Origin of the sequence: Leucothrix arctica, from assembly GCF_003172895.1 — a bacterium.
Lineage (GTDB): Bacteria > Pseudomonadota > Gammaproteobacteria > Thiotrichales > Thiotrichaceae > Leucothrix > Leucothrix arctica.
The window spans coordinates 1-182269 of record NZ_QGKL01000031.1 but is presented as its reverse complement, the minus strand read 5'-3'; the positions used below and the strand labels follow the sequence as shown (position 1 = coordinate 182269).

At 43.4% G+C, this 182269-nt stretch carries 167 protein-coding genes, 2 pseudogenes and 1 riboswitch; of the genes and pseudogenes, 89 read left to right on the top strand and 80 right to left on the bottom strand.

All coding sequences use genetic code 11. The annotated features are described in order from the left end of the window. Window positions 1-179: 179 nt before the first annotated feature. Window positions 180-1038: pseudogene (locus tag DKT75_RS11545) on the bottom strand (IS110 family transposase). 291 nt (window positions 1039-1329) lie between these two features. Here DKT75_RS11545 and DKT75_RS11540 point away from each other — a divergent pair. Next, window positions 1330-1857, top strand: a complete 528-nt coding sequence (locus tag DKT75_RS11540) for a hypothetical protein (RefSeq protein ID WP_109823584.1) — start codon at window positions 1330-1332, stop codon at window positions 1855-1857. A 283-nt stretch (window positions 1858-2140) separates the two neighbouring features. On the opposite strand, the gene DKT75_RS11535 is transcribed toward DKT75_RS11540, so the two are convergent. Continuing rightward, window positions 2141-2791: a TenA family protein gene (locus DKT75_RS11535; RefSeq protein WP_109823583.1), complete on the bottom strand. Its 651-nt coding sequence runs from the start codon at window positions 2789-2791 to the stop codon at window positions 2141-2143. 241 nt (window positions 2792-3032) lie between these two features. On the opposite strand from DKT75_RS11535, the gene DKT75_RS11530 reads away from it, so the two are divergent. From DKT75_RS11530 to DKT75_RS11505, 6 genes are all read left to right on the top strand, one after another. Further along, the gene (locus DKT75_RS11530; protein ID WP_109823582.1) at window positions 3033-4358 is read left to right on the top strand and encodes a GGDEF domain-containing protein; all 1326 of its coding nucleotides are present in this window, start codon (window positions 3033-3035) and stop codon (window positions 4356-4358) included. 120 nt (window positions 4359-4478) lie between these two features. Next, window positions 4479-4868, top strand: a complete 390-nt coding sequence (locus DKT75_RS11525) for a hypothetical protein (RefSeq protein WP_109823581.1) — start codon at window positions 4479-4481, stop codon at window positions 4866-4868. Window positions 4869-4914: 46 nt separating this feature from the next. Continuing rightward, entirely contained in the window at window positions 4915-5310 is a 396-nt protein-coding gene (locus DKT75_RS11520; protein ID WP_109823580.1) for a hypothetical protein, read from the top strand. Next, window positions 5307-6122: a crotonase/enoyl-CoA hydratase family protein gene (locus DKT75_RS11515; RefSeq protein ID WP_109823579.1), complete on the top strand. Its 816-nt coding sequence runs from the start codon at window positions 5307-5309 to the stop codon at window positions 6120-6122. Before DKT75_RS11520 ends, DKT75_RS11515 begins: the two co-directional genes overlap by 4 nt. Window positions 6123-6244: 122 nt before the next feature. After that, window positions 6245-6880, top strand: a complete 636-nt coding sequence (locus DKT75_RS11510) for a LysE family translocator (protein WP_109823578.1) — start codon at window positions 6245-6247, stop codon at window positions 6878-6880. A 99-nt stretch (window positions 6881-6979) separates the two neighbouring features. Continuing rightward, window positions 6980-7819 (top strand): phytanoyl-CoA dioxygenase family protein, encoded by an 840-nt coding sequence (locus tag DKT75_RS11505; protein ID WP_109823577.1) that lies wholly within the window; start codon window positions 6980-6982, stop codon window positions 7817-7819. Window positions 7820-7935: 116 nt separating this feature from the next. Here DKT75_RS11505 and DKT75_RS11500 read toward each other — a convergent pair whose 3' ends face one another. Beyond that, window positions 7936-8559: a DsbA family oxidoreductase gene (locus tag DKT75_RS11500; protein ID WP_281271422.1), complete on the bottom strand. Its 624-nt coding sequence runs from the start codon at window positions 8557-8559 to the stop codon at window positions 7936-7938. Between the two features lie 69 nt (window positions 8560-8628). Continuing rightward, complete coding sequence (locus DKT75_RS11495; RefSeq protein WP_109823575.1) at window positions 8629-9216, bottom strand: helix-turn-helix domain-containing protein; 588 nt, start codon at window positions 9214-9216, stop codon at window positions 8629-8631. 106 nt (window positions 9217-9322) lie between these two features. Here DKT75_RS11495 and tdh point away from each other — a divergent pair, with 106 nt between their 5' ends. Next, window positions 9323-10351: an L-threonine 3-dehydrogenase gene (gene tdh / locus DKT75_RS11490; RefSeq protein WP_109823574.1), complete on the top strand. Its 1029-nt coding sequence runs from the start codon at window positions 9323-9325 to the stop codon at window positions 10349-10351. A gap of 1 nt (window position 10352) precedes the next feature. After that, window positions 10353-11543 (top strand): glycine C-acetyltransferase, encoded by a 1191-nt coding sequence (kbl, locus tag DKT75_RS11485; RefSeq protein ID WP_109823573.1) that lies wholly within the window; start codon window positions 10353-10355, stop codon window positions 11541-11543. Window positions 11544-11625: 82 nt separating this feature from the next. Here kbl and DKT75_RS11480 read toward each other — a convergent pair whose 3' ends face one another. The 4 genes from DKT75_RS11480 to DKT75_RS11465 all read right to left on the bottom strand — a co-directional run bounded on the left by DKT75_RS11480 (window position 11626) and on the right by DKT75_RS11465 (window position 17307). After that, window positions 11626-13707, bottom strand: coding sequence for a TRAP transporter permease (locus DKT75_RS11480; protein ID WP_109823572.1), 2082 nt, complete (start codon window positions 13705-13707; stop codon window positions 11626-11628). A gap of 123 nt (window positions 13708-13830) precedes the next feature. Then, window positions 13831-14832 carry a TAXI family TRAP transporter solute-binding subunit gene (locus tag DKT75_RS11475; protein ID WP_109823571.1) on the bottom strand — a complete coding sequence of 334 codons (1002 nt, stop codon included), beginning with the start codon at window positions 14830-14832 and terminating at the stop codon, window positions 13831-13833. A gap of 137 nt (window positions 14833-14969) precedes the next feature. After that, complete coding sequence (locus DKT75_RS11470; RefSeq protein ID WP_158278850.1) at window positions 14970-15542, bottom strand: response regulator; 573 nt, start codon at window positions 15540-15542, stop codon at window positions 14970-14972. Beyond that, the gene (locus tag DKT75_RS11465; protein ID WP_158278849.1) at window positions 15529-17307 is read right to left on the bottom strand and encodes a sensor histidine kinase; all 1779 of its coding nucleotides are present in this window, start codon (window positions 17305-17307) and stop codon (window positions 15529-15531) included. The genes DKT75_RS11470 and DKT75_RS11465 overlap by 14 nt, the downstream gene beginning before the upstream one ends. A 413-nt stretch (window positions 17308-17720) precedes the next feature. Then, window positions 17721-17838, top strand: a riboswitch (TPP riboswitch). Window positions 17839-18040: 202 nt separating this feature from the next. Here DKT75_RS11465 and DKT75_RS11460 point away from each other — a divergent pair. Genes DKT75_RS11460 through tenA form a run of 4 tightly spaced genes read left to right on the top strand, consistent with a single transcriptional unit; the run spans window position 18041 to window position 21171 of the window. Continuing rightward, a complete protein-coding gene (locus tag DKT75_RS11460) occupies window positions 18041-18769 on the top strand; it encodes an ABC transporter ATP-binding protein (protein ID WP_109823568.1) in 729 nt (242 codons plus the stop codon). Continuing rightward, window positions 18766-19548, top strand: coding sequence for an ABC transporter permease (locus DKT75_RS11455; protein ID WP_109823567.1), 783 nt, complete (start codon window positions 18766-18768; stop codon window positions 19546-19548). Before DKT75_RS11460 ends, DKT75_RS11455 begins: the two co-directional genes overlap by 4 nt. Further along, entirely contained in the window at window positions 19545-20501 is a 957-nt protein-coding gene (locus tag DKT75_RS11450; protein WP_109823566.1) for an ABC transporter substrate-binding protein, read from the top strand. Before DKT75_RS11455 ends, DKT75_RS11450 begins: the two co-directional genes overlap by 4 nt. Window positions 20502-20505: 4 nt before the next feature. Further along, window positions 20506-21171 carry a thiaminase II gene (gene tenA / locus DKT75_RS11445; RefSeq protein ID WP_109823565.1) on the top strand — a complete coding sequence of 222 codons (666 nt, stop codon included), beginning with the start codon at window positions 20506-20508 and terminating at the stop codon, window positions 21169-21171. A 73-nt stretch (window positions 21172-21244) separates the two neighbouring features. Here tenA and DKT75_RS11440 read toward each other — a convergent pair whose 3' ends face one another. Further along, on the bottom strand, window positions 21245-21763 hold the full coding sequence (locus DKT75_RS11440; RefSeq protein WP_109823564.1) for a DUF6803 family protein: 519 nt from the start codon (window positions 21761-21763) through the stop codon (window positions 21245-21247). A 683-nt stretch (window positions 21764-22446) separates the two neighbouring features. Between DKT75_RS11440 and DKT75_RS11435 the strand changes: the two genes are divergently transcribed. The 3 genes from DKT75_RS11435 to DKT75_RS11425 all read left to right on the top strand — a co-directional run bounded on the left by DKT75_RS11435 (window position 22447) and on the right by DKT75_RS11425 (window position 23828). Then, the gene (locus tag DKT75_RS11435) at window positions 22447-22716 is read left to right on the top strand and encodes a hypothetical protein (protein WP_109823563.1); all 270 of its coding nucleotides are present in this window, start codon (window positions 22447-22449) and stop codon (window positions 22714-22716) included. A 399-nt stretch (window positions 22717-23115) separates the two neighbouring features. Continuing rightward, window positions 23116-23406 (top strand): YkgJ family cysteine cluster protein, encoded by a 291-nt coding sequence (locus tag DKT75_RS11430; RefSeq protein ID WP_109823562.1) that lies wholly within the window; start codon window positions 23116-23118, stop codon window positions 23404-23406. A gap of 86 nt (window positions 23407-23492) precedes the next feature. Further along, window positions 23493-23828, top strand: a complete 336-nt coding sequence (locus tag DKT75_RS11425; protein WP_109823561.1) for an NIPSNAP family protein — start codon at window positions 23493-23495, stop codon at window positions 23826-23828. 57 nt (window positions 23829-23885) lie between these two features. On the opposite strand, the gene purH is transcribed toward DKT75_RS11425, so the two are convergent. Then, window positions 23886-25460: a bifunctional phosphoribosylaminoimidazolecarboxamide formyltransferase/IMP cyclohydrolase gene (purH, locus tag DKT75_RS11420; protein WP_109823560.1), complete on the bottom strand. Its 1575-nt coding sequence runs from the start codon at window positions 25458-25460 to the stop codon at window positions 23886-23888. 288 nt (window positions 25461-25748) lie between these two features. Here purH and DKT75_RS11415 point away from each other — a divergent pair, with 288 nt between their 5' ends. The 7 genes from DKT75_RS11415 (at window position 25749) to betA (ending at window position 35290) form a co-directional block, all read left to right on the top strand. Beyond that, window positions 25749-26453 (top strand): hypothetical protein, encoded by a 705-nt coding sequence (locus tag DKT75_RS11415; RefSeq protein WP_109823559.1) that lies wholly within the window; start codon window positions 25749-25751, stop codon window positions 26451-26453. Between the two features lie 11 nt (window positions 26454-26464). Then, complete coding sequence (locus tag DKT75_RS11410; protein WP_109823558.1) at window positions 26465-27643, top strand: copper amine oxidase; 1179 nt, start codon at window positions 26465-26467, stop codon at window positions 27641-27643. Window positions 27644-27680: 37 nt separating this feature from the next. Then, window positions 27681-29993, top strand: a complete 2313-nt coding sequence (locus tag DKT75_RS11405) for an Ig-like domain-containing protein (protein ID WP_109823557.1) — start codon at window positions 27681-27683, stop codon at window positions 29991-29993. Between the two features lie 89 nt (window positions 29994-30082). Continuing rightward, window positions 30083-30595, top strand: a complete 513-nt coding sequence (locus DKT75_RS11400) for a FixH family protein (protein WP_109823556.1) — start codon at window positions 30083-30085, stop codon at window positions 30593-30595. 125 nt (window positions 30596-30720) lie between these two features. After that, window positions 30721-31926: a cytochrome-c peroxidase gene (locus tag DKT75_RS11395; RefSeq protein WP_158278848.1), complete on the top strand. Its 1206-nt coding sequence runs from the start codon at window positions 30721-30723 to the stop codon at window positions 31924-31926. Between the two features lie 218 nt (window positions 31927-32144). Continuing rightward, a complete protein-coding gene (gene betB / locus DKT75_RS11390; protein ID WP_109823554.1) occupies window positions 32145-33620 on the top strand; it encodes a betaine-aldehyde dehydrogenase in 1476 nt (491 codons plus the stop codon). Then, window positions 33620-35290, top strand: a complete 1671-nt coding sequence (gene betA, locus DKT75_RS11385) for a choline dehydrogenase (protein WP_109823553.1) — start codon at window positions 33620-33622, stop codon at window positions 35288-35290. Before betB ends, betA begins: the two co-directional genes overlap by 1 nt. Window positions 35291-35455: 165 nt before the next feature. Here the strand turns inward: betA and xseA are convergent, their stop codons facing one another. Together xseA and DKT75_RS11375 are read right to left on the bottom strand one after the other, a co-directional pair. Further along, window positions 35456-36757, bottom strand: a complete 1302-nt coding sequence (gene xseA / locus DKT75_RS11380; protein WP_281271421.1) for an exodeoxyribonuclease VII large subunit — start codon at window positions 36755-36757, stop codon at window positions 35456-35458. A 103-nt stretch (window positions 36758-36860) separates the two neighbouring features. Continuing rightward, window positions 36861-37124 (bottom strand): hypothetical protein, encoded by a 264-nt coding sequence (locus DKT75_RS11375; RefSeq protein WP_109823551.1) that lies wholly within the window; start codon window positions 37122-37124, stop codon window positions 36861-36863. 132 nt (window positions 37125-37256) lie between these two features. On the opposite strand from DKT75_RS11375, the gene guaB reads away from it, so the two are divergent. From guaB to DKT75_RS11350, 5 genes are all read left to right on the top strand, one after another. Continuing rightward, complete coding sequence (gene guaB / locus DKT75_RS11370) at window positions 37257-38720, top strand: IMP dehydrogenase (RefSeq protein ID WP_109823550.1); 1464 nt, start codon at window positions 37257-37259, stop codon at window positions 38718-38720. Between the two features lie 12 nt (window positions 38721-38732). After that, on the top strand, window positions 38733-40310 hold the full coding sequence (gene guaA, locus DKT75_RS11365; RefSeq protein ID WP_109823549.1) for a glutamine-hydrolyzing GMP synthase: 1578 nt from the start codon (window positions 38733-38735) through the stop codon (window positions 40308-40310). Beyond that, on the top strand, window positions 40301-40819 hold the full coding sequence (tadA, locus tag DKT75_RS11360; protein ID WP_425451401.1) for a tRNA adenosine(34) deaminase TadA: 519 nt from the start codon (window positions 40301-40303) through the stop codon (window positions 40817-40819). Before guaA ends, tadA begins: the two co-directional genes overlap by 10 nt. Window positions 40820-40836: 17 nt before the next feature. Then, a complete protein-coding gene (locus tag DKT75_RS11355) occupies window positions 40837-41796 on the top strand; it encodes a DMT family transporter (RefSeq protein ID WP_109823548.1) in 960 nt (319 codons plus the stop codon). A 183-nt stretch (window positions 41797-41979) separates the two neighbouring features. Next, window positions 41980-42216, top strand: a complete 237-nt coding sequence (locus tag DKT75_RS11350) for a segregation and condensation protein A (RefSeq protein WP_109823547.1) — start codon at window positions 41980-41982, stop codon at window positions 42214-42216. Window positions 42217-42325: 109 nt separating this feature from the next. On the opposite strand, the gene DKT75_RS11345 is transcribed toward DKT75_RS11350, so the two are convergent. Further along, the gene (locus DKT75_RS11345; protein WP_109823546.1) at window positions 42326-42631 is read right to left on the bottom strand and encodes a hypothetical protein; all 306 of its coding nucleotides are present in this window, start codon (window positions 42629-42631) and stop codon (window positions 42326-42328) included. A gap of 68 nt (window positions 42632-42699) precedes the next feature. Between DKT75_RS11345 and DKT75_RS11340 the strand changes: the two genes are divergently transcribed. From DKT75_RS11340 to lolD, 3 genes are read left to right on the top strand one after another with little or no spacing between them, the layout of a single operon-like run. Continuing rightward, a complete protein-coding gene (locus DKT75_RS11340; protein ID WP_109823545.1) occupies window positions 42700-43947 on the top strand; it encodes a lipoprotein-releasing ABC transporter permease subunit in 1248 nt (415 codons plus the stop codon). Further along, window positions 43947-45197, top strand: coding sequence for a lipoprotein-releasing ABC transporter permease subunit (locus DKT75_RS11335; RefSeq protein ID WP_109823544.1), 1251 nt, complete (start codon window positions 43947-43949; stop codon window positions 45195-45197). The genes DKT75_RS11340 and DKT75_RS11335 overlap by 1 nt, the downstream gene beginning before the upstream one ends. Before the next feature lies 1 nt (window position 45198). Beyond that, the gene (gene lolD, locus DKT75_RS11330; RefSeq protein ID WP_109823543.1) at window positions 45199-45888 is read left to right on the top strand and encodes a lipoprotein-releasing ABC transporter ATP-binding protein LolD; all 690 of its coding nucleotides are present in this window, start codon (window positions 45199-45201) and stop codon (window positions 45886-45888) included. Here the strand turns inward: lolD and DKT75_RS11325 are convergent. Further along, window positions 45885-46424: a DUF2062 domain-containing protein gene (locus DKT75_RS11325; RefSeq protein ID WP_158278847.1), complete on the bottom strand. Its 540-nt coding sequence runs from the start codon at window positions 46422-46424 to the stop codon at window positions 45885-45887. The two genes, lolD and DKT75_RS11325, sit on opposite strands and share 4 nt — an antisense overlap. Before the next feature lie 143 nt (window positions 46425-46567). Here DKT75_RS11325 and DKT75_RS11320 point away from each other — a divergent pair, with 143 nt between their 5' ends. The 4 genes from DKT75_RS11320 (at window position 46568) to DKT75_RS11305 (ending at window position 53920) form a co-directional block, all read left to right on the top strand. Continuing rightward, complete coding sequence (locus tag DKT75_RS11320; RefSeq protein WP_109823541.1) at window positions 46568-48892, top strand: DNA internalization-related competence protein ComEC/Rec2; 2325 nt, start codon at window positions 46568-46570, stop codon at window positions 48890-48892. A 182-nt stretch (window positions 48893-49074) separates the two neighbouring features. Next, window positions 49075-50166: a TRAP transporter substrate-binding protein gene (locus tag DKT75_RS11315; protein ID WP_109823540.1), complete on the top strand. Its 1092-nt coding sequence runs from the start codon at window positions 49075-49077 to the stop codon at window positions 50164-50166. Window positions 50167-50249: 83 nt separating this feature from the next. Beyond that, window positions 50250-51251 (top strand): TRAP transporter small permease subunit, encoded by a 1002-nt coding sequence (locus DKT75_RS11310; protein WP_211665383.1) that lies wholly within the window; start codon window positions 50250-50252, stop codon window positions 51249-51251. Further along, complete coding sequence (locus DKT75_RS11305; RefSeq protein WP_109823539.1) at window positions 51251-53920, top strand: TRAP transporter large permease subunit; 2670 nt, start codon at window positions 51251-51253, stop codon at window positions 53918-53920. Before DKT75_RS11310 ends, DKT75_RS11305 begins: the two co-directional genes overlap by 1 nt. A 67-nt stretch (window positions 53921-53987) precedes the next feature. Here DKT75_RS11305 and DKT75_RS11300 read toward each other — a convergent pair whose 3' ends face one another. Genes DKT75_RS11300 through DKT75_RS11280 form a run of 5 tightly spaced genes read right to left on the bottom strand, consistent with a single transcriptional unit; the run spans window position 53988 to window position 58862 of the window. Beyond that, window positions 53988-55283, bottom strand: coding sequence for an amidase family protein (locus DKT75_RS11300; RefSeq protein ID WP_109823538.1), 1296 nt, complete (start codon window positions 55281-55283; stop codon window positions 53988-53990). Between the two features lie 33 nt (window positions 55284-55316). After that, a complete protein-coding gene (locus tag DKT75_RS11295) occupies window positions 55317-55970 on the bottom strand; it encodes a DUF2848 domain-containing protein (protein ID WP_109823537.1) in 654 nt (217 codons plus the stop codon). A 25-nt stretch (window positions 55971-55995) separates the two neighbouring features. Then, window positions 55996-57276 carry a TRAP transporter large permease gene (locus tag DKT75_RS11290; protein ID WP_109823536.1) on the bottom strand — a complete coding sequence of 427 codons (1281 nt, stop codon included), beginning with the start codon at window positions 57274-57276 and terminating at the stop codon, window positions 55996-55998. Continuing rightward, window positions 57273-57806, bottom strand: a complete 534-nt coding sequence (locus DKT75_RS11285) for a TRAP transporter small permease subunit (RefSeq protein WP_109823535.1) — start codon at window positions 57804-57806, stop codon at window positions 57273-57275. Before DKT75_RS11285 ends, DKT75_RS11290 begins: the two co-directional genes overlap by 4 nt. Before the next feature lie 12 nt (window positions 57807-57818). Continuing rightward, window positions 57819-58862 carry a TRAP transporter substrate-binding protein gene (locus tag DKT75_RS11280; protein WP_109823534.1) on the bottom strand — a complete coding sequence of 348 codons (1044 nt, stop codon included), beginning with the start codon at window positions 58860-58862 and terminating at the stop codon, window positions 57819-57821. A gap of 128 nt (window positions 58863-58990) precedes the next feature. Here DKT75_RS11280 and DKT75_RS11275 point away from each other — a divergent pair, with 128 nt between their 5' ends. Both DKT75_RS11275 and msrA read left to right on the top strand, forming a co-directional pair. Further along, window positions 58991-59875, top strand: coding sequence for a LysR family transcriptional regulator (locus tag DKT75_RS11275; RefSeq protein ID WP_109823533.1), 885 nt, complete (start codon window positions 58991-58993; stop codon window positions 59873-59875). Between the two features lie 145 nt (window positions 59876-60020). Continuing rightward, the gene (gene msrA, locus DKT75_RS11270; protein WP_245923188.1) at window positions 60021-60644 is read left to right on the top strand and encodes a peptide-methionine (S)-S-oxide reductase MsrA; all 624 of its coding nucleotides are present in this window, start codon (window positions 60021-60023) and stop codon (window positions 60642-60644) included. On the opposite strand, the gene DKT75_RS11265 is transcribed toward msrA, so the two are convergent. Then, complete coding sequence (locus DKT75_RS11265; protein WP_109823532.1) at window positions 60645-61616, bottom strand: GGDEF domain-containing response regulator; 972 nt, start codon at window positions 61614-61616, stop codon at window positions 60645-60647. It lies immediately after the preceding gene. A 145-nt stretch (window positions 61617-61761) separates the two neighbouring features. Between DKT75_RS11265 and DKT75_RS11260 the strand changes: the two genes are divergently transcribed. The 4 genes from DKT75_RS11260 to DKT75_RS11245 all read left to right on the top strand — a co-directional run bounded on the left by DKT75_RS11260 (window position 61762) and on the right by DKT75_RS11245 (window position 65927). Beyond that, window positions 61762-62922: a PQQ-dependent sugar dehydrogenase gene (locus DKT75_RS11260; protein ID WP_109823531.1), complete on the top strand. Its 1161-nt coding sequence runs from the start codon at window positions 61762-61764 to the stop codon at window positions 62920-62922. Between the two features lie 57 nt (window positions 62923-62979). After that, complete coding sequence (gene cysE / locus DKT75_RS11255) at window positions 62980-63777, top strand: serine O-acetyltransferase (protein WP_109823530.1); 798 nt, start codon at window positions 62980-62982, stop codon at window positions 63775-63777. A gap of 13 nt (window positions 63778-63790) precedes the next feature. Beyond that, window positions 63791-65140, top strand: a complete 1350-nt coding sequence (locus DKT75_RS11250) for an MATE family efflux transporter (RefSeq protein ID WP_109823529.1) — start codon at window positions 63791-63793, stop codon at window positions 65138-65140. A gap of 97 nt (window positions 65141-65237) precedes the next feature. Further along, on the top strand, window positions 65238-65927 hold the full coding sequence (locus DKT75_RS11245) for a haloacid dehalogenase type II (RefSeq protein ID WP_109823528.1): 690 nt from the start codon (window positions 65238-65240) through the stop codon (window positions 65925-65927). An 11-nt stretch (window positions 65928-65938) separates the two neighbouring features. On the opposite strand, the gene DKT75_RS11240 is transcribed toward DKT75_RS11245, so the two are convergent. Next, entirely contained in the window at window positions 65939-66649 is a 711-nt protein-coding gene (locus DKT75_RS11240; RefSeq protein ID WP_109823527.1) for a tetratricopeptide repeat protein, read from the bottom strand. 237 nt (window positions 66650-66886) lie between these two features. Then, window positions 66887-67060 carry a ubiquinol-cytochrome c reductase iron-sulfur subunit N-terminal domain-containing protein gene (locus DKT75_RS22275; protein WP_245923186.1) on the bottom strand — a complete coding sequence of 58 codons (174 nt, stop codon included), beginning with the start codon at window positions 67058-67060 and terminating at the stop codon, window positions 66887-66889. A gap of 153 nt (window positions 67061-67213) precedes the next feature. Here DKT75_RS22275 and DKT75_RS11230 point away from each other — a divergent pair, with 153 nt between their 5' ends. Beyond that, the gene (locus DKT75_RS11230) at window positions 67214-67453 is read left to right on the top strand and encodes an excisionase family DNA-binding protein (RefSeq protein WP_109823526.1); all 240 of its coding nucleotides are present in this window, start codon (window positions 67214-67216) and stop codon (window positions 67451-67453) included. 109 nt (window positions 67454-67562) lie between these two features. On the opposite strand, the gene DKT75_RS11225 is transcribed toward DKT75_RS11230, so the two are convergent. The 4 genes from DKT75_RS11225 to DKT75_RS11210 all read right to left on the bottom strand — a co-directional run bounded on the left by DKT75_RS11225 (window position 67563) and on the right by DKT75_RS11210 (window position 71079). Continuing rightward, on the bottom strand, window positions 67563-69032 hold the full coding sequence (locus DKT75_RS11225) for an anion permease (RefSeq protein ID WP_109823525.1): 1470 nt from the start codon (window positions 69030-69032) through the stop codon (window positions 67563-67565). A gap of 108 nt (window positions 69033-69140) precedes the next feature. After that, window positions 69141-69452, bottom strand: a complete 312-nt coding sequence (locus tag DKT75_RS11220) for an AzlD domain-containing protein (RefSeq protein ID WP_109823524.1) — start codon at window positions 69450-69452, stop codon at window positions 69141-69143. Beyond that, window positions 69449-70174 carry an AzlC family ABC transporter permease gene (locus DKT75_RS11215; RefSeq protein ID WP_109823523.1) on the bottom strand — a complete coding sequence of 242 codons (726 nt, stop codon included), beginning with the start codon at window positions 70172-70174 and terminating at the stop codon, window positions 69449-69451. The genes DKT75_RS11220 and DKT75_RS11215 overlap by 4 nt, the downstream gene beginning before the upstream one ends. A 71-nt stretch (window positions 70175-70245) precedes the next feature. Continuing rightward, the gene (locus DKT75_RS11210; RefSeq protein WP_109823522.1) at window positions 70246-71079 is read right to left on the bottom strand and encodes an AraC family transcriptional regulator; all 834 of its coding nucleotides are present in this window, start codon (window positions 71077-71079) and stop codon (window positions 70246-70248) included. Window positions 71080-71387: 308 nt separating this feature from the next. Here DKT75_RS11210 and DKT75_RS11205 point away from each other — a divergent pair, with 308 nt between their 5' ends. Next, on the top strand, window positions 71388-71963 hold the full coding sequence (locus tag DKT75_RS11205; protein ID WP_109823521.1) for a DUF2889 domain-containing protein: 576 nt from the start codon (window positions 71388-71390) through the stop codon (window positions 71961-71963). 44 nt (window positions 71964-72007) lie between these two features. On the opposite strand, the gene can is transcribed toward DKT75_RS11205, so the two are convergent. From can to DKT75_RS11180, 5 genes are all read right to left on the bottom strand, one after another. Beyond that, window positions 72008-72649, bottom strand: coding sequence for a carbonate dehydratase (can, locus tag DKT75_RS11200; protein ID WP_109823520.1), 642 nt, complete (start codon window positions 72647-72649; stop codon window positions 72008-72010). Between the two features lie 47 nt (window positions 72650-72696). Further along, window positions 72697-73608, bottom strand: a complete 912-nt coding sequence (locus tag DKT75_RS11195; protein WP_109823519.1) for a TIGR01777 family oxidoreductase — start codon at window positions 73606-73608, stop codon at window positions 72697-72699. Between the two features lie 157 nt (window positions 73609-73765). Then, complete coding sequence (locus DKT75_RS11190) at window positions 73766-74788, bottom strand: AraC family transcriptional regulator (protein WP_109823518.1); 1023 nt, start codon at window positions 74786-74788, stop codon at window positions 73766-73768. 35 nt (window positions 74789-74823) lie between these two features. Further along, the gene (fghA, locus tag DKT75_RS11185) at window positions 74824-75666 is read right to left on the bottom strand and encodes an S-formylglutathione hydrolase (protein ID WP_109823517.1); all 843 of its coding nucleotides are present in this window, start codon (window positions 75664-75666) and stop codon (window positions 74824-74826) included. 9 nt (window positions 75667-75675) lie between these two features. Next, window positions 75676-76785, bottom strand: a complete 1110-nt coding sequence (locus DKT75_RS11180; protein ID WP_109823516.1) for an S-(hydroxymethyl)glutathione dehydrogenase/class III alcohol dehydrogenase — start codon at window positions 76783-76785, stop codon at window positions 75676-75678. A gap of 110 nt (window positions 76786-76895) precedes the next feature. Between DKT75_RS11180 and DKT75_RS11175 the strand changes: the two genes are divergently transcribed. Continuing rightward, window positions 76896-77537: a TetR/AcrR family transcriptional regulator gene (locus DKT75_RS11175; protein ID WP_109823515.1), complete on the top strand. Its 642-nt coding sequence runs from the start codon at window positions 76896-76898 to the stop codon at window positions 77535-77537. Window positions 77538-77650: 113 nt separating this feature from the next. On the opposite strand, the gene DKT75_RS11170 is transcribed toward DKT75_RS11175, so the two are convergent. From DKT75_RS11170 to DKT75_RS11160, 3 genes are read right to left on the bottom strand one after another with little or no spacing between them, the layout of a single operon-like run. Further along, window positions 77651-78829 carry a sodium ion-translocating decarboxylase subunit beta gene (locus DKT75_RS11170; RefSeq protein ID WP_109823514.1) on the bottom strand — a complete coding sequence of 393 codons (1179 nt, stop codon included), beginning with the start codon at window positions 78827-78829 and terminating at the stop codon, window positions 77651-77653. A 10-nt stretch (window positions 78830-78839) separates the two neighbouring features. Then, complete coding sequence (gene oadA / locus DKT75_RS11165; protein ID WP_109823513.1) at window positions 78840-80651, bottom strand: sodium-extruding oxaloacetate decarboxylase subunit alpha; 1812 nt, start codon at window positions 80649-80651, stop codon at window positions 78840-78842. A gap of 49 nt (window positions 80652-80700) precedes the next feature. Then, window positions 80701-80949 carry an OadG family protein gene (locus tag DKT75_RS11160; protein WP_109823512.1) on the bottom strand — a complete coding sequence of 83 codons (249 nt, stop codon included), beginning with the start codon at window positions 80947-80949 and terminating at the stop codon, window positions 80701-80703. Between the two features lie 498 nt (window positions 80950-81447). Between DKT75_RS11160 and mobA the strand changes: the two genes are divergently transcribed. Continuing rightward, the gene (mobA, locus tag DKT75_RS22270) at window positions 81448-82581 is read left to right on the top strand and encodes a molybdenum cofactor guanylyltransferase MobA (protein ID WP_109823511.1); all 1134 of its coding nucleotides are present in this window, start codon (window positions 81448-81450) and stop codon (window positions 82579-82581) included. A gap of 74 nt (window positions 82582-82655) precedes the next feature. Continuing rightward, on the top strand, window positions 82656-83663 hold the full coding sequence (gene moaA, locus DKT75_RS11150) for a GTP 3',8-cyclase MoaA (RefSeq protein ID WP_109823510.1): 1008 nt from the start codon (window positions 82656-82658) through the stop codon (window positions 83661-83663). On the opposite strand, the gene DKT75_RS11145 is transcribed toward moaA, so the two are convergent. The 3 genes from DKT75_RS11145 to plsY form a co-directional block, all read right to left on the bottom strand. Further along, window positions 83660-85090, bottom strand: a complete 1431-nt coding sequence (locus DKT75_RS11145) for a sensor histidine kinase (protein ID WP_109823509.1) — start codon at window positions 85088-85090, stop codon at window positions 83660-83662. The two genes, moaA and DKT75_RS11145, sit on opposite strands and share 4 nt — an antisense overlap. Continuing rightward, window positions 85080-85760, bottom strand: coding sequence for a winged helix-turn-helix domain-containing protein (locus tag DKT75_RS11140; protein WP_342767337.1), 681 nt, complete (start codon window positions 85758-85760; stop codon window positions 85080-85082). Before DKT75_RS11140 ends, DKT75_RS11145 begins: the two co-directional genes overlap by 11 nt. A 248-nt stretch (window positions 85761-86008) precedes the next feature. Further along, on the bottom strand, window positions 86009-86605 hold the full coding sequence (plsY, locus tag DKT75_RS11135; RefSeq protein WP_109823508.1) for a glycerol-3-phosphate 1-O-acyltransferase PlsY: 597 nt from the start codon (window positions 86603-86605) through the stop codon (window positions 86009-86011). A gap of 29 nt (window positions 86606-86634) precedes the next feature. On the opposite strand from plsY, the gene DKT75_RS11130 reads away from it, so the two are divergent. From DKT75_RS11130 to DKT75_RS11105, 6 genes are all read left to right on the top strand, one after another. After that, entirely contained in the window at window positions 86635-87402 is a 768-nt protein-coding gene (locus tag DKT75_RS11130; protein WP_146201359.1) for an alpha/beta fold hydrolase, read from the top strand. Between the two features lie 4 nt (window positions 87403-87406). Continuing rightward, window positions 87407-88195 (top strand): malonyl-ACP O-methyltransferase BioC, encoded by a 789-nt coding sequence (bioC, locus tag DKT75_RS11125; RefSeq protein WP_158278845.1) that lies wholly within the window; start codon window positions 87407-87409, stop codon window positions 88193-88195. Window positions 88196-88435: 240 nt separating this feature from the next. Further along, a complete protein-coding gene (ccoS, locus tag DKT75_RS11120; RefSeq protein ID WP_109823505.1) occupies window positions 88436-88615 on the top strand; it encodes a cbb3-type cytochrome oxidase assembly protein CcoS in 180 nt (59 codons plus the stop codon). Between the two features lie 134 nt (window positions 88616-88749). Next, window positions 88750-89676 (top strand): LysR family transcriptional regulator, encoded by a 927-nt coding sequence (locus DKT75_RS11115; RefSeq protein ID WP_109823504.1) that lies wholly within the window; start codon window positions 88750-88752, stop codon window positions 89674-89676. 315 nt (window positions 89677-89991) lie between these two features. Further along, window positions 89992-91050, top strand: a complete 1059-nt coding sequence (locus DKT75_RS11110; protein ID WP_109823503.1) for an AI-2E family transporter — start codon at window positions 89992-89994, stop codon at window positions 91048-91050. 54 nt (window positions 91051-91104) lie between these two features. Continuing rightward, entirely contained in the window at window positions 91105-91800 is a 696-nt protein-coding gene (locus tag DKT75_RS11105; protein ID WP_211665380.1) for a M48 family metallopeptidase, read from the top strand. Here the strand turns inward: DKT75_RS11105 and pdxA are convergent. The 8 genes from pdxA to ypfJ all read right to left on the bottom strand — a co-directional run bounded on the left by pdxA (window position 91797) and on the right by ypfJ (window position 102328). Then, the gene (pdxA, locus tag DKT75_RS11100) at window positions 91797-92786 is read right to left on the bottom strand and encodes a 4-hydroxythreonine-4-phosphate dehydrogenase PdxA (protein ID WP_109823501.1); all 990 of its coding nucleotides are present in this window, start codon (window positions 92784-92786) and stop codon (window positions 91797-91799) included. The two genes, DKT75_RS11105 and pdxA, sit on opposite strands and share 4 nt — an antisense overlap. 3 nt (window positions 92787-92789) lie before the next feature. Beyond that, on the bottom strand, window positions 92790-94055 hold the full coding sequence (locus tag DKT75_RS11095; RefSeq protein WP_109823500.1) for a peptidylprolyl isomerase: 1266 nt from the start codon (window positions 94053-94055) through the stop codon (window positions 92790-92792). Further along, window positions 94036-96207, bottom strand: coding sequence for an LPS-assembly protein LptD (locus DKT75_RS11090; RefSeq protein ID WP_146201358.1), 2172 nt, complete (start codon window positions 96205-96207; stop codon window positions 94036-94038). The genes DKT75_RS11095 and DKT75_RS11090 overlap by 20 nt, the downstream gene beginning before the upstream one ends. 109 nt (window positions 96208-96316) lie before the next feature. Then, a complete protein-coding gene (locus DKT75_RS11085) occupies window positions 96317-97381 on the bottom strand; it encodes a TFIIB-type zinc ribbon-containing protein (RefSeq protein WP_245923183.1) in 1065 nt (354 codons plus the stop codon). Window positions 97382-97509: 128 nt separating this feature from the next. Continuing rightward, window positions 97510-98604, bottom strand: coding sequence for an SPFH domain-containing protein (locus tag DKT75_RS11080; protein WP_109823497.1), 1095 nt, complete (start codon window positions 98602-98604; stop codon window positions 97510-97512). A 12-nt stretch (window positions 98605-98616) separates the two neighbouring features. Next, window positions 98617-99816, bottom strand: a complete 1200-nt coding sequence (locus DKT75_RS11075) for a toxic anion resistance protein (RefSeq protein ID WP_109823496.1) — start codon at window positions 99814-99816, stop codon at window positions 98617-98619. Window positions 99817-99876: 60 nt separating this feature from the next. Beyond that, window positions 99877-100731, bottom strand: coding sequence for a 5-bromo-4-chloroindolyl phosphate hydrolysis family protein (locus tag DKT75_RS11070; RefSeq protein ID WP_109823495.1), 855 nt, complete (start codon window positions 100729-100731; stop codon window positions 99877-99879). Window positions 100732-101470: 739 nt separating this feature from the next. Then, window positions 101471-102328 carry a KPN_02809 family neutral zinc metallopeptidase gene (gene ypfJ, locus DKT75_RS11065; RefSeq protein WP_109823494.1) on the bottom strand — a complete coding sequence of 286 codons (858 nt, stop codon included), beginning with the start codon at window positions 102326-102328 and terminating at the stop codon, window positions 101471-101473. A 268-nt stretch (window positions 102329-102596) separates the two neighbouring features. Here ypfJ and DKT75_RS11060 point away from each other — a divergent pair, with 268 nt between their 5' ends. From DKT75_RS11060 to DKT75_RS11045, 4 genes are all read left to right on the top strand, one after another. Continuing rightward, entirely contained in the window at window positions 102597-103520 is a 924-nt protein-coding gene (locus DKT75_RS11060; RefSeq protein ID WP_109823493.1) for a sigma-70 family RNA polymerase sigma factor, read from the top strand. 129 nt (window positions 103521-103649) lie between these two features. Then, entirely contained in the window at window positions 103650-104957 is a 1308-nt protein-coding gene (locus DKT75_RS11055; protein WP_109823492.1) for a homoserine dehydrogenase, read from the top strand. 33 nt (window positions 104958-104990) lie between these two features. Beyond that, window positions 104991-106466: a threonine synthase gene (gene thrC / locus DKT75_RS11050; protein WP_109823491.1), complete on the top strand. Its 1476-nt coding sequence runs from the start codon at window positions 104991-104993 to the stop codon at window positions 106464-106466. 9 nt (window positions 106467-106475) lie between these two features. Further along, entirely contained in the window at window positions 106476-108041 is a 1566-nt protein-coding gene (locus DKT75_RS11045; protein WP_109823490.1) for an alpha/beta fold hydrolase, read from the top strand. On the opposite strand, the gene DKT75_RS11040 is transcribed toward DKT75_RS11045, so the two are convergent. The 4 genes from DKT75_RS11040 to DKT75_RS11025 all read right to left on the bottom strand — a co-directional run bounded on the left by DKT75_RS11040 (window position 108038) and on the right by DKT75_RS11025 (window position 113982). Then, window positions 108038-108847, bottom strand: a complete 810-nt coding sequence (locus DKT75_RS11040; protein ID WP_109823489.1) for a sialate O-acetylesterase — start codon at window positions 108845-108847, stop codon at window positions 108038-108040. The two genes, DKT75_RS11045 and DKT75_RS11040, sit on opposite strands and share 4 nt — an antisense overlap. A 5-nt stretch (window positions 108848-108852) precedes the next feature. After that, window positions 108853-112017, bottom strand: a complete 3165-nt coding sequence (locus DKT75_RS11035) for an efflux RND transporter permease subunit (protein WP_109823488.1) — start codon at window positions 112015-112017, stop codon at window positions 108853-108855. Beyond that, on the bottom strand, window positions 112018-113358 hold the full coding sequence (locus DKT75_RS11030; RefSeq protein WP_109823487.1) for an efflux RND transporter periplasmic adaptor subunit: 1341 nt from the start codon (window positions 113356-113358) through the stop codon (window positions 112018-112020). Window positions 113359-113493: 135 nt separating this feature from the next. Then, entirely contained in the window at window positions 113494-113982 is a 489-nt protein-coding gene (locus tag DKT75_RS11025) for a DUF805 domain-containing protein (protein WP_109823486.1), read from the bottom strand. A gap of 220 nt (window positions 113983-114202) precedes the next feature. On the opposite strand from DKT75_RS11025, the gene nagZ reads away from it, so the two are divergent. From nagZ to djlA, 6 genes are all read left to right on the top strand, one after another. After that, window positions 114203-115231: a beta-N-acetylhexosaminidase gene (nagZ, locus tag DKT75_RS11020; protein ID WP_109823485.1), complete on the top strand. Its 1029-nt coding sequence runs from the start codon at window positions 114203-114205 to the stop codon at window positions 115229-115231. 9 nt (window positions 115232-115240) lie between these two features. Continuing rightward, window positions 115241-115813, top strand: a complete 573-nt coding sequence (locus tag DKT75_RS11015; RefSeq protein WP_109823484.1) for a rhomboid family intramembrane serine protease — start codon at window positions 115241-115243, stop codon at window positions 115811-115813. A gap of 167 nt (window positions 115814-115980) precedes the next feature. Continuing rightward, entirely contained in the window at window positions 115981-116895 is a 915-nt protein-coding gene (gene htpX, locus DKT75_RS11010; protein WP_109823483.1) for a protease HtpX, read from the top strand. 112 nt (window positions 116896-117007) lie between these two features. After that, on the top strand, window positions 117008-118030 hold the full coding sequence (locus DKT75_RS11005; RefSeq protein WP_109823482.1) for a quinone-dependent dihydroorotate dehydrogenase: 1023 nt from the start codon (window positions 117008-117010) through the stop codon (window positions 118028-118030). A gap of 26 nt (window positions 118031-118056) precedes the next feature. Next, window positions 118057-118884 carry a dihydropteroate synthase gene (folP, locus tag DKT75_RS11000; protein ID WP_109823481.1) on the top strand — a complete coding sequence of 276 codons (828 nt, stop codon included), beginning with the start codon at window positions 118057-118059 and terminating at the stop codon, window positions 118882-118884. A 23-nt stretch (window positions 118885-118907) separates the two neighbouring features. Continuing rightward, entirely contained in the window at window positions 118908-119729 is an 822-nt protein-coding gene (gene djlA, locus DKT75_RS10995; protein ID WP_109823480.1) for a co-chaperone DjlA, read from the top strand. Window positions 119730-119734: 5 nt separating this feature from the next. On the opposite strand, the gene mgtE is transcribed toward djlA, so the two are convergent. The 10 genes from mgtE to DKT75_RS10945 all read right to left on the bottom strand — a co-directional run bounded on the left by mgtE (window position 119735) and on the right by DKT75_RS10945 (window position 127925). Next, complete coding sequence (gene mgtE, locus DKT75_RS10990; protein ID WP_109823479.1) at window positions 119735-121111, bottom strand: magnesium transporter; 1377 nt, start codon at window positions 121109-121111, stop codon at window positions 119735-119737. A gap of 43 nt (window positions 121112-121154) precedes the next feature. Then, on the bottom strand, window positions 121155-122027 hold the full coding sequence (rapZ, locus tag DKT75_RS10985) for an RNase adapter RapZ (RefSeq protein ID WP_109823478.1): 873 nt from the start codon (window positions 122025-122027) through the stop codon (window positions 121155-121157). Between the two features lie 4 nt (window positions 122028-122031). Continuing rightward, window positions 122032-122505: a PTS sugar transporter subunit IIA gene (locus DKT75_RS10980; RefSeq protein WP_109823477.1), complete on the bottom strand. Its 474-nt coding sequence runs from the start codon at window positions 122503-122505 to the stop codon at window positions 122032-122034. 21 nt (window positions 122506-122526) lie between these two features. After that, the gene (hpf, locus tag DKT75_RS10975; protein WP_109823476.1) at window positions 122527-122853 is read right to left on the bottom strand and encodes a ribosome hibernation-promoting factor, HPF/YfiA family; all 327 of its coding nucleotides are present in this window, start codon (window positions 122851-122853) and stop codon (window positions 122527-122529) included. A gap of 82 nt (window positions 122854-122935) precedes the next feature. Continuing rightward, a complete protein-coding gene (locus tag DKT75_RS10970; RefSeq protein ID WP_109823475.1) occupies window positions 122936-124375 on the bottom strand; it encodes an RNA polymerase factor sigma-54 in 1440 nt (479 codons plus the stop codon). A gap of 210 nt (window positions 124376-124585) precedes the next feature. Continuing rightward, a complete protein-coding gene (gene lptB / locus DKT75_RS10965; protein ID WP_425451402.1) occupies window positions 124586-125317 on the bottom strand; it encodes an LPS export ABC transporter ATP-binding protein in 732 nt (243 codons plus the stop codon). Between the two features lie 2 nt (window positions 125318-125319). Beyond that, window positions 125320-125847 (bottom strand): lipopolysaccharide transport periplasmic protein LptA, encoded by a 528-nt coding sequence (gene lptA, locus DKT75_RS10960; RefSeq protein WP_109823473.1) that lies wholly within the window; start codon window positions 125845-125847, stop codon window positions 125320-125322. Next, window positions 125816-126382 (bottom strand): LPS export ABC transporter periplasmic protein LptC, encoded by a 567-nt coding sequence (gene lptC / locus DKT75_RS10955; protein ID WP_109823472.1) that lies wholly within the window; start codon window positions 126380-126382, stop codon window positions 125816-125818. Before lptC ends, lptA begins: the two co-directional genes overlap by 32 nt. Further along, window positions 126379-126909, bottom strand: coding sequence for a KdsC family phosphatase (locus DKT75_RS10950; protein WP_109823471.1), 531 nt, complete (start codon window positions 126907-126909; stop codon window positions 126379-126381). Before DKT75_RS10950 ends, lptC begins: the two co-directional genes overlap by 4 nt. A gap of 26 nt (window positions 126910-126935) precedes the next feature. Beyond that, a complete protein-coding gene (locus DKT75_RS10945; RefSeq protein WP_109823470.1) occupies window positions 126936-127925 on the bottom strand; it encodes a KpsF/GutQ family sugar-phosphate isomerase in 990 nt (329 codons plus the stop codon). Between the two features lie 273 nt (window positions 127926-128198). Between DKT75_RS10945 and DKT75_RS10940 the strand changes: the two genes are divergently transcribed. Genes DKT75_RS10940 through ispF form a run of 6 tightly spaced genes read left to right on the top strand, consistent with a single transcriptional unit; the run spans window position 128199 to window position 133567 of the window. Continuing rightward, on the top strand, window positions 128199-129836 hold the full coding sequence (locus DKT75_RS10940; RefSeq protein WP_109823469.1) for a CTP synthase: 1638 nt from the start codon (window positions 128199-128201) through the stop codon (window positions 129834-129836). A 14-nt stretch (window positions 129837-129850) separates the two neighbouring features. Further along, entirely contained in the window at window positions 129851-130684 is an 834-nt protein-coding gene (kdsA, locus tag DKT75_RS10935; RefSeq protein WP_109823468.1) for a 3-deoxy-8-phosphooctulonate synthase, read from the top strand. A gap of 36 nt (window positions 130685-130720) precedes the next feature. Then, window positions 130721-131992, top strand: coding sequence for a phosphopyruvate hydratase (eno, locus tag DKT75_RS10930; RefSeq protein WP_109823467.1), 1272 nt, complete (start codon window positions 130721-130723; stop codon window positions 131990-131992). A gap of 18 nt (window positions 131993-132010) precedes the next feature. Next, window positions 132011-132337 (top strand): FtsB family cell division protein, encoded by a 327-nt coding sequence (locus DKT75_RS10925; protein ID WP_109823466.1) that lies wholly within the window; start codon window positions 132011-132013, stop codon window positions 132335-132337. Between the two features lie 8 nt (window positions 132338-132345). Continuing rightward, complete coding sequence (ispD, locus tag DKT75_RS10920) at window positions 132346-133077, top strand: 2-C-methyl-D-erythritol 4-phosphate cytidylyltransferase (protein WP_109823465.1); 732 nt, start codon at window positions 132346-132348, stop codon at window positions 133075-133077. Window positions 133078-133093: 16 nt separating this feature from the next. After that, window positions 133094-133567 carry a 2-C-methyl-D-erythritol 2,4-cyclodiphosphate synthase gene (ispF, locus tag DKT75_RS10915; RefSeq protein WP_109823586.1) on the top strand — a complete coding sequence of 158 codons (474 nt, stop codon included), beginning with the start codon at window positions 133094-133096 and terminating at the stop codon, window positions 133565-133567. Window positions 133568-133626: 59 nt separating this feature from the next. Here the strand turns inward: ispF and DKT75_RS10910 are convergent, their stop codons facing one another. The 9 genes from DKT75_RS10910 to DKT75_RS10870 form a co-directional block, all read right to left on the bottom strand. Next, a complete protein-coding gene (locus DKT75_RS10910; RefSeq protein WP_109823464.1) occupies window positions 133627-133875 on the bottom strand; it encodes a helix-turn-helix domain-containing protein in 249 nt (82 codons plus the stop codon). 97 nt (window positions 133876-133972) lie between these two features. Further along, window positions 133973-134971, bottom strand: a complete 999-nt coding sequence (dusB, locus tag DKT75_RS10905) for a tRNA dihydrouridine synthase DusB (protein ID WP_109823463.1) — start codon at window positions 134969-134971, stop codon at window positions 133973-133975. Between the two features lie 15 nt (window positions 134972-134986). Continuing rightward, window positions 134987-135655 (bottom strand): zinc-ribbon and DUF3426 domain-containing protein, encoded by a 669-nt coding sequence (locus DKT75_RS10900; protein WP_109823585.1) that lies wholly within the window; start codon window positions 135653-135655, stop codon window positions 134987-134989. A 41-nt stretch (window positions 135656-135696) separates the two neighbouring features. Next, complete coding sequence (gene prmA, locus DKT75_RS10895) at window positions 135697-136581, bottom strand: 50S ribosomal protein L11 methyltransferase (RefSeq protein WP_245923179.1); 885 nt, start codon at window positions 136579-136581, stop codon at window positions 135697-135699. Further along, the gene (gene accC, locus DKT75_RS10890) at window positions 136581-137927 is read right to left on the bottom strand and encodes an acetyl-CoA carboxylase biotin carboxylase subunit (protein WP_109823461.1); all 1347 of its coding nucleotides are present in this window, start codon (window positions 137925-137927) and stop codon (window positions 136581-136583) included. The genes prmA and accC overlap by 1 nt, the downstream gene beginning before the upstream one ends. A gap of 12 nt (window positions 137928-137939) precedes the next feature. Continuing rightward, window positions 137940-138377 (bottom strand): acetyl-CoA carboxylase biotin carboxyl carrier protein, encoded by a 438-nt coding sequence (gene accB / locus DKT75_RS10885; protein ID WP_109823460.1) that lies wholly within the window; start codon window positions 138375-138377, stop codon window positions 137940-137942. 231 nt (window positions 138378-138608) lie between these two features. Beyond that, a complete protein-coding gene (locus tag DKT75_RS10880) occupies window positions 138609-140081 on the bottom strand; it encodes a helicase HerA-like domain-containing protein (RefSeq protein WP_109823459.1) in 1473 nt (490 codons plus the stop codon). Between the two features lie 119 nt (window positions 140082-140200). Further along, window positions 140201-141898, bottom strand: coding sequence for a peptidoglycan-binding domain-containing protein (locus tag DKT75_RS10875; RefSeq protein ID WP_109823458.1), 1698 nt, complete (start codon window positions 141896-141898; stop codon window positions 140201-140203). Window positions 141899-142097: 199 nt separating this feature from the next. Continuing rightward, window positions 142098-143735, bottom strand: coding sequence for an alpha-D-glucose phosphate-specific phosphoglucomutase (locus tag DKT75_RS10870; protein ID WP_109823457.1), 1638 nt, complete (start codon window positions 143733-143735; stop codon window positions 142098-142100). Window positions 143736-143880: 145 nt separating this feature from the next. Here DKT75_RS10870 and DKT75_RS10865 point away from each other — a divergent pair, with 145 nt between their 5' ends. Together DKT75_RS10865 and DKT75_RS10860 are read left to right on the top strand one after the other, a co-directional pair. After that, window positions 143881-144363, top strand: coding sequence for a DUF1249 domain-containing protein (locus DKT75_RS10865; protein ID WP_109823456.1), 483 nt, complete (start codon window positions 143881-143883; stop codon window positions 144361-144363). A gap of 148 nt (window positions 144364-144511) precedes the next feature. Further along, entirely contained in the window at window positions 144512-144994 is a 483-nt protein-coding gene (locus tag DKT75_RS10860; protein ID WP_109823455.1) for a Fe-S cluster assembly transcription factor, read from the top strand. Between the two features lie 10 nt (window positions 144995-145004). On the opposite strand, the gene DKT75_RS10855 is transcribed toward DKT75_RS10860, so the two are convergent. The 5 genes from DKT75_RS10855 to aceE form a co-directional block, all read right to left on the bottom strand. Continuing rightward, on the bottom strand, window positions 145005-145733 hold the full coding sequence (locus DKT75_RS10855) for a metallophosphoesterase (RefSeq protein WP_109823454.1): 729 nt from the start codon (window positions 145731-145733) through the stop codon (window positions 145005-145007). A gap of 89 nt (window positions 145734-145822) precedes the next feature. Continuing rightward, window positions 145823-146368, bottom strand: a complete 546-nt coding sequence (locus DKT75_RS10850) for a DUF924 family protein (RefSeq protein WP_109823453.1) — start codon at window positions 146366-146368, stop codon at window positions 145823-145825. Between the two features lie 2 nt (window positions 146369-146370). Next, window positions 146371-148131, bottom strand: coding sequence for a dihydrolipoyl dehydrogenase (gene lpdA / locus DKT75_RS10845; protein WP_109823452.1), 1761 nt, complete (start codon window positions 148129-148131; stop codon window positions 146371-146373). Window positions 148132-148140: 9 nt separating this feature from the next. After that, window positions 148141-149796: a dihydrolipoyllysine-residue acetyltransferase gene (aceF, locus tag DKT75_RS10840; RefSeq protein WP_109823451.1), complete on the bottom strand. Its 1656-nt coding sequence runs from the start codon at window positions 149794-149796 to the stop codon at window positions 148141-148143. Between the two features lie 9 nt (window positions 149797-149805). Continuing rightward, on the bottom strand, window positions 149806-152469 hold the full coding sequence (aceE, locus tag DKT75_RS10835; protein WP_109823450.1) for a pyruvate dehydrogenase (acetyl-transferring), homodimeric type: 2664 nt from the start codon (window positions 152467-152469) through the stop codon (window positions 149806-149808). A 210-nt stretch (window positions 152470-152679) separates the two neighbouring features. Between aceE and rnt the strand changes: the two genes are divergently transcribed. From rnt to DKT75_RS10820, 3 genes are all read left to right on the top strand, one after another. Then, a complete protein-coding gene (rnt, locus tag DKT75_RS10830) occupies window positions 152680-153321 on the top strand; it encodes a ribonuclease T (RefSeq protein WP_109823449.1) in 642 nt (213 codons plus the stop codon). Between the two features lie 12 nt (window positions 153322-153333). Next, window positions 153334-154659 (top strand): replication-associated recombination protein A, encoded by a 1326-nt coding sequence (locus DKT75_RS10825; RefSeq protein ID WP_109823448.1) that lies wholly within the window; start codon window positions 153334-153336, stop codon window positions 154657-154659. 105 nt (window positions 154660-154764) lie between these two features. After that, window positions 154765-156378: a flotillin family protein gene (locus DKT75_RS10820; protein WP_109823447.1), complete on the top strand. Its 1614-nt coding sequence runs from the start codon at window positions 154765-154767 to the stop codon at window positions 156376-156378. Window positions 156379-156385: 7 nt separating this feature from the next. Here DKT75_RS10820 and DKT75_RS10815 read toward each other — a convergent pair whose 3' ends face one another. After that, the gene (locus DKT75_RS10815) at window positions 156386-157108 is read right to left on the bottom strand and encodes a DUF599 domain-containing protein (RefSeq protein ID WP_109823446.1); all 723 of its coding nucleotides are present in this window, start codon (window positions 157106-157108) and stop codon (window positions 156386-156388) included. Between the two features lie 71 nt (window positions 157109-157179). Between DKT75_RS10815 and DKT75_RS10810 the strand changes: the two genes are divergently transcribed. From DKT75_RS10810 to DKT75_RS22515, 4 genes are all read left to right on the top strand, one after another. Further along, window positions 157180-159537 carry a Tex family protein gene (locus tag DKT75_RS10810; protein WP_109823445.1) on the top strand — a complete coding sequence of 786 codons (2358 nt, stop codon included), beginning with the start codon at window positions 157180-157182 and terminating at the stop codon, window positions 159535-159537. A gap of 107 nt (window positions 159538-159644) precedes the next feature. Next, the gene (locus tag DKT75_RS10805; protein ID WP_109823444.1) at window positions 159645-159959 is read left to right on the top strand and encodes a hypothetical protein; all 315 of its coding nucleotides are present in this window, start codon (window positions 159645-159647) and stop codon (window positions 159957-159959) included. Window positions 159960-160208: 249 nt separating this feature from the next. Beyond that, on the top strand, window positions 160209-160430 hold the full coding sequence (locus DKT75_RS22035; protein ID WP_211665374.1) for a hypothetical protein: 222 nt from the start codon (window positions 160209-160211) through the stop codon (window positions 160428-160430). A 330-nt stretch (window positions 160431-160760) separates the two neighbouring features. Next, window positions 160761-160976, top strand: a complete 216-nt coding sequence (locus tag DKT75_RS22515) for an HNH endonuclease (protein ID WP_211665371.1) — start codon at window positions 160761-160763, stop codon at window positions 160974-160976. 33 nt (window positions 160977-161009) lie between these two features. Here the strand turns inward: DKT75_RS22515 and DKT75_RS10795 are convergent. Further along, a pseudogene (locus DKT75_RS10795) lies at window positions 161010-161953 on the bottom strand (DDE-type integrase/transposase/recombinase). A 13-nt stretch (window positions 161954-161966) separates the two neighbouring features. Between DKT75_RS10795 and DKT75_RS10790 the strand changes: the two are divergent. The 11 genes from DKT75_RS10790 (at window position 161967) to DKT75_RS10740 (ending at window position 174668) form a co-directional block, all read left to right on the top strand. Further along, complete coding sequence (locus DKT75_RS10790; RefSeq protein WP_109823443.1) at window positions 161967-162263, top strand: DUF4113 domain-containing protein; 297 nt, start codon at window positions 161967-161969, stop codon at window positions 162261-162263. Between the two features lie 159 nt (window positions 162264-162422). Next, window positions 162423-164462, top strand: coding sequence for an NADPH-dependent 2,4-dienoyl-CoA reductase (locus DKT75_RS10785; RefSeq protein ID WP_109823442.1), 2040 nt, complete (start codon window positions 162423-162425; stop codon window positions 164460-164462). Between the two features lie 93 nt (window positions 164463-164555). Further along, window positions 164556-166358 carry an acyl-CoA dehydrogenase C-terminal domain-containing protein gene (locus DKT75_RS10780; protein ID WP_109823441.1) on the top strand — a complete coding sequence of 601 codons (1803 nt, stop codon included), beginning with the start codon at window positions 164556-164558 and terminating at the stop codon, window positions 166356-166358. Window positions 166359-166411: 53 nt separating this feature from the next. Next, window positions 166412-166723: an SCP2 sterol-binding domain-containing protein gene (locus tag DKT75_RS10775; RefSeq protein ID WP_109823440.1), complete on the top strand. Its 312-nt coding sequence runs from the start codon at window positions 166412-166414 to the stop codon at window positions 166721-166723. A gap of 27 nt (window positions 166724-166750) precedes the next feature. Continuing rightward, window positions 166751-168904 (top strand): fatty acid oxidation complex subunit alpha FadB, encoded by a 2154-nt coding sequence (gene fadB, locus DKT75_RS10770; protein ID WP_109823439.1) that lies wholly within the window; start codon window positions 166751-166753, stop codon window positions 168902-168904. Between the two features lie 12 nt (window positions 168905-168916). Then, window positions 168917-170095 carry an acetyl-CoA C-acyltransferase FadA gene (fadA, locus tag DKT75_RS10765; RefSeq protein WP_109823438.1) on the top strand — a complete coding sequence of 393 codons (1179 nt, stop codon included), beginning with the start codon at window positions 168917-168919 and terminating at the stop codon, window positions 170093-170095. A gap of 34 nt (window positions 170096-170129) precedes the next feature. Further along, window positions 170130-170696 (top strand): chalcone isomerase family protein, encoded by a 567-nt coding sequence (locus DKT75_RS10760; RefSeq protein WP_109823437.1) that lies wholly within the window; start codon window positions 170130-170132, stop codon window positions 170694-170696. Window positions 170697-170841: 145 nt separating this feature from the next. Beyond that, window positions 170842-171312, top strand: coding sequence for an acyl-CoA thioesterase (locus DKT75_RS10755; protein WP_109823436.1), 471 nt, complete (start codon window positions 170842-170844; stop codon window positions 171310-171312). Between the two features lie 73 nt (window positions 171313-171385). Beyond that, complete coding sequence (locus tag DKT75_RS10750) at window positions 171386-172243, top strand: DUF3025 domain-containing protein (RefSeq protein WP_158278843.1); 858 nt, start codon at window positions 171386-171388, stop codon at window positions 172241-172243. A 155-nt stretch (window positions 172244-172398) separates the two neighbouring features. Continuing rightward, window positions 172399-173595 (top strand): MFS transporter, encoded by a 1197-nt coding sequence (locus tag DKT75_RS10745; protein ID WP_109823434.1) that lies wholly within the window; start codon window positions 172399-172401, stop codon window positions 173593-173595. A gap of 50 nt (window positions 173596-173645) precedes the next feature. Further along, window positions 173646-174668, top strand: a complete 1023-nt coding sequence (locus DKT75_RS10740) for a class I SAM-dependent rRNA methyltransferase (RefSeq protein ID WP_109823433.1) — start codon at window positions 173646-173648, stop codon at window positions 174666-174668. A gap of 64 nt (window positions 174669-174732) precedes the next feature. Here the strand turns inward: DKT75_RS10740 and DKT75_RS10735 are convergent, their stop codons facing one another. From DKT75_RS10735 to DKT75_RS10720, 4 genes are all read right to left on the bottom strand, one after another. Then, window positions 174733-177018: an EAL domain-containing protein gene (locus DKT75_RS10735; RefSeq protein ID WP_109823432.1), complete on the bottom strand. Its 2286-nt coding sequence runs from the start codon at window positions 177016-177018 to the stop codon at window positions 174733-174735. Window positions 177019-177109: 91 nt separating this feature from the next. Beyond that, entirely contained in the window at window positions 177110-177544 is a 435-nt protein-coding gene (locus DKT75_RS10730) for an RbsD/FucU domain-containing protein (RefSeq protein WP_109823431.1), read from the bottom strand. 82 nt (window positions 177545-177626) lie between these two features. Beyond that, a complete protein-coding gene (locus DKT75_RS10725) occupies window positions 177627-178397 on the bottom strand; it encodes an SDR family NAD(P)-dependent oxidoreductase (protein ID WP_109823430.1) in 771 nt (256 codons plus the stop codon). Window positions 178398-178580: 183 nt separating this feature from the next. Then, entirely contained in the window at window positions 178581-181001 is a 2421-nt protein-coding gene (locus tag DKT75_RS10720) for a UvrD-helicase domain-containing protein (RefSeq protein ID WP_146201356.1), read from the bottom strand. Between the two features lie 114 nt (window positions 181002-181115). Between DKT75_RS10720 and DKT75_RS10715 the strand changes: the two genes are divergently transcribed. Continuing rightward, on the top strand, window positions 181116-182099 hold the full coding sequence (locus DKT75_RS10715) for an IS481 family transposase (RefSeq protein WP_109821420.1): 984 nt from the start codon (window positions 181116-181118) through the stop codon (window positions 182097-182099). Here the strand turns inward: DKT75_RS10715 and DKT75_RS22025 are convergent. After that, a partial coding sequence (locus DKT75_RS22025) for a hypothetical protein (RefSeq protein ID WP_211665096.1) occupies window positions 182055-182269 on the bottom strand: 215 nt, incomplete at its 5' end. The genes DKT75_RS10715 and DKT75_RS22025 overlap by 45 nt on opposite strands.

Here is a 182269-nt window from a genome sequence, read left to right as displayed (position 1 = left end):
GTTATCGGGTAATATGTTCACTTGGACAGGTAGCAATCCTCCAAAACAACCGAGACGAATGAAAGAAATGGAACAAATTATGGGCAACTCAGCATTTGATCTTATTGATGATATAAAACATTACATATTTTGTTGCTCAAATGATTGCTAACAAGAGACTGTGGTTCTAAGTCAATCGTTTAAGCTAACTTTTCATTCCATCGTTCACCATTTTTTACCATGGTGTTGAGGATGGTAATCATCTTTCTCATACACGCGATAAGTGCTACTTTTTTAGGTTTTCCTTTGGCAACCAAACGCTGATATTCGTGCTTGAATTTATCGTTAGATTGTATCGTCGACATCATGGCCATGAACATGACCGTTCGGATTCTGGCTCGTCCTCCTCGTATGCGTCTTTTGCCACGATAAGCACCACTTTCTCTATTCATTGGCGCGGGACCTACCAATGCTGCTATTTCTTTACGATTAAGTTGACCTAGTTCTGGCAGATCGCTGAGGAGTGTATAAGCGAGGACTTTACCCACGCCTTTTACACTTAAGAGAATGGCTAAGGTTTTGCTCCAATCGGGTGTCTCATCGATCAGTTTATCCAGCTTTTCTTCGACCCATACGATTTCTTTTTGTAGGTTTTTTATCACTCGTTGGATGGATGCCTTTATTTCTTTAGGCATAATGCTGTCCCTGTTTTTCTCCATGGTTCGTATATCGATTAGCTGACTTCGCCTAGCGAGTAAGTCACTGATCTGTTTTAGCTAGCTTTCCAGTGGATGCTGCAAACTTATGTACCTGGAGTGCATTGGCTACAACAATGGGTAAGTTTGCTTTGGTTGCAGCGCAAGCTAAAGGCAGTTCTAAGCGCCCTGTGGCTTCGATGATGATGCGTGTGGGTTGATAAGCTTTGATTCGTTTCAGGGCTTCTTTGATCCCCTGAGAATTGTTTTCGACACTAAAATAATCGCCAACAGGACGTACGTAAATATCCAATTGTGTTTTGCTAGTATCGATCCCTACATTGATTTCTTGCTCAATATTCATGATAAGATGGACTCCGACTTGCTATACGGGTTCTGAGACCCTAATGACTGTTCGAGTTATTATCTAATGAGTTATGTAGCGCTCATACTTGTTATCGGTATCTCTTGAAAAAGAGTAAGCCGTTGCTGCACCGAGCTACTACATAATGGCCTTTAGGAGCTAACTAAAGGTGGGTCTCAGTTTACCCGTTTTTTTAATTTCTCAACCATACAAGTTGCAGCATTGGAAAAACTACTCGCTCGCGCTCGTATTTTTCCACTGTGCAAGGCGTTAGCAATCAGGAGTAGTTTCGTGACGTATGATTCAAATTGTGAGAAGTGTCCATATTACAACCAAGAAAATTTGAGTGTAAATCAGAGAACTAATAGAAACTCGCCTCCAGTAGAATTTGAAAACAACAATAGCGATACTCTATTGGTTTTCCAAGCCCCCGGTAATGTTGAATGGAGAGTTGGAAGGGCTATTCAACCTACAGTCGAAATCGGAGGTACTGCTGGTAGGCGAATTGAACTGTCTTGGGAGAGAGTTGGTAAAAGTAGAGCTGACTTCGATATTGTAAACTCGGTTCAATGTTTTCCTGGAAATGAAGGTGAAGGAACTCGTGATCTAGCGCCTAATGGTGTAGCTATTAATTCGTGTGCCTACAGATTAAAAGTAATTCTAAATACAAAGGAATATAGAAAAATAATTACCTTTGGTGGTGTTGCGAATCAAATGGTTAATTCATTATTAGAAATAGACAATGAACCACAAGTTGTCATTCAAGCAAAACACCCAAATGGTGGAACATCAAAAGCTGAACTTGATACCTTGTGGTAAAATTGCTAACAAGGCAATTAAACGGAACTAAAACAGTGGATTACGTTTCGCTTCGCTACACATTATAACCCACCATTTTAGTCCGCTTAATGCGGCGTTATGTTGCCGTGTTACCCATAAACTGTAGACACTCTGTATAGTTAAACGTCACAACCTCTGATCCATTCAACCCGTGAAGGTTGAAAGCCAGTGTTTCACTATTCTATTCAACTCAGTCATCCCAGCTAAGGTATAACCATTTAACAAGTTTGCTTATGTGGTTTACCTAAACGAATCTTTATAATCAGCTGTTATAACACCCATCAAAAAACTGCCTCTCCAGCGTCACCGCCTGCTGAAAGTAATCTCCAATCTCAACTTTCCCAGCCTCATCCGCCACTTCATAAGCCCGATCAAGCTGCCCACGTAAGTGCTCAACCACCGACTCAAAGTATTCCCCTTTATGAAGCGTGACCCACTCCTGAAAGTAGAAAGGAAGTGTTTCACTGTCATACTCAACTTGGTCAGCCCAGCTAAGGTATACCCACTCAGCCACACATAGCACAGCAACCATATTCGCATATTGACCGCTTTTAGCAGCCTTAAGCATCAACGCTTGAAAGTCACGAGTAGGTGCTAATAGCTCAGGGTTGGTTCTATCAACATCACTGACATTAATCGCTTCAAACGAACGTTGGAAGTAGGTGTTTTCTGGCCCAGCAATAATGCCAAGAAATGCCGCTAGCGGTAGTCTGTCAGGCAGTGTTGGCGCATGGTGAATAGCAGAGGAGGCTAGGCGGATAAAGTTATCTATAAACGTATAGTCTTGAGCTAAATAAGTGCGCATCTTTTCAAGCGGCAATGTACCACTCGCGAGTTCTAAGCAGAAAGGGTGGTTAGTTGCTGCTTGCCAATCGTCGATGTTTGCCGTTCTTAGCTGTTCACTGGGGCGCATTAGTTCTCACTCTGAAGTATCTAGTTTTTGGGTGAGTAGATGATAGCAAATTACACATCATAGCTAATACCAAAATGCTCTTTTTATAGGTATGAAATACAGATCATAAACAGCTTATGACGATTAATACGGGGGAGAGCGGTTTAGCGTTATGAGTAATGACGCTAATAACGTTGCCATAGCTAATCCTGTAGGATGCAGGCTCGTTTCTAAAGCATTGGCATGGAGGGCTGAGTAAGCAATGGACGTATTAAAGGCTTTTTTATTGAATATAGGGCTGTATTCAATATTCCCACTGTATTTATCAACAATAAGTAGCAATCTACGCGCAGCTACACTCTATTGTTATGCCGCTCTCATCTTAGTCGTTGGCGTATTGGCCGGTGCTATCTATTCTTTTCCACTCACCGAAGGGTTGAATATTTCAGGTGGGAACTTGGCCTACGGCGCTTTTATGATGACCGTCGTCATGCTAATCATTACTGAGCGAAAAGTTAGTACTTTCGTCAATATTCTCCGCATGGTGATAACGGTTAAGCTCTTTATTTTCTTGGGCTTTAACTTTCTCTCTTGGGTACTTGAGTCAGAGTTTGTATTAAATCCTTTTCAAGTCAATCCAGAAGTCTTCCAAGTGGCACTGTGGGTGCTTATGCTGGGTGGCAGCCTGATTGTGTTTGAAGTGTTACTGCTACTATTTATCTTCTTACAAGTTCGCAAGTTTACAACGAATCCTTCGACGCTTGCCTTTATCTACACGCTGGTATTTTTCTTAGTGCTTTGTTTGGATGGTGTGCTGTTCCCCTTATTTGCCTTTGGTGTGAGTCCCGACCTTGTGCATATTATTTTTGGCAATGTTTTAGGTAAGGCGGTTATTGCTGGTTGTTTTAGTGTGCCAATGCTGTTGTTTTATTTAGTATTTAGAAGAAACTTTTCACGATTTATTGAAACACCTCTAGCGATGAGTCAGCTAGTTGGAGCGTCAAGGTCCAAGTTATTAGATACCTTGCATCATTACGAAGCGCGTGATCAAAAGTTTCAGCAAGATAATGAAAAGCTAAGCGTACTTGCCGAGAAAGATGCATTGACTAATCTTGCGAATAGAAGAAAGTTTGACCAAATACTAACGGCTGAATGGTCTCGATGTGTGCAAGAAGGTCGTCCCTTGACGGTTGTCATTGGCGATATTGATTTCTTTAAACAATACAACGATACCTATGGACACGCTCAAGGTGATGCCTGTCTCAAGAGTGTTGCTGAGCACTGGGGAAAGATAGCGAATAGAGCGCCTGACCTTGCGGCAAGAGTCGGTGGCGAAGAGTTTGCGCTCATTTTTCCAAATACCCACCCAGACCAGATCTTACCAAAGCTTCAGCGTTTCCTCTTGGAGCTTCAGGAGCAGGCTATTCCGCACAGTGCTTCTACGGTTGCTAGTCATATTACGTTGAGCATGGGGGTAGCAGGGTATGTTCCTCAAAAAGGCGCTTCTCAAGCTGACCTTTATGCCATGGCAGATCAGCGATTGTATGTGGCCAAGCGAGGCGGTCGAAACCAGTTCGTGGCGGAATAGACTTTATGGATTAGAGTGGCTGGGCTCTGTTACTCCCTTTGCGATTAACGATATAATCTGGTTAGAATAAGTCATCTAAACATACAGTCATACGCATAGTGCTAAGGGAGTGTCTCGCCAATGAAAAAATACTACAGCATTGAAATACCAACAGATTTTAGAATTTTTGAAGCTGAGTTTGGTATAGAAGGTATTCAATACAAAAGAGAAAACTTCATTTCGCTGAGTAAAAAAGGCACTGAGTTAACCTTCTCCATGGTGCATGATACGAAGAACCCTAAAGACGCAAATGCGATTGCGATCATTGCGAAGCGAAAAGGTTTTTTTGGTGATGTTGAAAAACCGATAGGTTTCGTACCTGCAAAAATATCGTCGTACATTGCGGATACTGGGTTACTCAACGCTCTTATTATTAGACCTAAAAGATCGTTTTTCAGTGATGAAGTGATCGACTTTAGCTTCGATATTCTTGGCCCTAAAGATAAATACACTCAGTATAAAAGCGTGTAATGTGATCATGTTGTTAATCACATAGGCCCAAGGGAGTGCCGCATCAATGAAAGAATACTTCAACTTTGAAATACCAGAGAACTTTCGGGTTTATGAAAAAGAGTTTGGTATCGAAGGTATCCAAGATAAAAAAGATAACTTCATGAAAGTGCTGAAGAAGGATGCTGTGGTTGCATTTACATTGAGAGCTGATCCAACTAACCCAAACGATCCTAATGCGATTGCTATCTTCGCCAAAAGGAAAGGATTTTTTGGTCAAGTCGAAAGACCGATAGGTTATTTACCGAAAAAAATCTCGTCACATATTTTGAAGACTGAATTGCTTTCATTTCTCATGATTAGACCAAGAAAATTGTACATAGGTGATGATAATTACATTGGTTTCAGTTTTGATATTCTTGGTCGTAAAGACACCTTTAAGCAGTATAAAAACGCATCATGACGACTGAAGCCTGTGTACTGCTCGAAGTAAAAAACAAAATAGCCTATGTGACGCTCAACCGACCTAGCAAGCATAATGGTCTAGATCAGCATATGTTTGTAGGCTTAGTTAAAACAGCTAAGCTCATCCGTAAAGATCGAAGTATTCGTTGTGTGATTATCTCTGGTAACGGGCCTTCTTTTTGTGCAGGTTTAGACTTTGGTGCGGTTTCTAAAACACCGTCTATGGTGCCTAAGTTTTTTGCCAAGTTGCCGTGGACTAAGGACAATATGTTCCAGCGTGCCGCTCATATCTGGCGTGATCTACCAATCCCCGTGATTGCTGCGGTGCATGGAAACTGTATGGGTGGCGGTCTACAAATCATTTTAGCCTGTGATTACCGAATCGCTACGCCAACGGCTAAGCTGTGTATTTTGGAAATGAAGTGGGGGCTGATTCCTGACATGAGCAGCATGGTGGTGCTGTCTCGGTTAACCCGTGTTGATATTGCTCAAGAGCTAACGATGACGGGGCGTGTCTTTAGTGGCTTAGAGGGTGAGGCTTATGGTCTTGTCAGCAAAGTTAGTGACGAGCCACTTGCTGACGCTGTAGTGCTTGCTAATACCATTTGTGAGAAAAGTCCGGATGCTATTGCCGCGACTAAATATTTGTTTAAGAAAACATGGAAAAAAGATACGCGAGGCGCACTGCTTTGGGAGCGAATAACCCAGTTGCGGCTACTAGGTCGTAAAAATCAGCGTATCGCTATGGCTAATGGTTTATCTAAAGGCGACAAGCCTAAACCCTTTATTGAACGTACTAGTTTTAAATAAGAGGCGAATGTAGTGATTTAGCGGCCGCTACAGTATTTGGAGTATTGTTTTTAAGACACTAACTGTGATACAAAAAACAGTCATTAAACTTATTCAACTGCTGTATTTACGGACTTAAATAAATGTATATTTTAAACGTTGAAGCCTTTCTCGTGGCGATCACATTATTGACCATAGTACCTGGTATCGACACGGTGCTTGTCATACGCAATACCAGTCGTTCGGGCGGTAAAGACGGTGTGGTCACAAGCCTTGGTATTTGCCTTGGGCTATTTGTTCATGCGACGTTTTCAGCGATCGGTATTTCAGCGATCTTACTCCAGTCGGCTGAGTTGTTTCAGGCGATGAAATGGATTGGTGCGGCTTACCTGATTTGGTTAGGTATCGGTGGCTTGCGTGCAGCGTTTAAAGGTCATGCGGGTATGGCGATCAATGACGCAGCAAGCAATGTATTTAATGCGAACCGGTCGTTGAAAGAGGGTTTTCTTTCAAACGTTTTGAACCCTAAAACTGCCGTGTTTTATCTAGCATTTTTACCGCAGTTTATTGACCCTCAACACTCGCCATTTCTTCAGTCGATGATCATGGCGTCCATTCACTTTGTGATTGCGATGCTGTGGCAGTGTGGAATAGCAGGCATGGTTAGCTCTGCTAAGCGACTGTTTGCGAGTAACTCAGCGATGCGATGGATGGAAGGTGTCACAGGGGCGGTGTTGGTATTTCTTGGTCTTAAGCTAATACTGGATGATCAGAAGTAGTTCGTAGTGGTGACAAAAGCGCGAGCTTGGTTATGTGTCTACTTTCTCAAGCTCTGAACTTATAAGATATTTTCAGCTCAATTAATTAGGTAAACAACGATGTTATCGACAGAACAAATCAAGCATTACGATGAGCAGGGTTTCATTGTCCTCAACGACGTTATTCCTTTAGCCCAAATTGATGCGATAAAGCAGCGTGCTAGTGAGTTGGTCGAGGAGTGGTCTGAAGATAGTCCTGATCATGTGTTTACGACGAATGATAATGACCGCAGTGATGACTCGTACTTTCTCAATTCCGCTGAACAGATACGCTGTTTTTTTGAAGAGGATGCGTTTAACGAGGAGCGTGAATTAGTCCAAGATCGTTCTTTATGTATCAATAAAATTGGCCATGCATTGCATGAGTTAGACCCTGTGTTTAGTGAGTTCAGCCATCAAAAGCTGCTCGGCGAATTGATGTCTGATCTGGGTATGAAAACACCGCAAATTCGTCAGTCGATGTATATATTTAAGCAGCCAAATATTGGCGGTGTGGTTAACTGGCATCAAGATGCAACGTTCTTTTATACGACACCAAAAAGCGTGATTACACTGTGGTTTGCGGTTGAAGATGCGACGCTCGAAAACGGCTGTTTATGGGTAGAGCCAGAAGGGCATTTAGGCCCGCTGAGAGAGCGGTTTAACTTAGACGGCAATCAAACAACCATGGTGAGCTTAGATGATACGCCATGGCCCACTGAAAGTAGTGGTACGCCCGTTGAAGTCAAAGCGGGTAGTTTGGTGATGTTCCAAGGGTATTTGCCGCACTACAGCGCACCAAACCGTTCTGCTAAGTCACGTCAGGCGTTTACCTTGCATGTGACTGATGGTCAGTGTGAGTATGCCGCTGAGAACTGGCTGCAGTCCGAACGATTGCCGCTACGAGGCTTTGAAGCCTAATTTCAACCCCTCAAAAAGAAATGGGTTTAACAACGTGACTAACGCTGTTAAACCCATTTTCAAAGACTAAGATACCTACTGCAACCTAAGTTGCTTCGTACCCTGCGTGGAGTCCTTTATGCTTCCGCAGCTATCTGTTGCAACGCTTGCTTAAACGTATCAGAGCTTTGGCCGCCCGAGATCAAATGCTTGTCATTGATGATGAATGAAGGAACGGCATTAATCCCATTCTCCAAAGCAAATCGTTGCTCTGTGCGTGCTTGCTCAGCATACTCATCCGAGTCCAAAACCTTCTGTGCTGCTGCACCATCAAGCCCAATAGCATTAACAATCTTGATTAGGTTTTCATTTTTATCTAACGGCGTGTTTTCAGTGAAGTGCTCATCAAAAAATGCCATTTGTAGTTCGTGCTGCTTACCCTGATCTTTCGCCCACGCTAATAAACGATGCAAATCGAAGCTGTTGATCATGCGCATGTCTGGTCCAAACTTAAACTCGAAACCAGCGTCTTTGCCGCGCTGAGAAAGCACTTCTCTGTTTTGCGCACTTTGCTCTGCGGTAATGCCATATTTCTCAATGATATGCTCTTCCATATCCTGACCTTCAGCGGGCATCTGAGGGTTTAGCTCAAACGGAAGCCATGTGATGTCTGCTTTAATGTCTGGGCCAATCTGCTCTAGTGCAGTCTCTAAACCTTTGTATCCAACGATGCACCAAGGGCACATTACGTCCGAAACGATGTCGATTTTTAAATTTTTTATGTTAAATCCGTTCTAATTTAATAGATAAAAAAGTGACTTCTCGTCACATCAAATTCTCTGGTAACCGCTAGCATTGGGGGCATCTGCACAATTGATCATGTACAAAACACTCTCACCGTCGCTACGGTTAATGATTCGGTGGTTCTGGTCTGCTTGGTAATACGCTGTATCACCTGCATTTAGTTGCGCAGTATCATGCCCCGAAATAACTTCTACCTTGCCACTATGAACCGTCAAAATCTCCCAAGTTCCCTTGAAGTGCGGCTTACTGTTCAGTTGTGCGGCTATCGGTAGCGTAAGTCGGTAAAACTCCGTCGTCTCTGAGCTTGCAGGACTGAGCATTTTTACATGCCCGTTGTCATCATCACGCATCACGTTGTCTGGGTCATCGCCGCGCACCACCGCTATCGTGGGTTGTGTCCAAGGCTCTTCCACCAACTCTGCAATCGATATACCCAATGCTTGAGCGATTCGGCAAGCGACGCCTAACGTTGGGTTAGCCTTGTTGCGCTCTATCTGACTCAGCATCGACCGACTGACGCCAGAGTTCTCCGCTAACTGTTCCAGCGTCCACTGCTGCACCTTACGATACTGCTTAAGACGTTCGGCTAACGAATCGAGGTGTACGTCGCTCATAGGGTAGTCCGATAACTAAAAAAGGCAATATAGCATATTTAATTCTTGCATAGTGTTGATATTTTATGGCAACTTAGTGGAATTAATTCTACTGTGGTGCTTGGTGATGAAAGCGTTCGTTAAAACGAAAGCCGAAGTTGGCTTATGGATGAAGCAGGTCGAAATGCCAAAAATGGGCATTAATGACGTACTCGTTAAAGTCCAACGCACCGCCATTTGCGGAACCGATCTACACATTTACAATTGGGACGAATGGGCGCAAAAAACCATTCCGATACCAATGACGGTTGGACATGAGTTCGTTGGTGAAATAGTCGATGTAGGCTCGAACGTGGTGGACTTTTATCCCGGTCAAATAGTATCGGGAGAAGGGCATGTAGTGTGTGGTCGCTGTCGTAATTGCATGGCGGGTAAGCGTCATTTTTGCCCAAACACTTCTGGTATCGGTGTGAATCGCACGGGTGCATTCGCAGAATACATTGCGCTACCCATGGCAAACATCTGGCTGCATCGTCCCAATATTGATAAGGACATTGCAGCGATTTTTGATCCTTTTGGTAACGCAACTCATACCGCATTGCAATGGCCATTACTTGGTGAGGATGTTTTGATTACTGGCGCAGGGCCGATTGGCTGTATGGCGGCTGCCGTTGCAAAACATGCTGGCGCGCGCAATATCGTAGTCACGGACATTAACCCTTACCGCTTGGCGTTAGCGAAGAAACTGGGCGCTACCCGACTGGTACAGGCTACGGAAGAAAACCTCAAAGACGTACAAAAAGAACTGGGTATGTTGGAAGGGTTTGATGTGGGTCTGGAGATGTCGGGTAGCCCACAGGCACTCAATGACATGATCGCTAATATGACTCACGGCGGTAAAATTTCCTTACTAGGCATTCCGACTGAAAACACACAGATCGATTGGAATAGGGTGATTTTTAGCATGCTGACAATCAAAGGTATTTACGGTCGGGAGATGTACGACACATGGTACAAAATGTCGATGATGGTGGAGTCTGGATTGGATTTGAGCCCAATCATTACTCACCGCCTACATTACACAGAATTTGAAAAAGGCTTTGAAGCGATGAATAGTGGTAAAGCAGGTAAAGTCATTCTGAATTGGGAAGATTAATATGGATACGAATACACGCAATTTTTATGCTGAACAATTGGATGCGATCAGAGCGGCTGGTTTGTTTAAAAACGAACGCATTATTACTAGCCCGCAAAATGCGAGTGTGACACTGGCTGATGGTAAAGAGTTACTCAACCTTTGCGCTAATAACTATTTGGGGTTGGCGCAGCATCCTGAAGTCAATGCGGCGGCCAAGCAAGGCTTGGAAGATTATGGTTATGGCATGGCTTCAGTGCGTTTTATTTGTGGTACGCAGGACATTCATAAGCAACTGGAAAACCAGTTGACTGAGTTTCTAGGGACTGAAGATACCATTTTGTATCCGTCTTGCTTTGATGCTAATGGTGGTTTGTTTGAAACCTTACTCGGCCCAGAAGATGCCGTGATTTCAGATGCACTAAATCATGCGAGCATTATTGATGGTGTTCGTTTATGTAAGGCGAAGCGATACCGCTACGCAAACAACGATATGGAAGCACTGGAAGAATGCCTGCAAAAGGCTGTTGCTGATGGCGCACGTCACAAGTTAATCACGACTGATGGTGTTTTTTCTATGGATGGCTACATTGCCAAGCTTGATCAGATTTGTGACCTGGCGGATAAGTACGGTGCGATGGTGCATATAGACGACTGCCACGCCACTGGGTTTATTGGTGAAAACGGTAAGGGGAGTCATGAGCACTGTGGCGTACTGGGACGAATCGATATATTGACCGGAACGCTGGGCAAGGCTTTAGGTGGTGCAAGCGGCGGTTATACCAGTGCACGACGTGAGTTAGTGGAGTTATTGCGTCAACGTTCACGGCCTTATCTGTTCTCAAATACGGTTGCGCCACCAGTGGTTGCTGGCGCGATTAAAGCACTTGAATTGGTAGCGTCATCAACTAATATTCGCGAGCAGCTTCGTGACAATACTCGTTATTACCGAGATGCTTTGCAAGCTGCGGGAATGGATATATTGCCCGGTGAACATCCGATTGTGCCAGTGATGCTGTATGACGCGAAAGTGGCTGCTGAGTTTGAGGAACGGATGCTGGCGCATGGTGTGTACGTGACTGCGTTTTCGTTTCCGGTAGTACCGGACGGTAAAGCACGTATTCGTACACAGGTTTCAGCAGGTCATAGTCGAGCGGATCTTGAGCGTGCGATTGAGGCGTTTAAGGCGGTTAAAAAGGAAATGGGTATTTAATAGCCCCCTAAAAAAACGGGTTTGATAAAGTGATTAACTTCATCAAACCCGTATTTCAAGTCTATGACTTTACTGCAACAATTTAAGCCGTTTCAGTAACACTCTTCTTAGGTATAAAGCGATGCATGTTCATCAAGCTTAACAACATCACAAGGCCTACCGCATTCCAAACCCACTCGCCCGGCCATAACAACAAGAATGAAACACCCGTTACTAAGATGCGCTGCAACCAACCAAGATGAGAGCTAAGGAAGCCTTGGAAAGCAGCGGTAAACGCATACAGTCCAAACAGTGCAAAGACAGAGCTAACACCGATCTCAAACCAAGTACCTGTGATTAACGGGCCATACAAAAATAGCAGTGGGATAATGTAAAGTCCCTTCGCTATCTTCCAAGCCTGAACCCCTGTTTCCATCGGTCGTGAGCCTGCAATCGCTGCTGCGGTAAAGGCCACAAGGCAAACGGGTGGAGTCACGTTACTGTCTTGAGACAACCAGAAAATAACCAAGTGAGCAGCCAGCAAGCAAGAGGCTAATAACTCTTTCGGTAGTAACTCATCACGCGTTGCTTCCATGAAGTCAGGCGGGATAGCCGCCATTAGCGCATTAGCATCAATACTAGACAGTGGTTGGCCTAATTTAGCCACCAACTCAGGTGCTGATAGCATTAACACCGCTTTCAGAGTATCGGTAACCTGACCATCCATAAACGCTTGAATCAAGTATTGGTCGCTGAGTAACTTGTATAGTACAGGCGCAGATAATGTACCGAGTACGATATAAGAAGCCGTTACAGGCAAGCCCATACCCAGTACTAATGACGCAATGGCAATTAGTACAAAGGCGATCAACATATTGTTGTTTGACCACTCTGCAATCATTAGCGAGAAGGTATTACCAACGCCTGTCGTAGTGATTCCACTCACGATAAGACCGACACCTAACATTATGATAGCGGTAAACACCATGTTCTTAGAGCCCATTGCTAAGGCTTCTAAAATACGTTTTGGTGTCATACGTTCAGGGGTAAACCATGAGCAGGCGATCACTGCGAGAATCGCTAGACCCGCTGCATAAGTCGGAGTGTAACCAATGATAAGTAACACGATCAAAATAACGATCGGTAATAGGTATGCCCAGCCTTTTGCTTTAAGCAGCTGCCAAGCAGTGACTGTTTGCTGATTTTCCTGAGTGATACCGTGCTTACGTGCTTCTAGGTAAACGAAGAAACCAACCGTAGCAAAGTAAAGCACCGCAGGCATGATGCTGTACATCACGATAGTTGAGTAGGGTAGTTGCGTGACCGAAGCCATAACAAACGCACCCGCACCCATGATCGGTGGCATCAGCTGCCCACCTGTGGATGCGGCGGCTTCTACACCACCCGCAAACTTAGCCTTGAAGCCTGCTTTTTTCATCAGCGGAATAGTGATAACACCTGTAGAGGCGGTATTCGCCACGGCAGAGCCTGAAATCATACCGGTTAGGGCAGAGGAGAATATCGCTACAAATCCTGGACCACCGGTCATTTTATCGGCGACACAACGAGACAGTTCGATGATGAAGTCACCACCGCCAGAACGTAGTAAGAACGCTCCGAACAAAATAAACATAAAGACAAAGCTTGATGAGATGGTCGCGATACTACCGAGTAACGCATCATCACCAAACGTGCTTCTGAAAAGCACTGTGTCAAAGTTCAAACCACTAAATCGCATAACACCCGGAATTAAAGGGCCGAGCCATGTGACGTAGCTTAAAGAGATAAAGATTAAACAAGGAATAACCCACCCAGTTGCACGTCGAACGTACTCTGTGATGACTAATAATATGTAGCAAATGACTATGATGTCGAAGCTAGTTAAGCGTAGGCCTCGGTCATAAATTGCATCTTCTTGAAACACCATCCAAAGAATGGCTACCCCTGCAAGTGTTGTTAGAAATACCTCTAACCAGACAGGTAATGTGAAGCGTCCTTCTTCATTATTACCCAGTGGGTACATGAAGCCGGCCATTACGATGAAGGTGGCAAAGTGAATCGAGTTTTGCCAAAGCGACGATAACGTGCCGAGGGTATTCATCCATAAATGAATGAGGGCAACGATGATGCCGATGACAAAGAGTATCTTGCCGTGTTTTTCTGGCTCAGTAGTAGTGTCAGTCATAGGAGTAGGCTTGTGTAAAATTGCAAGAAGGGTGAGAGCCTGAATAGACAGGCTCTCGGTTGGCTAAAAAGAAGGAGTAGCTCTTTTTAGCCCTTGGAGGACTTGTTACTTACTTTGAAACGCTTATTTCAAGTTGTCAGGAACCGTAACGCCTGCTTCTTCAAAGTACTTAATTGCGCCAGCGTGTAGCTTGATTGGTAAACCTTTAAGCGCGCTTTCGTGGCTCATTTTCTTAGTCGCTTTGTGGATCGCGCCTAGGAAGTCTAAGTTTTCAAAGATTGTCTTAGTGATCTGGTAAACATCTTCGTCGCTGACGCTAGCATCAACAGCTAGGAAGTTAGGCTGTGCGATGGTGTTGAAGTCATCATCCATACCTGGGTATGTGCCACCTTTGATTGTGTAAGGCACCCATAAGCCCATGCCGTTATCAGCTTTAGCTGCTTGCTCAGGGGTAAATGATAATAGTGTCAAACCTTTGCTGTCGCTTGCGAGTGCTTTTGTAACCGCGCCAACAGGATCACCAGCAGGTGTACTCATGCCAACTGCTTTGTTGTTTGCTAAAGCGTCTGAACTTGGACCATAACCCATGTGAATCAGGTTAAAGTTTTCAGGGCTTGAGCCTAGGTTTTTAAGCAGCATTGTGTTTGAACCAAGCGTACCTGAGTTCTTCTTACCTAGTGAAACAGTCTTCTCTTTTAGTGCTAGGAAGTCATCAACGGTGCCTGTTTTAGCAAATTCTGACTTAATCAAAAAGTGCTCAACGTTTGGCCATAGCATAGTGATAGAACGAATGTTTTTCTGTGGGCCTTCTTTTTCAAGTGGGCCAGTACCTGTCTTAGCGTAGTGTCCGTACAAACCTTGAAGGATTGCGAACTGTGCTTCACCATCACGCATTAGCTTAACGTTTTCGCCAGAACCTGCAGAGTTGATTGCAGACATTCCGATTTTTAATGTTGGTTGTAGCTTAACTTTGGTCAAAGTAGCTAGTGCCACACCAACAGGGTAGTACGTACCACCGGTGCTCGCTGTTGCTAGTGTGTAGTTTTGATCTGCTTGTGCTGTTGTACCCGCAAGAATTGCTGTAACGCATAGTGTGCTAAAAAGCTGACGTAGCTTAAGTTTCATAATGATCTCCTCAGTCAAAGAAACGGTTAATGACTTTTGTCATGTCATAACCTCAGTCTAATTTAACAAGTTTTGAGAAGAACTGTTAGGCGGATTTATGCCAGTTAGTGTTTTAGAGTAGGCGGATTTCCGCCTATCTATTTACGAATGAAATCCAAACGGTTTAAGTCATACTTCAATAATTTTTCGTTTAAGGTACGACGAGGAATGTTTAAGTGGTCACAGACATTAGCAATATGACCTTCGTAGTCGACCAACGCTTGGCGAATCAGTGCCTTTTCAAACTGCTCAACATGCTGTCGTAGGTTATGTGCTTGGCTAGTAATAGGTCGTGGTTTTGCGGCTAGCTCTACCTTTTGCTTAAGGCTTTCAGGGTCAAAGGGTTTTTCGATGAAGTCGAATGCCCCTAGTTGCATGGCATTAACAGCGGTGGGTACATCGCCATAGGCCGTCATTAATATCAGTGGTGGTGGATTTTCTTTTTCACTCAACACTTCGACAACCTCAAGCCCTGTCATGCCGGGCATTTGTAGGTCGCAGACGATAATCCCATCAAACTCCTCACTAAGCTGAGCGAGCATTTCTTTACCCGATGCAAAGGTACTGACTTCAAATTCATAGTGCGAAAAGAAGTCGGATAAAGAGTCGCGTAAATCGAAATCGTCATCAACGATTATCAAACGCTTATTGTGAGTATTATTTGGAGTCATCATTCGCCAAAGGTACGGTTACAAGAAAACGAGCACCACCCGTATCGAGGTTTTCAGCGGTTAGTGTACCACCGACTTCAGTCACTATATTACTAGAAATAGCCAACCCTAAGCCCATACCAATACCTGAGGGTTTAGTTGAGTAGAAAGGCTCGAATAACTCTTTGAGGGTACTTTCTGAAATACCATGGCCTGTATCTGACACGCTCATCACTGCGGAGGTGTCCGTTTGAGCAATACAAATATCCAAACGTTTATCCTCACAGCCTTGCATGGCGTGAATGGCGTTTTGAATCAGGTTTATTAACACCTGCTCCATGCGTATTTCACCCGCAACAATATAAACAGGCGTGTCAGGTGAGTCGATTTTAAGTATAACTTTAGCTTCTAAAATGGCGGGTTGCGTGACACTCAGTGCGCCAGTAATGGTGTTGTTCAATTTGATACGGTGGACTTCTTTATCGCCACTGCGTGCAAAGTAGCGCAGTTGGTGAGTCACATTTGTCATACGTTCAACCAGCGAGAGTAACTTGCCGAGTGTTTTGTCCGAACGCGAGTCACCATTTTTGGCGGTCGATAACTGTAAGGTGGCGATGTAGTTACGCATGGCGGACAGTGGTTGGCCAAGCTCATGAGTGATGGACGCTGAAAGTTGTCCCATAGCGGTTAACTTACTGGTTCTTCGTAAGTCGATCTGGGCTTTTGTTAACTCAGCTTCAACTTGTTTACGCTCAATGATTTCGTGATTAAGTGAGAGGTTAAGCTCACGTAACTGCGATGACTCACCGCGTGATGTTTTTAGTTCTGCCCGGGTATTTTTAAACCGAATGGCGAGTAGTATCGCGACTGCTGCCAATAACAGCGCAATGATTTTCGTCCAGTCACTAAAGGTCTTGTCGGTGATTGTTTTATACGGTGTCAGGTGTTGCAACGTCCAACCTTGTATACCAATCTCTGACGCCACTTCAACGATAGTGCGTATGTAGCGCGCGCCATCTAACTTAACGATGGTGATTTGGTCCTGCTCTGCAAGGTCTAGGCGAGTCAGTGGCTCATTTGCAAACTGCTGTTGTGCTTTGATGCTTTGAAGCTGCTCAGTAGGTATGTCACCCAATGTTTTGTAGAGCCAGCTGTGATTACTACTTAGCACTAACACACCATTGTCATTACTCACAAAGACGGTATCTGTGCCTGAAAGCCAGTTATCTAACAGGGGTTGTAGATTGATTTTGACCACGACAACCGCTTTAGCAGGTTTGCTCAAATCTAGCGGATAACGTGATGAAACGAATAGCCCAGGCACTGCAGTCGTTGCGCCAACACCATAAAAATTACCTTTTCCTTCTGTAATCGCTTCTTTGAAATAGGGGCGGTAATCATACGACCTGCCCATAAAACTGGTTGGTGTACCTGCGTTACTTGACGCGATGGTGATGCCGTCAGTATTTAAAATATACACCGCATCTGCTTGTGAGCGTTGCTGAATGGTGAGTAGTTTTTGGTTGGCGAGGTCAGGGTCATTAGCGGCTAATGAAAATAACTCGTTATTGCTACTAAGTACGGTAGGTAAGTAGTCATAGCGTCGCATAGAGGCTAGTAGTGACGCTTTGTAGAAACGACTGCTTTCCTGGCTTTGTTTGATCTCTTGGTCGTAATGGAACTGGTGTAAACGCTGTTGTGACAGATAGGCCAAGCCGATAAAGCCAAAGGCGAGTAGTAGCCAAAGCAGTGGAGCGTGGCGTTTGCTGAGGGCGCGTTTGACCATAGACAACATTTACTTAGAGTGATGAGTTAATGATATTAGGGTATAGCGAATAGTTTGGGATGGGAAGTTTTGCGTCTTGCACAGTTGTTCGGCAATTTGCTTAGTTTTGTCTCTTTTTGTTTGAATAAATAAATAAATTATAAATTGATACAAAAAGCGAACTAGTTGTTTTATACTAAATCCATGCAAACAATTAATAAAAATAACCACTGCTAATGCGTTAACCACCCTAAGTGATTTGACCCCTTAATCAGACAACTTAGGAACGCACCGGCCGCTTCGCACCCTTATGCTAAGCGGCTTTTTTGATTCAGCTCAGATAAAGTCCAGTCAATCTCTTTATGAATGTATGTCATTTCTTAACTGACTAAATCAACGCTATTCCAATAAAGTCCAAATACCTGTACATTCCCTATCTATTGACGGGGTGCCTGATGCGATGATTATCGCTGGCTGAGATTTCCATTTTGGACTGTCCCGATGAACCTGATTCGGATAATGCCGACGTAGGGAATCAATCTAGCAGCGTTTTACCGTTAGCTTCTTTTGCGTTCCCCACCTTCGTTTTCTGACTCAGTAATGTGACTTAATAGTCCAATGAGAAGGGATTCGAATCATGAGTAAAGCGCTCTTACAAAACACCCTCGGTGTTACTCATCTTAGCCTCATATCACCCAAAACTCCTGTTCAGCACAATAGTGCAGAGTATTCACATGGCTGCTGTAAATAGCCCATGGATCAAACACTCGCACTTAGTATTAAAAATATTAGCTTAAGTTTTGCAAAGACAACGATCTTTGACGGACTTTCGGTTGATCTCATTGCTCAGCAATGGACTTGTTTGTTAGGTCAGTCAGGTTGTGGCAAATCAACATTGCTGAGGCTAATCGCAGGTTTACAGCAAGCTGACAGCGGTACTATTGAGTACAGCGAACAACTTAAGTCCAGTATCAATAATATCGCTTACATGGCGCAGGATGATTGTCTTATGCCATGGTTAAGTGTCCTAGATAACGTCATGTTAGGTGCTCGCTTACGAGGTGAGAAAAACACTAATGCGAGCAGCAAAGCATTGGCGCTTTTAGAGGTCGTTGGGCTTAGTCAGCACCACGCAAGTATGCCAGCGACCTTATCTGGCGGTCAGCGCCAACGAGTTGCGCTCGCTAGAACACTATTTGAAGATTGCCCCATTGTATTAATGGATGAGCCATTTTCTAAGTTGGATGCGATTAGTCGTTACAAGCTACAAAATCTCTCAGCTAAGGCGTTACAGGGTCGTACCGTCGTGTTGGTCACTCATGACCCACAAGAAGCCTTGCGCCTAGCGCATACGGTACTGGTACTTTCTAATAAGTCACCGAATATCTCCCAGTTTGCGAGCTTTAACAGTGCTATTCCCCGCGAGTTAGACCAACCCACCATTACGGCTCACCAACAAAAGCTTTGGGAGTACCTGCAATGATCAGAAGTATTATTACGACACTGGGCATACTGCTGGCATGGCACGTAGTGATCTTAGTGTTAGCGCCGCCAAGGTTCATATTTCCCGGCCCTTGGGATGTGATGGTCGCGTTTGTAGACAACTTCTCACTCCTCATTGAAAACCTTGCGATTACCAGTGTTGAGATAGTCGTTGGTTTATTCATCGGCTGCGTTCTGGGAATGTTAAGCGCCTTATTGCTGATTAGTTTTGATGGCGCGCGACGCTGGCTATTACCTGTGTTAGTGGTTAGCCAAGCGATCCCTGTATTTGCCTTAGCCCCTTTATTAACGCTGTGGTTTGGCTACGGTATTGCCCCTAAAATCATCATGGCGAGTTTAATAATATTCTTTCCCGTCAGTGCTGCTTGTCATGATGGTTTACGTTATGCCCCGACTAGTCGCTTAGATCTCGCCCGCACAATGGGTGCAAGTAATTGGGCTATTTTACGTCACATACGTTTGCCTTCTGCGTTACCTGCGATTGCCTCTGGCGTGCGTGTCGCCGCGGCGGTTGCTCCAATTGGTGCAGTGGTGGGTGAGTGGGTTGGCTCAAGTAAAGGCTTGGGTTACATCATGCTTCACGCCAATGCCCGCATGCAAACTGACCTTATGTTTGCTGCTCTATTTTTGTTGTGCCTCGCCTCGGTGGCGCTGTATTTCAGCGTCAATCGTTTACTCGATAATTTACTTAGCTGGCAAGCCGATACGACTCGCCATAATCAATTTCAGTACTCCCAACAAGGAACTCCCCGTCAATGAATATTCGTAAAACCTTTCAAAGTACCTGCTGTGCTTTGTTACTGGCTACTTCTTTTTCAAGTTCAGCAATGGCCGCTGAGAAACTGACTGTGCTTTTGGACTGGTTCATTAACCCAGACCATGGCCCACTAATCGTTGCGCAAGAGCAGGGTTTGTTTACAAAAGCAGGTCTTGACGTTGAAATGATCGAGCCAGCAGATCCAAGTCTTCCGCCAAAGCTTGTTGCTGCGGGAAAAGCAGATATAGCCGTTAGCTACCAGCCGCAGTTACATGTACAGGTGAATGAAGGTTTGCCTTTAGCACGTTTCGCGACATTGGTCGGCACGCCACTTAACTCGTTGGTTGTACTTGCAGATGGCGACATCAAATCAATTGCTGACCTTAAGGGTAAGAAAGTTGGTTTCTCTGTCGGTGGTTTTGAAGATGCACTACTAAAGGCAATGCTATCTAAGCATGGTCTAACGCTGAAAGATATCGAGCTAGTGAATGTAAACTGGTCATTATCACCATCATTGTTGACGGGCCAAGTAGATGCGGTGATCGGTGCTTATAGAAATTTTGAGCTGAACCAAATGGATATCGAAGGTCATCCAGGTCGTGCGTTTTACGTTGAGGAAGAGGGTGTTCCTATCTATGACGAATTGATTCTGGTGACACATACAGATAAGCGCGATAACCCTGCGTTGAAAAAGTTTGTTTCAGCCATTGAAGCAGCGACAGTATTCATCATTAACCATCCTGATGAAGCATGGGAAATATTCCGTGATAGCGACAAAAAGAAGCTGGATAATGAGTTAAATAAACGTGCATGGAAAGATACATTGAGACGTTTCTCACTACGCCCAGCTGCACTAGATAAGGCCCGTTACAATAAATTTGCAGAATTTATGTTAGAGCAGAAGCTGATTGATAAAGTACCTGCACTAGACGACTACGCATTTGGTCTTGAGTAATATTATGAATAGCAGCTTGTATGAACAAATAAAGCAGGCGTGTCCAACAGAGTGGGCGGATTATACCCAGCACTCTTTTGTACAGCAGATTGCCGATGGGTCTTTGCCTAAAGAGAGTTTTAGACACTATTTATTGCAGGATTATTTATTCCTAGTGCAGTTTTCTCGCGCCTTTGGTCTTGCGGTCTACAAGAGCTCTGATATTGATGATATTCGGTTTGCTCTGGAGTGTTGTAACTCCATAGTGAATGTTGAGCTAGGCTTGCATATTGAGTTCTGTAAGCAGTGGGGTGTGAGTGAAGACGACCTGAAAGACTTACCAGAATCAACCGCGAATATGGCGTACACACGCTACGTGCTTGAGAAAGGTGTTTCAGGTGATTTGTTGGATCTGTATACCGCATTGGCGCCTTGCACCATGGGTTACGCTGAAATTGCTCAGTGGATTAGCAGTAATCCTGCGAATATGACGGACGATAATCCGTACCTTGCATGGATTGAAATGTATAGCGGTAAAGAGTACCAAGACTTTGCTGATCTATTTGTCGAGCGGATTAACCGTTATGGCGATGCTATGAGTGATACCCGCTTGAAAGACTTACGTAAAACCTTCTCAGCAGCGACACGTTTGGAAGTTGATTTCTGGCAGATGGGTCTAGATTTGTCGTGATTTCGTGATAGAAAAAGGGCTGCCATACTTGTTAATAATATGGCAGCCCATTATTAGACTAGTTCACTTTGAATTAGTGCTTCATACCTTCCATTCCCTGCATGCCTTCCATTTTCATCATCCCTTCATGACCTAAGATAGAAGGGTCTAGCATCCCAAAAATCATTGCGATATGACCAAAGATTAAGAAGATAGCAATGCAGATTGCATGCGTTTTTAACTTTTCTTCACGCGTCTTGTTTTTGTCTACAAAACCAAGTTCTTGCAGGGCAATCCAGACCAGAGGGAAGCCACCAATAACATAGGTATAGACTGCAATCATATCAATGACTGTACGCCATTCACCTGCGGCTGTGATTGGGATAATTGCCTGAGTCACGATGTAGATAATGATACCTACAAAATAGATACCGACGATGATGCCTGAGAAGCGGTTAATCGTGTGGACAAGGCCTTCAAATTTACGTGTGAATAAGATATATAGCTCAGTAATGGCCAGTGTTTCTGCCAAGATGAGAGGAATTCCCATAAAAATGATTAAATTCCACGGCTGATTGACAGCCAGTAACTCCATGTAGTGAGTCATGTTCATATTTTTGCTCCAAATTTTATTCTGTGGCAACGGCCACAAGTGATTGTTTCTCTGTCTAGACGAGATCAACCTTTGGAGGTTTATAGAGTGTTTCAGCCCTTAGATCAGGCTTAGATAAAGAAACTGCTACGTCAATTTCCTTATCTAAGCCGGGTGTCATGGTGGCTAAGTGATGAGTTTGCAGAGTCATTGCGAGACAGCAGGCATAACTATGAGTTGGGCAGCAGCTATGCTCTATGTCTTGCTGAGTGCTGTGGTGAGTGTTGACTCGTGTGACTGATATCAGAAAATGTAGGTGTATTATCCATACCCTCAATAGGCATTAGGGCTACTGCATGGAGCATGCTGGCCATTAAACTTATACAAATAAGCAGGATTAATTTCATGTGAGGATTATAGATATAAAATTAACCCTGAGGCAACGAGTGTAGGTTACATCGTTGTAATATAAAAAACAGACAAGTATTTTCAGTGCTAGATGTAAGGTGTTTCGGCCTATTGAGGTGTTTTTGGGGAGTGGGGAGAGTGTTAAGAAACAGTTTTACTGCTTGAGCCTATCTCAAACGTACACAAAGCTATATACTGGAGGTTATACCCTTTTTTTGTTTCCGTGTTTTTTTCACATGAAAACTCAACTAAAGCCGCAGCCTCTGGCGGCGTCAAATTCTAGGAACTACCCTCTAATGCTGGATAAAGTTACCATCATACGTGAATACTTGAACGAAGTTAAAACTCGTTGTACTTATAGTGCTGCTGCTAAAGCGCTAAAAATCAAGCCAACTGAGTTTAAAAAATTACTAGACGTACGTAGTCCAGAAAACTCTTGGTTCGTAAACACAGATGCTGGAGAGCCGGTAGGTTACTCTGACGAAGAGAAGCACCCAGAGCTTTACCGCACAAAAAGAATCATTACAAATGCGGAAGTTTTGACAAGAAATCTTGACCTAACTTAATCTGAACTATTGATTATTTAAGTCTGCAACAATTGTAGACTTAGGGTTAAACAGACAGGCTACCTCAGAAATTGGGTAGCCTGTTTTGGTTTGTTTAGCTACCAATGCCACTACTGTCATTTTTCTTTGCTTTCTTAGCTGCTTTCTTTTCTTTCGCAGTTAATAGTGGTGCTTTCTTTACAGCTTTTTTACTGTCTTGTCCTTTACTCATCTTAATAATCCTTAGTTTTTAGTGCATTAGCCTTAAGTTAGCGTGAGCGAACCTGAGGGCAGTTCCTATATGTTGATACCTATGTTGCCTACGATACCCATACGGAGTAATTCAGTATGGCCTAAATAGGAACAACTTACAGTGGTTATTATGATTAGCTTTGTTTAATGAAATTGGAGCCTGATAAAATGGCGATTGAAAATATCAGTTGGCCAGGCGATGAAATATCGTGCTCAACCTGTAAAGCGAACTGCTGCCGCTTAGAAGTTTTGCTAATTACAGATACGGGTGTGCCTGAGAAATATATAGCGAAAGACAAGTGGGGCGGAATGACGATGTTACGCTTAGATGATGGCTGGTGTGCTGCTTTGGATAGGAAAACGATGCTTTGTACTATTTATGAGAAACGGCCGTTTATATGTCGTGAGTTTGAGACAGGGAGTTATGAGTGTCTTGATGAGCGTAGGGATACTTTTTAGGTTTGTGCAAGGAATACTAATCAATTTTTAAGTGTTATATTTTTCGTTATAAGCTTTTTATTACTAATAAATAAAGGAAAAAATAAATGGTTACGTGCTTTTTAAAATACGTTATTGATCCTCAAAAAATAGAAGAATTTAAGCACTACGGTCAGTTATGGATTGACCTTGTAAACAGAATGGGCGGTTTACATCACGGGTATTTGATTCCACATGAAGGGCCAAACAATATTGGTTACGCAACTTTTTCATTTCCATCCCTGGCTGCTTATGAAGAATACCGAAATAAAATACCAAACTGTCCCAACTGCCAAGAGGCGTTTGAGTACTCTAAGGCATCAGCGTGTATTATAAGTTTGGAACGCAATTTCTTTACCCCAGTATTTGAAGGTGTAGAGGATAAGGCAAAGCTGTTTTACTAACAAAAAAGGCCGACTAAAAGCCGGCCTTCTCAATCACTTAACTAAGCATGTTTCAGTTTAGTGTCTAAAGTGACGCATGCCAGTAAACACCATTGCCATACCTGCTTTATTCGCAGCTTCAATAACCTCAGCATCACGCATAGAGCCACCCGGCTGGATAACTGCCGCAATACCTGCTTCTGCAGCAGCTTCAATACCGTCAGCAAACGGGAAGAAAGCGTCTGAAGACATAACTGAGCCCGGCACCACTAAACCAGCGTGCTCAGCCTTAATACCTGCGATACGCGCAGAGTTGATACGGCTCATCTGACCAGCACCAACACCAATTGTACGGCTGTCTTTAGCGTAAACAATCGCATTAGATTTAACATACTTAGCCACTTTCCAAGCAAATAATAGGTCACGCATCTCGTCGCCAGAAGGCTCACGTGCAGTCACAATTGTTAGCTCGTTTGTTAGTAGCTTATCGTTGTCTTGAACCAATAGGCCGCCAGCAACACGCTTGTAATCTTGGTAAGGTGCTGATTCACCGAATACACCACAAACTAGTAAACGAACGTTTTTCTTAGCAGCAATAATGTCGCTAACGCCATCAAGTACGCTTGGCGCGATGATCACTTCAACAAACTGACGGTCAACGATTGCTTGAGCTGTTTCAGCGTCTAGTGGTTGGTTAAAAGCGATGATGCCGCCAAAAGATGACTCAGGGTCAGTTTTATATGCTTTGTCATAAGCTTCTAGTAACGTATCAGCGATCGCAACACCACAAGGGTTTGCATGCTTAACGATGACACAAGCTGGTGTATCACCGAATTGCTTTACACACTCTAATGCAGCATCTGTATCTGCAATGTTGTTGTAAGACAGTTCTTTACCTTGAAGCTGCTTAGCAGAAGCGATGTTAGATTGTGTATTGTTTGGCTCAACATAGAACGCAGCTTTCTGATGAGGGTTCTCACCGTAACGCATTGTCTGCTGTAGTACTAACTGAGTGTTAAACGTTGTTGAGAAGCCTTCTGGCTTACCATTTTCAACGATCTTACCCAAGTAATTAGCGATCATGCCGTCATAACGTGCTGTGTGTTGAAATGCTTTCACAGCCATTTTGAAACGGCTATCTGCTTCGATTGCACCGTCGTTAGCGTCTAACTGGCTAGCAACCGTGTCATAGTCAGTAGGGTCAACAACGATAGTCACGTGTGCGTGGTTTTTAGCCGTTGCACGAACCATTGTAGGGCCACCGATGTCGATATTTTCAATCGCATCTTCTAAAGAGCAGTCAGGGTTAGAAACTGTCGCTTCAAATGGGTAAAGGTTAACAACCACTAAGTCGATTCCCGGAATACCGTGCTCTTCCATAACCGCATCATCTTGTCCACGACGCGCCAAAATTCCACCGTGAATTTTTGGGTGAAGTGTCTTAACACGGCCATCCATCATCTCCGGGAAACCTGTGTAGTCAGAGACTTCAATAACAGGGATGCCTTCTTTAGCAAGCAAGCTCGCTGTTCCACCCGTTGAGAGTATTTCGATATTGTGTTTATGCAACTGACGTGCAAATTCAACGATTCCAGTTTTATCAGAAACACTAATTAATGCTCTTTGAACAGGGCGTGAGGTAGCTTGCGACATGGGGTAAATCCTTGAAGGTACTGTTTAAAGTCACTGGAGGTCGACTCCAGAAAAAGTACGAGGAGTATGCCATAAGTCCAAAGGCTAGACCATTTTGAAATTGATAATTAGGTGACAATTTCTTGATGCTTAGGCATAAATTATTGCTGAAATATGTAACTACTTCCGCTTATCAGGTGACTCTTCCCATTAATCCAGCATTCAACTTACTTCTAAATGGTTATCGCTGACACTGAGTCTCATCAATTACTAATAAACTTTTGAGGCTGAGCGAAGCTCAGATCGATAATGAAAAATAAGCAAATATTGGCAGCAGTAACGATAGCGACTTTGTTTTCTCTAACAAGCGTTCATGCGACAAATATGGACCCTGTTTCTGAGTCTGAAATCGATAAAGCAACATCATTAGCGATGAGTAGCCTTGAAACGACGCCAGTACTTGCGAGTCGTAGCCTTAGTACCGCTTCTGTTGCAACAGCGAGTACGGCAGTAACGACATCATTCTCAACGGTTCAGTTCTTAAATGTTGAAACACACCGCTTTGATAAAGGCGATACCAATAGCGATGCTCGTTGGACTGACGTCACTGCTTACGACTACGCCACTGATGAGTTAGTTATCAATGTAGTTAACCTTGATACGAACGCGGTGGTTTCGAGCAAGCGTTACACCAATATGCAGCCGCCATTAGTAAAAGACGAATTAGATCGCGCCCTTAGTATCGTTATGGATGACGGTGAAGAGCGCAGCATTATAGATGATGAGTTTAAACGCATAACGGGTCAGACACTGACCTCTATGGATCAGCTCCAATACAAAGCATTTACGTTCTTTGCTGACAGCATGCCAAACGTTGTAAATACTGCTAGCAAGTCATGTGGTGCTAACCGTTGTGCTCAGTTAATGCTTTTTACACATGACAATATCGTGTTTGAAGTAAGCCCGATTGTTAATTTATCTGCCGGCGTTGTAACTCAGCGTATGGGTTACTAAGCGAGACTCTTATGACTTCAGTGATTAAAAAAATACTACCGTTTGCAGCGATCATGTTGTTGCTAAGCTTTTTTGGCACCGCGCAAGCGCGACCATCAACACCAGCGTGCCCAACGGGACAAACGATTCAAAGTACTTTAGACACGGGTGCAAGTTGGAGCATGTGTTGGGAAGCACGTGACCAAGAAGGCGTTGTGCTTAGTGATATCCGCTACCAAGGTCCAGGTCAGGTGCAGCGTCGAGTATTAGGCGAGATGTCATTGTCACAGATTGCACGTAACTATGATGATGGGAGTGCAGCTGAGTACTTAGTGACTGATCAAGGCCTAGGTGGTAATAACTTTATTGCCTTGCAAAGCAGTGAGTGTAGCGGCGGTGAGTTACATTATGCATCAGGTAAAGCCGTACTGTGTGAAATACAGAAAGACGCAGGCTTTATCTATAAGTACGGAACGAGCGTTGCACGTACCGGTAAAGTACTTGAGTTAATGAGTGCTTCTCAGCTAGGCAGTTACAGCTACACGGTACAGTGGATATTTCATGAAAATGGAACGATTGAGCCTAAGGTCGGTTTAAGCGGCACGGTGACTAAAACGAGTTATGACCCGAACTTTGCATGGCCTATGCAGCAAGATGGTTTAGGTGGTGTTGGTTTTGTAGATAACTACTACTGGCGTATGGATTTTGACCTAGGTACTAGTGCTTGGAATGACGTTGCTGAGCAGATCACGAGTACCTTAGATGTAACGCGCACGCTTCGTAGTAAAAGCATTGAAACATTGAGCAATGAGACAGCGCGTGTATTTAGCCCAGAGTCTAAGCGCTTTTGGCGTATCCGTGACGGATCAGAAACGAATGGTGTTTCACCGATTTCTTATGAGCTTGTAATGCTCAATTATGATCACCAAAGCAAGGGTGCTAATAACGAAGCATGGTTACAGTCTGACGTTTACTTCACGTCATATAACGCTTGCGAGCGCTTTGCGGTTGATAACGATACGTCATCAGGTTGTGCTTGGGATATCAGTCAGTTTACTAACTCACAAGGTATCAATAGCAATGATATCGTGGTTTGGAACCGTTTGAGCTATCACCACTTGCCACGTGACGAAGACGATAACGTCATCGGCATGCGTTGGAATGGCTTTAAGCTATTACCAAGAGACTGGCACGCACAGAACCCACTGTAACCTATAACTTATAAAAATAAATCGGGAGAGAATAGATATGAACAAGGCAACTTCTATTAAGCGTTTCATTCAACTCATTATCGTGAGTGCATCGCTTTGGGGGCTTGGCTCTGTTCAAGCGGCTGAGCACTGTGCGGACAGTTACTCCATAGACCAAACGCTGCCAAATGGCTCGCGTTGGGATATGTGCTGGACGCACAATAACAACCACGGTATCAGCTACCACCATATCTATTACACGCCAAAAAATGGCACGCGTCGTTTGATTCTAAATGATGCTTCTATTGCACAGATCCACGTACCTTACGATGATAACGGTGCACGTTATCATGATGTATCTGACTACGGCTTAGGTGGTGGTTATTTACAAAGTATGACGACTGACGAGTGTGAGGGCGGCACGTTTGGAGTTTATAGCGGTAAAAATGCTGTGTGTTCGCAAGTGCAAAAAAAGTCTGCTGCTTATCGTTATGCTGAGAATGTTGAAGATGCGGATGCGTTGAAAGTCTTTAGTGTGTCTAAGGTTGGCGCTTACGTTTATATACCGCAATGGTTGTTTTATGGTGATGGTCGAATCGAGCCGTCACTTGCTGCTACAGGGAGTTTGCAGCGTTTTACTAGCTCTACCAATGAAGACCACGGATGGTTAATGTCTTCATTAGCGAACAACACGTACCGTATTGGTCTATCTCATATTCATAACTACTTCTGGCGTTTAGACTTTGATGTTAACGGCACGGGTAGTGATGACGTTGTTCAAGAAATTAACTACACAAGTTCAAACGGTCAACGTCAGCGCACGATGACTACGTTTAATACTGAGGTGGCACGTGATGTTTCGCCCACTAATATGCGTTCGTGGTTGATTCGTGATGGTGCTTTGAGTAATACAAAAGGCCATCAGTCTGGTTACGAAATTCGTTTACCAGAAGCAGGGCATCGTGAAATTGGGCCGTCATTCGAGCCATTTACCAATAACGACTTTTATGTGACGCGCTATAACAGCTGTGAGCAAATTGCCTCGCATAATCAGCGTGTTAATACTTGTGATGCAGATAGCCTAGATGAGTTTGTAAACGGTGAGACATTAACCGGACAAGATTTGGTCACTTGGGTGGGACTAACGTTCTACCATATGCCTCGCTCAGAAGATGCCCCGCAGATGGACTTACACAGTAATCGCTTTGAGATTATTCCACGTGATTGGCACGATAAAAACCCTCTGACAACTATCGTCATTACATCACCAGAAGCTCTAGTTGCAACAGAAGATACTGCAACAACTGACGCTGGCGTAGCGATAACGATTGATGTATTAGCAAATGACACCGGTACAGGTATTTATTTAAATGAAGTGAATAACCCTGCAAACGGTACTGCGGTCATTAGTGGTGGCAAGATTGTGTATACGCCAAATGCTGGTTACGCAGGCACTGAGGTGTTTTGGTACAATATTAAAGACACATCAGGCGCTACTTACGGCACGAAAATTACGGTAACGGTGAGTGGCACAGACTACAGCGCATTCCCATCGGGTAATGTTGATAATGTGACAACGGCTTCAAATACAGCGCTAACAGTTGATGTACTGGCGAATGATGTGGGTAATGAATTACGTATCAGCTCGTTTAACGCAGGTACTGAAAAAGGCGGCGTCGTTACCAAGGTTAATGAAAAGTTGGTGTACACCCCGAGTCAAAACTATGTAGGTACAGATACCTTTTGGTATAACTTCTTGGACTCTCTTGATCGTGGTTATGGTGTTCTAGTGACTGTTGAAGTAACCGGTACAGATCCTTCGGTATACCCAACGGGTACGGCTGATAATGTAACGACTGCTATCAATACTGGGTTACTCATTGATGTGTTGTCTAATGATATTGGCTCTGGTTTGACGCTATCTAGCACAAACGCTTGGAGTCTAAATGGCGGTCAGGTTGTTATCGAAAGTAACCAAATTCGTTATACACCCAAAACTGACTTTGTTGGTGAAGATAAGCTTTGGTATGTCTTTGCTGACTCATTAGGGCGTATCAATAATGGTGAGGTGACGATCACAATTTCAGGCTCTGCAGCTGCGCCATACCCTGTGGCCATCTCTGATACCGTTACAACGGCAGTAAACACGGCTGTGACTATTAATGTGCTTGCCAATGATATTGGTTCTGGCTTGAGCATTAGTGAAGTTAATGACTACAGTGTTAACAGCGGAACAGTCACCATTGTAAATGGGAGCTTACTGTATACGCCAGAGCAAGGCTTCACTGGTACTGATAGTTTTTGGTATGCCATTACCGATAGTCTCAACCGTAGCAATGCGATTCAAGTGTTTGTGACTGTAGGGTCTTAATGGTGACTTTCGTCTAGGTTTTATTGTGGGTAGAAATCATTAAACGTTACTATATGAGCTATTAACAATATAACTAAAAAGTACTGATCATGTTACTTCAAAACAAGCTTCTGACTATTTCACTTTGTATTTTCATGCCGTCGTTAATGACGGCATGCCAGTCTGGCTCTCCTGAGAGTACTCAGTCCGCTAAAGAGACTTCTGAGATTGCAGTTACTGATAAGGTTATCGCTAGCTCTAGTGACAGTGTGAAGCAGGGCACTGCCCAAGCTTGGACTATCAGCACCAAAAGTAAAAACAACCATTTCGACGGCATACTAGAATGTCAGCAAGCGCCTTCTGTTGGTGACTTTCAAAACTGTCAGCTACAACTTAGTCAGTCAGAAAATCCTGTTGATGACGCGAGCTTGGCGATTGACGGTGGTATGAAAGCGCATGGGCATGGATTACCAACACAGCCAAAAATGTTAGCTGTTGAAGGGCAAGCTGGTGTTTATAAGATTGATGGTTTGAAGTTCAGCATGCCAGGTGCGTGGACGGTTGGTTTTTTGATTAAAGCGAATGGCGTTAATGATCAATTAATTTTTGACTTCATCGTCTAGCTTTGACGTTTATGAACACTAACCCGATTACATCTCATTTTCAGTGGTCACTTTTAAAGTGCTTCTGTTCTTGCGTGATAGCAGTATTCATATCGGGTTGTGATCAAGAGCCTCAAGATTCACAAATGCTCCAAAAAAATGTTAAAGCAGATCAAATAGTCTGGAGTGATGCGGAAAAAGTGTTGCTTCAAAGCTTATCTATTCGTAATTTGCCAGGAGTGGGGTTGGATTCTAGTAATCGCTACCAACTCAACCCCGATGCAATCAAGTTAGGTAAGCAGCTATTTTTTGATACAAAACTAAGCTCAACGGGCACAATTTCATGTGCATCCTGTCATCAGCCTGATAACCAATTTATAGATGGAAAAAGGGTAGCCTTAGCAGTCGGTGAAGGAACCCGTAATACACCGTCATTACTGGGTGCTTCTCATCAACAGTGGTTCTTTTGGGATGGACGAAAAGACAGTGCGTGGTCTCAGGCCCTTGAGCCGTTGGAGAACCCAGTTGAACATAACCTCACTCGCATTGAGGTCATTAAAAAGGTACTTGTTAACCCAGAGTACAAAAACTCCTACCGTCAAATTTTCACTGAGTTACCTAGTCAGCAAGCGTTAGATAGTTGGCCAAGTGCGGCGAAGCCAAATGGTGACCTTGCTAGTCTCAAACTATGGAAGTCTCTACCTATTGAGTCGCGTAAAGAAATCAATCGCGTGTTTTCCAATATAGGCAAGTCGCTAGCAGCCTATGAAACCACTTTGAAGTTTCCTGTTTCTCGCTTTGATGGTTACTTAGATTCATTGAAAACTACTGAGTTAGGAAGTGCATCGGTAGATACACCAAATAACGAACCGTCCAAGCACGCGGTATCTGGTTTTACCGACAATGAAAAAGCGGGTTTACAGTTGTTTATAGGTAAAGCAGCCTGCGTCAGTTGTCACCATTCACCTTTGTTATCCAGTCAGCACTTTCAAAATGTTGCAACGGGCATTCCTGGTAAAGACACGGGGCGCGCAATGGTTGCAGAAGCGCAGCGATGGGATGTATTCAATTGCTTAGGGGAATACAGTGATGCGCCTAAGGATGATTGCAAAGACCTAACCTTTATGAAGAATAATCGTCATGAGCTCTCTGGTAGCTTTAAAGTACCTAGCTTGAGGAATGTGATTAATACCGCACCTTATATGCACGATGGACGTTATCAGTCGCTAGCTGAGGCAGTAAAGCATTATGCAAATCCACCAGACACAAAGCTGATAGAGCATCATATGCCTATGATTACGCTAGATGAGCGTGAGCAGAAGCGTTTAGTTGATTTCTTAAAAACGCTTTAGTAAATATTTTTTAAACACTTCTTAAGTACGACGCCTTTCAGTCGGGTTATTCCTTAAATATTTAAATATTTTTTATTAACCTGCTATAAGCAATTAATACAGGCGCTTATAGCTGCTTTGTTGTGACCAATCCATATCATTTAGCGTTGTCAACATTGTACTACCAAGCTGATTGCCATAACCTTGATTTTTACTGAACGCTTAAACAAGATGAAATTATGTCTAAAGCTGGAACCCAACCTACCTACCAAAACTTCGTTAATGGTAAATTTTTATCGAATGTCAGTGGTGAAACCTTCTCGGTTACAAATCCTGCTACTGGTCATGTGATTTATCATGTTGAAGTAGCTGATTCATCTATTCAAAAAGCAGCCATCGATAGCGCAAAGCAAGGTTTTGCCATCTGGTCTGCGATGATGCCAATTGAGCGGAGTCGTGTTTTATTAAAGGCCGTCAACTTGCTACGTGAGCGTAATGATGAATTGGCAACAATAGAAGTGTTGGATACTGGTAAACCTTGGCAAGAAGCTGAGTGTGTTGATGTTCAAACAGGTGCTGATGTTATCGAATATTTTGCAGGTCTTGCGCCCGCTCAAGTCGGTCAGCAGCAAATGGTCGGTAATGACTTCTATTATACCCGCAAAGAACCTTTAGGCGTTTGCGCTGGTATAGGCGCGTGGAACTACCCATTACAAATTGCGTGTTGGAAGTCTGGGCCGGCACTGGCTGCGGGTAATGCGCTGATTTTTAAGCCTTCAGAAGAAACGCCATTAGGTGCGATTAAGCTAGCTGAAATTTATAGTGAAGCGGGTGTACCAGCAGGCGTATTTAACGTTGTACAAGGCCCAGCGGCAGTTGGTCAGTGGTTAACTCAAAGTCCTGATATTGAGAAAGTATCATTTACGGGTGAAGTTGGTACGGGTAAAAAAGTTGTGGCGAGTGCTGCAGGTTCTTTAAAAGATGTCACCATGGAGCTTGGTGGAAAGTCGCCAATGCTAGTGTTTGAAGATGCTGATGTGTCACAGGCTGTGAGCGCAGCAATGCTTGGAAACTTTTACACCCAAGGCGAGGTATGTACAAACTGCACTCGTGTATACGTACACAAAGACGTTTACCAAGCATTTATTAGTGAGCTTAAAAGTCGAACGGAACAAAATATCATTGCAGGTGATCCGCTTGACCCTAAGGTTAACTTAGGCGCGCTTATTTCAAAAAACCATCAAGACCTAGTCATGGGTTATATAGATAAGGGAGTTGCCGAAGGTGCCACGCTGTTAACAGGCGGTAAAACACTTAGCCCTGAGTCTGCTCCAAACGGTTACTTTGTAGCTCCTACAGTGTTCATCGACTGTCATGATGATATGGCTATCGTTAAAGAAGAGATCTTTGGCCCAGTAATGTCTGTCTTGGTATTTGAAGATGAAGACGATGTTATCCGTCGTGCTAATGACACACACCTAGGTTTAGCCGCTGGCGTATTTACCAAAGATATTAAGCGGGGACATCGCGTTATTCACCAGCTACAAGCCGGTATCTGTTGGATTAATAGCTATGGTAACTCACCCGCAGAAATGCCAGTAGGTGGTTACAAACAATCTGGAATCGGCCGTGAAAACGGTGTTGAAACCCTTGATCATTACACACAAACCAAGTCGGTTTATGTTGGAATGACTGATATAGAAAGCCCATTCTAATGACTACTCAAACATACGATTACATCATAGTAGGTGCAGGTTCGGCTGGCTGTGTGTTGGCGAACCGCCTCTCTGAAAATGAAAACGACCGTGTTTTACTGCTTGAAACGGGTGGTAGTGATAAAAGTATTTTCATCAAAATGCCGACTGCGTTATCGATTCCAATGAATTCGGACAAGTACGCGTGGCAGTTTCATACTGAGCCTGAGCCGTTTTTGGATGACCGTAAAATGCATTGCCCACGAGGCAAAGTGTTAGGTGGTTCTTCCTCGATTAATGGCATGGTGTACGTGCGAGGACACGCAAAAGATTTTGACGAATGGCAGCAGCATGGCGCAGAGGGTTGGGATTACCAGTCATGCTTACCGTACTTCCAAAAAGCAGAAACGTTCTATCTAGGCATAGATGCTTATCGTGGTGGTGACGGCCCATTGGGTGTCACTAACGGCAATGAAATGGTCAATCCACTTTATAAAGCTTTTATTAAAGCAGGCCAGCAGGCAGGTTATGCCGCGACTGATGACTACAATGCCGGACAGCAAGAGGGTTTTGGCCCAATGCACATGACGGTAAAAGACGGTGTGCGCAGCTCTTCGAGTCGTGAATACCTAGACCCTGTTAAGTCGCGACAAAACCTAACTGTTGTTACGGGTGCTTTGGCAGAGAAGGTAGTGCTTGAAGGTAAGAAAGCCGTTGGTGTTGAGTATAACGTCAAGGGAACTAGTCACTTTGCTAAAGCCAATAAAGAGGTTGTACTAAGTGCAGGTTCTATTGGCTCGCCACACTTACTACAACTATCGGGTATCGGTGATAGAGATAAGCTTAAAGCTGCAGGAGTTGAGGTTAAACATCACTTGCCGGGTGTTGGCCAGAACTTACAAGATCACATCGAGTTCTACTTCCAATATAAGTGCAAGCAACCGATCACTTTAAACGGTAAGTTGGGTCTGATTTCTAAAGGACTGATTGGTGCACGGTGGTTGTTTATGCGTAGTGGCTTAGGTGCGACGAACCACTTTGAGTCATGCGCATTTATTCGTTCTAAGCCTGGGGTTGAATGGCCAGACATGCAGTATCACTTTTTGCCAGCCGCGATGAGTTATGACGGTACCAGTGCATTTGCGGGTCATGGTTTTCAGGTGCACGTAGGGCATAACAAACCGAAAAGTCGTGGCTCAGTCACTATTCAGTCGGCTGATCCAACAATGCCGCCAAAAATCCAATTTAATTACCTACAGCATCAAGATGATATTGAAGGGTTTAGAGCGTGTGTACGGTTAACGCGTGAAATTATCGAGCAGAGTGCGTTTGATGAGTTCCGTAATGGCGAGATTCAGCCCGGCAGTGGTGTCCAAACGGATGAAGAGATTGATGCGTTCGTTCGTCAATCGGTAGAGAGTGCTTACCATCCTTCATGTTCATGCAAAATGGGTGAAGATGAGATGGCTGTGGTTAACTCAAACACTCAAGTGCATGGGATTACAGGGCTACGAGTGGTTGACTCTTCAATCTTCCCAACTGTACCCAACGGTAATTTAAACGCACCGACTATTATGGTGGCAGAGAAAGCGGCAGATATGATTTTAAGCAAGTTGCCACTTAGCACATCACCAGTGAATGTTGCTATACCAAGTGACTGGAAAACCGTTCAAAGAAGTTCAACGATCTAATTAAGCCTCCCATTGCATTTAGATGTAGTGGCTCGCGTCATGGATGTTTTATTGGCACTTTTTTGCTTTGGATTGTATGAAGTTAGGGGCTTGTAAATTGAACGTCGCTCAGCACCTCATAATCAACAAAATTAATTGTGATAGCTCTATGTCTAAAAAAGAATACTACTTAGCTTGAGCCTCAATACTGCCATCGGCTAAACGAATCGTTATATCTTGCCCCTTCATTACACCTTTCACACTCTGAATTACGCTACCCGTTTTTGCATCCTGCGTAATACTATAGCCACGCTGCAAAGTATTGAGTGGGCTAACACTATTAAGTCGCGATGCAAGTACTGCAAACTTAGACTGTCGACGTTCAATAATCTGCTGCATAGTTTGATGCAAACGACTATCAAGTTGCGCAGCACGTTGTGCTTGCTTCGCCAGTAAATGCTTAGGCGCGTTTGCTTGTAACTTAGTCTCAAGCTGACTCAGTGACGCTGCACGCTTTTCCAAAATACGATGGATAGCACGATCTGCACGAGCCGTCAGTTCATCAAGACGCTGCTTTTGCTGTTGTAAACGATAAGCAGGACGTTGATTAGATAACTGCTGCAACCGTAACTGTAACGTTTGATGTCGCTGCTGTAAGAAACGCTGCATTGCCATGCTCAAACGTCGGTCGAGGTTAGTTGCTTTTATACGTAGCTCTTGCATATCAGGCACTGCTAACTCAGCCGCTACCGATGGCGTAGCTGCACGAACATCGGCAACATAATCAGCAATGGTCGTATCAACCTCGTGACCCACCGCACTAATAACGGGTATAACAGAGTCAAAAATGGCAGTCGCCACATTGCGCTCATTAAAAGACCACAGGTCTTCCAGTGAACCACCACCTCGACCAATAATCAGTAAGTCGCACTTTTTATCTTTATTCGCTCGTAAAATAGCTGATTCAATTTCTTTCGCCGCTTTCTTACCTTGAACCGCCACTGGGTAAATATAAACAGGGATTTGTGGCGCACGTCGTTCAAGCACTTGCAAAATATCTCGGATAGCCGCGCCTGTTGGTGAAGTGATTACACCAATGGCAGTAGGAAGCTTCGGTAGCGGTTTTTTATGCTCAGTATCAAATAGGCCTTGAGCGGCCAAACTTGCTTTTAACTCTTCAAACTGACGTTGCAGTAAACCGGCACCTGCTTCTTCCATGTGCTCAATAATGACTTGGAACTCACCACGAGGCTCATACAAACCAATACGCGCGCGCACCATCACCTGCATACCGTTTTCCGGCTTTAGTTTTAATGCGAGGTTTTTATTGCGGAACATGGCACAGCGAACCTGCGCTTTTTTATCTTTTAAGGAGAAGTAGAAATGACCCGAAGCAGGGCGCGCAAAGTTTGAAATCTCACCTTCAAGCCAAACAAGGCCAAAGCTTTGTGAAAGCATCAGTGCTACTTCGGCATTTAGTTCCGATATTCCTAAAACCGTTCGATTAGGTTGCTGGTCAAATATGATAGTGCTAACTCCATTAAAAAAGCCGAGCGTTGACTCGGCTTTGACATTATTCGCGACGTATTACTTAGAAACGTGGGCCCGCTTTTTTAGCAAGCTCAGCTTGTTTCATCGAAGCAGCTGTCTGCAACATAATGCTTTCAATAATCGTTGATTGCTTATCGCCTTCGGCTTTGTCTGCTTTTTTAAGTAAGTTAACCGTGGTAGTCCATGGAAAGCCTGCGGTCTTTGCTGCTTTTACAGCCGCTTGTGCGTCATCCAATGAGGCTGCAGATAGGCTAGCAGCGGTTAGGCTCAGTGCCAGTGCAGCAATTGTTATACTAAGTTTCATTGGGTTCTCCAAGAGCAATTTTAATTTAATACATTAATCGGTATTGATAGCAGTTTACCCTAGGTAGGTCAATGGTTTATAATGAGTCGCTAATTTTAGGAAATACCCGCTCCCAAGCACCTTGGAGGTCTTATGCGAATCCTTGAAGAAGCACTTACGTTCGACGATGTTCTACTCGTCCCTGCACATTCTTCTGTGCTACCTGCTGAAGTTAACCTCAGCACACAGCTCACGCGTGAAATTCGCATGAATATACCGATGACATCCTCTGCGATGGATACTGTTACTGAGGCTAAGCTTGCGATTGCTTTAGCGCAGGAAGGTGGTCTAGGTATCATTCACAAAAATATGACGATCGAAGCGCAAGCGCGCGCAGTGCTTAACGTTAAGAAATTCGAAAGCGGCATTATTAAAGACCCTTACACGGTGACTGCTGAAACGACTGTTCGTGAAGTGATCGAACTAACAGCGCGTCGTCGTATTTCAGGCGTTCCGGTCATTGAAGGCGATAACAACTTGGTTGGTATCGTGACGAGTCGTGACCTTCGTTTTGAAACAAACCACGACCAGCCTGTTAGCAACATCATGACGCAAAAAGCTGATTTGATAACGGTTAAAGAAGGCGCTGCTCGTTCAGAAATTCTGAACCTACTTCACGTTAACCGTATTGAAAAAATATTGGTTGTTGATGATGCATTCAAACTAAGCGGTTTGATCACGGTTAAAGATATCCAAAAATCATCTGACTTCCCAAGTGCTTGTAAAGACGAAAGCGGTAGCCTACGGGTTGGTGCTGCGGTTGGAACGGGTCACGGTACAGAAGAGCGTGTTGCTGCGTTAGTTGAAGCAGGCGTTGACGTGATTACAGTCGATACGGCTCACGGTCACTCACAAGGCGTACTAGATCGCATTAAATGGGTTAAGCAAAACTACCCAAGCGTTCAAGTGATTGGTGGAAATATTGCAACAGGTGCTGCGGCATTAGCCCTAGTTGAAGCAGGTGCTGACGCGGTAAAGGTTGGTATCGGCCCAGGATCTATCTGTACAACACGTGTGGTTGCAGGTGTTGGTGTTCCGCAGGTAACTGCGATTATGAATGTTGCTGAAGCCCTTGAGGGCACAGGCGTACCAGTCATCGCTGATGGTGGTATTCGTTACTCTGGTGATGTTGCAAAGGCATTAGCGGCTGGCGCAAGCTGTGTAATGCTTGGCTCTATGCTTGCAGGTACTGATGAAGCACCGGGCGAAATTATTCTTTATCAAGGTCGTTCATATAAGTCTTACCGTGGTATGGGGTCATTGGGCGCAATGGCACAGACCCAGGGTTCTAGCGACAGGTATTTCCAGTCAGATAACGCAGTAGACAAGCTTGTGCCAGAAGGTATTGAAGGCATGGTAGGTCACAAAGGCCCAATGGCTACGATTATTCACCAAATCAATGGTGGTGTTCGTTCAAGTATGGGTTACCTAGGGTGTGCAAATCTTGATGATATGCGTACTAAGCCTGAGTTTGTTCGTATTACTGGCGCGGGCATGAAAGAGTCTCACGTACATGATGTGACGATCACAAAAGAAGCTCCTAACTACCACAGCTAATTGGATTCATTGATGACAAATAATATTCATGATGATCGTATTCTTATCATAGATTTCGGTTCTCAGTACACTCAGTTAATCGCTCGTCGAATTCGTGAAATTGGTGTCTACTCTGAAATTTATCCTTGGGATATTGATGAGCAAAGCATTCGTGATTTCAACCCAAAAGGTATAATCCTTTCGGGTGGTCCAGAGTCTGCCACTGAAGATGATGCACCGGTTGCACCACAGGTTGTATTTGACCTTGGTATCCCTGTTTTGGGTATTTGCTACGGCATGCAGACAATGGCTGCGCAGTTGGGTGGTGAAGTGGTTACTTCAACGCACCGTGAGTTTGGTTACGCAAAAGTGCGTGCTCAAGGCCACACTGCATTGCTAAAAGATATTCAAGACGAAGTGAATGCTGAAGGGCATGGCTTGTTGGATGTTTGGATGTCTCATGGCGATAAAGTCGGCACGATGCCTGAAGGCTTCACTCTGATGGCTAGCTCCGAGAATGCACCGATTGCAGGTATGACTGATGAGTCTCGTCAGTTCTACGGTATTCAGTTCCACCCAGAAGTGACACATACTGTAAAAGGCGGCGAAATTTTAGGCCGTTTTGTGCAAGGTATCTGTGGCTGTGAAGGTCTGTGGACGGCTAAAAACATCATTGCTGACAGCATCGATCGTGTTCGTGAGCAAGTAGGTGAGGATCAAGTTATCCTTGGTCTGTCTGGTGGTGTTGATTCATCAGTTGTTGCTGCGCTTTTACATCAAGCAATCGGCGATAAGCTGATATGTGTATTTGTTGATACGGGTCTGCTTCGTTTGAACGAAGGCGATCAAGTAATGGCAATGTTTGCTGAGAATATGGGTGTTCATGTCATTCGTGTTAATGCTGCTGAACGCTATTACATTGCGCTTAAAGGTGTTACTGATCCTGAAGCGAAACGTAAAATTATCGGTAACTTGTTTGTTGAGATCTTCGATGAAGAATCAAACAAACTGACGAATGCTAAGTGGCTTGCTCAGGGAACTATTTACCCAGACGTGATTGAGTCAGCAGGAAGCAAAACGGGTAAAGCACATGTTATCAAGTCTCACCACAATGTGGGTGGCTTGCCAGAAGACATGAAGCTTGGCTTAGTTGAGCCATTGCGTGAGTTGTTTAAGGATGAAGTTCGCACGATTGGTGTTGAGTTAGGCCTACCAGAGAAGATGGTTTATCGCCATCCGTTCCCAGGGCCAGGCCTTGGTGTGCGTATCTTGGGTGAAGTGAAGGAAGAGTACGCAGATCTATTGCGTCAAGCTGATAACATCTTCATGGAAGAGCTGCATAAGCATGACTTATACCACAAGACATCTCAGGCATTCGCCGTTTTCTTGCCGGTTAAGTCGGTGGGTGTGATGGGTGACGGTCGCCGTTATGATTGGGTTATTGCGTTACGTGCGGTTGAGACAATCGATTTTATGACGGCTCGTTGGGCGCGTCTTCCTTATGACTTCCTAGAGCTTATGTCGTTACGTATTATCAACGAAGTTGATGGTATTTCTCGCGTAACTTATGATATCTCAGGCAAGCCGCCTGCGACTATTGAGTGGGAGTAATTCCATCAGTTGATGAGTTGGAGACTGTTCAGTTAGTCACGGCTCAAGATGAGGTCTGGATGCTGCATGCGCAGCATCTAGCTGATCGCGCCAAAGCGCAGGGTGAAGTCCCTGTTGGCGCGGTACTTGTCAAAGATAATGAGATTATTGGTGAGGGTTGGAATCAACCAATCACTCATCATGACCCTAGCGCGCACGCTGAAATTATGGCGCTGCGAGCTGGCGGTCAATTTTTAGAAAACTACCGACTGCCTGATACTACCTTATATGTCACGTTAGAACCGTGTGCGATGTGCGCGGGCGCGATGTTACACGCACGTATTGGACGTTTAGTATTTGGTGCGTTTGACCCTAAAACGGGCGCTGCAGGAAGTGTGTTCAACACCTTGCAGAATGATGAAAATCTTCATAAACTATCGGTAACAAGTGGAGTTCTTGCTGAACAGTGCAGCGAGCAACTCAGGGCATTTTTTAGAGAACGCCGTAAAAATAACAAGATTAAAGCCTAACCGTTAGCGAGACTATCATGACTGATTCAAATAACTCATCACACTCACCTGTGATCTTGGGGCCGTTTCTGGCGCTTATAGGTTTTCTGGCGTTTTCCGTTCATGACTCTTTGGTTAAGATCTTGCCAGAATACTCAGTATTTCAAATCTTATTTTTCGCCATGTTGTTTGGTTATGTGCCATTCACTGTTGTACGTTTATTAGATAAGAAGCCAGCACCCCTTAAAGCAGTTAATCCTAAGCTGGTTATCCTACGTGCAGTGTTATTGATGGGGAGTGTGAGTAGTGCATTTTTAGCGTTCTCCATGCTGCCATTGATTGAAGTCTATGTACTGATTTTCCTGTCGCCCATCATTATTTCAATTCTTTCTATTCACTTCCTTGGAGAGAAGGTCCATGTCTTTCGTTGGTTTGCGATTATCATTGGTCTAGTCGGGGTGTTAATTGTATTAAGGCCTACGATAGACACGCTGACCATTGGGCACCTATTTGGATTTCTAGCCGCTATATGTAGCTCTAGCGCAGCCATTATTTCTCGTAAAATCGCAGCAACAGAAAATGCAGCGACACTCATGTTATTCCCAATGTTGACTACGATATTGGTAACAGGTTGTATATTGCCATTTGTATACAAGCCAATGCCTTTAGCTGATTTGGGCATTATGTTCATGATTGGAGCGTTAGGGTTAACAGGGCAGTTATTTAACCTATTTGCGTACAAGTCATCGCCCGCAGCCTTTATTGCTCCGATGCAATATAGTCAGATTATTTGGGCGGTGATTTTTGGTTCTTTGTTCTTTAACGAAGTTGCTGATAAATGGGAAATGATTGGCTCTGCTGTAACGGTATTTTCTGGCGTGATGATTATCTGGCGCGAGGTCGTTGTTTCAAAGATTCAACCTACACTGAATACTCGAAACACGCGTATGGTAGGTGCAGCGCCAGCACCGGCAGCGCCAACCGTTAAGCAGGAATGACGCTATACAATTGCATGCTTTTCCTCAAAAAAATCGTGAGCAATTAGTCTGAGCGAAACAAAGGTATTTAATTTCTAGAGTGGTTATTTGTTAATAAATTTTATACAAGATAGCTCACTGCATAAAAAATGGTTATGATCTGATCAATCAATATATTATCAAGCGATTATGTAGGGTGTGAGAATGTCTCAAGATCAGGCTAATCTAGAAAAAGATAGGCGCATACTAGAAACCTTGCGCAAGACACTGGCGCAGGTAATTAAAGAGATTACCCCAGCAAATACGACAGTGGGTATACCTCTGGAGCCGTCAACGTTAGACGATGTACATATGTGTTTTGACCTTATCTCGACACGAGAGCGCGAAATTACGCTTGCAATCAAGCAGCGAGATAAGGAAGCAAAACAGCAGGGCGAGTAGCTTGCATTGCAAATCACATTAAATAAGATAAAAAATCATTAATTAAAATAATGGCTGACTTACAGCAATGCTGTAAGTAAACTGCAATCCGCTACTTTTGTTCATCTAGTTAGTGATGAACTACCGTATGTACAACGTGATTATGCTCAAAAAAAACAGAAAAGTTGCCATAGTTCCAACGTGTAATACGAGGGCGTCGTTTAGTGACTTTACCTTTCGACAGCGTTTGTTTTTTTGCAGCACCGTATTTGGTTTTAACCACGTTCATACTTACGCCTCGGCGAGGCATGTCAGCTTTGGTTAGTACTTTTGCTTGCTCACCAATGCTTAAGATTTCAGCGTGTGCAACGTTAGAAACGGCTAGCATTGGTAAAAGGGTTAATGATGCAGTCAGTATTAGGGGTTTAAGTTTCATGGTGTTCACCAGAGTTACTCATTATTTTAATTGGTATATTTGCCTGTGCTATCTACTAAAGATGCGATATGTTTAAACCATTAGAGTTATTTATAGGTTTGCGATACACGCGATCCAAACACAAGAATCACTATATTTCCTTCATTTCGTTGGCGTCAATGCTAGGGATAATGGTGGGGGTACTAGCGTTGATCACCGTGCTCTCAGTCATGAACGGATTTGAGCGAGAGCTTAGAGAAAGGATACTGGGCATGGTTGCCCATGTCACTGTTTCAGGGACAGATGGTAAGCTGACGGAGTGGAAGTCACTCGATGATAAGCTAGCTGTACATAAGCAGGTTGTAGGCATAGCGCCATATATACAGCAACAAGTGATGCTTAGTGCTAACGGTGAAGTTCGTGGTGTATTGATGCAGGGTATTCAGCCTGAACGCCAATCTGCAGTGAGCGAGCTTGAACACAATATGCTTGAGGGGAGTTTAGATACTCTAAAAGATCGTGATTATGGTATTGCTATTGGGCGTGAGTTAGCGACCTCATTAGGCGCTTATATTGGCGATAAAATCACGGTCATTACACCGACTGCAAAAATAACACCTGCAGGTGTTCTACCTCGAATGAAACGCTTTACGGTTACTGCTATTTATAAAATGAATATGCGTGACTATGACAGTGGCACCGCATTTATACACATGAGTGACGCTGCACGTTTGTTTAAAATGAAAGGCGAAGCGAGCGGCTTACGCATAAAGCTAGATGACTTATTTCAAGCTCAGCCATTATCGTATGAGCTACAAAAAGAACTGGGTGATGAAGTAAAAGTAAGCGACTGGGGAAGTGATAACAAAACCTTCTTCAGTGCTATTCGCATGGAAAAGACCATGATGTTCTTTATTTTATTGCTGATTGTAGTTGTCGCTGCATTTAACCTTGTTTCATCACTCGTCATGGTGGTGAATGACAAGCAGGCTGATATAGCGATCTTACGTACTGTCGGTATCTCACCCAATTCGATTAGAAAAATCTTTATGATTCAAGGTAGTATCATCGGTATATTTGGTGCTCTGTTAGGTGCTGTTGGCGGTGTGTTATTAGCCGGCAACCTTGAAACAATCATTCCTAAGCTAGAGTCCTTGTTCGGTGCGAAGATCTTTCCTGAAGATGTCTTCTATATATCAACTGTGCCATCAGAGTTACACATGTCGGATGTATGGATGATTACAGTCGCTGCATTAGTGCTGGCAGTCGTAGCAACGATTTACCCTGCAAACCGCGCTGCTTCTGTTCAGCCCGCTGAATCATTGAGGTACGAATAATGTTTCAACCTTTAGAAGCGTTTATTGGCCTTAAATACACACGGGCACGTCGCGACAAAAGCTTTGTCTCGTTTATTTCCTTAGCTTCAATGATCGGTATTGCGCTTGGCGTGATGGTGTTGATCACTGTGCTGTCAGTGATGAACGGTTTTGAGCAGGCAATGCGAGATCGTATTTTAGGTGTTTTATCTCACGTAACCGTTTCAGAAACTGATGCGATGGTTGAGAATTGGCCTGAGCGACGTAAGCAACTGCTTAAAATGGACAACGTGATTGGTTCATCACCATTTGTTGAAAAACAGCTAATGGTGAATGAAGGTACACGGGTTCAAGGTGCGATTGTTGAAGGTATTTTACCTGAGTTTGAGAAAGAGACGGGTAATGTCAGTCACAAGATGCTGGAAGGAAAGGGTAGTTTTGACGATCTTGTTGCTGGTGAAGATAACATCATCTTGGGTGTGACGCTTGCTGAGTCCTTGGGTGTTGATGTTGGCGAGTCAGTGACTTTGCTAACGCCTACCTCAGGACAGGATCTTGGTGAGCTGCCAATTTTGAAGCAATTTCACGTTGTTGGAATCTTTAGAGTGGATCTGCAGCAGTATGATGAGGGCACGGTTTTTATTCACATGGCCGATGCTCAGAGCCTCTTTGAAATGGGCGATCAAGTTACTGGCTTACGCTTACGTATTGATGATCTTTACAAAGCACGAGAAGTCGCACAAAAAGTGGCGGATGTCTCGGGATCTGATTTTTGGGTGAGCGATTGGACTAGACAGAACGAGAACTTCTTTAAAGCGATTCAACTGCAAAAAACCATGATGTTTTTCTTACTGGGTTTAATTATTGCGGTAGCTGCGTTTAACCTTGTCTCTACGCTAGTAATGGTAGTCACGGATAAAGGCTCTGACATCGCAATATTACGGACGCTAGGTATGAAGCCACGTAATGTGATGAAGGTGTTCATGGTGCAAGGTACCTTGATTGGTGTCATAGGAACGATCCTAGGCGTTGTCTTCGGGGTATTGCTTGCCGTCAATGTGGATGTGATCGTGCCATTTTTAGAAAGTCTGTTTAATGTTAATTTTATCTCAGCCGATGTCTATGGAATCAGTACGTTAGAGTCGCGTGTTGAAGTGTCAGATATCGTGTTGATAGCCGTGAGTGCATTGGTATTATCCATGCTGGCAACCCTTTATCCGTCTTGGAAAGCATCCAAGGTACAACCTGCTGAAGCATTAAGGTACGAATAAAATGAGTGAAGTTGAAACCGTCATTTCTTGTCAGGGACTGAGTAAGCGTTTTGTTGAAGGCAAGCTAGATGTTGAAGTACTAAAAGGCATCGACCTTGATATTAAAGCGGGCGAGAAAGTCGCGATCGTAGGGAGTTCAGGAAGTGGTAAAAGTACCTTATTGCACCTACTGGGGGGGCTTGATTTACCTAGCAGTGGCACCGTGACTGTTATGGGTAAAAACATGGCTGACCTGTCGGATGCTGAACGTGGAACTTTGCGTAATGAATCTTTGGGCTTTATTTACCAATTTCATCATTTGCTAGCTGAGTTTACAGCAATGGAAAACGTGGCGATGCCATTGATGATTCGTGGTTTGAGTGTTGAAGAGTCAACCAAGCAAGCAACGGAGATTCTTCAGAAAGTAGGCTTAGGCGATCGTCTTGATCATAAACCAGGGCAACTATCAGGTGGTGAGCGTCAGCGTGCTGCGATTGCGCGTGCTTTGGTGACTAATCCTGCTGCTATCTTAGCGGATGAGCCAACGGGTAATCTAGATCAGAAAACAGCCTTGCAGGTGTTTGACTTGATGCAGGAATTAAACACTGTTTTGAAAACTGCCTTTGTCATCGTCACGCATGACTTACAGCTAGCAGATAAAATGGATCGACAGTTCAATCTAGTCGATGGTCACTTGAGTGAAATTACTTAACTGTCTGTGGTTTTTTTAATATTGATTAAGCGTGCCGAACGAAGTTTTTGGTGCGCTCTTATATTGTATCGCCACAATACCTGAATACCTAAAAAACCTAGCATCGATGTAAATAAGGCCAGCAAGAAACACCCTAAAAATAACGGCTGCCATATTAGTACCAGACTTTCTGTCATCCACTGCCAACTCAATTCAATTTTGAAATCTATCGAGTGCCTATCAAGTACTAAGTTACCTAGTCGGTAAGCAAAGTAAAACATGGGTGGGATGGTGATTGGGTTAGTTATAAAAACAAGCGCAACAGATAAGGCTAAGTTAGCGCGAGTATATACCGCAATTATAGCGGCTATTACAGATTGAAATGGGAAGGGAAACCACATACAAAACAACCCAATGGCAAAAGCCTTTGAGACTGAGCGGCGGTTGAAGTGCCACAAATTAGGTTGTTGCATACGCTTACCTAGCATACCTAAACCAGGCGTATCTTTGATCCGTTTAGGGTCTGGTGAGTAGCGCTTAAAAAACTTTTTTGGCATGCTTGGGACGCACCAATTTTTAGGGTTTGAGAAATGCTGTGTCATTTAAAACGCAGTCATTCAGCTATTGTGCTACTAGCATCAACTAAAGTCGAAAAAAACAGATCTTCTGTCGGGATATTTCTTTCAATGGTTAATTTTTGATGTCTAGGGTAGCGCTAAGTCTATTGTTCGGGGCAATGCTAGTAATACAACTAACAGTGCTACCAAGCTTATTGTTTTGCGCGATTATACTGATTGTCATGGTCCTTTTCGCGATCTTTTTACAATCATATCAAAGAACGCGCTTGGTGTTGTGCTCGCTGGTTATAATAGGCTTCTTTTTAACGGCCACTGCGGCCAACCTCCGTCTAAAGTCATCATTTCCTGCACTTGTTGAAGGAAAGGATTTGATCGTTTCAGGTCAAGTATCTAGTCTGATTCAACAAAAAGCGTTCTCACGATCCTTCTTATTTGATGTTGAAAAAGCGTCAATAGAAGCAACTGGGGAACCTCTAAATTGGTCGGGACAAATCCGTGTCAGTGTTTATCGAGACGCCATGTCCATCGCAGCGGGTGAACAGTGGCAGTTTCAGGTACGTATGAAACGACCAAATGGATTTATGAATCCTGCGGGGTTTGATTATGAGAGGTTTTTATTTGCCGAAAATATAAAGGCTACGGGATACCTAAGGAAATCTAAGAAGCATAAACGCCTTGCTGAAGCGCCGTGGTATTCGGTAAGTGCTGTCCGTGAATCGATTGATTCAAAAATAACCTCATTACTTAAAGGTGACGCTCAAAGCATTGAAAGAGCATTGATTTTAGCTGAGAAAGGTAACATTAGTCCTAAGCAATGGGAAATATTGCGAGCCACTGGTACAAGCCATTTAATGGCTATTTCGGGGCTTCACATCGGTTTGGTTGCTGGTGCTGGCTTGATGATCGTGTGGGGTTTGTACTGGCTGTTTCCTGGTTTAAGTTTAATTGTTCCACGGCAAATTTCCGGCTGTGCAGTCGGTGTAGTGCTAGCGACGTTTTATGCGATGCTGGCAGGTTTTAGCATTCCCACTCAGCGTGCACTCCTAATGGTCATTGTTGCGCTCATTGCTTTGATGAGTAAGCGACACTACCGACCCGTCAGTATTTTGGCGGTAGCGTTAGTAGTAGTGTTATTGATTAACCCATTAGCTATTATGAATGTTGGATTTTATCTTTCATTCTCAGCGGTTGGATTAATCTTATGGTTGCTATCACGTCATGTGGCTGAGGGGCGTTTTCAACTACTGCGACTACAACTGTTTTTGTCTTTAGTAATGATACCGCTTGGGCTGCTTTTTTTTGGTGAAGGCTCTGTCGTTTCACCACTAGCTAACTTAATCGCGATACCTTGGGTGTCTTTTGTAATCGTACCGTTTAGTTTTTTGGCGGTATTACTAAGTTATATCAACGAGGCTTTTTCCACCCTAGTCTTTAACTTTGTATCGTTTCACATCAGAGGGTTATTTATAATACTTGAACTGCTTTCAGGGTTACCGAAAGCCAGTATTAGTATGCATCATCTACCATTCTATTTAAGTTTATTGGCGGTCATAAGTAGTTGTTTGTTCATCTTGCCAAAGGGGCTTCCATGGCGCTACTTATCTATTTTGTTAGTTGTTCCACTGACTACATTTCAAGTTCAGCGGCCTCAAGCAACAGGTGACTTTCGTATAACTGTGTTAGACGTTGGGCAAGGTTTGTCGACGATTATTGAAACCCAGACACATACCTTAGTTTACGATGCAGGCGATAAGCCCAGTGAAAATTTCGACTTAGGAAAGGTTGTAGTACTTCCGTATTTACAAAAGCAGTCGATTCAAATAATCGACCGTTTAGTTATCTCACATGGCGACCGTGACCATAGCGGTGGAGCACAGGCTTTATTGACGGAGCTAGAGGTAAATCAATTGATTAGTAGTAATAATGAATTAGGTTTATCGCAAGAAGCAGAAGGGTGTTTGGCAGAACAGGAGTGGGTCTGGGATGGTGTGAAGTTTGAGTTTCTTCACCCAAGTCCAACGACTGTTGGTAATGATAATAATCAGTCCTGTGTATTAAAAGTGAGTAATAGTAAGCATGCAGTTTTGTTGACGGGGGATATTGAACGCTCCGCTGAAAAACAGTTAATAAGAGAGCAAGCAGACAAGTTGCCTGCGGATATTTTGCTTATGCCACACCATGGTAGTCACTCATCATCGACTAAGGCCTTTATCGAACAGGTTAACCCAATTTGGGCTATTTCCTCTGCCTCATACCGTAGTCGTTTTCATCATCCAAGCCAAAAAGTGGTTAAGCGCTATGAAGATCAAGGTATCGCTGTTTTGAAAACGGCGGACAGCGGCGCAATTAGCTTTGACGTGAGTGAATCGCTTGGGATTGATGAGATACTATTCTATCGACAAGAGCGGCAAGGTTTCTGGTCAAGACCAGCGTTGAAAAATGAGTAAGATCAATAATAAAGTTGATAAGTCAGCATAAATAACTGATAGCTCGACATGCTATAGCGCGTTTTACTTTTATGGCTTAATAAGCAATAATGAATTTGATTTATCGTGGTTAAAAATATTCAACTGTTGACGCAAAGTTAACAATTGAATTCTCACAGTTAGACAAAAGAGGAAGAGGAATAATGAATAGACGTGAAGTATTGAAAGGCGCAGCGCTGGGTGCAGTGGCTACCGCAGGTGCAACAGTGGCAGCACCATCAATCGCAAAAGAACGTATTGAAGTTAATATGGTATCCACATGGCCTCGTGATTTCCCGGGTCTGGGTACAGGCGCACAGCGTTTCGCAGCTCGTGTTGACGCAATGAGTGACGGCCGAATCAAAATTAATTACTTTGCAGCAGGCGAGCGTGTTAAAGCGTTTGACTCATTTACTGAAGTGGCTTCAGGTAATGCACAGATTTATCACGGTGCAGAGTACTACTGGAAAGGAAAGCATCCTGGTTTCGCATATTTCACTGCAGTTCCATTTGGTTTAACGTACACAGAAATGAACGCATGGATTCGTTTCGGTGGCGGTCAAGAGCTGTGGGACAAACTAGCGGGTGAGTACGGCCTAAAAGGTCTGATGTGTGGTAACACCGGTGTTCAGATGGGTGGTTGGTATCGTAAAGAGATCAACACAGTTGATGACTTGAAAGGTTTGAAAATGCGTATGCCTGGTTTAGGTGGTGACGTACTTTCTAAGCTTGGTGGTTCTCCTGTATCACTTCCTGGTGGCCAGATTTATGAAAACCTTGTTTCTGGTGCTATCGACGCAACAGAGTGGGTAGGCCCTTGGAACGACGAAATCATGAAGTTCTACGAAGCGGCTAAGTTCTACTACTATCCTGGAATGCATGAGCCAGGCTCAATGCTTTCAATCGGTATGAATAAGAAGTGGTGGGATGGTTTGAAGAAGTCAGATCAACTTATCATTGAAGCAGCATCGTCGATGGAAAATGACGTGATGATGTCCGAGTATAACTACAAGAATGGTGCAGCACTTAAGTCATTGCTTACTAACCACGGCGTTAAGCTACGTGGTTTCAGTGACGAGATTTATGATAGCTTCGGTGAAGCATCTGAAGAAGTGTTCGAAGACGTGCAAGAGCATAGTCCTCTTGCAAAAGAGATCCATCAGAGCTTTGTTAATGCACGATCTGAGATTGGTGCATGGGCTAAGATCTCTGATCAGGCTTACGTTCAACAACGTAACCGTGTGTTAGGTCTTTAATTAGTACTGCATAAGTTAGAATCAAACGGGGCCTGTTGGCTCCGTTTGACGTATTACACTCTAAAACTCCCTGAAGGTAACCGATGACGATAAACACCGTCCCCATGTCGCACCGTTTTTGGCGCTCGGCATCAGCCATGATGGTTGCTACCGTGCTATTGTTTTTGATTAGTCGATACTTGATGTTTTGGTTAGGTGTTCCCGGTGTGGACGACTTGACTGAACATTTGAGCGATACTGAAGGTACGCTCAGTACCGGAAAGCTACTTCAAACAGGGGCTTTTTTAGCAGTTAGTTTTATTATCTTCTTCCTCATTATCCGATGGGTTAAGAAAACACCCCAAATTTCTTTAATGGATGACTCAACCCGCTATGCTGCATGGGCAGCTTATGTCGTTAGGGCAGCGTTTTGGTCGATCTTTTTAATTGGTATTGCCGACAGTGTTATTTCATTCTTACGAATAGAAGACTTCTTAACGCCGCTTGTTGGAGAGGCGTTGTCTCAAAACTTGGATAAAGCCAGTTGGCGTGGCACGTTTGTGCATTATCCATTGATTGCTATTTCTTTAGTCATTGCGAAAGTCAGCCGTTCTCTGGGCTTCACTTGGTTAGCCTTGCTGGTCGTGATTTCAGAGTTCTGCATTGTGTTATCTCGTTTTATATTTTCGTATGAGCAAGCCTTCATGGGCGACTTAGTACGCTTCTGGTATGCCGGTTTATTCTTATTTGCTAGTGCTTATACCTTGGTCGAAGGCGGTCATGTTCGTGTGGATGTTGTGTACGCATCGATGAGTCATCGTGCCAAAGCTTGGATCAATACCTTCGGTTCTATTTTATTAGGCCTACCTGTCTGTTGGATCATCTTGACGATGGGAATGGATACCAAACAAAGTAGTCTTATTGGCCCAATCATTAGTTTTGAAATGTCACAAAGTGGATACGGTATGTATGTTAAGTACTTGATGGCGGGATTTTTATTAGTCTTCGCAGTGTCAATGGCATTTCAGTTTGTCAGCTATATTCTCAGTAATATAGCCATTTTGGTACATGCGAAAGATGCGCAAATAGCAGGGGAGGAATCGTAATGGAATTTCTATTCTTAGGTATCCTCTTTGGCTTAATGGCCTTTGCCTTGATTTCAGGTTATCCCGTTGCATTTGCTTTGCCCGGTTCTGCAATCATTACAATTGCGCTAGCTGCGGCGTGTGGTTATTTTATTGAAGGCGATATAAACGTTTACTTCGCTCAAGATGGTCCAAAGCAATGGTTGAGTGCGGGAGTGACCAACTTCCGAAGTCTGTATTGGAATGTTGAGCGTGACACGCTAATCGCAATCCCATTGTTTATCTTCATGGGTATCATGCTACAGCGTTCTAAAATTGCTGAAGACTTATTGGTTGCGATGGCGCAGCTATTCGGACCTATTCCGGGTGGTCTTGGTATCTCAGTTGTATTTGTAGGTGCGCTGCTGGCTGCTACGACGGGTATTGTTGGTGCGACAGTTATCGCGATGGGGTTGATCTCCCTCCCAGCGATGTTGCGAAACAATTACTCCAAATCATTAGCGACCGGGACTATTTGTGCCTCTGGTACCTTAGGGCAAATCATCCCCCCCTCCATTGTATTAATCATACTGGCTGATCAGCTTTCTAGTGCTGCTGACCAAGCAAACACAATGCGTAAAGAGCTTTACCGTGAAGTAACGGGTGAGTTCAGCATGCCATCGCAGTTTGACGTAGTCTCCGCGAGTGCTGGTGATATGTTCATGGGCGCACTGGTGCCTGGAGCTGTATTAGTTGGTTTGTACATGCTCTATATTCTTGTGGTTGCATGGATCAAGCCGAGCATGGCACCACCCGTTCCTTATGATGGCGAGTATGATGCTAAGTTTCTACGTAATGTTTTAATGGCACTAGTTCCACCATTAACATTGATCTTCGTTGTACTGGGTTCGATTTTGACGGGTATCGCTACGGTTAATCAGGCGGGGTCAATCGGTGCAGTGGGTGCCATGATTATGGCTGGTTATCGTTTGCACTCAGGCGGTAAATCTACTTATATTCCAGCGATCATTGCCGTTATTGCATTAGCTGTTATCAGCTACATGAAAATTAACTACGACCTCAATGTTAAAAGTATTGATGATCAAGAAGCGCAAGACGCGATTTATATTGCGGGTTGGGCGGTCGCTGCACTGTTGTTTTCAGCAGCGTGGAGTGCGTGGCGTGTTTACAAAGTTACTAACACACTCGATGAAGTAATGATCGAAACCGCTAAAACGACCTCGATGGTATTTATCATCCTGATCGGTGCGGCTATGTTGACCTCGGCTTTCCGTGCGTTCGGTGGTGAGGAGCTAGTTAAGGATTACTTACTCGGTTTACCGGGTGGATTCTGGACGCAGTTCCTTGTGGTTATGTTGGTTATTTTCTTACTGGGTTTCTTCTTAGACTTCATCGAGATTGCGGTAGTTGTTGTACCGATTGTTGCGCCAATATTATTATCTAACCCTGAAGCGAATATCACGGCTGTTTGGTTGGGTGTCATGGTTGGATTGAACATTCAAACATCGTTCTTAACCCCGCCCTTTGGATTTGCGCTGTTCTACTTGCGAGGCGTCGCGGACAAGGTCATTAAGACCATTGATATCTACAAAGGTGCTTCAGCATTTATCTGTTTGCAGCTGCTTGGTTTAGCGATTGCTGGTTTCTATCCAGTGCTGGTTAACTACTTACCTAACCGTGCCTATTTGCTGTCAGAAAATGCGCCACCACCAATGAATCCTAAATTGCAGTCATGCTTAACGGATTATGTGATCGAAGAGTACGCGTCAAAAGAAGCGAGTGTGCGTAGTGCGATTGCAACAGCAAAAGCGTTAAATGTGTCTTACTTACCGGATAACTTGCAGCGTAGTTTTGGCGAGAGCATGGGTGAAGCTGAAACAAGTTTTGCGTTAATGGCTAAAACAGCAGATGCACGTGAGGCACTTAATGCTTACATTCCTGAGTATGAGCCTCAGCATCGCAGTGTTCGCCAAGTTGAAACTGACATTAAGCGTTTGACTAGACACATTGAAGAGTCAGAAGAAGAGATTAAGAGTCTGCAGTATGAATCAGGTGATACTACTTCAGAAAAAGCTGAGTTAGAAGTTGCGATAGAGGGCTATAACGCTGAGAAAGAAGTCTTAAGCAAATCTATTCCTGATACTTGGGCTGATGCTCGAAAGCGATTCACTGATCTAAACAAGGGTTTAACTAAAGCACAGCGTGAGTACTACACAGTAACTGATGGTGCTTATGAAGTGACTCAAAACTTGAGTCTTGTTATCGCAGCGACACCTTTGCTTAAAGATTACCAAGCTGAGCTAGATGGTTTAAAAACGACCATTGAAAGTACCACTAAAGACGAAGCGATGGATCTGATTAAAGCCTCTGAAAAACGCTTAGGTGACATCAAAGGCGCGAGCAGTATTAAGTCAGCGCTATCTAAAGCACGTCGTGAGATTAAGAAAGATGATGGTGAAGAAGGTCGTGGTAAAGCGATGGGCTTCTATGATAAAGCGCAAACTGCTTATAGTAGTGAGATGGCGTGGCGTAGTAAGGCAGAGCAGGAGCTACAGCCTGGTTTAGCGAGCTATCATGAGTCTATCGCGACAACGATTGGTTTGCGCTCACAAGAGCGTTTGACGGACTCACAGGCTAAGCAAGTTGCTTTCTGCCAGTCATCTCATAGAGATGTGTCGTTGAACTTCTAATAGATGAGTTTTGTGATATGAAGATATGAGAATGGCGATTTTAATCGCCATTCTTTATTGCTGGATTTTAGATAGATATCAGTTTTTCTAACGCGCGACCTGCCGCTAGTAAGTCGGCATCGCTACCACCAACACTTACCAGCATCGCGCTTAATGTAACGCCCTCGTATTCAAATGGTATGGCCAGACTGCAAGCATCACCAATATTCGCCAATGATGTGTTTCTTAGCGCCATTAGATTTTGCTGAGTAAATACCGCATCATCCTTCAAGCTAGTAGCTGTAGGTGGCAAGATAGCGACTGTTGGCAATAATAATACGCGTTCCGATAAGCCTTGATTCATCGCCTCAACAAACGTTGTGCGAAGGTTTAGTGTCTGTCTGTATTGCACCGATGACAATTCATCTGCTCGTCCCATACGACTGTGGACTCTAGGGTCAAATAGTTCTGCTTGTTCCTGAAACTGCTTTTCAAAATGTGCGCGACATTCAACGGAAGTCAGCTGCCATGGGGCAATTTGTGCGTAGTTTCTTAAAAACCCTAGTGGCTCATCAACAATCGTCTTACCAGCATTGGTTAAGCGAGCTAGTAAGTCTTCAAAGCCGTTACTAATGATAGGGTCTAAACCGTCGAAGCCAAAGTTTCGTGATACATGAAATGTGAGTGGGGTAGATGATGTTTGTTTTAGTAATTCATCATCAGAGATGCCAGCCATGACTTGCCAAGCTTGAGTACACGCCGACACACTCTGTGCCATTGGCCCAACACAATCCAATGTGTCGGAAAGTGGCACACTACCTTTGCGTGAGATAGTAGGTTGGCTCGGTTTAAAACCCGTAATTCCACAAAAAGCTGCAGGGATACGTAAAGAGCCACCAGTGTCACTACCGATCGCAATATCGACTAAGCCTGTAGCAACAGATACTGCACCACCGCTGGTTGAGCCTCCGGGTACATGACCTGGGAATAATGGGTTATCTGCTGTTCCATAATGAGGGTTAACACCTAAGCCAGAGTAGGCGAGTTCAGACATATTGGTATGACCTAGCAATAGTGCACCAGACGTTCGAAGCCTTGAAATTGCTAGGGCGTCTTGTGTCGCTGCCTCTGACTCGGCTAAAAAACGAGTCCCCGCATGGGTGACTTCGCCTTCTACATCGAACAGTGCTTTTACACTGACCAAGGCGCCACTTAAGTCAGTCGTTTGCTTTTCTTCTAAGTCAGCTAGATCTTGGCGTACTCGCGATTCAAAGGTGATTGAAAAAATACTTTCTGTGTCAGGTTTGTTTTCTGCTAGTCGATCTAAACTAGTATTTAAGCGTTGAGCAGCAGTTTTTGGTGACCAATTATTGTTGGTATTCATGTATCAAGTATTCCTTCAATTATCCGATAACAATTATGCTACAACGGGCAACGTTGTCGTTGTGTATTCAGCAGTAATTGTTTTGTCTGTAATAGGGTCATGCAGCGCCATTTTAAATTGAGCCGCTGGACGTACCCCGTCAATAGCTGGGAGAGTGCCGCATAACATCGCGCCACCTTCTGCTAATCCACTACCAGATAATAATTCGGTTAATGGAAGAATCATAGCCAAAGTCCCTTTTTGGTACTGCTTCCACTCATCATCTTCAAAAATCCAAGAGGCTAGTTCGATTTGATCAAGGTGATCACTAACCGCATCAAACTCCCATAAGGTATCAGCGACAGGTTTAGGGCAGACTTGTTTAGAGTGAGCGACCGAGTGAGTTTCTAAAGCACGGTCAGTTTGATCAGATGCTAAGCCCAACCATGTTTTGCCATTGAGACGAATTAATAGTGGTTCAGCTTCGCCTGAGGTATCAGAGCCTAACATGTCAATTTCAGCATCTTGTGTCAGTAGTTGTGTGCTGCAACGATAATATAATGGCACGCTAGTGGGTGGTGCGATTCCAATGTCCGCCAGTTCTTGAATGTGATGATCAACCGCTTCACGGCTACGACCTGTCCAACCTGCAACGGTTAGTTGCTGTGCGACAAACTCAATATCACCAGTCGATGTTTTGAAGATCATAAGTAATCCTTTAATTATTAATATATTACAGTGTAGAAGGTAAGTAGAGAGCTAGTTGTGGTACGACGATTAACATGCCAACCATCAGTAGCATTATTAGTGCATAAGGAATGCAACCAACCATCACATCAGAAAATTTACCGGACTTTCTAGCGGACTGAACCACGTATAGGTTCAAACCTACTGGGGGGGTGATCAATGCCATTTCAACCAGAATGATCATCAAAATACCGAACCAAATTTTGTCATAACCCAAGTCCACAATGATCGGTACGATGATTGGAATGGTCGCGACCATCAGCGACAAGGTTTCGATAAAGAAGCCCAGCACAATATAGATCAAGATAATGACAAACAGGGTCGCCAATGGCGTCATGTCTAGTCCACGAAGCAAAGTTTGCAACGCTCGACTGACACCAGCGGCTGTTAGCACATAGTTCAACACGTAGGCACCAACGACCACTAACATGACCATAGATGTGGTACGAATAGCACCGCGTAGTGACTGTAACAATAACTCCATATTCAGCGCGCGTTGCTGAGCGGCAATCACAAGGGCCATTGCAACACCGACGGCTGCAGCTTCAGTTGGTGTTGCCCAACCGGCATAGATAGTCCCGACAATCACACCAAATAAACCCAGTATGGGTAGTAAGTCACCCAAGCTACTTAGTTTTTCACTGATGCTGTATAGCTGACGTGGGCCACCGAGTGACGGTTTGATCATGCATAAAATAACGGTAGCTAACATAAAGCCTAGCGCCATTAAAATACCGGGTAATAGACCCGCTAAAAATAGCTGTGGAATGGAGCTTTCTGTTAAAAATCCATAGACGATCAGGTTGATCGATGGGGGAATTAAAATCCCAAGCGTACCACCGGCAGCGATAGCGCCAGAGAATAAACGCGGATCGTAATTAAGCTTTTCAGCTTGCGGCATAGCGACGGTGGCTACGGTAGCTGCTGTTGCCACTGAGGATCCAGACGTTGCTGAAAATAACGTTGCCGTGGCGATGTTAGCGTGGATCAAACCACCCGGCAGCCATGACACCCATTTATTGAGTGCCGCATAGGTACGAGTTGCCACCCCGCAGCGCACTAAAATTTCTCCTAACAGGACAAAAAACGGAATTGCAATGAGTGTTGCACTATTAGAAGAAGACCAAACGACTTGTCCCAAACCGCGCATCAACGGGAACGGACTATAAAAAGTATCAATTCCAAAGGCTAGTAAGAACAAAACGATGCCGACAGGAATGGATAGCGCTAAAAAGAATAGCAGTCCAAAGGTTGTAAACTTAATCATAACTCGTCACCCATGCCTGCAATTTCATTTACATCGTCATAACGACGTTGGTACAACAGCAATAAAGAAGCCGCTGCGATCAATATTGCTGAGACAGCAAACCAAACCCAGCCAGACCACCAAAGCACTTGGGGAATCCATAATGGAGTTTCTAATGCAGTATTCGCTTTAGCGCCTGTTGCCAGTGTTTTTGATAACACCGGCCAACCACGCCAAGCCACGGTAATGGCAGTACCTGCCAGTGCCAAAATTGCGACACAGTCCATTAATGCCTTACCTACTGGTAGGCACTTGGTACGAAGTAAATCGATTCGGACATGAGCGCGTTCGGTTAATGCGTAAGCCACGCCCCAGCTAGTCGTAATTGCCATGACATAACCGGATATTTCATCTGTACCGCCTAGCGGCATACCTAACTGGCGTACTACAATTTCGACGAGGATTAAAGTCACACAAGCCAATAGCGATAAACCTGCCATTAGTGCGACACCGTCATTTATTCGCTTGAGAAGATCTATAACCCTCATCATTGTTCGTACTCCTTATTTAGGGATTTCAACACCAACGACTTTACCAACGCTGTCATTCCAACGTTGAGCCCAATCGCCACCTGCACGTTTTGCCCAGTCTGGAAGTACGTCTTTGATCAGCACGTCACGTGCCATTTTAGTATCGGCGTCAGTGGCTTTTACCCAAACCATCTTGTGCGATTCTCCACCTTTGCACTCACCTTCGCCAGTTAAGCAAGCGATGTCGTTTTGTAGTGCACCTTGCGCTGATTCCCAAGCGGGCGCTTCAAGCTCGGTGGTGACGGCTGTTTGTAACTTCTCTTGTGCAGTCGCTGATAAAGACTTCCATTTATCCATGTTCACGGCAGTTACAACAGGATCCCAACCACCTAGTGGGATCGGTAATAAGTGAGTACTCACTTCCCACCATCCAGCACTGTAGCCTGAGCCTGCGCCAGTGACAGCACAGTCAACAACACCACGCTGTAGTGCGCCTGAAACTTCACCAAAGCTCACATTGACACTTTCAGCACCCAAAGCATCTAGTAACTTAGCCGTCATACGGCCCGAAGCTCGGATTTTCTTGCCTTTAAGGTCATTCAAAGACTTTATCTCTGCGTTACAGAAGACAACTTGTGGAGGGTATGGCGCAATACCTAATACTTTAGCGTTGAAGACTTTTTCATATATTTCATCAACCATCGGGCGGGCGGCCTCGACCATCTTTTTAGCGGTATCCGCATCCATTGCTAATAACGGTACATCTAAAGATTCCAGCGCTACACTGTCTGATACGGCATAGTCTGCCACCGTCATTCCAACATCAAATACGCCATCACCTAGCATACGAAAGACATCACCACCGCCGATACCCATTTGGTCATGAGTAGTTAGTGTTGCGGTAATTTCTCCATCGGTTGCTTTAGAAACCTTATCTGTCCAGAACGGTGCTTCGTATTGTTTGTGCAGGGGTAAACCGCTCCAACTTCCAACAACGGAAAGCTCTTCAGCTCCGCTTGCTGCGACAGCGTTTAACAAAAGTGCAGATGCACCGATAGTCGTTAATACTTTTTTCATGTCGGACTCCTGTTAGTGGGTGACTTAACCTTAATATAAATATTGGTATTTAGACAAGTCGCTATTTTAGAGTCAAAGTGATAACTTAAGCTGATCACTTGTTTGGGCTTTTTATATATGGGATATCGATGACTCTGGAGCAAATACTGACGTTTTTACAGGTTGCCCGACTAGGTGGAGTAAGGCGGGCAGCTCAGCAAATGCATATTTCGCAGCCTGCAATTTCTGCTCGAATCTCAAGTCTTGAAAGTGACCTAGCGGTAAAGCTATTTACCCGAGGTCCTAAAGGCGTGAGCCTTACCAAGCAGGGGATTATTTTTCGGGGTCATGCAGAGAAAATCGCGGTCGCTTTGGAAGACATCAAAACAGAAGTCGTTCCTGCTGAAAGTAAATCATCACTGCTACGAATTGGTGTTGCAGAAACGGTTGCTCAGACCTGGCTGCCTGCTTTTCTACAGCAACTCAGCCTTAAGTATCCAAAAATTAATATTGAGATCAGTGTTGATTTATCTGTCAACTTACGTGAAGGCTTGCTAGAGCGCGCTTATGACTTGGTTGTACTCATGGGGCCCGTTTCCGAGTACAGCGTTGATAATATTTTGATGCCAACGTTTAAGCTCGCTTGGTATAAACCAATTGATATGATTAGCCCTGACCTCAGTAATATACCCGTCATTTCATATCACCGTACCTCTCGACCTTATCGGGTACTTAATCAGGAATTACATGCGCGTTATGGCAGTAAAGCAAAAATCTTTCCCACAAATTCTCTGTCAGCGGGGTTTGATATGATTGCTACGGGGATTGGTGTGGGTTTGATGCCTGAAATCTTAGGTGAACGATTAGTTAAAGAAGGAAGAATTGCCAATTTTGATGCTGGGTGGTTGTTGACAGACTTAGATTTTACAGCGTCCTATATTGCAGACTCCAAAGGTACTTTGCCTGAGCAAGCGGCAAAGATTGCTCAGCAAGCTGCGAACCTTTTTTTTGAGACTGATGAAGGTTTTTTATAACAACGTAACTAGGGTGTGAAATATTATACTTCAAAAAGTTATGGTAAATTGTTATGTGAACTAAAGAACATTTTACTGTGTCATACATCGGAATAGATAACTGCCTCGTATATAGAGCAGTACTAAATATAAAGGGTCTTACCAAATGATGAATATAAAAAGTTTTTTATATAGTGCGTTAGGCACTGTAATGATTGCAGGGGTTTTACCAGCACAAGCTGCTACACAATCAATGATTGTAGCCGGAGGGTGCTTTTGGTGTGTTGAGTCTGACTTTGAGAAAGTTGATGGTGTAACCGATGTGGTATCTGGTTATATCGGCGGGACGAAAGAAAGTGCAACGTACAAAGATGTATCTCGAAAAAAGACCGATCATTACGAAGCGGTAAAGATTACGTTTGATGACGAAAAAGTGTCGCTGGAAACATTGTCAGCATACTTCTGGAAAACGATTGATCCAACCGATTCAATGGGACAGTTTTGTGACAAAGGCAGCCCATATTTAACGGGTATGTTTTACCAAGATGAAGCGCAGCAGGCAGTTTTTCAAGCGTCTTTAGATGCAGTCAATGAAACAAAGCCATTCGCTGCACCTATTGTGACGAAGCTAATTGCAGCTACGCCTTTCTATGTTGCAGAAGGCTATCATCAGGATTATTACAAAAAGAATCCTATTCGTTACAACTACTATCGTAAAAGTTGCGGCCGTGAAGCGCGAATCGATCAACTTTGGGGTGAAATAGCGAGTAAAAACATCGCTAAGAAGTAATCAGCCAGCCAATTTTAGGCTATCGCCTAATGCGGCAAAGTGAGTAACAAGATTATGGCCAGCGCTTTGTGAGTGATAAAGCGCTTGGTCTGACTCACTCAAGATACGAGTATGCAAGTCACACACTGTCTCTGCGGTATAAGTATTATGGTCTATGGTCGCAGCACCAATACTAATAGTGACACTCTCTGATTCCCAAAACAGTCCTCTAGCTGCTTTGCATAATCCTTCAGCGCATTTTTCAGCACCTTCACTATCGGTATTCGGTAGGATAATTCCAAACTTTTCACCACCAAAGCGCGCAACAAAATCACTGGTTCTACATTGTTCTTTTAGTATTGTTGTGATGAGCTTAACGATGCCGTCAGAAGCGGTATGACCTAATTCTTTTTGGTGCTCTTTAAATCCATCAATATCTAACATCAAAAGTGAGATAGGGTGCTCCATACGGCGAGCTAGTCTCAATCTGTCTTCTAAATGACGATGGAAAGAGCGTCTATTATAAAGACCTGTTAACTTATCTTTAGTTGATTGCTGCTCTAGTTTTTGGTTAAGTGCATCTATCGCTGTATCTTTATCTCTAATCGTTTTCTTTAGTTTTAGTATTCGTTTTGCATTGAGCAGTCTTAGTTCTAGGACGTCGACATGAAACGGTTTTGCAAAAATAAAATCATCAGCGCCAGCATCTATAGCGTCTTGTAAGCCATGAGTTCCTTTGCGGTTAGTTATTATTACCACGTAAGTCTGTGAAGAAAACGGAGCAGAGCGGATTTTTTTGCACAATCCTAGTCCGTCAAGTCGAGGTAGCAACCAATCACTGACAACTACGTCGAATGGTACTTTTGCATCACATAACTTAATCCATGCACTGACACCATCTTCGACAACCACTACTTCGTGGCCTTTTTCTTCGAGTGATGTCTTTGCATTTAAAAGAGTTTCAAGTGTATTACTTACTAAAAGTGTCTTCATGGGCTTATTTTTATTAGAGTAAAGTATGATTAAAGGTGGCGCTCATTTAGGTGTAAACCATGATCATATTCTCATAACGTTTCTGAATATAAAGTGAGCGCATTCAGCACATAAGTTTAATAAATAGACAATAGGGTGTATTTAGATGAGTAAAGTAGCTGTTTTTATTATTTTTTGTTGTTCAATTATACTTGTTTTATTTTCGTTGACGCGACAATCAACGGAAGAGTCAAAGCCAGTCATTGAAGAGGCAAAATTAGTAACTGAAGAACCAAAACAAGTAATTGAAGCGCCAAAACAAGCAATTGATGAGTCAAGAATCGGCTATACGACACTAGCGGAGCTATCAGGTGTGCCTTGGGGTTTGGCTCAGTTAGATAATGATACATTTATATATACCTTAAGAAAGGGTGAGTCCGGACTTGTTGATAAAACAACAGGAGAGGTGACGCCTTTAACGGGTTTACCGTCTATCGCATCAGTAGGTCAAGGTGGCTTATTAGATGTTGCTGTACCCAAAGACTACACCGCTGGTCAGTGGATTTACTTTACCTACAGCAAAATGAGTGATGGCCTTGCGGTAACAACGCTGGCGAGAACGCGGTTGGACGGTACACAATTTGTTGATTGGACCGATTTGTTCGTCAGTAACTCAGGCACAGATAAAGGCCAGCACTTTGGTAGTCGTATTGCATTTGATGATCAAGGTTTTGTCTATTTTGGTATCGGTGACAGGGGTGTACGAGAGAATGCCCAAAACTTAGAAAATGATGCGGGTTCAATTATTCGGATGAAGCGTGATGGTACTTTACGAGAAACGTATAGTTATGGTCATAGAAACCCTCAAGGACTGACCTTCGACTCAAAAACTCAGCGACTGTGGGAAGCGGAGCATGGGCCTCGCGGTGGCGATGAAATTAATATTATTGAGCAGGGTAAAAACTACGGTTGGCCTGTCATTTCATATGGTAAAGAGTACTGGGGGCCCATAGCTGTGGGTGAAGGTACTGAAAAAGAGGGAGTGGAGCAGCCTGTGAAGGTTTATATTCCATCGATTGCGCCAAGTAGTTTGGTTGTTTACAGAGGTGACGTTTTTCCTGACTGGGAGGGCGACTTGCTGCTCGGTGCATTAGTGCTGACACACATCAACCATATTAAGTTAGATGAGTCAGGAAAGCCTGTGAAAGAGACACGTTTGCTGGAATCATTAGGTGAACGAATTAGAGCCTTGCTGGTTGCGACTGATGGTCATGTCTATTTCAGCACGGATAGCGGTAAAATAATGCGCTTACTACCTGATCAATAACTGAGTCGGTTATACTACCTATTCAAATCTAATAATTGCTAAGTTGAGAAAGAACTTATGAGTTCAATAAGCGTGTGGGCAACATTAAATAAAGAAGCCAGTGAAGTCATTAAAACAGAGCCTTTGTTGGCGAGTTATGTCTACGCTTGTGTTCTGAACCATCCAAACTTTGAAGCGAGCTTGAGCTTTATCTTATCGAATAAGATTGCTGATAATGTGATGCCTGCAATGGCTATTCGCGAGCTGTTTGAAAACGCCTATAAGCGCTGCCCAGATGTGATCAATAATGCAAAGCATGACTTGAGAGCGGTGTTTGAACGTGACCCTGCGATTGATTCTATGTTGACTATATTACTCAACTTAAAAGGCTATCTAGCGATTCAGTCACACCGGCTTGCACATTGCTTGTGGGATGATAATCGTAAAGAGCTTGCTATGTTTATTCAAAGCCGTAACTCGGAAGTGTTTGGTGTCGACATTCACCCTGCGAGCCGCATTGGTAAGGGCGTTATGTTTGACCATGCAACGGGTATTGTTGTTGGTGAAACCGCGGTGATCGGTGACAACGTCTCGATCATGCAGCAAGTGACCTTAGGTGGAACCGGTAATGAAACTGGCGATCGTCACCCTAAGATTTGCTCAGGAGTATTGGTTGGTGCAGGTGCTATTATTTTGGGTAATGTCAAAGTAGGTCGTGGCGCTAAAGTAGGAGCGGGTAGTGTTGTATTAACCGATGTAGCCCCTCATACCACCGTTGCGGGTGTACCTTCAAAAGTCGTTGGTAAGCCAAATTGTGACAACCCCGCTCACTCAATGCAGCAAAATGATTTTGCTGACTGTTTTGGCAAAGATTAAACGACACACTTAAATGCAGTCAGAACAATTCCCTAGCACTACCAAACAATGGCATTGGAAAGTACTGCTACTGGCTTGGCCCATTATTCTATCTAACCTATCAGTACCGCTGGTAGGTATGGTTGATACAGCCGTCGTTGGTCAGTTAGATGACCCTAAATATATGGGTGCTGTGGCGGTTGGTGCGATCATATTTAGCAGTGTGTTTTGGGTGTTTGGCTTTCTCAGAATGGGCACCACCGGGTTTGTTTCACAAGCCCATGGTGCTAATAACGACCAAGAAGTTAGCTTCAGTTTACTTCGTGCATTAACGATTGCTGTTGTCTGCGGGTTGTTACTGATAGTGCTACAGCAGCCCATCGCTAGCCTCGCTTTGTACTTCATGGGCGCAGGCGAAACGATCACTCCTCTGGTTGATGAATACTATTCAATACGTATTTTTAGTGCCCCAGCGACCTTTATCAATTACTGCATTTTAGGTGCTTTGATTGGTATGCAGCGCATGCGCTTAGCGTTACTCATTCAACTACTGCTAAACGGTTGTAACCTGTTCCTAGATATTTTATTTGTTAGTTACTTAGGTTGGGACTCTTCAGGTGTTGCTTTAGCCTCGGCGCTCAGTGATTACATCGCTGCTATTGTCGGTTTGTGGCTGTTACGTGAGTACTTGAAGGTTGATTGGCGGGACACTAAAAACACGCTTCAAGCCTTGTACGAGAAAAGTGCTTTGCAGGCGATGTTTGTTGTTAATGGCAATTTGTTTATTCGTACATTGTTACTCACGAGTGCATTTTTCTACTTTACTTCACAAGGTGCTCAGTTTGGTGTCGCGACCTTAGCAGCAAACGCTATCTTGATTAATTTGTTTCAAACCATGGCCTATGGCTTAGATGGCTTTGCTCATGCCGCTGAAGCGTTGTCGGGCGGTGCTTATGGTGCAAAAAACCGTCCTGCGTTTATTCAGTCAGTGAAGTCGAGTAGCTTATGGGCCGGTATTATGGCCGTTTTACTAGTGGTGTTTTACGCGCTGTTTGGTTCGTGGATAATTAGTGTTATGACGGTCAATGATGAAGTCATTACGTTAGCAAATGAATACTTACCTTGGTTGATATTTGCGCCACTTATTACTGTTTGGAGTTACCAGTTCGACGGTGTATTTATTGGTGCGACGGCGACTAAAGTGATGCGAAATACTGTGGGTATTTCTCTGGCCGTTTATATCATTGCATCGTTGGTGCTGATCTCGGCAATGGGTAATCACGGTCTGTGGTTGAGCTTGATGCTGTTTATGCTGATGCGTGGCATCACCTTAGGTATGGCTTATCCTAAGTTACTTCAGTCACAGGCTTGGAAAGTTATGTAGTGGGTTCACTCGCTACCTATTTCAATTTGCATCCATTTACGTCAAATAAGACGTTACCATTGGCACTAGCGACTAAATAAGAATTGAGGAAAGGATGATGGCGACAGTTATAGCATTTGATATTTACGGCACACTGATCAATACCCACGGGGTTGTCACTCGCTTGCAAGAGTATATCGGTGACAACGCTCAAACCTTCTCAAATGTTTGGCGAGATAAGCAGTTAGAGTACTCGTTTCGCCGAGGCTTAATGAATAGCTATCAACCCTTTAGTGTCTGTACAAGTCAGGCCTTGGATTATGTTGATCAAATGCTAAGTACTGGCTTAAGTGATTCACAGAAGTCTTCGTTGCTGGCAGAATATCGAGTGTTACCAGCATTTGAGGATGTGATCGAGTCACTAACGACGCTAAAATCAGCTGGCCACAAAATGTATGCGTTCTCAAATGGCACTGCGGATGCGGTAGAAGGTTTACTGGCGAATGCGGGTATTCGGGAGTTGTTTGATGGGGTTGTTAGTGTTGACCCGCTTCAGACTTTCAAGCCTAATCCAGATGTTTATGCACACATGGTGAAAACGGGTGGCGCTACTGTAGCTGAGACGTGGTTGATTTCTAGTAACCCATTTGACGTGATCGGTGCGGCTACAGCAGGGCTAAAAACAGCTTGGATACAGCGTAGTCAATCTACTGTATTTGACCCTTGGGGCGTTGAGCCTACGGTGGTAGTTGAGAGTCTTACGCAGCTTGCCCTTGACGCTAATATGCTCAAAGCACCAACTGTTTAAGACCCAAAGGCTTAAGGGGTCAATTGCTTAAGCAACTCCATTATTTCCAGCGTCTTCTCATTATCTTCGCCAAACGTTAACTTGCTTGCAGCCAACGCTCTTTCATAATAATCCTTAGTCACAGGGTACTCCTGCTTCATCTCATGGAGTGCGCCTAGCTTTATAAACGTAGCTATAGTGTCTGGATTATTAAGGCGCTTATACCGTAGCTGAGTGTTTTGGTAACCTTCAAACACACCTTCGTCTTCACTTATTGCTACTGTATCGCCTAATCGTTTTGCGAGTGATTGTTCAAGGTAACTTTGTGCCTGATCGAATTGCTTATCATCTTCAGCATTTACACCCAGCTTGAAGTAAGTACTTGCAACGCTATACGAGTTAACTTTTTTCAACTGAAGCTTAATGTTCAAAGACTTCAAGTAGTGGGCTTTCTCTTCTACTTTATTATCAAGCTGTGCGTATGAGCCTGCCATGCCTTCGTATAGGTCAGCTGTTTCAATAGTATTTTCATCGTTATCACTGATTCGCTTATCAACCAATTGCTGATAAATAGGGAGCGCTTTAGTGTGTTCACCTTGTGCAACAGCCTCTTGTATTGAGATTTCTTCTTTACTCTTTGACAGGTTCTCAAAAAACTCAGGATAAAAATGGTTAACTCCTAGTCCATAAATAACTAATGCAATAACACCGTAAAAAATTATGTTTGATTGGCGGTTTGTCATTTAATCCCTGTTTATTTCAAGTTAGTTTGTGAAGGGGATTTTATAGCTTAGTCGCATGAATTGTTAGCTTTCCAATGCTCTGTTTTGTATACGGTGTAAATCTAGCGTCAATCCAGCTTAAGACGTAGGGTCTTTTAACTTAGGGTTTACACTCGGTAATGCATCTAGCATTTCTTTTGTGCGATTCACTACCCACACAGGTTTTCCCTGCCATATCACACGTATTAGCTGTCCCGGCTAGACCTTACTAATATCAACTTCTACAGGTGCTCCAGCGGCTAAGGCACGAGCGCTGGGCGTTAATGAGCTAATGAATGGAATTACTATTGCACCAAGGCCTACTGTGCCGACGGCTGAAGTCGCTTTGATAAGAAAACGTCTACGTTTATTATCTATGTTGGTATCTGACATTTTGTTTATTCCTAATATGAGGATGTTTTCTGCAATATAGGAGCTTTTGAATTTAAGTGATTTGATAAATATCAAACTAGGGAAAATTTAGTGTTTATTTAGCTAACCTCGTTTATTCTGAGGCTGCTTTACTAGCTTTAGGAAGAAAGAGGCATGACTAGTTCAAATGTGGTTCAATTTCCAACTGCCCAAAAAATTGAGCACTATCAAAATACTCAACAGGCGGCTGATTTCTTAAATGTTAGTCAACCGTATTTCGACGAGTTGTTGAGTAAGGGTGAAATTCCATTTCGTAGGGTCGGTTCTGAACGTCTTGTAGTTGTTAAAATTAAAGATGTGCTCGGCTATAAAAAACAGGAAGACCAATCCCGATTTAATGTTTTGGAAGAATAGCTAAATCAAGCGACGCATCTTTTGGTAAGAAAAGAAGACGTAGATAATTAAAATGAAAAAGCCCCAGCAATGTAGTTAGTTGCTGAGGCTTTGTTATGCTACAAACAGATCACCAATACCCCAACGCCTTCCACCACAAGCTTCCTGCAACCGTCCAAATAGTGAGATTGACGATGCTCATAATGAAGCCTGTCTTCCACCAGTCGCCCATAGACACAAAACCTGAGCCGAAGATCACTGGCGCAGTCCCTGTCGCGTAGTGCGTTAGGGTCATCATTAGCGATGACGCGCCTGCCAACATAAATGCTAGGAATACAGGTGGAGCGCCGAGTGCTAAACCAACCGTGTAGAACGCGGCGAACATGGCGGTGATGTGTGCGGTAGTGCTGGCAAAAAAGTAGTGTGCGTAAAAGTAGATCGCGATCAGTATGGCGACTGATAATTCCCAACCTAAATCAAGTGCACCGATACTGCCGCCAATGAATGTTGAGAACCAAGAAATAAGGCCTAGCTTATCGAGATAACTTGCCATCATAACTAGGGCTGAGAACCAGATAATAGTGTCCCAAGCTGACTTTTCTCCCAGTATGTCTTGCCACGTGAGTACCTTGGTGACGAGTAGCGTTGAGAGGCCTAAGAAGGCGACGGTGGTGGAGTTAAATTTAAACTCGTCACCAAAGATCATGCTGGGAATATTTGCCCACAATAAAATCATTCCCAAGAATACCGCGATCATGATTTTCTCTGCGCCTTTTATTGAGCCCATTTCCGCTAATTTGTCTTTAGCAAAGGTGCGTGCGCTAGGTGTTGATTTGATTTCTGGTGGATAAATTAGGTAGATCACTAATGGCATCAGCAATATGCAAAGTATGCCGGGGACGAAAGCCGCTAACGCCCACATGCCCCACGTAATACTGACTTCTGAGCCAGTTGCTTTGGCAACTAAGTCCACAATGAGTGGATTGGGCGCTGTAGCAGTGATAAACATGGCGGAAGTGATTGGGTTGGTTTGATAGTTAACCAGCGCTAAATAGTGTCCGATCTTCCGAGATGTTCCATTATCAGGTGAGGAGTCAAAGCTTGCCGCGATGGACTTCATGACCGGATGGATAATCGCGCCACCACGAGCCGTATTGCTAGGTGTTACAGGGGCAATTAATAGCTCAGATATCGCTAGCGAGTAACCTATACCTAAAGTGCGCTTACCAAATAAGGCGATGAAGTTGTAGCCAATACGATTTCCTAAACCTGTTTTAACGAGGCCTCGTGAAATCATAATAGCAATACCGATTAACCAGATCAGTGAATTGGAGAAGCCACTCAGGGCATCTTTCATCGCTGTTGAAGGGTTATCGCTGGTCACGCCTGTGACGGCAACGAGTGTAATCGCAAGCAGCGCAATGGCACCAATAGGCATAGCTTTGCCGATGATGGCAGCGATCGTACCGACGAATAACGCGAGTAAGTGCCAAGCGTCTGGCGTTACGCCCTCAGGAACGGGAATGACAAACCAAATGATCAGGCCAATAACGATGGCGATGATGCTGGATTTTGTATTGATTAATGATGGGTCAGACATAGTGTTCTCAGTAGTCTTTAGTTTCAAAGCGATAAACTGAATTTACACCGAGTGTTATTACGATTCCTTGATCTATCTCAATTGTTTTGCGTTTAATTCAGATCCACTTTAAATCCACTTAAGCACACCGAAACAAACCAATCCCACCAGCACCGTCAGTAACAAATTACGTGATACCAGTGATGTAATAAATGCCGCAATCGCTGCTATTAAATAATGGTTTTGAAACGCGATAAATATCTCACCGTCTTGCACCAAGGTTGATTTAACGATAATGCATGTCAAAACTGCGGTAGGAACGAAGTGGAGCGCCTTAGACAGCCAAAGCGGGATGCTAATGCGTCCTGCTAAGGCAAAGGGAATGTAACGAGGTATGAAGGTCAGTAGCGCCATACCTAAGATCAGTAACCCGTAACTCATTTCACGACCTCACGTTGTAAATATTCAATGACCATTGCGACGCCAATTGCGAGTAAGGATGAAAACAGCAGTCCTGTCTGATGTGGCCAGTCGTGGGTGAGACAAATACTGATGGCTGCGGTGAACGCACAGGCCCAGTCAGCGCGTCGCTGCAATGCGGGAACAACGATGCCGACAAACGCAACGACCATCGCCACGTCTAATCCCCAGTTAGCAATATCAGGGATGCTTTGTCCCATTGCCATACCTACCCAGCTAAAGAAAAACCAATTGCTGTACATAAATAAGGCAGAGCCAAGGTAATAGGGAATGAATCCTGCTTGATCATTGTCGCCTGTTTGTCTGTGCTTAATGATAGCGAAGGTTTCATCAGTCATCCAAAATGCCATGGGTACGCGCAGTAAGCGGGGCACATGGGCAAGTTGTGGCATGAGAGATGCTGAGTACAGTAAGTGTCTCAAGTTGACGACAAAGACCGTAAGTACGATGACGGCAAAAGGAGTGCCACTAGCAATGAGTGCGACCGCAATAAACTGTGAGGCGCCAGCAAAGACAAAGATCGACATCGCCATAATCACCCACTCAGGAATACCATTGGCAATAGCGAGTGCGCCATAGATAACCGCAAAGGGTGTTGCTGCGATAATGAGCGGCGTGGTGTGGCGCGCACCGGCGAGAAACTCACTCTTTGCTGATGGGGTGAAACTTAGCGTTTGTCTCATGTCATTCTTTATTTAGTGGTGAGGGCTTAGTTTAGAGCGTTCTTGCGAGGTGTTTATAGTACAAACTTGCGCTAATGTGAGATTTTCATCATGCGTTGGTAAGCACCGGGTGTGATGCCGAATGCCTTTTTGAAATGGCGGTTGAAATGACTTTGGTCGGTAAAGCCACAGCTCGCGGCAACCTCTGATGGTTTCACTCCACTCAGTAGTTGTTGTTTTGCAGAGTGTATTTGTCGTTGGTTTTGATAGGCGTGTGGTGGTAGTCCAGTCGTTTTCGCAAACAACCGTGCAAGGTAGAAAGGGCTTAGTCCTGACAGGCTAGCAAGCGCTGCCAGTGAGATGTTTTGGTCAAAGTGACTATCGATATACTCTCGTACTAGCTGTACGGCTTTCGGCTCTTTGCCGAGTGTTTGTAGACGAGTTCGCTGTTTGCTGTGCCTACTGATCAAGCTAGTCATGCTGGCTAGGTACATTGACTCACGCAGCAGCTGATTGGTCGACTGTTGCAAGCAAGTGTATAGCTGGCGAAGTTGATTAGCGACGATTGGGTCATGTACCACGGCATCTGGAAACCAAGGAATGGCAGTGTCACTACTGTTTTGGAATTCACTTGAAATGGCCATTAACTTTTCTGGCTTTGGGTAAATGGCTCGATAGGACCAACCATTGTCAGTGGCACGACAGCCATCGTGAACTTGGTCTGCATTGACAATAATAATGCTGTTTTTAGCGGCCAAATGATTGCTGCCAGAGCGGTAAAAGCGTTGTGCGCCTGATTCGATAACTCCAATGCAAAAGCCATCATGCACATGTTTTGAAAAGGTCTGATTGGTATAACGTGCGTGAAGTAACTCCAAACCGCCAAGGTCTTTTGCATAACTGTAGTTAGATTGGTTGTTATGCATGGGCTGGCCTAGATAGAGAATTGCTTTGTATGTGGTGGTTTTAATTAGTTTAACACTGATCTCTTTTGGCAAGATTGTACAATCTTGCGCTTAAATTTAAATATTACGGTGAGTTAGATAAAGATGAAAGGGCTGCATGACGTAGGGGAAATAGGGGGTTCACTATTGGTAAATGAGCTAGTTACTATTAATAATTGGTCTTATCAGTAAAGTATCCGCTTATGTTGTTTTCGTGAGTCTTGTCACACTGTTAGTATCGGACGTATTAAAAATAAATAACACCTTTAATTACAGGAGTATACCCAGAAATGCCGTTACCAGAACCCGCCCAGCGAGAGCTTTTACACCGAAGAAGTGTCTACTGTGATGCCTTTCGCCGTGAGGACGGTTTGTGGGATATCGATGCACGCATGACGGATATCAAAACTTATGATATTGCAGAGAATGAAGAAGGCAACTCATGGGCAACGGATGAGCCGTACCATGATATGCATTTGCGTATTACGCTAGATAAGCAATTCTTGATTCATAAGGTGTCAGCGGCTATGGACTCAATGCCATTTGGTATGTGTACGCGTATTAATAAGGCGTTTAAGAAGCTAGAGGGTACGCGTATTGGTCCTGGCTGGCATAGTAAAACACGAGAGTTGTTGGGTGGTATTCAGGGCTGTACGCATTTGCATGACTTGTTAAAGCCGATTGCGACAACCGCGGTTCAAGCGATATTCCCACTGTCGGATGAGAAGGTACGCAAGGCTAGTGCGGTGCTTGCGTTGAACTCTTGCCACACATGGTCACAGTCTAGTGACATGGTGAAGGTGCATTTTTCAGAATTGTATGTTTCTGAGAGTAGTAAGCGCTTTGAAAAAGACTTGATGGGCTAAAGAATTAATGCAGCCAGAGCGTTATTTCTGGCTGCATTAATGGCTTAACTGAAAACTTTGTTACACGCTTTCTGGTAGTTAATTTCTTCTTCTTCGTTGGTTGTGATAGTGAGATCAAGATCGCGAAGATGTCCGTCATTAATAGAATAAATCAGTCCATGTACAGCGACTTCTTGGCCTCTAGCCCAAGCATCTTCGATGGTCATTGTATTGCAGATGTTTTTGACTTGCTCAACAACATTTATTTCACATAAACGGTCGAGTTTCTCTTGTTCATCTTCAATTAAGTCTAAGTTTTTTTCATGTTTTGTCATGGTGTCACGTACATGTAGCAGCCAGTTATCAACTAGGCCATGACGCTCACGTCCGAGTGCCGCTTTAATACCACCGCAAGAGTAGTGACCACAGACGATAACGTGTTTAACTTTTAACACGTCAACGGCAAACTGAAGTGCTGTTAGGCAGTTCATGTCTGAGTGAACGACTTGGTTTGCAACATTACGCTGTACGAATACTTCACCTGGTTGAAGGTTTAGTATGTCGTTTGCAGGAACGCGACTGTCAGAGCAACCGATCCAGAAGTATTCTGGTGTTTGTTGTTGTTGAAGCGCCTCAAAAAAATGAGGGTCTCTTTTGAGCATTTTAGCAGCCCACTTTTTGTTGTTTTCAAACAGTGTTTCAAGCATTTAATTTCCTCATTAGTCTTTGCGGCGATCAGTATAGCTCCACACAATTACTTACTCAATATAGCGTTTAACGCCTCATCAATATCAGAGTATTTGAACTCGAAGCCACTCGAGACCGCTTTTTCTGGGATCACACGTTGACCACATAGTAGTAACTCTTTACCCATATCTCCCATTAACAGCTTTAAAACAAAGCCGGGTAGCGGTAAGAAAGCAGGGCGGTTTAACGCTTTACCCAGTGCTTTAGAGAAGGTTTTATTATCAACCGGTGTCGGTGCCGTCCCATTAATTGGGCCTGATAACGTTTCTGTTTCTATAATGTGGCAGATCATACTGACAAGGTCATCTCGGTGAATCCAAGACATAAATTGCTTGCCTGAGCCCATCGGCCCGCCCAGCCCAAATTTGAATGGGGGAAGCATTTTAGTCAATGCCCCACCGTCTTTCTCTAACACAATCCCTGTGCGTAAGTAGCAAGCTCTAATGTTCAGTGCTTCAGCCTTTTTCGCGGCAGCTTCCCAGTCTTTACACAATCTGCTAGAAAAGCTTTTATCACCAATGGACTTTTCAGTTAGCTTTTCATCGCCTTTTAATCCATAAAAGCCGGTCGCAGAGCCACTTATAAACACGCTGGGTTTTTCAGTAGCTCGCTCAAAGTAAGCAATAAGATCTTTAGTTGTATCAATACGGCTAGCGCGGAGTTGTTTTCTGATTTTATCAGACCATTTTTTATCAGCGATACCTTGGCCTGCAAGGTTGATAACTACGTCAAAATGCTCTCGACCACTAATTGCACCAATGCGTGTGATTGTTTCGATCTTATTATCGAACTGTTGTTTGGTTTTTTCAGCTTCACGACTCAGTACGGTTATTTTATAGCCCTTATCTAGTAACACGGGAATAAGGCTTGAGCCGATAAAGCCAGAGCCGCCGGTGATCAAACATGTCTTATTGCTCATTGAATTATTCCTGTTGAATAGGGTAACTGCATAATCGTAAATAGTGTCGCTAATCTACACTACCATCCACTCCACAACATCAACTGATTGGTGTTGTTAACTTAAGATAATACACTCAGCGTTATAGTAAAAATAAGCAGCTATAAATCAGGTTATTTTAAGACGTACTATTCTCTTGTCTACGATACTTGCCCGGAGGGATGCCTGTTAGCTCTTTGAAAGCTGCATAGAAATTAGATTGACTGGTAAAACCTACAGACAAACCAATGGATAATACCGAGGCACTTGGCTCATCAATCAATAGTCGCTTTGCTGCGTTGATGCGGTGCTCTCTTATGTATTGAGAGAAGCCTTTGTTGAGTCGTGTGTTTACTAGTTCAGAGAGTTGGTGCGTCGTCAGGTCCAATAAATCAGCCAGTGTTGAAAGCTTCAAGTCTTCTTGTTCGTAGAGTTTATCGTTGATGATCAGCTTATCAAGTTGCTGTAGTGTTGCTTGTTCATCGATGTTTTTAAGCGTTGATTCTGCATAAACCGCTTTAGCCACTTCACTCACATTTTCAATGACTTTAGGTGACATCATTAGTACGAGCATGACCATAAATACTGCTGAAGCGATCAGTATGGAGTACAGGGTAAAAAACCATCTCTCAGCAATGAGTGGCATGGAGAAGGCGAGTAATATGACAAGGACTGCAATACAGAATAAAGCCGCTAACCCAAACAGTTCAGCCTTAAAGCGACTGCGTTGTTCTTTGAGTTGGTAGAGTCTAGCGGCAATCCAAACGAGGTAGCCAGTACCGACTAAAAATGCCCCCAAAAAGCCCCAAGGGTAAATAATGGTGTTAGGCAAAAACAAGCAAACAAGGGCAGGTAAATAGTGAAGAAACTGAGCGGGTTGTTTAGTCTTTTCACTGCCTAATAACACGATGCTAAAGCCATAAAAGCTGGGTGCAATAATAAACAGTAAGCACAGATATAATGAAGAGTTTATGGTGTCATGGGTGCCATTTAGAAAGCCTAAATGAGCTAGTTGCAAGCCGGAAATACCGAGTAGCAAAACGATTGCTGAGACTCTTGAAAATATCCCTTCTTGTTCTGTGCTGCCGCGTATTTGTGTGAACGCCAACAGCAGAGAACTGAAAAGGGTAAATCCAATCAATAAAATAGCAAAGTTTTGCATGCAACAGGTGCCAATAAGTAAACGTACTTAGCAGTTTAACCTGCTTTTAGTGCGGCTGCATGATAAGCAATATGCTCACCGATAAACGATGCGATAAAGTGATAACTATGGTCGTAACCTGCTTGTAAACGTAGTTCTAACGGTTGTCCGACAGCATCACAGGCTGCTTTTAGGTTTTCTGGTAGCAGTTGACCTTCATCATAAAACTCATCCGCTAAACCAGAATCGATAAGAATATTGGACACGCGCGCGCCATTCTTTACGAGTTCCGTTGCGTCGTAGTCGCCCCAAGTGCTTTCATCGCGACCTAAATACGCTGTGAAACATCCTTTACCCCAGCAGCAGTTTATTGGGTTACAGATTGGTGAGAATGCTGAGACAGAGCGATAGCCGTCAGGGTTTTTCAATGCACATATTAATGCACCATGACCGCCCATAGAGTGACCAGATACTGATTTAATGCCTGCAAGTAGCGGCAGCTCTGCCTCTAATAACGCAGGTAATTCATCCGTTACATACTCGTACATATTGTAATTAGCTGAGTATGGTGCTTCTGTCGCTGTTACGTAGAAGCCTGCTCCCTTTCCGAGGTCATAACGGTCTGCTTCGTCCGCAACATCATCGCCACGTGGGCTAGTGTCTGGGAAAACAATCGCGATACCGTGTTCCGTAGCATAACGTTGTGCGCCAGCTTTGGTACGTGCATTATCATCATTACACGTTAGGCCTGACAACCAGTACAGCGCGGGCACAGGGCCAGCTTCTGCTTGAGGTGGTAGGTACACAGAGAACGTCATTTCGCAGTTATTAACGGCTGACCGATGTGTGTAGCGGTTTAAATAACCGCCACACTCTTTAATACTTTCAATTTTTTGCATGAGGCGTCCTTACATCAAGATTACAGAGCGGATGCTTTTACCTTCGTGCATCAGGTCAAAGGCTTTGTTTATGTCTTCAAGGCCCATCGTGTGCGTCACCATACTGTCTAGCTCGATCTCGCCCGCCATATAACGCTCAACGTATCCTGGCAGCTCTGTACGGCCTTTAACGCCACCAAATGCAGAACCTTTCCATGTACGACCAACCACAAGGTTAAATGGACGAGTCTGGATTTCTTGACCAGCACCAGCAACACCGATAACCGTTGAAACGCCCCAACCCATATGCGTACATTCTAGTGCGTCACGCATAACGTGTACGTTACCAATACACTCAAATGAGTAGTCAACACCGCCGTTTGTAAGTTCTTGAATGTATTCGCTTGTTGATCCACCGATTTCGCTTGGGTTAACGAAGTCAGTTGCGCCAAGTGCTTTAGCCATTTCCCACTTATCTGGGTTAACGTCTATCGCTAGAATACGTGAAGCACCCGCCATAACGGCACCTTGAATGCATGAAAGACCAATGCCGCCTAAACCAAATACTGCAACAGTAGCACCTGCTTCCACTTTAGCCGTATTCAACACTGCACCAATACCCGTTGTAACACCACAACCAAGTAAGCACACCTTATCGAGTGGTGCTGCTTTGTTGATTTTTGCTAGTGCGATTTCTGGAACAACCGTATACTCAGAGAAGGTTGAGCAGCCCATGTAGTGATAAATATCTTGTCCACGCGCTTTAAAGCGACGTGTACCGTCAGGCATAAAACCAGTCCAGATTGTTGGCGCGATTGTCTGGCATAGATTTGACTTAGTGGTATTGCAATACTCACAGTCGCCGCACTCAGCGATATACAGTGGAATCACGTGATCGCCAACTTCAAGGTTTTTAACGCCTGAGCCAACTTCTACTACTTCACAGCCACCTTCGTGACCCAAAATAGCAGGGAATACACCTTCTGGATCTTCACCAGACATAGTGAAAGCGTCAGTGTGGCAAACGCCTGTTGCGTGTACTTTTAGAAGAACTTCACCTTCTTTAGGACCTGCTACTTCTACATCCTCGATTTCTAGCTTTTGTTTTGGGCCCCAGGCGATTGCTGCTTTGCACTTCATGGTTGAACTCCGTGTTTAATATGGTGTATGGCTAATTTATCAGTAAAAATAGAATGAACCTTCACTTTTGTCAATTGATAGTTTTTAAGGTGAGTTGTATTATCCTAAATATGCCATATCTAAAAAAACCGAACCCAACGCCTGAGCCTATCGATTGTCGTATTTTGACCGCTGCACTTGAGTTGTTTGCAAAAAACGGCTTCCACACCGTCTCTATACACCAAATACAAGTACAAGCGTCTGTGAGTATTGGCTCAATCTATAATCACTTTGGAGGTAAGGAGGGGATTGCTAAAGCCCTTTTTGATCATGTGGCCATTGAGTTTGATGAAGTTGTCCAAGATGGAATGGCAATGAGTGAGAAACCAGTGGCGCAGTGTGCAGAGATAATCCGTTTATTGTTTACTTATACAGACTCGCATCCCTACATTATTTCTTATATTTTGAATATGCGACATGCAGATTTATTGGCCAACCAGCCAAGCATCTACGATACCTCTGGTTTTATAAAGATCAGTGAGATTATAAAAGAGGGACAGGCGCGTGGTGAGTTTCTGCCGTTAAATGACTCCGTTGCTTTCTCATCTATTTTTGGTTCAGCGTTGAGAATGATTCAAATGCGGCTTGATGGTTTGATTGAGCAACCATTGGTGGAAACACTAGATGATATTCTTATGAGTACCTTCGATGGCGCGTGTACTGAGAAAGGTTTGTTTATGAGTCATGCGCTGAATAGCGAACGTGTAGCGTAATGAGTTCTGAAAGGAATATGGCGTATTTAATCGTTGAGTTTTAAAAAACATCAGACACAAAAAAAGCCGAACAGTTACGATCGGCCTTTTTATGCAGTACGCGTTATTGGTGTTTAACCACCAGCACCCGCTACCATACTAATCATTACACCCGCTGCGATCGCAGATCCAATAACACCCGCAACGTTTGGACCCATTGCATGCATGAGTAGGTGGTTATGAGGATTCGCCTCAAGTCCGACCTTGTTGGATACACGTGCCGCCATCGGAACTGCTGATACACCCGCAGAACCAATCAGTGGATTGATCGGTGTCTTGCTGTACTTATTCATAATCTTAGCAAGCAATACACCTGACGCAGTACCAATACAGAATGCTAATGCACCCAGACCTAAGATACCTAGCGTCTCCCAGTTAAGGAACTTGTCAGAACTCATTTTCGAGCCAACACCTAAACCTAGGAAGATCGTTACGATATTGATCAATGCATTTTGAGCAGTGTCGCTTAGACGCTCAACAACACCAGACTCACGCATCAAGTTACCAAAGCAGAACATGCCCAGTAATGGTGCTGCACTAGGCAAGACCATTGCTACCAAGATAAGTACAGCTAGTGGGAACACAATCTTTTCAGATTTTGTTACCGGACGTAACTGAGTCATCGCGATTGCACGTTCAGCAGGCGTCGTCAGTGCGCGCATGATTGGTGGTTGAATGATTGGAACTAGCGCCATGTATGAGTAAGCTGCTACGGCAATCGGACCTAACAGGTCTGGTGCCAACTTACTGGCAACAAAGATAGCGGTTGGGCCATCTGCTCCCCCGATAATACCGATCGCTGCTGCATCATTGATTGTGAAATCTAAGATACCCATAGAGCTAAGCGCTACTGCGCCAAGTACGGTCGCAAAAATACCAAACTGCGCTGCTGCACCCAATAATAATGTCTTAGGATTTGCTAGTAGCGGACCAAAGTCAGTCATCGCACCAACACCCATAAAGATGATCAGTGGGAACATGCCTGAGGCGATACCGGCGTTATAGATGTAATACAACATCCCGCCAGGACTAGTCATGTGACCCGCTGCATCATAAACAGGCGCAGCTTCCATACCTGTGCCAGGTATGTTGACTAGTATCGTACCAACAGCAATAGGTACTAGTAGCAAAGGCTCAAAGCCTTTTTTGATTGCAAGGAATAGTAATCCTAAACCAACTATCATCATGGCCGCTTGACCAAAATGTAGCTGAGCGATTCCGGAGTCGTTCCAGAGTGTTAATAGATTATCCATTAGTCTCGTCCTAGGCCAGTGTAACCAAAGTGTCGCCCAGTGCTACAACATCACCTTCTTTCACTAAGACTTCGACAACTGTTGCGCTTCTCGGCGCGACAACGGTAATTTCCATTTTCATTGCTTCAAGGATGACCATTACGTCACCTTCTTCAACAAGATCACCTGGTTCAGCAAGTACTTTAAATACGTTACCACCCATTGGAGCAGGGAAGCCTTCACCAGTACCGGCTGCTGGAGCAGCTGCGCTGATTGCAGGGCTAGCCGCAGTAACAGAAGCTGGAACAATACCGCTGATATCACCGCCGTTTGCAACAGTAACGACGTGATCAACACCGTCAACAGTCACCGTGTAAACTTCTTCACCAGCATCTGTTTTAACGGTGTCGCTTTCGTTACCTGTTGGAACAGGCTCAAATGCGTCAGGGTTACCACGGTTCTCAAGGAACTTAAGACCAATTTGTGGGAATAGTGCGTAAGTCAGGACATCATCAATTAAGCCTTCACCTTCAGTAAGCTTGAAGTCTTTTTCCTTAGCAATTGATACTAGCTCTTCAGTTAGCTTATCCAACTCATCATCAATCAAGTCAGCCGGGCGACAAGTGATAAGCTCATCACCTGCTAGTGCTGTCTTTTGTAGTTCAGCATCAACAGGTGCCGGTGTTGCACCATATTCACCACGTAGTACGCCTGCCGCTTCACCAGTAAGCTTTTTATAACGCTCGCCAGTTAATACGTTTAGTACTGCTTGAGTACCAACAATTTGAGAGGTTGGTGTTACTAAAGGAATGTAACCAAGATCTTTACGAACCTTAGGAATTTCTAAAAGAACGGCATCAAGTTTATCGCCAGCGCCTTGCTCTCTTAACTGGCCTTCCATGTTAGTTAACATGCCGCCAGGTACTTGCGCTAACAAAATGCGTGAGTCGATACCTTGTAGAGAGCCTTCCCATTTAGCGTACTTCTTACGTACATCACGGAAGTATGCAGCTATCTCTTCTAATAGCTCCAACTTCAAGCCCGTTGCACGAGGAGTATTTTCAAGCATCGCTACAACAGATTCGGTTGGCGAGTGGCTATAAGTCATCGACATAGACGAAATAGACGTATCTACACGATCAACACCGGCTTCGATAGCTTTCAAGTTAGTCGCTGTAGAAAGACCTGTTGTTGCGTGACAGTGGAGGTGAATTGGCACATTAACGACTTTCTTAAGCTCGGTCACTAGCTCGAAACCAACGTAGGGCTTCAGTAGACCAGCCATGTCTTTAATACAAATAGAGTCACAACCGATGTCTTCTAGACGACGTGCCATGTCCAACCAACCCTGTAGGTCATGAACTGGGCTAAGCGTGTATGACATCGTTGCTTGTGCGTGCTTACCTGTCGCCTTAACTGCTTTAAGGGCAGTTTCTAGGTTACGAGTATCATTCATCGCATCAAACACGCGGAATACATCAACACCATTAATCGCTGCACGCTCAACAAACTTGTTGACCACGTCATCAGCATAATGGCGGTAGCCTAGAATGTTCTGTGCACGAAATAGCATCTGCTGAGGGGTATTTGGCATTGCCGCTTTAAGCTGGCGAATACGGTCCCAAGGGTCTTCACCCAAGAAACGGATACAAGAATCGAAGGTTGCACCACCCCATGTCTCAACAGACCAGTACCCAACCTGATCAAGTTTCTCAGCAATAGGCAGCATGTCAGCAAGGCGCATGCGTGTCGCAAACAAAGACTGATGTCCGTCACGTAAAACGACGTCCGTAATCTGTACAGGTTGCGTGGAATTATTCTCGGTATTTGAATTCTGACTCATAGTACTTTGGCTATTCTCAAAAAATTTGGATGTTCGGTTATATCAGTGGTTACTGACGCTGGCGGTGTTGCTCTACTGCTGCCTGAATAATCTTCAGTGTAGCGGGTGCAATGGCTGCGCCTGTAATGGCTGGTTTCTTCTTACGAGTAGGAGCTTCAACTACCTTCTCTGGAAACCAAGTAACAATGATTTTCGACATGACGCTGGTGATAACAATGAGCAGTGCTAAGAAAACAAACACAGTTCCCATGCCAAAGAGCATTAAGTCAATCCCTTGGTCAATTAAAGAGCTATTCATAGTGCAATATGAGTCCTCGAGGTGGAGTGCAATAACTATCTTTCCGAGTTGCTGAGATGGTCAAATAGTTTCAGGAAATTTATCAAATTAATGACAACAAATAATCCACAAGCTTAATGTGTCGCAGTCAAAAGCTATGCGGAATCGGCGTTAAAACTATCGAGATTAATAAGACTTGTCAATTTGCAATACGAGCAAAGTTTACATTAACGTAAATTATCGGCTTTATTAATCATCATATTCAATATATCTTATACTTATTTTTAGAAAAAAATTACATCTTTCTTACTTAAATTAAGTAGTTAAGCTACAAAATACTGTTTTTAGATAATAAGTGCAGCCCGTTGATAAAGCCTTTTTACGGTCATTAGATATTGTTAACCTGATTACCTAACGCGGTACTAATAGCATTTTTTATTGTGTAAATAAGTGTTTTTAGTACAAGTAGAGCTGAGTTTGTTAAAGTAACTTTTCAATATTAAAGGTAGTCTAGTTGGCATGTTTGATAACGTAACAGTAGTGGTGATCGCGGGCGGTCAAGGGCGTCGTTTTGGCGGTCAAGATAAAGGGTTGGTAGAGGTTTGTGGTAAGCCACTTATTGAGCATATTTTAGCTCAACTTAAACCCTATGATGTCAATGTTGTTATTAGCGCTAATCGAAATTTAGGGATTTATAAGGCTTATGGATATCCTGTTATAGGTGATCGTTTAACTAATTTTCAAGGTCCGCTCGCTGGGATAGCCAGTGTAATGCATGAAATTAGTACAGATTATTTAGTTGCGCTACCTTGTGATGCAGTGTTGATTCCGACTGATTTCATTCAACGGTTAACGCGAATACAGACAGAAGAAAATGCCGAAATCGTTGTTGCGAGTGACGGTAAGCGTATTCAACCGATACATTCTTTGATTTCTGTGAGCTTACTCCCTAGCTTAGAGGCGTTTCTAGCGAGAGGTGAGCGTAAAGTTGATCGGTGGTTTGCTGAACATAATATGGTGATTGCTGATTTTAGTGATTCTCCTGAGGCTTTTCATAATTTCAATACTGAAGTGCAAAAGCAACAATACGAATCCGCTCAAGCTTCATTGCCTGAAAAAAAGCAGCAGATTGTTTATGTGAAGCCAGTATTAGGGTTTGCCGCGTTTAGCGGAACAGGAAAAACGACGCTTCTTAAGCAGTTGTTACCTTTATTAAACCAGCGCGGTTTGAAAGTTGCGATGATTAAGCACGCCCACCATACCTTGGATGTTGATCACAAAGGTAAGGATAGCTATGAGCTACGCAAAGCAGGAGCGGAGCAAATGTTGGTAGTTTCACGTAGCCAAGTCGCACTAATCCAAGATCTAAAAGATGGTCGTAGAGAGCCTAGTCTGCAAGAGTCGTTAGCAATGTTAAACGCGGATGTTTTGGATATGGTGCTGGTTGAAGGCTTTAAGCAGGTGTCCTTTCCTAAAATAGAGCTACATCGAGAGGGGTTGAATAAGCCGCTGCTATATACGGATGATGAAAATATTATTGCGTTTGCGAGTGAACAGCAGCCGACCGTCAATCAAGTTCCTTGGTTAGATTTGAACAACATAGAGCAGATTGCTGATTTTGTTTATGACTGGTACCAACAATCATTAACATAAGTTTCCGTTAAATGACTATTGCTGTTGTCGGGCACTGTGTAGAATGAAGTGAAGAATTTAATGAAGCCCCTCCTATGTCTGAGTTAGCCCCTCCCACTACTCTTGTCGATAAGTTTGGACGACAAATCAATTACTTGCGTATCTCAGTAACGGATCGTTGTGATTTGCGCTGCGTCTATTGTATGTCGGAAGATATGCAGTTTATGCCTCGTGCGAAATTACTGACGCTTGAAGAAATTGCGCGTATTGCCCAACAGTATGTGGATATGGGTGTGACCAAAATCCGTATTACCGGCGGTGAGCCATTGACGCGTCGTAATGTCATGAAGCTGTTTAATGACTTAGGTGCTATGGAAGGACTTGAAGATTTAACGGTCACTACTAATGGCACACTACTGACTAAGTATGCTGCTGAGCTTAAAAGTGCAGGAGTGACTCGTATTAATGTGAGTCTTGATACCTTACAAGCGGACCGCTTTAAAGCAATTACGCGTATCGGTGATATTCAAAAGACATTGGATGGAATTGATGCTGCGCTTACTCAAGGTTTCAAGAGTGTAAAGATTAATGCTGTGATTATGAAAAATCACAACGATGACGAAATTTTAGACCTTATCGAATATGTGCGTGAGCGTGACATGGATATTTCCTTTATTGAGGAAATGCCGCTCGGTGATATGGGTGAGCATGATCGGGATAAGTCTTATTGCTCGAGCGACCTTGTGCAAAAGACCATTGAAGAGCGTTATCCTTTGATGGCTACTCCTGAAAAGACGGGTGGGCCGTCACGTTACTTCCGTATGAATGAAAGTCTTTCACGCATTGGTTTTATTTCACCGCACAGTCATAATTTTTGTGATGACTGTAATCGTGTGCGGCTGACGGCAGAAGGGCGTTTATTATTGTGTCTAGGGCAAGAACACTCTGTTGATTTTAGAGCAGTTGTTAGAGCGAATCCAACAGATGATACCGCGCTAAGAAAAGCTATTATTGGCTCTTTGGCGATTAAGCCCAAAGGTCATGATTTTGATGTCACAGTGAAGCCGATTATTATGCGACACATGAGCGCAACGGGCGGCTAATCTGGTTTTGGTAATGCTTTTACTTTAACCGGTTTTTCAGGTTTTACAACATCAAACGTAACGACGACACGTAAGCCTGGGCGGTTATCGACTAATTCAACCGTACCATGGTGCCTTTCCACAACGGCTTTAACCAAACTTAGTCCTAAGCCGTTTCCAGGTGTGCTACGTGCGCTATCTAGTCGGGTAAATCGCTCAAAAACTTTCTCACGTTTATCGACCGGAATACCAATGCCGCTATCGGTAATCTCAATGACAACTTTATCGGCAATAAAATGCATTGAGAGCGTTATAGCACCGCCTTTTGGCGTAAATTTCACCGCATTATCAAGTAAGTTAGTGAAAGCCTGAGCGAGTAATTGGTGATCACCTAGAATATTACACGTGCCGTGAATACTGCTGGTAAAGGATATATTTGATTCTTCTGCGACGATTGAATACAGCTCTGTCAATTCATCCAAGAACGGTTTCAAATCAATCAGAGACCAGTCGTGTGCATTTTTACCTGACTCAGCTTGCGCGATACTCAGTAAGGAGTTGAATGTTCTGATGATGTCATCGATGTCTTGAATCGCTTCTTGCTGAACTTGCTGGTAACCCTCTTTATCGAGGTTTTCAATCAGTGAGACTTCCAGACGATTGCGTAAACGGTTTAATGGGTTTCGTAGGTCGTGCGCGAGGTTGTCTGTCACTTGATGCATGCTTTGCATCAGTTGTTCTATGCGTGACAGCATGGTGTTTAATGTTGTGCTCAAACGGTCAAATTCATCGTTCTTTTGAGTCACTTGCATGCGTTGACTTAAGTCTCCATCGATAATACCGCCAGCAGTTTGACGCACATTATTGATTCGACGCAATACGCTGTAACCCATAAGTGCACCACCGATAAGAGCGACGGTAAATAGGATGACAATTAAGATAACGATGACGTTTAAGATTCGTTTGAAGAGTTTTTCTCGTTCAAACAAGTCAGTCCCTACCAAGATTTGATAACCATCAGGCAGTAGGGTGAGTAAAATTCGGGCGGGCTGATCGAAGTCTTCAGTTTTTGTTTTAGGCGCCGTTATAACGGTCTGAAGAGGAACGGTCGCATAAGCATGATCTTGTGCTTTCCAGTCTTTATTGGGCGCTATTTCTTTTGCAAGATCTCGTTGAGAGCGTTTTAACAGTGCGTAGAGGAAGAAGCGCTCACGACCATCTGTGTTGAGCTGATTCATTTCTTGAGTCAAAGCGGTAATCTTGCCACTAGAATACAGTTGCAGTAGTGCTTCAGTTTCAACACGGAGTTGATAATCGGTTTGCTTTCTAATTTCATTAGACGAGTTCACGTAAATAACCATGACTGCGACAGCACTAATGATACTAAAAAGCAGCGCATAGACTAGGGATAGTCTAAACGCTGTCGTATTAACTAGCTTAAGACGCATGTAGCGAGTATCCCGCGCCTCTTACTGTGTGCAGCAATGCTGGAGTGAAGTCACGATCAACTTTACTGCGCAAGCGACTGATATGAACATCAATAACATTTGTTTGAGGATCGAAATGGTAGTCCCAAACATTCTCAAGAAGCATGGTGCGTGTCACTACTTCGTTTGCATGACGCATCAAGTATTCCAGAAGAGTAAACTCTCTAGGCTGTAAATGAATGACTTGACCAGCACGGGTAACTGAGTGCTTGATTAAATCCATCTGTAAGTCATGAACGCGTAATAACGTTTGCTCTTGAGCAGGGCTAGCACGTCGTACGAGGGCTTGCAGTCTCGCGAGCAGTTCACTGAACGCATAGGGCTTTACAAGGTAGTCATCGCCACCAGCGCGTAAACCTTCCACGCGGTCGTCGACATCACCCAGTGCGCTTAGTATGAGTACAGGTGTTTTGATTTTTTGCTCACGTAACTCTTTGATCACATCTAACCCATTTTTCTTGGGCAACATACGATCAATGATGAGTACATCGTACTGACCTGTCAGCGCCATATGGAATCCATCTTCCCCATTGTCGGCGTGATCAGCTACGTGGCCTGATTCTGCTAAACCTTTTTGTATAAAGCTTGCAGTCTGAGTATCGTCTTCAATTAGTAACATATGCATAGACATAGTATAGGCCAGACTGGCTAAAGGTATGTAATTAAGATTTGTTAAGGTGAGGCTAATTTAAATATCATCACTCATCCCAGCCTGTATGAATTTTTTAGTATTAGCTGATCGGGGTAGATCAAACTAGGACAAATGACGTAACCGTATACTAGGGAGTACAAGGTAGTGGCATACAGGCTGAATATGATGAGTGGTAGCTTTATGTGGCTTAAAGGTCTTTTAGTCTTGATATGTTGTTTGATTATTGGTTACTTTTTAGAGATTTTGTTCTCAGTACCCATCAACATATTTTGAATGTTTGGAATATGTTTCCAATAAATAAAGGCTGTGATCACCAGTAAGCCGATACCAAATGCAGCGGATTGAGTGACTAAGTGGAAGAAAAAGGGTGCCAGTAAGCATGCTATAAGTGCCGCAAGCGATGAGATATTAAACGCAAAAGCAGCAGATGCCCATGTGGCCAATACAACCAAACCTACTAAAGGGTTTATACCTATAAATATACCCATTGCCGTTGCAACGCCTTTGCCTCCCTTAAATCCGTAATATAAAGGAAATAGGTGACCGAGGAATGCTGCTATAGCAACAATGACAATCCAATTGTCAGAGAGCCCTAAGCTTTTGGCAATGACGACAGGTATTAAGCCTTTCAGCAAATCACCGAGTAATGTAAAAGCAGCAGCAAGTTTACCACCTAATCTCAAGACGTTAGTCGTTCCAGGGTTTTTGGAACCATTCAAGCGAGGATCTGCAAAATTGAACAACTTTGATGCAACAATTGCTGTTGAAATAGATCCTAATAAATAGGCTACGATGATAAGCACAAGAGGTAGTATAATATCCATCCTCCAATATTACCAAAGAGTTGTCCATTTTGAACGCATTTTCTTCAATAGATTCGATACCGCTAATAGCATTGCACGGTTGGGGAATGGATGCTTCATCATGGGATTCCTTATCGCCGTTTATAGCCAATAAAATACCTTTTCAAGCGCTTAATTTACCTGGTTATGCAGGGGTGCCAGAATTGCCTAATATGAGCATGGATAATGTCGTTGATTGGTTGGCTGAGCAATTTGACGGGAAGTGTCATTTATTAGGTTGGTCAATGGGTGGTTTAGTCGCGCAGGCATTCACTAAAAAGTACCCAGAGAAAATAGTAAGTTTGACGATGGTTGGCTCAACGCCTTGTTTCACAAAAAAAACGAGTTGGCCAAACGCTCTTGAACCTGAAATACTGACTAAGTTCGTTGAAAACCTTCAGGATAATAAGAGTACGACATTACGTCGTTTCATTGCGTTGCAGTTCATGGGAGAATCCGCGGCGGCAGGTATACAAAAGCAACTTAGGAAGGCGGTGACCAAGCAAGTGACGAGCCTCTCAACGTTAGCGTTGGGTTTGTCTTGGTTGAGAAATTGTGACTATCGGGAGAGTAGATCATTACTGACTACCGCCCAGCACTGGATGTTTGGAGAATTGGATCAATTAGTCCCTGTCGCAGTAGGGGCGGCGTTACAAAATGCTTTCCCTGATATAATGGTTAGTTACTTTGAAGGCTGTGGTCATGCGCCACAGCTAACTCAGCCAGAACGCTTTGCAGAAAAATTACTATATTTTATTTCACAACACACGAGTAAATAGTCCCTTGAGTTCATATGATAAACGCAAATCTCGTCAGAGTTTTGATCGTGCAGCGCATCGTTATGATAAGTCTGCCGCTCTTCAACAACAGGTCGCAGCGAAGCTAATAGCACTGCAGTCAAAAGAAGGTGTTCAGTCTGTACTAGATATTGGTTGTGGGACGGGGCAAGTCACCGCCGCAATGTGTGTTGACTATCCTCAAGCGAATATCGTTGCATTAGATTTTGCTGAGCGAATGTTGTTAGAAACCGAAAAGCGTTTATCAGTCATCAATAAAAGCGCGACACTGGTCTGTGCAGATGCGGAGTGTTTGCCATTCGTTGATGAATCATTTGATCTCATCATTTCTAGCCTAATGTTGCAATGGAGTAATGATCTAACTCAAAATCTTACTCATATACATCGCTGTTTAATGGGCAAAGGTCAGTTGGCATTTAGTACTTTCACTGAAGGTACATTAAAAGAAGTTAAAGCCAGTTGGAAATCAGTGGATGGATTGGTTCACACTAGTGATTTTATGGGTGTCGACACACTTAAACAGTCTGTTGAGGCTGCAGGTTTTCGTAATGTGCAGATTCATCAAGAAACCATTGTTAGTCTTTACCCGAAGGTGCGTGAAGTGCTTATGGATATGAAGCGTATAGGTGCAAGTAATGCCCATAGTGATAGAAGTAAGGGGTTGACTGGTAAACAACGCTTTGCTGCATTTGAGTCAGCTTACGAAATATTTAAGCAAGCAGATATGAATTATCCGTGCACTTGGGAGCTTGCGTACGTATTTGGCGAAAAATAGATCATATTATGGGGTAATATGAATGGCTTGTAATATTATTCATTAAGCTTTTAGTGTAGATTATTTAGCTAGTTTATTATTAATAGTCGCAATTACACTGGTCTAATAATCAAAATTAATGTAAAAGTATAAACATTTTGTAATTATCAAGCAGTCGCTAAATTGCTTGTTTTAATTTCAAACCAGTGCTCCCCCGAGCCTAATTTGTGTTAAACGATTGGAACTAGCCTAGGTGAACTAATGAGTGCATTAGCGATGACACTAATGATTGGTGTTTTTGTTATGGTGATCGTTATCGTAGCATTTATATTTACGGCTAAAAGTGGTCAGTATGACGACTTAGATGGCTCAGCACATCGTATCTTGATGGATGATAATGACCCTAGAATTCCAGGAAATAAGCACACGCGAGATAAATAAAAACGTCTACAGTAATTATATTTCCCCCAAATTAATTTGTAGAAAACCTCACGCTATTGTTGTGTTGGCAATAGTTTAAATGAACTGCCGAGGATTGGCGTTCAGATGACACGCAAAAGGAGATTGTAAGTCATATGTCTGATAGAAGACTTCAAGTTTTTCATGCCGTAGCTCGCATGCTTAGTTTTACTAAAGCTGCTGAAGTACTGCACATGACTCAACCAGCTGTTACTTTCCAAATTCGACAGCTAGAAGAGCAGTTCGATACCCGCTTGTTTGACCGTGCCCACAATAAAGTGAGCTTAACGGACGCAGGGCACTTGGTATTTGAATATTCTGAGCGCATTTTTGAGCATTACTCTGAAATGGAGAATGCAATTCGTGAAATGACAGGTAACTTTAACGGCTCTCTCACCATTGGCGCGAGTACCACTATTGCTGAGTACATGCTGCCAGCATTGCTAGGTGATTATAACAAAGAAAACCCTGATATTCGTCTGCGCCTGAGGGTGTCAAACACTGAAGGGATTGTTTCTATGATTGAAAACAATGTGATAGATCTCGGTGTTGTTGAAGGTCCAGTGTCTAACAAGAACTTGTTAGTCGAAGTTTGTCGATATGATGACCTTGTGGTTGTTGTTCCACCATCTCATCCTTTGTTAGATCAACCTGATAGTGAAGAGGGAATTTCTCTGGCTTCAGTATTTGAACACCCATTCATATGTCGTGAGCCAGGTTCTGGCACTAGAGAAGTTATTACAGAATACCTTTTGGATTCTGGTTTGGAAAAGAGCTTACTTAAATCTTGCTTAGAGTTGGGAAGTCCTGAGTCTATAAAAGGGGCTGTAGAAGCGGGGATGGGCATATCCATTCTTTCAAGTGTCAGCATTGCTAAAGAATTGAAGTTGGGTATTCTTAAAGCAATACCACTTAATCCACCTTTGCAGCGTGAGTTTTCGTTTGTGCGCCAGCGCCAAAAATTCAAAGTTAAAGCAATGGATGAGTTGCTAGAGTTTGCAAGAAGTTACTGTATATCCGGTAAACCTCTAGTTAGAGAATAAAAGTAGTCTGTTCGGGTGACACTCATACGCTTTACCTGTAAATTACCGAATTATTGGGTATTATTTATTTGTGATTAAAGCGTTAGAGTGTTTCCCTAACTGTTTGAATCGTTGTTACCTGTAGGTGTTTTTTCTTCGGAGACAGTGAACGACTTAAATTTATAACGGTCTTAATGTTGGGCTGGATATATCAAATAGTTGTTTTATCCAAAGTTAAGCTAATAACCTACCAGAGCAAACAAGCGCTTTTTGCTTGGACAAGTTAGTTTTCCCTTCCTGCTCAAATTATTCGAACTTTCTCAGAATCCAAAATAAATGATCAAACTAATCAACGATTGGTATACGCGCCACTTTTCTGATCCCCAAGTTGCAATACTCGCTTTCTTGTTATTGCTCGGTTTTGCGGTCATCTACTTTGCAGGTCAAATTCTCACCCCTCTATTTGCGGCGGTTATCATCGCTTATTTATTAGATGGTGCTGTCCTCTTCATGCAGAGGTTTAAGATCCCTCGTTTTATTGCAATGATGACGACGTTTAGTTTGTTTATACTTTTCTTGCTCGTTGTTTTATTTATATTAGCGCCGCTGATGTTTAAACAAACAACTCAGTTTATGCTCGAGATCCCTGGCATGTTGTCACAGGGTCAGGGGGCTATCATGTTGCTACCCGAAAAATATCCAAATATTATTTCTCAGGAGTTAGTAGTAGAGATTCTGAATAACATCAAAGCTAACCTTACATCACTCTCCCAAAAGTTTGTAAGCTTGTCACTCTCTTCAGTTGTTGATGTGTTCTCATTCATGGTTTACCTCGTGGTAGTACCATTACTTGTTTTCTTCTTCCTTAAAGATAAATCAATGATTTTATCTTGGTTCCGTAGCTTTTTACCAAGAGATCGCGCCTTGGTAGCGACTGTATGGCGAGAAGTGAACGATAAAATTACCGGTTATGTGCGTGGTAAGTTTATGGAAATACTCATGATTTGGGTTATTTCATATATTACGTTTTTAATCTTTGGGTTGAACTACGCTCTGTTGTTGTCATTTGCGGTAGGTATGTCTGTTCTTATTCCTTACGTAGGTGCTGTGGTGGTGACGCTACCGGTCGCAATCGTTGCTTATTTCCAATGGGGTTATACCTACGAGACAGTTTACGTATTGACTGCTTATGGGATCATTCAATTCCTTGATGGTAACTTGCTTGTACCTTTACTGTTTTCTGAAATGGTAAACCTTCACCCTGCAGCCATTATTATGTCGGTATTAGTGTTCGGTGGTCTTTGGGGTATTTGGGGTGTTTTCTTTGCGATACCTTTGGCTACGCTTGTGCATTCTGTGATGAACTCATGGCCTCGAATAGCGCGTACTGACTGATACTGTTAAAGCGTCTAATTAGTTAAGAGGTTTTTGCGTTTGGATTATAAGGTGGTGCTTAATAATGAAGACTACCCTTATCAGGTTAATCACTCTAAACGTGCCCGATATTTGCAGATTAAGCTTTCTCCTGACGGTGTAATTACGCTTGTTATTCCTAGCGGTATTTCACTCAAAAATGCCCAATTATTTTTAGACAGTAAAAAACCTTGGCTAGAACATAATCTACAAGGTCTTCCTGCGATCAAGTCATTCTCTGAGTCACGTCCGACATCACTCTTTTTACAGTTAATCGATGAGCACTGGACACTTGAGTATAAAAAATCAGAGAGTGAAAACGTAGCGCTCATAGCGCGTGCAGATAACAGCTTATTATTGGCAGGCAATGTTGATGATAAAGAGTTGGTGGTTAAGGCTATTGGTAAGTGGCTGAATGAAAAAGCTACCAAAGTGCTCCCAGCACAACTTAGTAAATTAGCTGAAGAGCACGGTTTTCACTTCAATCGAGTGACCATTCGTGGTCAAAAGACGCGCTGGGGAAGTTGCTCGAGCAAGAAAAATATCAATCTGAATTATAAGCTGCTTTTTCTAGAGCAATCCTTATCCGACTATGTGCTGATCCATGAACTCTGCCATACGCTTGAAATGAATCATTCCAAGCGCTTTTGGAGGCTTGTTGCTGACTGTGATGAAAATTATCAGCAGCATGATCGTATGCTAAATCAAGTAGGGCGCTCGATTCCTATTTAACTCGACTTACTGAGCGTGCTTAATTCGATGGCGCTATTTATTGCCGCTTTTAAGCTACCAGAGTCAGCTGTAGATTTTCCCGCTAGATCCAGTGCTGTGCCATGATCAACTGACGTGCGAATAATCGGTAGCCCCAGTGTGATATTAATCGCACGGCCAAAGCTCGAATATTTAAGAACGGGTAGGCCCTGATCATGAAACATGGCTAATACTGCGTCAGCATGTTTTAGATACTTTTCAGTAAAGAGAGTGTCAGCAGGTAGAGGTCCTACAAGATCCATTCCTAGCGCCTTATACTTTTCAATAGTGGGCGTAATTGTCTCTATTTCCTCCATACCTAAATGCCCACCTTCACCTGCGTGAGGGTTAAGGCCGCAGATATAGATTCTTGGATTATCCAATCCAAATTTTTGCTTTAGGTCATGATATAACACTTCGATAACCTTACTCAATAATTCCTTGGTAATGGCGTCACTGACATCTTTAAGCGGCAGATGAGTTGTCGCTAGAGCGACTCTAAACGTATCTGCTGCAAGCATCATGACAGGTAGGGGCGCATTACTGTGTAAGGCTAAATATTCGGTATGACCACTAAATGGAATGCCGGCATCGTTAATAATACCTTTATGAAGTGGTGCAGTGACCATTGCATCGAATTCATGGTTTAAGCAGCCTTCGAGCGCACGATCTAGTGTGTTTAATACGTACTGAGCATTTTGTACATCAAGTACTCCAGCAGTCACGGGGACTGCACAAGGAGTGTTTAAAACGATTAGCTTGCCAGGCTTAGACGGCAGTGTCTGAGCGTCTTTGTCATAAGGTATCAGTGTTATGCCTAGGTTTAGCAGTTTTGCACGCTCACTCAATACTAACGCATCAGCTATAACCACTAACTGAGCGTTTTGAGCATCTTGTGCAATTTCTAAGACAAGGTCAACACCGATACCGGCAGGTTCACCACAGGTGATAGCAAGGCGAGTAGTCATCAGTTATGGCTTCACACGGTAGTCAATAAATGCATTTGTACGTAAGTTTTCGACCCAGGCATCGTAGTCTGACGTTTTGTTTCTAGCTGCGATTGCTTTTCTAGCTCTATCTTCAAGTTGCTTCTTGTTGTTATCAGTTTCTTTGCGGTCTAAAACTTCAATTATGTGATAACCGAACTTGGTTTCAATAAGCGGGCTAACCGTATTTAGCGGTTGCGTTTGAGCTGCTTGAGCGAATTCTGGAACATACTTTCTAGTGTCGCTCCAACCTAGGTCACCACCATTAATGGCACTGCCCTTGTCTGCTGAGTTAATTTTTGCGAGCGTAGCAAAATCAGCACCTTGCTTAAGTTGCTGTTGTAGTTGGGTTGCCTTAGATTTTGCATTGGCATCATCATTACTAATAAGGATATGTCTCACGTGAACGTCATAGGACTTTTCAGTGGTTCCACCGCGCTTCTCGATAAGTTTTAATACATGAAAACCACGAGCATCTTGAATGACATCAGAAACTTGTCCAATTTCTAAGTTGTTCAATTCCTTAAGGTACGCAAAAGATAGTTGTGAAGCTTCTTTCCAACCTAGGTCAACGGCTGTGCTATTGCCTGATTTAACACTTAAGAAGTCTTTATTGGTAAGTGCAAGTTTTCTTAGTTGAGCAGCACTTCTAGATGCTTGTGCAAAGTTTGCACTCGCTAAAGGTTGTGGTGCAGGCACTAAAATATCTTGAATGCGATATGAGAAGCCTTCTGACACTTGTTGTGACTCAGAAGAGATCAGATCACCGATGTCTTGGTCTGAAGTATTCGTTTGCTGTTCTGATTGGCGTCGCTTTAGCGTGCTCAGCATAATTTGGTTAGCAATATTCTTTTTAAAGCCTTCAAGGCTCATGCCTTCCTTCGCTAATGCCTTTGCGAAGCTTGCTAGGTTCATGTTATTTCGTGTAGCGACACCAAGTGTAGACTGGTTGATTTGCGCTTCACTAGGGTTGATACCTTGGCGCTTAGCTTCTTGTAATTGAAGCTTTTCTAAAATGAGATCATCCAAAGTTTTCTTAAACAGTGTTCTTGCATCATCTGTATTACCTGATGCCCTAGCACGCTGTGCCATTTGCTGGACATCTGCCATCAATACAACGTCTTGGTTTACAACAGCTGCAATACCATTGAGCGCTTGGTCTGCTGCTTGAGATGTATTTAGGCCAGTAACGAGTAGAGCGGCTAGTAGTGTAAGTTTTGGTAGTGTCATTTTAGTCTTTATCATATCCATAAGTTTTTTCCTGAAGAATGCTGGTCGCACTGTTACCTGCGCTTCCAAGTCCTTTTAGTTCGACTTCAAAAAATAGGGCATCATCGTATGTTTCGTTATCTGAAGTTAGGTAGCGCCTAGCAACAAAGCGCGAGCCCCAACAGCAATCTTGGTATTCTACACCGGCAAGTACTTCTAACGAGCGGTTGTTAAATAGATCATAGTCAGCACGGCCTAGCAAAGACCATTTCTCACTGACAGGGATCGAAAATGAAGCATCAACTTCACTTACTTCATCACTTAAGTGCTGATAGCTAAAGTATACAGAACGGTTTTTGTTGTCCTTGTAATTTAGTCGAGCTTCTTTAGATGACCAGTCATCTTCTTCAGGATCCCAAACTGCGTTTGCCGAGAAATTAGTTTGATCGTTTATCTTGCCAGATAGTTCAACTGCAAAGACAGTTTCTTCTTCTCTGATAGTGTCATCGTCAGCCAGTGTCACTTTGCGGTCATCAAAATAGATTATTTGACCTGCGCTAATTTTCAGTTTTTCTTGGCCAGTTTTAGGGTCTTGTAAGCGTGAAGTCACTGCTAGTGTTAATTGGTTGGTGTCAGCGATTCTATCTTTTCCAGTAAAACGATTAGTTTTAAATAAATCTGACGTAGTCATCAAGTCGCTGAAACCTGTATCAAACACAGGAATTGCACTTTGATCTTCGTACGGGGTATACGTGTAAAAAAGCCTAGGCTCTAATGTTTGAGTAAGATTGTTACTTAAGGTCCGCTCAAAGAAAAGGCCACTGTCAAAACTCGCAGTCGGCAAGTAGCGACTTAAGTCATTACCCGCATCATTATCTTCAAGCGTGTATTGAGTCGCTCTATACTCTAAGCTAGGTTTTGCAAACCAAGCATCATTACCAAATCGTTTAGAGGCTTTTACACCGATGTCAAAGCGCAAGCCGGTTGTTTGGTCTGAGCTATCAAAGTAAGTCGCTTCGGTGCTTACAGCGACGTCTAAACCGTTATAGGTATGAGGCTTGGTATAATTAAGTTTAAGCTCGGGCAGTTTTGCATAGCTTTCAGAGCTGGTATCTAGCACTTGGTAGTCGAGTGCCGATAAGCTGAAGTCCCAGTTTTTACCTTCTACAAGGTACGCAACTTCACGCTCTAAAGCGGAGGTTGTCGATGAGATCAGTGAGTCGCTAGAGTCAGAGAAGTAGTCAACATCTGATACGCCTTCAGCCTTTATAGTGACCTTGCTTCTAGCTGAAATTTTATGCTCGAATTCAAGTTTAAAGTAATCTCTCCAGTCATCATCATACTGACGATCTTCAGGGAAAAAGTCGTACTCTAAAGTCCCCTTGCTTTTCTCTGATTTAAAACGAAACTCGTTTTCTAGTTTTAATCCGCGTTCAGAAAATAGTGATATTGAGGTAGTCGCATCATAGTTCGATGAAAGATTAAAATAGTAAGGTATCGTAAATTCATAACCAGACTGATCACTAACGCCTATTTTTGGTGACAGAAACCCCGACTTACGTTCGTCGTTCAAAGAGAAAGATAACCAGGGAAAATAAAACACTGGAACGTCTGATATGCGCAAGGTTACGCCTCGTGCAACACCCGTTTGAGTGGCGTTGTTGAGGTTGATACTACTAGAAGACATATACCAGCTTGGTTCAAGTATTGAACAAGTCGTATAAGTGGCGTCATTTAACTGTATTTCATCAATGCTTTTCTTTTCTATGCTTTTACTTTTACCGTGCGTATTTGAGTTACGTACTTGGTATTGAGCATTGGTGATAGTGCCAGTTTGATTTTTAAGATTGTAATTAATGCTGTCGCTACTAAAGTCCGTATTTTCAGAACTGAGCTTAACGCCGCCAGAGGCATTTACATTACCCGTTGTGCCGTTATAGCTGGCGCTCTCTGCATTAATTGCCTGTTGGTTTTGCTGGATTATGACTGAGCCATAAAGCTCAGAAACGCCGTTACGGTTTAGCGCTCCACCATCGGCTTCAAGGTAGACAGCATCCAAAGAAGGCTTTTCAGTAATCAGCTGATGGGTAGTTTTTGGTGTCGGTACTCGGCATACAGGAGGGTATGCTTCAGCGGCCTGCGCTGATACTGGAACAACGCTGACACACAACATCCAGAGATATTTTTGTTTCAATCGGCACACCAGTATAAAGTTATTGATTAGGAATAAATGAAGATAACAAAGCCGTTAGATAATAACAATGTTGCGACTGTGTTTGCTTATATTAAAAGCTAGTTAGGGATTAAAAACCCTGAAATGTTGGCTGAGTTGTTTGGTAGTCATAATAACTTGATGGCGAACCAAATTGAATATTATCAAAGCCACCATTTTGGTCAATCACATAAGCGCCACCGCCAGCCATCGAAGCGGCTAATGTGGCTGCTGCTGCGATTTTGATGAAACTAAATGGACGCTCACCATGTACTTTTCCAGTCCGACCATTAATCACATAACGGTAAGTCTTACCACGGTACTTAAATGCAGCGGACCAAATAGGTAGTAGTAGGTGTTTATAAGTTGTTCTATCATGATCCGTTGATGCATGACTAATACGCTGCTGATCTCCACCAATGTCTCGGCGAATATCTTGTCGTATGGTGTAGTCCATAATCTGCTGTGCACGCAGAAAGCCTTCATCAACTGTTATTTGGTAAATCTCACTTCTAAAGCCACTGAGATAAGCTTCAGAATAGGGTACTAGCTTGCCTAAATCCCAAGGTGCTAGGTTATCAATAATAGTACGAGGCAGTGTTTTACTGGCACCAATTAATACATCATCAAAATGTCGTCTGACTCGGCCTGACTTTGGTGACCAGCGAACACGAGCGACGTTACGCGTTCTTCTGACACTACGACCGTCCACTCTTGCCATATAGCTTTGGCGCTCGTAATAAACCGTTCCGCGCTGGCCTTGGTACTGAGTTTGAGTGTCGCTGTCATAAGTCCAATACGGTAAGTAAACACCTGTTAGTTTGTCATTACGCTTCGCATGTGAATTTAGTGCAGATGGTGCAAACCATCGTGTTTTCATCCAATTATCAAAGACATTTATCGCCTGATCATGTGTAATTGAGAAGGGTAATAATGAACGAGGACGAATATGGCGTGACTGCTCAGTACCTTTAATGACAGGTGTACTACAAAATGGGCAATTACCAGCATGTTCGTTTTCTTTAAGCTCAAACTGGGCCGCACAAGAAGGGCATTTAATTACCCCGACTTGTGACAGTTGTCCAGAGCTTCGCAAGCGCTCTAAATCCTGCAGAGCCTCGCGAAAGTCATACTCACGAATGGGCTCGAAGCTCACCGGGATCTCATTTTTGAATCCACAGTGGTCACACTCCAGAGACTGATGCTCTGGCGAATATAATAGATCCGAGCCACATTGTTCGCACGGAAAATGCGATTGTGAGTTTTTCATATGACGTTAACTACTTACTTAGGTAATGGCGGTGGTGTTGACTGTGAGTTAGCGAGCAAGTTACGGAAAAAATCGTGCTCATTTGCTGATTCCCAGTTAGACATACCTGCAGTCCAAACTAGACTCTCGGCGGTTAACTCACCTCGTTTAATGAGTTGAGCAAGTGCTGATGAGTCAAACGGCCCAGCTTGTGCGTTATTTACAGACACATGCCACTCTTGTTGGTGTGGCAAAGGAGGAGGTGTTGAACCGCCGGATGCTGGTGCTGCTTGTTGGTTAGTCATGGTTTGTGCCATAGCCAAACCAACGCCCATCTCTATAGCAGATGAAGCCGTTGATGAATTACCTGACTCCATTGATTTAGCTGCGCCAAATTTTAGGTACTTATCAAGGTCACCGATCATGCCCATGCTGGTACGCTTATCGAGTGCTGCTTCAACTTCTGGTGGTAAAGAAATATTCTCAACCAATACTTTAGTCAGCTCTAAACCATACTGCTTAAACTCAGGTGAGATACGTTCAGTAATGAAGGTACTTAACTGGTCATAGTTAGATGCAAGGTCTAAGACAGGTACATCAAGCTTGCCTAGGATCGTTGCGTAACGAGAAGTAATCAAGTCACGCAGTTGGTCACTGATTTCATCAACAGTAAAGTGACCATCAGTTCCCACAATCTCTTTCAAGAAAGTAACCGGGTCAGCGATACGCGTACTGTATGTACCAAACGTACGTAAACGTACCATGTCAAATTCGCTATCACGCATCATAATTGGGTTTTTAGTGCCCCACTTAAGGTCAGTAAACTGACGCGTGTTAAAGAAGTAAACTTCAGCTTTGAACGGGCTTGAAAAGCCATGATCCCAGTGCTGAAGCGTTGAGAGTAAGGGAAGGTTTTGGGTTTCGAGTTGATACATTCCCGGGCCTAATACATCAGCCACTTCACCTTCATTTACAAACACAGCTAACTGAGTTTCACGTACAGTTAGTTTTGCACCGTACTTGATCTCGTTGTTGTGTCGTTCAAAGCGGTAAACCATTGTGTCGTTAGAGTCATCTGTCCACTCAATAATATCAACGAATTCGCCAAAAACCTTATCCCATAAACCCATTTTAATGACTCCTTAAGATGCTTTGCTTGGTGCAGCATCGATTTCTTCTTTACGTGCTTTAGCTGCAAGTAATGCGCCTTTAAGCTCGCCCTCAAGATGCTGTAGCTCAGTTGCTGCAGATGCGCGCTTGGTGCGGCCTTCTTCAGCGATTTCTAAACTATCGTTGATTGTGCCAATTAGCTCTTGGTTAGCTTTGCGAACAGACTCGATATCAAAAATACCGCGCTCCATTTGCTTGCGTACTTCTACGTTAGCAGTACGAAGGTTTGTCGCATTTGACTCTAGTAAGTCATTAGTAAGATCTGTCGCTTTCTTAACCGTGTCAGCAGCGTCGCTCATGCGGAAGATTGTGACCGCTTGTGCTAACTGGTTCTTCCATAAAGGAACTGTGTTAATTAACGTCGAATTGATCTTGTTGATAAGTGTCTTGTCGTTTTCTTGAACTAGACGAATACTTGGCAAGCTTTGCATAGCCACTTGACGCGTTAGGCGTAGGTCATGAACACGACGGTCTAAGTCATCGCGCGCGCTGCGTAAATCACGTAATGCTTGTGCTTGAAGCATGTCAGCGCCTTCAGCAGTTGCAGATGCTTCAAGTGCTGGAATTTCAACGTCATTCATCATACGAAGCTTTTCTTCACCAGCGGCAATATATAGCTCAAGCTTATGGAAGAAATCTAGGTTTGCTTCGTATAGCTTATCAAGTGAAATAATGTCAGTAAGCAGCTGTGTTTTGTGCTCTTCCATGTGGTCTGTAATGCTGTTGATTTGCTTGCGCACATCATCATACTTACTAAGGAATGCAACAACAGGCTTAGCCTTGCCGAATAGACGTGCAAAAAAGCCAAGTTTACGGTTAGGGTCTAGCTCATCTACGTCAAAGCCTTTAATCGCAACGACCATGTCATTAAGAGAAGCGCTTGCGCCACCTAGGTCTTTATTGCGAACTCCTTCAAGCATGCTTTCTGAAATGCTGCTCATTTGCTCTTGAGCTTTACTACCAAAAAATACGATGCTGGTACGGTCGTTTGTGTTGATCTCTTGAATAATCTGGTCAAGCTCTTGCTTTTCAACGGTTTCAACCTGAGCATAAGGAATAATTTCTTGTGCAATTGTTTTTTCAGGAACGATTTCCGTACCTGGGATGACAGCAACTGCTGGTGCTGCGGTTTGAGTGGCTGCTTGCACAGTGTTAGACGCATTATCAGACATGGTTATTCCTTAATAAATCAGTAGTTAATTGGCTTTTTAATATAAGTGCATTGGTGCCGATTAGAGTATTCCTTCACGCTTGAGCTGTGTTTCAAGCACTTCAATATTAACATCAAGATCAAAACGATCTTGTTTTTTTAGTTTTTCATGTTGTTCGTCAAAGGTACTCTCGATTGAGTTCAGTACATTTGCAAAATTACTATCTAACTCAACTGTAGTTGCTTCGTTACGATGTGTCTTAGCATAACTTTCGGTGACACGTTGGGTACCGTTTAGGTAGACCTTCAAAAACTTACGTGCGCGGGGCAGGTCAGTTGGGTCATTCTCTATAACAGTCAGTATATTGCGTGCTTTGCCAATAATTCGATCTAAGTGTTGATCAAATTTGACGTTGTTTATTGTCTTACGTGCATTTTCAATCGCATCGATTTTTATATTGGCAGACTCTAGCGCTTCAAAAACTTCTTCTGCGCTCACACCCAAACCAATATTACCTGTTTTGTCGCGTCGCGGGTCTAAGCCGTAACATAGGTAGAAAGCTAATAGGGTAGCGCCACCAATAAGGATACTACTAAACAAACTGTAGTCTGCCGCCAGCCAAGCGGTTACACCGGTTGTGACTGAAAGTATGATTGCCGCGACTGATTTAAATGGCGTCGTTGGAGCCATCGCCAATTTTTTTGTATGGTACTGATGCTCTACCTTGAAACCATGTCGTGCAATAACTGCGGCTAACATGAAGGCTGCAAATGCTCCGCCATTGATAATGGTTGGCCAAAAGTCGCCGCTGACTAATGAAACAACGGCTGCAATTAGTACGGGTGTCGGCATGAGGTAAAGCAGAATACCTTTGATGCCAAGGCGTATTTGACCCAAAGAATCGTTGTCGGGGGTATATCGTTTTGCATTGGACATTTATAGGCCCCTTAGAATATATGGATCAGTGCTTGTAACGAGACTAATCCGAGGGTTGCGGACAGTAAGATGAAGCCGATTATTCGTTGCAGTGTTTTTGGCATGCCTATTTTTCCTCATTAATACCCATCTATTATATAGGAACTAAGGGAGTGCTTATCAAGTAATTGGAGTGTAAATTATTGAATAATTGGACTTTATGAGAAGTGAACAGACATAAAAAAGACGAGCTTTTGACAGCTCGTCTATAAGCATTTAAGGCGCGTAACAAGCAATTAAGCTTGAATGTCAGAACTATACCCCCGTAAATTCCTGACTACCTTGTTCAAGTTCTTTGCTACCAGCAAACCGACTCCCCAATCATGGTCGATTAAGAGCATTACCTTGAATGTCTCCAAACATGTCTACGACTTGTGATATGCTATTGAGTGTCATTAACAGCATTTATATAATTTTTATTAATCAATTTCGTAAGCCAAGTTGAATTGCTACCACAAACCCCGAGAAAGCAATTCATCTTGAAGACGTGCTTAGATTAAGTGAAAATGGCTGAATCCAACCTGAACGTACCTGAACGAAACTATTTTTCTCAAATATTTAAAATAAAAATAATTAAAACAGTCACTTAGTAGGTTGTTGGTTTTCTATTTTGAGAGAAAAACGAACATAAAAAAATGCTTAACTGAACATGATTCAGCTAAGCATTAATGTTTTCTGTATGTTTTATGTTCGTTTTTTCCTAGCGAAGCCCAGCAAAAGTGTCACAACTATTAACGTCACCACCCAGCATGCCTTTCTTTAGCCACTCTATGCGCTGTGCTGAAGAGCCATGGGTAAATGAGTCAGGGCTAACATATCCGCCAGAGCGCTGCTGAATTCTGTCATCTCCAATATTTCCAGCGGCATTAATAGCTTCTTCTAAGTCACCATCTTCTAGTAGTCGATAGTTTGCTTGTCGCCTAGCCCATATACCCGCATAGCAGTCAGCCTGTAGTTCTAGTAGCACTGACATTTGGTTCGCTTGGACTTTGCTCATACGACGTTGCATTTGTAGAACTTTGTCAGAAATTCCTTGTAGCTTTTGAACATGATGACCAACTTCATGAGCAACCACATAGGCTTGTGCAAAATCTCCTCTAACGCCCATTTGGCTTAACTGACTAAAGAAGCCTAAGTCTAAATACACTTTCAAGTCGCCAGGGCAGTAGAAAGGGCCAACAGCTGAAGAGGTCAGTCCACAGGCTGAACGAACGCTATCTTCGAAAAGTACCACTTTAGGTTCTTGGTAACGAAGGCCAGCCTGTTGGAAAATAGGATTCCAAACATCTTCTGTGTCTTTCAATACAACAGCGATAAATTCTCTGCCGTCATCGTTTATACCTGAGCCAGCTTGGCTGTTTGTATTGTTTTCAGAGATAACTGAGGCGTCACCTCCCATGTTATCCATAAAGTTTTGGCCTTGGCCTGTGAATAGATAGATAAGGAGTAATACAACAAAACCAACGCCACCCACTTTAGCGCCACCTTTAGAGCGACTTGAGCCACCACCTCGGCGATCTTCAATATTCGTACTTTGTTTACGGCCCTTCCAACGCATACCCACGCTCACTTTATGGTTATAAAGGATCAATGATACACAGGATTTTGTTTAAGGCAAAACGCTATTCAAAGCTCCCCTAACTAACTGTTTTATTTTAGTGCTAATACAGGTCGGACCATTTGTCGGTGTATTTGTTACGTTCATTAATAGCTTATTCTAGGTAGATGCAACTATTGTGATTCATGTTAGTATCAGGACGTATAAAGATAAAAATAAGAAAATTGGAAGTGTTACAACCCCCAATCTACAACTTGTGAGAGTGAATATGTCTGGAGTAAACGGAACGACCCCATCCGCTGCATCCAAAATAGGCAAACGCTGCCTTGGAGCAACAAAAAATACACCCAAGCCTAAGCTCGACCCAATTAATTATTATCTGAAAGATATTGAATCTAATGCTTTATTAACGGCGGAAGAGGAGATTCACTATGGTCGTTTAGTGCTTAAAGGTGATTTAATTGCACGTAAAAAAATGATCGTTTGTAATTTACGCTTGGTCGTTAAGATGGCTAGGCGCTACCTTAATCGAGGGTTGGCTTTAGCTGACTTGATTGAAGAAGGTAACTTAGGTTTAATTCATGCGGTCGAGAAATTTGACCCCGAACGAGGTTTTCGCTTCTCGACTTACGCTACGTGGTGGATTCGCCAAAGTATCGACAGAGGCTTGATGAATCAATCTCGAACCATTCGACTACCTATACATATAAACAAAGCACTTAATAGTTGTTTGAAAAAGCGTGCTCAGCTTAGTCAGCAATTAGGTATTGAGCCAAGTCTAGAAAAACTTGCACGCGAAGTCGGTAAGCCAGAGCAAGAGGTCAACCAGCTTCTTAGACATACTGAGCACATTACTTCATTGGACTACCAGATAGGTGATGGCAATGATAGTACGATCATTGATTTTATATCTTCAGACACTATTAAAGGTCCAGCTGAAGCGACTATATCTAATGATATTTCAAGCGCTATAGGGAAGTGGTTAGGGAAGCTTGATGTTAAGCAACAAGCTGTTTTAGTCAGGCGTTTCGGTTTGTTTGGTCATGATATTTCTACGCTAGAACAGGTTGGCGTGGAGCTAGGGTTGACCAGAGAGCGTGTACGTCAAATACAGATTGATGGCCTGAAAAAGCTACGCCGTATTATGGAGGTTGAAGGTGGCTCACGCGAGATCTATCTTCAAACTGCATAAAGCCATCTCAGCTTAGCATAGCCTAACAAGCAGCCTTACTTTATACTTGCCGCAGTTTCATAATACTCGATGATCTAAAACGTCATTGAGTATTATGCTTGTCTGAAATTGTGCACATAAGGTAACTAAATGGCTCCGGTAAAAGTTGGTCTGTTAGGTCTGGGAACTGTTGGCAGTGGAACTGCAACTGTTTTAAAACGTAATGCTGAAGAAATAGCACGTCGTGCAGGTCGCGGTATTATTGTTGATTTTGTAGCGACTTCAAAATCAGAACTTCCAGCGGGTGTCGGTTTATCAAATAGCCGAATTACCAACGATCCATATGATGTTGTAAACGACCCTGAAATTGAAATTGTTGTTGAGTTGTTTGGTGGTACAGAGCCAGCTAAGAGCTTAGTGCTTCAGGCAATTGCTAACGGCAAACATGTTGTAACTGCGAACAAAGCACTGATTGCTGAACACGGTAATGAGATCTTTGCACGTGCTCAAGAGAAGGGCGTTATCGTCGCTTTTGAAGCGGGTATCGCTGGCGGAATTCCAATCATCAAGGCTCTTCGTGAAGGGCTTTCGGCAAATAAAATCAATTGGTTGGCAGGTATCATTAATGGTACAGGTAACTTCATATTGACAGAAATGCGTGACAAAGGTCGCGACTTTCAGGACGTATTAAAAGAAGCACAAGCGCTCGGTTATGCTGAAGCTGATCCTACTTTTGATGTTGAAGGTATTGATGCTGCGCATAAGCTTTGTATCCTATCTTCGATTGCATTCGGTATCCCATTGCAGTTTGATAAGACATACACAGAAGGCATCTCGGATATTTCTAGTGATGATGTTGATTACGCAGCTGAGCTTGGCTATAGCATCAAGCATCTAGGTATCGCTAAGCAGACTGATAAAGGTATTGAGCAGCGCGTTCACCCAACACTTATCCCTAAAAAGCGTCTAATTGCTAATGTTGATGGCGTAATGAATGCTGTATTGGTTCATGGCGATGCGGTAGGTCCTACGCTTCATTATGGTGCTGGTGCAGGTAGTGAGCCAACGGCTTCTGCTGTTGTTGCGGATATCATTGATATCGCTCGTGCATTGACATCTGACCCTGAAAACCGTGTGCCTCACTTGGCTTTCCAAGCTGACTCTCTTTCAGACTTGCCTATAGTGTCGATGGATCAAGTTGAAACAGCGTTTTACTTACGTTTAAGTGCGTTAGATGAAGCCGGTGTTATCGCTGAAATTACGCGTATTCTTGGTGATGGAAATATCAGCATTGAAGCATTTATTCAGAAAGAACCTAAAGATGACGGTAAGGCTGACATTATCTTGTTAACTAAAGTCGTTAACGAAGGCGCTATGAATGATGCGATTAAGAAAATTGAAGCACTAAATGTTGTGAGTGGCAAAGTTTCTCGCATTCGTGTTGAGAGCTTAAGCTAAGCAATAATTAGAAAAAAAATTCTAGGATTGACTATGAAATTTATTGAAACGCGTGGTAATGATTCACAACCACAGCACCCATTAAAAGTAGAGTTTTCTGACGCAATACTTGGGCCTATTGCTTCTTTTGGTGGTATTTATGCGCCAGAGAGTTTGCCTGATTTAGGGTTGGAGTTTTTATCTTCTCACCTTGATTCTAACTATAAGCAGTTAGCGAAGTCTTTATTGCAAGCGTTTGAAATTGATATAGAAGAAGCAGTTATTGATGAGGCTTTAAGTCTTTATGATAAGTTTGATGATCCTGCTGATCCTGTACCGTTAGTTAAGTATAAAGATGATGTGTTTGTGAGTGAGTTGTATCACGGGCCAACACGCGCATTTAAAGATATGGCACTGCAGCCGTTTGGTGTGTTGCTTGCAGCGATGGCTGAAAAACGTAATGAAAATTACCTGATTCTTGCAGCAACCAGTGGTGATACGGGTCCAGCTGCGTTGGATACCTTTAAGAATCGTAAACGTGTTCAAGTTGCTTGCATGTACCCAGAAGGTGGCACATCAGACGTACAACGTTTACAGATGGTGACTGAAGATGCAGATAACCTGAAGGTTATTGGCATTCACGGAAACTTTGACGATGCTCAAAAAGCGCTTAAGCATCTATTGGGTTCAAAGTCATTTAAAGAGACCTTGAAAGCGAAAGACATCCATTTGTCAGCAGCTAACTCTGTTAACTTTGGTCGTATCATTTTCCAAATTATTTATCATATCCATAGCTACTTAGAGCTTGTGCGTAGTAATGAAATTAGCTTGGGTGATCCGATTTATATCGCGGTGCCTAGTGGAAATTTTGGTAATGCATTAGGTTGTTACTATGCGATGAAGATGGGCTTGCCCGTTGAAAAAATCATTATTTCTACTAATAATAACAATGTGTTAAAAGGTTTAATTAATAATGGTAGTTACGACTTTCGTGAAACGTCATTAATTCAAACTTTGTCTCCTGCGATGGATATTCAGAAAGCATCTAATGTTGAGCGTATCTTGTTCGACATGTTTGGTACTGAGCGTACGCATGAGTTGATGAAGCAGTTAGATGAAGAGCGTTTTTATAATCTGACTGAGTCAGAGCACGAGCAGATTAAAGCAGTCTTTGTTGCGGATGATTGTAACGATGAAGAGACGGTTGCATATGTAAAGCAGTGCTTTAATGATGGCTACTTAATGGATCCTCATACAGCGACGTGTATCAAGGCTTTAGAGACTTGTCGTGATAAACCTCTAAAGACGGTAATTACTTCAACAGCTGAGTGGACTAAGTTCTCCATGACAACCGCTGAGGCTATTGGTAGTGATGCAGGTGATAGTGATTTAGATGCGCTGAAGAATATTTCAGCAAAAGCTAATATTCCGGTTCCTGCTCAAATATCAGCGCTGTTTGATATGCCTATTACCCAAACGACTTTGATTGATAAAGAGGATATTGAAAAAACTATCCTTTCTTTCCTTTAAGGTTAATTGGTGAAACGAGGGCGTATTTACTTAAGCTTGCTTGTTTGTGGTCTATTTTTAGCGACTTTCTATTGGAAGTCGCTAAGTTTAAAGCCTGCAACGTTGCCTAATGGTGCAGCATTTACACCCAGTGAGTGTTGGTTTAAACAACCTGAATCTATTCGTATGCAGTGTGGGTATTTTCATACCCGATCACCAAGTACAGAAATCCCTTCTTTTAAGCTTCCTATTGTCGTTCTTCGTCACTCGTGGTGGCAAAACTCAAAGAGTCCGATGCTGCACCTTGCAGGTGGGCCTGGTGGTTCTGCTTATCTCGATAGTGAATCGATTCTATTTCAAATCGAAAACTTCATTTATCAAAAGTGGGGTGTAGACTTTGTTTTATACGATCAGCGAGGAACAGGGTTAAGCGAGCCTGCTTTGAACTGTGAGGGTCTAACGAGTAAACGTGAAAAAAGCCTTGCTCTACCGCAATCTGTCAGTGAAGAGTCAGCTGAATTTCTGACGGATACACAAGCTTGCTTGAATGATTTGAAGGGTGATGAAAAATACAGGCAGTACCTTAAATATATTAGTACGGATAACAGTGTTCAAGATATTGCTGACTTGCATGATTTGTTAGCGATTGATCAGTGGGTGTTGATGGGCACGTCTTATGGAACGAGGCTGGCGTTAGAGTCCGCTAGACAAATTCCTAGTAAAATCAAATCAATGGTTCTAGATTCGGTGTATCCACCTGAAGTAAATGGATTTGAAACATTAGCAGAAAATGATTTGAATGCGCTTCAAGTTGTGCTGAAATTTTGTAAAAGTGATCAAGTTTGCCATACCCAATATCCAGATTTGGAAAACAAAATGATGGCTGCTTTTTTGACGTTAAAACAAAAAGCTTTAAATTTAGAGGTTCCCCAAAGCAGTGATAAATTACCTAATAGAAAGCTAGCACTTACTGCCGATAGGTTTCTTACGTTATTGAGTTACGCGAGTTATGACTCAACATTAATTGGTTATATACCTGCTACGATCTCTGCTGTAGTGAGCAATGATTCCGAAGATGAGTCACTTATTGAGTTGGCTGCAAACCTTTTGTATATGCAGCTATCTGATGACTTTAGTGACCCTGTTTTTATGATCACTGAATGCCTTGAGAATAATGACTTTGACATAGAGCAATTGGCACGTCGCTTGGTTGAATACCAAGCACAGTATCCTGTGTTGGATTTAACTATGAGCCGTTATTATGAGCCTGCTCAATGCGAAGGTTGGATTGAACTGCCGACAGTAAGCCCTCGTGATTACCGAGCGCGCGTGAAGAGTGATATACCAAGTTTACTATTAGCTGGTGCACTTGATTCTGTTACGCCTCCTAGATGGGCAATAAGTGCAGAAGAAGGGCTTACTAATAGTACCTACTTAGAGTACCCGGATGCGGGTCACGCCGTACTTTACTCAGACCTATGCTCTAACGATGAAGTTAAGCGGTTTCTTAATCCTGAAGAAAAAGAAACCATATTTTGCGATAACAGTGAGCGCTTGTCAGCAAGGTCAACAGCGGATGTTACTTGGGCGTATTAAAAATCTAAATTATAAGATAAATCTAGATACGCTTTGAATAGCCTTTGTCCGTGCTGTGTAACCCCTTTAGCTGTTAGGTGGGTAACATCTGACTTCTCAAGTCCGTACATCGTTGTGTACGCAGTGTTAGGGTCTTCTTGGCTAAGCTTTTGTTGTGCAGTGACGACTTGTGGACGAACTTTTACTAATGGGTGCTGCTCATCCACACCAAGTATCACCGGCAGCTTTGTGTTGTGAGCGATGCTGTTTCTGAAGTGATGAATAATCCGCTGCAAATTCCAGTAGTACTGGTTTGCGAATTGATCATTTTTAGCGTCCGTCTCACCCTGTATCCAAGTGAATGACTTTATTTCAACTGTATGACCTGCTTGCTGTAGTAAGCGAATAGATATTTGTAGCTCGCGTATCATTCGGTCATAAAGTCCGCCATGACCTGGTGCTTTCCAAATTTCTACTAAGCTACTACTCCCAAAACTAAATTTGAAAATAGATGGATGAAATCCAAAGTGCTTTAGCGAACGAGCAAAAGTGACTTCAGGGCCAAAGTGGCCTTTAAGAAAGTGACCTTCCTGCGGTCGCAATGTTTGCCATGTGCGATTGGTCGATGCGTAGTCAACCGCTTCAAAAAAGAAGGGGATTGTCTTATCAAGTTGATTGGGGTCGGCAGGGTATGACTGAGCATCACCTCGCCATCCCTGCATGTTTGACTGACCACCCATTACATGAAGCTCTATGTTGTCGGCGTTAGCAAGTTGTGTGCAGAGTATTAATAACCCACACACAACGTATCTTTGTAATTTAAGCATGGTATCTAGGTTTCTTTTTGTGTCTTTTCCAAATTAAATACCAGTCTAATCAGGTATCCAAAAGCTCGTTTAGCATCTTCGAGTATTAGATAACTAACAGGTACTAACACCAAAGACAGTAATGTTGCGAAGAGGATACCGTATCCAAGACTAACTGCCATAGGAATTAGAAACTGTGCCTGCGTACTCTTTTCGAACATTAACGGTAGTAGTCCCGAAAATGTTGTCAGAGAGGTCAGTAGGATTGGTCGGAAACGAGCGCCACCCGCTTTACGTACGGCCTCATTTAACGGGAGACCTTCTCTACGCTTTCTGTTGACATAGTCTACGAGCACCAGAGAGTCATTCACCACCACGCCTGTTAGTGCCAGTATGCCCAAAACACTGCTGATACTAAGTGTCATACCCATAATCATATGACCTAAAAGCGCACCAATAATACTGAAGGGTATAACGCCCATGACTATTAATGGCTGGACATACGAGCGGAAAGGTATTGCCAGTAGGGCGTAGATACCGAGTAGCGCAAACGCTAGGCCAAAGTACATACTGCCAAATGCTTCTGACTGTTCTTTTAGCTCTCCTTCTAGTTGATAACTAATGTCAGGGTAACTTTCTAATAGCACAGGGAGCCATGCATTCAAGTCAGCCTGAATAGTTGTCATATCCGCGACTTCTTTGTCAGCATCAGCAGTGACATTGAGTACGCGCAGTCCGTCATAGCGGCGTATTTTAGAAAAGCCTTGTTCAATCTCAACACTAGCGACTTCAAGAAGTGGGACCAAGTCACCATCTTTGGTGCGGATTTTAATTTTCTCAAGTGCGGTTATAGAGTAGCGCTCAGCTTTAGGCAGTCTAACAATTACCTTGGCGTCTTCGGTACCCCGAGCCAGTGACTCAGCTTCAGAACCAAAAATACTGTTTTTGATCTGCTGACCAAGTTCGGTGAGTGTCAGACCCAGTAATTCAGCACTTGGTTTAATGCGTAACCGTATTTCATCTTTACCGCCCTCAAAGCTGTCTGAAATATCAAACAAACCTTCATAGTCAGCTAGACGTGCTTTAACTATTTCCGATAATTTGGCGAGGTCTTCGAAGTTATCCCCATTGAGCTGAACATCCAGCGGTTGGCCACCACGACCAGTTTCAGCACGGAATGATAGGGATTCAACGCCTGGAATATCACCAATCATACGTTGCCATTCACGGACCAATTGCAGGCTATCAATAGGGATGCTGCGAGACTCAGGAGGGATGGTTTCAAGCTGAATACGAGCAATGTTAGAGTTACCACTAGAGAGTCCTCTACTTGATCCTCCCTGTGTTCCAACTGTCGTGAGTATGTGTTGAATAACGCTTTCATTGGTCAATGGGTCAACATACTTATCCTGCATGATGAGGACTTGCTTCATCATATTATCGACGTGTTTGCTGGTTACTTCGATCGGTGTTCCTTCGGGCATGGTCAAATCTGCTCGAATATATTCGCTTTGAATACGAGGGAAAAACGTGAATTTAAAGCGTCCAGTGGTCACGCTAAGGATAGAAATGATTAGCATCGCGATAAATAACGTCATCATAAAATAACGTAAGTTTAGAGCGACATTTAAAAATGGAGAGAAAACTTTCTCAATAAACCATTCTAAACTGTAGGCGATAGACTGCTGTACTCGTCCAAAAATATTGGTCTTTTGACCCGGCTTAGGTATTCGTACTGAGCTCATATGAGCAGGTAGGATTAACTTAGACTCGATGAGTGAGAAGAGTAATACCGGGAGAATAACGGCGGGTATTACTGCAAATATGGCGCCACGCAACCCGTCAATCATTAGCAGCGGTATAAATGCCGTCATAGTCGTTAATACACCGAAGGTCACGGGTACAGAGACTTCTTGTGTACCTTCGATCGCGGCTGTGGTTGGGTCTTTACCGAGTTGTAAGTGGGTGTAAATGTTTTCACCCGTGACGATCGCATCATCTACAACAATACCGAGTACCACAATAAAGGCGAATAGACTGATCAAGTTTATCGTTACGCCTAGTACAGGCAGTAGCAACATAGCGCCCATAAAGCTGATAGGGATACCTAGGCTTACCCAAAAGGCGACTTGAGGTCGTAAGAATAGTGCGAGTAAGATAAAGATCAATAAGCAACCTTGAATGGCACTGCTAACTAGTGTTGATAGTCGTGCTTTCAGTGCTTTGGAGTTATCTCTCCAATAAGTGACGCCCATGCTAATTGGTAGGCGGTCATTTTTATCTGCAATGTAAGCGATAACCGTTTTTGACAGTTCAATGGCACTTTGGTCACCCACACGGTAGACCTCTAACGATGCACTACGTTTACCATCAAATGTGGTGTATTGAGGCGCTTCGTCAAAGCCATCAATAATGGTGGCAATATCGCGTAATAAAACCTGTGTACCGTCTGCATTGTTAATAAGACTTATATCAAGAAAGTCATCAGCATTACTGGCTTTACCTAGCGTTCTAATTAGTATTTCGCCAGAGTCAGTTTTTAAAGCACCTGCGGGGATGTCCCTAGAGCTACTCTGGATGGCTTGTGTTATGTCGGTCAGGCTGAGGCCGTATTGTTGCAACGTGCTTTCTGGAATCTCAATCCCGACTTCATAAGGTCTTAGGCCACTCACGGAGACTTGTGTAACGCCCGGTAAGCGTAATAGTTCGGTGCGTACCTTAAGTGTTTCTGCGTTTAGTTCTTGCTCAGACACATCACCATAGAAAATAACATTTATGTTTTCACGGATACGTGAAGAGGTCGCAACGGTGGGAGAGTCTACATCATCAGGGAAGTCTGTAATCGCATCGACAAGGCTTTTGATTTCATTAAGCAGCTTATCTTTATCCGTACCTTCTAAAATCTGTGCGCTAACTGAAGCGTTACCTTCACTGGCTGTACTACTGACGTGCTCAATCTCTGGCACACCAGATATCGCATCCTCAATTCGTCGTACAACGGCTTCTTCAACTTCGTTAGGAGCAGCACCAGGGTAAGATGCATTAATATTAATGACATCACGTTCAAAGGAGGGGAATATCTCTAGTGGTATGCGGTTGAACATAGAGAACACACCCGCAGCAACGATAGCAACCATCAACAAGTTGGCGGCTACATGGTTTCTTGCAAACCAAGCGATAGCACCATGCATTTAGTTAGCCTCCTGAGCAGCAGCTTGTCGTTTCTTTCTTTCGCCATTACCACGCTCGCCTTCAGGTCTCTTACCTTTTCCTTCGCCTCGCTCTCCAGCAGGCTTGCGTCCTTCGCCACCTTTTTTAGCTGCGCTATCTGTCGCGCTTTGTCCGCCGGGTTTTCCCTCTTGCTGTCGCTTAGTCGGCTCTCCTGCAATGCGCACAGTCATACCATTTTTAGCAGAAGGCATTGGAGTAACAATTAACTTAGCATTTGCTGGAATCGAGTCAGCTTGAACGATTAGCTTGTCATTTTCTGTCGCTAAAACCGTTATAGGACGAATGCGAACGGTACCTTCGTCATAAAGCATCACTTCTCTGTTTTGACGAGTAGAGCTTGTTGGAATAACGTATACGTTGCCAAGTTTACTACCAATAATTTCAGCCTGTAAGAACTGACCAATTTTGACGGGTGGTGCACCACTTGACGATTTCTTAAAGGGGTCGTCTATACGAGCAATAACGGAGATCTGGCGCGTACGTGCGTCCATAGAAGCACTCACACGGCTCAAACGACCTTTCCAATTATAGGTTTTTTCACCAAAGTTAGCCGAGAACGTAACTTCTGGTAGCCTATTAATATCAACTTTTTGATTGCTGTAGCTTTCTGGAAGGTTGAGTTGCTCATACTCTGAAAGAGACAGAGGTAGGCGAACTTCAACGTAGTCAGTTGAGTACACTTCACCTAGTTTTGTGCCGGGTGTGATGTATTGACCGATATTTACATCACGCGTCATGACACGACCCTGATACGGTGTTCTGATACGGGTCTTACTGAGATCATCTCGTGCTTGTTGGAGTCTGACTCTAGAAGCTTCGAGGCTTGCTAACGCAGCGGTAATTTGTGGTCTTCTACTAGCCATCTCACCAAGAGTGCGATTATTACCGAGTATGCGGGCCTCACGTACTGCCAAGTTAGCTAGATTTTGTTCTGTCTTGATTTCTAATTCGCGTTGGCTGATTTCGGCACTAGCGATAATAATAGCGTTTTTATAATTTGTATTATCAACACTAAGCAGTTGTTGATCCCTAGCGAAGTAATTACCTTCCTGAAACGCTGAGTCAATACTAATTACCTTTCCAGATACTTCGGAAATAATATTAGTGCTTTGGTTGGTCTCTACCGACCCTGACGAGCGAATGCGTTGGGTGTAGGTTTGCAGTTGAGGGGATATGATTTCAACAACAGGAATCGTCGGCTGCCTAACCCGTTTTCTTGGCTCAGGCTTTGTTTTTATTAGGTAGCTACCTAATGCCATAGCGCCAGCAATGAGCGCAATAATGAGAATGAGCTGCTTCATGATCCACCGTCTTATTTATAATTTATAAGTGATCGTGAATGCAATTCCCCTCGAACTAAGCATTCACGGCAGGTCGAGTATAACCAATGCCGTGAAATGAAACTATTGTCCTTACCTAATCTTTACGCTTCTAAACTAGCCCAAATATTTCAATAAACTAAACGTAGAAATTGCTACAAGAATGATCATTAGTAACATCGCCCCCATTTTTAGAGTAGAGCTAGAAGGTCTTGGCGGTTCTCCAAAGCGGTTACTGCTTGGATTGCCCGGTATCATCCAAAACAATATAAAGGCGAACGGCAATAATAATAAAAGCGACAGCCAGCCTTTAGCATTAAAGTCATGACAGCGTTGAATGGTTAGCTGTACATATATAATGATGGCCGCACAAAGACCTGACGCTAGAAGTACATACGCAATTGCCCCGCCAAGCTCCCCAAAGCGACTAGCTATCCCTGCTAGTGCCGCAATAATCCAAAAAACTAAAAAGGGTAAGACTAGTGAGTAAAAGAAATACTCAAAGCGTCCAATCCTTCCTTCCCCTGATAACACGCGTACGTCACTGTATCGCCTGTTTGGTTTTACCATTTGCTCATATTGATTTAAATCAATAGTCGATTCCATTTGCAGCTCTCCCTTAACTTCCCTATGCAACTGTTTACCTTTTTACGGGGAGTGTTTATGAAAGGGTATGCGTACAGGGACGAAAGTACTGTTTTGGACGCGGAGCTGAACATTAGCTTAACTAATGGTGATTCTAATGGAGAGAAAATTAATGATTAGCTTAGTCAGTACTGGGTGTCCCCGCTATACTGTGGCCAATCAAAAAAGATAAGGTGGACCGATGGCAATTGCACCATTGATGCTGGACTTGGAAGGTACTGAGCTTACCTTGGAAGAAAAAGAGTTACTCAAACACCCTTATTGCGGTGGTTTGATCTTTTTCTCGCGTAACTTTGAAAGTGTTGAGCAGCTGGAAAAGTTGATACATGATATTCGAGCGGCGACACCTAATCGTATCTTGTTGTCAGTGGATCATGAAGGAGGGCGTGTACAACGTTTTCGTGATGGGTTTACACGACTGCCAGCCTTAGCAAAGCTTTATGCAGACAGTGACGATGAAGTAACCGCATTACGCGCAGCACATCATCATGCATGGTTAATGGCTTCTGAGCTTCGCGCTATGGACATCGACTTTAGCTTTGCGCCCGTATTAGATTTGAATTATGGCGTCAGTGAAGTCATTGGTGATCGTGCTTTTCATGGTGAAATCGATATTGTTGAAAGTATGTCAAAAGCTTATATAGCCGGTATGCATGATGCAGGTATGGCTGCAACGGGTAAGCATTTTCCGGGTCATGGCGCTGTTACTGCAGATTCTCACTTGGAAATACCCGTTGACGAGCGTGATTTTGATACCTTAAGTAAGTTTGATATGCAGCCATTCGCTAAGAGTATTTTGAACGGTCTTGATGCGGTGATGCCAGCTCATGTTATTTACCCAGAGGTTGATAGTCAGCCCGCCGGTTTCTCTCAAGTTTGGTTGCAAAAAATCTTACGAAAACAGCTTGCCTTTGATGGTGTGATTTTCAGCGATGATTTGAATATGGAAGGTGCAGCGTTCGCAGGTAACTACGCTCAGCGTGCAGTGGCAGCGTTAGATGCGGGTTGTGATATGGTACTCGTCTGTAATAACCGCCCAGGTGTCATACAAGTAATGGATGAAGCGAATATTGAATTAGAGACTGCTGAGCGTCTAGAAAGTCAGCGTCGTCTAGAGCGTATGCGTGGACAAACACATATAAACCGCAGTGCCTTATTAGATACTGAGCGCTGGAATGAAATTGAATCAGAAATACGCGCATTTGCTTAGAGGCTAACGATGAAAAATTATGCACATACCGTCCGAGAGGAAATCATCAGTATTGCTCTTTTCATTGGTGTTATTTGGTTAGTATTTGTTTTAGATCGACTGTTACCACTCGAAAAGCTTGGGCTTATTCCTCGAGATTTTGGTGGAATTGTTGGTATTTTCACAATGACATTCCTTCATAGTGACTTTGCTCACATAATGGGAAATATCGTTCCGTTGGTTGTCATGCTGGCATTACTTGCCGGTTCGAGAGCTAACAGCTTGCTTATTATCGTCATGATCGTTTTGATCGGCGGAACGTTGCTTTGGTTGTTTGGCCGAGGTGGGACAATACATATAGGTGCAAGCCTGCTAGTGTTTGGTTTGGCGGTGTTCCTTATTGTTTCAGGCTTACTCGAAAAGCGTATTGTGCCATTAATTATCGCCGTGTTTGTCGCATTGACGTATGGCGGTGTGTTAATTAGCGGAGTCGCACCTTGGCAAGAAGGTGTGTCTTGGGACGGTCATTTGTTTGGTGGTATTGGTGGTGGGATCGTTGCATGGTTATTTGTGGGTCGAAATGTTCACAAAATACTGCCTTAGTAAGTAGTGAGTCTATTTGATTTATTGAACCTTAAGCGCGTTTAGACTGACTAAGTTGCTGAATAATAAAAGCAACAAGCGGCTACCGATCTTCCGCCATTACTTGAAAGCATTAGCTTCAAACACTATGTTATTCACAATTATTGAATTATCCATAAGGGGAACGCATGAAGCGTACTTTACTGTTAATGGCGACAAACTTTGCAATTGTTGCTGTCTTAGGTGTCGTTTGGAATATATTGGACTCCATGTTTGGTATTTCACAGGCATTGCGCGGCATGGGGTTGCCTGCAGAGTTTGGTTATATCGCATTGATGTCATTAGTTATGGGTTTTGCTGGCGCATTCATTAGTTTGGCAATGTCTAAGAGTTCAGCAAAACGTAGCATGGGCGTTCATGTTATTGAGCACCCGACTAATCAACAAGAGCAATGGTTGTTCAATATTGTTGCTAAGCAAGCTGAAAAGTCAGGTATTGATATGCCTGAAGTGGGGATTTTCGATTCTCCAGAAGTGAATGCTTTTGCAACGGGCGCACGTCGTAATTCAGCATTAGTAGCGGTTAGTACAGGTTTGCTTAATACGATGAATGCAGACGAAGTAGAAGCAGTACTAGGTCATGAGATTGCCCACGTTGCCAATGGCGATATGGTGACTCAGACGTTGCTTCAAGGTGTTTTGAACACATTCGTATTCTTCTTTGCTCGTGTTATCGCTACTTTGGTTAACTCACTACTGTCTGGCAACAACAATAACGGTAATCGTGGTAACTCATACGGGATGGTTTATTACATCACATCTATGGTTGCGCAGATGGCACTAGGCTTCTTGGCTAATATCGTTGTTATGTGGTTCTCTCGTTACCGTGAGTTTCAAGCAGACAAAGGTGGTGCTGACTTAGCGGGACGCCAGAAAATGATTGATGCATTGAAAGTATTGCAGCGTGGAAGTAGTCCTCACGACTTACCCGGTCAGCTTAAAGCGTTTGGTATTTCAGGTGGTCTAAGTGGTGGTATGAAGAAGTTATTCATGACACATCCTCCACTTGAAGAGCGTATCGCGGCTTTAGAAGCGCAACGCTAAGCTGCCTATCGCTAAGCTCTTTACAAAATCTTCACTGTATTAACAAAAGGTCGCTATTGCGGCCTTTTGTATTTATGGGGATAATCACCGCTCATTTAGTCGGGAGAAATTTGTGTACAGTATTGCGCGTCATTTGTTATTTAGGTTACCGGCTGAAACATCGCATGATATGACCCTCAAAGGGTTAAACATTGCTAAACGTTTTCATTTATTAAATTTAGTCACTCGTAAAGTTGCTTCTAAGTCTGTTGAGGTAATGGGTCTTACATTTCCAAACCGTGTTGGTTTAGCAGCAGGTTTAGATAAGAATGGTGATTATCTTGAAGCATTATCTGACTTAGGTTTCGGCTTTGTCGAAATTGGAACGGTCACACCACTTCCACAGGCTGGAAATGACAAACCTCGTATGTTCAGACTTCCTGCGGCACAAGGCATCATCAACCGCATGGGCTTTAACAATTTTGGTGTTGATCACCTTGTTGAAAATGTTAAGCAAGCACGAGCAAATGGCTTCAAAGGTGTTATTGGTATCAATATCGGTAAGAACGCTGCGACGCCTGTTGAAAAAGCGATGGATGATTACCTAATTTGTCTTCGAAAGTCATACCAGCACGCTGACTACATCACGATTAATATCTCATCTCCAAACACGCCTGGGTTGCGCTCATTACAGTATGGCGAAGAGCTTAATGCCTTGCTGTCAGTGTTAAAGGCAGAGCAGGTGAAGTTATCTGAAGAGCAGGGACGTTATGTTCCTTTAGCGGTAAAAGTTGCTCCAGACCTTTCTGTAGAAGAAGTCGAAGGAATTGCCGAGTGTTTAGTGTCTAACGGCATTGATGCATTGATTGCGACAAATACTACCTTGGCCCGTGATGCAGTGGAAGGGATGAAATATGGTACAGAAGCGGGTGGTTTAAGCGGTGCGCCTGTGACAGAAAAGTCGACACAAGTCATTGCTCAGTTTGCCAAAGCTCTAGAGGGTAAAATGCCAATTATTGGCGTGGGTGGTATTTTTAATGCTGCTGATGCTCAAGCTAAGTTAGATGCTGGTGCGTCATTAGTGCAGTTATATTCGGGGCTGATTTACCAAGGCCCTAAGCTTGTAACTGAGTGCGTAACAGCGTTGGATGCTTAATCCGCATCAATGGTGTATGAGGAATAATGAGTACTGTAATTTACAAGAACGTCGAGTCGCCATTATTGATGGGGATTTTAAATGTTACACCTGATAGTTTTTCAGATGGTGGTCAACATAACGACCCTGAAAAAGCAGTCGCTCATGCTTTGCTAATGGTTAAGCAGGGCGCTGATATTATTGATATTGGTGGTGAGTCTACTCGCCCAGGCGCTGATACTATTGATACAGCAGAGCAGCTTAGTCGCGTTATCCCTGTCATTACATCACTATGTAACGTGTTACCCGCTAGCTTCCCGTTGAGTATCGATACGACTAGTTTTGAAGTTGCTAAAGCAGCTGTTGAAGCCGGTGTGAATTGGCTAAATGATATTTCAGCGGCGGAAGACTCGCCTGAAATGCTAACGCTAGCGGCTAAGAAACGAATCCCCATTGTGTTGATGCATCGACAGGGTTTATCGGCAACCATGCAAGATAATCCTTCGTATACAGATGTGTCTCATGAGGTATTTAGCTATCTGCTTGCGCGTGCTGAAGAAGCACTGAAAGCAGGTGTGCTAGCTGAGAATATAATATTGGATCCAGGTATTGGGTTTGGTAAACGTTTTGAAGATAACCTTCAATTATTAAAGAATTTAGAAAAGCTCTGTCAAAGTAGTTACCCGGTATTATTGGGTACTAGTCGAAAGCGATTTTTGGCGACTATTTGTGATCAAGAGTCTAATCAATTAGCGGTTGCAACTGCAGCGACTACAGCGTTGGCTGTTCGCTCCGGTGTGCGTATCGTGCGAGTACATGATGTGCTTGCCAACCGACAAGCAGCTGATGTTGCTTGGGCAATTCATTCGGCATAAGCCGTCTTTTATTTGGAATTTTTATGCGTTACGCAAAGTACATTGGTGCTGTTTTAGGTTATATCGTTTGGGGTTTTTGGGGCGCTATTTTTGGCTTCATCGCTGGTGCGTGGATAGCGAATCGTTTCCGCCGCAGCAGTGCCGGTTTATTTGGAATTAACCCTCAAAAGCGTGCACTTCGCCAGTCTACATTTACCAGAACGTTGTTTTTGTTAATGGGTAATTTAGCGAAGTCGGATGGTCGTGTATCTGAAGTTGAAATTGCACAAGCTGAAAAATTTATGACTCAGCTAGCGATGACGCCTGAAGGCCGTAAAGAAGCGATTGGTGCTTTTAAACTAGGCACACAACCTGACTTTTCAGTAGATGACACGATTAATGAATTTAAGGCTGTTTGTGGCGAAGCTAAAAACCTTCGACAATTAATCATTATGTATTTGCTAGGCACTGCGATGGCAGACGGCAAAATGGTTGAGGCTGAGCAGTCGTTATTGCAAGAAATTGCGATTAAGTTAGGCTTCTCTCAGCAGTCGTTCCAGCAATTATTAATGATGATTCAAGCGCAGAGTAACTTCTCTGGTGGAAGTTATCATGGTGCAGGTGGTCAATCACGTTCAGCCAACCCTACTCAGTCTATTGATGCTGCTTATCAAGCACTGGGTGTTGAGAAAACTATTTCTGATGCAGAGTTAAAGCGTGCATACCGTAAGTTGATAAAAGAGTTTCACCCTGACCGACTAATGGGGCAAGGCTTGCCGGACGACATGATTAAGGTAGCAACAGAGCGTTCGAAAGAAATTCAAACAGCTTACGATATGATTAAAGAAAAGCGTGGTATGAGGTAGTCGGGTTAGGAAAATACGGAGCGTAGGTAAGGTAATAATAAAGCCGCTAAACCGAGTACGCCAGCGTAACCGACAATATCAGTGACGGTTGTAAGTAAGACGCTGCCAGCTAAGGCAGGGTCTATATTTAGCTTACGAAGACCGAGTGGTAGCAGTACCCCAGACAGTGGTGCTGCTATCAAATTAAGCATCATTGCGACTGCAATCAATATCCCAATTTCAATATCTTTCAGTGCTACCGCAGAGATGCAGAACACGACGAATGCCCATAAGACGCCATTTATAACACCCAGTAGTAATTCTTTTTTAAGTAAGTCTCGCGTGTTGGACTTACCAATTTGTCCTAGTGCAATACCTCGGATAACCATTGTCAGTGTTTGGCTACCTGCAATGCCGCCCATGCTAGGGACAATACCCATCAGCACTGCAAGTGCAACCGCTGATTCGATTGTATCTGTGAACTGTGAAATGACCGCAGCGGCCATGAAAGCGGTAATTAGGTTTGTGCCTAACCAAACAGCACGACGTTTAACGCTCGGTAAAATAGGCGCAAACAGATCATCTTCCGAATTTACACCGGCCATACTTTTAATTGAATGTTCCGCTTGTTCACGAATAACATCAACCACATCATCGATCGTGATGCGTCCAAGTAGCTTTCCTAGGTCGCTTACAACAGGTGCGGAGATTAAATCGCGATCTTCAAATAAGTCAGCGACTTCAGCGTTTTCTAAGTGCGCAGGAATAGATAAATAACGAGTATCCATGATGTCGAGAATAGCGTCATCCGGTTGGCTAGTGATCAGTTGTGTGAGTGAGACCACGCCGAGGTATTTATCATAACTGTCGACCACGATCACATGATCGGTATGTGAGGGTAGTTCACCTTTTATTCTCAAATAACGTAGTACCACGTCAACATTAACGTCTGAGCGGATGGTGACTACTTCGGTATCCATCATACCGCCAGCAGTATCTTCATCATACCCAAGGACAACTTCTACACGTTCACGCTCTTGGCGGCCCATGCCAGCCAGTGTTTCTTGTATGACAGTGTCAGGCAGGCCTTGTAGAAAGTCGGCCATGTCATCCGTATCAAGGTCTTTCAGCGCCTCAACCAAGTCGACAGTATCCATCTCTTCGGTGAGTTGCGAGCGTACATCATCGTTTAGCTCAATAAGCACTAAACCTTCGTTTTCGCGCTTGATAAGTTCCCACGCAATTTTACGTTGCTCTAGGGGAGATGATTCTAATAAGTGAGCAATTTCAGCAGGGTGAAGGGCGTTAAGCATTCGCTGTAACGTGAATAGCGAACCACTTTCGATAGCACCACTGAGGGAGGCTAGTCGTTCTTCTTTGCTAAGATTGTCTGAGTTAACCATGAGGCAATATTATTGGATTTATTGAAGCGCCTATACTAGCAAATTAGATTGTTTTCTGTTTGTTTTTTGCTTCTATCTCGCGATGATTTGTGATGATAGAAACGGTTTCATTTTGACGAAAGTATTCAGAAAGTTTGTCTATTAAATATACAGATCGATGATGTCCACCGGTACATCCAATAGATAAGGTTAAGTAAGCTCGTTGATTGTCTATAAAGTGCGGCATCCAGCGCTCAATGAAGTTTTTGATGTCTTCATACATATCTTGAACAAGGGTTTGCTCATCCAGCCAAGCTGACACGGCTTCAGTCTGACCAGACTTGATTCGCAACTCAGGCACCCAGTAAGGGTTAGGTAGGCATCGTACATCATAGATAAAGTCAGAGTCTCTTGGTGCGCCATACTTGAAGCCAAAAGATTGAAAGGATAGTGATAGCTGTTTTTTACTAAGTACACAGATACGTTGTTTAATAAGCGTTGCTAGTTGGTAGATATCGGTATCGCTTGTCTCAAGTTGGAAATCAGCAATAGATCTGACGGTTGTTAGCAGTTCATACTCTGCTGCAATGGCAGCTCCTAGCCCTGTTTTTTCATCAGATAGTGGGTGTTTACGGCGGGTTTCATTGTAGCGTTTAAAAATGATACTTTTAGACGAGTAAAGATAGACAAGGTCAGTTCGAAATTGATCTTTAAGTCGTTGAACAATTGCTGGTAATGATTCAAGTAATTTCTTACCGCTTCGAACATCAACACCAATCGCTACTTTCTCTTTGGAAAGCACCCACTCGTTAGTAAATAACTCTTCAAGCATGTTTAGCGGAAGGTTATCTATGCAATAGTAGCTTTGATCTTCAAGTGTATTTAGCGCTTGTGTTTTTCCTGCGCCAGACATACCCGTAATAATAACAGCGTGCATAATATCAAGCGGCCTTTTCCGGAAGTAGTAAGGTTTCTAAATAATTTACGGCGATTTGTGGTTCTGATATTTCAGACAGTTCTTCTGCAACAGGACGAGAGGAGATTTTTCTCATCAAATTAGCAATCATCTCCGAATAATACTCTGGCGTTGATTCTGGCAGAAGTAGGACTAGAAAAACAGAAACAGGTTTTTTGTCAGGTGTTTCTAAATCTATACCTTGTTTTAAAACAAGCAGAGCAGCATAGGGTTTGCTAATAGGAACTCTGGCTCTAGGTATGGCAATGCCACAACCGAGTGTGGTGCTACCTAGTTTTTCACGTTCAATCAGGCTGTCAAAGATTGTATCCTTATCTAGCTGTGTCTGTTTTTTTGATAATAGACTGGCTAATGTATCAAAGACGCGTTTCTTACTTTCAAGCTCCTGAACAAACAATGCTCGTTCAGGGCTTAATAGCTTACTTATGTCACTTAGCATAAGTGCTTCCGAGGTTAAGGATTATTCCGCAATAATATTACGGTGGCTGCCTTCCTGTCGATGTTTACTAGTTATCTTTTCTTTGTGCTTTAGCACTTGTCGATCTAGTTTGTCCGCTAAGGAGTCAATTGCTGCATACATGTCTTCTTCAACAGATTCAGCAAAGAGGTGATTACCACTCACAAGGATTGATGCTTCAGCTTTGTGAGTTAGTTTTTGAACCTCTAGAATAACGTTAATATTAATCACTTGGTCATAATGGCGAGTGAGTCGTTCAGTCTTCTCTTTTATATAATTACTGAGAGAGGGAGTAATCTCGATGTGATGACCTGTAATATTTAGTTGCATACTAATTGTCTCCTGTTCAGTTTTATTAAAGACTCTACCTATTTAAAAGGCGGGGTCAGACCATTCTGTACTAGCAACCAGGTCACGATAATGCTTTGCGATCATGTGAAGAGGGGATTGCCAGTGCTTCACGGTACTTAGCGACAGTGCGTCGCGCTACATTGATGCCTTGCTCATTGAGCAAGTTAGTCAATTTGTTATCACTGTAAGGTTTGCGTGGGTTTTCCGCTGTTATTAGCTTTTTTATCATGGCGCGAATTGCCGTAGCAGAACACTCACCACCAGTATCGGTATTGACGTGACTTGAGAAGAAATATTTGAATTCATAAACACCACGCGGTGTATGAAGGAATTTTCGGGTAGTTACGCGAGAAATAGTGGACTCATGAAGATCTAACTGTTCGGCAAGGTCTTTAAGTACCATAGGCTTCATCGCTTCATCACCATACTGTAGGAACGCCATTTGGCGATCAACAATTGCGTTAGCAACGTTAAGAATGGTCGTATTTCTGTTATCTAGACTCTTAATAAACCACCTCGCTTGCTGAAGGTTATCTTTAATATAGTCCGATGCCGCTTTATCTGTGCGGCTGTCAGAAGCCATTTCTGCGTAAGTATCATTGATGCGAAGATCTGGTAACGTCTCTGCATTGTGTGACACTAGCCAGCGTCCTTTTACTTTTCGTACATAGACATCAGGTTTAATATAATCGACGTTTTCACTACTAAAGCGGCTCGCTGGATTCGGATCTAGCGTTTTCATTAAATTGACTAGAATTTCGAGTTGGTCATTATTTAATCTAGTCTCTTTCTTAATACTTTTATAGTCTCGTTTTGCCAGTAAGTCCAGATTTTTTTCTAATAGCAGTTGAGCCTTCTTCTTCAGAGGGTGCTTAGGATAGTGGTAATTGAATTGTAACCAAAGGCTTTGACCTAGGTCTCTAGCCCCCATTCCTATTGGGTCTAGGTGGTGTACGAAACTTAGTACTGCTTCGACATCGTCAAGATCTATCAATAATTCTGATTCTAGGCTATTAAGTATTTGTTCTGGTGACTCTGTCAGCAGTCCATCGTTATTTATATAATCGACAACGAGGTGAGCGATGGCCTTATCAATGACACTAAGATTGCTTAGATCTATTTGCCAGAGTAAATGCTCAGCTAAGCCTTCAGCATTTGAGTGTAACTTTTCAATATAGTCGGATGCACTCTCACCGTCAGCGTTACTTACTTTCCATTCAGGGTCGTAAGTGTCATCCCAGTCGGAGTCAGTGCTAAGTTCGTCGGGTATCGTCTCACTGAGGCTTTCTGAAGGTGTTTCGTCAACTTCCGCATTACTATCAGAAGCGTCAAAGTTATCGGTATCTTCAGGGCGTTCCAGAAGCGGGTTAGATTCCAATACCGTTTGTATCTCTTGCTCGAGCTCTAATGACGACAGTTGCAACATTTTAATCGCTTGTTGCAGTTGTGGGGTCATTGAAAGACTTTGACCGAGCTTGAGTTGAATTCCTTGTTTCAGCATATTTTTATAATTATCTTTTTGCTGCTTGCGGTCAATCCTATGACACAGATATTCTTGGTGAAAATCCCCCTGTGAATATCATTTTTACGGACTACCGAAATGGGTTTGTGTAGTAATTCCATGAGTTCTAAATTGAGCATATCACGATGTTAATAGAGAAAGTCGCTAAACCGATTGGTGGTATTTCAAGCCAATGTAGTCACTAAACACCTATAGTTTGAAGTCTTTACCTAAGTAGATTTCACGAGTTTGTTTGTTCTGTAGTACTTCTTCGGGTGTTCCTTGTGTCAGTATCGAGCCATTACCAAGGATGTAGGCACGATCACAAATACCCAGTGTTTCACGGACATTATGATCAGTGATAAGCACGCCAATACCTCTTTGTTTAAGTTGAGTCACAATTTTTTGTATCTCAATAACGGAGATAGGGTCGACACCCGCAAATGGTTCATCTAATAAAATAAACGCAGGATCAGTGGCTAGGGCTCTTGCGATTTCAACACGGCGACGCTCACCACCTGACAAGCTTATACCTAAACTGTCCCTTATATGCGTGATCTGGAACTCTTCTAATAAGCTTTCCATCTTAGCGCGTTGATCCTTTCGACTCATGCCTTTGCGGGTTTGCAAAATAGCTAAGATATTGTCTTCTACAGAGAGCTTTCTAAATACACTGGCTTCTTGGGCAAGATAACCAACACCGTGACGTGCACGTTGATGCATGGACAGTTTAGTAAGGTCTTTTCCGTCAAGCGTAATGCGACCTTGGTCGATAGAAACTAGTCCCACAACCATATAGAAGCATGTGGTTTTACCCGCACCATTAGGGCCAAGTAAACCAACGACTTCCGCACTATTAACTTCTAGGGAAATCCCACGCAAAATGCTGCGCTTCTTGTAGCTTTTATACAGTGACTCTGCAGCTAGAACACTCAACGAAATACCTACTTATTAGTTGGGTAGAAAATGGCGCTAACACGACCTTTTGCTTTAGTGTTCTGGCCTTTAACCTTCGCCACACCTGCTTTAAGCTCGCCCGTGCGTGTCGAGTATTCGATATGTTGACTGCTAAACTTATCATTATTTTGACTTAGCTCTGCTGATCCGTCTAAGTAAAGTTTTTTCTCTTTAACAGCGTAGCGTAATAAGTTGGCCTGGCCTTTAGCTACTTTTCCATCATCCATTGTTTGTTGGAATCTGACCGGTGAGCCTTTAGCGGTAATTAATTCAATACTACTATTTGGTGCTTTGATCTCAATCTCAGACGCTCTGATTTGTAAGCTTCCCTGAACAATTACAACGTTTCCAGAGTACTTACCAAAACCTTTAGCTTTATTAAATACGATTGTATCCGCTTCAATTCTAACAGGCTTTGTCACGTCGCCTTGAAGTGCAAAAGATGGTGCGCTGAATAAGACGAGAGCAAGCGCAATGAAGGATTTATTGAGCGGGTTTAAATTCTGCTTGTACATTTGAAAGTATCCTTAATTCTTGTTCGTCTAGATTAGTTTCGAAGCCTGTGCCATGTAAATATCCTTGATCACTTACAAGGTCAATATCATCGGCGCTTGAAATCGTTTGTGTTGTTGGATTGTAAGTCATGTTTTGTGTCGTCAGCATGAACTCAGGTGAATCTTTAAATAAAGGTTTATATACCTTTATTTCACCACTTAGCGACATATTACCACTTTTGCCTTCTTGAGTTGCCTTTTGTGCGTTTATGGTAACAAGTTCCCCATTATCCGATCGTGCCTCAACGTACGGCTGATAAATATCACTCGCGCCCGTACCTTGGTTATGTGTCAAATGTTGTCCTGTGACATGGTAACTTACCTTGCCATCCCCATCAGTTTTCATGAGGGTAAAGTCATTTAAATAGTAATCAATGCGAGACTCACTGGGTGAGTTTGTTAACTGCTCTATGGACTTCCATGATAAGTTGAGCCACGTCACTGCTGAAGCAAAGAGGATGGCTAATACAAAGAAAATGCGTCCAAAGGTTTTCATTTCAAATGGCTGTCGAGCATTGGTTGAAGTTTACCTTGTGCATCTAAGATCAGTTCAATGACCTCTCTTGCTGCACCTTTACCACCATTCTTTACTGTAATGTAGTCAGCATGCTCTTTAACAAAATCATGTGCGTCCCCAACAGCAACCCCAAGGCCAACGGCTCTTATAATAGGGACATCAATTAGGTCATCACCAATGTAAGCCACGTGCTCTGGTGAAAATCCCGTCTTCTTCAAAATATCGTCAAGTGCTGGTCGTTTGTTCATGTAACCCTGATAAACAAGGCCTAGCGGGATTTTCAAATTATTTGCACGATGTACCACAAGGGAAGACTTTCTGCCTGTGATTAAAGCCGCTTGCAGTCCACTCGCGTAAAGCATCTTCATGCCTAAGCCATCTCTTGCACTAAAGGCTTTATACTCATCACCATTGTTATCAAAAAACAGGCTGCCATCAGTAAGCACGCCATCAATATCCATTATTAATAGCTTAATGTTTTGAGCAATAGATTGAATTCTTTCCATGGTAAAAGACGCCGTATAAGTTTTGGCTAAACAATACCTGCTTTTAACAAATCATGCATGTGTATTATCCCAACAGGTGCATCATTTTCATCAACAACGGGTAGTACAGTAATCGTATGCTCTTGCATCATTACAAGCGCTTGCATGGCTAATGAAGACTCGGTAATTCTATGGCAGCCTTCTTGTATGACATCAATTAATTTCAATTGTTTCAAGTCTGCACCCGACTCAAAGGCACGACGTAAATCACCATCGGTAAACACACTACGAAGCTTGTTATCGGCATCAACGACAAGTGTTGCGCCTAGTTGCTTGCCCGTCATAATTAAAATGGCGTCTTGCAGTGTAAGTTCTGGAGCAGCCTTAGGCATGTCTTCACCACTATGCATTAAGTCACTGACCATAATGCTAAGTCGTTTACCTAAGCGACCTGCCGGGTGAGAGCGAGCAAAATCTTCAGGTGTGAAGGCACGTGCTTTAAGTAAAGAAACTGCGATTGCATCACCCATAACCAGAGTTGCCGTGGTGCTGGATGTTGGCGCTAAGTTATGTGGGCACGCTTCTTTGCTAACACCAACGTTAATATGGCAATGCGCAAGTTTTGCGAGAACGGAGTCGGTTTTTCCAGTCATGGCAATAATAAAAGTGCCTTGGCGCTTGATGACCGAGCACAAAGTAATAAGCTCATCGGTGCCGCCAGAGTTAGATATCGTAATAACAATATCCTGAGCGGTGATCATACCAATGTCACCATGTAGTGCTTCACTCGGGTGTACGAAGAATGATGGTGTGCCAGTACTTGCTAAGGTGGCTGCAATCTTGTGACCTATATGTCCAGACTTACCCATGCCAGCAATAATGACTCTGCCTTTACAGTTTAAAATGGTTTCACAGGCACGAATGAAATTATCATCAAGGCGGCTTGTAAGTTCTTGTATTGCTTCTATTTCATCACTAATAACTTTAGTCGCATTCTTGATGATATCGTTTTGTTGTACAGTGCGTAATTCGCCCAAAAGAAAGTCCTTATTTTTTATGCCGCTGTCGAACGGATGGGCGAATAGTAAATCAGAAGTCTTTTGGCTACAAATGTAAGCTTCCGTTAGCTTTTATGAATCTTCAGTATTTTGCATCAAATGCAGTGGTCAATAGGGTGTTTCCATTTGCGGTGTATGATAGGATTCGCAGAATATTTTCTAGGGTTTCTTTTGTGTTTAGTTAGCAGCTGAAACTTTAGACAGAACCTCATACTCATTCAGGGACTACCTGAAAACTGTTAGGATATTTTAATGGCGCGTTACATATTCGTTACTGGTGGTGTTGTTTCTTCATTGGGAAAAGGAATCGCAGGAGCTTCGCTAGGATCCATTCTAGAAGCTCGTGGTTTAAAAGTTACCATGATGAAATTGGACCCATATATTAATGTAGATCCAGGAACGATGAGTCCGTTTCAACACGGTGAAGTTTTCGTAACAGAAGATGGCGCTGAGACTGATCTAGATTTGGGTCACTATGAGCGTTTCGTAGGATTTAGAGCTTCTAAGCTTAACAATTTCACGACAGGTCGTATCTATAGTGAAGTGATTCGTAAAGAGCGTCATGGTGAATACCTTGGGGCAACAGTACAGGTCATTCCTCATATTACAGACGAGATCAAGCGTTGTGTACGTGCAGCGGCTGGTGAAGCTGATATTGCGATCGTTGAGATTGGTGGAACAGTGGGTGATATCGAGTCATTACCATTTCTTGAGGCGATTCGTCAGATTCGTGTAGAAGAGGGTGATAACGCTCTGTTCATGCACCTAACGCTTGTGCCATACCTTGCAGCTGCTGGTGAGCTTAAAACTAAGCCGACACAGCACTCTGTTAAAGAGCTACGCTCGATTGGTATTCAGCCTGACGTACTACTTTGTCGTAGTGAACGTAAAATTCCTGATCATGAGCGTCGCAAAATTGCGTTGTTTACGAATGTTGCTGAAGAAGCGGTTATTTCGGCGATGGATCTGGATAATATCTACAAGAATCCTTTGTGGTATCATGCTCAAAAATTGGACCAAATCGTTGCTCGTAAGCTTGGCTTGCCAGAGTTGCCAGAAGCTGATCTTAGTGATTGGCGTAAGGTGATCAATGCGATGGAATTCCCAGAAGCGGAGGTTCATATTGCAATGGTCGGTAAGTACGTTGACTTGACTGAGTCATATAAGTCGCTTAACGAAGCATTGAGTCATGCCGGTATCCAAAACAGCGCACGTGTTAAGATTCATTACATCGATTCTGAAAAGCTTGAGTCAGAAGGTCTAGACCAGCTTGCTGATATGGATGCGATTCTAGTGCCAGGTGGTTTTGGTATACGTGGTGTTGAAGGAAAGATAAGTGCTGTTCGTTATGCACGTGAAAACAAAATTCCTTACCTGGGTATTTGTCTAGGTATGCAAGTTGCAGTCATCGAGTTTGCTCGTCACTGTGCTAACTTGCCTGAAGCGCACAGTACAGAGTTTGTACATGATGCAGCAGATCCTGTTATCGGTTTGATTACTGAGTGGATCAATGAAACAGGTGAAGTAGAAACACGCGATAGTGATTCTGACTTGGGTGGAACAATGCGCCTTGGTGGTCAGCGTTGTAACCTTAAAGAAGGTTCTCTATCTGCAAAGGTATATGGTGATAGTTCTGTATTAGAGCGTCATCGTCATCGTTATGAGTTTAATAACAACTACCGCGAAGTGTTAGAAAAGAAAGGTTTAGTACTTTCTGGTCTATCAGAGGATGGTAGTTTGGTTGAAATGGTTGAGTTAGAAGACCACCCATGGTTTGTTGCTTGCCAATTCCACCCAGAATTTACATCACGTCCGCGTGAAGGTCATCCGCTGTTCACTGGTTACATTGGTGCAGCGCTGGTATATCAGAAAACTAAAGGCACAAAATAAAAAGAGGTCGTCCTATGAAATTATGTGGTTATGAAGTTGGTGAACAGCAGCCGTTTTTCCTTATCTCAGGTCCTTGTGTTGTTGAGTCTGAAAAGCTAACGATGGAAATCGCTGAGTCACTTAAAGAGATGACTGATCGATTGGGTATCCCTTATATTTTCAAGGCGTCTTACGACAAAGCTAATCGTTCATCTCATGATAGCTATCGTGGACCAGGTATTGCTGAAGGTTTGCGCATTCTTGAAAAAGTCAGAACTGAAATCGGTGTACCCGTACTCACTGATATTCATGAAGACTCACCGTTAGATGAAGTTGCTGCGGTTGCGGATGTACTTCAGACGCCCGCATTTTTGTGCCGTCAAACTAACTTTATCCAAAGTATTGCTAAGCTTGGTCGCCCAGTAAATATCAAGAAAGGTCAGTTTTTAGCGCCTTGGGATATGGGTAACGTTGTTAATAAAGCCAAAGCAACTGGAAATCAGGACATAATGGTCTGTGAACGAGGCTATACTTTTGGTTATAATAACTTAGTATCGGATATGCGAGGTCTTGCAACAATGCGAGATACTGGTTGTCCGGTGGTATTTGATGCAACGCATTCAGTGCAGTTACCTGGTGGACAAGGTAATGCATCAGGTGGCGAGCGCCAGCATGTACCTGTGTTAGCGCGTGCCGCTGTGGCAGCAGGTGTTTCCGGTTTATTTATGGAGTCACACCCTAACCCAGCAGAAGCTTTGAGTGACGGTCCAAACTCATGGCCAGTGCATAGGATGGAAGAACTGCTCAAAATCCTAATGGATATTGATAATGCAGTGAAAGCGAATCCGTATTTAGAAAGCACACTTTAAACACTCACTTTTAACCTATTTAATTGGTAAATATTAATGACTAAAATTGCAAGCATCGTTGCTCGTGAAATTATTGATTCTCGTGGTAATCCTACACTAGAGGCTGATGTTAAATTAGCTGACGGAACTATGGGACGTGCTGCAGTACCATCAGGAGCATCAACAGGTGTTCGAGAAGCAATTGAGTTACGTGATGGCGGTGACCGTTATTTAGGTAAGGGGGTTCTGACTGCTGTTGCAAATGTTAACGGTGAAATTGCAGATGCAATCATCGGTATGGATGTAAATGATCAAAAAGCAATCGATGCTAAAATGATCGAGCTAGATGGTACAGAGAACAAAGGACGTTTAGGTGCAAATGCACTTCTAGCGGCTTCTTTGGCTGTTGCTCACGCTGCTGCAAATTCAAAAGGCGTTAGTTTGTTTAAAAACCTAGGAAATGGAAATACACTTCCTGTTCCAATGATGAATATCATTAATGGTGGTTCTCACGCAGACAATAGTGTTGATATGCAGGAGTTCATGATCATTCCTGTTGGCGCTCCAAGTTTCTCGGAAGCACTACGTTATGGGGCAGAAGTGTTCCATACACTTAAGAAAGTATTGACTGAAAAAGGTTTGAATACTGCCGTTGGTGATGAGGGTGGTTTTGCACCTGATCTCTCTTCAAACGAAGAAGCAATTGAAGTTATTCTAGAAGCTATCAAGCGTGCTGGTTTTGTTGCTGGTAAAGATATCTTCATCGGTCTTGATTGTGCAAGTTCTGAGTACTACAAAGATGGTAAGTACGTACTAGAGTCAGAAGGTAAGTCTTTTGATGCTGCTGGAATGGTTGCATTCCTAGCTGATTGGGTTGAGCGTTTCCCAATTATCAGTATCGAAGATGGTCTTGATGAAGGTGATTGGGATGGTTGGAAGCTACAGACTGAAGCACTAGGCGATAAAGTTCAGTTGGTTGGTGATGATCTATTCGTTACAAACCCTAAGATCCTAAAGGAAGGTATCGACAAAGATATCGCTAATTCTATCCTTATCAAGGTGAATCAGATTGGTACATTGTCTGAGACATTAGAAGCAATTAACATGGCTCACGCTGCTGGTTATACTTCTGTTATCTCTCACCGTTCTGGCGAAACTGAAGACGTTACAATTGCAGATCTTGCGGTTGCTACTAATGCAGGTCAGATCAAGACAGGTTCTATGTCTCGTTCTGATCGTGTTGCTAAGTACAACCAGTTACTGCGCATCGAGCAAGAGCTTGGTGAAAACGCTGTATATGCTGGTACTTCAGCATTTCGTTACCTATAAGATAGTCGAGAAAGTTTCATGAAGTATTTGATAACTGTTATGTTTGCTTTACTGGTGTTGCTACTTGCAAGCTTGTGGATTGGGCATGGCAGTTATCCTGCCAAGTGGCAGCTTGAAAAAGAAATAGCGACACTCGATAAGCAGAATGAGCATCAAGAAGAGCTTAATAGGCAGATACGTGCCGAGCTTGAAGATGCTCAGTCTGGTAGTGATGCTGTAGAAGAACGTGCCCGTAGTGAGTTGGGTATGATTCGTAATCAAGAAACGTTTTTTGAGGTTATACTTGAGCCTACGGATACGCAGCAATTAGGTGCGCAAAGCATACGAGCTGCACAAGTTAAGTAATACGTTTTATGTCAATATCTGAAAATAAAGTTTGGGTATTGATTCCAGCGGCTGGCATCGGTTCTCGAATGCGGTCAGAAATTCCCAAGCAATATTTATCAGTATGTGGTGCTACCATTCTCGAGCACACACTTCGCTGTTTTACTGACCTGTCAGAATTAGCAGGCATTATTGTTGTTGTCAATCATGAAGATACCTATTGGCAGTCTTTGCTTCAAGAGTCCCAATTATTTAGTAACGGCAAACTGAAAATACGCTATACCTATGGTGGTTCGGACCGTGCAGAGACGGTACAAAACGGCCTACATTATTTGTTGAATGATATCGGTTTGAGTGATGATCAATGGGTGATGGTACATGATGCTGCAAGGCCTTGTGTAAGGCTGGATGACCTGCTGGCACTGTTAGCTGTTCGTGACGACTGTGATCTTGATGGTGCGATTTTAGGCTATCGAGTAAAAGACACGATGAAACGCTCTAATGCAGATGCTTCAAAGATTGGATTCACTGAGTCACGTGAAAACTTGTGGCATGCTCTGACTCCCCAGATGTTTAGACTAAAAGAGTTATTTGATTCTCTGGTTGAGGCTAAGCTCGCAAAACATGTGGTGACTGATGAGGCGTCAGCGATGGAGTTTTTAGGAAAGAAGGTCGGTTTGGTTGAGGGGGCTTCAGATAATATAAAGCTAACATCCCCGTCAGATTTACGTTTAATAGAATTTTTGTTAAAAGCTAGGTGATTCAATAATGTTCGATATGAGAATAGGTTGTGGTTACGACGTTCATGCTTTTGGTGAGGGTGAACATATTATGCTCGGTGGCGTTAAGATTCCTCACCACAAAGGCTTTATTGCTCATTCTGATGGCGACGTACTCATTCACGCGCTGTGCGATGCGTTGCTTGGTGCTTTGGCGCTGGGTGATATAGGTAAGCATTTTCCGGATACATCCGATGAATACAAAGGTATAGATAGCCGAACTTTATTGAGACATGTATATGGGCTGATAAAGGATAGGGGCTATAGACTACAAAATCTAGACTCAGTCATTTGTGCTGAATTCCCAAAAATGTCTCCCCATATTGATCATATGCGAGAAGTAATCGCTGAAGACTTAGAGTCAAAAATAGACAAGGTTGGGATAAAAGCAACCACAACTGAAAAGTTGGGCTTTGTTGGAATGCAGCAAGGAATCGCGGTGCATGTAACAGTTTTATTAATAAATGAGTAAAGTACAGCCAGTATGCCTGTAAGCATTATGGCAGTGTACTTTACTATTTTATAATTGGATTAAAGCAGGCCGTGACGTTTAAGCTTAGATCTCAATGTCGCGCGATTCATACCCAAGCACATTGCAGCCTTAGATTGATTGCCACGAGTATGTTTCATGATAACTTCAAGCAGTGGACGTTCAACTTCATCGACAACTTGACGATAAAGGTTCGTTGCATCGTGGTCACCTAGAAGATCTAGATAATCAGAAACAGCTTTGTCTGTAGCCTCAGAAAGCGAATCAGCATTTAATGGTGTGTTTGTCATTGTTGAAGTGACCTATATATTATTTTATGGGGTTGTATTTCTGTCAGATACAAAGCCGATGGAGGGTTGTATGGCCCAAAAAACGTTAGAGCTATAATTACTTGAAGAGTGCTTCTTCAAACAGAGATAGTTGTTCTCTTACCGTTCTAGCGCCTAGTATTTTAGGTCTCAAATCAGTTTGAATAGACATGCTTAATAAATACCAGTTGATTACTTTATTAGCAAATCGCGAATGATTAGTGGTGCAATCATCCAGACGATTAGCATCCAGATTGTGTAACTTATACACGCCCCTTAAGTGTTTAAGCGCAATTTCTCGCTTATAAGTGTCAGTAATTTCACAAGTAGGTTGGATTTTGAACAATAACTTATTTAATTCTGAAAATATCCAAGGCTGACCAAATGAAGCTCTTCCAACCATGAGTCCATCGGCTTGGGTGTAATCTAAGATAAATGCAGCTTGTTTAGCATTGCAAATGTCACCATTAGCAATAATTGGAATACTAACATATTTTTTTGTCTGACGAATAGTCTCGTATTCTGCATAAGGTTTGTACTTATCTTCACGGGTACGTCCATGAAGTGCTACTGCCGCAACACCCGCGTTTTCAGCAATTTGAGCAATACGTATAGCATTTCGTGTTTTCATGTCCCAGCCAGTGCGATATTTGATTGTGACTGGTACGTTAACAGCCGAGACAATTGATTCAATTATTCGCTTTACTCGGACCTCATCTTTTAATAATGCTGAGCCTGCGAGTTTTTTACTCCCTGCGACTTTTTTTACAGGGCATCCAAAATTAATATCAATTATTTCAGCACCTTGTTCGGCATAGAATTTTGCGGCTTCGGCCATCACTGAAGGTTCTGTTCCGACAATCTGAATGCTGCGTGGTGAACTTTCATCCATTTGTGGTAAGCGAAGCTGGGTTTTCTTTGTGTTGAGTAAAGAAAGGTCGCTTGTAATCATTTCTGAAGTCGCTAAGCCCGCACCGTGCTCTCGCACTAAGTCTCTATAGACTCTGTCAGTTACGCCAGCCATAGGGGCTTGTAGCAGTGAGCTTGCTAATTCGAAGTTTGCAATTTTAAGTGTCATTGATGGATTAAGTTTTTATAAAAATGAAAACTGAAAATGTTTAGCTTTATTATCAGGAGGGTCTTGGATTTTTAACCGAATGGATGTTATCTCTGAGCTTTTCAGTAGCTTTTTAGGGTTGTACTTTTCTAGATATTCCTCTGGGCGAAAGCGCCTTAGTGCAACTAATTGATTACGATTATCGAGAAGTTTAGCTTCTAAAAAAGGGTATGGCTGATCATTGTTAGAGGTGTTCTCAATCAGTCCAGTAATAATTAATGAATTAGGTTCGCTAGGGTGCGAGAAGACCTTACGACTAGTCATTTTAATTTTTTCAGGTTCTTTGGATGGAGATAACCAAGTATCCCTAGTTGCCCATACCTGAGTTACTAGTAAGCCAGCAAGCGCTACAGTAGCAACAACGCCCCATAACTTTTTATTTGCTTTTGAGGTAGGTTGTTTTGGAGTTTTTGTTTTGGCAGGTTTTGTCGTTGCGACACGGTAACTTTCTAGCTGTTTATTGTTAAGTGATTCAAAAGAAACGTTATCGCTAGGATCTGACTGCTCAGGAAGCTTAGTAGATAAACTATCCATAGCATTGAATACAGAGCCACATTCGCCGCATCGGAGTTTCCCCTGAGCGGCAGTGAGTTCTTTCATTGTAACGCGAAAAATCGCTTTGCAATGGCTGCACTTTGTATACATAGGCTAAAAGCTTACTGCGAGTTAAGCAGGGTTTATGTTAATTATCGTACTGTTGCAGACATTCTAACCCAGCCGTCCTGCGTCTCAAACTGAATGTCTTTACAGAGAGGCTGGTAAACTTCAGAAAGTGCTGACTGCTGTTCTTCGAGAACACCTGAAAGGACTATCGTACCGCCGCTATTGGTTAGTGCACAAAGTGATTCAGCGAGTTCAATTAATGGTCCGCAAAGTATGTTTGCAAGCATTAAATCTACTTTGTCGGTAGGCATGTCTTCTGGTAAGTAGCAATGAATTGTACCGTTGGGAATGTCATTTTTCTCTTGGTTATCGACAGTCGCTATCAGTGCTTGATTGTCAATATCGGTTGCTACTACTGATGTAGCACCAAGCTTAATGGCTGCAATCGCAAGTATGCCGCTACCGCAACCATAGTCCACCACTGACTTTCCTGTTGGCGGGTTTTGATCCAGCCACTCAAGACAAAGTGCTGTTGTAGCATGAGTGCCCGTACCAAACGCTAGGCCGGGATCAAGCATAATTTTAACACTATCATCTTCAGGAACTTCAGACCAACTTGGATAAATCCATAAGTTTTCGCCAAACTTCATTGGATGAAAGTCATCCATCCAAAGTCTTTCCCACTGTTGTTCTTCAAGTATTTCCTGATGAAGTTTACTGATCTGCCAAGCGTCCTTATTCGCATTTAAATGCGTTTCAAGCTGGTCAATTAGTAATTGTTCCTCTTCACGAAACAGCATGGTAATGATGATGTCATCCCATAATGGTGTTTCGTTTGGAAGAGGCTCAAGTACAGGGTTATCACCTGCGTCAGCTAAAGTAATTGAGCACGCCCCTCTATTTTCAGCGGCTTCACTAATTAAAGGCTCAGTTTCTTTTGATGCTTGGCAAATCAGTTGTAACCACATTATCTTTCTTTTTCCAGTTTTTTCTCAAGGTAGTGAATATTCGCACCGCCAGCTATGAAGGCTTCGTCAGTTAGAATACGGCGTTGCAGTGGAATGTTAGTTTTAATACCTTCAATAAACATTTCATCCAGCGCGCCAGTCATGCGAGCAATAGCAGTTTCTCTATCTTCACCATGAACGATTAGCTTTCCAATCATCGAGTCGTAGTAAGGGGGGACTGAGTAGCCACCATAGACATGAGTGTCTACGCGAATACCTAAGCCACCAGGTTGGTGAAAACGATCGATACGACCAGGTGAGGGCATAAACGTTTCTGGGTCTTCAGCATTGATTCGGCATTCAATAGAATGACCTTTAGGAATGATATCTTCCTGTTTTATCTGAAGTACTTCACCAGATGCGATAAGTAACTGCTGTTTAACTAAGTCAACGCCAGTAATCATTTCTGTTACTGGGTGCTCTACTTGTAAACGAGTGTTCATTTCTATGAAATAGAACTCATCGTTTTCATACAGAAACTCAAATGTACCTGCGCCACGGTAGCCAATATCTGTACAGGCATCAGTTAGTATTTTACCCATTCGTGCACGTTGCTCTGGAGTAATACCTGGTGCTGGCGCCTCTTCCACAACTTTTTGGTTACGACGCTGCATCGAGCAGTCGCGTTCACATAAGTGAATAGCATTGCCATGAGTGTCAGAAAGTACCTGAAATTCGATATGACGTGGTGTCTGAAGGTATTTTTCCATGTACAGCACATCGTTACCAAATGCACCGCGAGCTTCAGTTTTGGTCAGTACGATCGAGTCTAGAAGTGTCGCGCTATCGTGTACAACACGCATACCACGACCACCACCACCACCTGTTGCTTTGATGATGACTGGGTATCCAATCTCTTCAGCCATTGCTTTAGCTTCTGTACCATCATCTGGAATAGCGCCTTCAGAACCAGGTACACAAGGTACATTCGTTCTAATCATCGCTTCTTTCGCAGAGATCTTATCGCCCATTAGGCGAATAGTTGCAGCAGTTGGACCAACAAAGATAAAGCCACTTTCTTCGACTCTTTCAGCGAAGTCAGCATTCTCAGATAGGAAACCATAACCTGGGTGAATAGCATCGGCATTTGTTACTTCTGCAGCACTTATGATTGCAGGAATATTTAGGTAGCTATCTGTAGAAGAAGGCGGTCCGATACAAACAGACTCATCGGCTAATCTCACGTGTTTAAGGTCACGATCAGCAGTCGAATGAACGGCAACTGTTTTGATTCCTAGTTCACGGCAAGCGCGTAAGATGCGTAAAGCAATCTCACCACGATTTGCAATTAAGAGTTTTTTAATCATATTTAACTCCTATTATTCAATGACAAATAGTGGCTGGCCGAACTCAACAGGCTGTTCATTTTCAACAAGTATTTCAATGATCTTGCCTGACTTTTCAGACTCAATCTGGTTCAGCATTTTCATCGCTTCTACAATGCAAAGTGTGTCACCAATAGAAACCATCTGGCCCACTTCAACAAATGGCTTAGCCGTTGGTGAAGCTGACTTGTAAAAAGTTCCAACCATTGGTGAGTCAATAGTCTCGCCTTTTGGTGCTTGTGCTACTGGTGTAGAGTCAGCAGTTGCCGCCATTGCAAGAGGAGCAGCTGCCATAGGCGCAGCAACTGGTGCTGGTGCAGCAGAGCTATAACGTGAGATACGTACTGACTCTTCACCTTCTTTAATTTCAATTTCTGCAATATCACTGCTATTGATTAGCTCAATCAGTGTTTTTATTTTACGAACGTCCATTGTCTAGGGTCCCCTGTGGTTATTGGGTCGTCAAAATATACTCAAAGGCGGCATTTGTTGTAATTTTATTATCTAAATAGCCTTTCTAATTGATAGATTAGTCCGCTTTTCAGTAAAATATACGATAAATGTCAACTTTTTCGAAGTTAGACGGTGTTAGTGAATTTTCGCGACATTTTACTCCAAAGTAAATGCAGCGGCTAGCTTTGTGGTCGATTATTAATAACTTAGTTATTTTCTGAAAAGAGAGCCTAATAAGCCTCTTACAATCTGTGTGCCTATTCTAGACGCTACAGACCTTGCCATTGTCTTAGCAAAAGCTTCACCGACACTTTGCCTATTTGAAACCCGTTTTTTCGTACTGTTTGCCAGTTTAACTTGAGCTTGTAAGTGCTCTTCCGACGCTTTAATCTTTTCAGCTTTTTCAGCTCGAACGGTTAAAATTTCGTAGGCAGACTCACGATCAACAAGTACATCATAGCGCCCATTAAATGGACTGCTACGCATAACTTGTTGTTGAGTCCCTTCAGGTGCAGGGCCAATCAGGGAGTGAGGAGGGCAGATTAGCGTCTTTTCAACGATACTTGGTACACCATCTTCCTGTAGTACAGACACTAATGCTTCACCTACACCTAGTTGTCCAATAGCTTCTTCTGTATCTAAGTTTGGGTTTGCTCTAAAGGTCTGAGCTGCCGCACGAACTGCTTTTTGGTCTTTCGGTGTGAATGCTCTCAATGCATGTTGAATGCGATTACCTAGTTGACTCAATACACCATCAGGAATGTCCAGAGGGTTTTGAGTAACAAAGTAAATACCAACGCCCTTAGAACGTATTAACTTTACAACTTGCTCAACTTTATTAACAAGAGCATCTGGCGCATCATCAAATAATAAGTGAGCTTCATCGAAGAAAAATACAAGCCTAGGTTTATCTAGGTCTCCAACTTCTGGAAGTGTTTCAAATAGTTCTGAGAGTAACCATAAAAGGAATGTAGCGTAGAGTTGAGGTTTCATCATTAGCTCATCGGCAGCTAAGATGTTTATTTGGCCGTAACCTTTAGCGCCAGTACGCATGAAATCCCAGATATCCAATGCGGGTTCGCCAAAAAACGAATCAGCACCTTGTTGCTCTAAAACAAGCAACCGTCGCAATATCGCACCAACAGATGCAGTGCTAATATTACCGTAGAGTGTTTGGAATTGTGCTCTATTTGTACCCACATAATTCAAAACAGAGCGAAGGTCTTTAAGGTCTAGGAGCAATAATCCTTCTTCATCAGCAAAGCGGAATGCAATATTGATGATGCCTTCTTGTGTGTCATTAAGGTCTAGTAGGCGTGAAAGAAGAAGCGGACCCATATCTGTGATAGTTGTGCGAACAGGGTGGCCTTGCTTTCCAAATAGGTCCCAAAAAACAACAGGGAAGCCTTCTGCTTCGTAGTCTGTAATGCCGATTTTTTCGATTCTTTCGTCGACTTTCTTGTGAGGTTTACCTGGTTGAGTAATACCTGTGAGATCGCCTTTTATATCTGAAAGAAAAACGGGTACGCCAAGCTTTGAAAAGCCTTCGGTAAGCACTTGAAGGGAAACAGTTTTACCTGTACCTGTTGCTCCAGCGATTAAACCGTGTCGGTTTGCAAATCGTGGATCTAGAAAAACTTGATGGTCGCCTTTACCGAGCAAGATGCCATTCGATACTGCCATTTTTATATACGCCTATACAATCGATGGACACCATCATAAGGGCAATACAACATAATGAAAAGTAGGAATAAAAAAAAGGCCTGCCAATGGCAAGCCTTTTTATAAGTCACTAGTTAATATTAGCTAACTAGATTTAATGCACGAAGTGTATCTTTGTTCAAAGTACCCGTCTTAAGGCCTTTAGACTCTTGGAAAGAAGTTAGTGCTTTAACTGTGGTTGGTCCTAAGCGACCATCTAGAGTACCTGGGTTATACCCACGCTGCTGTAACGCTTTTTGTATTCTAAATACTGCATTCTCACGCGTTAGAGGTGTTGCAGGATTGTCGATGAACGTTGACTTAGCTTGAACTTTTGCAGGTTGAACTCTAGTTTGTACTGGCTTATTAACCGCTACAGTACGTACTTTAGGCGCTGCGTAAGAAGGCTGTACGTGAGAAGTTTTTCTCATTTGAGCGACTCTACGCTGTTCTGCTAACTGCTTAGCTTGACGCTGCTTCTGAGCCACAAGTACTTGCTGTTTCGCCTGACGCTGTCTCTGAGCTACAACTGCTTGTTGCTTCGCTTGACGCTGGCGTTGTGCTGCAAGCGCTTGCTGTTGTCTAGCTGCTTGTGCTGCGTTAGCTTGATGCTGACGAGCTTGGTGTGCTTGACGGTTTTGGTTAGTAGAGCGTGCTTTCTTAGCAGATGCTTCACGTTGACGCTGAGCTTCTTGCTTAACCCATAGCTGACGAAGAACTTGTTGCTCATTATTGAAAGCGACAGTCTGCTTACGCTGCTGTGGTGTTACGACGCGCTTTTGAGGTTGAGCAACGTGTCTAACCTGTTTTGCTGGTGTTTTACAAGCAATTGGCTTCCACTGGTAACGTTCTTCGCTTACTTTTGTGCGGTAAGTCTTGTTTACAAAACGTGCTGGTGTATTGATGTTTCTGAACTGAGCAGGAGAAGAAAGCTTCTTCTGCTTAACCGTTTTGTATACAGCAGGTACATGACGTTTAATACGCTGAGCAGCACGTGCTACAACTTTCTGCGTTACTGTGCGGTAAACCGCAGGCACTTTAACTCGACAAAGAATCTCACCCGTCATGTTATCGATACGAGTAACAGGGCCTGTTTTGCCTTTCTGCCAAGTGTAATGAGCGGGTTTAACAAGTACTTTCTTAGTGACAGTACGGTACTGTGCAGGTACATATTGGAAGCGTTGAGTAGCAGGGCGAGCCAATACTCTCTTGTTAATCCATGTGTACTGAGGTCCACGTACTTGTACACGCTTGTTAACTGCTGGGCTTACTTGAATACGTTTAACCGTATTCTTGAACTTAGCTGGCGTCTTAACTTTAGCAAAACACTGACCAGGCTGTGCTGGTGGCATGCCGATGCCTTTATGTCTTACAACAGGCTTAGGTTGGTGTACTTTCTTTGGCGCAACGTAAGGTCTAACAGCTGGTTTAACGACAGCTCTAGCAACAGGCTTAGGCTGCTTAAACATAACCACTGCAGGTGGCTTTTGCTGAAGTTTTGCTGGAAGTGGTACATAAACACGTTTTTGTGCTTGTACATTATGTGAATGTACATCTGTACGTACTGCAACATTGTGAGAATGTGCGTCCGTCATCATTCGAGACTGAACTTGTGAGTCAGCGCCTGAAACTTGCTGACCACCGGCGACTTGTTGTCCGCCTGCTAGTTGTGAACCACCAGCAACTTGAGAGCCACCAGCAATTTGTTGCCCACCACCCTGGAATTGTTGCTGGCTACAACCAGTCATTAATCCTGCTAGCAGTACACTAGAGACGGATAATTTAATTGTTGTATTCATAGTTTTTTTAATCCCCTTGATGGGTGATATTTCGATGTGTGTTTTAACGTTGGATATATATTAAGGTCATTCAAGGGATTTATCTTGCTTATTCCCGCTAAGCGGTGGCCTTTACCGTACAAAATTATTTATTGATGCATTCTTTGTACGGCAAAGGCCAAAATACTTAACTATAATGTTTAATTTTTAACCTGTAGTTTTAGGTGATTACATCAGCAATGACTTTTCCAGTGAGTGCTTTTACTTGGCCTATTTCTTCAGCAGCTTCCAGTAAATCACGCAGAACTTCTTGCGTTTCGTCTTCAAACTTTGCTGCATTTGACTCGAAATGCTCTATGTAAAGTCGAATTGTCGCGCCGCTAGTGCCTGTACCTGACTTTCTAAAGATAATACGAGCGCCATCTTCAAACAGAAAACGGATGCCTTGATTAGTGCTAACAGAGGCGTCAATAGGGTCATGGTAAGTAAAGTTATCAGCAATAGAAATTGTTCTTCCTGCGTACTTCTTACCAGCGGACTTTTCTAATAGAGACTCTAAATGTGTAAATACTTTATCAGCATCTTCAGTTTCTACACCTTCAAAATCATGACGGGTATAGAAGTTACGACCATATTCCTTCCAGTGCTCGCTAACAATTTCTTTAATGCTTTGTTGCTTCACTGCAAGAATGTTTAGCCAGAACAAGACTGCCCAAAGTCCATCTTTTTCACGGACATGGTCAGAGCCAGTACCAAAACTTTCTTCACCACACAGTGTTATCTTGTTAGCATCGAGTAAGTTACCAAAAAATTTCCAACCCGTTGGTGTTTCATAAGACGTTAAATTTAGACGCTCAGCGACACGATCAACCGCTTGGCTTGTTGGCATAGAGCGTGCAACACCTGTAAGACCGTCTTTATAAGCTGGAATTAAGTGAGCATTAGCCGCAAGTATGGCTAGGCTGTCACTAGGTGTGACGTAACAATTAGCTCCAAGAATCATGTTACGGTCGCCATCGCCATCGGATGCTGCACCAAATGCAGGGGCATTATTTGCAAACATGCGTTCTACGAGTTCTTTCGCATGAGCAAGGTTTGGATCTGGGTGTCCACCACCAAAATCTTCTAGGGGTACTGCGCGAATGATATTGTTTGCCGAAACGCCTAATCGATTTCCGAGTATCTCTGTTGCGTAAGGCCCGGTTACAGCGCTCATTGCATCAAAACAAATGCCAAATTCAGGTTTTGCCATTAAGTCACGAATTTTACCAAAATCAAAGAGTGACTCCATCAAGTCTGCATAATCTGCAACCGAGTCGATGACTTCAATTTGCATGCCTAATACAGAAGAGTGACTAAGTTGCTCTAAATCAATCGCATCATTATTGGTGGTTTTATATTGAGAGATAGACTTGCTGTTAGCAAATACCTTGTCTGTCAGTGATTCTGGTGCAGGTCCCCCATTACTAGCATTGTACTTAATACCGAAGTCACCATCTTTACCACCGGGGTTGTGGCTCGCCGATAAAATGATGCCTCCAAGTGCTTTGTATTTACGTATTAGGTGTGACACGGCAGGTGTTGAGAGAATACCTGCTTGGCCAATAAGTAATTTTTCTACGCCGTTTGCGGCTGCCATGCTTATAATTATCTGTATTGCTTCACGGTTATAGTAGCGTCCATCTCCACCGACAACCAAAGTTGATCCCTTGAGTTCTTTTAAACAGTCAAAAACCGACTGTACAAAATTTTCAAGATAGTTTTCTTGTTGGAAAACGGTCACTTGTTTTCTGAGGCCAGAGGTTCCTGGTTTTTGGTCTAAAAAAGGTGATGTTTCAACTAATATGACTTTGCTCATTATAAAGTGGGCTCTTAGGTATGTTAGGAAAATCAAACTGCTCAACAGGTGATAATGATAGGATGTTATTATGGTTTAATCCATAAAATAAGATTAATAGGAGTGTCCAAGCCATGAAGGTCTCTCACCAAGCAAAGAAGTGTCTATGCAAACTGAACTAGCGAACAAGTTAAACTCAAAAGATATCGAACTCCTTAGTAATATAGAGCAGGCAATATTTCCGCCACGCCCCAAGTCTTTTGCTGCACTTATGGAGATGTATGAAATTAACTACATGCAACTACGTATCTTATGTAGGGATATTCGAAGTCTTGATGGGGAGTATGTTTCAAAGCAAGAAAAGGGAATTCCACTGCGTCTAAAAGTACTGGAGCAGAGTAAACATACCAGCATGTTGTTACTCACTTATGACTTTGAGGGTGGCTACGATCATCGACCTGATTTACAAATTCATGTTTTTCATGACTCACGACAAGCAAATGTAATTAGTCGCCGTTGTAAGTTTTTAGGTGATCAAATATCAACACGTAAGATGCATAAAGACAGTCAGTTATTATGCCACTGGAGAAGCAATCGGTTCCTTTTTAAATGGGTTAAGTACTTGCTGCGTCAGGGGTATCATTTTTAGCAGTTGACTCATGGCTATTAATTAAATTTTATATTATTGACTAATGTACTAGGTTACTTATACTAATACCTAGTGATTCACTCGGGAATAGGGTGAATAGAGAAGCTAACTCTATTTCAATTAATGACAACAGTCCGGAGGTTATACAATGAAGCTTTCTACAAAAGGTCGATACGCAGTAACCGCAATGATGGACTTGGCAATTAATGATCGTAATGGTCCAGTTACCCTTGCTGAAATATCTAGCTGTCAGGGTATTTCATTATCATATCTTGAGCAGTTATTTGCAAAGCTACGAAAAGTTGGCTTAGTTGAAGGTGTCAGAGGGCCGGGTGGTGGTTATCGTCTTGGCAAACCAGTTGATAAGGTAACCATTGCTGAAATTATCTTAGCTGTAGATGAGTCGATAGACAGTACGCAATGCCAAGGTACTGAAGATTGTCACGCAGGCGACCGATGTATGACTCATCAGCTATGGGAAGATTTGAGTTTTCGTTTATACGAATTTTTAAACGGCATTACGCTTTCAGACTTTATTAAGCGTCCAGAAGTGAAGCGTGTTTCTGTCGATCAAGGTTCGACGTCTAATCACATCAACAAAATGTTTCAACCTGTGACGGGCTCGCACTAAGTCAAACGCGTTACGCGCTCGTTTTAGTCTGAAATATCTGCTGTTGCGGGTGTATCTGAAGTAACGTCAATTGAGAGTCTATATCATGCTCAATATAGGCGGCCCCAGTGTCTATATAGCAAAGATTTGCTGTAAAAATCGGCTTCTTAACTATCGAATGTCCAACCACAACTAAGTCGATTCCGTCTATCTTAGGTACTGTTTCTGACGCAGTAATATAACGATGGCGTAGTCTAGACCACTGTGCATGTTGCTGTAACTCGACGCTACCTTGTAATTGCTTTATGAATTCCTGCCACGTTAGACCGATAGGTATGTCCGCATGGATTATGCCAATCTCACCAGTATCAGTCGAAACTTGAAAAGCTAATGGTAGTTCGTTAACTCTATCGTAGATTTCCGCACGCTCAGTATCTGATGCTGTAATCCACCATTGACCACCCGCTCGCTCAGTCCAAGACTTATAGATAGACTCAGATTCTTTAGATTGGATCAGTAGCTGTTCGTGGTTACCTTGAATAGCATGAAACCAAGGTTGTTTTAAAAACGCGACAACACGCTTAGACTCAGGGCCTCTGTCAACCAAATCCCCAACCGAAAACATTCGATCGATTACGGTGTCGAATTTCACTGTTTCCATGAGTACTTCTAGAGAGTGAAACATGCCGTGCAAATCGCCGACAACGAAGTCTCTACCTTCATGGTTTTGTGGGAAGTATTTAAATAGTGGGTGTGGCATTTGTTCTATCTAGCCCTTTTATTATCTTTGTCTGTCTATCCAGTGACTGACGATATTGCTGATAATAACATGAAAGCTATAGAGAGGTGTTATCCCTTAAATGCGGCTTTGGAGTTGAGATAGGTGATTTCTTCAGGTGTACTTTCACGGCCCAAAGCCTCATTACGATGAGGGAATCGACCAAATTGCGCGATTATTTCTCTGTGATGCTTAGAGAATCGTACGTTGTCATCCAGTCCTGCGTGTATAAAACGTTCTACACCAAGGTCCTGGTCATCAATATTTTCACTGTGCATCAGTGGCATATAGAGAAAACTAAGTTGTGACTTATCAATCTGTTGATCAAAGTCATTCACAATCGCATGTTTGCAGACATCAACAGCGTGTTGTTCTGTGCTGTAAGCCAGTGCTTTATTGCGAAACATATTTAACGGGAATTGATCAAGAGTGATGCATAAGGCAAGACAGCCCTCAGGGCTATCCTGCCAAAGCTCAAGGTTATAATCCGCAGCATACTGCCAAAGAAATTCGTATTGTTCGGTGATCAACTCATCAATCTCAGGAGTTGACTTAAACCAATGAGACTTCATCGGTTCGCTATACCAAAACGCTAGAACTTCTTCAGCAGACTGCATGATTAACCTTTTTTCGGTGCGTAGATATCAGTACAAGTACCTTCAGCTACTTCTGCCGCAAAGTTCAGCGTCTCTGACAAAGTAGGGTGAGGGTGGATTGTTAGACCTAGATCGTGTGCATCAGCACCCATCTCTAAAGCTAATACTGATTCAGCGATAAGTTCACCCGCATTTGAACCAACAATACCTGATCCGATGATCTGACCAGTTTCTTTATCAAAAAGAACCTTAGTGAGACCTTCGTTACGTCCACGACTTAGTGAGCGACCACTTGCAGCCCAAGGGAATACACCTTTCGTGTACTCAATACCCTTTTCTTTACAAGAAATCTCAGACTCACCCATCCAAGCAATCTCAGGATCTGTGTAAGCAACAGATGGAATAGTGCGAGCATCAAAGTATGCTTTGTGACCCGCAATAACTTCTGCTGCAACTTTTCCTTCGTGTGTTGCTTTGTGAGCAAGCATCGGTTGACCAACAACATCGCCAATCGCAAAGATGTGATCTACGTTAGTTCGCATCTGATTGTCAACGTTAATGAAACCACGCTCATCGACAGCGACGCCTGCATTTTCAGCATCAATCAATAGGCCGTTTGGACTACGACCGATAGCAACAAGTACGCGATCAAACGTCTCAGTTTCAGGTGAGCTGTCGCCTTTAAAGTGACAAACTAAACCTGCTTCTGTTGGCTCGATAGCAGTAACCATTGTGTTGACGTAAATATTTTCATATTTAGCTTTAATGCGCTTCTCGAGTGGGCGAACCAAGTCGCGATCTGGGCCAGGAATAATTCCTGGTCCAAGCTCAACGACTGTGATTTTTGCACCTAATGCATCATAAACCGTGGCCATTTCAAGACCGATGATTCCACCACCAACAACCAGCATGCGCTCAGGAATTTCTGCAAGCTCTAGTGCACCTGTTGAGTCGATAACGCGTGGGTCATCCCAAGGAATGAACGGAAGCTTAGTGACTCGAGAGCCCGCAGCGATAATACAATTATCAAAGCTGATTACCTGAGTGCTACCATCTTCTGCAGTCACAGTAATGCTGTTCGCAGAGCTGAACTTACCGTAGCCATGTACGATTTTAACTTTACGTTGCTTAGCAAGACCTTTTAGTCCGCCAGTTAACTGGCTAACAACTTTGTCTTTGTTAGCACGTACTTTGTCTAAATCAACGGTAGGCTTACCGAAAGTAACACCATGATCTGCAAACTCAGCGGCTTCGTTCATGATCTCAGCAGTGTGTAGAAGTGCTTTTGATGGGATACAACCCACGTTTAAGCAAACACCACCAATACTTTCGTATTTTTCGATCATGATAACGTCTAGACCAAGGTCAGCTGCTCTAAATGCAGCAGTGTAACCACCCGGGCCAGAACCAAGAACAACAAGTGGTGCATGTTGGTCAGATTTACCATCGTAGCTAGATGCAGTAGGAGCAGGGGCGGCAGCGGGTGCCACCTCCGCTGCTGGAGCCGCTTCTGCCGGAGCAGGTGCAGCAGGCTCAGCCGCTGCACTTGATTCCATTTTGAAGATTAAGCTACCTTCTGCAATGTTGTCGCCAACCTTCACAAGTACTTCAGTGATAACACCGCTGTGTGAAGATGGGATTTCCATTGATGCTTTATCAGATTCAACTGTTACCAGTGAGTCCTCAGCTTCAACGGTATCGCCTTTACCGACCAATACTTCGATAACTTCAACACTGTCAAAGTCACCGACGTTTGGAACAATAATTTCTATTTGCTGACTCATGAGATTCTCCTAAACCAGTAAACGACGAATGTCAGAAAGCATGCTTGATAGGTAAGTAGTGAATTGCGCACCAGCAACACCATCAATTACACGGTGATCGTATGATAACGATAACGGCAACATAGTGCGTGGTTGGAATTCTTTACCGTCCCAAACAGGAGCAACTTTAGAGTTAGATACTCCAAGAATCGCCACTTCTGGCAAGTTGATGATCGGTGTGAAGCTAGTTCCACCAACACCACCAAGGCTAGAAATTGTGAAGCAAGCACCTTGCATATCTGAAGGTTTAAGCTTCTTATCTTTTGCCTTACCCGCTAGTACACGAATCTCGTTAGATAGCTCAATAAGTGACTTCTTATCAGCGTCATTAATAACCGGAACAACAAGTCCACCCGGTGTATTAACAGCAATACCGATGTTGATGTACTTCTTAAGAATCAAGTTTTCGCCAGACGCATCCAAAGAGCTGTTAAAGCGAGGGAAAGCCTTAAGTGCTGCAGCAACTGCTTGGATAATGAATGCCAAAGGTGTGATCTTTATACCTTCTCTTTCACGATCTTTCGCTACTTGCTTACGGAAAACTTCCATCTCAGTGATGTCAGCTTCATCAAACTGTGTAACGTGAATAGCTGTAAGGTAGTTTCTGTGAAGGAACTGACCTGTAAGCTTATTGATCTTGTTAAGTGCTTGAGTTTCAACTTCACCAAACTTGCTGAAGTCAATCTCAGGCATTGGCGCAACACCCAGTGCATTACCAGACGCTGGTGCAGCAGCAGAAGCAGGTGCAGACATAACCGCTTTAACGTGGTCGAATAAGTCAGACTTAACGATACGTTGTTTGCGACCAGAACCTTTAACAGAGCCAAGATCAACGCCAAGCTCACGCGCCAAGCGACGAATAGATGGGCTAGCATAAGCACGCTTAAAGCTTACCTCATCAATATTTGCTGTTGGTGACGTTTTTGGCGCAGCAGGTGCCGGAGCAGCTGCTTTAGGTGCTGCAGGAGCAGGCGCTGGTGTAGGTGCCGCCGCAGGAGCAGGCGCTGCTGCTTGTGCTGGCGCTTCTACATCAAGTACTACAACAACAGAGCCTTTAGCAACAGTATCGCCGATGTTGACTTTGATTTCTTTAACGGTACCAGCATCAGAGCAAGGAATTTCCATCGAAGCTTTGTCAGTCTCAACAGTAATTAGTGAGTCTTCAGCTTGAACAGTGTCGCCCACAGATACTAGGATCTCGATGACTTCAACTTCATCAACATCGCCAATATCAGGTACAACAATTTCCTTTGGACCAGCAGAAACAGTTGCTGCAGCGGCCGGAGCCGCCTGAACTGGAGCTGGAGTCGGTGCAGGGGCCGCTGCTGGAGCAGGTGCAGCTTCAACGCCAGCGGTGTCAACACTCGCAGGTGCTTCCGCAGCTGACTCAGCAACGTCTAGTACAATAACTACACTGCCTTCTTTCACTGTGTCGCCAATAGCAATCTTAATCTCTTTAACAACACCGCTGTCAGAGCAAGGGATTTCCATCGACGCTTTATCAGACTCAACGGTAATCAGAGAGTCCTCAGCTTGAACAGTGTCACCTACAGATACTAGGATTTCGATGACTTCAACTTCATCTATATCGCCAATATCGGGAACAATAATGTTTTTATTAGACATAGCGATTCCTTAGGCCTTTAGTGGGTTGATTTTTTCAGCATCAATACCGTACTTTTCGATTGCTTCTGCAACCTTAACAGCAGGTAAAGTACCTTCGTCAGCTAGTGCCTTAAGTGCAGCAACTACCACGTGGAAGCGGTTAACTTCGAAGTGACGACGTAGTTCTTTACGTGTATCACTGCGACCAAAACCATCCGTACCCAATACAGAGTAAGCAGCAGGAACCCACTGGCGAATCTGGTCAGAGTAAGATGCGATGTAGTCAGTTGCAGCAATAACAGGACCACGGTGTCCTTTCAGAAGACTAGTAACATAAGGTACTTTAGCGTCTTCTAGAGGGTGTAGTCTGTTCCAGCGCTCAACGTCATTCGCTTCACGTTGTAGCTCGTTGAAACTTGTCGCACTCCAGATGTCAGCATCAACACCCCAGTCGTTAAGTAGCAACTCAGCACCCGCGATAACTTCACGAAGAATTGTTCCAGAACCCAGTAGCTGAACCTTCTTCTTCTTCTTTCCGCCGCCTTGAAGCAAGTACATACCTTTCAAGATGCCTTCTTCAGCACCCTTAGGCATTGCAGGCATCGTGTAGTTCTCATTCATCGCAGTAATGTAATAGTAAATATCTTCTTGGTTTGCGTACATGCGCTTCAAACCGTCGTGAATAATAACCGCCATCTCATAAGAATAAGTTGGGTCATAGCTCACGCAGTTAGGAATCAAAGCCGCTTGAACCATTCCGTGTCCGTCTTGATGCTGTAGTCCTTCACCCGCTAGGGTAGTACGACCAGCAGTAGCACCAACAAGGAAACCACGTGCACGAGAATCACCCGCAGCCCATGCTAAATCACCAATACGCTGGAAACCGAACATTGAGTAATAGATGTAGAAAGGAACCATATTTACAGCGTGTGTGCTGTAAGACGTTGCTGCTGCAATCCAAGATGAGAATGCACCTGCTTCGTTGATACCTTCTTCAAGGATTTGACCAGTCTTATCTTCTTTATAGAACATAACCTGCTCAGAATCCTGAGGCGTGTACAGCTGGCCTACAGAAGAATGAATACCTAACTGACGGAACATACCTTCCATACCAAACGTACGCGCTTCGTCTGGAACGATAGGAACGATGTGCTTACCTAATTTCTTATCACGAGTAAGGATAGTCAGGATACGTACAAATGCCATAGTCGTAGACATTTCACGATCGCCAGAACCCTTAAGGATCGGATCAAGAATTGAAAGCTCAGGGATAGTCAGTGGAGTAGCAGCCGTTTGACGCTGAGGTAGTGAACCACCTAGCTCTTTACGACGTGCCTTCATGTACTGAATTTCTTCACTGTCTTCAGCAGGCATGTAGTAGTTCGCTGCTGCTGCATCTTCTTCACTAATCGGAATATTGAATTGCTTAGCGAATGAAACCATCTCTTCTTCGTTAAGTTTCTTCTGTCCGTGAGTTCTGTTCTGGCCTTGACCAGCAGCACCCATACCATAACCTTTGACAGTATGCGCTAAGATAACCGTAGGCTGACCTTTGTGGTTAACTGCCGCGTGGTATGCAGCATGAACCTTGTGTGGATCATGACCACCACGGTTTAGACGCCAGATGTCATCATCAGACATCTTAGACACCATTGCTTTAAGCTCTGGAGATGCACCGAAGAAATGCTCACGAACATAAGCGCCGTCTTTCGCTTTATAGTTCTGGAAATCTCCATCAACTACTTCAAGCATGCGCTTCTGTAAAAGACCGTTTTTGTCTTTAGCTAGTAACGGATCCCAGTAAGAGCCCCACATTACTTTGATAACGTTCCAGCCTGAGCCACGTAGATTAGCTTCAAGCTCTTGAACGATTTTACTGTTACCACGTACAGGGCCATCAAGACGCTGTAGGTTACAGTTGATAACCCAAGTTAGGTTGTCTAACTTCTCACGACCTGCAAGAGAACAAGCACCTAGTGATTCTGGCTCATCCATCTCACCATCACCTAGGAATGCCCATACGCGACGGTTTTCAGTGTTAGCAAGACCACGCTGGTGTAGGTAACGCATGAAACGTGCTTGGTAGATAGACTTGATCGGACCAAGACCCATAGATACTGTCGGGAACTGCCAGTAGTCAGGCATCAACCAAGGGTGAGGGTATGAAGACAAACCGCCGCCGTTACTTTCCTGACGAAACTTATCCATATCTTCAACCGAAATACGGCCTTCCAAGAATGAACGAGCGTAGATGCCCGGAGTGATGTGGCCTTGATAATAAATCAAGTCGCCGCCGTTCTCTGCAGAAGGTGCTTTCCAGAAGTGGTTGAAACCAACATCGTAAAGCGTTGCAGAAGATGCAAATGATGCAATGTGACCACCAAGCTCAGAAGCTTTACGGTTAGCACGTACAACCATTGCCGCAGCATTCCAACGGATGAACGAGCGAATACGGCTTTCAATCGCTTGATTACCAGGATTCGGAGTCTCGAGGTGAGTAGGGATTGTATTGATATATGCCGTGTTAGAAGAATAAGGCAGGTTAGCGCCATTAACACGAGCAGTTGCGATTAGGTTTTCAATAATGAAGTGAGCGCGGTCTACGCCCTCTGCTTCAATGATCGCTTCGATGGACTCTTTCCAGTCCGCCGTTTCTTGTGGGTCAATATCCACATTTTGGTTATCGATCGGCATAACAGTGTCTCTCCTCGAGATAGATTACCGCGAAAGAATAACAGTGATTAGGTTTATATTCCAATAAAAATGCAGTCGAAAAAATAACAATAACAAAAGCAATGACTTAGAAAATGTTTTTGTTTTTTCGGTGTTGTTAACCCATTTTTTTAATGGTTATAGGAATTGAATCTTATGTTAATTTATTTTCCATTACTGTAAGATTCATGGATGACTGATGAATCCAATGTATACCCTCTCGGAGGGCGTTTTAGAGGCTTTTTGCCTGTTGTTATTGACCTGGAAACAGGTGGCTTTAACCACCACACAGATGCACTTTTAGAAGTTGCCGCTGTTTTCTTACGCCGAGATGAAAATGGGTATCTTCATCGCCACAACACGCTTAGCTGGCACGTAGAGCCTTTTGAAGGGAGTAATCTAGAGCCTGAATCACTAGCGGTTAATGGTATTGACCCGTTTCAGCCTTTTCGTCAACAGATAGCTGTTCATGAAAGTGTCGCAATTAACGAAATGTTTAAAGCGGTACGTCAAGAGATCAAACTCAACGAATGTAATCGTGCCGTCCTAGTTGGACACAACGCAGCATTTGATTTGAATTTCATGAATGCAGCGGTTGACCGTTTAAAGCAAAAGCGCAATCCATTCCACCCATTTAGTACCTTCGATACTGTGACGTTAGCTGCGATGGCTTTCCAGCAAACGGTATTGGCTCGCTCTGTAAAGAAAGCTGGTTTTGACTGGGATCCTACAGAAGCACACTCTGCGGTTTATGATGCTGAGAAAACAGCTGACTTGTTCTGTCACGTCATGAACAAATGGCAAGAGCATGTCCCTGAGTTAGTGTCTGAGTAAGTACTCTATTATATGACTAGCCGCTTTCAACCACTTGCGGATCGCATGCGCCCTGAGACTCTAGAAGATTACTCGGGGCAGACTCATTTGTTGGGTGAAGGGCGGCCGCTCCGTGCGGCGATCAATCAAGATCGCCTTCATTCTATGTTGTTTTGGGGGCCTCCCGGAACAGGAAAGACAACGCTTGCTCGACTAATAGCTAATTATAGTGGTGCTGCTTTTCAAACACTTTCTGCGGTATTGTCTGGTGTCAAAGATATCCGTATCGCAGTAGAGCGAGCCCAACAGCAATTTGAGATTAATAAGCGTGCTTCCGTGTTGTTTGTTGATGAAGTCCATCGGTTTAACAAAGCACAGCAAGACGCATTTTTACCGCATATCGAAGATGGAACCTTTGTTTTCATCGGCGCTACCACCGAAAACCCATCGTTCGAATTAAATAACGCACTCATGTCTCGCGTCCGTACCTATATATTAAGACCGTTAGAGGTTGAAGATATAACAGCTGTATTATTGCGTGCGATAAAAGATGAAGAGCATGGTTTGGGTAAGTTATCCCTTCAAGTATCTGATAACGTAATTGAAAAATTAGCGAATGCCGCAGATGGTGATGCGCGCCGTGCGTTGAATTGGTTGGAAATTGCGGCTGATTTGGCAGAACCTGCTGAAGATGGTTCGGGTACCGTTATCTCTGAGTCTGTTATTGCGGAGTTGGCTAAAGAAAGTGGTAATCGCTTTGATAAGAAGGGTGATCTGTTCTATGAGCAAATATCAGCACTACACAAGTCAGTACGTGGTAGTAATCCCGATGGGGCTTTGTACTGGTTTTGTCGGATGATTGATGGTGGTTGTGATCCTCATTATGTTGCTCGCCGTATATTGCGTATGGCTAGTGAGGAAGTAGGTAACGCTGACCCTAGATCATTAGGTGTCGCTTTAGACGCATGGCAAACCTACGAACGTTTAGGTAGCCCAGAAGGTGAATTAGCACTGGCGCAAGCGGTTTTGTATCTTGCTGTCGCACCTAAAAGTAATGCAGCTTATAAGGCTTATAACCAAGCAAAAGTTGACGCATCAATGTCAGGTAGTTTAGATGTACCTATGCACTTACGTAATGCGCCTACGCAAATGATGTCAAAAATGGGTTTTGGTGATGGTTATCGCTATGCCCATAACGAAGATGATGCCTACGCGGCAGGTGAAACCTATTTGCCAGAGCAGTTAGAAGGGCGTCAGTATTACGAACCTGTTGCTCGTGGTTTGGAAATCAAAATCAAAGATAAACTTGCCGCTTTGCGGGCATTAGACGAAGCGGCAAAAAATAAATCACCTCGTTGATGTTAGTTGACTATTCAAGCCTGTGTTAAACTACATCTAGCTTGTTTTGATAAGGCAAAGCTCTCTTTTTGCACACCTTAAATTTGTTCTAAATGGATTTAGTTTATGAGTACAACAATTTATATTACAGTGGCAATCATTATTGCGCTGTCCTTGGCAGCACTCGCATTTAAGCTGTTTTATAAACGCTCTACCAAAGAAATGTCTTTTGTTCGAACAGGTTTTGGTGGTGAGCGAGTTTTTAGGGATAACGGTGGTTTCGTTTTTCCAGTGCTTCATGATGTGATTGAAGTAAATATGAAGACACTGAAAATTGTTATCAGTCGTGGTAACGAGCAGTCGCTACGAACCCGTGATCGAATTAAAATCAACGTTAATTCAGAGTTCTTCCTGCGTGTTGAGCCTGAAGCTGCTTCCATTTCTAAAGCAGCACAGACGCTGGGTTCTAAAACAATGGACTCTGAAGCGTTAAAAGAGCAAGTAGAAGGTCGTTGTGATGATGCCTTGCGTCGTGCCGCTGTACTCATGAGTCTTGAGGAAATGAATGACAAGCGTAGTGAGTTTGGCCTCAATGTCGAAGAGGGTGTTAAGACCGATTTGGAAAAAATGGGTCTTATGTTGGAATCAGTTGCACTGACCCAATTAAACCAGACAAGTTTGCAATACTTCGATGCTCAGAATGCATTTGACGCTCAGGGTCTGACTTATGTCCTAGAGAAAATTGCAGACAATGAAAAGAAGCAAAACGAAGTTGAAAACAACAAAATGGTTGCGATTCAAAAAGGTGACTTGGAAGCAAGCAACAAAAAGCTTGAACTTGTAAGGCAGGGTGAGCAAGCAGAGCAAGAACAACAACTAGCGGTTGCGCAAGTTAAATTTAGTACTGAGCGCAAGATTGAAGAAGCAAAAATCCAAACTGAAATTGATTTGGAAGAAGCGCGTCGTTTGCAAAGCCTTGCACTTGCAGCGGCTGAAAAATCAGTCGCCGAAGCGCAAATAGATGCCGATGAAACAAAGGCAAAAGCCGTTACCAAAAGAGAAGAAATTACTACGGCTTTAGAGAAGGCAGGTGCCGATCGAAATCGTATTGTAGAAGTGATTAGTGCCGAGAAAGAAGCTGATCGCCAACGTATATTTGCAACTGCTCATGCTGATGCAGAGGTGCGTGAAGCAGAGGCTGCTAAGGTACGCTTTAAAGTAGAAGCTGAAGGTAAGAGTGCATTAAACAAAGCAGCGAATGAGATGTCCACTGAGCAAGTAGCCCTTAATGTTAAAACTAAGATAGTTCAGCAACTACCTGAAATAATTCGTGAAAGTGTTAAGCCTTTGGAGAATATCGACGGCATTAAGATCATGCAAGTTGATGGCTTTTCAAATGTGACTAGTCGAGGCGGTTCTGGTTCTGGTGGTGGCGCAGCGAGCGGTGGTGGGGGTTCTGGCGGCGGAAGTCTTGCAGATCAAGTGGTGGATGGCGCATTGCGTTATCGAGCACAAGCGCCAATGGTTGAATCATTACTTAATGAGATCGGCCTAAATGGTTCTGGTATAAAGGATTTTACCAAAAGCTTGCAGCGTGAAATAAAGCCTAAGGGTAATGAAGGTACGACTGAACTGGGTCAGTCTGATCTACCAGACGAAGCAGTCTCTGGCGCTAGCTTCTTTAGTGTGGGTGAGATAGATCACGGTGATTTAGAGTCTGACTTACCAGAAGAACGCTAACACTTTATTATCGACTGACTCTTTCTGTATCTATTACATCATCTAATTTATTTAGGTGTTGTAATAGTTTAGAGCGAAAGTCACGACGATGAAGTATCAGTATCACCCACGTCACAACAAGCATATAAACCAGCGGATGTATAAACCAAGTCATGGTTGCCGTTGCAAAATAATACGCCCTAATCCCATCATTAAAATGTCGCGAACCTAAGCCACTTAGTGTTCCCATCAGTTGTGCTAATTCTGAATCCCTTTCCATATCGATCTGTTTTGAATCTGGTACCGCCGCTAATACAACAGCGCTGTAAGAATGTTGCGTGATTGCCCAGCCAAATTTAAAGAATGAAAATACAAATATCAGAACCAAGAACGAAAACTTAAATTCAATGGCCTGTAGGGTGGTTGTCTGCATGAATGATATTTGATTGATTATTTCCATGATCTGCTGTGAGGCACCGATCGACGCAAATAAACCAGCGGTAATAAAGATAGAGGTTGAGCAAAAGAAGGTCACGACTCTCGATAATCCATTAATCACTTGAGAGTCTACTATGCGGTTTTCACGAGACATCATGGTGTGTGACCACTTAATGCGCCACTTCACCATGGTGTTCATGAGTGAGCGCTTGGCGTTGTTAGCATAGTAGTTGTAACCCAACCAACAAGTCGTTGCCCAAATGACAGCAACAAGATCTAGTGTGGGTATGGTTAGGTTAGATAATGCTGTCATAAATAGACCTTTTATCGGCGGTTAGAATTGATCATAATGCGACGCTTCAAAATCATTACAAAAAAACAAATATGATTGCTATAGCAGAACGTATCGCGACAGAATTAAACGTAAAAAGCCAGCAAGTAGATGCGGCCATCGGCTTACTGGATGAAGGTGCAACAGTACCCTTTATCTCACGTTACCGTAAAGAGGTAACTGGCGGGCTGGATGACGGTCAAATGAGAATGCTGTTAGAGCGTTTAGGCTACTTACGAGAATTAGAGTCACGACGTGATGCAATCATTAAGTTGATTGATGAGCAAGACAAGCTAACACCCGAGCTACGTAAAGAAATTCTGACTGCTGACAGCAAGACGCGTCTTGAAGACTTGTACTTGCCTTACAAGCTAAAGCGTCGCACCAAAGGGCAGATTGCTATCGAAGCGGGTATGTTGCCGCTTGCAGATGCGCTATTGGCAGACCCAAGTCTTAACCCTGCAACAGAAGCGGTTAAGTACTTTAATACTGATGAAGACTTCAAAAAGTCATTCGAAGATGAGAAAGGCGTGTTGGATGGTGCTAAATACATCTTAATGGAACGCTTTGCGGAAGATGCTAACTTGTTAGGTGACTTACGTGAGTTTGTATCTGACCGTGGTGAGCTAAAGTCATCGGTAGTCGCAGGTAAAGAACAAGAAGCGGCTAAGTTTAGTGATTACTTTGACAACGCTGACAAGCTGAAGAAAGTACCTTCTCACCGCATATTGGCGATGTTGCGTGGTCGTAATGAAGGCTTCCTACAAATTAAGGTGGATGTGCCTGAAGACGGTTCTGACATGCACCCGTGTGAGTTCAAAATTGCACAACGCAATCATATCTCCGCTCAAGGAAAACCTGCTGACGCTTGGTTAAACGAAGTCGTTCGTTGGACATGGAAAATCAAACTACAGCTAAAACTTGAAACAGAGCTTTTATCTGAGTTACGTCAACGTGCAGAAGTTGAAGCGATCCATGTATTTGGTCAAAACTTGAAAGATTTATTATTAGCTGCACCTGCTGGTCAAAAAGCAACGATGGGTTTAGACCCTGGTTTGCGTACCGGTGTGAAGATTGCGGTGATTGATAATACGGGTAAGTATTTAGACTCGATGGCGATTTTCCCGCACCAGCCACGTAATCAGTGGGATGAGTCGATTGCTTCATTAGCTAAAATGGCAGCGAAGCATAACGTTAACTTGTTAGCGATTGGTAATGGTACGGCTTCAAGAGAAACGGACAAGCTTTGTGGTGAGTTGATCAAGAAGCATGCTGAGCTTGGTTTAACGAAAATCATGGTCAGTGAAGCGGGTGCTTCGGTTTACTCAGCATCCGAAATTGCTGCTGCAGAATTCCCTGACTTAGACGTAACGATTCGTGGTGCTATTTCTATCGCGCGTCGTTTGCAAGATCCATTGGCTGAGTTGGTTAAGATTGACCCTAAGTCGATTGGTGTTGGTCAGTACCAGCATGACGTAAACCAAACACAGCTTGCAAATAACCTTGAGACAGTTGTTGAGGACTGTGTGAATTTGGTAGGTGTTGAAGCGAATACGGCTTCTGCAGCGGTACTTGAGCATGTTGCTGGTTTGAACAAAACGATCGCACAAAACATCGTTGCTTATCGTGATGAGAACGGTGCTTTTACTAACCGTAAGCAGCTAAAGAAAGTACCTCGTTTGGGCGCCAAGTCGTTCGAGCAAGCGGCTGGTTTCTTGCGTATTCGTAACTCGGATAATCCACTGGATGCGTCAGCCGTTCACCCAGAGTCGTACTCTGTGGTTGAAAAAATGATTGCTGACTTAAAGTGCGACATGAAGTCACTGCTTGGTAATAAAGAACAGATCAGTCACTTACAAGCTGAGAAGTACACTGACGAGAAGTTTGGTTTACCGACCGTGACTGACATCATTTCGGAGCTTGATAAGCCGGGTCGTGACCCACGTCCTGAGTTTAAAACAGCATCGTTTAAAGACGGCGTTGAAAAGCTATCTGACCTTAAGCCGGGCATGATATTGGAAGGTACAGTGAGCAACGTTACTCACTTTGGTGCTTTCGTTGATGTCGGTGTCCATCAGGATGGTTTGGTACACATATCAGCGATGTCTGATAAGTTTATTAAAGACCCACATGAGGTCGTTAAAGCGGGTGAAACTGTCAAAGTAAAAGTGATGGAAGTAGAGCCTGAGCGTAAGCGTATTGCGTTGAGTTTGCGACTTGATGATCCTTTAGAGTCTGAGCAGCCAGCGGGTAAAAAGCCTGCGCCTAAGAATGCGAATGATAGTAAGCGTGTGGCTAATCATAATAAGATTAATCAGGGTGGTTCGCGTCGTGAGTCTGGTGGGAGTAGTGCTGCGCCAGTGAATAATGCGTTTGCGGATGCGTTTGCAAAGGCTAGTAAGAGTAAATAATACTTAATGGTCTATGCTCAAAATAGGTAACACTTTGTGGGTTTTTTTATATAAATAAAGGCTGAGAGTCTCTCTATCTTTATTTGTATTATCTTAAGGAGCAACAAATGGAACCTGAGTTTCCAAGACTCAATAATTACCCTTATAAAGAAGTATTTTATTTTGATGGTCAAATTGTTTTAATGAAAAGGGTTTATAAAAATCAATCTCATGACTCCATAGGTATGAGGTGGATGGTCGGAGAGAGCAAATCTGGTTATCCTAATATTTATGGTAAATTTATGTGGATGGTAGTACTAAATAAACTCGCGAGTTTTATATTAGAAGGTATATTTAGTGACCTTGAAGGCCTAAGTTCTAATATAAAAGACTTTCAAGAGTTTATGAGTGCGCTCAATATGACAAGGGAAATTAAAGTTTAGCTAGTAAAGCGTTATGTCTGCTTTATATGTTAGCCCAAGAAAATTAATTACTGCCGGTAGTGTTAGTTGCTGGAGTCTTTAGTTTAATAAGCTATTTGGAGTTTAAAAAGGAGAGGGAGAGATAATGAAGTATTTATTCTGTAATATAGGTTGGATGGCGGAATACAATGGTATTGATGGTGATACTCTCGAACGCGGGGGGCTTACAATAAAGATGATACTGGACACGAAGTCTGTAACTTCACTGAAGTGGGTGAGTCTGTTTTTGGTTATGTTAGGCCTACGGGGCAGATTAAGCTAGAAAATTTAGGTGTATCGAAAAAAGATGATTCGGTAGACAATGTGTTAGTTATTTGGACCGCTGGGCCTGAGGCTGGCGGTACTGCTGTAGTTGGTTGGTACCAGAATGCTACGGTATTCAGGCATGAACAGAAATTAACTGCAAAAAGCCGTAAGCATGCGCAAAATTAATTAGAGATATTTCGAATTAAAGCTAATAAGAAGAACGTGACATTGCTCCCGATGGAGCAGCGTTCGTTGATGATCCCAAGAGCAGTTAAGGGAGGGATTGGGTAGAGTAATATCTGGTATGCAAGCGCTGAAGATAGTGATCAATACACAAAGCCGATCTTAGATTTTATTGAAAATTATGGAGGTCGTGAGCTTATACCAGATATTGACTTCTCCGTATTAGAAGGAAATCCTGGGTTACTAGCTCACATTAAAAGAGAAAGAAACCAGAAGCTTGTCAAATTAAAAAAGAAACAAGTAATTGAGAGCTCAGGACCATTAGCTTGTAAAGTGTGTTCTTTTGATTTTAAGAAAGTTTATGGTGAGCTAGGTGCGGAGTTTTGCGAAGTCCATCATCTAAAAAAATTAGCTGACGCGGAAAAATATGTAGAAACAACATTGTCAGACCTGTCAGTAGTTTGTTCGAATTGTCATCGTATTATTAATCGGACTAACTCAATGAAAACCATAGCTGAAATGAAAGATATGCTTCTTCTTGGTAAGTAGGCCTAGCAAGTAATTTAAGCCGAACTAAAGCGGTTAGCTGTCAAGACCCGCCTGTTCATAAATTCTTTTTCTAAACAGTTCGGGTTTTTCACGGTACCATTTTTTCATTGCTTGCACGGGCGTTAAGTGCGTCAAGTTTCGCTGTATAATGTGGTTATTATATGTCTTCATATATTGATTAAGCGTCAGAGTCATTTCATCCGCATCAGCAAAATAAGTTGTTTTAACCACCTGAGCAATACGCCCGTTGAAGCGTTCTACCATGCCATTTGTTTGAGGATGCTTGGGTGGAATAAGGCGATGATTAATCGTCAATTCAGTACATGCCTGATCAAATAAATGCTGCCCCGTCGGCTCTCGCTCACCACTTACTGTAAAGCGGTCAGTAAATTCTTTACCGTTGTCCGTCAAAATAGTGTTGATTTTGATTGGACAGACTTTGTAGAGGTCTTTAATGAAATTAGAGGTAGTCTTTGCGGTCTTATCATTAATTATCCTCATGTGAACCCAACGTGTGGCTCGGTCGATAGCGACTAGTAGGTAGTATTTTTGTGGGTCATCTGGCATCTTTGGCAGATACTTTATATCGACATGAAGGTAACCAGGTTCGTAATCCTTAAACCGTTTAGGCTTCTCAACATCATATTTACCTGATTGTTCGATGTATAAGGCTTTTATGAAGAGCGCCCCATCTCGGGCTTGATGAGCCCACGAACGACCACTAATAAGTCTTCAATGGTTAAGAGTAAAGAACGCCGTAGCTGAGCAACAATTTCCTCCTGAAGCGGTGTCAGTGAGGTATGAAGTTGATGAGGTCGGTGGTACTTGTCATCAAAATTATCACGGTTCTGCCGCTTAATAATAGTGGATCGACTCACATTAAAGTGGACTGCTTCAGCAAGTGTCATATGTCCCTTACTGGCATGAATTTCTTCGCGCATTTTTGGTGTGGTACGTGCTTGGCTGTGAATATTCATCAAGTGACTTGAAGTGGCGCAGCGTTTACTGCTTAAAGTCTACCTACAGGGCCATAGTTATCAGCGTGCTGGTGTTTTATTTATGGGGTTAGTGCCTCATAGTTTTGAACAAGGTGACTTATTTTCTCCTAAATATACTGATCGTTCAGGCTCTCTTATGGATACAGTTGATTTAATAAACAAAAAAATGGGAAGAGGAATGGTTCGTTTTGCCGGTGAGTCTTATGGTGGTGACTGGCGAATGAATCAAAATATGAAGTCACCAAGCTACACGACACGTGTGGATGAGCTTTATAAAGTCGGCGAGTAATAGTGGTTAAACGCTTTATTTTTAGTACCTTATAAGCCGCTAGGTTGCTTCACTTCCTTTGGATAAATCATTTAAGTAAGTTTAGGGTGACGTATACGTCAACTATCTGCTAATCTAAAAAAGGAAGCCCTTTAGAGGGGCACTTACAAGGAGCCGGAAATGTCATCAAACACCCACTACCCAACCCTAATGCAACCGTTAGATTTGGGATTTACCACACTCAAAAACCGCGTACTCATGGGGTCTATGCATTTAGGCTTGGAAGAAGAAAAGGGTGGTTTTGAGCGCATGGCGGTGTTTTATGCTGAGCGTGCACGTGGTGGTGTTTCTCTGATCGTTACTGGCGGCATCAGCCCAAATGACCAAGGCCCCGTTCATGGTCATGCTGCAAAGCTCAACTCTCCTGAGCAAGTTCCTCAACACAAAATAGTCACCGACGCTGTCCATGAAGCAGGTAGTAAAATTTGTCTGCAAATCTTGCATACAGGTCGTTACGGCTATCATCCTGACACAGTTGCACCGTCTGCTATTCAAGCACCTATCAATATGTTCACACCGCGTGAGTTAACAGAAGATGAGATCGAACAGCAGATCAGTGACTTCGTTAACTGTGCAGCTTTAGCTCAGCAAGCAGGTTACGACGGCGTTGAGGTAATGGCATCTGAAGGTTATCTACTAAACCAATTTATCGTTACTCGAACTAATCACCGTGAAGATCAGTGGGGTGGCGACTATGAAAACCGTATCCGTTTCCCTTTGGCGATTGTGCAGCGCATTCGTGAGCGTGTAGGCGATGAGTTTATTATTATTTTCCGCTTGTCGATGTTGGACTTAGTGGAAGGTGGTAGCAGTACTCAAGAAATTATTCAGCTGGGTAAAGAAGTCGAGCAGGCGGGTGTAACGATTATCAATACGGGTATCGGTTGGCATGAAGCGCGTATCCCGACGATTGCGACTAAAGTACCTCGTGCCGCATTTACATGGATAACCGCACAAGTGCGTGATGCTTTGTCAGTGCCAGTGATTACCTCAAACCGTATCAACACACCAGAAGTTGCTGAAGAAGTCTTGGCCCGTGGTGACGCTGACATGGTGTCGATGGCGCGTCCGTTTTTGGCAGACCCTGAGTTTGTAATCAAAGCAGAAGAAGGGCGAGCGGATGAGATCAATACCTGTATCGCGTGTAATCAAGCGTGTTTAGATCATGTGTTTGTCGGCAAGCTAACCAGTTGTTTGGTTAACCCAAGAGCGTGTCACGAAACAGAAATTAATTACCTACCGACTGACGCACCCAAGCGTATTGCGGTGGTGGGTGCAGGGCCTGCAGGTTTAGCATTCGCGAGTGTGGCGGCAAAGCGTGGTCATTCGGTAACGCTTTACGATGCAGCAGACCAAGTGGGTGGCCAGTTCAATATGGCAAAGCTTGTGCCGGGTAAAGAAGAGTTTTACGAGACGATACGTTACTTTTCAAAGCAGCTAGAACTTCATAGTGTAAATGTTATGTTAAATACTCGTATTACTGCCGAGATGTTAAACGCTGAAGGTTTTGACGAAGTAGTAGTAGCGACAGGGATCACACCGAGAGAATTAGACTTCACTAGCACTGACAACACGAAAGTGCTGTCTTACATCGATGTACTTAAAGGTGCAGAGGTTGGTAAGCGAGTGGCGATTATCGGTGCGGGTGGTATTGGTTTTGATGTGGCTGAGTTCTTAACGCACGAAGGTGATCATAGTAGCCAAAACATTCCAGAGTTTATGGCGAAATGGGGTGTGGACATGACGGGTAAGTCACGTGGTGGGGTTGAAGGTATGACAGCTATCGACACACCATCGAGCCGCGAAGTGTATTTACTACAGCGTAAGAAATCAAAAGTTGGAAAGAACCTAGGAAAGACGACAGGTTGGATTCATCGTAAAGGACTTCAGAAGAAGGGAGTCCAAATGTTATCAGGTTGCGACTATCAAGCCGTGACGGATGATGGATTAGTTATCAGCATTGCGGATGAGCAACAAACTCTGCTGGTCGATAATGTCATTGTTTGTGCTGGTCAAACGCCAAACCGACAATTGGCTGATGATTTGGCTGAGTTAGCACCGAGCTTAACGGTCAATATCATTGGTGGGGCGGACGTTGCAGCAGAATTGGATGCTAAGCGTGCCATTAATCAAGCGTGTCGTTTAGCTGCGCTATGCTGATCGAGATTGTCACTGATGTTGGTAGCTTTTGTCATTGGCTCAACGGGTAAAATAGAAGATCATCACAATATAAAATACTAAAGGTGAACGAAAATGCCAGATTATAAGGCTCCCCAGAAAGAAATGAAGTTTGTCCTAAATGAAGTGCTGGACTTTGAGTCTCATTACCAAACTTTGCCGGGTGGCGATGAAGTAACGATGGAATTAGTTGAGACGATCATCGAGGAAGGCGCCAAGTTTTCAGAGCGTGTGATCGCACCACTAAATCGAATTGGTGATGAGCAAGGTTGTACATTTGACAATGGTGTAGTGACTACGCCAGACGGTTTCAAAGAAGCTTACGCACAGTATGTAGAAGCTGGCTGGCCTTCACTGTCTCATAACCCAGAATACGGTGGCCAAGGCTTACCAGAGTCACTGGGTATTGTGATGAGTGAGCTTATCGGTACGGCGAACTGGTCATGGAGTATGTACCCAGGCCTGAGTCACGGTGCGATGGCAACACTAGAAGAGCACGGTACTCAAAGCCAGAAAGACACGTATTTAACAAAATTAATTAGTGGGGAATGGACAGGTACGATGTGCTTGACCGAGTCTCACTGTGGTACAGACTTAGGCATGATGCGCTCTCGTGCAGAGCCAAACGATGATGGTAGCTACAACATCACGGGAACCAAGATATTTATCTCTGCAGGTGAACACGACATGGCGGGTAACATCGTTCATATCGTGTTGGCGAAACTACCCGATGCACCAGAAGGTACTAAAGGTATTTCGTTATTCCTCGTGCCTAAGTTCTTACCAGATGCAAACGGTGAAATCTCTGATCGAAATGGCGTTAACTGTGGCTCTATCGAACATAAGATGGGTATTCACGGTAATGCGACGTGCGTACTTAACTTCGACGGCGCGAAAGGCTTCCTGATTGGTCAAGAAAATCGCGGTCTAAACTGCATGTTTACCTTTATGAATGCTGCCCGCGTTGGTACAGCGATTCAAGGTGTTGCACATGCTGAGCTTGGTTTCCAAGGGTCACTTGCTTACGCGAAAGATCGTTTACAAATGCGTTCTTTGACGGGTAAGAAAAATCCAGACGGTCCAGCAGATCCAATCATTGTTCACCCAGAAGTGCGTAAGCTGTTATTGACACAAAAAGCCTTTGCAGAAGGTGGTCGTGCACTAGTGTATTACACAGCAATGATGGTTGATAAAGCGGCGAAAGCTGACGATGAAAAAGAACGTGAAGAAGCCGATACACTACTAGGTCTTTTGACGCCTATCGCTAAAGCGTTTTTGACAGAAGTTGGTTTTGAGTCAGCTAACCACGGTGTGCAGGTGTTCGGTGGACACGGTTACATCGCTGAGTGGGGCATGGAGCAGAACGTTCGTGATAGCCGTATTTCAACGCTATACGAAGGAACGACACAGATTCAGGCATTGGATCTATTAGGTCGTAAAGTATTGATGACGCAGGGTGATTCGTTACGTAAGTTTACGAAGATCATTCATAAGTTCTGTAAAGAGAATAAGTCTAATAAGGGTGTGAAGCCATTCGTTAGTAAGTTGTCTGACATGAACAGTGAGTGGGGCAGCATCACTATGAAAGTGGGCATGAAAGCGATGAAGAATCGTGATCAAGTCGGTGCAGCATCAGTAGATTACCTAATGTACTCAGGTTATGTGACGCTAGCTTACCTTTGGGCACGTATGGCAGTCGCTGCACAGCTTAAAGTTGATGCGGGTCAAGATCCTGAAGGCTTCTACAAAGCTAAGCTAATGACGGCAACATTCTACTTTGAGCGCATCTTACCTAGAACAAGCAGCTTGGTTGAGACCATGTTGTCAGGTTCAGATAATTTAATGGCACTAGATGCTGAGCTGTTTAGTGTTGAATAAGATAAGAATTAAGTATTGCCAGATTATACAAACAAATTTGCGAGGAATTAATCATGAGTAACGTAAGCGGAATTTTCCAGAAAATGGGTGAGCGATTTGATTCAGACGCTGCATCAGGTGTTGATGAGATTTTTCAGTTCGATATCGATGATGAAATGTGGTGTGCGACGATTGCCGATGGCACATGTGATATCTCAGAAACTGAGCATGATGACCCAAGCGTCACGTTGACAATGGATGAAGAGACATTGGCTAACGTAATGAGTGGTGAACTCGACGGTATGCAGGCCTTTATGGAAGGCAAAATCAAAGCGTCAGGGAATATGATGCTGGCGACACAATTAACTGCCATTTTCCCGGCTTAAGCTCAACTCCTTATAGAGGTTAATTACATGTTTAAAGGTAACTCCATTCGCGTGGAAGCGCTTGAGTCAGGCTTTTACGAGCTGATTTTTGACTCACAAGACGGACCAATTAATACGCTAGGTCAAAAGACTATGGCGGAATTGGGCGAGGCAATTGAACAGATCAGTGCAGTGAAAGATGTTCGCGGTTTACTGTTTAGCAGTGCTAAGAGCGACTTTATTGTCGGTGCTGATATTAAAGAATTTACTGCGCTATTCACGGCAACTGAGGAGACTATTATAGACTTCCTCGATAAAGCTAACGGCGTGTTTAATGCTATTGAAGACCTACCGTTTCCAACGGTTGTGGCGATTAACGGTGTTGCATTTGGTGGTGGTCTAGAGCTAGCACTAACGGGTGACTACCGTGTGATGGCAGAGGGCGCAAAGATTGCTTTACCAGAAGTGAAGCTAGGTATCTGCCCAGGTTGGGGTGGTACGGTACGTCTACCTCGCTTGATTGGTGTAGATAATGCCAATGAGTGGATTTGTGGTGGTACTGAAAACAAAGCACCTGCAGCACTAAGTGTGGGCGCAGTTGACTCAGTGGTTGCACTAGACATTTTACGTGATTCTGCACTGAAGCTGCTAAGCGACTGTGCGGATGGCGTGTTTGACTATGAAGCACGACGTACTGAAAAGAAGACATCTGTTCTGTTGAATAACATGGAACACATGATGGCGTATGAGAGTGCAAGTGGAGTGATCGGCGCTAAAGCGGGCCCACACTATCCTGCACCGATGGCTGTTCTTAAAGCGATGTCAAAGTCTAGCACTATGACACGTGAGAAAGCGCTAAAGGTTGAGTCTAAGGTCTTCGCTAAGTTAGCGATTACTAGTGTCACTGCGTCACTGGTTGGTTTGTTCCTTAAAGATCAGCACGTGAAGCGCGTGTCTAAGAAGTACGGAAAAATTGCTGAGCCAGTAAAACTAGCGGCAGTGCTAGGGGCTGGAATCATGGGGGGTGGTGTTGCTTACCAATCTGCTTCTCGTGGTACGCCAATCTTGATGAAAGACATCAACGAAGCGGCACTTGATCTTGGTATGAACGAAGCGACTAAGCTACTGGGTGGCCAGTTGAAGCGTAAGCGTATCGATGCGATTAAGATGGCTCAAGTGGTTAGCAAAATCACTCCAACACTAAGCTACGGTGACTTCGGTCGTGTTGACTTGGTTGTTGAAGCCGTTGTTGAAAATGTAAATGTTAAGAAAGCAGTATTGGCAGAAGTAGAGGCATCTCTACAAGAAGGCGCAGTACTGGCTTCAAACACATCAACTATTTCAATCACTGAGCTAGCGAAAGATCTGAAAAGACCTGAGCAGTTCTGTGGTATGCACTTCTTTAACCCAGTACACCGTATGCCGTTGGTTGAGGTTATTCGTGGTGAAAAGACGTCAGAAGAGACAATTGCAACAACCGTGTCATACGCTAAGGCAATGGGTAAGACACCTGTTGTTGTTAATGACTGCCCAGGTTTCCTAGTTAACCGTGTGTTATTCCCTTACTTCGGTGGTTTCTCAGGACTACTACAGTCCGGTGCTGACTACCTTCAAGTTGATAAGGTGATGGAGCGTTTCGGTTGGCCAATGGGCCCAGCATATCTACTCGATGTTGTGGGTATCGATACGGCATTTAAAGCAGATGCGGTAATGGCTGAAGGTTTCCCAGACCGTATGGCACACACGGATGAGAACGCGATTGACCGACTATACAAGTTGGAGCGTTTTGGTCAAAAGAATGACAAAGGTTTTTACCGTTACGAAATCGATAAGCGCGGCAAACCTGCCAAGCTGGTTGATGACGAAGTTGCAGGTCTATTGTCAGATGTTGTTGGCGAGACACGTGAGTTTGATAAAGACGAAATCATTGAGCGCATGATGATTCCATTATGTATTGAGACAGCACGTTGTGTTGAAGATGGCATTGTGGCATCACCAGCAGAAGCTGATATTGGTCTTATTTATGGTATTGGTTTCCCGCCTTTCTTAGGGGGGGCGCTGAACTATATGGATCAGATGGGCTTAGATGCATTCTGCGCACTAGCAGACAAGCATGCTGACTTAGGTGCACTTTATGTACCTACTGAAAAAATGCGTGAGATGGCTAAAAATAATGGCAAATACTTTCCGGTAGCGGGCTAAGAGGATATTACGATGAGTTTTAATGCAAATGACGTAGTGATCATCGATGCTGTACGCACGCCGATGGGAAAGTCAAAAGGTGGTGCATTTAGAAATGTACGTGCCGAGAAGTTGTCAGCTGAAGTAATCAAGGCGCTACTCGCGCGAAATGAAGCTTTGCCTGCTAAAGATATTGAAGACGTGATCTGGGGTTGTGTTAATCAAACCAAAGAACAGGGCTTTAACATCGCACGAAACGCACTGTTACTAGCGGGTCTGCCGCACTCGGTATCGGGTCAGTCAGTGAATCGTTTATGTGGTTCGTCTATGTCTGCGCTACACACAGCAGCACAGGCAATCATGTCAGGTCAGGGCGATGTGTTTATCGTCGGTGGTGTTGAGCACATGGGGCATATCTCGATTATGCACGGTGTCGACATCAATGCTGAAATGTCTAAGCACGCAGCTAAGGCGAGCATGATGATGGGTGTAACTGCGGAAATGCTGGGTAAGATCAACGGCATTACCCGTGAAATGCAGGATCAGTTTGGTGCACGTTCTCATCAGTTAGCGGCTAAAGCAGCTGAGACAGGTCTTTGGGATAATGAAATCATCCCTGTTGAAGGTCATGCAGCAGATGGCTCTAAGATCATGGTAACTGCTGACGAAGTGATTCGTCCTGAGACAACGGTTGAAGGTTTGGCGATGTTGAAGCCATCATTCATACCTAAAGTTGGAACAGTGACGGCGGGTACATCGTCTAGCTTCTCTGATGGTGCATCGGGCATGTTACTAATGTCTGCGGGTAAGGCAAAAGAGCTAGGCCTAACGCCTCGTGCTAAGATCGTTAGTATGGCGGTGGCGGGTTGTGATCCAGCCATCATGGGCTTTGGTCCAGTACCTGCATCACAGAAAGCGCTAAAGCGTGCTGGCTTAAGTATGGACGATATTGATTATATCGAGCTAAACGAAGCCTTTGCTGCACAGGGCTTGGCGGTACTGAAAAATTTGAAGTTGTTAGATCGCATGGACGAACATGTGAATATCAAAGGTGGCGCGATTGCCTTAGGACATCCACTAGGGTGTTCGGGTACACGAATTACAACAACGCTGCTTAACGTACTAGAAGATAAAAATGCGTCACTTGGACTTGCGACTATGTGTATCGGCATGGGAATGGGTGTAAGTACGGTTATAGAACGCTTGAACTAATCGTTTGAGTGTTTGAACTACAAGGAGGGAATGTATGAAAGCTATCTACTCGATGGTCTTTGGAATGGTGCTTGCGTTACTAACAACGCAGGCGTCAGCAGCAACCTTAGCAGGTGTGCCAGTGCCTGACATATTGCAATATGGTGGAAAGACCATGGTGCATAACGGCTCAGGGCTTCGTAAGAAGTTCTTTATAAAGCTGTACGTGGGTAGTCTTTATCTCCCTAAAAAGAGTAAAGATGACGATGCTATTATTGCCGCGGATGAGCCTATGGCTATTCGTTTAGTCGTGACGTCTGGACGTATTACTGTTGCGAAAATGAAGCAGGCAATTATTGATGGTTTACATACATCAACTAAGGGAAACCTTGCGCCTATTCAACCGCAGATAGACCAAATACTGACGGTATTTGATAAGGGAATCGCAGTGAATGATGCCTTTGATATTATCAATGTTGTGGGTAGTGGCTTACATATACGAAAGAATGGTGAGAAAGTTTTAACGATTAGATCGCCAGCATTTAAGAAAGCGTTGTTTGGGATGTGGTTGTCTAAAACACCGGTTGATGCGAGATTGAGAACTGGACTTTTAGGCTTGTAGTTCTAAGATTGTGTATGTGTGAAGGAGCCGACAGTGAGGGAACTTACTGTCGGCTTTTTTGTGGATGATTGGTCGTTAGAATTAGCTTAATATGTGAACTCTAACTAGCCGCTTTAATTAAAAATACCTAGCCTTGGAGGGCAGTATGCCAGCAGAAAGCAAGTATTTAGATGACTATAGAAAGATGCAGCGTAGTGACTTCAGTCACTTCTTTGATATGCCGACACGTTGGGGTGACTCAGATGCGTTTGGACATATTAACAATGCGCTATATTCACGTTATTACGAATCGGCGCGTGTTTCCTATTTTGAAAAAGCGATGGATATGGAATTCAAAATGGACAGCAAGGAAGGGCTTATTTTAGCGGATATGAAAATAGCTTTTTTGCAGCAACTTCACTATCCGACAGAAATGGAAATAGGCTCTCGTGTTAGTCGTTTGGGTAACAGCAGTTTAGTGTTAGACGCGGCTATTTTTACTAAAGGGAGTGATACGTTAGTGAACACGTCTAGAGCGACGTTGGTTTATTTTGACTTTAAAGGCAATGACAAGAAGGTAATACCTGAGTCAGCCCGAGACTTGATCTGTGCCTTTGAGATAAATCCACCCGCGTAAGGTAGGCGTATCATTGATAGATTTGTCTGTTAGAATGCCGCGTTGTTTTAATCCAGTAATGACGAACTTTTTTATGTTTTCACAAAAAATCGATGCAGAAAAAGAATGGGACGCTGACTTTGTTGCCTTGTCTCCCATTTTTGAGCCACTTGAATACTTGGCTAAAAAGTATAGTCATTTCGACAATCAGTGGCCTGCGCTGGAAGACTATCAGTCAGAATTGAGTAGCTTGCCTGAACCAATTAAGGTGTTATCTGGACAATCGATTAAAATCGTTGCTCAAGCGGGTAAACCCGGTCATTTTCATGAGCATTATGCACCGCGTATTTACCTAACGGGCGAGATTCAAACACGCACAGAAAACTGGCATGACTTCTTTCAGTTTTTGACGTGGTTTATGTTTCCAAAAACCAAAGCGGTGATTAACTCTCTACATATTCCTGCTGCAAAAGCACGAATTGAAAATAATGAAGACCCTGGTCGACGCTCTCCCATTGAAAATATGCTGTCTCTTTTTGATGAAGGTGGCGCGGTGATCATTAGTAGTGATGAGTCAATGTTGCAAATGATTCGTGACTTTCAATGGAAGGAACTGTTTTGGGAGCGTAGGGAAGAGTTGGAAGCAAAGCTAAAGCTGGTGACGTTTGGTCATGCTTTGTATGAGAAGGGTCTATCAACTTATATTGGGATGACGGCTAATTGCATATTGATTCATGTGGATGAGTCGGTCATGCAGCAGGGTGAGCGAGCGCAGCTTGATTATATTGATACTGAGTTAGCGCAGATTTTGCAGAGTGCTGAGATCTATAAGAAGCCTAAGGACTTATCACCATTTCCATTGCTTGGATTACCGGGGTGGCATGAAGATAATGAAATAGAGACGTTTTATGATAATGAGCGCTACTTTAGGCCGGGAAGGAAGAAAGCCTAAGTCAAATTATGCTGGCTGTGTGGGGCTACTTTCTTAGAGTTGTGATAACAATTAATTATCCCCAAGTTGCGATAATAACAATTAGTAAAAACCACACAGCCTAGCCATACCTTCTGTTATTCTGGCGTGACTTCTACTCACCGTGGTCTTGCACAGTGCAATTAACGTCCCCCAAGCGATCCAGCTTATCTTCTGCTATTCTAATCCTCGGGATTTTACTGATAGCGGCGAACTTACGTGGCCCAGTAACAGGAATAGGCTCAGTACTCGATCAGGTGATTGAAAGCTTACATCTCAGCGCACCTCAAGCAGGCATGTTAACGACTTTGCCATTACTCGCCTTTGCGCTCGCATCGCCACTGGCAACCGCCTTAGCTAGAAGGCAGGGGTTAGAAATATCACTGTTTATAGCGTTGTTGCTGATTGGTATTGGCTTAGCGTCACGTGTGATCGACTCTGTGCTTGTCCTTTATGTCGGCACCGCTGTGATTGGTATAGGTATCGCGATTGGTAATGTGTTATTGCCCAGCCTTATCAAGCGAGACTTTCCACATAAAGTCGCCCTCATGACGTCTAGTTATGTGTTATCGATGGGGATTTTCTCAGGTAGCTATGCCGCTTTGCTCATCCCTTTAGCTGCTTATAAAGACATGGGTTGGCAGCTTGCGTTAGCCTGTTACGGCATAGTCACTTTTATCACTATTGTTATTTGGTTGCCTCAACTAAGGTCACATAGCAAACTCAAATCAAAGCCTATACAACAAATAGGGAAAGGGCGAATTTGGCATCATGCTTTAGCGTGGCAAGTTACCTTACTGTTAGGGCTTAACTCCTTTTTCACGTATGTGATCATTGCGTGGTTACCCAGTATCTTAATGGATAGTGATATTGATGCGGAGCATGCGGGTGTACTGCAGGGCATGTTTCAAATCGCTACTGCATTACCCGGTATTGTGCTTATTCCACTGCTGGCCAAATTAAAAGACCAAAGCTTACTGACGCTCACATTTGCACTTTGCGGGTGTCTTTGTTCATTAGGGTTACTGTATATACCTAGTTACTCCTTCATCTGGTCAACAACCTTAGGCTTTTGTTCGGGTGCTGTTTTTATATTGGGATTGTCCTTTATAAGCTTACGCACTCACCACTCGGGACAAGCAGCCTCCTTATCAGGCATGGCGCAATTCGTCGGTTATTTACTGGCAGCGACAGGGCCTATGATCGCTGGTGCGATGCACAGCTACTTTGAAAGTTGGGCATCGGTATTGTGGTTGTGCGCTGTCCTCAGCTTAGTGTGCGGTGTGTTTGGATACCTCGGTGGGCGTAATATCACCCTACATAAAGATGCGTAAGTGTTATAATATCGCCGCATTGCACCCACCCCAAAACGAGTTCCTGAATTATGCCACTAGCTTCTCTGCTGCAGACTGCTTTAGCTAAACGTGCTGATCTTATTGATCAACTTAATAGCCCATCGACAGATATACCAAAAACGGATTGTTTTCGGGTATTTCATGGCACCGTTGAAGGCGTAAATGGCCTTAATATTGATCGTTATGGTGAAGCTTGGTTAATTCAAACTTTTCACCAAACGCTGACCGAAGAAGAGCTTGAGGTTATTCACGAGGCACTATTAGCCGTTGCTGATTTGCCAATTGTATATAACGACCGCTCGGATAAGCACTCGCGCATCCTAAATAAGCTTGATGCTGACACTGAAGCTTACGCGCAATCAGAGCAAGTCATTACTGAGAATGGTATTTTATATACCAGTCAATTACGTCATACCGGGCAAGACCCACTGTTGTTTTTGGACATGCGAATTGGTCGAGAGTTTGTCACAGAAAATAGCCAAAAAAAGAGTGTACTGAATCTGTTCGCTTACACCTGTGGCATAGGAACGGCTGCTGCCGTCGGTGGTGCTAAGCGAGTGGTAAATGTTGATTTCTCATCATTTGCTTTAGACGCTGGAATAAAAAATGCGGAGTTAAATGGGGTCGAGTCGGTGTGTCAGTTTATACACAGTGATGCCTTTCCCGCGCTACGCCAACTAGCTGGGCTAAAGGTCACTAGCCGTAATAAAAACAAACTGCCTAGTTATCCAAAGATGTCAGCGTCACAGTTTGATATTGTGTTTCTAGACCCGCCACGGTTTGCTAAAAGTCCATTTGGAACCGTTGACTTGGTTAACGACTACCAAAGCCTGTTTAAACCTGCGGTATTAACGACTAAACCTGGTGGGATGATTATTGCCTGCAATAACGTCGCGAAGGTAGATAGAGAAACTTGGTATAAGAGCTTAGTGCGCTGTGTTGAGAAGCAGGGGCGTTCTGTTAGTGACACGATTTGGTTAGATAGTTATTCAGACTTTCCATCGTTTGATGATAATCATCCGTTGAAAATGGTGGCGTTAACCATCGACTGATAGCTCAAAAGTAAATGTTTTAAAGTGTCTAATAACATCGAAACCAGCCGCGTTTCACATCAGGTTATGCGTGAGAAGCGAGCTGGCACACTTTCGATTGTCTAGAAACATTGGACAGCAATGCTGAAAATTCGCTAGCGGGTATGGGTCTTGAAAATAAATAGCCTTGCCCATAGTCGCAGCCTGCTTCTTTTAGAAGTAGGGACTGCTCTTCAGTTTCAATGCCTTCAGCAACGACAGTGCACCCTAGTTTATGGGCCATCACTGTAATGGCCTCACACAAAACAAAGTCTTCAGAGTGAGCACTCAGGTTTGAAACAAACGACTGATCAATTTTCAGGTAATCGATATGGAATTTTTTGAGGTACGATAAAGAAGAGTAACCCGTTCCAAAATCGTCAATAGCCACCTCAATACCTGCATCCCTAAGCCCCCACAGTTTTGCCTTAACTGCTGAGCTGCTCTCCATCAGCAAGCCTTCAGTAATTTCAACGATCAAGGCCTGACCACTGAGACCTAAACTTTCTAAGTGAGCACACCAGTTTTTTATGTCGAAGCCTTTATCACGGTATTGAATGGGTGATGTATTGATACTGACTTGGAGGTGAGGTGCATATTTTGCTCGCCATTCTGCGACTTGAGTGGCCGCTTCGTGAAAAATCCATTCACCAAGTTCATTGATCATCCCGCTTTCTTCTGAAAGTTGGATAAATAAGTCAGGTCGAATCATTCCGCGCTCCGGATGATTCCAGCGAATCAGTGCTTCAGCTTTAGTAATTTCACCGGTCAATAAGTTATAAATCGGTTGGTAATAAAGCTCAAATTGACCCTTAGGGAGTGCGAGTTTAAGATCTCGCAATGTTTCATTACGCAGAGCCATCGACTCACGCATCGTTTCATCAAACAGCATAAAGCCGTTACTGCCATTCTTTTTTGATGCATACATTGCCTGATCTGCGTTGACCAGCAGATTATCAGGTGTCGCTGCATCCTGAGGGAATAGCGTGATACCAATACTCGTTGATACATCAATACTATGGCCCTGAACAATAAAGTCACTACTCAATGAGTCGCAAATGTCTTGAGCAATGCTGGCAATATCTTTAGGTTGATTCGTGGTATTTAATATGATGATAAATTCATCACCACCAAGGCGACCAACGATGTCGTCAGAGCTGACATGATTTCGCAAGCGTCTAGCAACACTCTTTAATAGCTCATCGCCAATACTGTGACCAAGGGAATCATTTACTTCTTTAAATGCGTCTAGATCTAAGAAGAATAGCGCGAAACCTTCTTGAGATGAGGTCGTTTTTTCAGTGAGTATATCATACATATGACGTCGATTGATTAGGCCGGTTAACGAGTCAATATTAGCTTGATGTCTGACCTTTCGTTCACTAATTCGTAAGTCTTTACGTGTCTTGTACAGGGTTTTGATCCAGAGCGCTGATAGTAGCAAAGCAACGAGTCCAATGACTCCCATTCCTATGACAGTGCTGCGACGGATACTTGGGAATACCTGCATTCCAAACCATTTTGTAGCAATCTTATCCCTAGCTTTTTGATTAATAGACGCGAGCGTCTTGTTCATAATAGAAGCGAGTAGCGGATTGTGCTTAATAACACCAATACTATGATTGCTTGAATAAGGAGTGTCGCCAGAATAAAACAGGTTATGGAAGCCCATTTTTTTAATCAAGTAACTGGCTGTGACGGCATTACCGATATAAGCGTCAGCTTTGTTAGTAGCAACAATACTCAACGCTATGCCTGTGTTTTTAACCTGTAATTGGTTTATGTCAGGGTATTCCTTGCTTAACATATCTGAAGCAAACGAGCCTTGCTCTACAGCAACGGTTTTGCCTTTCAGGTTTTTAATGGTGCCGATGTAGCCGTTTTTCAGCCCATCATTAAATATTACCGTCGGTGTTTCGATGTAAGATTTTGAAAACTCAAGATAAGCCTGTCGCTCTTGGGTATTAACTAAGCCTGCAATCATGTCGATTTTACCGGACTTAGCGAGGCTGAGCGTTTCATTCCATGTTGAGTCTTTGAATATTTCGAATTCAATGCCCAGTTTTTCAGAGACTAGTCTCATCCAGTCCGCAGTAAAGCCGACATATTCATTGTCTTCAGTGATGGTACCAAAAGGAGGAAAAGCACGATCAATACCGAGCCGAATGGTTTTATTTTCACTAAGCCACTGCATCTCTGCGGGTGACAATTTATCCAGTATTAGAGCATCTTTAGCTGAAACGGAAAGGGGGATAGATACAAACATTAATACAAAAAATACCCATCGGGTGGTGCTAGTGGTTATGCGTTGTATTAACGTTGTATTATTCATATCTTGAGCAGGGGAAAATTAGTATTCACCATTCTAGCGTGACTGAGCCTATTGCAAGCTGAATCTAAAAAGCTATTGTGTATTAATACCACTAGAATTCACTTTCCTCTGCCATTTTGACGACACCTACCGTCAGAATCAAATTAGCGAAGCGACGCTGCTCGCCCGTTTGAATAATTAATGTGGTGGCAGGCTCTCTAATTTTGTCGTAGAACGCCCAGCGTTCCATCTCGTCCCACGAGACATCTCCTAACAGCGCTTTATAAGCATCATGTATTTCGGCGTTGGCTTCAGCAGTTTTTTCCATCACGATTGCCCCTTGCACAGGGCAAACTTCTAAGATGCCTTCAAGAACGGTTAAAGCATCCAACAGACCTGGACGAAAATTGAGGTGTACAGTGGTCGAGTTTGGACCTGTCATTGCACCGACTGGTAAATTTCCATCTGCAATGATGACTTGTGCAAAATGGCCAGAACGCGCAAGTACTTCCATAATAGTAGGATGTATTACAGGTGTTTTTAGCATGATGATCTCCTTAAAAATTGGGTGGATTTAAAGCACTAAGAGTGAGAGTGATTCTTAGTGCTTTGTATTTTTTAACAACAAATTACATGTTGTAAACGCCGCCATTAATGTCCAGTGTAGCACCCGTAATAAAGCCATCGTATTCAGACGCTAAATATAAAACAGCTCGTGCTACATCCGAAGCATTACCTGCACGTTGGATGGGAATACCAGCCGTTGTTGCAGCAGCCGACTCTTTAGTCGTATGTGTGTTGTGAAATGATGTACCAAGGGTAAGACCCGGAGAAACAGCATTAACTCGAGTACCTTGAGGCCCCAGCTCTGCTGAAAGTGCGCGCGTTAGCGTTAGGATAGCGCCTTTGCTAGTCGAGTAAGCGAGTGAGCCAGGGTGGCCGCCTTTACGTCCAGCAAGTGACGCTAGGTTTACAATACTACTGTTGTCATTTATTGCTAGATAAGGTGCAGCGGCTCTGGTTACAAACATCATCGAGGTAAGGTTAATATCCATTACCTTGTGCCAGAACTCAGCTTCCATTTCACTCAGCATTTTGCGCGCAACCAGTGAGCCTGCGTTGTTGATTAATATATCTAGACCGCCAAATGCTTCTACTGTTTGCTCTACCAGTGCCGTTGCGTCGGCTTCTTTGGTTAAATCACCACTGATAGCAATTGCCTTCTGGCCTTTGTTACTCGCGTATTCGATCAACTCGTTAGCCGTGTCAGCGCTTGAGAAATAGTGGATAGCAACATTGGCACCACTATCAATAAAGTGTTTGGTGATTGACTCACCAATGCCTTGTGCGCCGGCGGTGATGAGCACGTTCTTGCCGGCTAATTTATTGTTGGTATCCATTTTATTGTCCTAATGAGTAGAGTTTATTACGGGAGTGCAAATAACTACTTATCATTATTTGTTAAAACTTGTCAATATTTGTAATTATTAGCTGCGTAAGTTGATTACATCTTAAAAGTGTCAGTGTCGCTATTTTATAGTAGTTTAAGGGTTCGATTCTTTGGGTTGTTAACAGTCACGAATTCACTCAAAACCTTTAACCTTAGCTGTCTCAACACTACTCACCGAATACCCACAGGAAACCCCTTCTGAGCGATAGTTCTTACATCCCCAAAAGTTGCCATTTCTGCCTTTACGATAAACCAACTCCGCACCACACTTAGGGCAAATAGGAACAGACACCTGGCAAGAAGCATCCGTACACACTTTACGCTCTCCAGAGCGCTGCATAACTGCGCCACACTCCTGACATCCATTCTCAATGTGGTTACAACGCGGATAGCCACTACAGCCATAAAAGTCGCTGTGCTTGCCCGAGCGAAGCATCATGCTTCCAATCTCACACACAGGGCAATGCACACTTTGATGGACTAGCTGAGCGTCAGAAGTCCCAAACTCATCCAGCTCAATCTCATACGCTTCATTAATTAGTTCAAGTATAAAGCTAGACGGCTTTTTCATATCCGCGATTAAGTAAGTACGGTGTTTCGCTCGTGTGATAGCGACATAGAAAAGCCGACGCTCTTCCGCAAAAGGGTATGCCTGAGAGGGTGGCAATAATACATCTACCAGCGGGTGCTCTTGATTTTCAGAAGGAAACCCAAACTTGCCATCTTCCAACCCCATGACAATGACAAAGTCAGCCTCCTTACCTTTTGAAGCATGCATCGTCATTGCGGTAAGGTGTATATTCCCAAGGTCTTTTTCAAACCGCTCAAGTATTTGCGTATCGGGAAGCGTAAAAGAGTACCGACTCAATATAAGGATGGTCGACTCACTTTTAAGAGCAGAAATAGCCTTTAGTACAATCTCTACATTTGCAAGTTGCTGCGACTCATTACCACCATTCGTTCTAAACAGTGAAACAGCAGGCTTACTCACTTGGCTAAAGGTAGAAATATCCTTTTCAATCTGCTCAGGGTTACGGGTAACAAAGCTTGAAGCGATATCGCTGATGCTGTTATTAAAACGAAAAGTCATATCAAGCGTCGTTGTTTGAGTCACACCAAAGTGCTTTTTAAAGGCGGTGATATAACTCAGGTCACTCCCTGCAAAACGATAGATCGCCTGCCAGTCATCACCCACACAAAAGAGCGAGCAATCCTTAGATTGATTACGCAGCGCGATAATTAAGTCAGCGCGTGAACTAGAAATATCCTGAAACTCATCGACCATGATGTGTTTCCAAGGCGATGTAAAATCACCATTTTCGACGTATTGGGTAGCCTTGATAATCATGTCATCAAAATCAATGTCATCATTTTCGAGTAAGTGATTTTCATACATCATATACAGCGGCATCATCAACTGCTGTGCTGACTTCATTCGATTCAAGTCATTCGCTGTCTGGTGCTTATTTGATAGTAACCTCAGTATTCGCTCAAAGATCTTTTGAAAGAATGTGGTTGGCGCTAACGTTTGCTCTTCAGGCGTAAACAACTCGCCATTCATATTTGAGGCTTTAAATAGCTTCAGCATCTTACCCAATAGCGCACAAAGTTCCGCGAGGGGTCTGTCTTCTGCGCTTTCTAGTTGGGCGATGATTTCATCATTGGAAAGAGGGTGTGAATCAACCCCGAAATTACTCAGCTTATCTTCAAGCTGTTGCAACAACTTTCCTTCCGTCCACTCGTAATGGAAAGTCTCAATGCAACGAGTGTTGTTGGTTTCGTGTAGTTCTCGTTTCCACTCTATACCCTCAAGGTATTTCGCTGCATCAACATAGGGAGCCGTATTACCGTCCCGATCAATATCATAATGCGCGATATAAACCCCAAACTCAGGTAGGTAAAAATCAGGCTGGTATTGGCGAAAGTCTAGCGTTTTAGTTTGTCGTTCGTACTTCGCTTCATATTGATACTCAATGCCATTTTTATACAAAAAGTTAGCGATAAGCAGCGCTTGATATCCCTTAACGAGCTCTCCTTGATTGGCTTTCAAGTCGTTGTCTTTGACTGCTCGGTTGTAGTCAGCAAGCGTATTAAAAGCAAACGGGTTAATAGGCTCAAATCTGAAATACAAAAAGTGCCGAACAACGACCGCCTTATAGGCGTCTTGTGACATCAACTCATTAAATGAACTTTCTAAGAACTGATCTAGCGCCATAGTGTTTGTTGCCAGCGCTGATAGTGAAGGTTTCCGTCCTTCTACGGCTGTAATAATTTGCTGGCCAAGACTGTGAAAGGTACTGGCTTTGACAGTATCGGTGTTGAGTTTATCTAAAACTCTTGTCGACATTTCCTCTGCCGCTTTATTACCAAAGGCCAACATCAAAATCTCATCAGCGGTTGCCTGTTCAGACTCAAGCAAATAGCCTGTTCGACCAATCATCACACTGGTTTTTCCAGAACCAGCCCCCGCGAGAACGAGGTTGTTTTCTTCACCCATCACGCAGGCGAGTCTTTGCTTATCCGTCAGAGGATTGCTTTCAACGGTATCAAACAAGTCTTTATATTGGCGTAACTGTTTAGATCCAACTGGTTATGGGCTTTCTAAATTTGATAAACTATACCATGCTCGTCAAGTGATGAAAGATCTTTTAAACTCTGGAAAGCAAACATGAATGTTCATCGTAACGCTCGAACCACTCCTAAGACTCGTGAAGAAATTCATGCCAGTAAAGGCCATATGACCATTGATGTGGCAGCAAAGCACTTTAATGTAAGTCGTGGCACGATTATAAAGTGGCGTAAGCGTAAGAACTTCAATGATAAATCTCACCGACCTAACCGGTTGAACACCGCTTTGTTACCCGTTCAAGAAGCGATTATCGTTGAGCTCCGTCGCACATTACTATTAACACTGGATGACCTTTTGGTGGTGTCGCGCGAGTTTGTTGATAAAACACTCTCTCGATCCTCCTTACTTCGTTTACTCAAACGCCATGGTGCTAACCGTCTATCCCAGCTTTATGCAGAGCAGTCAGAAAGCTCAGGGGCTAAGAAGCCTAAAACCTTCAAAGATTATGAGCCTGGCTACCTTCATGTAGATATTAAGTACCTTCCCAACATGCCTGATGATACGCAAAAACGTTATTTATTAGTGGGCATTGATCGTGCGACACGCTGGGTCTATATGGAAGTGATCACCGATAAAACAGCGAAGACAGCCGCCAAATTCATCAAGACACTAGCTAATAAGTGTCCTGTTAAGATTACAAAAATACTCACGGATAATGGGAAAGAGTTTACTGACCGCTTCTGTGTCACTGGCGAGCGTGAACCCACAGGCAACCACTTATTTGATAAAATGTGTGACTCATTGACAATAGAGCACCGTTTAATTCCAGCAAAACACCCACAAACTAATGGCATGGTGGAACGCTTTAATGGTCGAATATCACAGGTGATTAAGTCCACCTACTTTGCTTCTGCCGAAGAAATGGAAACAACGCTAAAACGTTACTTAATCACGTATAATCACCACGTTATTCAAAGAAACCTTGGACATTTGACCCCTATTCAAAGTATGAAGCAGTGGCAATTAGACAAACCTGATTTATTCAAAAAGAAAGTTTACAACCACGCGGTTCTCGACACGTAACTGCTTTTTTGTGTAGCTTGATTGTTCAGTAGCTAATGACTGCTTACCGTCTGCTATGTCATCAATATATTTAAAAGCAGCGTATTGTTTCTTTGTCATCATTTCTTCTGGAGGAAGTTCTTTATAGAGCTTTTGTAACCACTTGCTCGACCTGCGGGTACTCTTCCAAA

Excerpts from the sequence above, each read along its gene's own strand:
- DKT75_RS11475 (WP_109823571.1), bottom strand. The coding sequence starts at position 14,832 with ATGAAACTTAAGCTACGTCAGCTTTTTAGCACACTATGCGTTACAGCA.
- DKT75_RS10785 (WP_109823442.1), top strand. The coding sequence starts at position 162,423 with ATGTCATCAAACACCCACTACCCAACCCTAATGCAACCGTTAGATTTG.
- DKT75_RS11310 (WP_211665383.1), top strand. The coding sequence starts at position 50,250 with ATGACGATAAACACCGTCCCCATGTCGCACCGTTTTTGGCGCTCGGCA.
- DKT75_RS11290 (WP_109823536.1), bottom strand. The coding sequence starts at position 57,276 with ATGATTAAGTTTACAACCTTTGGACTGCTATTCTTTTTAGCGCTATCC.
- DKT75_RS11415 (WP_109823559.1), top strand. The coding sequence starts at position 25,749 with ATGAAAAATAAGCAAATATTGGCAGCAGTAACGATAGCGACTTTGTTT.
- DKT75_RS11035 (WP_109823488.1), bottom strand. The coding sequence starts at position 112,017 with ATGCATGGTGCTATCGCTTGGTTTGCAAGAAACCATGTAGCCGCCAAC.
- DKT75_RS10900 (WP_109823585.1), bottom strand. The coding sequence starts at position 135,655 with ATGTATACAAAGTGCAGCCATTGCAAAGCGATTTTTCGCGTTACAATG.
- DKT75_RS11275 (WP_109823533.1), top strand. The coding sequence starts at position 58,991 with ATGACTCTGGAGCAAATACTGACGTTTTTACAGGTTGCCCGACTAGGT.
- DKT75_RS11465 (WP_158278849.1), bottom strand. The coding sequence starts at position 17,307 with ATGGTCAAACGCGCCCTCAGCAAACGCCACGCTCCACTGCTTTGGCTA.
- prmA (WP_245923179.1), bottom strand. The coding sequence starts at position 136,581 with ATGTGGTTACAACTGATTTGCCAAGCATCAAAAGAAACTGAGCCTTTA.
- nagZ (WP_109823485.1), top strand. The coding sequence starts at position 114,203 with ATGGCAATTGCACCATTGATGCTGGACTTGGAAGGTACTGAGCTTACC.
- DKT75_RS11440 (WP_109823564.1), bottom strand. The coding sequence starts at position 21,763 with ATGAACATGACTCACTACATGGAGTTACTGGCTGTCAATCAGCCGTGG.
- DKT75_RS11265 (WP_109823532.1), bottom strand. The coding sequence starts at position 61,616 with ATGAAGACACTTTTAGTAAGTAATACACTTGAAACTCTTTTAAATGCA.
- DKT75_RS10940 (WP_109823469.1), top strand. The coding sequence starts at position 128,199 with ATGGCGCGTTACATATTCGTTACTGGTGGTGTTGTTTCTTCATTGGGA.
- DKT75_RS11195 (WP_109823519.1), bottom strand. The coding sequence starts at position 73,608 with ATGAGCAATAAGACATGTTTGATCACCGGCGGCTCTGGCTTTATCGGC.
- DKT75_RS10775 (WP_109823440.1), top strand. The coding sequence starts at position 166,412 with ATGAGTAACGTAAGCGGAATTTTCCAGAAAATGGGTGAGCGATTTGAT.
- pdxA (WP_109823501.1), bottom strand. The coding sequence starts at position 92,786 with ATGACTACTCGCCTTGCTATCACCTGTGGTGAACCTGCCGGTATCGGT.
- kdsA (WP_109823468.1), top strand. The coding sequence starts at position 129,851 with ATGAAATTATGTGGTTATGAAGTTGGTGAACAGCAGCCGTTTTTCCTT.
- DKT75_RS11325 (WP_158278847.1), bottom strand. The coding sequence starts at position 46,424 with ATGCCAAAAAAGTTTTTTAAGCGCTACTCACCAGACCCTAAACGGATC.
- DKT75_RS11230 (WP_109823526.1), top strand. The coding sequence starts at position 67,214 with ATGACTAGTTCAAATGTGGTTCAATTTCCAACTGCCCAAAAAATTGAG.
- ispF (WP_109823586.1), top strand. The coding sequence starts at position 133,094 with ATGAGAATAGGTTGTGGTTACGACGTTCATGCTTTTGGTGAGGGTGAA.
- DKT75_RS11340 (WP_109823545.1), top strand. The coding sequence starts at position 42,700 with ATGTTTAAACCATTAGAGTTATTTATAGGTTTGCGATACACGCGATCC.
- DKT75_RS10760 (WP_109823437.1), top strand. The coding sequence starts at position 170,130 with ATGAAAGCTATCTACTCGATGGTCTTTGGAATGGTGCTTGCGTTACTA.
- DKT75_RS11455 (WP_109823567.1), top strand. The coding sequence starts at position 18,766 with ATGATCAGAAGTATTATTACGACACTGGGCATACTGCTGGCATGGCAC.
- fadB (WP_109823439.1), top strand. The coding sequence starts at position 166,751 with ATGTTTAAAGGTAACTCCATTCGCGTGGAAGCGCTTGAGTCAGGCTTT.
- DKT75_RS11520 (WP_109823580.1), top strand. The coding sequence starts at position 4,915 with ATGAAAGAATACTTCAACTTTGAAATACCAGAGAACTTTCGGGTTTAT.
- DKT75_RS11530 (WP_109823582.1), top strand. The coding sequence starts at position 3,033 with ATGGACGTATTAAAGGCTTTTTTATTGAATATAGGGCTGTATTCAATA.
- DKT75_RS11405 (WP_109823557.1), top strand. The coding sequence starts at position 27,681 with ATGAACAAGGCAACTTCTATTAAGCGTTTCATTCAACTCATTATCGTG.
- DKT75_RS10755 (WP_109823436.1), top strand. The coding sequence starts at position 170,842 with ATGCCAGCAGAAAGCAAGTATTTAGATGACTATAGAAAGATGCAGCGT.
- DKT75_RS10815 (WP_109823446.1), bottom strand. The coding sequence starts at position 157,108 with ATGACAGCATTATCTAACCTAACCATACCCACACTAGATCTTGTTGCT.
- DKT75_RS10735 (WP_109823432.1), bottom strand. The coding sequence starts at position 177,018 with ATGAATAATACAACGTTAATACAACGCATAACCACTAGCACCACCCGA.
- DKT75_RS11025 (WP_109823486.1), bottom strand. The coding sequence starts at position 113,982 with ATGGAATCGACTATTGATTTAAATCAATATGAGCAAATGGTAAAACCA.
- cysE (WP_109823530.1), top strand. The coding sequence starts at position 62,980 with ATGAGTTCAATAAGCGTGTGGGCAACATTAAATAAAGAAGCCAGTGAA.
- fadA (WP_109823438.1), top strand. The coding sequence starts at position 168,917 with ATGAGTTTTAATGCAAATGACGTAGTGATCATCGATGCTGTACGCACG.
- DKT75_RS11160 (WP_109823512.1), bottom strand. The coding sequence starts at position 80,949 with ATGAATAGCTCTTTAATTGACCAAGGGATTGACTTAATGCTCTTTGGC.
- tenA (WP_109823565.1), top strand. The coding sequence starts at position 20,506 with ATGAATAGCAGCTTGTATGAACAAATAAAGCAGGCGTGTCCAACAGAG.
- DKT75_RS10970 (WP_109823475.1), bottom strand. The coding sequence starts at position 124,375 with ATGCTGAAACAAGGAATTCAACTCAAGCTCGGTCAAAGTCTTTCAATG.
- DKT75_RS11535 (WP_109823583.1), bottom strand. The coding sequence starts at position 2,791 with ATGCGCCCCAGTGAACAGCTAAGAACGGCAAACATCGACGATTGGCAA.
- DKT75_RS11510 (WP_109823578.1), top strand. The coding sequence starts at position 6,245 with ATGTATATTTTAAACGTTGAAGCCTTTCTCGTGGCGATCACATTATTG.
- DKT75_RS11225 (WP_109823525.1), bottom strand. The coding sequence starts at position 69,032 with ATGTCTGACCCATCATTAATCAATACAAAATCCAGCATCATCGCCATC.
- oadA (WP_109823513.1), bottom strand. The coding sequence starts at position 80,651 with ATGAGTCAGAATTCAAATACCGAGAATAATTCCACGCAACCTGTACAG.
- DKT75_RS11460 (WP_109823568.1), top strand. The coding sequence starts at position 18,041 with ATGGATCAAACACTCGCACTTAGTATTAAAAATATTAGCTTAAGTTTT.
- DKT75_RS11280 (WP_109823534.1), bottom strand. The coding sequence starts at position 58,862 with ATGAAAAAAGTATTAACGACTATCGGTGCATCTGCACTTTTGTTAAAC.
- aceF (WP_109823451.1), bottom strand. The coding sequence starts at position 149,796 with ATGTCTAATAAAAACATTATTGTTCCCGATATTGGCGATATAGATGAA.
- DKT75_RS11055 (WP_109823492.1), top strand. The coding sequence starts at position 103,650 with ATGGCTCCGGTAAAAGTTGGTCTGTTAGGTCTGGGAACTGTTGGCAGT.
- DKT75_RS11505 (WP_109823577.1), top strand. The coding sequence starts at position 6,980 with ATGTTATCGACAGAACAAATCAAGCATTACGATGAGCAGGGTTTCATT.
- DKT75_RS10715 (WP_109821420.1), top strand. The coding sequence starts at position 181,116 with ATGAATGTTCATCGTAACGCTCGAACCACTCCTAAGACTCGTGAAGAA.
- moaA (WP_109823510.1), top strand. The coding sequence starts at position 82,656 with ATGTCTGAGTTAGCCCCTCCCACTACTCTTGTCGATAAGTTTGGACGA.
- DKT75_RS10950 (WP_109823471.1), bottom strand. The coding sequence starts at position 126,909 with ATGGAAAGAATTCAATCTATTGCTCAAAACATTAAGCTATTAATAATG.
- DKT75_RS10780 (WP_109823441.1), top strand. The coding sequence starts at position 164,556 with ATGCCAGATTATAAGGCTCCCCAGAAAGAAATGAAGTTTGTCCTAAAT.
- DKT75_RS10980 (WP_109823477.1), bottom strand. The coding sequence starts at position 122,505 with ATGCTAAGTGACATAAGTAAGCTATTAAGCCCTGAACGAGCATTGTTT.
- guaB (WP_109823550.1), top strand. The coding sequence starts at position 37,257 with ATGCGAATCCTTGAAGAAGCACTTACGTTCGACGATGTTCTACTCGTC.
- DKT75_RS11175 (WP_109823515.1), top strand. The coding sequence starts at position 76,896 with ATGCCATATCTAAAAAAACCGAACCCAACGCCTGAGCCTATCGATTGT.
- DKT75_RS11030 (WP_109823487.1), bottom strand. The coding sequence starts at position 113,358 with ATGAAGCAGCTCATTCTCATTATTGCGCTCATTGCTGGCGCTATGGCA.
- DKT75_RS10850 (WP_109823453.1), bottom strand. The coding sequence starts at position 146,368 with ATGCAGTCTGCTGAAGAAGTTCTAGCGTTTTGGTATAGCGAACCGATG.
- DKT75_RS11300 (WP_109823538.1), bottom strand. The coding sequence starts at position 55,283 with ATGAATACCAACAATAATTGGTCACCAAAAACTGCTGCTCAACGCTTA.
- DKT75_RS11145 (WP_109823509.1), bottom strand. The coding sequence starts at position 85,090 with ATGCGTCTTAAGCTAGTTAATACGACAGCGTTTAGACTATCCCTAGTC.
- DKT75_RS11015 (WP_109823484.1), top strand. The coding sequence starts at position 115,241 with ATGAAAAATTATGCACATACCGTCCGAGAGGAAATCATCAGTATTGCT.
- DKT75_RS11110 (WP_109823503.1), top strand. The coding sequence starts at position 89,992 with ATGATCAAACTAATCAACGATTGGTATACGCGCCACTTTTCTGATCCC.
- DKT75_RS11170 (WP_109823514.1), bottom strand. The coding sequence starts at position 78,829 with ATGGATAATCTATTAACACTCTGGAACGACTCCGGAATCGCTCAGCTA.
- DKT75_RS10825 (WP_109823448.1), top strand. The coding sequence starts at position 153,334 with ATGACTAGCCGCTTTCAACCACTTGCGGATCGCATGCGCCCTGAGACT.
- lolD (WP_109823543.1), top strand. The coding sequence starts at position 45,199 with ATGAGTGAAGTTGAAACCGTCATTTCTTGTCAGGGACTGAGTAAGCGT.
- DKT75_RS11400 (WP_109823556.1), top strand. The coding sequence starts at position 30,083 with ATGTTACTTCAAAACAAGCTTCTGACTATTTCACTTTGTATTTTCATG.
- DKT75_RS10870 (WP_109823457.1), bottom strand. The coding sequence starts at position 143,735 with ATGAGCAAAGTCATATTAGTTGAAACATCACCTTTTTTAGACCAAAAA.
- DKT75_RS11315 (WP_109823540.1), top strand. The coding sequence starts at position 49,075 with ATGAATAGACGTGAAGTATTGAAAGGCGCAGCGCTGGGTGCAGTGGCT.
- DKT75_RS11395 (WP_158278848.1), top strand. The coding sequence starts at position 30,721 with ATGCTCCAAAAAAATGTTAAAGCAGATCAAATAGTCTGGAGTGATGCG.
- DKT75_RS10820 (WP_109823447.1), top strand. The coding sequence starts at position 154,765 with ATGAGTACAACAATTTATATTACAGTGGCAATCATTATTGCGCTGTCC.
- DKT75_RS10865 (WP_109823456.1), top strand. The coding sequence starts at position 143,881 with ATGCAAACTGAACTAGCGAACAAGTTAAACTCAAAAGATATCGAACTC.
- DKT75_RS10805 (WP_109823444.1), top strand. The coding sequence starts at position 159,645 with ATGGAACCTGAGTTTCCAAGACTCAATAATTACCCTTATAAAGAAGTA.
- DKT75_RS10750 (WP_158278843.1), top strand. The coding sequence starts at position 171,386 with ATGTTTTCACAAAAAATCGATGCAGAAAAAGAATGGGACGCTGACTTT.
- mgtE (WP_109823479.1), bottom strand. The coding sequence starts at position 121,111 with ATGGTTAACTCAGACAATCTTAGCAAAGAAGAACGACTAGCCTCCCTC.
- DKT75_RS10740 (WP_109823433.1), top strand. The coding sequence starts at position 173,646 with ATGCCACTAGCTTCTCTGCTGCAGACTGCTTTAGCTAAACGTGCTGAT.
- DKT75_RS11180 (WP_109823516.1), bottom strand. The coding sequence starts at position 76,785 with ATGAAGTGCAAAGCAGCAATCGCCTGGGGCCCAAAACAAAAGCTAGAA.
- DKT75_RS11075 (WP_109823496.1), bottom strand. The coding sequence starts at position 99,816 with ATGTCTGATAATGCGTCTAACACTGTGCAAGCAGCCACTCAAACCGCA.
- DKT75_RS11285 (WP_109823535.1), bottom strand. The coding sequence starts at position 57,806 with ATGATGAGGGTTATAGATCTTCTCAAGCGAATAAATGACGGTGTCGCA.
- ypfJ (WP_109823494.1), bottom strand. The coding sequence starts at position 102,328 with ATGCGTTGGAAGGGCCGTAAACAAAGTACGAATATTGAAGATCGCCGA.
- DKT75_RS11215 (WP_109823523.1), bottom strand. The coding sequence starts at position 70,174 with ATGAGACAAACGCTAAGTTTCACCCCATCAGCAAAGAGTGAGTTTCTC.
- msrA (WP_245923188.1), top strand. The coding sequence starts at position 60,021 with ATGATGAATATAAAAAGTTTTTTATATAGTGCGTTAGGCACTGTAATG.
- tdh (WP_109823574.1), top strand. The coding sequence starts at position 9,323 with ATGAAAGCGTTCGTTAAAACGAAAGCCGAAGTTGGCTTATGGATGAAG.
- DKT75_RS11495 (WP_109823575.1), bottom strand. The coding sequence starts at position 9,216 with ATGAGCGACGTACACCTCGATTCGTTAGCCGAACGTCTTAAGCAGTAT.
- DKT75_RS11525 (WP_109823581.1), top strand. The coding sequence starts at position 4,479 with ATGAAAAAATACTACAGCATTGAAATACCAACAGATTTTAGAATTTTT.
- kbl (WP_109823573.1), top strand. The coding sequence starts at position 10,353 with ATGGATACGAATACACGCAATTTTTATGCTGAACAATTGGATGCGATC.
- DKT75_RS11355 (WP_109823548.1), top strand. The coding sequence starts at position 40,837 with ATGACTGATTCAAATAACTCATCACACTCACCTGTGATCTTGGGGCCG.
- DKT75_RS11060 (WP_109823493.1), top strand. The coding sequence starts at position 102,597 with ATGTCTGGAGTAAACGGAACGACCCCATCCGCTGCATCCAAAATAGGC.
- DKT75_RS11080 (WP_109823497.1), bottom strand. The coding sequence starts at position 98,604 with ATGGGTTTATGGGATAAGGTTTTTGGCGAATTCGTTGATATTATTGAG.
- DKT75_RS10925 (WP_109823466.1), top strand. The coding sequence starts at position 132,011 with ATGAAGTATTTGATAACTGTTATGTTTGCTTTACTGGTGTTGCTACTT.
- DKT75_RS11115 (WP_109823504.1), top strand. The coding sequence starts at position 88,750 with ATGTCTGATAGAAGACTTCAAGTTTTTCATGCCGTAGCTCGCATGCTT.
- DKT75_RS11305 (WP_109823539.1), top strand. The coding sequence starts at position 51,251 with ATGGAATTTCTATTCTTAGGTATCCTCTTTGGCTTAATGGCCTTTGCC.
- DKT75_RS10860 (WP_109823455.1), top strand. The coding sequence starts at position 144,512 with ATGAAGCTTTCTACAAAAGGTCGATACGCAGTAACCGCAATGATGGAC.
- betB (WP_109823554.1), top strand. The coding sequence starts at position 32,145 with ATGTCTAAAGCTGGAACCCAACCTACCTACCAAAACTTCGTTAATGGT.
- rapZ (WP_109823478.1), bottom strand. The coding sequence starts at position 122,027 with ATGCACGCTGTTATTATTACGGGTATGTCTGGCGCAGGAAAAACACAA.
- DKT75_RS11260 (WP_109823531.1), top strand. The coding sequence starts at position 61,762 with ATGAGTAAAGTAGCTGTTTTTATTATTTTTTGTTGTTCAATTATACTT.
- DKT75_RS11450 (WP_109823566.1), top strand. The coding sequence starts at position 19,545 with ATGAATATTCGTAAAACCTTTCAAAGTACCTGCTGTGCTTTGTTACTG.
- thrC (WP_109823491.1), top strand. The coding sequence starts at position 104,991 with ATGAAATTTATTGAAACGCGTGGTAATGATTCACAACCACAGCACCCA.
- DKT75_RS11480 (WP_109823572.1), bottom strand. The coding sequence starts at position 13,707 with ATGACTGACACTACTACTGAGCCAGAAAAACACGGCAAGATACTCTTT.
- dusB (WP_109823463.1), bottom strand. The coding sequence starts at position 134,971 with ATGACACTTAAAATTGCAAACTTCGAATTAGCAAGCTCACTGCTACAA.
- DKT75_RS11245 (WP_109823528.1), top strand. The coding sequence starts at position 65,238 with ATGGCGACAGTTATAGCATTTGATATTTACGGCACACTGATCAATACC.
- DKT75_RS10810 (WP_109823445.1), top strand. The coding sequence starts at position 157,180 with ATGATTGCTATAGCAGAACGTATCGCGACAGAATTAAACGTAAAAAGC.
- purH (WP_109823560.1), bottom strand. The coding sequence starts at position 25,460 with ATGTCGCAAGCTACCTCACGCCCTGTTCAAAGAGCATTAATTAGTGTT.
- lptA (WP_109823473.1), bottom strand. The coding sequence starts at position 125,847 with ATGTACAAGCAGAATTTAAACCCGCTCAATAAATCCTTCATTGCGCTT.
- lpdA (WP_109823452.1), bottom strand. The coding sequence starts at position 148,131 with ATGAGTCAGCAAATAGAAATTATTGTTCCAAACGTCGGTGACTTTGAC.
- DKT75_RS11250 (WP_109823529.1), top strand. The coding sequence starts at position 63,791 with ATGCAGTCAGAACAATTCCCTAGCACTACCAAACAATGGCATTGGAAA.
- DKT75_RS11320 (WP_109823541.1), top strand. The coding sequence starts at position 46,568 with ATGTCTAGGGTAGCGCTAAGTCTATTGTTCGGGGCAATGCTAGTAATA.
- lptC (WP_109823472.1), bottom strand. The coding sequence starts at position 126,382 with ATGAAAACCTTTGGACGCATTTTCTTTGTATTAGCCATCCTCTTTGCT.
- ispD (WP_109823465.1), top strand. The coding sequence starts at position 132,346 with ATGTCAATATCTGAAAATAAAGTTTGGGTATTGATTCCAGCGGCTGGC.
- accC (WP_109823461.1), bottom strand. The coding sequence starts at position 137,927 with ATGATTAAAAAACTCTTAATTGCAAATCGTGGTGAGATTGCTTTACGC.
- DKT75_RS11040 (WP_109823489.1), bottom strand. The coding sequence starts at position 108,847 with ATGCTTAAATTACAAAGATACGTTGTGTGTGGGTTATTAATACTCTGC.
- DKT75_RS11470 (WP_158278850.1), bottom strand. The coding sequence starts at position 15,542 with ATGACTCCAAATAATACTCACAATAAGCGTTTGATAATCGTTGATGAC.
- DKT75_RS10875 (WP_109823458.1), bottom strand. The coding sequence starts at position 141,898 with ATGAATACAACAATTAAATTATCCGTCTCTAGTGTACTGCTAGCAGGA.
- DKT75_RS11295 (WP_109823537.1), bottom strand. The coding sequence starts at position 55,970 with ATGATCTTCAAAACATCGACTGGTGATATTGAGTTTGTCGCACAGCAA.
- accB (WP_109823460.1), bottom strand. The coding sequence starts at position 138,377 with ATGGACGTTCGTAAAATAAAAACACTGATTGAGCTAATCAATAGCAGT.
- DKT75_RS22275 (WP_245923186.1), bottom strand. The coding sequence starts at position 67,060 with ATGTCAGATACCAACATAGATAATAAACGTAGACGTTTTCTTATCAAA.
- aceE (WP_109823450.1), bottom strand. The coding sequence starts at position 152,469 with ATGCCGATCGATAACCAAAATGTGGATATTGACCCACAAGAAACGGCG.
- ccoS (WP_109823505.1), top strand. The coding sequence starts at position 88,436 with ATGAGTGCATTAGCGATGACACTAATGATTGGTGTTTTTGTTATGGTG.
- plsY (WP_109823508.1), bottom strand. The coding sequence starts at position 86,605 with ATGGATATTATACTACCTCTTGTGCTTATCATCGTAGCCTATTTATTA.
- can (WP_109823520.1), bottom strand. The coding sequence starts at position 72,649 with ATGCTTGAAACACTGTTTGAAAACAACAAAAAGTGGGCTGCTAAAATG.
- DKT75_RS11515 (WP_109823579.1), top strand. The coding sequence starts at position 5,307 with ATGACGACTGAAGCCTGTGTACTGCTCGAAGTAAAAAACAAAATAGCC.
- DKT75_RS10725 (WP_109823430.1), bottom strand. The coding sequence starts at position 178,397 with ATGGATACCAACAATAAATTAGCCGGCAAGAACGTGCTCATCACCGCC.
- DKT75_RS10880 (WP_109823459.1), bottom strand. The coding sequence starts at position 140,081 with ATGGCAGTATCGAATGGCATCTTGCTCGGTAAAGGCGACCATCAAGTT.
- djlA (WP_109823480.1), top strand. The coding sequence starts at position 118,908 with ATGCGTTACGCAAAGTACATTGGTGCTGTTTTAGGTTATATCGTTTGG.
- DKT75_RS11210 (WP_109823522.1), bottom strand. The coding sequence starts at position 71,079 with ATGCATAACAACCAATCTAACTACAGTTATGCAAAAGACCTTGGCGGT.
- DKT75_RS11435 (WP_109823563.1), top strand. The coding sequence starts at position 22,447 with ATGCTGGATAAAGTTACCATCATACGTGAATACTTGAACGAAGTTAAA.
- DKT75_RS11410 (WP_109823558.1), top strand. The coding sequence starts at position 26,465 with ATGACTTCAGTGATTAAAAAAATACTACCGTTTGCAGCGATCATGTTG.
- DKT75_RS11140 (WP_342767337.1), bottom strand. The coding sequence starts at position 85,760 with ATGTCTATGCATATGTTACTAATTGAAGACGATACTCAGACTGCAAGC.
- mobA (WP_109823511.1), top strand. The coding sequence starts at position 81,448 with ATGTTTGATAACGTAACAGTAGTGGTGATCGCGGGCGGTCAAGGGCGT.
- DKT75_RS11070 (WP_109823495.1), bottom strand. The coding sequence starts at position 100,731 with ATGTCCAATGCAAAACGATATACCCCCGACAACGATTCTTTGGGTCAA.
- DKT75_RS11375 (WP_109823551.1), bottom strand. The coding sequence starts at position 37,124 with ATGAAACTTAGTATAACAATTGCTGCACTGGCACTGAGCCTAACCGCT.
- folP (WP_109823481.1), top strand. The coding sequence starts at position 118,057 with ATGAGTACTGTAATTTACAAGAACGTCGAGTCGCCATTATTGATGGGG.
- betA (WP_109823553.1), top strand. The coding sequence starts at position 33,620 with ATGACTACTCAAACATACGATTACATCATAGTAGGTGCAGGTTCGGCT.
- DKT75_RS11335 (WP_109823544.1), top strand. The coding sequence starts at position 43,947 with ATGTTTCAACCTTTAGAAGCGTTTATTGGCCTTAAATACACACGGGCA.
- rnt (WP_109823449.1), top strand. The coding sequence starts at position 152,680 with ATGACTGATGAATCCAATGTATACCCTCTCGGAGGGCGTTTTAGAGGC.
- DKT75_RS11190 (WP_109823518.1), bottom strand. The coding sequence starts at position 74,788 with ATGCAAAACTTTGCTATTTTATTGATTGGATTTACCCTTTTCAGTTCT.
- DKT75_RS11430 (WP_109823562.1), top strand. The coding sequence starts at position 23,116 with ATGGCGATTGAAAATATCAGTTGGCCAGGCGATGAAATATCGTGCTCA.
- htpX (WP_109823483.1), top strand. The coding sequence starts at position 115,981 with ATGAAGCGTACTTTACTGTTAATGGCGACAAACTTTGCAATTGTTGCT.
- DKT75_RS11095 (WP_109823500.1), bottom strand. The coding sequence starts at position 94,055 with ATGGATATGATAAAGACTAAAATGACACTACCAAAACTTACACTACTA.
- DKT75_RS10910 (WP_109823464.1), bottom strand. The coding sequence starts at position 133,875 with ATGACAAACACACCATTAAATGCTGATTCGCTTTCTGAGGCTACAGAC.
- hpf (WP_109823476.1), bottom strand. The coding sequence starts at position 122,853 with ATGCAACTAAATATTACAGGTCATCACATCGAGATTACTCCCTCTCTC.
- DKT75_RS11425 (WP_109823561.1), top strand. The coding sequence starts at position 23,493 with ATGGTTACGTGCTTTTTAAAATACGTTATTGATCCTCAAAAAATAGAA.
- DKT75_RS11345 (WP_109823546.1), bottom strand. The coding sequence starts at position 42,631 with ATGAAACTTAAACCCCTAATACTGACTGCATCATTAACCCTTTTACCA.
- DKT75_RS11205 (WP_109823521.1), top strand. The coding sequence starts at position 71,388 with ATGCCGTTACCAGAACCCGCCCAGCGAGAGCTTTTACACCGAAGAAGT.
- guaA (WP_109823549.1), top strand. The coding sequence starts at position 38,733 with ATGACAAATAATATTCATGATGATCGTATTCTTATCATAGATTTCGGT.
- DKT75_RS11220 (WP_109823524.1), bottom strand. The coding sequence starts at position 69,452 with ATGAGTTACGGGTTACTGATCTTAGGTATGGCGCTACTGACCTTCATA.
- DKT75_RS11240 (WP_109823527.1), bottom strand. The coding sequence starts at position 66,649 with ATGACAAACCGCCAATCAAACATAATTTTTTACGGTGTTATTGCATTA.
- DKT75_RS10730 (WP_109823431.1), bottom strand. The coding sequence starts at position 177,544 with ATGCTAAAAACACCTGTAATACATCCTACTATTATGGAAGTACTTGCG.
- DKT75_RS10855 (WP_109823454.1), bottom strand. The coding sequence starts at position 145,733 with ATGCCACACCCACTATTTAAATACTTCCCACAAAACCATGAAGGTAGA.
- fghA (WP_109823517.1), bottom strand. The coding sequence starts at position 75,666 with ATGCAAAAAATTGAAAGTATTAAAGAGTGTGGCGGTTATTTAAACCGC.
- eno (WP_109823467.1), top strand. The coding sequence starts at position 130,721 with ATGACTAAAATTGCAAGCATCGTTGCTCGTGAAATTATTGATTCTCGT.
- DKT75_RS11350 (WP_109823547.1), top strand. The coding sequence starts at position 41,980 with ATGTCTCAAGATCAGGCTAATCTAGAAAAAGATAGGCGCATACTAGAA.